This is a genomic window from Pseudomonas kulmbachensis (assembly GCF_963681935.1).
Lineage (GTDB): Bacteria > Pseudomonadota > Gammaproteobacteria > Pseudomonadales > Pseudomonadaceae > Aquipseudomonas > Aquipseudomonas kulmbachensis.
Genome location: NZ_OY817088.1, coordinates 3,769,799 through 4,000,484 on the forward strand (window position 1 = coordinate 3,769,799; position 230,686 = coordinate 4,000,484).

At 57.1% G+C, this 230,686-nt stretch carries 206 protein-coding genes, 6 tRNA genes, 4 pseudogenes and 1 riboswitch (3 of these 217 running past the window's edge); of the genes and pseudogenes, 98 read left to right on the top strand and 118 right to left on the bottom strand.

Annotation, left to right across the window (positions count from 1 at the left end; all coding sequences use genetic code 11):
• Positions 1 to 367: the 3' portion of a bifunctional methylenetetrahydrofolate dehydrogenase/methenyltetrahydrofolate cyclohydrolase FolD gene (folD, locus tag U5A05_RS17465; RefSeq protein ID WP_261739164.1), read on the top strand. Its footprint begins 488 nt before the window's first position; 367 of the gene's 855 nt are visible here — the last part of the coding sequence; the start codon falls outside the window, past its left edge; its stop codon occupies positions 365 to 367.
• A gap of 188 nt (positions 368 to 555) precedes the next feature.
• Here the strand turns inward: folD and cysS are convergent, their stop codons facing one another.
• Both cysS and U5A05_RS17475 read right to left on the bottom strand, forming a co-directional pair.
• Complete coding sequence (gene cysS / locus U5A05_RS17470; protein WP_261739165.1) at positions 556 to 1,938, bottom strand: cysteine--tRNA ligase; 1,383 nt, start codon at positions 1,936 to 1,938, stop codon at positions 556 to 558.
• Between the two features lie 22 nt (positions 1,939 to 1,960).
• Positions 1,961 to 3,658, bottom strand: coding sequence for a glutamine--tRNA ligase/YqeY domain fusion protein (locus U5A05_RS17475; protein ID WP_261739166.1), 1,698 nt, complete (start codon positions 3,656 to 3,658; stop codon positions 1,961 to 1,963).
• A 278-nt stretch (positions 3,659 to 3,936) separates the two neighbouring features.
• On the opposite strand from U5A05_RS17475, the gene U5A05_RS17480 reads away from it, so the two are divergent.
• Together U5A05_RS17480 and lpxH are read left to right on the top strand one after the other, a co-directional pair.
• Entirely contained in the window at positions 3,937 to 4,440 is a 504-nt protein-coding gene (locus tag U5A05_RS17480) for a peptidylprolyl isomerase (protein WP_019823171.1), read from the top strand.
• The gene (gene lpxH, locus U5A05_RS17485) at positions 4,437 to 5,174 is read left to right on the top strand and encodes a UDP-2,3-diacylglucosamine diphosphatase (protein ID WP_261739167.1); all 738 of its coding nucleotides are present in this window, start codon (positions 4,437 to 4,439) and stop codon (positions 5,172 to 5,174) included. Before U5A05_RS17480 ends, lpxH begins: the two co-directional genes overlap by 4 nt.
• A 95-nt stretch (positions 5,175 to 5,269) precedes the next feature.
• On the opposite strand, the gene U5A05_RS17490 is transcribed toward lpxH, so the two are convergent.
• The 5 genes from U5A05_RS17490 to U5A05_RS17510 all read right to left on the bottom strand — a co-directional run bounded on the left by U5A05_RS17490 (position 5,270) and on the right by U5A05_RS17510 (position 10,899).
• Positions 5,270 to 6,799 carry a DHA2 family efflux MFS transporter permease subunit gene (locus tag U5A05_RS17490; protein ID WP_261739168.1) on the bottom strand — a complete coding sequence of 510 codons (1,530 nt, stop codon included), beginning with the start codon at positions 6,797 to 6,799 and terminating at the stop codon, positions 5,270 to 5,272.
• Positions 6,800 to 6,862: 63 nt separating this feature from the next.
• Complete coding sequence (locus U5A05_RS17495) at positions 6,863 to 8,068, bottom strand: HlyD/EmrA/EmrK family protein (RefSeq protein ID WP_261739169.1); 1,206 nt, start codon at positions 8,066 to 8,068, stop codon at positions 6,863 to 6,865.
• A 9-nt stretch (positions 8,069 to 8,077) separates the two neighbouring features.
• A complete protein-coding gene (locus U5A05_RS17500) occupies positions 8,078 to 9,553 on the bottom strand; it encodes an efflux transporter outer membrane subunit (protein ID WP_261739170.1) in 1,476 nt (491 codons plus the stop codon).
• On the bottom strand, positions 9,550 to 10,023 hold the full coding sequence (locus U5A05_RS17505; protein WP_261739171.1) for a MarR family winged helix-turn-helix transcriptional regulator: 474 nt from the start codon (positions 10,021 to 10,023) through the stop codon (positions 9,550 to 9,552). The genes U5A05_RS17500 and U5A05_RS17505 overlap by 4 nt, the downstream gene beginning before the upstream one ends.
• Before the next feature lie 267 nt (positions 10,024 to 10,290).
• A complete protein-coding gene (locus tag U5A05_RS17510) occupies positions 10,291 to 10,899 on the bottom strand; it encodes a MiaE family protein (RefSeq protein ID WP_321834127.1) in 609 nt (202 codons plus the stop codon).
• Between the two features lie 219 nt (positions 10,900 to 11,118).
• On the opposite strand from U5A05_RS17510, the gene U5A05_RS17515 reads away from it, so the two are divergent.
• Positions 11,119 to 11,982 carry a universal stress protein gene (locus U5A05_RS17515; protein ID WP_321834129.1) on the top strand — a complete coding sequence of 288 codons (864 nt, stop codon included), beginning with the start codon at positions 11,119 to 11,121 and terminating at the stop codon, positions 11,980 to 11,982.
• Between the two features lie 5 nt (positions 11,983 to 11,987).
• Here U5A05_RS17515 and U5A05_RS17520 read toward each other — a convergent pair whose 3' ends face one another.
• Positions 11,988 to 12,458 (bottom strand): DUF1289 domain-containing protein, encoded by a 471-nt coding sequence (locus U5A05_RS17520; RefSeq protein ID WP_261739174.1) that lies wholly within the window; start codon positions 12,456 to 12,458, stop codon positions 11,988 to 11,990.
• A 406-nt stretch (positions 12,459 to 12,864) separates the two neighbouring features.
• Here U5A05_RS17520 and acnB point away from each other — a divergent pair, with 406 nt between their 5' ends.
• A complete protein-coding gene (acnB, locus tag U5A05_RS17525; RefSeq protein WP_261742470.1) occupies positions 12,865 to 15,465 on the top strand; it encodes a bifunctional aconitate hydratase 2/2-methylisocitrate dehydratase in 2,601 nt (866 codons plus the stop codon).
• A gap of 73 nt (positions 15,466 to 15,538) precedes the next feature.
• Here acnB and U5A05_RS17530 read toward each other — a convergent pair whose 3' ends face one another.
• On the bottom strand, positions 15,539 to 16,609 hold the full coding sequence (locus U5A05_RS17530; protein WP_261739175.1) for an AI-2E family transporter: 1,071 nt from the start codon (positions 16,607 to 16,609) through the stop codon (positions 15,539 to 15,541).
• Between the two features lie 79 nt (positions 16,610 to 16,688).
• Positions 16,689 to 16,928 carry a sulfurtransferase TusA family protein gene (locus tag U5A05_RS17535; protein ID WP_261739176.1) on the bottom strand — a complete coding sequence of 80 codons (240 nt, stop codon included), beginning with the start codon at positions 16,926 to 16,928 and terminating at the stop codon, positions 16,689 to 16,691.
• Positions 16,929 to 17,047: 119 nt separating this feature from the next.
• Between U5A05_RS17535 and U5A05_RS17540 the strand changes: the two genes are divergently transcribed.
• A complete protein-coding gene (locus U5A05_RS17540; RefSeq protein WP_321834135.1) occupies positions 17,048 to 18,478 on the top strand; it encodes a M48 family metalloprotease in 1,431 nt (476 codons plus the stop codon).
• 100 nt (positions 18,479 to 18,578) lie between these two features.
• Here U5A05_RS17540 and nadA read toward each other — a convergent pair whose 3' ends face one another.
• The 3 genes from nadA to U5A05_RS17555 all read right to left on the bottom strand — a co-directional run bounded on the left by nadA (position 18,579) and on the right by U5A05_RS17555 (position 21,123).
• Positions 18,579 to 19,637, bottom strand: a complete 1,059-nt coding sequence (gene nadA / locus U5A05_RS17545) for a quinolinate synthase NadA (RefSeq protein WP_321834137.1) — start codon at positions 19,635 to 19,637, stop codon at positions 18,579 to 18,581.
• A gap of 443 nt (positions 19,638 to 20,080) precedes the next feature.
• On the bottom strand, positions 20,081 to 20,683 hold the full coding sequence (locus U5A05_RS17550; protein WP_261739178.1) for an FMN-dependent NADH-azoreductase: 603 nt from the start codon (positions 20,681 to 20,683) through the stop codon (positions 20,081 to 20,083).
• The gene (locus U5A05_RS17555; protein WP_261739179.1) at positions 20,680 to 21,123 is read right to left on the bottom strand and encodes a GNAT family N-acetyltransferase; all 444 of its coding nucleotides are present in this window, start codon (positions 21,121 to 21,123) and stop codon (positions 20,680 to 20,682) included. Before U5A05_RS17555 ends, U5A05_RS17550 begins: the two co-directional genes overlap by 4 nt.
• A gap of 450 nt (positions 21,124 to 21,573) precedes the next feature.
• Between U5A05_RS17555 and U5A05_RS17560 the strand changes: the two genes are divergently transcribed.
• From U5A05_RS17560 to U5A05_RS17650, 19 genes are all read left to right on the top strand, one after another.
• On the top strand, positions 21,574 to 22,425 hold the full coding sequence (locus tag U5A05_RS17560) for an ABC transporter ATP-binding protein (protein WP_395247634.1): 852 nt from the start codon (positions 21,574 to 21,576) through the stop codon (positions 22,423 to 22,425).
• A gap of 38 nt (positions 22,426 to 22,463) precedes the next feature.
• The gene (locus U5A05_RS17565) at positions 22,464 to 23,465 is read left to right on the top strand and encodes an ABC transporter substrate-binding protein (protein ID WP_321834138.1); all 1,002 of its coding nucleotides are present in this window, start codon (positions 22,464 to 22,466) and stop codon (positions 23,463 to 23,465) included.
• Positions 23,466 to 23,493: 28 nt separating this feature from the next.
• Positions 23,494 to 24,270 (top strand): ABC transporter permease, encoded by a 777-nt coding sequence (locus U5A05_RS17570; protein ID WP_321834139.1) that lies wholly within the window; start codon positions 23,494 to 23,496, stop codon positions 24,268 to 24,270.
• Positions 24,270 to 25,034, top strand: a complete 765-nt coding sequence (locus U5A05_RS17575) for an SDR family oxidoreductase (protein WP_261739182.1) — start codon at positions 24,270 to 24,272, stop codon at positions 25,032 to 25,034. Before U5A05_RS17570 ends, U5A05_RS17575 begins: the two co-directional genes overlap by 1 nt.
• Positions 25,035 to 25,047: 13 nt before the next feature.
• Positions 25,048 to 25,587 (top strand): cupin domain-containing protein, encoded by a 540-nt coding sequence (locus tag U5A05_RS17580; RefSeq protein WP_261739183.1) that lies wholly within the window; start codon positions 25,048 to 25,050, stop codon positions 25,585 to 25,587.
• Between the two features lie 4 nt (positions 25,588 to 25,591).
• On the top strand, positions 25,592 to 26,476 hold the full coding sequence (locus tag U5A05_RS17585; RefSeq protein WP_261739184.1) for an alpha/beta fold hydrolase: 885 nt from the start codon (positions 25,592 to 25,594) through the stop codon (positions 26,474 to 26,476).
• Positions 26,473 to 27,309, top strand: coding sequence for an IclR family transcriptional regulator (locus U5A05_RS17590; protein WP_261739185.1), 837 nt, complete (start codon positions 26,473 to 26,475; stop codon positions 27,307 to 27,309). Before U5A05_RS17585 ends, U5A05_RS17590 begins: the two co-directional genes overlap by 4 nt.
• A 1-nt stretch (position 27,310) precedes the next feature.
• Entirely contained in the window at positions 27,311 to 28,108 is a 798-nt protein-coding gene (locus tag U5A05_RS17595; protein WP_321834140.1) for an SDR family oxidoreductase, read from the top strand.
• Positions 28,101 to 29,783 carry a thiamine pyrophosphate-binding protein gene (locus U5A05_RS17600; RefSeq protein WP_261739187.1) on the top strand — a complete coding sequence of 561 codons (1,683 nt, stop codon included), beginning with the start codon at positions 28,101 to 28,103 and terminating at the stop codon, positions 29,781 to 29,783. Before U5A05_RS17595 ends, U5A05_RS17600 begins: the two co-directional genes overlap by 8 nt.
• Before the next feature lie 10 nt (positions 29,784 to 29,793).
• Positions 29,794 to 30,597: an aspartate dehydrogenase gene (locus U5A05_RS17605; RefSeq protein ID WP_261739188.1), complete on the top strand. Its 804-nt coding sequence runs from the start codon at positions 29,794 to 29,796 to the stop codon at positions 30,595 to 30,597.
• Positions 30,598 to 30,631: 34 nt separating this feature from the next.
• The gene (locus U5A05_RS17610; protein ID WP_321834141.1) at positions 30,632 to 32,128 is read left to right on the top strand and encodes an aldehyde dehydrogenase; all 1,497 of its coding nucleotides are present in this window, start codon (positions 30,632 to 30,634) and stop codon (positions 32,126 to 32,128) included.
• A complete protein-coding gene (locus U5A05_RS17615) occupies positions 32,125 to 33,090 on the top strand; it encodes a VOC family protein (RefSeq protein WP_261739190.1) in 966 nt (321 codons plus the stop codon). Before U5A05_RS17610 ends, U5A05_RS17615 begins: the two co-directional genes overlap by 4 nt.
• Positions 33,091 to 33,103: 13 nt before the next feature.
• On the top strand, positions 33,104 to 34,246 hold the full coding sequence (locus U5A05_RS17620) for an FAD-dependent monooxygenase (protein ID WP_321834143.1): 1,143 nt from the start codon (positions 33,104 to 33,106) through the stop codon (positions 34,244 to 34,246).
• Positions 34,247 to 34,280: 34 nt separating this feature from the next.
• Positions 34,281 to 34,511: a recombinase-like helix-turn-helix domain-containing protein gene (locus U5A05_RS17625; protein ID WP_261739192.1), complete on the top strand. Its 231-nt coding sequence runs from the start codon at positions 34,281 to 34,283 to the stop codon at positions 34,509 to 34,511.
• 37 nt (positions 34,512 to 34,548) lie between these two features.
• Positions 34,549 to 35,583, top strand: coding sequence for an aromatic ring-hydroxylating dioxygenase subunit alpha (locus tag U5A05_RS17630; protein ID WP_321834146.1), 1,035 nt, complete (start codon positions 34,549 to 34,551; stop codon positions 35,581 to 35,583).
• Positions 35,580 to 36,533: a PDR/VanB family oxidoreductase gene (locus tag U5A05_RS17635; protein WP_321834147.1), complete on the top strand. Its 954-nt coding sequence runs from the start codon at positions 35,580 to 35,582 to the stop codon at positions 36,531 to 36,533. The genes U5A05_RS17630 and U5A05_RS17635 overlap by 4 nt, the downstream gene beginning before the upstream one ends.
• A gap of 422 nt (positions 36,534 to 36,955) precedes the next feature.
• Positions 36,956 to 38,173: a hypothetical protein gene (locus U5A05_RS17640; RefSeq protein WP_321834148.1), complete on the top strand. Its 1,218-nt coding sequence runs from the start codon at positions 36,956 to 36,958 to the stop codon at positions 38,171 to 38,173.
• Between the two features lie 288 nt (positions 38,174 to 38,461).
• The gene (locus U5A05_RS17645; protein WP_321834149.1) at positions 38,462 to 40,831 is read left to right on the top strand and encodes a TonB-dependent siderophore receptor; all 2,370 of its coding nucleotides are present in this window, start codon (positions 38,462 to 38,464) and stop codon (positions 40,829 to 40,831) included.
• A gap of 284 nt (positions 40,832 to 41,115) precedes the next feature.
• A complete protein-coding gene (locus U5A05_RS17650; protein ID WP_261739197.1) occupies positions 41,116 to 41,616 on the top strand; it encodes a C40 family peptidase in 501 nt (166 codons plus the stop codon).
• Positions 41,617 to 41,729: 113 nt separating this feature from the next.
• Here U5A05_RS17650 and U5A05_RS17655 read toward each other — a convergent pair whose 3' ends face one another.
• Positions 41,730 to 43,046, bottom strand: coding sequence for an LLM class flavin-dependent oxidoreductase (locus U5A05_RS17655; RefSeq protein WP_321834150.1), 1,317 nt, complete (start codon positions 43,044 to 43,046; stop codon positions 41,730 to 41,732).
• Between the two features lie 17 nt (positions 43,047 to 43,063).
• Positions 43,064 to 43,987 carry an ABC transporter substrate-binding protein gene (locus U5A05_RS17660; protein WP_261739199.1) on the bottom strand — a complete coding sequence of 308 codons (924 nt, stop codon included), beginning with the start codon at positions 43,985 to 43,987 and terminating at the stop codon, positions 43,064 to 43,066.
• Between the two features lie 313 nt (positions 43,988 to 44,300).
• Here U5A05_RS17660 and U5A05_RS17665 point away from each other — a divergent pair, with 313 nt between their 5' ends.
• From U5A05_RS17665 to U5A05_RS17710, 10 genes are all read left to right on the top strand, one after another.
• Positions 44,301 to 45,539: an acyl-CoA dehydrogenase family protein gene (locus tag U5A05_RS17665; protein ID WP_321834152.1), complete on the top strand. Its 1,239-nt coding sequence runs from the start codon at positions 44,301 to 44,303 to the stop codon at positions 45,537 to 45,539.
• An 89-nt stretch (positions 45,540 to 45,628) separates the two neighbouring features.
• Positions 45,629 to 46,543 carry a LysR family transcriptional regulator gene (locus U5A05_RS17670; protein WP_261739201.1) on the top strand — a complete coding sequence of 305 codons (915 nt, stop codon included), beginning with the start codon at positions 45,629 to 45,631 and terminating at the stop codon, positions 46,541 to 46,543.
• A 101-nt stretch (positions 46,544 to 46,644) separates the two neighbouring features.
• Positions 46,645 to 48,132 carry a gamma-aminobutyraldehyde dehydrogenase gene (locus U5A05_RS17675; protein ID WP_321834154.1) on the top strand — a complete coding sequence of 496 codons (1,488 nt, stop codon included), beginning with the start codon at positions 46,645 to 46,647 and terminating at the stop codon, positions 48,130 to 48,132.
• Positions 48,133 to 48,220: 88 nt separating this feature from the next.
• Complete coding sequence (gene ydcS / locus U5A05_RS17680) at positions 48,221 to 49,372, top strand: putative ABC transporter substrate-binding protein YdcS (protein ID WP_261739203.1); 1,152 nt, start codon at positions 48,221 to 48,223, stop codon at positions 49,370 to 49,372.
• A 105-nt stretch (positions 49,373 to 49,477) separates the two neighbouring features.
• Positions 49,478 to 50,515: an ABC transporter ATP-binding protein gene (locus U5A05_RS17685; protein ID WP_261739204.1), complete on the top strand. Its 1,038-nt coding sequence runs from the start codon at positions 49,478 to 49,480 to the stop codon at positions 50,513 to 50,515.
• Between the two features lies 1 nt (position 50,516).
• The gene (locus U5A05_RS17690) at positions 50,517 to 51,464 is read left to right on the top strand and encodes an ABC transporter permease (RefSeq protein WP_321834157.1); all 948 of its coding nucleotides are present in this window, start codon (positions 50,517 to 50,519) and stop codon (positions 51,462 to 51,464) included.
• The gene (locus tag U5A05_RS17695) at positions 51,454 to 52,296 is read left to right on the top strand and encodes an ABC transporter permease (RefSeq protein WP_261739206.1); all 843 of its coding nucleotides are present in this window, start codon (positions 51,454 to 51,456) and stop codon (positions 52,294 to 52,296) included. Before U5A05_RS17690 ends, U5A05_RS17695 begins: the two co-directional genes overlap by 11 nt.
• 77 nt (positions 52,297 to 52,373) lie before the next feature.
• Positions 52,374 to 53,798: a gamma-aminobutyraldehyde dehydrogenase gene (locus tag U5A05_RS17700; RefSeq protein ID WP_321834160.1), complete on the top strand. Its 1,425-nt coding sequence runs from the start codon at positions 52,374 to 52,376 to the stop codon at positions 53,796 to 53,798.
• A gap of 179 nt (positions 53,799 to 53,977) precedes the next feature.
• A complete protein-coding gene (locus U5A05_RS17705; RefSeq protein ID WP_321834161.1) occupies positions 53,978 to 55,462 on the top strand; it encodes an APC family permease in 1,485 nt (494 codons plus the stop codon).
• A 53-nt stretch (positions 55,463 to 55,515) separates the two neighbouring features.
• Positions 55,516 to 57,378 carry a flavin monoamine oxidase family protein gene (locus U5A05_RS17710; RefSeq protein WP_321834162.1) on the top strand — a complete coding sequence of 621 codons (1,863 nt, stop codon included), beginning with the start codon at positions 55,516 to 55,518 and terminating at the stop codon, positions 57,376 to 57,378.
• Between the two features lie 56 nt (positions 57,379 to 57,434).
• Here U5A05_RS17710 and U5A05_RS17715 read toward each other — a convergent pair whose 3' ends face one another.
• On the bottom strand, positions 57,435 to 58,820 hold the full coding sequence (locus U5A05_RS17715; RefSeq protein ID WP_321834164.1) for an amidase: 1,386 nt from the start codon (positions 58,818 to 58,820) through the stop codon (positions 57,435 to 57,437).
• Positions 58,821 to 58,833: 13 nt separating this feature from the next.
• Positions 58,834 to 60,165, bottom strand: coding sequence for an MFS transporter (locus tag U5A05_RS17720; protein WP_321834166.1), 1,332 nt, complete (start codon positions 60,163 to 60,165; stop codon positions 58,834 to 58,836).
• A 212-nt stretch (positions 60,166 to 60,377) separates the two neighbouring features.
• Here U5A05_RS17720 and U5A05_RS17725 point away from each other — a divergent pair, with 212 nt between their 5' ends.
• Together U5A05_RS17725 and U5A05_RS17730 are read left to right on the top strand one after the other, a co-directional pair.
• A complete protein-coding gene (locus U5A05_RS17725; RefSeq protein WP_321834168.1) occupies positions 60,378 to 61,406 on the top strand; it encodes a LacI family DNA-binding transcriptional regulator in 1,029 nt (342 codons plus the stop codon).
• Between the two features lie 102 nt (positions 61,407 to 61,508).
• Positions 61,509 to 62,204, top strand: a complete 696-nt coding sequence (locus U5A05_RS17730) for a tRNA (adenine(22)-N(1))-methyltransferase (RefSeq protein ID WP_315968121.1) — start codon at positions 61,509 to 61,511, stop codon at positions 62,202 to 62,204.
• 71 nt (positions 62,205 to 62,275) lie between these two features.
• Here the strand turns inward: U5A05_RS17730 and U5A05_RS17735 are convergent, their stop codons facing one another.
• The 22 genes and pseudogenes from U5A05_RS17735 to U5A05_RS17840 all read right to left on the bottom strand — a co-directional run bounded on the left by U5A05_RS17735 (position 62,276) and on the right by U5A05_RS17840 (position 81,707).
• Positions 62,276 to 62,644, bottom strand: coding sequence for a hypothetical protein (locus U5A05_RS17735; protein WP_321834170.1), 369 nt, complete (start codon positions 62,642 to 62,644; stop codon positions 62,276 to 62,278).
• A 383-nt stretch (positions 62,645 to 63,027) separates the two neighbouring features.
• Entirely contained in the window at positions 63,028 to 64,056 is a 1,029-nt protein-coding gene (locus tag U5A05_RS17740; RefSeq protein WP_321834172.1) for a hypothetical protein, read from the bottom strand.
• Between the two features lie 334 nt (positions 64,057 to 64,390).
• Positions 64,391 to 65,677 (bottom strand): McrC family protein, encoded by a 1,287-nt coding sequence (locus U5A05_RS17745; RefSeq protein WP_321834173.1) that lies wholly within the window; start codon positions 65,675 to 65,677, stop codon positions 64,391 to 64,393.
• Positions 65,674 to 67,662: an AAA family ATPase gene (locus U5A05_RS17750; RefSeq protein ID WP_321834175.1), complete on the bottom strand. Its 1,989-nt coding sequence runs from the start codon at positions 67,660 to 67,662 to the stop codon at positions 65,674 to 65,676. The genes U5A05_RS17745 and U5A05_RS17750 overlap by 4 nt, the downstream gene beginning before the upstream one ends.
• A gap of 449 nt (positions 67,663 to 68,111) precedes the next feature.
• Positions 68,112 to 68,237 (bottom strand): annotated as a pseudogene (locus U5A05_RS24300) (IS3 family transposase); the annotation flags it as partial.
• A 323-nt stretch (positions 68,238 to 68,560) separates the two neighbouring features.
• Positions 68,561 to 68,636, bottom strand: a tRNA-Lys gene (locus U5A05_RS17760).
• 74 nt (positions 68,637 to 68,710) lie between these two features.
• Positions 68,711 to 69,403 carry a 7-cyano-7-deazaguanine synthase QueC gene (gene queC, locus U5A05_RS17765; protein WP_261739214.1) on the bottom strand — a complete coding sequence of 231 codons (693 nt, stop codon included), beginning with the start codon at positions 69,401 to 69,403 and terminating at the stop codon, positions 68,711 to 68,713.
• 1 nt (position 69,404) lies between these two features.
• A complete protein-coding gene (gene queE / locus U5A05_RS17770) occupies positions 69,405 to 70,052 on the bottom strand; it encodes a 7-carboxy-7-deazaguanine synthase QueE (protein WP_261739215.1) in 648 nt (215 codons plus the stop codon).
• A 163-nt stretch (positions 70,053 to 70,215) separates the two neighbouring features.
• Positions 70,216 to 71,031 carry a tol-pal system protein YbgF gene (gene ybgF, locus U5A05_RS17775; RefSeq protein WP_261739216.1) on the bottom strand — a complete coding sequence of 272 codons (816 nt, stop codon included), beginning with the start codon at positions 71,029 to 71,031 and terminating at the stop codon, positions 70,216 to 70,218.
• Positions 71,032 to 71,037: 6 nt separating this feature from the next.
• Complete coding sequence (gene pal, locus U5A05_RS17780) at positions 71,038 to 71,538, bottom strand: peptidoglycan-associated lipoprotein Pal (RefSeq protein ID WP_003441254.1); 501 nt, start codon at positions 71,536 to 71,538, stop codon at positions 71,038 to 71,040.
• Positions 71,539 to 71,593: 55 nt separating this feature from the next.
• Positions 71,594 to 72,844, bottom strand: coding sequence for a Tol-Pal system beta propeller repeat protein TolB (gene tolB / locus U5A05_RS17785; protein WP_261742473.1), 1,251 nt, complete (start codon positions 72,842 to 72,844; stop codon positions 71,594 to 71,596).
• 47 nt (positions 72,845 to 72,891) lie between these two features.
• A complete protein-coding gene (gene tolA, locus U5A05_RS17790) occupies positions 72,892 to 73,986 on the bottom strand; it encodes a cell envelope integrity protein TolA (protein ID WP_261739217.1) in 1,095 nt (364 codons plus the stop codon).
• On the bottom strand, positions 73,986 to 74,438 hold the full coding sequence (gene tolR / locus U5A05_RS17795; RefSeq protein WP_162200692.1) for a protein TolR: 453 nt from the start codon (positions 74,436 to 74,438) through the stop codon (positions 73,986 to 73,988). Before tolR ends, tolA begins: the two co-directional genes overlap by 1 nt.
• Before the next feature lie 23 nt (positions 74,439 to 74,461).
• Positions 74,462 to 75,157 carry a protein TolQ gene (tolQ, locus tag U5A05_RS17800; protein ID WP_060694291.1) on the bottom strand — a complete coding sequence of 232 codons (696 nt, stop codon included), beginning with the start codon at positions 75,155 to 75,157 and terminating at the stop codon, positions 74,462 to 74,464.
• Positions 75,147 to 75,614, bottom strand: a complete 468-nt coding sequence (ybgC, locus tag U5A05_RS17805) for a tol-pal system-associated acyl-CoA thioesterase (protein WP_261739218.1) — start codon at positions 75,612 to 75,614, stop codon at positions 75,147 to 75,149. Before ybgC ends, tolQ begins: the two co-directional genes overlap by 11 nt.
• 137 nt (positions 75,615 to 75,751) lie before the next feature.
• Positions 75,752 to 76,810 (bottom strand): Holliday junction branch migration DNA helicase RuvB, encoded by a 1,059-nt coding sequence (ruvB, locus tag U5A05_RS17810; RefSeq protein ID WP_261739219.1) that lies wholly within the window; start codon positions 76,808 to 76,810, stop codon positions 75,752 to 75,754.
• Entirely contained in the window at positions 76,811 to 77,419 is a 609-nt protein-coding gene (gene ruvA, locus U5A05_RS17815; protein ID WP_019823258.1) for a Holliday junction branch migration protein RuvA, read from the bottom strand.
• Between the two features lie 112 nt (positions 77,420 to 77,531).
• Positions 77,532 to 78,056, bottom strand: a complete 525-nt coding sequence (gene ruvC / locus U5A05_RS17820) for a crossover junction endodeoxyribonuclease RuvC (RefSeq protein WP_029611572.1) — start codon at positions 78,054 to 78,056, stop codon at positions 77,532 to 77,534.
• Positions 78,057 to 78,188: 132 nt separating this feature from the next.
• Positions 78,189 to 78,935 carry a YebC/PmpR family DNA-binding transcriptional regulator gene (locus U5A05_RS17825; protein WP_261739220.1) on the bottom strand — a complete coding sequence of 249 codons (747 nt, stop codon included), beginning with the start codon at positions 78,933 to 78,935 and terminating at the stop codon, positions 78,189 to 78,191.
• 121 nt (positions 78,936 to 79,056) lie between these two features.
• Positions 79,057 to 80,832, bottom strand: coding sequence for an aspartate--tRNA ligase (aspS, locus tag U5A05_RS17830; RefSeq protein ID WP_261739221.1), 1,776 nt, complete (start codon positions 80,830 to 80,832; stop codon positions 79,057 to 79,059).
• Positions 80,833 to 80,941: 109 nt separating this feature from the next.
• Entirely contained in the window at positions 80,942 to 81,163 is a 222-nt protein-coding gene (locus U5A05_RS17835) for an FmdB family zinc ribbon protein (RefSeq protein ID WP_019823263.1), read from the bottom strand.
• 181 nt (positions 81,164 to 81,344) lie between these two features.
• Positions 81,345 to 81,707 carry a ribbon-helix-helix domain-containing protein gene (locus U5A05_RS17840; RefSeq protein ID WP_321834187.1) on the bottom strand — a complete coding sequence of 121 codons (363 nt, stop codon included), beginning with the start codon at positions 81,705 to 81,707 and terminating at the stop codon, positions 81,345 to 81,347.
• An 855-nt stretch (positions 81,708 to 82,562) separates the two neighbouring features.
• On the opposite strand from U5A05_RS17840, the gene U5A05_RS17845 reads away from it, so the two are divergent.
• Positions 82,563 to 83,165, top strand: a complete 603-nt coding sequence (locus U5A05_RS17845; protein WP_321834188.1) for a cold-shock protein — start codon at positions 82,563 to 82,565, stop codon at positions 83,163 to 83,165.
• Positions 83,166 to 83,232: 67 nt separating this feature from the next.
• Here U5A05_RS17845 and U5A05_RS17850 read toward each other — a convergent pair whose 3' ends face one another.
• Both U5A05_RS17850 and U5A05_RS17855 read right to left on the bottom strand, forming a co-directional pair.
• Positions 83,233 to 83,439: a SlyX family protein gene (locus tag U5A05_RS17850; RefSeq protein WP_029611570.1), complete on the bottom strand. Its 207-nt coding sequence runs from the start codon at positions 83,437 to 83,439 to the stop codon at positions 83,233 to 83,235.
• A 2-nt stretch (positions 83,440 to 83,441) separates the two neighbouring features.
• A complete protein-coding gene (locus U5A05_RS17855) occupies positions 83,442 to 83,867 on the bottom strand; it encodes an HIT family protein (protein WP_261739223.1) in 426 nt (141 codons plus the stop codon).
• Between the two features lie 48 nt (positions 83,868 to 83,915).
• On the opposite strand from U5A05_RS17855, the gene U5A05_RS17860 reads away from it, so the two are divergent.
• Together U5A05_RS17860 and U5A05_RS17865 are read left to right on the top strand one after the other, a co-directional pair.
• Positions 83,916 to 84,278 (top strand): hypothetical protein, encoded by a 363-nt coding sequence (locus U5A05_RS17860; RefSeq protein WP_261739224.1) that lies wholly within the window; start codon positions 83,916 to 83,918, stop codon positions 84,276 to 84,278.
• 372 nt (positions 84,279 to 84,650) lie between these two features.
• The gene (locus U5A05_RS17865; RefSeq protein WP_261739225.1) at positions 84,651 to 85,934 is read left to right on the top strand and encodes an OprD family porin; all 1,284 of its coding nucleotides are present in this window, start codon (positions 84,651 to 84,653) and stop codon (positions 85,932 to 85,934) included.
• A gap of 265 nt (positions 85,935 to 86,199) precedes the next feature.
• Here U5A05_RS17865 and U5A05_RS17870 read toward each other — a convergent pair whose 3' ends face one another.
• Together U5A05_RS17870 and U5A05_RS17875 are read right to left on the bottom strand one after the other, a co-directional pair.
• Positions 86,200 to 87,042: a mechanosensitive ion channel family protein gene (locus tag U5A05_RS17870; RefSeq protein ID WP_261739226.1), complete on the bottom strand. Its 843-nt coding sequence runs from the start codon at positions 87,040 to 87,042 to the stop codon at positions 86,200 to 86,202.
• 138 nt (positions 87,043 to 87,180) lie between these two features.
• Positions 87,181 to 87,666: a YajQ family cyclic di-GMP-binding protein gene (locus U5A05_RS17875; protein ID WP_019823277.1), complete on the bottom strand. Its 486-nt coding sequence runs from the start codon at positions 87,664 to 87,666 to the stop codon at positions 87,181 to 87,183.
• A 200-nt stretch (positions 87,667 to 87,866) separates the two neighbouring features.
• On the opposite strand from U5A05_RS17875, the gene U5A05_RS17880 reads away from it, so the two are divergent.
• Genes U5A05_RS17880 through U5A05_RS17890 form a run of 3 tightly spaced genes read left to right on the top strand, consistent with a single transcriptional unit; the run spans position 87,867 to position 91,414 of the window.
• Positions 87,867 to 88,748 (top strand): putative 2-dehydropantoate 2-reductase, encoded by an 882-nt coding sequence (locus U5A05_RS17880; protein ID WP_425262886.1) that lies wholly within the window; start codon positions 87,867 to 87,869, stop codon positions 88,746 to 88,748.
• Between the two features lie 46 nt (positions 88,749 to 88,794).
• Complete coding sequence (locus U5A05_RS17885; RefSeq protein WP_261739228.1) at positions 88,795 to 90,831, top strand: sensor histidine kinase; 2,037 nt, start codon at positions 88,795 to 88,797, stop codon at positions 90,829 to 90,831.
• A 1-nt stretch (position 90,832) separates the two neighbouring features.
• Positions 90,833 to 91,414 carry a cob(I)yrinic acid a,c-diamide adenosyltransferase gene (locus U5A05_RS17890; protein WP_321834195.1) on the top strand — a complete coding sequence of 194 codons (582 nt, stop codon included), beginning with the start codon at positions 90,833 to 90,835 and terminating at the stop codon, positions 91,412 to 91,414.
• Positions 91,415 to 91,620: 206 nt separating this feature from the next.
• Here U5A05_RS17890 and U5A05_RS17895 read toward each other — a convergent pair whose 3' ends face one another.
• From U5A05_RS17895 to secA, 4 genes are all read right to left on the bottom strand, one after another.
• Positions 91,621 to 92,565, bottom strand: a complete 945-nt coding sequence (locus U5A05_RS17895; RefSeq protein WP_261739230.1) for a Nudix family hydrolase — start codon at positions 92,563 to 92,565, stop codon at positions 91,621 to 91,623.
• Positions 92,562 to 93,194, bottom strand: a complete 633-nt coding sequence (locus U5A05_RS17900; RefSeq protein WP_321834198.1) for a glutathione S-transferase family protein — start codon at positions 93,192 to 93,194, stop codon at positions 92,562 to 92,564. The genes U5A05_RS17895 and U5A05_RS17900 overlap by 4 nt, the downstream gene beginning before the upstream one ends.
• 97 nt (positions 93,195 to 93,291) lie before the next feature.
• Positions 93,292 to 94,509: a bifunctional glutamate N-acetyltransferase/amino-acid acetyltransferase ArgJ gene (argJ, locus tag U5A05_RS17905; protein WP_261739232.1), complete on the bottom strand. Its 1,218-nt coding sequence runs from the start codon at positions 94,507 to 94,509 to the stop codon at positions 93,292 to 93,294.
• A gap of 116 nt (positions 94,510 to 94,625) precedes the next feature.
• The gene (gene secA / locus U5A05_RS17910; RefSeq protein ID WP_261739233.1) at positions 94,626 to 97,373 is read right to left on the bottom strand and encodes a preprotein translocase subunit SecA; all 2,748 of its coding nucleotides are present in this window, start codon (positions 97,371 to 97,373) and stop codon (positions 94,626 to 94,628) included.
• A 308-nt stretch (positions 97,374 to 97,681) separates the two neighbouring features.
• On the opposite strand from secA, the gene U5A05_RS17915 reads away from it, so the two are divergent.
• A complete protein-coding gene (locus U5A05_RS17915; protein WP_321834200.1) occupies positions 97,682 to 98,137 on the top strand; it encodes a DUF721 domain-containing protein in 456 nt (151 codons plus the stop codon).
• A gap of 119 nt (positions 98,138 to 98,256) precedes the next feature.
• On the opposite strand, the gene U5A05_RS17920 is transcribed toward U5A05_RS17915, so the two are convergent.
• Positions 98,257 to 99,735 (bottom strand): helicase HerA-like domain-containing protein, encoded by a 1,479-nt coding sequence (locus U5A05_RS17920; protein WP_321834202.1) that lies wholly within the window; start codon positions 99,733 to 99,735, stop codon positions 98,257 to 98,259.
• Between the two features lie 195 nt (positions 99,736 to 99,930).
• On the opposite strand from U5A05_RS17920, the pseudogene U5A05_RS24305 reads away from it, so the two are divergent.
• Both U5A05_RS24305 and U5A05_RS24310 read left to right on the top strand, forming a co-directional pair.
• A pseudogene (locus tag U5A05_RS24305) lies at positions 99,931 to 100,962 on the top strand (HAMP domain-containing protein); the annotation flags it as partial.
• Positions 100,963 to 101,055: 93 nt separating this feature from the next.
• A complete protein-coding gene (locus U5A05_RS24310; protein ID WP_395247149.1) occupies positions 101,056 to 101,820 on the top strand; it encodes a methyl-accepting chemotaxis protein in 765 nt (254 codons plus the stop codon).
• Here U5A05_RS24310 and U5A05_RS24315 read toward each other — a convergent pair.
• Positions 101,743 to 102,003 carry a hypothetical protein gene (locus U5A05_RS24315; protein ID WP_395247131.1) on the bottom strand — a complete coding sequence of 87 codons (261 nt, stop codon included), beginning with the start codon at positions 102,001 to 102,003 and terminating at the stop codon, positions 101,743 to 101,745. The two genes, U5A05_RS24310 and U5A05_RS24315, sit on opposite strands and share 78 nt — an antisense overlap.
• Positions 102,004 to 102,135: 132 nt before the next feature.
• On the bottom strand, positions 102,136 to 102,984 hold the full coding sequence (gene purU / locus U5A05_RS17930; RefSeq protein ID WP_261739237.1) for a formyltetrahydrofolate deformylase: 849 nt from the start codon (positions 102,982 to 102,984) through the stop codon (positions 102,136 to 102,138).
• 351 nt (positions 102,985 to 103,335) lie between these two features.
• Between purU and mvaT the strand changes: the two genes are divergently transcribed.
• On the top strand, positions 103,336 to 103,713 hold the full coding sequence (gene mvaT / locus U5A05_RS17935; RefSeq protein ID WP_016782206.1) for a histone-like nucleoid-structuring protein MvaT: 378 nt from the start codon (positions 103,336 to 103,338) through the stop codon (positions 103,711 to 103,713).
• Between the two features lie 76 nt (positions 103,714 to 103,789).
• Here the strand turns inward: mvaT and sbcB are convergent, their stop codons facing one another.
• From sbcB to U5A05_RS17950, 3 genes are all read right to left on the bottom strand, one after another.
• Positions 103,790 to 105,241: an exodeoxyribonuclease I gene (gene sbcB / locus U5A05_RS17940; protein ID WP_321834207.1), complete on the bottom strand. Its 1,452-nt coding sequence runs from the start codon at positions 105,239 to 105,241 to the stop codon at positions 103,790 to 103,792.
• 47 nt (positions 105,242 to 105,288) lie between these two features.
• Positions 105,289 to 105,648 (bottom strand): PilZ domain-containing protein, encoded by a 360-nt coding sequence (locus U5A05_RS17945; RefSeq protein WP_321834209.1) that lies wholly within the window; start codon positions 105,646 to 105,648, stop codon positions 105,289 to 105,291.
• A 238-nt stretch (positions 105,649 to 105,886) separates the two neighbouring features.
• Positions 105,887 to 106,267, bottom strand: a complete 381-nt coding sequence (locus tag U5A05_RS17950) for a tetratricopeptide repeat protein (protein WP_261739240.1) — start codon at positions 106,265 to 106,267, stop codon at positions 105,887 to 105,889.
• 162 nt (positions 106,268 to 106,429) lie between these two features.
• On the opposite strand from U5A05_RS17950, the gene pyk reads away from it, so the two are divergent.
• A complete protein-coding gene (gene pyk / locus U5A05_RS17955; RefSeq protein WP_261739241.1) occupies positions 106,430 to 107,881 on the top strand; it encodes a pyruvate kinase in 1,452 nt (483 codons plus the stop codon).
• Between the two features lie 69 nt (positions 107,882 to 107,950).
• On the opposite strand, the gene U5A05_RS17960 is transcribed toward pyk, so the two are convergent.
• Positions 107,951 to 108,889, bottom strand: a complete 939-nt coding sequence (locus U5A05_RS17960; protein WP_261739242.1) for an iron-sulfur-binding ferredoxin reductase — start codon at positions 108,887 to 108,889, stop codon at positions 107,951 to 107,953.
• Positions 108,890 to 109,190: 301 nt separating this feature from the next.
• Between U5A05_RS17960 and U5A05_RS17965 the strand changes: the two genes are divergently transcribed.
• A complete protein-coding gene (locus U5A05_RS17965; protein ID WP_321834210.1) occupies positions 109,191 to 110,714 on the top strand; it encodes a fumarate hydratase in 1,524 nt (507 codons plus the stop codon).
• Positions 110,715 to 110,893: 179 nt separating this feature from the next.
• Here U5A05_RS17965 and yiaY read toward each other — a convergent pair whose 3' ends face one another.
• Complete coding sequence (gene yiaY, locus U5A05_RS17970; RefSeq protein ID WP_261739244.1) at positions 110,894 to 112,042, bottom strand: L-threonine dehydrogenase; 1,149 nt, start codon at positions 112,040 to 112,042, stop codon at positions 110,894 to 110,896.
• A gap of 136 nt (positions 112,043 to 112,178) precedes the next feature.
• Between yiaY and U5A05_RS17975 the strand changes: the two genes are divergently transcribed.
• The gene (locus U5A05_RS17975) at positions 112,179 to 113,204 is read left to right on the top strand and encodes a DUF4917 family protein (protein WP_321834213.1); all 1,026 of its coding nucleotides are present in this window, start codon (positions 112,179 to 112,181) and stop codon (positions 113,202 to 113,204) included.
• Between the two features lie 15 nt (positions 113,205 to 113,219).
• On the opposite strand, the gene U5A05_RS17980 is transcribed toward U5A05_RS17975, so the two are convergent.
• Complete coding sequence (locus tag U5A05_RS17980; protein WP_261739246.1) at positions 113,220 to 113,552, bottom strand: YegP family protein; 333 nt, start codon at positions 113,550 to 113,552, stop codon at positions 113,220 to 113,222.
• Between the two features lie 171 nt (positions 113,553 to 113,723).
• On the opposite strand from U5A05_RS17980, the gene U5A05_RS17985 reads away from it, so the two are divergent.
• From U5A05_RS17985 to U5A05_RS17995, 3 genes are all read left to right on the top strand, one after another.
• On the top strand, positions 113,724 to 114,263 hold the full coding sequence (locus U5A05_RS17985) for an RNA polymerase sigma factor (protein WP_261739247.1): 540 nt from the start codon (positions 113,724 to 113,726) through the stop codon (positions 114,261 to 114,263).
• Positions 114,260 to 115,201 (top strand): FecR family protein, encoded by a 942-nt coding sequence (locus U5A05_RS17990; RefSeq protein WP_261739248.1) that lies wholly within the window; start codon positions 114,260 to 114,262, stop codon positions 115,199 to 115,201. Before U5A05_RS17985 ends, U5A05_RS17990 begins: the two co-directional genes overlap by 4 nt.
• A 120-nt stretch (positions 115,202 to 115,321) precedes the next feature.
• A complete protein-coding gene (locus U5A05_RS17995; protein ID WP_261739249.1) occupies positions 115,322 to 117,868 on the top strand; it encodes a TonB-dependent receptor in 2,547 nt (848 codons plus the stop codon).
• A 111-nt stretch (positions 117,869 to 117,979) separates the two neighbouring features.
• On the opposite strand, the gene U5A05_RS18000 is transcribed toward U5A05_RS17995, so the two are convergent.
• The 6 genes from U5A05_RS18000 to U5A05_RS18025 form a co-directional block, all read right to left on the bottom strand.
• Positions 117,980 to 118,285 (bottom strand): ribbon-helix-helix domain-containing protein, encoded by a 306-nt coding sequence (locus U5A05_RS18000; RefSeq protein ID WP_261739250.1) that lies wholly within the window; start codon positions 118,283 to 118,285, stop codon positions 117,980 to 117,982.
• Between the two features lie 16 nt (positions 118,286 to 118,301).
• On the bottom strand, positions 118,302 to 118,883 hold the full coding sequence (locus U5A05_RS18005; RefSeq protein WP_019823320.1) for a DJ-1/PfpI family protein: 582 nt from the start codon (positions 118,881 to 118,883) through the stop codon (positions 118,302 to 118,304).
• A 111-nt stretch (positions 118,884 to 118,994) separates the two neighbouring features.
• Entirely contained in the window at positions 118,995 to 120,212 is a 1,218-nt protein-coding gene (locus U5A05_RS18010) for a class I SAM-dependent methyltransferase (RefSeq protein ID WP_321834217.1), read from the bottom strand.
• A 107-nt stretch (positions 120,213 to 120,319) separates the two neighbouring features.
• Entirely contained in the window at positions 120,320 to 120,934 is a 615-nt protein-coding gene (locus U5A05_RS18015) for a TPM domain-containing protein (protein WP_321834219.1), read from the bottom strand.
• A gap of 27 nt (positions 120,935 to 120,961) precedes the next feature.
• Positions 120,962 to 121,681, bottom strand: coding sequence for a TPM domain-containing protein (locus U5A05_RS18020; protein WP_321834220.1), 720 nt, complete (start codon positions 121,679 to 121,681; stop codon positions 120,962 to 120,964).
• 207 nt (positions 121,682 to 121,888) lie between these two features.
• Positions 121,889 to 122,497 (bottom strand): LemA family protein, encoded by a 609-nt coding sequence (locus U5A05_RS18025; protein WP_261739254.1) that lies wholly within the window; start codon positions 122,495 to 122,497, stop codon positions 121,889 to 121,891.
• Between the two features lie 243 nt (positions 122,498 to 122,740).
• Here U5A05_RS18025 and bglX point away from each other — a divergent pair, with 243 nt between their 5' ends.
• The 3 genes from bglX to codA all read left to right on the top strand — a co-directional run bounded on the left by bglX (position 122,741) and on the right by codA (position 129,991).
• The gene (gene bglX, locus U5A05_RS18030) at positions 122,741 to 125,032 is read left to right on the top strand and encodes a beta-glucosidase BglX (RefSeq protein WP_321834221.1); all 2,292 of its coding nucleotides are present in this window, start codon (positions 122,741 to 122,743) and stop codon (positions 125,030 to 125,032) included.
• A 682-nt stretch (positions 125,033 to 125,714) separates the two neighbouring features.
• Positions 125,715 to 128,588 (top strand): ribonucleoside-diphosphate reductase subunit alpha, encoded by a 2,874-nt coding sequence (locus tag U5A05_RS18035; protein WP_261739256.1) that lies wholly within the window; start codon positions 125,715 to 125,717, stop codon positions 128,586 to 128,588.
• Positions 128,589 to 128,755: 167 nt separating this feature from the next.
• On the top strand, positions 128,756 to 129,991 hold the full coding sequence (gene codA, locus U5A05_RS18040; RefSeq protein WP_321834222.1) for a cytosine deaminase: 1,236 nt from the start codon (positions 128,756 to 128,758) through the stop codon (positions 129,989 to 129,991).
• A gap of 138 nt (positions 129,992 to 130,129) precedes the next feature.
• On the opposite strand, the gene flgE is transcribed toward codA, so the two are convergent.
• From flgE to U5A05_RS18070, 6 genes are all read right to left on the bottom strand, one after another.
• Positions 130,130 to 131,449, bottom strand: a complete 1,320-nt coding sequence (gene flgE, locus U5A05_RS18045) for a flagellar hook protein FlgE (RefSeq protein WP_261739258.1) — start codon at positions 131,447 to 131,449, stop codon at positions 130,130 to 130,132.
• Between the two features lie 29 nt (positions 131,450 to 131,478).
• Positions 131,479 to 132,204: a flagellar hook assembly protein FlgD gene (gene flgD / locus U5A05_RS18050; RefSeq protein WP_321834223.1), complete on the bottom strand. Its 726-nt coding sequence runs from the start codon at positions 132,202 to 132,204 to the stop codon at positions 131,479 to 131,481.
• A 15-nt stretch (positions 132,205 to 132,219) separates the two neighbouring features.
• A complete protein-coding gene (gene flgC, locus U5A05_RS18055) occupies positions 132,220 to 132,663 on the bottom strand; it encodes a flagellar basal body rod protein FlgC (RefSeq protein ID WP_261739260.1) in 444 nt (147 codons plus the stop codon).
• 3 nt (positions 132,664 to 132,666) lie between these two features.
• Positions 132,667 to 133,074 (bottom strand): flagellar basal body rod protein FlgB, encoded by a 408-nt coding sequence (gene flgB, locus U5A05_RS18060; RefSeq protein WP_261739261.1) that lies wholly within the window; start codon positions 133,072 to 133,074, stop codon positions 132,667 to 132,669.
• Between the two features lie 252 nt (positions 133,075 to 133,326).
• A complete protein-coding gene (gene cheR / locus U5A05_RS18065; RefSeq protein ID WP_261739262.1) occupies positions 133,327 to 134,154 on the bottom strand; it encodes a protein-glutamate O-methyltransferase CheR in 828 nt (275 codons plus the stop codon).
• A 12-nt stretch (positions 134,155 to 134,166) separates the two neighbouring features.
• The gene (locus U5A05_RS18070; protein ID WP_261739263.1) at positions 134,167 to 135,129 is read right to left on the bottom strand and encodes a chemotaxis protein CheV; all 963 of its coding nucleotides are present in this window, start codon (positions 135,127 to 135,129) and stop codon (positions 134,167 to 134,169) included.
• A 77-nt stretch (positions 135,130 to 135,206) separates the two neighbouring features.
• Between U5A05_RS18070 and flgA the strand changes: the two genes are divergently transcribed.
• From flgA to U5A05_RS18090, 4 genes are all read left to right on the top strand, one after another.
• Positions 135,207 to 135,977, top strand: coding sequence for a flagellar basal body P-ring formation chaperone FlgA (gene flgA, locus U5A05_RS18075; protein WP_261739264.1), 771 nt, complete (start codon positions 135,207 to 135,209; stop codon positions 135,975 to 135,977).
• A gap of 151 nt (positions 135,978 to 136,128) precedes the next feature.
• Positions 136,129 to 136,449 carry a flagellar biosynthesis anti-sigma factor FlgM gene (gene flgM / locus U5A05_RS18080; protein ID WP_321834224.1) on the top strand — a complete coding sequence of 107 codons (321 nt, stop codon included), beginning with the start codon at positions 136,129 to 136,131 and terminating at the stop codon, positions 136,447 to 136,449.
• 191 nt (positions 136,450 to 136,640) lie between these two features.
• Positions 136,641 to 137,108 carry a flagella synthesis protein FlgN gene (locus U5A05_RS18085; RefSeq protein ID WP_261739266.1) on the top strand — a complete coding sequence of 156 codons (468 nt, stop codon included), beginning with the start codon at positions 136,641 to 136,643 and terminating at the stop codon, positions 137,106 to 137,108.
• Positions 137,109 to 137,204: 96 nt separating this feature from the next.
• Positions 137,205 to 137,945, top strand: a complete 741-nt coding sequence (locus U5A05_RS18090) for a flagellar brake protein (RefSeq protein ID WP_321834225.1) — start codon at positions 137,205 to 137,207, stop codon at positions 137,943 to 137,945.
• A 10-nt stretch (positions 137,946 to 137,955) separates the two neighbouring features.
• Here the strand turns inward: U5A05_RS18090 and U5A05_RS18095 are convergent, their stop codons facing one another.
• A complete protein-coding gene (locus U5A05_RS18095) occupies positions 137,956 to 139,263 on the bottom strand; it encodes an MFS transporter (protein WP_321834226.1) in 1,308 nt (435 codons plus the stop codon).
• A 65-nt stretch (positions 139,264 to 139,328) separates the two neighbouring features.
• Positions 139,329 to 140,570 (bottom strand): glutamine synthetase family protein, encoded by a 1,242-nt coding sequence (locus tag U5A05_RS18100; RefSeq protein ID WP_321836530.1) that lies wholly within the window; start codon positions 140,568 to 140,570, stop codon positions 139,329 to 139,331.
• 294 nt (positions 140,571 to 140,864) lie between these two features.
• Between U5A05_RS18100 and U5A05_RS18105 the strand changes: the two genes are divergently transcribed.
• Complete coding sequence (locus U5A05_RS18105; protein WP_321834227.1) at positions 140,865 to 142,163, top strand: histidine-type phosphatase; 1,299 nt, start codon at positions 140,865 to 140,867, stop codon at positions 142,161 to 142,163.
• 7 nt (positions 142,164 to 142,170) lie between these two features.
• Here the strand turns inward: U5A05_RS18105 and U5A05_RS18110 are convergent, their stop codons facing one another.
• Both U5A05_RS18110 and U5A05_RS18115 read right to left on the bottom strand, forming a co-directional pair.
• Complete coding sequence (locus U5A05_RS18110; RefSeq protein ID WP_321834228.1) at positions 142,171 to 143,373, bottom strand: EAL domain-containing response regulator; 1,203 nt, start codon at positions 143,371 to 143,373, stop codon at positions 142,171 to 142,173.
• 121 nt (positions 143,374 to 143,494) lie between these two features.
• The gene (locus U5A05_RS18115; protein WP_261739271.1) at positions 143,495 to 144,256 is read right to left on the bottom strand and encodes a FadR/GntR family transcriptional regulator; all 762 of its coding nucleotides are present in this window, start codon (positions 144,254 to 144,256) and stop codon (positions 143,495 to 143,497) included.
• A gap of 242 nt (positions 144,257 to 144,498) precedes the next feature.
• Between U5A05_RS18115 and U5A05_RS18120 the strand changes: the two genes are divergently transcribed.
• The 10 genes from U5A05_RS18120 to U5A05_RS18165 all read left to right on the top strand — a co-directional run bounded on the left by U5A05_RS18120 (position 144,499) and on the right by U5A05_RS18165 (position 153,284).
• Positions 144,499 to 145,239, top strand: a complete 741-nt coding sequence (locus U5A05_RS18120; protein WP_321834229.1) for an SDR family oxidoreductase — start codon at positions 144,499 to 144,501, stop codon at positions 145,237 to 145,239.
• Between the two features lie 149 nt (positions 145,240 to 145,388).
• On the top strand, positions 145,389 to 146,237 hold the full coding sequence (locus U5A05_RS18125; protein WP_321834230.1) for a fumarylacetoacetate hydrolase family protein: 849 nt from the start codon (positions 145,389 to 145,391) through the stop codon (positions 146,235 to 146,237).
• A 14-nt stretch (positions 146,238 to 146,251) separates the two neighbouring features.
• Positions 146,252 to 147,529 carry an L-fuconate dehydratase gene (locus U5A05_RS18130; RefSeq protein WP_321834231.1) on the top strand — a complete coding sequence of 426 codons (1,278 nt, stop codon included), beginning with the start codon at positions 146,252 to 146,254 and terminating at the stop codon, positions 147,527 to 147,529.
• 24 nt (positions 147,530 to 147,553) lie between these two features.
• The gene (locus U5A05_RS18135; RefSeq protein ID WP_321834232.1) at positions 147,554 to 148,399 is read left to right on the top strand and encodes an amidohydrolase family protein; all 846 of its coding nucleotides are present in this window, start codon (positions 147,554 to 147,556) and stop codon (positions 148,397 to 148,399) included.
• Positions 148,396 to 149,172: an L-fucose dehydrogenase gene (locus U5A05_RS18140; RefSeq protein WP_261739276.1), complete on the top strand. Its 777-nt coding sequence runs from the start codon at positions 148,396 to 148,398 to the stop codon at positions 149,170 to 149,172. The genes U5A05_RS18135 and U5A05_RS18140 overlap by 4 nt, the downstream gene beginning before the upstream one ends.
• Complete coding sequence (locus U5A05_RS18145; RefSeq protein WP_321834233.1) at positions 149,169 to 149,510, top strand: L-rhamnose mutarotase; 342 nt, start codon at positions 149,169 to 149,171, stop codon at positions 149,508 to 149,510. Before U5A05_RS18140 ends, U5A05_RS18145 begins: the two co-directional genes overlap by 4 nt.
• A gap of 154 nt (positions 149,511 to 149,664) precedes the next feature.
• The gene (gene fucP / locus U5A05_RS18150) at positions 149,665 to 150,891 is read left to right on the top strand and encodes an L-fucose:H+ symporter permease (RefSeq protein WP_261739278.1); all 1,227 of its coding nucleotides are present in this window, start codon (positions 149,665 to 149,667) and stop codon (positions 150,889 to 150,891) included.
• Positions 150,892 to 150,928: 37 nt separating this feature from the next.
• Positions 150,929 to 152,239, top strand: coding sequence for an MFS transporter (locus U5A05_RS18155; protein ID WP_321834234.1), 1,311 nt, complete (start codon positions 150,929 to 150,931; stop codon positions 152,237 to 152,239).
• Between the two features lie 95 nt (positions 152,240 to 152,334).
• A complete protein-coding gene (locus U5A05_RS18160) occupies positions 152,335 to 152,586 on the top strand; it encodes a hypothetical protein (protein WP_261739280.1) in 252 nt (83 codons plus the stop codon).
• 239 nt (positions 152,587 to 152,825) lie between these two features.
• Entirely contained in the window at positions 152,826 to 153,284 is a 459-nt protein-coding gene (locus U5A05_RS18165; RefSeq protein ID WP_321834235.1) for an REP-associated tyrosine transposase, read from the top strand.
• A gap of 118 nt (positions 153,285 to 153,402) precedes the next feature.
• On the opposite strand, the gene U5A05_RS18170 is transcribed toward U5A05_RS18165, so the two are convergent.
• Positions 153,403 to 154,671, bottom strand: a complete 1,269-nt coding sequence (locus tag U5A05_RS18170; protein WP_261739282.1) for an MFS transporter — start codon at positions 154,669 to 154,671, stop codon at positions 153,403 to 153,405.
• 109 nt (positions 154,672 to 154,780) lie between these two features.
• Positions 154,781 to 155,737, bottom strand: a complete 957-nt coding sequence (locus U5A05_RS18175; RefSeq protein ID WP_261739283.1) for a LysR family transcriptional regulator — start codon at positions 155,735 to 155,737, stop codon at positions 154,781 to 154,783.
• A gap of 106 nt (positions 155,738 to 155,843) precedes the next feature.
• On the opposite strand from U5A05_RS18175, the gene U5A05_RS18180 reads away from it, so the two are divergent.
• The 7 genes from U5A05_RS18180 (at position 155,844) to U5A05_RS18210 (ending at position 164,186) form a co-directional block, all read left to right on the top strand.
• Positions 155,844 to 156,584, top strand: a complete 741-nt coding sequence (locus U5A05_RS18180; RefSeq protein WP_321834236.1) for an SDR family oxidoreductase — start codon at positions 155,844 to 155,846, stop codon at positions 156,582 to 156,584.
• Positions 156,585 to 156,700: 116 nt separating this feature from the next.
• Positions 156,701 to 157,549: an ureidoglycolate lyase gene (locus U5A05_RS18185; protein ID WP_321834237.1), complete on the top strand. Its 849-nt coding sequence runs from the start codon at positions 156,701 to 156,703 to the stop codon at positions 157,547 to 157,549.
• Between the two features lie 37 nt (positions 157,550 to 157,586).
• Positions 157,587 to 158,558, top strand: coding sequence for a D-erythronate dehydrogenase (denD, locus tag U5A05_RS18190; RefSeq protein ID WP_261739286.1), 972 nt, complete (start codon positions 157,587 to 157,589; stop codon positions 158,556 to 158,558).
• A 220-nt stretch (positions 158,559 to 158,778) separates the two neighbouring features.
• Entirely contained in the window at positions 158,779 to 160,152 is a 1,374-nt protein-coding gene (locus U5A05_RS18195; protein WP_261739287.1) for an MFS transporter, read from the top strand.
• A complete protein-coding gene (locus U5A05_RS18200; RefSeq protein ID WP_261739288.1) occupies positions 160,149 to 161,033 on the top strand; it encodes an NAD(P)-dependent oxidoreductase in 885 nt (294 codons plus the stop codon). Before U5A05_RS18195 ends, U5A05_RS18200 begins: the two co-directional genes overlap by 4 nt.
• 16 nt (positions 161,034 to 161,049) lie before the next feature.
• Positions 161,050 to 162,834: an IlvD/Edd family dehydratase gene (locus U5A05_RS18205; protein WP_261739289.1), complete on the top strand. Its 1,785-nt coding sequence runs from the start codon at positions 161,050 to 161,052 to the stop codon at positions 162,832 to 162,834.
• 164 nt (positions 162,835 to 162,998) lie between these two features.
• Positions 162,999 to 164,186, top strand: coding sequence for a fumarylacetoacetate hydrolase family protein (locus tag U5A05_RS18210; protein WP_321834238.1), 1,188 nt, complete (start codon positions 162,999 to 163,001; stop codon positions 164,184 to 164,186).
• Between the two features lie 63 nt (positions 164,187 to 164,249).
• Here U5A05_RS18210 and U5A05_RS18215 read toward each other — a convergent pair.
• A tRNA-Arg gene (locus U5A05_RS18215) sits at positions 164,250 to 164,326 on the bottom strand.
• A 337-nt stretch (positions 164,327 to 164,663) separates the two neighbouring features.
• Positions 164,664 to 164,789, bottom strand: a complete 126-nt coding sequence (locus U5A05_RS18220; RefSeq protein ID WP_321834239.1) for a hypothetical protein — start codon at positions 164,787 to 164,789, stop codon at positions 164,664 to 164,666.
• Positions 164,790 to 165,034: 245 nt separating this feature from the next.
• Between U5A05_RS18220 and U5A05_RS18225 the strand changes: the two genes are divergently transcribed.
• The 4 genes from U5A05_RS18225 (at position 165,035) to U5A05_RS18240 (ending at position 168,480) form a co-directional block, all read left to right on the top strand.
• Entirely contained in the window at positions 165,035 to 166,576 is a 1,542-nt protein-coding gene (locus U5A05_RS18225; RefSeq protein ID WP_321834240.1) for an NCS1 family nucleobase:cation symporter-1, read from the top strand.
• 58 nt (positions 166,577 to 166,634) lie between these two features.
• Positions 166,635 to 167,363, top strand: coding sequence for an aspartate/glutamate racemase family protein (locus U5A05_RS18230; protein ID WP_261739303.1), 729 nt, complete (start codon positions 166,635 to 166,637; stop codon positions 167,361 to 167,363).
• A gap of 66 nt (positions 167,364 to 167,429) precedes the next feature.
• Positions 167,430 to 167,834, top strand: a complete 405-nt coding sequence (locus U5A05_RS18235) for a hypothetical protein (RefSeq protein ID WP_321834241.1) — start codon at positions 167,430 to 167,432, stop codon at positions 167,832 to 167,834.
• Between the two features lie 325 nt (positions 167,835 to 168,159).
• Complete coding sequence (locus U5A05_RS18240) at positions 168,160 to 168,480, top strand: Arc family DNA-binding protein (protein WP_019823397.1); 321 nt, start codon at positions 168,160 to 168,162, stop codon at positions 168,478 to 168,480.
• Positions 168,481 to 168,597: 117 nt separating this feature from the next.
• Here U5A05_RS18240 and mgtE read toward each other — a convergent pair whose 3' ends face one another.
• The 9 genes from mgtE to ltaE form a co-directional block, all read right to left on the bottom strand.
• Positions 168,598 to 170,040 (bottom strand): magnesium transporter, encoded by a 1,443-nt coding sequence (gene mgtE / locus U5A05_RS18245; protein WP_261739306.1) that lies wholly within the window; start codon positions 170,038 to 170,040, stop codon positions 168,598 to 168,600.
• A 385-nt stretch (positions 170,041 to 170,425) separates the two neighbouring features.
• Positions 170,426 to 170,502: transfer RNA gene (locus U5A05_RS18250), tRNA-Arg, on the bottom strand.
• Positions 170,503 to 170,572: 70 nt separating this feature from the next.
• Positions 170,573 to 170,649: transfer RNA gene (locus tag U5A05_RS18255), tRNA-Arg, on the bottom strand.
• A 71-nt stretch (positions 170,650 to 170,720) separates the two neighbouring features.
• Positions 170,721 to 170,797: transfer RNA gene (locus U5A05_RS18260), tRNA-Arg, on the bottom strand.
• Positions 170,798 to 170,904: 107 nt separating this feature from the next.
• Positions 170,905 to 170,995, bottom strand: a tRNA-Ser gene (locus tag U5A05_RS18265).
• A gap of 61 nt (positions 170,996 to 171,056) precedes the next feature.
• Complete coding sequence (csrA, locus tag U5A05_RS18270) at positions 171,057 to 171,245, bottom strand: carbon storage regulator CsrA (protein WP_003175645.1); 189 nt, start codon at positions 171,243 to 171,245, stop codon at positions 171,057 to 171,059.
• A gap of 189 nt (positions 171,246 to 171,434) precedes the next feature.
• A complete protein-coding gene (locus tag U5A05_RS18275) occupies positions 171,435 to 172,670 on the bottom strand; it encodes an aspartate kinase (RefSeq protein WP_261739307.1) in 1,236 nt (411 codons plus the stop codon).
• 83 nt (positions 172,671 to 172,753) lie between these two features.
• Positions 172,754 to 175,372 carry an alanine--tRNA ligase gene (gene alaS, locus U5A05_RS18280; protein ID WP_261739308.1) on the bottom strand — a complete coding sequence of 873 codons (2,619 nt, stop codon included), beginning with the start codon at positions 175,370 to 175,372 and terminating at the stop codon, positions 172,754 to 172,756.
• 146 nt (positions 175,373 to 175,518) lie between these two features.
• Positions 175,519 to 176,523 (bottom strand): low-specificity L-threonine aldolase, encoded by a 1,005-nt coding sequence (ltaE, locus tag U5A05_RS18285; RefSeq protein ID WP_321834242.1) that lies wholly within the window; start codon positions 176,521 to 176,523, stop codon positions 175,519 to 175,521.
• 214 nt (positions 176,524 to 176,737) lie between these two features.
• Positions 176,738 to 176,905, top strand: a riboswitch (FMN riboswitch).
• Between the two features lie 131 nt (positions 176,906 to 177,036).
• On the opposite strand from ltaE, the gene U5A05_RS18290 reads away from it, so the two are divergent.
• Both U5A05_RS18290 and U5A05_RS18295 read left to right on the top strand, forming a co-directional pair.
• A complete protein-coding gene (locus U5A05_RS18290) occupies positions 177,037 to 177,546 on the top strand; it encodes a 6,7-dimethyl-8-ribityllumazine synthase (protein ID WP_321834243.1) in 510 nt (169 codons plus the stop codon).
• A gap of 119 nt (positions 177,547 to 177,665) precedes the next feature.
• On the top strand, positions 177,666 to 179,165 hold the full coding sequence (locus U5A05_RS18295; RefSeq protein ID WP_321834245.1) for a M91 family zinc metallopeptidase: 1,500 nt from the start codon (positions 177,666 to 177,668) through the stop codon (positions 179,163 to 179,165).
• Here the strand turns inward: U5A05_RS18295 and astE are convergent.
• The 14 genes from astE to acs form a co-directional block, all read right to left on the bottom strand.
• A complete protein-coding gene (gene astE / locus U5A05_RS18300; RefSeq protein WP_261739312.1) occupies positions 179,162 to 180,172 on the bottom strand; it encodes a succinylglutamate desuccinylase in 1,011 nt (336 codons plus the stop codon). The genes U5A05_RS18295 and astE overlap by 4 nt on opposite strands.
• A 13-nt stretch (positions 180,173 to 180,185) precedes the next feature.
• Entirely contained in the window at positions 180,186 to 180,473 is a 288-nt protein-coding gene (locus tag U5A05_RS18305; protein ID WP_235573226.1) for a topoisomerase II, read from the bottom strand.
• Positions 180,474 to 180,540: 67 nt separating this feature from the next.
• Complete coding sequence (gene astB, locus U5A05_RS18310; protein ID WP_321834248.1) at positions 180,541 to 181,887, bottom strand: N-succinylarginine dihydrolase; 1,347 nt, start codon at positions 181,885 to 181,887, stop codon at positions 180,541 to 180,543.
• 140 nt (positions 181,888 to 182,027) lie between these two features.
• Positions 182,028 to 183,497, bottom strand: coding sequence for a succinylglutamate-semialdehyde dehydrogenase (astD, locus tag U5A05_RS18315; protein WP_321836531.1), 1,470 nt, complete (start codon positions 183,495 to 183,497; stop codon positions 182,028 to 182,030).
• The gene (gene astA, locus U5A05_RS18320) at positions 183,494 to 184,531 is read right to left on the bottom strand and encodes an arginine N-succinyltransferase (RefSeq protein ID WP_321834250.1); all 1,038 of its coding nucleotides are present in this window, start codon (positions 184,529 to 184,531) and stop codon (positions 183,494 to 183,496) included. Before astA ends, astD begins: the two co-directional genes overlap by 4 nt.
• 55 nt (positions 184,532 to 184,586) lie before the next feature.
• Positions 184,587 to 185,606: an arginine/ornithine succinyltransferase subunit alpha gene (gene aruF, locus U5A05_RS18325; RefSeq protein ID WP_261739315.1), complete on the bottom strand. Its 1,020-nt coding sequence runs from the start codon at positions 185,604 to 185,606 to the stop codon at positions 184,587 to 184,589.
• A 138-nt stretch (positions 185,607 to 185,744) separates the two neighbouring features.
• Positions 185,745 to 186,965 (bottom strand): aspartate aminotransferase family protein, encoded by a 1,221-nt coding sequence (locus U5A05_RS18330; protein WP_261739316.1) that lies wholly within the window; start codon positions 186,963 to 186,965, stop codon positions 185,745 to 185,747.
• A gap of 284 nt (positions 186,966 to 187,249) precedes the next feature.
• Positions 187,250 to 188,230, bottom strand: coding sequence for a transcriptional regulator ArgR (gene argR, locus U5A05_RS18335; protein ID WP_261739317.1), 981 nt, complete (start codon positions 188,228 to 188,230; stop codon positions 187,250 to 187,252).
• A 115-nt stretch (positions 188,231 to 188,345) separates the two neighbouring features.
• Positions 188,346 to 189,110, bottom strand: a complete 765-nt coding sequence (locus tag U5A05_RS18340; protein WP_261739318.1) for an ABC transporter ATP-binding protein — start codon at positions 189,108 to 189,110, stop codon at positions 188,346 to 188,348.
• Between the two features lie 23 nt (positions 189,111 to 189,133).
• Positions 189,134 to 190,246, bottom strand: a complete 1,113-nt coding sequence (locus U5A05_RS18345; RefSeq protein ID WP_261739319.1) for a succinylglutamate desuccinylase/aspartoacylase family protein — start codon at positions 190,244 to 190,246, stop codon at positions 189,134 to 189,136.
• 1 nt (position 190,247) lies between these two features.
• Positions 190,248 to 190,946 (bottom strand): ABC transporter permease, encoded by a 699-nt coding sequence (locus tag U5A05_RS18350; RefSeq protein WP_261739320.1) that lies wholly within the window; start codon positions 190,944 to 190,946, stop codon positions 190,248 to 190,250.
• Entirely contained in the window at positions 190,943 to 191,632 is a 690-nt protein-coding gene (locus U5A05_RS18355; RefSeq protein ID WP_261739321.1) for an ABC transporter permease, read from the bottom strand. The genes U5A05_RS18350 and U5A05_RS18355 overlap by 4 nt, the downstream gene beginning before the upstream one ends.
• A gap of 91 nt (positions 191,633 to 191,723) precedes the next feature.
• Complete coding sequence (locus tag U5A05_RS18360) at positions 191,724 to 192,497, bottom strand: ABC transporter substrate-binding protein (RefSeq protein WP_261739322.1); 774 nt, start codon at positions 192,495 to 192,497, stop codon at positions 191,724 to 191,726.
• Positions 192,498 to 193,084: 587 nt separating this feature from the next.
• Positions 193,085 to 195,040: an acetate--CoA ligase gene (gene acs, locus U5A05_RS18365; RefSeq protein ID WP_261739323.1), complete on the bottom strand. Its 1,956-nt coding sequence runs from the start codon at positions 195,038 to 195,040 to the stop codon at positions 193,085 to 193,087.
• Between the two features lie 415 nt (positions 195,041 to 195,455).
• Between acs and U5A05_RS18370 the strand changes: the two genes are divergently transcribed.
• Both U5A05_RS18370 and U5A05_RS18375 read left to right on the top strand, forming a co-directional pair.
• On the top strand, positions 195,456 to 195,719 hold the full coding sequence (locus U5A05_RS18370) for a DUF2790 domain-containing protein (RefSeq protein ID WP_261739324.1): 264 nt from the start codon (positions 195,456 to 195,458) through the stop codon (positions 195,717 to 195,719).
• Positions 195,720 to 195,860: 141 nt separating this feature from the next.
• Positions 195,861 to 196,157, top strand: coding sequence for a hypothetical protein (locus U5A05_RS18375; RefSeq protein ID WP_261739325.1), 297 nt, complete (start codon positions 195,861 to 195,863; stop codon positions 196,155 to 196,157).
• 84 nt (positions 196,158 to 196,241) lie between these two features.
• Here U5A05_RS18375 and U5A05_RS18380 read toward each other — a convergent pair whose 3' ends face one another.
• The gene (locus tag U5A05_RS18380) at positions 196,242 to 196,568 is read right to left on the bottom strand and encodes a hypothetical protein (RefSeq protein WP_261739326.1); all 327 of its coding nucleotides are present in this window, start codon (positions 196,566 to 196,568) and stop codon (positions 196,242 to 196,244) included.
• A gap of 92 nt (positions 196,569 to 196,660) precedes the next feature.
• Here U5A05_RS18380 and U5A05_RS18385 point away from each other — a divergent pair, with 92 nt between their 5' ends.
• The gene (locus U5A05_RS18385; protein ID WP_261739327.1) at positions 196,661 to 197,911 is read left to right on the top strand and encodes a ribonucleotide-diphosphate reductase subunit beta; all 1,251 of its coding nucleotides are present in this window, start codon (positions 196,661 to 196,663) and stop codon (positions 197,909 to 197,911) included.
• Between the two features lie 115 nt (positions 197,912 to 198,026).
• Here the strand turns inward: U5A05_RS18385 and U5A05_RS18390 are convergent, their stop codons facing one another.
• Positions 198,027 to 199,109, bottom strand: a complete 1,083-nt coding sequence (locus U5A05_RS18390) for a hypothetical protein (protein ID WP_321834253.1) — start codon at positions 199,107 to 199,109, stop codon at positions 198,027 to 198,029.
• 411 nt (positions 199,110 to 199,520) lie between these two features.
• Between U5A05_RS18390 and U5A05_RS18395 the strand changes: the two are divergent.
• Positions 199,521 to 200,684, top strand: a pseudogene (locus U5A05_RS18395) (IS3 family transposase).
• Between the two features lie 428 nt (positions 200,685 to 201,112).
• Here U5A05_RS18395 and U5A05_RS18400 read toward each other — a convergent pair.
• The 11 genes and pseudogenes from U5A05_RS18400 to U5A05_RS18435 form a co-directional block, all read right to left on the bottom strand.
• Positions 201,113 to 201,343: a hypothetical protein gene (locus tag U5A05_RS18400; protein ID WP_321834254.1), complete on the bottom strand. Its 231-nt coding sequence runs from the start codon at positions 201,341 to 201,343 to the stop codon at positions 201,113 to 201,115.
• A gap of 383 nt (positions 201,344 to 201,726) precedes the next feature.
• Positions 201,727 to 201,951 (bottom strand): hypothetical protein, encoded by a 225-nt coding sequence (locus tag U5A05_RS18405; RefSeq protein WP_321834255.1) that lies wholly within the window; start codon positions 201,949 to 201,951, stop codon positions 201,727 to 201,729.
• Between the two features lie 84 nt (positions 201,952 to 202,035).
• On the bottom strand, positions 202,036 to 202,236 hold the full coding sequence (locus U5A05_RS24320; RefSeq protein ID WP_425262887.1) for a DUF6883 domain-containing protein: 201 nt from the start codon (positions 202,234 to 202,236) through the stop codon (positions 202,036 to 202,038).
• A 62-nt stretch (positions 202,237 to 202,298) separates the two neighbouring features.
• On the bottom strand, positions 202,299 to 202,496 hold the full coding sequence (locus U5A05_RS18410; protein ID WP_321834256.1) for a DUF4926 domain-containing protein: 198 nt from the start codon (positions 202,494 to 202,496) through the stop codon (positions 202,299 to 202,301).
• Between the two features lie 10 nt (positions 202,497 to 202,506).
• Complete coding sequence (locus U5A05_RS18415; protein ID WP_321834257.1) at positions 202,507 to 202,926, bottom strand: DUF6883 domain-containing protein; 420 nt, start codon at positions 202,924 to 202,926, stop codon at positions 202,507 to 202,509.
• 46 nt (positions 202,927 to 202,972) lie between these two features.
• Positions 202,973 to 203,275, bottom strand: coding sequence for a MafI2 family immunity protein (locus tag U5A05_RS24380; RefSeq protein WP_482218823.1), 303 nt, complete (start codon positions 203,273 to 203,275; stop codon positions 202,973 to 202,975).
• A gap of 3 nt (positions 203,276 to 203,278) precedes the next feature.
• A pseudogene (locus U5A05_RS24325) lies at positions 203,279 to 203,536 on the bottom strand (polymorphic toxin type 50 domain-containing protein); the annotation flags it as partial.
• Positions 203,537 to 204,410: 874 nt separating this feature from the next.
• The gene (locus U5A05_RS18420; RefSeq protein ID WP_321834258.1) at positions 204,411 to 204,764 is read right to left on the bottom strand and encodes a hypothetical protein; all 354 of its coding nucleotides are present in this window, start codon (positions 204,762 to 204,764) and stop codon (positions 204,411 to 204,413) included.
• A gap of 59 nt (positions 204,765 to 204,823) precedes the next feature.
• The gene (locus tag U5A05_RS18425; RefSeq protein ID WP_321834259.1) at positions 204,824 to 205,186 is read right to left on the bottom strand and encodes a hypothetical protein; all 363 of its coding nucleotides are present in this window, start codon (positions 205,184 to 205,186) and stop codon (positions 204,824 to 204,826) included.
• Positions 205,187 to 216,019: a two-partner secretion domain-containing protein gene (locus U5A05_RS18430; protein ID WP_321834260.1), complete on the bottom strand. Its 10,833-nt coding sequence runs from the start codon at positions 216,017 to 216,019 to the stop codon at positions 205,187 to 205,189.
• A 30-nt stretch (positions 216,020 to 216,049) separates the two neighbouring features.
• A complete protein-coding gene (locus U5A05_RS18435) occupies positions 216,050 to 217,768 on the bottom strand; it encodes a ShlB/FhaC/HecB family hemolysin secretion/activation protein (RefSeq protein WP_425262888.1) in 1,719 nt (572 codons plus the stop codon).
• Positions 217,769 to 217,842: 74 nt separating this feature from the next.
• On the opposite strand from U5A05_RS18435, the gene U5A05_RS18440 reads away from it, so the two are divergent.
• On the top strand, positions 217,843 to 218,085 hold the full coding sequence (locus U5A05_RS18440) for a hypothetical protein (protein ID WP_321834262.1): 243 nt from the start codon (positions 217,843 to 217,845) through the stop codon (positions 218,083 to 218,085).
• Positions 218,086 to 218,161: 76 nt separating this feature from the next.
• Positions 218,162 to 218,479 (top strand): helix-turn-helix transcriptional regulator, encoded by a 318-nt coding sequence (locus tag U5A05_RS18445; RefSeq protein ID WP_321834264.1) that lies wholly within the window; start codon positions 218,162 to 218,164, stop codon positions 218,477 to 218,479.
• Positions 218,480 to 218,493: 14 nt separating this feature from the next.
• On the opposite strand, the gene U5A05_RS18450 is transcribed toward U5A05_RS18445, so the two are convergent.
• The gene (locus U5A05_RS18450; RefSeq protein WP_261739331.1) at positions 218,494 to 219,519 is read right to left on the bottom strand and encodes an MBL fold metallo-hydrolase; all 1,026 of its coding nucleotides are present in this window, start codon (positions 219,517 to 219,519) and stop codon (positions 218,494 to 218,496) included.
• Positions 219,520 to 219,799: 280 nt separating this feature from the next.
• On the opposite strand from U5A05_RS18450, the gene U5A05_RS18455 reads away from it, so the two are divergent.
• A complete protein-coding gene (locus U5A05_RS18455; protein ID WP_261739332.1) occupies positions 219,800 to 220,879 on the top strand; it encodes a diguanylate cyclase in 1,080 nt (359 codons plus the stop codon).
• Positions 220,880 to 220,913: 34 nt separating this feature from the next.
• On the top strand, positions 220,914 to 221,447 hold the full coding sequence (locus U5A05_RS18460; protein ID WP_261739333.1) for a DUF1003 domain-containing protein: 534 nt from the start codon (positions 220,914 to 220,916) through the stop codon (positions 221,445 to 221,447).
• 13 nt (positions 221,448 to 221,460) lie between these two features.
• On the opposite strand, the gene U5A05_RS18465 is transcribed toward U5A05_RS18460, so the two are convergent.
• Positions 221,461 to 221,784, bottom strand: a complete 324-nt coding sequence (locus tag U5A05_RS18465; protein WP_261739334.1) for a DUF2025 family protein — start codon at positions 221,782 to 221,784, stop codon at positions 221,461 to 221,463.
• A 204-nt stretch (positions 221,785 to 221,988) separates the two neighbouring features.
• Between U5A05_RS18465 and U5A05_RS18470 the strand changes: the two genes are divergently transcribed.
• From U5A05_RS18470 to U5A05_RS18485, 4 genes are all read left to right on the top strand, one after another.
• Positions 221,989 to 223,110, top strand: coding sequence for a glycerophosphodiester phosphodiesterase (locus U5A05_RS18470; protein WP_321834266.1), 1,122 nt, complete (start codon positions 221,989 to 221,991; stop codon positions 223,108 to 223,110).
• Positions 223,111 to 223,197: 87 nt separating this feature from the next.
• On the top strand, positions 223,198 to 223,503 hold the full coding sequence (locus U5A05_RS18475) for a PepSY domain-containing protein (protein WP_261739336.1): 306 nt from the start codon (positions 223,198 to 223,200) through the stop codon (positions 223,501 to 223,503).
• Between the two features lie 147 nt (positions 223,504 to 223,650).
• A complete protein-coding gene (locus U5A05_RS18480) occupies positions 223,651 to 224,829 on the top strand; it encodes a GAF domain-containing sensor histidine kinase (protein ID WP_261739337.1) in 1,179 nt (392 codons plus the stop codon).
• Between the two features lie 120 nt (positions 224,830 to 224,949).
• A complete protein-coding gene (locus tag U5A05_RS18485) occupies positions 224,950 to 225,456 on the top strand; it encodes a GNAT family N-acetyltransferase (protein WP_321834267.1) in 507 nt (168 codons plus the stop codon).
• Here the strand turns inward: U5A05_RS18485 and U5A05_RS18490 are convergent.
• Positions 225,453 to 225,944, bottom strand: a complete 492-nt coding sequence (locus tag U5A05_RS18490) for a GyrI-like domain-containing protein (RefSeq protein ID WP_261739339.1) — start codon at positions 225,942 to 225,944, stop codon at positions 225,453 to 225,455. The two genes, U5A05_RS18485 and U5A05_RS18490, sit on opposite strands and share 4 nt — an antisense overlap.
• A 199-nt stretch (positions 225,945 to 226,143) precedes the next feature.
• Here U5A05_RS18490 and alaC point away from each other — a divergent pair, with 199 nt between their 5' ends.
• On the top strand, positions 226,144 to 227,352 hold the full coding sequence (gene alaC, locus U5A05_RS18495) for an alanine transaminase (protein WP_321834268.1): 1,209 nt from the start codon (positions 226,144 to 226,146) through the stop codon (positions 227,350 to 227,352).
• A 104-nt stretch (positions 227,353 to 227,456) separates the two neighbouring features.
• On the opposite strand, the gene U5A05_RS18500 is transcribed toward alaC, so the two are convergent.
• Both U5A05_RS18500 and U5A05_RS18505 read right to left on the bottom strand, forming a co-directional pair.
• Positions 227,457 to 228,809, bottom strand: coding sequence for a GntP family permease (locus tag U5A05_RS18500; RefSeq protein ID WP_261739341.1), 1,353 nt, complete (start codon positions 228,807 to 228,809; stop codon positions 227,457 to 227,459).
• Between the two features lie 85 nt (positions 228,810 to 228,894).
• Positions 228,895 to 229,428, bottom strand: a complete 534-nt coding sequence (locus U5A05_RS18505; protein WP_261739342.1) for a gluconokinase — start codon at positions 229,426 to 229,428, stop codon at positions 228,895 to 228,897.
• Positions 229,429 to 229,657: 229 nt separating this feature from the next.
• On the opposite strand from U5A05_RS18505, the gene gntR reads away from it, so the two are divergent.
• Positions 229,658 to 230,686 carry the 5' portion of an HTH-type transcriptional regulator GntR gene (gene gntR, locus U5A05_RS18510; protein WP_261739343.1) on the top strand. It continues 3 nt past the right edge of the window, so only the first 1,029 of its 1,032 coding nucleotides appear in the window; its start codon is at positions 229,658 to 229,660; the stop codon falls past the right edge of the window.
• Position 230,686 carries a 1-nt sliver of a methyl-accepting chemotaxis protein gene (locus U5A05_RS24330; RefSeq protein ID WP_395246986.1) on the bottom strand. It continues 569 nt past the right edge of the window, so a 1-nt sliver of its 570-nt coding sequence is all that appears in the window; its start codon lies beyond the right edge, outside the window; the stop codon is cut by the window's right edge — 1 of its three bases falls inside, at position 230,686. The genes gntR and U5A05_RS24330 overlap by 4 nt on opposite strands.

The window sequence follows — 230,686 nt, forward strand, 5'->3', positions numbered from 1 at the left end:
GATTGTCGGCGCATCCAACATCGTTGGCCGTCCGATGGCCATGGAGTTGCTGCTGGCAGGCTGCACCGTGACCGTGACCCACCGCTTCACCAAGGACCTGGCCGGCCACGTTGGCCGCGCCGATCTGGTCGTGGTTGCTGCCGGCAAGCCGGGCCTGGTTAAAGGCGAGTGGATCAAGGAAGGCGCCATCGTGATCGACGTTGGCATCAACCGTCAGGCCGATGGCAAGCTGGTGGGTGACGTGGTTTACGAGACCGCCCTGCCCCGCGCGGGCTGGATCACCCCGGTTCCGGGCGGCGTTGGCCCGATGACCCGTGCCTGCCTGCTGGAAAATACTCTGTACGCGGCTGAAACACTGCACGACTGAGTGTTGATCCGCGCATACAAAAACGGCACCTTCGGGTGCCGTTTTTGTGGGTGCCGGTAAAAGGCAGGCAAACAAAAGCCCGCACAGAGCGCAATGCGATGACTTCAACTGTGGGAGCAAGCAGGCTCGCTCCCACAACATCACCAGCATTAAACCCTGTACGGGCTCTTGTTCACACAACGTGCAACCTAGTCAGCCAAGCGCCAGGTTGTCCCGCCTTTACCGTCTTCCAGCACCACACCCATCGCAGCCAGCTGATCGCGTATACGATCCGACTCAGCCCAGTCCTTACCGGCACGGGCAGCCAAACGCGCTTCGATCAAGGCATCTACCTGGGCCGCATCGATCTTGCCTGCAGCACCTGCCTGCAAGAAATCGTCGGCTTCGAGCTGCAATACACCCAGCACATCCGCCAATTGCTTGAGGCGCGCAGCCAAACCGGCGGCCGCTTGCAGATCAGTTTCGCGCAAACGGTTGATCTCGCGAACCATCTCGAACAGCACCGCACAAGCTTCCGGCGTACCGAAGTCGTCGTTCATCACCTGGGTGAAACGCTCAACAAACGCCTCACCACCGGCCGGAGCAACCTTCGGCAACCCTTTAAGTGCGTTATAGAAGCGATCAAGGGCCGCTTTCGCATCCTTGAGATTATCTTCCGAGTAGTTGATCGAGCTACGGTAGTGGCTCGACACCAACAGATAACGCACCACTTCCGGGTGATATTTCTCCAGAACGTCACGAATGGTGAAGAAGTTGTTCAAGGACTTGGACATCTTCTCGCCATTGATGCGAATCATCCCGCAGTGCATCCAGGCATTGGCGTAGGTTTTACCCGTTGCCGCCTCGCTCTGGGCGATTTCGTTTTCATGGTGCGGAAACTCAAGATCGCTGCCGCCGCCATGAATATCGAAGGTCTCACCCAAGCAGCAGGTGGACATCACCGAGCACTCGATATGCCAGCCCGGACGACCCGGACCCCACGGCGATTCCCAGCTCGGCTCGCCCGGCTTGACGCCCTTCCAGAGCACGAAGTCCAGAGGATCGTTCTTGGCCTCATCGACTTCGATGCGGGCACCGATGCGCAAATCTTCGATCTTTTTACGCGACAGCTTGCCGTAGCCCATGAACTTGGCGACGCGGTAATACACGTCACCATTGCCCGGGGCATAGGCGTAGCCCTTGTCGATCAAGGTCTGGATCATCGCGTGCATGCCAGGAATATGATCCGTGGCACGCGGCTCCATATCCGGCTTGAGGATATTGAGCCGCGCCTCATCTTCATGCATCGCCGCGATCATGCGCTCGGTCAGCACCTCAAAAGGCTCACCGTTTTCGCGGGCACGATTGATGATCTTGTCTTCAATGTCCGTGATGTTGCGCACATAGGTCAGGTTGTAGCCGCTGAAACGCAACCAGCGGGTCACCAGATCGAAGGCGATCATGCTACGACCATGACCAATGTGGCAGTAGTCGTACACGGTCATGCCGCACACATACATGCGCACATTGTTGCCGTCCAGCGGCTTGAAAACTTCTTTGCTCTTGGTGAGCGTGTTGTAGATCGTAAGCACGGCTTATTCCTTCAAAACTTGATCACTGGCCCCACGAATCACGCAGGGTCACGGTACGGTTGAATACCGGGTGACCGGGTTTCGAGTCCTTGATATCCGCGCAGAAGTAGCCTTCGCGCTCGAACTGGAAACGGTCTTCCGGCTGTGCATTACCCAGCGAGGGTTCAGCACGACAACCGGTAAGCACCTGCAGCGAGTCAGGGTTGATGTTTTCCAGGAAGCCCGCGCCGTCTTCGGCCTTTTCAGGGTTCGGCGAACGGAACAGACGATCATACAAACGCACTTCACACTCGACACTGGCAGCCGCTGGCACCCAATGCACCACACCTTTGACCTTGCGACCTTCAGGGTTTTTGCCCAGGGTCTCAGGGTCGTACGAGCAATGCAGTTCGACGATGTTGCCATCGGCGTCCTTGATTGCTTCGTCGGCACGGATCACATAGCTGCCGCGCAAACGCACTTCGCCCGCAGGCTCAAGGCGCTTGTAGCCTTTTGGCGGTTCTTCCATGAAATCGTCGCGATCAATGTAGATCTCACGGGCGAATGGCAGTACGCGCACACCCATGTCTTCTTTCGGATGGCAAGGCAGCTCAAGATTCTCGACCTGACCTTCCGGGTAGTTGGTGATGATGACTTTCAACGGGCGCAGTACGCACATGGCGCGCGGCGCGCTGTGGTCCAGATCGTCACGGATGCTGAATTCCAGCATGCCGAAGTCAACCACGCCGTCGGAACGGTTGGTGCCGACCATGTCGCAGAAGTTGCGGATCGATTTTGGCGTGTAGCCACGACGACGGAAACCCGACAGCGTGGACATGCGCGGGTCATCCCAGCCATTGACGTGCTTTTCATCAACCAGTTGCTTGAGCTTGCGCTTGCTGGTGATGGTGTAGTTCAGGTTCAGACGGCTGAATTCGTACTGACGCGGGTGCGCTGGCACTGGCAGGCTGTCGAGGAACCATTCGTACAGCGGGCGATGGCTTTCGAATTCCAGGGTGCAGATCGAATGAGTAATACCTTCGATCGCATCCGACTGACCATGAGTGAAGTCATAGTTCGGATAGATGCACCATTTGTCGCCGGTCTGGTGGTGATGGGCATGACGAATGCGGTACATGATCGGGTCACGCAGGTTCATGTTCGGCGATGCCATATCGATCTTGGCGCGCAGTACGCACTTGCCGTCCTCGAACTCACCAGCCGTCATGCGGGCGAACAGATCCAGGTTCTCTTCGACGCTACGGTCGCGGAACGGGCTGTTCTTGCCAGGCTCGGTCAGAGTGCCGCGGTATTCCTTGGCTTGCTCAGGCGATAGGTCGCAGACGTAGGCCTTACCTTCTTTAATCAGGTAAATCGCCCACGCGTGCAACTGGTCGAAATATTGCGAGGCGTAGCGCACTTCGCCAGACCACTCGAAGCCCAGCCATTTCACGTCGCTTTCGATCGCGTCGATGTATTCCTGGTCTTCTTTAGCCGGGTTGGTGTCGTCAAAACGCAAATGCGTAACGCCACCGAACTCCTGAGCCAGCCCAAAGTTCACACAAATGGATTTGGCATGACCGATGTGCAGATAGCCATTGGGCTCCGGCGGGAAGCGGGTCACGATCTGTGTGCATTTACCCGAGTCTAGGTCCGCCTGAACGATTGGACGCAGGAAGTTAGCCGGGACAGCAGGGCCAGCTTTTGGATTCAGAGTGGGGTCGACAGTGGGCTTGCTCATAGGATCCTTGAACGTAACAGGGTGCGCGGCCTGGGTCGGCCGACTAAATCAAAGCGCCTATCATAGCCGATGCCGTCAAGTCCCTGACAGAGCAGGTACTCAATCAAACCGATTGAAATGCCGGCTTTTAGTCCCCATATGGGAAAAACACCATCGAAATGCCGTGCGAGCACGCTAAACTCCGCCCGCGGCTGTATCTACCCAGCCAGCCTGGGGGATTGAGGTGTGTTCACCCCGCCCCCAAGCCCGACGAATTCTCTGATAGAGCGATAACGACCATGACCAAAGTAAAACTGAGCACCAACCACGGCGACATCGTGATCGAGCTGAACGCTGAAAAAGCACCGATCACCGTTGCTAACTTCATCGAATACGTAAAAGCCGGCCACTACGAAAACACTGTTTTCCACCGTGTAATCGGCAATTTCATGGTCCAGGGCGGCGGTTTCGAGCCAGGCATGAAAGAAAAGAAAGACAAGCGCCCAAGCATCCAGAACGAAGCTGACAACGGCCTGCCAAACGAGAAGTACACCGTGGCCATGGCTCGCACCATGGAGCCGCATTCGGCTTCCGCCCAGTTCTTCATCAACGTGGCTGACAACAGCTTCCTCAACCACAGCGGCAAAACCGCTCAGGGCTGGGGCTACGCCGTGTTCGGTAAAGTCGTTGAAGGCCAGGACGTGGTAGACAAAATCAAAGGCGTTGCCACTACTTCCAAAGCCGGTCATCAAGACGTGCCTAAAGAAGACGTGATCGTCGAGAAAGCAGAGATCATTGAGTGATACTGCTGATTTCAGATTTGCATCTGGAAGAGGAGCGCCCGGACATAACCCGGGCGTTTCTGGATTTCCTGACCGGGCGCGCGCGCTCGGCTCAGGCGCTATACATTCTGGGTGATTTTTTCGAAGCCTGGATTGGCGACGATGCGATGACACCCTACCAACGCTCGATCTGCGAAGCGTTGCGAACACTCAGCGAAACCGGCACGAAGATTTTTCTGATGCACGGTAACCGCGACTTTTTGCTTGGCCAGGCCTTTTGTAAAGCGGCTGGCTGCACCCTGATCAAAGACCCTAGCGTTGTCGACTTCTATGGTGAGCCGGTATTGCTGATGCATGGCGACAGCCTGTGCACCCGCGATGAAGCCTACATGCGCCTGCGACGCTACCTGCGCAACCCCATCACCTTATGGGTTCTGCGCCACCTGCCCCTGAGCACTCGCCACAAACTGGCGCGCAAGCTGCGCAGCGAAAGCCGTGCCCAGACCCGCATGAAAGCCAATGACATCGTTGACGTGACCCCCGAGGAAGTTCCCCGGATCATGGCGCACTTTGGCGTACACACCCTGATTCACGGTCATACCCATCGCCCGGCAATCCACAAATTGCAAATCGGCGAACTCGCCGCCAAGCGTATTGTTCTGGGTGACTGGGACCGTCAAGGTTGGGTGCTGCAAGTGGATGAGCACGGCATGCGACTTGAGCCGTTTGATTTCTTGCAGCCCGCCTCACAGTAAAGCTGTGGGAGCAAGCCTGCTCGCGAAGGTATCGGCGCAGTCAGATACTTTCGCGAGCAGGTTCGCTCCCACAAGGGGTTTGCAGGGCTCCAGCTTTAATGCCCGCTGGTCGCCGGCCCCGCCTTCGCTGCAAACGGTGGCTTGGCCAGCCATACCAGCAAAATCAAGCCCATAAACAACCAACCCATCATGGTGAAGTAGTCCACGGTGGAGAACATATACGCCTGACTCGTCAGAATCTGATCCATCTGGGCGTAAGCCGGTGTGCTGGCCCCACCCAGACTTTCCAGGGTATGCCGGGTTACCGGGTCATAGGCGCTGATGCTTTCACTCATATAGGCGTGATGCTGATCTGCCCTGCGAATCCAGATCCAGGTGGTCAGCGAAGCCGCAAAGCTGCCCCCCAGAGTACGCAGGAACGTCGCCAACCCTGCACCATCGGCAATCTGATGCGGCGGCAAATCCGACATCAATATGGTCAAGGTCGGCATAAAGAACAGCGCCACACCAATCCCCATAAACAGCTGCACCAGCGCAATGTGCTGGAAGTCCACCTGATTGGTGAAATCGGCGCGCATAAAGCAGCTCAGGCCAATGGCCAAGAACGCCAGCCCAGCCAACAGGCGCAAGTCGAATTTATTCGCGTACTTGCCCACAAATGGCGACATCAACACCGGCAAAATCCCGATTGGCGCCACTGCCAGGCCAGCCCAGGTGGCGGTATAGCCCATCTGCGTCTGCAACCATTGCGGCAAAATCAGGTTGATACCGAAGAACCCGGCATAACCCAGCACCAGCACAATGGTGCCGATGCGAAAGTTGCGATGGGCAAACAGACGCAAGTTGACGATCGGATGCTTGTCCGTCATTTCCCAAATGATAAATGCCGCCAGCGCCACTACCGATAATGCGGTGCCCAGCAGGATAAAGTTGGACTCGAACCAGTCCAGATCATTGCCCTTGTCGAGCACAATCTGCAACGCACCAACCCCGATAATCAGAGTAATCAACCCCACGTAATCCATCGGTTGACGGGTAATTACCACCGGGCGCGCCTTCAGTTGCTGGCGAACCACCATCACCGCAAATATGCCAATCGGGATATTAATGAAGAAGATCCACGGCCAACTGTAACTGTCCGTGATCCAGCCACCCAAAATGGGCCCGGCAATGGGCGCAACCACCGTGACCATCGCCAGCAATGCCAATGCCATCCCCCGTTTCGCAGGTGGATACACCGCAATCAACAGGGTTTGAGTCATGGGGTACAGCGGCCCGGCCACCAACCCCTGCAACACGCGAAACCCGACCAGCTCAGGCATCGAGGTCGAAATACCGCATAAAAAAGAAGCCAGCACGAACAGAATCGTGGCCCACAAAAACAGCTTTACCTCACCAAAGCGCCGACTCAACCAACCGGTCAGTGGCAAGGCAATCGCGTTGCTTACCGCAAATGAGGTAATTACCCACGTACCCTGCTCCGAACTCACCCCAAGGTTGCCGGAGATGGTGGGCAAGGCGACGTTGGCGATGGTGGTGTCGAGCACCTGCATAAAGGTCGCCAGCGACAATCCGATGGTGGCCATTACCAGGCTGGGAGGAGAAAAAGACGCGTTTGTACTCATCGCAAATCCTTTAAAACCGGGGATGCAGCCCCGCCTGTGTGGCGGGGCTTATGGATTGGCGAATCAGCGTTGGGCGGCCATGTCGCCAGTACCTGCGCTGTTGCTGTCAATCAAGTGCGCTATCAGAGCTTCGGCGTCGGCCAATTGCTGCGCGTACACAGTGGTGGTGAACGAAGCTCTTTGCGGCGGTTGCTGGGCCAGTACCGGGCCACTTTGATCTCGCAGGTTCACATCAACGGTCGTCGACAAGCCGACCCGCAGCGGATGCTCCGCCAACTCATCGGCATTGATATGAATGCGCACCGGCACCCGCTGCACGATCTTGATCCAGTTACCCGTCGCATTCTGCGCAGGCAACAGAGCAAATGCGCTGCCCGTACCGGCACCAATGCTGTCGATGGTGCCGCTGTACTTCACGCTGCTGCCGTAGATATCCGACTCAATGTCCACCGGCTGGCCGATACGCATCTTGTGCAGCTGGGTTTCCTTGAAGTTGGCATCAATCCACAGCTGATTCAGCGGAATGACCGCCATCAGGGCAGTGCCAGGCTGAACCCGCTGGCCCAACTGAACAGTACGCTTGGCCACGTAGCCTGTGACCGGCGCAATCAAGGTGGAGCGGGCATTGGCCAGATACGCCTGACGCAACTGGGCAGCCGCCGCCTTCACATCAGGGTGGTTGGCCACGGAGGTGTTATCGACCAGCGCACTGGTGGTATCGAGTTTTTGCTCGGCATTGCGCAAGGCACTTTGCGCCGAAGACAGATCATCCCGGGCATGGGACAGCTCTTCCTGGGAAATAGCCCCGCCCGCCGCCAGACTTTTACGGCGGTTGTAGTTGTCCTGGTTTTTCTGCACTTCGACTTTTTGCGCTGCGACCTGAGCCTTCATGCCCTTCACGTCACTGAACAGGCCTCGAACCTGACGCACCGTACGAGCCAGATTGGCCTCGGCGCTTTGCAAGCCAACCAGCGCATCGCTCGGATCGAAGTTGAGCAGGACCTGGCCCTCATGAACCAGATCGCCATCATCGGCGCCGATGCTCACCACCGTTCCGGTGACCAGCGGCGTGATTTCAACCACGTTGCCATTTACATAGGCATCGTCGGTGCTTTCACTCCAGCGACCATACAGCTCTTGCCAGGCCCAGACGCCGAGCCCGAGCAGGATGACCAGAATTGCCAGGCCGCTCAGCCAGAGCTTGCGTTTACGCTGGTTGCCAGCGTCCTGGGTTTGTTGCGTTTCATTCGGTGTTTGCACAGTGGCCATGACGGGTACCTAAAATTTTCTGCCAGCGAGGACTTCAGTGGAATCGGCCGCAACCGGGTTACCGGGCTGAAATCCACCGCCCAGGGCTTGCATCAGTTGAATCGAAAGGTCGATCTGTTCGGCATTCAGGTCCGCCAACTGGCGTTGGGCCTGAAGCAATTGCTGTTCAATGCTGAGCACATCCAGGTAGTTACCGACACCCGAGCCGTAGCGCTGCAACACGGTATTGAACGAATCCTGAGCGATATCGGTGGCCCGCTGCTGGGCATTGATTTGCTGCCCCACTGCACCTAGTTGCGCAAGGGTATTGCTGACGTCGCCAAGCGCGCCCACCAGTATTTTGTTGTACTGCGCGACCGCCAGGTCGTAATTGGCATCTTCGGCATCCAGCCCTGCACGCAGGCGCCCGCCATCAAATATCGGCAACGAAATGGCCGGCGCAATATTGAGGAAGCGGCTGGCAGAGCCGAACAAGGCATCGCCCAGCAACGACTGAGTACCCGCCGCCGCACTCAAGTTCAGATTGGGATAAAACCGGGTCTTGGCTGCCGCAATATTCTTGCTCGCCGCCTCCACTCGCCAGCGCGCCGCCACCAGATCGGGACGACGACCCAGCAACTCAGCCGGCAAGGTGCTCGGCAACGCTACGGCGCTCGGCGCCAGAATTTTCGGGCGAGCAATCTCGACCCCGCGATCCGGCCCCTTGCCCAACAACACCGCCAGCGCGATGCGCGCACTTTTGAGTTGTTTTTCAGCGTTGATCAGTTGCTCCTGGGAGCTGGCCTCAAGGCTTTCGGTTTGCTGATACTGATAGTGACTGTCGATACCGGCCTGCAGGCGGCGCTTGCTCAGATCGAGCAATTTACCGGTGCGCTCAAGGTCATCCTTGGCCAGGTCTCGCACAATAAAGGCATGCCCCAGGCTGCTATAGCCCCGCGCCACATCGGCGGCCAGGGTCAGGCTCGCGGCCTGACTGTCAACTGTGGCCGCACGGGCTTCGCCCAATGCTGCTTCCCAGGCGTCGCGTTGGCCGCCCCATAGATCGAAGGTGTAATTAAATGTCAGGCTGGCATCGCGCAGCGTGTCGTACCGACCGCCCTGACCTGTAGGGTCCTGGGAGCGCGACAAGCGCGAACGCGAAACATCAGCCTCGGCATCCAGGGTTGGCATGCGTGCCGCATTGGCGGCACCGGCTGCAGCCGCTGCCTGATGCGCACGGGCACTGGCTATTTGCATATCCGGACTGTCGCGCAATGCTTCCTCGATCAAACCATCAAGCTGCCCGTCACCCAGACGCTTCCACCAGTCCTTTTCAGGCCAGGCCGCCGGGCTGAGCGTCACGCCGTCAAGCGTTCGGGCAGCGTGAAGGTTTTTCGCATCCTGGCTCACGCCCACGGTGCTCAAACCGCTGTAGCTGGCGCAACCGGCCAGCACCATCGACGTAAATACCAGGCTCAGGCCTGTACGCAGCGTTTTGTGGCTCATTTTTCACCTAAGCGCATGACAGTGATCGGATCACCCGCTGCCAACAGTATTTTCTTGAGGATCTGTTCCAGGCTTTGCAGCTCTTGCGGGCTAATGGCGCTTGCCAGCTGATTCATCGCATCGGCGCCAATCTGCGGCAGCAGGCTGGCGAGCGCCTGACCATCATCGGTCAGCACCAGTTGAACCTGGCGCCGATCGGCCTCGGAACGCTGGCGCACCAGCAGTTTTTTTTGCTCGAGACGATCCAGCATGCGGGTCATCGAACCACTGTCCAGCGACAGGTGGCGGCAGAGCTCGGCCGGAGTGTCGACGTCAAACTGGGCCATGATGATCAGCACCTTGAACTGCGCCGCCGTGATGCCGTAAGGCTCCATATGGCGGTCGATGATCTTGTCCTTGAGCATGGCCGTACGCCCCAGGAGCAAACCCAGGGTGCAGTTTTGGAAGTTATCGGGATGGAAATGTTTCATCAGAGCACCAGGAAGCTGCCTAGGCAGTAATGTTTCGAAATATTACTGTCTAGGCAGCTAATGTCAAGCCGATTATTAGGCGGCTATCTATCTGGTCGTTGGTATTTTTACAGTTCCCGTAGCAGCTGCCGAAGGAACGAGGCTGCGTTCGATTGCGAAGCGATCGTAAAACCTGAGTCCGCGATTTAACTGACAGACCGCGATTTCAGGTTTTACGACGGCTTCGCCGCCGAACGCAGCCTCGTTCCTTCGGCAGCTCTACGAAGTTTAAGCGGCGGCTGGCACACCACTATGGAAACGGAACTCGACATCCGGCGACTCGATCAGCTCCTGCTCCGCCGCCCTCACCCGCTCGATCACTTGGGCAATATCCTTGGCATCACCATATTGGTAGGCCAGTTTCAGGTAGCCCTGAAAATGCCGCGCCTCGCTCTTGAGCAGGCCGAAGTAAAACTTGCCGAGTTCTTCGTCCAAATGTGGCACCAGGGCTTCGAAACGCTCGCAACTGCGGGCTTCGATAAATGCACCTACCACCAATGTGTCTACCAGTTTGACCGGCTCGTGGTTACGCACCACTTTGCGCAGCGCCGAGGCATAGCGCCCGGCCGACAGCTGGCGCAACTCGATCTTGCGCTTTTTCATCAGGCGCATGACTTGCTCGTGGTGCACCAGCTCTTCACGGGCCAGACGCGACATCATATTGATCAGGTCAACATGGGAATGGTACTTGGCGATCAGGCTCAGCGCTGTGCTCGCAGCCTTGAACTCACAGTTTTTGTGATCGATCAGCAAAGTTTCCTGATCAGCCAACGCCGCCGCGATCCAGCCGTCAGGCGTGCGGCAACCCAGGAACTGATGAATTTCAGGAAGAATCACGCGCATGCTCCCGACCGTTGGGGGTTGCACGGCAAACCGGCAGTGTTTTGAAAAATCGCTGACATGAGGCTCACAAAACTGAATTGAGGCGAGCCAGGGATTATACGGGCCACGGAGCGCAGCACCAACGGCGTAACTTGATATGCATCAACACGGGTACAACTGCAGAGCAACTATAGTGAATGCAAGCCGCTTTTATTACTTGTGGAGTCACCGGTCATGCACAGCATTAACACCCTGTTGGTCGTCATCGAGCCCCATCTGATGGAAAGCCTCGCACTCAAACGTGCCAAACATATCGCCTGCCACACCAAGGCGCACTTGCATCTGTTGATTTGCGATAAAAAGCATGACCACTCAGCCCTGCTGAGCGTGCTTGAAAGCAGCCTGAAAACTGAAGCCTACAGCGTCAGCAGCGAGCAGGCCTGGCATGAAAGCCAGCACGCAACCATCATCAAGGTGCAGCAAGCTCACAATTGCGGATTGGTGATCAAGCAACACGTGCCGGATAACCCGCTGAAAAAAGTCCTGCTGACTCCCGAAGACTGGAAACTGCTGCGTTACTGCCCGAGCCCGGTACTGCTGGCCAAAACCGCAGAATCCTGGGAGCACGGGGTCATATTGGCCGCCGTAGACGTGGGCAACAACGATCCTGAGCATATGGCCCTGCATTCAAGCATTGTCGACCACGGCTTCCGCATCGCCAGCATGGCCCGTGCGCAATTTCATGTCGTCAGCGCTCACCCCGCTCCAATGCTGGCAGCGGTCGACGCAGCTTACCCCCTGGATACCCAGCTGGAACAAACCTACCGGGCCGAGTGCAAGGTGTTTCAGCAGCAATGTGAAATTGATGACAGCCGCCTGCATATCGAGGAAGGCCCGGCAGACGTGATTATTCCACGGGTCGCCAAAGCTCTGGGCGCGGTAGTGACGGTGATGGGCACAGTGGCGCGCACCGGTTTCTCGGGCGCACTGATCGGCAATACTGCTGAAGTGGTGATAGACAAGCTGGAAAGCGACATCCTGGTGCTCAAGCCCGATGACATGATCGAGCACCTGGAAGAACTGGCGAGCAAGAGCTGATCGGCTTATTCGCCAAAGGCCTCTTGCAAAAAACCAGGGGCGATATAGCGCTGATAATGCGCTTCGGACAGCAGGAAAAATTCCCGATCAATGGCGTCACGCAACTCGGGCAGAGCCCAACCACGAAACTCCGGCAATAGCACCATGCCGTAGAGCTCCAGCTGATTGATCACCCGCGCACCGCGGGCAATCAGCTGGTAGGCCCAGCAATATTCGGACTGGTTGGGCACAAAGCGGATCTTGCGCGCCACCAGTTGGTCGCGCAGCGTGGCTCGATCAAAAACCTCTACCTTGCCAGCCATCACTTGCACCAAAAGCTGCTCAAGCCTGCGCCATACAGCGCGCTTTTCTTCCTCGTTGTAACCGTTCCAATTGATCACTTCATGGTGGAAACGCTTGCAACCACGGCACACGAGGTCGCCGTAAACCGTTGAGCAAAGGCCTATGCAGGGAGTCTTGATGGTTTGATTGGACATGGCGAAATAGAGCACTGCAGAACGAAACAGGCACCCATGTTAGCCCTTTGTCTAACGCAGATCACCCCTCAACCTTCAGGGCCTAACTTACCTTTAACAAGTTTTTACCGTAGAATCGGTCTGCCTTTTAAGGCGCCAATGTCCGTTAGAAGCTGTTTTCAAAGCGTCACGAGCACAGTTGATCCCGAAGAACGGTGTTGGTGAGGGGTGTTTGCACTGCAGATACCCGCACCAACATTCATCATGCCCCCCGTTCGGAAGGCGTAAAACTTTGAAAACAGCTTCTGTTGGGAATCCTTGCAATTCTGGCTAAGCGGCTCAAAAAGCCCCGCAGCGCATGAGTGCTCGGCATTCCTGGATGCGCGTCCCGGACACCCATTTGGGACCAATGATGAGGGTAATAACTGTGCTTGAAGCCTACCGCAAACATATCGAAGAGCGTGCAGCACTGGGTATCGTTCCCCAGCCGCTTAACGCCGAACAAACCGCAGGCCTGGTTGAGCTGCTGAAAAACCCGCCAGCCGGCGAAGAAGAATTCCTCGTAGACCTGATCACCAACCGCATTCCGCCGGGTGTTGACGAAGCTGCTTACGTAAAAGCCGGCTTCCTGGCAGCGATTGCCAAGGGCGAAGCTACCTCTCCTTTGATCAGCAAAAAACGCGCTGTTGAACTGCTTGGCACTATGCAAGGCGGCTACAACATCGTGACTCTGGTTGAGATGCTGGACGACGCAGAGCTGGCACCGGTTGCCGCCGAGCAACTCAAGCACACCCTGCTGATGTTTGACGCCTTCCACGACGTCGCTGAAAAAGCCAAAAACGGCAACCCCCACGCCAAAGCTGTAGTGCAATCCTGGGCTGACGGCGAGTGGTTCAAGAACCGCCCAGTACTGGCTGACAAAATCAGCCTGCGCGTGTTCAAGGTCACCGGCGAAACCAACACCGACGACCTGTCGCCTGCACCGGACGCCTGGTCGCGCCCTGATATCCCGCTGCACGCCCTGGCCATGCTGAAAATGGCTCGCGACGGTATCGTGCCGGACGTTCAAGGCTCCATCGGTCCGATGAAGCAAATCGAAGAAATGCGCAACGCCGGCTTCCCGATTGCCTACGTCGGTGACGTGGTCGGTACCGGTTCGTCGCGTAAATCGGCTACCAACTCCGTACTGTGGTTCTTCGGCGACGACGTTCCTTATGTACCGAACAAGCGTGCCGGTGGTTTCTGCTTCGGCAGCAAAATCGCTCCAATCTTCTACAACACCATGGAAGATGCTGGCGCACTGCCAATCGAATTCGATGTTTCCAACATCAACATGGGCGACGTGATCGACCTGTACCCGCACGCTGGCAAAGTCTGCAAGCACGGTACTGACGAAGTCATCACCACCTTCGAAATGAAGACCCCGGTGCTGTTGGACGAAGTTCGCGCTGGTGGCCGTATCCCTCTGATCATCGGCCGTGGCCTGACCGATAAGGCTCGCGCTGAACTGGGTCTGGGCCCTGCCGACCTGTTCAAGAAGCCTGAAGCTCCGATTGAAAGCACCAAGGGTTTCACCCTGGCGCAGAAAATGGTTGGCAAGGCTTGCGGCGTAACTGGCGTTCGTCCAGGTACTTACTGCGAACCGAAGATGACCACCGTAGGCTCTCAGGACACCACCGGTCCAATGACCCGTGACGAACTGAAAGACCTGGCGTGCCTGGGCTTCTCCGCTGATCTGGTAATGCAGTCGTTCTGCCATACCGCGGCTTATCCAAAGCCGATCGACGTGACCACCCACCACACCCTGCCTGACTTCATCATGACCCGTGGCGGTGTATCACTGCGTCCGGGCGACGGCATCATCCACAGCTGGCTGAACCGTATGCTGCTGCCGGATACCGTCGGCACTGGCGGCGACTCCCACACTCGTTTCCCAATGGGCATTTCGTTCCCGGCCGGTTCCGGTCTGGTAGCGTTCGCAGCAGCCACTGGCGTTATGCCACTGGACATGCCTGAGTCGGTTCTGGTTCGCTTCAAAGGCGAAATGCAGCCGGGCATCACCCTGCGTGACCTGGTACACGCCATTCCTTACGTCGCAATCCAACAGGGTCTGCTGACGGTCGAGAAGAAAGGCAAGATCAACGAATTCTCGGGTCGCATCCTGGAAATCGAAGGTCTGGACAACCTGAGCATCGAGCAGGCATTCGAACTGTCCGACGCCTCGGCAGAGCGTTCGGCTGCTGGCTGCACCATCAAGCTGTCCAAAGAGTCCATCACCGAATACCTGAATTCCAACATCACCCTGCTGCGCTGGATGATCGGTGAAGGTTACGGCGATGCTCGTACCCTTGAGCGTCGTGCTCAAGCGATGGAAGCCTGGGTAGCCAACCCTGAACTGATGGAAGCCGATGCTGACGCCGAATACGCGCACATCATCGAAATCGACTTGGCTGACATCAATGAGCCTGTGCTCTGCGCGCCGAACGACCCGGATGACGCCCGTCTGCTGTCCACCGTTACCGGTGAGAAAATCGACGAAGTGTTCATCGGTTCGTGCATGACCAACATCGGCCACTTCCGCGCTGCGGGCAAGTTGCTGGACAAGGTCAAAGGCCAGTTGCCAACTCGTCTGTGGCTGTCGCCTCCGACCAAGATGGACGCTCACCAGCTGACCGAAGAAGGCTACTACGGCATCTTCGGCAAAGCAGGCGCGCGCATGGAAATGCCGGGCTGCTCGCTGTGCATGGGTAACCAGGCACGTGTAGAGCCGAACTCGACTGTTGTGTCGACTTCGACCCGTAACTTCCCGAACCGTCTGGGTGACGGCGCTAACGTTTACCTGGCTTCGGCCGAGTTGGCGTCGGTTGCCTCGATCCTGGGTCGCCTGCCAAGCGTCGAGGAGTACATGGTCTACGCGGCAGAGATCAACACCATGGCAGCGGACGTGTACCGCTACCTGAGCTTTGATCAGATCGCCGAATTCCGTGAAGCGGCTGCAAATGCCAATATCCCGGTTATTCAAGCGTAAGCTGATGCAGTAACGAAAAAGCCCCGGCTTGTACTTAAGAGCCGGGGCTTTTTCATGTTCGGGATTCAGCTGTTTATAGTAGTGGAGCCACTAATTGTTGCTCACGCGGCCAGGCATCGAGCACCGCCTTGAACAGCGTCGCCAGAGGGATCGCAAAGAATATCCCCCAGAAACCCCACAAGCCGCCAAACAACAACACCGCGCAAATGATCGCCACCGGGTGCAAGCTTACCGCCTCGGAGAACAGCAGCGGCACCAGCACATTGCCGTCCAGAGTCTGGATGATCCCGTAGACCGCCATCAGGTAGATAAACTGGTCGCTCCAGCCCCACTGGAACAACGCAATCAACAGCACGGGCACGGTCACCACCACCGCCCCTACATACGGCACCACCACCGAGATCCCCACCAGCAGCGCCAGCAAAGCCGCGTAGTTAAGGCCCATGGTGACAAAGGCGATATAAGTCACGCCGCCGCAGATAATGATTTCAATGACCTTGCCGCGAATGTAATTGGCAATCTGGCGGTTCATTTCCTCGGCCACCCGGGTAATCAATGCCCGCTCACGGGGCAAGTAACCGCGCACCCAACGACCAATCAACGCCCGGTCCTTGAGGAAGAAAAACACCAGAATCGGCACCAGCACCAGATAAATCATGATGTTGACCAACAGCGGCAAGCTGGACAACGAAAAGGTCAGTGCCAGTTGCCCAAACTTGCCGATTTCACCCCGGGCCACTTCGATGGCCTGCAGTACCTGCTCATCCGACACCAGATGCGGATACCGCTCGGGCAACAGCAGTAGCAGCGATTGCCACTTGGCGAGCATGCCCGGTAACTCGTTGAACAAGGTGATCAACTGATGCCAAAGCAAGGGCACTGCGACCACGAGGAACACCAGCAACAACCCCATGAACAACGCAAACACCAGCCCGACCGCCGCCGCAGCCGGTACTCGCATGCGTTCCAGCGCAACGACCAGGCCTTGCATCAAATACGCCAGCACCATGCCCGCCAGCACCGGCGCCAACATGCCGCCCAATGTGAGCACGGCGGTAAAAGCCAGCACCAACAAAACCGCCAGCACCACCGCCTCTTCATCGGAGAAATAGCGCTGCACCCAACCGCGTAAAACCTTGAACATCGGTATTCCTTAGAAGAAAGTACGGTGCTTCTCTGTGGGAGCGAGCAGGCCCGCCCCCACAGTTGAAGTCAATCAGGACTCAAGCCTTGCGTAACCAGTAGCGATAGGTGCCAGCATCCTCTTCCTCACGCAGCAGCTCATGCCCAGCCAGGCGTGCGAAGGTACGAAAGTCGCGTTGCGAACCCGCATCCGTGGCGACCACCTTAAGGACCTGCCCACTGATCATTTTGTTCAGCGCCATCTTGGCCTTGAGCAACGGCAACGGACAATTCAGGCCCGCGGCGTCCAGTTCGGCATCATGGGCCAACGCATCAGTCATTACGTACTTCTCCAGAGGGGCATTTTTTATGCCGGCTAGAATACCCCAAGCAGACCCGCCACTGGTCGTCAGACCAGTGTCCAGCTACAGTAAGCGCTTTACCGACTAGAGCTCTGTGCATGACTTTTCTGCGCCCTACCCTGTTGACGCTCGCTTGCCTGCTCGCTTCACCGAGTTTCGCCGACGATTTACCGTCTCTGGGTGACGCCAGTTCGTCCATCGTCTCGCCGCAGCAAGAGTACCAATTGGGCCGAGCCTGGTTGAGCATGCTGCGCAGCCAGGTGTCGCAACTCAACGACCCGCAACTCAAGGATTACGTCGAAACCAGCGTCTACAAACTGGTCGAAACCAGCCAGGTGCAGGATCGGCGCCTGGAATTCATCCTGATCAACAGCCCGCAACTCAACGCCTTTGCCGCGCCCGGCGGGATCATCGGGGTTAACGGCGGCCTGTTTCTCAATGCCCAGACCGAAGGCGAATATGCCTCGGTAATGGCCCACGAACTGGCCCACTTGTCGCAACGCCACTTTGCCCGCGGCGTAGAAGCCCAGCAGCGCATGCAATTGCCGATGATGGCCGCCCTGCTCGCCGGGATCATCGTTGCGGCCTCCGGCGCAGGTGACGCCGGGATCGCCGCCATCGCCGGTACACAAGCCGCAGCCCTGCAAGAGCAGCGGCGCTTCTCGCGCCAGAATGAGCAGGAAGCAGACCGGATCGGTATTCTCAACCTGGAAAAAGCCGGTTACGACCCACGCTCCATGCCCACCATGTTTGAGCGCCTGATGCGCCAATACCGTTTTGACGGCAGGCCACCCGAGTTTTTGCTGACTCACCCGGTCACCGAGTCGCGTATCGCCGACACCCGCAACCGTGCCGAACAGGCCAGAGTGGGCGGCACCGAAGACAGCCTGCGCTATCAACTGATCCGCGCCCGGGTACAACTCAACTACGAAGAAACCCCGGGCCTGGCCGCCAAGCGCTTTCGCCAGCAACTGGATGAAAACCCGAAAAACGACGTAGCCCGTTATGGTCTCGCGATTGCCCATATCAAAAGCAGCCAGTTCAACGAAGCCCGCGAGACCCTCAAGCCCCTGTTGGAAAAGGCGCCGAACGACATCACCTACAACCTGGCGCAGATTGAGCTGGATATGGACAGCAATCGCCTGGCCGAAGCCCAGCAGCGCATCGACAGAATGCGCACGCTCTATCCGGGCAACTACCCGCTCAACCAGGCCCGAGTTGATTTGCTGCTCAAGCAAAATAATCCCAAGGAAGCCGACAAGGCTCTTGAAGCCTTGCTCAAAAGCCGCCCCGATGACCCGGATGTCTGGTACTCAGTGGCCGAAACGCGGGGTTTGTCGGGCAATATCATCGGCCTGCATCAAGCGCGTGCCGAGTATTTTGCTTTGGTGGGCGACTATCGCCAGGCCATCCAGCAACTGGACTTCGCGCAGAAGCTGACCAACAACTTCCAGCTGTCCTCGCGCCTGGACGCGCGCAAGCGGGAGTTGATGGATCAGGAGCGGGCGCTTAAAGAGATGATGAACTGATGCTTCACGTGGGAGCGAGCCTGCTCGCGATAGCCTCGAGGCAGTCATCCAGACAAACCGCACCGCCTGCATCGCCAGCAGGCTCGCTCCCACAATAAAACTAGGCATTCCCCGCCAATTTCAAACGCGCAGCCAGGGTGAAATCCAGCATGCGTTTGAGCGGGCGAATCGCGTGAGGCACCAGTGCCGGGTCAACAAAGATTTCGTTGCTGCCCTGCTGCAAGCACTCCAGCGTGCGCTCCAGTGTGTTCATCGCCATCCACGGGCAATGCGCGCAACTGCGGCATGCAGCACCGTTACCCGCGGTCGGCGCTTCGATAAAGACCTTGTCCGGGCACAACTGCTGCATCTTGTAAAAAATGCCGCGGTCGGTGGCCACGATAAACGTCTTGTTCGGCAGGTTTTGCGCCGCTGCAATCAACTGGCTGGTGGACCCCACCGCGTCGGCCAGATCGATCACCGACTCCGGCGACTCAGGGTGAACCAGAATCGCCGCATCCGGGTACAACGCCTTCATGTCTTCAAGCTGCTTGGACTTGAACTCTTCGTGAACGATGCAGGCACCGTCCCACAGCAGCATGTCGGCACCGGTCTGGCGCTGAATGTAACGGCCCAAATGCTTATCCGGCCCCCAAATAATGGTTTCGCCGTTATCCATCAGGCTTTCGACGATTTCCAGTGCGCAGCTTGAGGTCACTACCCAGTCAGCCCGAGCCTTGACCGCCGCTGAAGTGTTGGCATACACCACCACCGTGCGCTCGGGATGCTTGTCGCAAAAGGCCGAGAACTCCTCAACCGGGCAACCCAGATCAAGCGAACAGGTGGCCTCCAGCGTGGGCATCAGCACGCGTTTTTCTGGGGTGAGGATTTTTGCCGTCTCGCCCATAAAACGCACACCGGCGACCAAAATCGTTTTGGCCGGGTGGGCCGCGCCAAAGCGGGCCATTTCCAGAGAGTCGGACACACATCCGCCGGTTTCTTCGGCCAGGGCCTGAATCACCGGATCACAATAAAAATGCGCCACCAGCACCGCATCGCGGGCTTTTAGTTCAGCCGCGATCTGCGCACGCAGGCTGAGGGCTTGGGCCTCAGTCAACGGCTTGGGCTGCTTGGCATCAAGGTGGGCTTGAACCAGAAGTCGTTCAGAAATTTGCGTCATGTTCGCAAGACCTGCAAGCGCTGTTGCGCGAAAGTCGAGTGTACCACCGGCTCCGGACCGTCAAGTCCCGCCGGGAGAATGTGTGTTATCAGGCACGGACCAGCTATTCAGAGCGCCAAGGCTACAGAATATCCTTGGGATTCAAAAGTTTAATGTTGCACTGGCGACGGCCTGCGCACAGACGAAGGGCGCAGCCCCTGACCGGATCAATGACCAGACTGAGATTTATGCTCTGAAACACTGATCTGAACCCGGAGCATGGATAGCCGTTCAATCAACAGGCGTTGAAAGCACCCAGTGCCTGGGCGGTGACGAACACCTGTCGCCGTTTTACACCCAAAGCGTGCAGGTAGGCCCGGCACAGGTGTTGAGCCAGCTATTGATTGATAACGTCAAACACCTGTTCTCGCAGCCTTCGGGCCTTGCCAGTGACTACACGAATGCTAACGCCCCGCCAGGTCGGCCAGTTGCCCACGGGCAACCGTGAGTGCCGCGGCCACCGCCTCCTCGCCAAACACCAGTCCCTGCAAGTAGACAAAGTGGATATCAAACAGCCCGAGCGTGTTGAGGGCATAACGCAGGTAATCGGTCAGAAAATCGGGTTGCCGCGCCCGCTCCCCCTGATGAAAACCACCCGACCCTACCAGCACATACACCGGACGGTCGGCGAGCAAGCCGGTTTTGCCTTCTGGCCCCGCGCTGAAGGTGCGATGGATACGCAACACGTAGTCGATCCACAGCTTTAGCGCCGCCGGAATGGTGAAATTGTGCATGGGCGTGGCGATCACCAATATGTCACTGGCTTCCAGCTCACGGATCAGCGTCTCGGACACATCGAACACCGGAGCATCAAACGCAGTGGGTGCGGCCAGTGCCGCGCCATAGTCGATGTTCAGTGGCGGCAAGGGCTGCTCGCTCAAATCCCGCCCCACCCAAGCCAGGTCCGGGTAGCGTTGGCGTAGCGAGGCCAATAACTCTCGGGCCAGACGGCTGGCGTGGGAAAAGTGCCCGTGGGGGCTGGCGTTGATCAGCAAGGCGTTGTTCATGGTTGCTTCCCGGTCAGGCTCTGGGTGAAGTGCATGCCATGCGCCAGCAGGCCCTGGCGGAAGTAGAAACGCTGAGCCAGAGCCATATGCAGCCCTGTGTCCAGCACCAGTTGATTGCACTGACGGCGCACGGCCTCGTCACGAACGCCGTTCAGAAGTTTGGCCCCCAGCCCCGAGCGCTGCAAATCGGGACTGACCACCAGATCATCGACATAGATAAAGCGCGAATAGATCAGATTCTCCATCTCGCGGTATCCCGCCAGCCCAACCAGGGTTAGCCCCTGCCAGGCGCCCAGCAGGCGATAGCCCTGAGCCACCTGACGCAGCAATTGCGTCGAATAGGCTGCAGGATCGCGCAGATGTGGGCGCAAGACGCGCATCAGGTCAAAACTGGCACGCAGGGCCGGTTCGTCCTCAAGGTGTTGCAGTGTGAAGTCCATGATGGTCAGCCATAAGGATAGATAGCTCCACTGTAGAGCTGCAACGGCATAGCACCTAGAGCCACAAAACGACTAAACAACCAGGCCATGATAGTTGCGCTACACCACCGATGTGTAACCAAACCCGGCAGTCACATGATTTCACTCAGGGATGCCAACCAAAGTCCCGACTGTTTCGCACTTAAAACAAAACCCCGAATTAACACGCGTATCCGTTACTTACCGAAGCACCACTTTCTCGCAACTTCATTTGGCTCGCGCTGAACATGGGCATTTTTGTGCCAGAACAGAAACGTTGTTTTATATATGAAACAAGCCAATTAACCGAATAAACACTCAACTTACTGATTAACAACAGATTTCAAACATAAAACTTAACCATAAATACTTTGGCATTGTTCATGCACTAAACACCGTATCACCTATAAAACAGACCAGAGACCCTTCCCAATGGCTGTGAAAGAGATGTTCGCCGTCGCGCCGCAATGGAACAACGCCGCTCCCAAGGAAGATATGGAGCCCACCGAAATTGAATTCCGCAATGTCGGAAAGTGCTTCCCGGCCAAAGGAAAGTCCGAAGCCCCCTTCGCCATCCGCGAGGTAAATTTCAAGATTCGCCGTGGCGAAGTGGTGTCGATCATCGGCCCCTCCGGTTGCGGCAAAAGCACCATCCTGAACATGGGCTCCGGTCTGTATCGCCCCACCGAAGGCGAAGTCTTCGTCGGCGGTGAAGCGGTTACCGGCCCGGTTCGCCAGGTCGCGTTCATGCTGCAAAAAGACCTGCTCATGCCGTGGCGCAGTATCCGCCGCAACGTCGAGCTGGGCCTTGAGATTCAAGGTGTACCCGCGGCCAAGCGCCAAGCCGTGGCCAAGGATCTGCTCGACCGCTGCCACCTGCACGGTTTTGCCGACCACTACCCGTTCCAGCTATCAGGCGGCATGCGCCAACGCGCAGCCCTGGCCCGCACCCTGGCCATCGACCCGCAAGTGCTGTTTCTCGATGAGCCGTTCTCGGCGCTGGATGCGCAAACCAAAATGATCCTGCAGCAAGACATGGCGCGCATGTTGTTCGATGAAAAGAAAACCGCCCTGTTCATCACCCACGACCTGATCGAAGCCATCGCCATGTCCGATCGCTTGCTGGTCATGAGCGCCCGCCCCGGCACCATCATCGAAGAAATCAGCATCGACCTGCCGTTTCGCGACAACCCGCTGGAGCGCCGCAAGCTGCCGCAAATCGGCCCGCTGGTAGGCCGCCTGATGGAGTTGCTGCAAGTCGGCGCCGACACCGAACTGCATTGATCACGCCCTGCCGTCCCCCACCTGTTTGAGGAGTCCGCATGTTCAAGTCTGTGTTTCAACGTTTTAGCCAAGCCAGCGCCCTTGCCTTGAGCCTGGGCGTGGCTTTCGCCGCCCAGGCGCAACCGACCGACGTGACGTACCTGTTACCGGCACCGCCGAACCTGCCAGCGTTCGCTCCGTGGATTATTGCCAAGGAAAAGGGCTACTACGCCGCCCAGGATTTGAACATGAACTTCATCGCAGCCAAGGGCGGGGTGGATGTGGCCAAGCAGATCGGCGCCGGTAACGCCATGCTCGGCGGCGCCATCGGCGATACCCCGATCGTGGTGCGAGCCAACGGTATTCCCGTGCGGGCCGTGGCTATCCTGGGTGCAGGCGGGGTAACGATGATCGCGACCAATGCCGCGGACAATATCAATTCGGTGGCCGACCTCAAGGGCAAGACCATGACCGTGATGTCCTACTCGGACACCACCTACTACGCCCTGCTCGCCACGCTGCGCAAAGCAGGCCTGAGCAAAACCGATGTAAATATCCAGGCCGCAGGCCCAGCGGGGGTCTGGCAGTTGTTCACGGCCAACAAGGCCCAGGCCATGGCCGGTGTACCGGACTGGGTGGTCCAGGCCCAAGAGGCAGGCTTGAAGGTCAAGCTGATCCCGCAAGAGCAAATTTTTGAAAGCACGGCCCAGTCGATCATCGCTTCCGATGACGCCATCAAAAACCACCCGCAGATTGTACGCGGCACGGTGCAGGCAACCCTGCAGGGCATGCGCGACATCATCCAGGACCCACGTGCCGCCGCCGTGACGTTCGCCAAGGCGGTTCCGGCCTATACCGGCAAGGAAGATGAGCTGGAGAAAATCTTCAAGCTCTACGTCGAACACGTTTATGCCAACCAGCCCGTACTGGGGCGCATTGATCCGGCGCGACTCGAAGCGGTGCGCCAATTCTATGTCAGCGAAGGCATCGTCACCCGCGAGCCCAAGCTCGCCGAGCTCTACACCAACCAGTTCATCGACAGCCCAACAGCCGCGCAATAACGGCCAGTGACAACAAGGTACACATACGATGAAAAACCTTAACAACTCCGTGTTCGGCAGCATCGCCCTGCTGATCCTGTTTCTGGCGCTCTGGCAATGGGGCCCTGGACTGCTCGGCATGCCCGAATTTGTCATGCCAAAACTGAGCCGTGTGGCCCAGGAAGGCGTGCTGATGTGGCAAACCGGTGGCCTGCTGCAACACACCCTGATCACCGCGTTCGAGATCGTGGTCGGCTTCGCCTTGGGCGCACTGCTCGGCGTAGCGATTGGCGTATCGCTGGGGCTATCGCCCAGCGCCGAAGCCATGCTCTCGCCGTACATTCTGGCGCTGCAAATCGCCCCGAAAGTGGCCTTCGCCCCGCTGTTCGTGATGTGGCTGGGCTACACCATCTACCCGAAGATTTTGATCGCGATCCTGATCGTGTTCTTCCCGGTAATGATCAACGTGCTCTCCGCCATCCGTACCGTAGACCCGGACATGATCAACCTGGTGCGCACCATGAGCGCCAGCCGTTGGCAGATCTTCCGTCTGGTGGAGTTCCCGTCCGCCATGGCCGCGCTGTTCTCCGGCCTGCGTATCGCATCGACCCTGGCCGTGATCGGCGTCACCGTGGGTGAGCTGGTCGGCGGCAATCAGGGCCTGGGGTTCCTGCTGGTCGACGCCGAGGGCCAAGGCAATACCGCTGGCGTATTCGTCGCCATCGCCATGCTCACCCTGATCGGCGTATTGGCTTACGGCGCCGTGGTCTGGGCCGAGAAGCGCGTCCTGCATTACATGCCTAAAGCCATGCTGAGTACCCAATGATGAGCGCTCATAAATCGTTACTTGAAGGGCGCCGGGTGCTGGTCACCGGCGGTGCTCGCGGGTTGGGTTATGCCTTTGCCAGGGCTATTGGCCAGGCCGGTGCCCAGGTGGTGATCGCCGATATTCTCGCCGAGCGCGTGCAGCAGTCAGCCGCCGAACTGGTCGCTGAAGGGCTCAACGTATATGGGGTAACTGTCGATCTGGCGCAGCCCGCTTCGATCGATGCCTGCGTCGCGCAAACCGTGCACTTGCTGGGTGGGCTCGACGGGCTGGTGAACAATGCCTCGATCACCAACTCCGGCGGCAAAACCTGCGAAGAGCTGCACATCGACACCTGGGACCAGGTCATGCAGGTCAACGTGCGCGGTACCTGGCTGATGACCAAAGCCTGCCTGCCCGCCCTGCGCAATAGCGGCCAGGGCGCCATCGTCAATCTGGCCTCCGATACCCCGCTATGGGGCGCGCCAAACCTGTTGGCGTATGTCGCGAGCAAGGGCGCAATCATCGCCATGACCCGCAGCCTGGCCCGCGAACTGGGCGTCGACAACATCACGGTCAATGCCATTGCCCCCGGCCTGGTGCTGGTCGAGGCCACCGCCTACGTGCCCGAAGCACGTCACCGCTTGTACAACGACCGCAGGGCCATACAGCGCCCGCAACTGCCCGAAGACGTCAGCGGCGCCGTGCTGTTCGCGCTGTCCGACCTTGCCCGCTTTATCACTGGACAAACCCTGCCGGTCAACGGCGGGTTCGTCATGCCTTGAACTGGAGACAGCCATGACCGATTTATCCGCACAGCAAGACACCCCAAAAAGCTGGGAACAGCCCGCCGGCAGCGACCTCGCCAGCTGGATGAAAAGCCGTATCGCCCGCTATGAAACGCGCCAGTACGACTGGAACGCACTGAAGTTCCAGGCCGACTACGACCCAAAATTCCGCCGTGCGCAAATGCGTTACATCGGCACCGGCGGTACGGGTGTGAGCACTGACATGAACACCATCCCGTCAGAGAATTTCACCTTTTCGACCATGGTGATTCCGGCCGGTCACGAAGGCCCGCCACACCTGCACACCGACGTTGAAGAAGTGTTCTTCGTGCTGCGCGGCACGCTCAAGGTGGTGATCGAGAAAGACGGCGAGCGGTTCGAAACCATCCTCACCGACCGTGATGTGATCTCCGTGCCGCCCGGTGTGTATCGCGAAGAGATCAACATCGGCGATGAAGACGCGTTGATGTGCGTGATGCTCGGCGCAAAAAAACCGCTGACCCCGACTTACCCGCCAGAGCACCCTCTGGCCTCGATCAAACGCGGATAACGCCATGCTCCACGCCACCGATCATCTAACCCCGACGCTGACCGCCGACCTTGAAGCAAGGCTGGCCGTTAACTTCCCCCTGCGCACGCTGGACGTCGCAGGCGGGCGTCAAAGCTTGCGCGAATGCGGGAGCGGGCCAGCCATTGTGCTGTTGCACGGTATTGGCTCTGGCGCGGCGTCCTGGTTGGCGGTGGCGCAGTTGCTGGCGCAACGCGTACGGGTAATTGCCTGGGATGCCCCCGGCTACGGGGAGTCCAGCCCGCTACGTTCGCTGGCCCCGGATGCATCCGACTACGCCGAGCGCCTGCGGCAAATGCTCGACGCACTGGATATTGAGCGTTGTGTGCTGGTGGGCCATTCCCTTGGTGCAATCACGGCAACGGCCTTCGCCAGCGGCGCACAGCAACAACGGGTAAGCCGACTGGTGTTGATCAGCCCGGCCCAGGGCTATGGCCATCCATCGCGCAAGATTCAGGGCCAGGCCGTGCGTCTAAAACGCCTGGCCGACCTCGAATACCCAGGCATTCAGGCCATGGCCGAGCAACGCAGTGCCTACATGCTTTCACCCGGCGCCAGCCCCAAGGATCACGCCTGGGTGCGCTGGAACATGGCGCGGCTTAACCCCGAGGGTTATCGCCAGGCCATTGAGCTGCTGTGCGGCGATGACCTGCTGCGCCACCCCCCGCTGTCGATGCCGTGCGACGTGCATTGCGGCGCCGCCGACGGCATCACCACACCCGACAGCTGCCGGGTACTGGCCCAGACCTTGGGCGCCAGCTTCAGCCTGATTGACAGCGCAGGACATGCCAGCCCTATCGAACAACCCTATGCGGTGGCAGGCCAACTGGCCATTGCCATCAAACAATCCCTGACAGGTGCATCGCTATGACAGATTCAGAACTGCCCAAGGACGCTCAGGACAAATATATCGTGCCGGGCCTGGAGCGCGGCTTGCTGCTGCTGTGCGAGTTCACGCGCAGCAACCGCACCCTGACCGCCCCCGAGCTGGCGCGGCGTCTGGCCCTGCCGCGCTCGACGATTTTTCGTCTGCTGACCACCCTTGAAACCATGGGTTTCGTCACCCGCAGCGGCAACGAATACCGCCTCGGCATGTCGGTACTGCGCCTGGGCTTCGAGTACCTGGCCTCGCTGGAACTGACCGAGCTGGGGCAACCGTTGCTCGCGCGTTTGTGTGACCGGGTCAACTATCCGAGCAACCTGGTGGTCCGCGATGGCCGCTCCATCGTGTACGTGGCCAAGGTCTCGCCACCGTCGGTGTTCTCCAGCGCAGTCAACGTCGGCACCCGCCTGCCCGCACACGCCACGGTGCTGGGGCGCATCCTGCTGGAAGACCTGTCACTGAGCGAATTACGCGAGCTGTTCCCCGAAGAACATCTTGAACAGCACTCCCCCTGCACGCCAAAAACCGCCCTGGAACTGTTCGACATGGTGCAGGCAGACCGCGAGCGCGGTTTCGTCAGCGGCGAAGGTTTCTTCGAGTCGTCGATATCCACCGTTGCCGCTCCGGTGCGCGATGAGTCAAGCAGGATTGTTGCCGCCCTGGGGGTGACCATTCCCACCGCGCAGATTGCCCACGTCAACTTCAACGAGTTGCTGCTGCAAGTGCGCCGCAGTGCCGACGAGCTGTCGCGGTTGCTCAACTACAACAGCGGCGCGGCCAACGATGGCCACAACCGCGTCACCGCCTTGATGAGGGATTGAGATGAGCCTCTATCAACTGCAAGGCAGCACCGCGATTGTCACCGGTGGTTCTTCGGGAATTGGCCTGGCCTGCGTCGAACTGTTGCTCGAAGCCGGTGCCGCCGTAGCTTTATGCGGGCGTAACGAAGAACGTTTGCGCAACGCCGAAGCCACCTTGCGCCAACGCTTCCCCGAAGCACGCCTGCTTGCCCAGGTGTGCAATGTGCTAGACGCAGAATCAGTGAAGTCCTTTGCCGCCGCCAGCCTCGCAGCACTTGGCCCGGCCAGTATCTTGATCAACAACGCAGGCCAGGGCCGGGTCTCGACCTTTGCCGATACCACGGACAGCGCCTGGGCCGAAGAGTTGAACCTGAAGTTTTTCTCGGTGATCAACCCGGTCCGCGCCTTTATGACCCAGCTGCAAAGCCAGCCCGACGCTGCCATCGTCTGCGTCAATTCACTGCTGGCCAGCCAACCGGAACCGCACATGGTCGCCACCTCGGCCGCCCGCGCCGGAGTGATGAACCTGGTGCGTTCAATGGCCACCGAATTTGCCCCTGAGGGCATTCGAGTCAACGGCATTCTGATCGGCCTGGTCGAGTCAGGCCAATGGCGCCGTCGCTTCGAGGCCCGGGAAGAGCGCGAGCTCGACTGGACCCGGTGGACCGCCCAACTGGCGCAACGCAAACACATTCCCTTGGGGCGTCTGGGCCTGCCGATTGAAGCGGCCCGCGCGATCCTGTTTTTGGCTTCGCCTTTGTCCTCGTACACCACAGGCAGCCATATCGATGTTTCTGGAGGTCTGTCCCGCCATGCGTAATGAAAATACCGTCACCGTTGGCGCCGCCATCACTGCATTTCTTGAACAGTGCGAGGTCAAGGCCGCGTTCGGCGTGATCTCCATCCACAACATGCCGATCCTCGATGCCTTCGCCGCGCGGGGCAATATCCGCTTTGTCATGGCCCGAGGTGAAGCCGGCGCCACCAATATGGCCGATGCCTATGCCCGCACCACCGGCGGCCTGGGGGTATGCCTGACCTCTACCGGCACCGCTGCGGGTAACGCCGCGGGTGCGATGGTCGAAGCACTGACCGCTGGCACACCGCTGCTACACATCACCGGGCAAATCGAAACACCGTATCTGGATCAGGAGTTTGCTTACATCCACGAAGCCCGCGACCAGTTGACCATGCTCAAGGCCGTGTCCAAGGCCGCATTCCGGGTGCGCAGCGTCGAAACCGCCATCAGCACCCTGAAGCTCGCCGTGCAAACCGCCCTCACCGCCCCTACCGGGCCGGTCAGCGTCGAGATCCCGATCGATATCCAGTCGACCTTTATCCCCATGCCCACCGACCTGTCGCCATTGCCGATCCCCGTGGCCGTACCGTCGCCCGAAGCGCTGGACCTGGTGGCCGAGCGGCTGGCCAGTGCTACCCGCCCGCTGCTGTGGCTCGGTGGTGGGGCGCGGCATGCCGGGGCGCAGGTCAAACGCCTGCTGGAGATGGGCGTCGGTGTGATCACCTCGACCCAAGGCCGCGGGGTGGTCAATGAAGACGACGAGCGCTGCCTTGGCGCGTTTTCGCAAAACAAGCGGGTCGAACAATTTCTGCAAAGCTGCGATGCGCTGCTGATTGCAGGTTCGCGCCTGCGCAGCAACGAAACCTTCAAGTACGCGCTGAAACTGCCGCGCAACACCCTGCGGATCGACGCCAACCCGGCCATCGAAGGCCGCAGCTACAACAGCGAACTGTTTATCTGCGGTGATGCGGCGCTGGCCCTCGACGGCCTGGCCGATCGTCTGCAAGGGCGGCTGAAAATCGACCCGACGTTCCTCGCCGACCTCAAGGCGGTGCGCGAACAATCCCGCGCCCAACTGGTTGCAGACCTTGGCCCGTATTCGGCGATGGTTGAACAGTTGCAAGGCATGACCGGGCGCAATTTTTCCTGGGTGCGCGACGTGACCTTGTCCAACAGCATCTGGGGCAATCGCCTGCTGACCCTGTTCCACCCGCGTTCGGGCGTGCATGCACTGGGTGGCGGTATTGGCCAAGGGATGCCGATGGCCATCGGTGCTGCGGTTGCAGCCGCCGAGACCGACCCTACACGCAAGGTCTTCGCCCTGGCGGGTGACGGCGGTTTCATCCTTAACCTCGGAGAGCTGGCGACGTTGGTGCAAGAGAAGGCCAACGTGGTGATCCTGCTGATGAACGACCAGCGCTACGGGGTGATCCGCAATATTCAGGACGCGGTGTATGGCAGCCGCCACTGCTACGTCGACCTGCATACCCCGGATTACGCCATGCTCGCCGAGTCGCTGAACCTGCGTCACGCGCTGGTCACCGACCTCAAGGATTTCGCCAGTGTGGTCGACGGTGCATTGGCGCAACCCGGCCCGTTCCTGCTGGAAGTCGACATGCTCAGCGTCGGCAGTTTCGCCACCCAGTTCGCCGGTCCGCCCAACAGCGAAACCAAAGCGCAAAAAGCCACGGCCTGAGGACTAGTTCATGTTGCATATCACCATGGTTGGCTGCGGCGCGATTGGCGTCGGCGTACTCGAACTGCTGGAGAGCGATGCGCAGATGTGCGTCGACTGCGTTATTGCCTCGGCTGGTTCCGAGGAACTGGTGCGCCAGCGCCTGGCGGGTTTCAAACATCCGCCGCAGGTACTGACCGCATTGCCAGCAGACGCTCGCCCTGACCTGTTGGTCGAGTGCGCTGGCCACCGCGCCATCGAAGAGCACGTACTACCGGCGCTGGAGCGCGGCATCCCGTGCCTGGTGGTGTCGGTCGGCGCACTGTCCGAGGTCGGCCTGGTGGAGCGCCTGGAAGCGGCTGCCGAGCGTGGTCAGACCTACATCCAGTTGCTGCCCGGCGCTATCGGCGGCATCGACGCTCTGTCGGCGGCCAAGGTGGGCGGGCTGGATTCGGTCAGCTACACCGGGCGCAAACCGGCCCGGGCCTGGAAAAACACCCCGGCCGAGCAGGTCTGCGACCTGGACAGCATCAGCGAAGCCACGGTGATTTTTCAGGGCAGCGCCCGTGAGGCAGCACGGCTTTATCCAAAAAATGCCAACGTCGCGGCCACCTTGTCCCTGGCAGGGATCGGACTGGACCGCACGCTGGTGACCCTGATTGCCGACCCGAGCAGCGAAGAGAACGTGCATCACTTCGAAGCCCGCGGAGCTTTTGGCGGTTTTGAAATGAGCCTGCGCGGCAAGCCGCTACTGGCCAACCCGAAAACCTCGGCGCTGACCGTTTATAGCGTTGTACGCGCCTTGGGCAACCACGCGCATGTGATTTCGATATGAATTTAGCGGCAAGTTGCAAGCCAAGGACCCCCTTATGACTCTCGAACAGACCTTACCCATCTGCATTGCTGGCCAATGGCGACAAGGCCGCGGTGAGCGCTACGCCACGTGCTACCCGGCGACCGGCGAGACCGTGGCCTGGCTCAATGCCGCCAGCGTCGAAGACGTGGAAGACGCCGTGCAGGGTGCCCACCAAGCGTTTTTGCACAGTGGCTGGGCGCAGCGCAAACCCCACGAGCGGGCCAGCGTGCTGTATCGCATCGCCGAACTGATCCGCGAACGCAGCGAAGATCTGGCGCAGTTACAGCGCCAGGACAACGGCAAGCCGATCAGTGAAACTCGAGCCCTGGTAGCCAGCGCGGCCGGTACGTTCCAGTTTTTCGCCTCGGCCTGTGAAACCCTCGAAGAAACCATCACCCCGTCACGCGGTGACTTCGTCACCATGAGCGTCTACGAGCCCATGGGTGTGATCGCTGCGATCACGCCGTGGAACTCGCCGATCGCCAGCGAAGCGCAAAAGGTCGCGCCAGCACTGGCCGCGGGTAACGCCGTGGTGATCAAACCGGCGGAAATCACCCCGCTAATGGCCCTGCAACTGGCGCGTATTTGTGAGGACGCTGGTTTGCCCAAAGGCCTGCTCAGCGTGCTGCCAGGCAAGGGTTCGCTGCTGGGTGATGCCCTGACCCGCCACCCGCTGGTCAAACGTGTGTCGTTCACCGGCGGGACCAAAACCGGCAAGCACATTGCCCATATCGCCGCCGACAAAATGATGCCGGTGTCATTGGAGCTAGGTGGCAAGTCGCCGACCATCGTGCTCGATGACGCCGACCTCGACCACGCGGTGGCCGGGGTGCTGTACGGCATTTTCAGCTCGTCGGGTGAAGCCTGCATTGCCGGCTCGCGGCTGTTTGTCGCCCGTGCCCTGTATGAGCCGTTTATGGCGCGACTGGTGGCTGCCGCAGCTGAGTTGCGGGTCGGTGACCCGGCCGATGAGCGCACGCAAATGGGCCCGCTGATCAGCGCCGCGCACCGCGAGTCGGTTGAGCGCTACGTCGCCCTGGGGCTCGCCGAAGGCGGACGCCTGCTGCTCGGCGGTCAGCGCTTGCGCGGTGGCGTGTACGACCAGGGTTACTTCTATCCGCCGACCATCCTCGAAGGCCTGAGCAACCACCAGCAAGTCTGCCAGGAAGAGATCTTCGGCCCGGTGCTGGTGGCTATGCCGTTCGATGACGAAGCGCAACTGCTGGAGCAGGCCAACGACAGCCTGTATGCCCTCGCCGCCGGAATCTGGACCCGCGATTACAAGCGTGCCTGGGCGCTGGGACGAAAAATCCAGGCCGGTACGGTGTGGATCAACACCTACAAGCAGTTCTCGATTTCCACCCCGTTCGGCGGCTGGCGCGACAGCGGCCTGGGCCGCGAAAAAGGCCGCCTCGGCATCCTGCAGTACATGGAACAGAAAAGCCTCTATTGGGGCATGAACGAACAGCCGCTGGCCTGGGCCGGTGTGGCAAAAGAAGGTGGGTTATGAGCGTATTGGGCATTGATGAAGTCACCTACGGTGTCGAGGATCTGGACACCTGTGTACGTTTTTTCAGCGACTGGGGCCTGAGCAAAGTCAGCGAGCAGGCCGATGAGGTGATCTTTGAAACCCTCAACGGCTGCCGTGTGGTCCTCGCCGATATCAACAAGGCCGGCCTGCCGCCCGCCATCGAAGCCGGCTCGACCGTGCGCGAAGTGGTGTGGGGCGTGGCCGACACTGCCGACCTGGCGCTGTACAGCCAGCGCATCGCCAACGACCCGGGCTTTATCGAGAGCAACGGTCGTATCGGCTGCACCGATCCCAATGGCCTGGCCATCCGCCTGCAAGTAACCCGCAAGCGTGAACTGGAGATCGAGTGCAGCGGCCATAACACCTGGCAGACCAAAGGCCGGATCAATAAAGCCGCGCCGATCTACGACCGCGCCACGCCGATTGAGGTTGGCCATGTGGTGTTTTTCGTCAAGGACGTGAATGCCTGCGAAGCCTTCTACCACGAGCGTTTTGGTTTCCAGGCCTCGGATCGTTATCCGGATCGCGGCGCGTTTTTGCGCACCGCCGAAGAAGGCGGCCACCACGACCTGTTCATGCTGCAACTGCCCGCCCCGCGCGCCGGGTTGAATCACGTCGCGTTCACCGTGCGCGATGTACACGAAGTGTTCGGCGGCGGCATGCATATCTCGCGCAGCGGCTGGGCCACCGAAATTGGCCCGGGGCGCCATCCGGTGTCCTCGGCATTCTTCTGGTACTTCAAAAACCCGGCTGGCGCGCTGGTGGAGTACTACGCCGACGAAGACCAACTGACCGGCGAGTGGCAGCCACGCGCCTTCGAACCCGGCCCCACGATGTTTGCCGAATGGGCCATCGCGGGCGGCATCGATGGCAATACCCGTCGCCAGCAGCATGTCGAGGCACCGCAAGGCAAATTCCTTACCGACAAACCGAAACCCTGAACAGGAGTCGCCCATGTCTTTCCTGAATATCGCCATTGCCGGTGCCGGAATCGGCGGCCTGACCGCCGCGATTGCCCTGCAGCGCGCAGGCCACAACGTCACCGTGTTCGAACAGTCAAAGGCCTTTTTGCGGGTCGGTGCCGATATCAACCTGACCCCAAACGCCGTGCGAGCCCTTGACGGCTTGGGTGTCGGCGCGGCGGTGCGTATCCCCGCAGCCCGCCCCACTCACCGCATCAGCCGGATGTGGGACAGCGGCGAAGAAACCTCGCGCCTGGAAATGGCCGATGCCGCCGAACAGAAATACGGCGCGCCACAACTGACCATTCACCGCGCCGACTTGCTGGCTGCGCTGGCCGATGTGTTCCCGAGTGAAAACGTGCAATTTGGCAAACGTGCCGAGCAAGTGGTACAGACCGGACAAGGCATCGAACTGCACTTCAAGGACGGCAGCCGTCACGTGACCGACCTGTTGATCGGCGCCGACGGCATCCACTCGGTGGTACGCAATGCGCTGTTCGGTGACGAGCAACCACGCTTTACCGGGGTAGTCGCCTACCGCGCCGTGGTGCCCGCCGAAAGCGTGACCCATGTGCCGAATATTCAAGCGTTCACCAAGTGGTGGGGGCCCAACCCTGAAAGCCAGATCGTGACCTTCCCGCTGAATCAGGGCCGCGACATTTTTATCTTCGCCACTACCGCGCAAGACAGCTGGCATGAAGAGTCCTGGACCAGCGCCGGGGATGCCGACGAGTTGCGCAGCCACTATCAGGACTTCCATCCCGATGCCCGCGCCCTGCTCGATGCCTGCAGCGATGTGCTCAAGACCGCACTGTACGAACGCGACCCGCTGCCGTTCTGGTCCCAGGGCGCCATGACCCTGCTGGGTGACGCGTGCCATCCGATGATGCCGTTTATGGCTCAGGGTGCAGGCCAGGCCATCGAAGACGCGGTGGTGCTCGCCCGCCATCTGCAAGACCTGACCAGCACCGGGCAAATTGCCGATGCTCTGCTCGCTTACCAGAACGCCCGCCTGCAACGCACCAGCCAGATCCAGATTGGTTCACGGGGTAATCAATGGCTCAAGGACGGCGGCAATGCCGATTGGGTTTATGGCTACGACGCCTGGACCGTACCCACGCCGAATGCGGCTTGATCGCCCCTATAAAAAACTTGCGCAGGTTAATGAAATGAGTACGACCCAACTCCCTTATGTCGAGCCGCATCAGGCCCGCAAACGTCCCAATACCCAGTTTGAAGAGCTGCTGGGCGACTCCATCGAACGCGCTTTCGGCAATGGTGTGACCGAGCTGCCTGACCTGCTCGCCCACCTCAACCGCGCCGGGCCGCCCTGCCCCCTGACCAGCGGCGAGTGGACACCTGAAGCCTATAAAAACCTGATGGCCCGGCTGGGCGAATAGCCCGCTAAGGCCCCATAAAATTAGGTAGAAGAGAAAAATGAACATGAACATAACCGTCGACCCTGTAGAAAACCTCCTGGCTAACGGCTTGAAAAACCTCTGGTTCCCGGTATTGCCCAGCGACCATCTGGGCGAAAAACCCGTGTCGATCCGCCGCCTGGGCTACAAGATCGCCCTGTGGCGCGACAATGATGGCAGCGTCCACGCCCTGGAAGATCACTGCCCCCACCGCGGCGCTCCGTTGTCCCAGGGCCCGGTGCTGGGCGACCGGCTGCAGTGCCCGTATCACGGCGTTGAAGTGCGCAGCGACGGCACCGTGACCAAAGTACCGGGCAGCCCCGGTTGCAAGCTCGAAGGCAGCCGCCCGACACGCATGTTCCACACCCGCGAAGCCGCTGGCGCGATCTTTCTCTACAACGCCGCCGAGCCCCATGTGGACACCCCGCCGGAACTGGTGCTGCCCGAACAGCTGAGCTCGCCAGAGTGGAGCAGCTTCTTGTGCTACGCCGAGTGGCAAGGCGATTACCGTTATGTAATCGATAACGTCATGGATCCGATGCACGGCACCTATCTGCACAAGATGTCGCACTCCATGAGCGAAGGCGAAGCCACTGCCAAATTCGTCACCCGCGACACTGACAAGGGTTTCTTCTTCGAAAAAGAGGGCCAGCGCGGGGTGAATTTCGACTGGACCGAATTTATGGACGACAGCTGCCACTGGCTGCGTTTGGAAATCCCGTACCCGAAAACCGGCGGCCCGGGCGGCAACTTCAGCATCATCGGCAGCTACACGCCGAGCAGCCGTTCACTGTCGGCGGTGTTCCACTGGCGTTGCCGGCCGCTGACCGGCTGGCAGCGTGATACCTGGCGCTTCCTCTACAAAAACCGCCTGGAAGCACGACACTGGGCAGTGCTGGAGCAAGACCGGGTGCTGCTCGAGTTTATGGAGCCGGACGCCAATCAACGGGAAAATCTCTACCAGCACGACCTGGGTGTGGTGCGTCTGCGCCGCTACCTGAAAAACGCGGCCAAGGCTCAACTGGAGCTGATCGACGCGAAGCAATTGCCATGAACGCCGCCATCACCGCCCGCGTGCATACCCTGCGCTACGAGGCCGAAGGCATTATCAGTGTCGAATTGCGCCCTTACGGTGACACCGTGTTCGCACCTTTCGACGCGGGTTCACATATTGACCTGCACCTGCCCAACGGTCTGGTGCGCAGTTACTCGTTGCTCAACTCGCCGAGCGATCAGGGCCGTTATGTGATCGGCATCCTGCGGGATCGCAACAGCCGTGGCGGCTCGGAGTTTGTGCACGGGCAATTGCGGGTCGGCATGCAGCTGTCCATATCCAGACCGCGCAATAACTTCGCACTGGATGAGAGCGCTCGCCACAGTGTGCTGGTGGCAGGCGGCATCGGCATCACGCCGATCTACTGCATGTTTCGCCAATTGCTGGCGCTGGGTAAATCTGCCGAGCTGATCTACTGCGCCCGTTCGCGCCAGGAAGCGGCGCTGGTGGAAGAACTCGCCGGGTTGGACGCCCGGGTGGTCTACCACTTCAACGACGAAAAAGGCGTGCCGCCGAACCTGGCGGCTTACCTGGCAGACCAGCCCGTCGATACGCACTTCTATTGCTGCGGCCCGACCCCGATGCTCGATGCGTTTGAGAGCACCTGCGAAAGCCTCGGCTATCCCCATGCGCATATCGAGCGCTTTGCGGCGGCCGAACTGCCGCCATCCACAGACGCGCAGAGCAGTTACAGCGTGGAACTGAAAAAAACCGGCAAGACGCTGTCCGTCGGGCCAGGTTTGAGTTTGCTCGACGTGTTGCTCGAAGCCGGTTGTGATATCGAATACAGCTGTCGCGAAGGGGTATGCGGGTCGTGCGAAACACGGGTAGTGGAAGGTGATATCGACCATCGCGACGGCGTGCTGACCAAAGCCGAGCGTGCGACGAACAAATCGATGATGGTCTGTGTATCGGGCTGCAAGAGCCAGCGATTGGTGCTGGATTTATAGGCTTACTGTAAATATCTGTGGGCGCGAGCAGGCTCGCTCCCACAATGACTTGCACCTGAATAAAGTTTTGCGTCGTTATAAGCAGCCGACTTCAATGTCGGCTTTTTTGTGCACGTGACAGATATACGCACAGTTAATGTGCACTTTGGTTACTCCCCAAGAGCCATGTTCCACAGGCAATACGGCGCCCTGCGTTTTATATATAAATCATTGTTTTACATAGAATTATCAATAAAAATAAAAAACAAAACAGTTGGCATAGTTTCTGCTCTATCTCTAGCGGATTTATAGAAAAGACGCCGTATCACCTATAAAACAATAAACGCATCTATCAAAGCCACTTCGCCAATTGCCGCCATCAAGGCAAGCGGGAACGTGTTGCCTGTCACTTTTCAATGCGTAACTTTGCAGGGGAGTCAAACATGAACAAGTCCGTTATATGTCTGGGACTGATGATGAGCAGTTGCGTCAGTGTTGCTGCCGAATCCGGCTCGACCGCACCCGTGGTTAAAAAGCCGTTTCCGCATATCGCCTGGCGCAGTGATGACGGTCAAAGCAGTCTCGATATTGGCGGGGCCTTGCGCACCAACTACCGCGATGAACATTGGGACACGACCGAAAACAATGGCCGCTTTTTGTTCGACACCTTTCGCCTCGATGTGCAGGCAACCTACAAGAACCTGTTCAGTGATGTCGGCTACTGGTTTCAGGATGACGGTAAACGCGCCGTGGATCGCGGTTATGTCGGCTATCGCCTGAACGACAACTCCAACCTGCAACTGGGTGCACCGTTCAAACCGTTCGGCCTGGAGCCCTATCCCCAGTTCGGCTGGAGTTATCACCTGCCGTTCTTTATGGGCTACGGCTCAAGCACGGCTTCAGGCTTGAAATACAGCTACAAGAACACGGAGTGGGACGTGCAACTGGCCTTTTTCCCGCGCATGTTGCCGAGCGATATTCGCTTTGCGCCGGAGGTCGGGCGCTATGCCGACCTCAAGGACAATGCGATCCCGGCCATCCAGTCGCGCCAGGACAACGAAAAGCGCAACCAGCTCAACGCCCGTGTCGCGCGAACCTTTATCAATGATGGCTGGAAAGCCGAGGTCGGGGCATCGGTCGCCACCGCCCAGCTGTATAACGCCACCACCAAAGACGACGGCGACTACTGGGCTGGCGGTATTCACGCCATCATCAATGCCGGGCAATGGACGGTAACCGGGCAAGGCATCCGCTATGAGTTCGACCCGAAAAACCCGGCCGGAGTCAGCAAAGACTCGGTGCTGATGGGCGGTAACGGCTTGACGCCTGCGTACCTGATCGCTTCCAAGGCCAGCCTTGGGGCGCTGAACGTAAGCTACGACATCCTCACGCCAAAACTGGGGCAGCTGAAAAAAATCAAACTGTATAACGACTACAGCCGTCTGATGAAAGACAAAAGCGGCTGGGACGACTCGCAGATGTACACCGTGGGCGCGCAGTTCTTTGCAATGCCAGTCATGGCCTGGGTTGACCTGACCTGGGCGAAAAATGCCAACCCCTACGGCGGTGCAGAAAACGGCAGCGGGTTCACCAACACAAGTTCAGTGGGTAGTAACCAGTGGTACTACCGCACCAATGTCAATATTGGCTATTACTTCTAAAACCCTCGAACTCGGCGTTTCCTTGTGGCCACAAGGCTGCAAGGAAAAACTGACAGTCGCAGCACACCCCCCTCTACATCAGTGAACACACAACAATCCCCCGGCCCTGAAAACCAGCGGCATTTGCGCAAACGAAAAATACGCTTGATTGATATTAATTATCATTTACATATGAGAATAAGTCTCTAATATCCCCGCCTTACGTGGTCTTTGCCATACATTGCACGCTTGCGCTGCGAGCTGCCTGCAAAGTCGATCTGCCTCCCTCCCCTCTGCAGGATCTTCGACATGCTTCGTCCCTTTATGCCCATGTTGTCAGGCTCCTTGGCACTTGCTCTGTCGACCGCAGCACTGGCGGCACCGCTCAGTTTCAATCTGCCGGCTCAACCGTTATCGACTTCATTGACCCAGTTGGGTAAAGCCAGTGGCCTGCGGGTGAACTACGAGAGCCAAGCGGTCGCAGGCAAGCAGGCGCCAGCAATACATGGCCAATTGGAACCTGCGCAAGCACTTGAGCAACTGCTTGCTGGCAGCGGCCTAAGTGGCACCGTACAGGGCAACTCCGTCCATGTGCAGCCATACAAAACAGGCGTATTGAACCTCGGCGAGGTGAGTATCAATGCGCAAAGCGGCGTTGCTGGCACGGCCACCACCGAAGGCAGCGGTTCTTACACCACGGGCGCCATGAGTACTGCAGTCGGCCTGCCGTTGTCGATCCGCGAAACCCCGCAGTCGGTGAGCGTGATTACCCGCCAGCGCATGGATGACCAGGGCATGAACGACCTCAATGATGTGGTCAAGTACGCGCCGGGCATCACCCTGCGCAAGTTCGGCGGAGACCGCCAACAGTTTCTGGCCCGTGGTTTTATCGTCGATAACCTGATGTACGACGGCCTGCCGACCAGCCTCAGTACATTCACCCTGGACACCATCGCCGGGGCAGACTTGGCGATGTATGACCGGGTTGAAGTGGTGCGTGGTGCCACCGGGTTGATGAGCGGAGCCGGCAGCCCGTCGGCGACCCTCAACCTGGTGCGCAAGCGCCCTACGGCCACGCCGCAAGTCAGTATCACCACCAGTGCCGGCAGTTGGGATCGCTACCGCACCGAGGTGGACGCATCGAACAAGCTCAATGAAACAGGCACGCTGCGCGGGCGCCTGGTAGCCGCGTATGAAGATGACAAGAGCTATATCGATGAACGCGACAAATTGCGTCAGACTTTTTACGGTGTGCTGGAAGCCGACCTGAGCGACTCAACCACCTTGACCCTGGGCGCGTCCAAGCAGCGCGACGATGCAACCTCGGACTGGGGGAGCCTGCCAGCCGGGCCGAATGGCGAAGACTTGCACCTGCCGCGCCACACCTTCTTGAGCAACGATTGGGCCTACTGGAACCGGGACAATGTGAGCCTGTTCACCGACCTCACCACCCACTTCGACAACGGCTGGACCTCACGGCTGGCGTTCGCCAGGATCTGGGCCGAGTCCAATACCTTCTCCAGTTACTTGAATCCACCCAAGAGCGGAGGTTTCACTCAGTCCTCGGGCCAATACGACACCACCGATGTGCAGACCAACCTCGATGGCTCCTTATCCGGTCCGTTTCAGTTGTTTGGCCGTGAGCATGAACTGACCGTTGGCGCCAGCAGTCGCCAGGAGAAGTTCGACCAAAAAGGTGGCTTCTGGTCAAAGGCCACCCCGATCGATATCTACAACTTCGACCCCGGCGTGATTCCCAAGCCCGACATTGCTGATCGCACACCCTATCAAAGCCAAAACACGGCAACCGAGAGGGGCATTTATGCCGCGGCCCGGTTCAACCCGTTCGACCCGCTGCACGTCATCATTGGCAGCCGGTTAAGCTGGTACGACTACGACAACCGAGCGGGCACGGGTGACTACAAAGTCACTCAGCAAATCACCCCTTACGCGGGTGTCATCTACGACCTGAACGACACATATTCGGTCTACGCCAGCTACACCGAGATTTTCAAACCGCAAACGCAGCAGGACGTGAGCGGCTCTGTTCTGAAACCAATGACCGGCGAAAGTTATGAGGTGGGGATCAAGGGTGAGTATTTCGACGGTGAACTGAATGCATCGCTGGCGCTGTTCGACATGACCCAGGAAAACCGCGCCTATGCACTCGATACCCAGCCTGCCGGTTGCCGGGCCACCAACCGCACCTGCTACGAAGCCGCGGGCGAAGTCCGCAGCCGTGGGCTTGACGCGGAAATCAGTGGTGCCCTCACCTCGAACTGGCAAGCCTCGGCAGCCTACACCCTGGTGCTGAGCCAGTACGTCAAGGACAAGGCCTTTGACAAGGGCAACCTGTTTGCGCCCAACCAGCCCAAACACCTGTTCAAGGCCGCAACCACCTATCACTTGCAAGGTGACCTGGAAAAAATGCGCATTGGCGCTGACGTACTGGCCCAAAGCGCAACTTACGGCCGGGTCGGCAATGGCCATGCCGAACAGGACGCCTACGCCGTGGTGGGCCTGATGGCGGGCTATCGCGTCAATGAGCACTGGGACGCACGGGTGAATCTGAACAACGTGCTCGACCAGAAATACTGGCAGGGCATCCCGACTGCCACCGGCAGCGGTACCTATGGTGACCCGCGCAATGTGATGTTTTCCCTGAAATGGTCGCTGTAACACGCGCCAACTGACGCCCGACAAAGAACCTGCAAGGCCAACTCTCTGTGGGAGCGAGCCTGCTCGCGAAGGCAGATCATTCGCGAGCAGGCTCGCTCCCACAAAGAAGTCACTGGTCTGCGCACCGTGATTAAGCCCGAGAACCGAAAAACGCTTTATCCAATACGCCAAGTACTGTTCGTCGGGTTCAGATTAATACCGTAATCCTTGTAGGAAGCGCCCCACATACCCGCTGCGACTGCACTTTTAGACTTCAAGCACCCCCATCAAACGGAAGGTTACTTGTGTCTAAATTCATTTCTCTGTTCTTGTTTTTCACCCTTGTCGGCTCCACCCTTGCTACCGCTTCTGAGGCTCGAAAACCTTATCCCTGGGCCGTCCAGACGGTTCATGAAACCTCTGCACCACACCATGTCAAAAAGGTCATCAACCGCGCACATACCTTGCTTGGCATCCCTTATCTGTGGGGCGGCATGTCACTGGAAAAGGGCTTCGATTGCAGCGGCATGCTGGTGTATCTGTTCAAGAACGAAGCCAATATCCATGTACCAAGAACCACCGCAGCCATGCTCAGCGCGAAATTGCAAAAAGTCGACCGGCATAATCTGAAACCTGGGGATGCGGTATTTTTCCGCACTCAGGGCGGCACACGCAGCAATCACGTTGGCCTGTACATCGGCGATAACCGCTTTATCCATGCACCCCGCACCGGCAAAACGATCCGCATCGACTCGATGGACAATTCCTACTGGAAGAAAAACTACACTACTGCCCGCCGCTTCTAAGCCCAAGCACAAGGACATAACCGCTCAGAGAAGCGGACGCATTGATGGATCTATCGAGTATTGAGGTATCAGCGAGGGGTTTAGGGGTAAGCCCCTCGCATTGTGATCAGTCACTAATAACTTTTTAAACCCAGATGCCCACGCAGTGTCGGGTGTTCATACGCCGTGCGCAGGTAGCCGCGACGTTGCAGGATCGGCACTACCGATTCGGTGAACTCCTTAAAGGTGCCCGGCAGATACGCTGGCGATACGACATAACCGTCGCAAGCGCCCTGCTCCAGCCAGTCGATCAGTTGCTGCGCCACGCTTTGTGCAGTGCCCACCAGTTGCGGCACTCGGATGCTGGCGGCCATGATCGCGCCGTATTCTCCAAGGGTGATATCGCGTTCCAGACGCAGCTTTTGCGCGATCACGTCCGGTGTCGTCGAGTGCCTGGCGATATCGAGCAGGCGGGTGTCCAGCGGGAACTGGGTGAAGTCGAAATTCGACTGGGTAGACAAGGTGATAACCCCCAGCTCAGGGTTGGCCAGCGCATTGTGCTCATCACGCTTTTTGATCGCCTCGGCTTCAGTGCCGCCAATAAACGGCATGACCGCGGTGAGGATTTTGCAATCGTCCGGGTTGCGACCAATGGTGCGCATTTGCTGGTGGATGTCCTGGCGGAATTCAAGCATGCGCTCCACCCGGCTGTTGATACTGAAAATCACCTCTGCCCAACGCGAACCAAACTGCCGACCACGCCCCGAAGCCCCGGCCTGGATCAACACCGGCTGGCCCTGCGGCACACGCGGAATATTCAGCGGCCCCTCACAGTCGAAGAAAGTACCGCTGTGCTTGAACGCATCAATCTTGCTCGCGTCCGCGAGGATGCCCCGAACCTTGTCCAGCACCAGCGCATCGGGCTGCCAGCTGTTCCACAGTTTGAGCACCAGTTCGACAAACTCATCGGCACGGGCGTAGCGCTGATCATGGGCCAAGTGCTGCGCTTGGCCAAACAGGCGCGCCTCGCTGTCATTCATCGAGGTCACGATATTCCAAGCGCTGCGGCCTCTGGAAATATGATCCAGAGAGGCGATCGCTCGCGCCACATGGGGCGGTTGGTAGTAGGTGGTGGAACGCGTCAGCCCCAGGCCAATGTGTTTGGTATGACCGGCCAACAGGCTGAGAATCGGTAACGGATCCAGCCGCGCAGCATCCTGGGCACCCAGCTCAAAAGAGCGCGCACGGGATTGCCCGGCCTGATCGCCAACCGCCAGCCGATCGGCAAAAAACATCAGGTCGAAGCAGCCATCCTCGAGGGTTTTAGCGATTTCGATGTAGTAGTCGGGGTCGAGAAAGTGACTATGGGTTTGCGGATGACGCCATACCGCGTGGCTATGTACCACGGGGCCCGAAAGCATGAACCCCGCCAATGCCATTTGCTTGGCCATAAGGATTTCCTTGTTGATCAGAGTGCGCGGTCAAACATGGGAGTGACGTCGTACGGCTTTTTAAGCAGCTTGGCGTCATAGAGGAAATCAGAGGTGGCCTGGGCCTCGCTGATGATGGTGGGCGAAATCGGCAACACGGTGATGGCGTCGCGCTTGAACCAGGCTTTGGCAATTTCCGGGGAGGACTGGTTAGCCTTGGACCAGGCAACGGCGTACTCATCGACATGGCTTTGGCTCCATACCCGGGCACGGGTCAGGCGCGCAACGAAGTCCTTGATGATTTCGCCTTTTTTCGCCAGTACAGGCTCATAGGCCACCACGTAAGTCGGTGCGCTCATCAGCCCCTTGGCGTTACGGATCAGGGTACTGCCCTCTTTCTCCTGCAACGAGACATAGGGTTCCCACGTGCCAAACGCGTCGATATCGCCCTGGCTCAGCGCCATGCTTGCTTCAGCCGGCAGCAGGTATTTGTAGGTCACGCTGTCGCGTGCAACCCCTGCCTCATCCAGAGCCTTGAACATCATTTGCTGGCTCCAGGAGCCGTTCCAGATAGCGACGGTTTTACCTTTGAGATCAGCCACCGACTGAATCCCCGGGCGGGCCACGATACCTACACCGTTCAGGCTGGTTTGCGTACTGGCCACCACCTTCACCGGGGCACCATTGGCCGCCAGGCTAATCACCGGCGTATCACCAACGACGCCAATATCCAGCGCACCGCTGGCAACCGCCGAGGCCACTGGCGAGCCAGTATTGAAGCGCTTGAAGTCGATGGTATAGGGCAAGTCCTTGAGCTCACCCGAAAGCTCTAAAACAATGCGATTGGAGAAGAACTGATCCCCCACCACCAAGGTCAATGGCGCAGCTGCACAGGCCGATGCGCCATGCAGTGCCAGAGAGGCCACACCCAGCAGGGCCAGCAGTTTTTTACGAGTTGTCATTAAGGATCCCTACAGAGTTAACGGCTAACTCAACCATCTGTAGGCATGCAGTCTGGCATTGAGAAAAGAGGCTTTATGGATCGCCAAGCGTGGCGTTTTTAGAAGCTAGCGCAATAAATACATAACCGGTTAATACTTTTAAGTCATATCAATAGAACCCTGTCCGGGTATTTGGTTAGCTGTTTTTGGTATTAAGAATTTTCCCGTTCCAGGTTTAGGGTGGCCTCACCAGACCACTGGGCCTAATCGCATTTACTTCACTCATTACAGCGCCAGCGCGCCCTTGAGCGCAGGCCCGGCAAGGTCAGATTGCATGCCTAATCCAGATTTGAATATTTGGGGCACAGCCCCAACCGCCCGTTATGAACAACTGGCCGCGCCCTTTCGCCCACTGTTTGAACACATCAGCGTGCAAGCCGCGGAGGCGGATGGCTCGCGCAGCAGCCTGGCCACGGTGATCCAGCAATTGAATGCATTGGGCTTGCCGCGGTGGCGCCTGCCGCAAGCTTATGGCGGGCACGGCGCAACGCTGGTCGAGTTGCTCACCCTGCTGACCGAGTTATCCGCCGCGGACTCAAACATCACCCAGGCCCTGCGCGGGCATTTTGGTTTTTGCGAAGAAGTACTCGTCTCGAAGGATCTCGACTGGCAGGCAAAATGGCTGGACACGCTGAGCCAGGGCGCACTTCTCTCACCGGGCAGTACCGAAGTCGGCACCCAGACCCGTGGCGAATTCGGCACACGCATCCATCGGGCTGAAGACGGCTCGTTGCGTATCAGCGGTAAAAAGTTCTACACCACCGGTGCGCTTTACAGCGACCTGATCAACACCATCGGCACCGGTGAAGACGACACGCTGTACAGCGTGGTGGTCGACCTTAAAGCGCCGGGAGTACAGATCATTGATGACTGGAACGGTTTTGGCCAACGCCTGACGGCAAGCGGCACCTGCATCTTCGAAAATGTACGGCTGGATGACGAGCCGCGCGCCACCGACCAGCGTTTTGCCTATGGGCAGTCGTTCTTTCAGATCTATCACCTGAGCACCCTGGCCGGTATCGCCCGCCGAGCCGCCTTGAGTGGCGCCGAAGAACTGAGCAATCGATCCAGAACCTTTTCCACGGGCAATGCCGACATTGCCGCGCAAGACGTACAACTGCTGCAAGTGATCGGCGAAGTCGCCAGCCAGGCCTACGCCGCACAAGCCATTACCCGACAAGCTGCAGAGCGTCTGGAGAGCACCGCGCAATACACGATAGCCAGTGACAAGCCGCTGCCCCATGACGATCCGCAGGTCGCACAGGCCGAGTTGGAGGTTTGCCTGGCGGTAAATCCGGTGGTGGACGCGACGCTGGCGGCAACCACCGCGCTGTTCGATGCCCTGGGCGCCAGCGCCACTGCAAGTAACAAGGCGCTGGATCGCCTGTGGCGAAACGCCCGCACCCTGGCCAACCACAACCCCCGGGTATACAAGTCGCGCATCGTCGGCAACTACCTGGTCAACGGCATAGTGCCACCCTCGCAGTGGCGGGTAGGCGTGGCCAAAGGCTGAACATCGCGAGTTCTTTCGGCACCAAGCCATCGATAAAAAGGATATACACTGGGGCACATCTATAAAAACAGCCCACTGGGTAATCCCCCATGATGACTTTGCGTCAGATCCGCCACTTTATTGCCGTGGCCGAGACCGGTTCGATCTCGGCCGCCGCTCAGGCGGTGTATATCTCACAATCGACATTGACCCTGGCCATCCAGCAACTGGAGCAGGAAATCGGTGTCAGCCTGTTCAACCGCCATGCCAAGGGCATGACCCTGACCCACCAGGGCCACCAGTTCCTGCGCCAGGCGCATCTGATTCTGGCGACTGTCGACAACGCCAAGCGTAGCCTTCAGCAGAGCACCGACCAGGTGGCCGGGCAGTTGATCGTAGGCGTGACCAGCCTCGTTGCCGGTTACTACCTTGCAGACTTGCTGACCCGCTTCCAGCGCGCTTATCCCAACGTCGAAATTCGGGTAATGGAAGACGAACGGCCTTATATCGAGCATTTGCTGGTCAGCGGCGAAATTGATGTCGGGGTACTGATCCTCTCCAACCTCGAAGACCGCCACGCCTTACAGACCGAAGTGCTGACCCACTCCCCCCACCGGCTATGGCTGCCGGCCCAGCACCCGTTGCTGGAACGCGACAGCATCAACCTTGCCGACGTGACCCGCGAGCCCCTGATCCAGTTGAACGTCGATGAAATGGACAGCAATGCCCAGCGCCTTTGGTCCCGGGCGGGCCTGCAACCGCGCATCACTTTGCGCACCGCCTCGACCGAAGCGGTACGCAGCCTGGTGGCCGCAGGGTTGGGCGTGTCGATCCAGCCGGACATGACTTACCGGCCATGGTCACTGGAGGGCGACATCATCGAAGCACGGCCCATAGCGGATCTGAACCAGACCCTCGACGTCGGCCTGGCCTGGCGCCGCGGTACTGCGCGCCCGGCGTTGGTAGATCCGTTCCTGACAGTCGCCCGGGAGCAACCCCACGGCGGGCGCAAGCCATCTATTTAATCGAACGCCACCTTCAGTATTAAGTATTTGTCGACCTCGGAGCCCAAGACTAATCTTGTTACATCTATAAGACGGTCGGGGCCCCAGTCACAGGGAGCACCATGACCACACAAGAAAAGAGAACCCGCAAAATGTCAGCCGCCCAGACCCCGTTGTTCACCGCACTATTAATCGATGGTGAACTGGTCGCAGGCCAAGGTATAGCTGAGCCAATCCTCAACCCCGCAACCGGTGAAGTGCTGACCCACATTGCCGAAGCCAGCTCCGAGCAGGTCGAGGCCGCGATCCTCGCCGCCCACCGCGCGTTCGCTGGCTGGGCACGGACCACGCCGCAGCAACGCTCGAACCTGCTGCTGGAGATCGCTAATGCGATCGAAAAGAACGCCGACTTGCTCGCCCGCCTCGAATCGCTGAACTGCGGCAAGCCACTGCACCTGGCCCGCAAGGACGATCTGAGCGCCACTGTCGATGTGTTCCGCTTCTTCGCCGGCGCCGTGCGCTGCCAGACCGGCCAGCTCAGCGGCGAATACCTGCCGGGCTACACCAGCATGGTGCGCCGCGATCCGATTGGGGTGGTGGCCTCGATTGCGCCATGGAACTACCCCATCATGATGGCCGCCTGGAAAATCGCCCCCGCGCTGGCCGCTGGCAACACGCTGGTATTCAAGCCTTCCGAGCACACTCCGCTGTCGATTCTGGCCCTGGCGCCAGCACTGGCCCAGATCCTGCCACGCGGGGTGATCAACATCATCTGCGGCGGCGGTGAAAGCGTGGGCAGCTGTCTGGTCAGCCACCCCAAAGTGCGCATGGTTTCGCTGACCGGCGATATCGTCACCGGGCAAAAAATCCTGTCGACCGCCGCCAAAACCCTCAAGCGCACGCACCTGGAACTCGGCGGCAAGGCCCCGGTGATTGTCTGCAATGATGCGGACATTCAAGCCGTGGTTGAAGGCGTGCGCACCTATGGTTATTACAACGCCGGCCAGGACTGCACCGCAGCCTGCAGGATTTATGCACAGGCCGGAATTTATGACCGACTGGTAGCCGAGCTCGGTGCCGCCGTCAGCAGCCTGCGCTTTGCCGGTAAACGCGACACCGACAACGAGATCGGCCCGCTGATCAGCACCCGCCAGCGCGACCGCGTATCCAGTTTCGTCGAGAGGGCCCTCGGCCAACCGCATATTGAACGCATCACCGGTGCGGCCGTGCATTCAGGTGCTGGCTTCTATTACCAGCCCACCCTGCTGGCCGGGTGCAAACAGAGCGATGAAATTGTTCAGCGCGAAGTGTTCGGGCCCGTGGTCACAGTGACCCGCTTCGACGAACTCGCCCAAGCAGTGGACTGGGCCAACGACTCCGAATACGGCCTCGCCTCCTCGATCTGGACCCAAAACCTGGACAAGGCAATGCAGGTTGCGGCACGCCTGCAATACGGTTGCACCTGGATCAACAGCCATTTCATGTTAGTCAGCGAGATGCCCCACGGCGGGCTCAAGCGCTCGGGCTATGGCAAGGATTTGTCCAGCGATTCGCTGCAGGACTACAGCGTGGTACGGCACATCATGGCCCGCCACGGGCAACATCTATGAAAAACAGCATCCCCTAATAACAAGCCGCTCACGGCACAACATCACGTTCAAAACTGCCCCGACCATAATTAAAAAAGAGGGAAACCCCATGTTCGTGCACAAGACCGCAATGCTCAGTGCAATCACCACCGCGCTGCTGGCCAGCGCCACGCTCCAGGCCGGCGAACCGCTCAAAGCCGTCGGTGCAGGCGAAGGCCAGCTGGATATCGTTGCATGGCCCGGCTACATCGAGCGGGGCGAGAGCGACAAGGCTTATGACTGGGTAACCGGTTTCGAAAAAGAAACCGGCTGCAAGGTCAACGTCAAGACCGCCGCCACCTCCGATGAAATGGTCAGCCTGATGGCCAAGGGTGGCTATGACCTGGTCACCGCCTCCGGCGACGCATCGTTACGGTTGATCGTCGGCAAGCGCGTACAGCCGATCAATACGGCGCTAATCCCGAACTGGAAAAACATCGACCCGCGACTCGCCAATGCGCAGTGGTACGTGGTCAACCAGCAAACCTACGGCACCCCGTATCAGTGGGGCCCGAACGTACTGATGTACAACACCGGCGTGTTCAAAACCGCGCCTGACAGCTGGAGCGTGGTGTTCAATGCGCAGAACCTGCCCGACGGCAAGCCGAACAAGGGTCGCGTGCAAGCCTACGACGGCCCGATCTACATTGCCGACGCGGCGCTGTACCTGAAGACCGCCAAGCCGGAACTGGGCATCCAGAGCCCCTATGAACTGACTGAAACCCAATACCAGGCCGTGCTTGAACTGCTGCGTGCCCAGCAACCATTGATTCACCGCTACTGGCACGACACTACCGTGCAAATGAGCGACTTCAAAAACGAAGGCGTGGTCGCGTCCAGCGCCTGGCCGTATCAAGTCAACGGCCTGATGAACGAGAAACAGCCAATCGCCTCGACCATCCCCAAGGAAGGCGCCACGGGCTGGGCCGACACCACCATGTTGCACGCCGAGGCCAAGCACCCCAACTGTGCTTACAAGTGGATGGACTGGTCGCTGCAACCCAAGGTCCAGGGCGACGTAGCCGCCTGGTTTGGTTCGTTACCAGCAGTGCCGGCAGCGTGCAACTCGAGCGAACTGTTGGGCGCACAAGGCTGCAAGACCAACGGTTTTGACCAGTTCGAGAAGATCGCCTTCTGGAAAACCCCGCAGGCTGAAGGCGGCAAATTTGTGCCGTACAGCCGCTGGACCCAGGACTACATCGCGATCATGGGCGGTCGCTAAGCCCTCTTCGCCAGCAGGTTCACTTGCGCATTTGATTGCACTCCCCCGTGGGAGCGAGCCTGCTCGCGCAGCTTTTAAAGATTCTGTTTTTTGGAGCACCGCACCATGACACTTGCAGTCCAGTTCACCCAAGTTTCCCGTCAATTCGGCGAGGTGAAAGCCGTTGACCGGGTTTCCATCGATATCAAGGACGGCGAGTTCTTCTCCATGCTGGGCCCATCCGGCTCGGGCAAAACCACCTGCTTGCGTCTGATCGCAGGCTTCGAACAACCGAGCGCAGGCTCGATCCGCATTCATGGCGAAGAAGCCGCCGGGCTGCCGCCGTACCAGCGTGATGTGAACACCGTCTTCCAGGATTACGCTCTGTTCCCGCACATGAACGTTCGCGACAACGTCGCTTATGGCTTGAAAGTCAAAGGCGTCGCCAAGGCCGAGCGCCAGATGCGCGCCGAAGAGGCGCTGGATATGGTCGCCCTTGGTGGTTACGGAGAGCGTAAACCGGTGCAGTTGTCCGGCGGCCAACGCCAACGCGTGGCCCTGGCCCGCGCCCTGGTCAATCGCCCCCGCGTGTTGCTGCTCGACGAGCCCCTGGGCGCTCTCGACCTGAAGCTGCGCGAACAGATGCAAAGTGAGCTGAAAAAGTTGCAACGCCAGCTCGGCATCACGTTCATCTTTGTCACCCACGACCAGACCGAAGCGCTATCGATGTCTGACCGTGTAGCCGTGTTCAACAAGGGCCGCATCGAACAAGTTGATACCCCGCGCAATCTGTACATGAAACCGGCAACCACCTTCGTCGCCGAATTCGTCGGCACCTCCAACGTGATCCGCGGTGATTTGGCGCGTCGATTGAGCGGCAACCCGCAGGCGTTTTCAATTCGTCCCGAGCATGTACGTTTCGCCGAGGGCCCCTTGGCCAGCCACGAGATCGAAGTCAGTGGCCTGCTGCATGATATTCAATACCAAGGCAGCACCACCCGCTATGAGCTGAAACTGGAAGACGGCCAGACCCTGAACATCAGCCGCGCCAACGTGCAGTGGCTGGATGTCAGTGCCCAGCACCAGACAGGGCAGCGCATCAGCGCCCGCTGGGCACGCGAGGCCATGGTCGCGCTGCACGACACCGTTACAAGCGGGGTGTGAAATGAACAGCGTGGCTATCCCTCAAACCCAGGCCGGTAACTCGCCTCTGCGCAGGTTCTCCAACCTGTTGTACCGGCGCCCCAACCTCTACCTGTCGATGCTGCTGGTGCCGCCGTTGCTGTGGTTTGGCGCGATCTACCTGGGCTCGTTGTTGATGTTGCTATGGCAAGGTTTTTACACCTTCGATGACTTCACCATGGCGGTCACTCCCGACCTGACCCTGGCGAATTTTGCAGCGCTGTTTCAGCCGTCAAACTTCGACATCATCGTGCGCACTCTGAGCATGGCCATTGTCGTGTCAATCGCCAGTGCCGTTGTCGCATTTCCGATTGCCTACTACATGGCGCGCTACACCACCGGTAAAACCAAAGCGTTTTTCTACATCGCGGTGATGACGCCGATGTGGGCCAGTTACATCGTCAAGGCTTACGCCTGGACGCTGCTGCTGGCCAAGGGCGGCGTGGCGCAGTGGTTCGTTCAGCACCTGGGGCTGGAACCGGTATTGCAGTTTGTACTGGGCATTCCGGGGGTCGGCGGCAGTACATTGTCGACCTCGCACCTTGGCCGTTTCATGGTGTTCGTCTACATCTGGCTACCGTTCATGATATTGCCGATCCAGGCCTCTTTGGAACGCTTGCCGCCCTCCTTGCTGCAAGCCTCGGCCGACCTTGGCGCCAAGCCGCGCCAGACCTTTATGCAGGTGATTCTGCCGCTGTCGATTCCGGGCATTGCCGCCGGTTCGATCTTCACGTTTTCACTGACGCTGGGCGACTTTATCGTGCCGCAACTGGTCGGCCCGCCAGGCTACTTCGTTGGCAGCATGGTGTACGCCCAACAAGGCGCAATCGGCAACATGCCGATGGCTGCTGCCTTCACGCTGGTGCCGATCGTGCTGATCGCCATTTACCTGTCCATCGTCAAACGTCTGGGGGCCTTCGATGCGCTCTGATCCAAAGAAACCGGCGTCGGAAAAACAAGGCGATCAAGCATCCCTGGGCCTGAAAATCGCAGCCTGGGGCGGGTTGGTGTTTTTGCACTTCCCGATCCTGATCATCTTCATGTACGCCTTCAACACCGAGGAAGCGGCCTTCAGCTTTCCGCCCAAGGGGTTCACCCTGCACTGGTTCAGCGTGGCGTTTTCGCGCCCCGACGTACTGGAAGCGATCAAGCTGTCGGCACAAATTGCTGCGATTGCAACGCTGATTGCGATGGTGCTCGGCACCTTGGCTTCGGCGGCGTTGTACCGCCGGGATTTCTTCGGCAAGCAAGGCATCTCACTGATGCTGATCCTGCCGATTGCCCTGCCGGGGATCATCACCGGTATCGCGTTGCTGGCGACATTCAAGTCATTCGGCATCGAACCCGGGATGTTCACCATCATCGTCGGCCATGCGACTTTCTGCGTAGTGATCGTCTACAACAACGTAATCGCGCGCTTGCGCCGCACCTCCCACAGCCTGATCGAAGCGTCGATGGACTTGGGGGCTGATGGCTGGCAAACCTTCCGCTACATCATGTTACCGAGCCTGGGCTCGGCGTTGCTCGCAGGCGGGATGCTGGCATTTGCATTGTCGTTCGATGAAATCATCGTCACCACGTTCACTGCTGGTCATGAGCGCACCTTGCCGCTGTGGCTGCTCAACCAGCTCAGCCGCCCAAGAGACGTGCCGGTCACCAACGTAGTCGCCATGCTCGTGATGATGGTGACCATGCTGCCAATTCTCGGCGCCTATTACCTGACCCGTGGTGGCGAAAGCGTAGCGGGCAGTGGCGGTAAATAACCGACAGCGACTCTCCCCTGTGGGAGCGAGCCGGCTCGTTCCCACAGTGATCAAAATAATTCGATAAGGACGCAGCCATGCAAACCAAACTCTTGATCAACGGCCAACTGATTGACGGCGAAGGCCCCGCCCAACCGGTGCTCAACCCGGCACTCGGCAGCGTGCTGGTGCACATCAACGAAGCCAGCGAGGCCCAGGTCGATGCCGCCGTGCGTGCCGCCGATGCCGCGTTTGACAGCTGGTCGCAAACCCCGCCAAAGGACCGCTCACTGCTGTTGCTCAAAATCGCCGATACCATCGAAGCCCACGGGCAAGAGCTGGCCAAACTGGAATCGGACAACTGTGGCAAACCCTACAGCGCCGCATTGAACGACGAGATCCCGGCGATTGCCGATGTATTCCGCTTCTTCGCTGGCGCCAGCCGCTGCATGAGCGGTTCGGCCGGCGGTGAATACCTGCCGGGGCATACCTCGATGATCCGCCGCGACCCGGTGGGTGTGATCGCCTCTATCGCGCCCTGGAACTACCCGCTGATGATGGTTGCCTGGAAAATCGCCCCTGCCCTGGCTGCCGGTAATACCGTGGTGCTCAAACCGTCGGAGCAAACCCCGCTGACAGCATTGCGTCTGGCTGAGCTGGTGTCAGATATCCTCCCGGCTGGCGTGCTTAACCTGGTGTTCGGCCGCGGTCAGACGGTGGGCAGCCCACTGACCACTCACCCCAAAGTGCGCATGGTGTCGCTGACTGGCTCGATTGCCACCGGTTCGAACATCATTTCCAGTACCGCTGACAGCGTCAAACGCATGCACATGGAGCTGGGCGGCAAGGCCCCGGTGATTATCTTTGACGACGCTGACATCGACGCCGCCGTGGAAGGCATCCGCACCTTCGGTTTCTACAATGCAGGGCAAGACTGCACCGCCGCCTGCCGCATCTACGCCCAGGAAGGCATCTACGACAAGTTCGTCGAAAAGCTCGGCGCGGCGGTAAGCAGCATCAAGTACGGCTTGCAGGACGATCCATCGACCGAACTCGGCCCGCTGATCACCGCTCGCCACCGCGACCAGGTTGCCGGGTTTGTCGAGCGCGCGGTGGCTCAGCCGCATATCCGTTTGATCACCGGTGGCAAGGCGGTTGAAGGCGAGGGTTTCTTTTTCGAACCGACCGTATTGGCCGACGCCCTGCAGGACGATGAAATTGTCCGCCGCGAAGTATTCGGGCCCGTGGTGTCAGTGACCAAGTTCACCGATGAAGCACAGGTGCTGGGCTGGGCCAACGACTCGGACTACGGCTTGGCGTCGTCGGTCTGGACCTCGGACGTAGGTCGCGCACACCGTTTGTCTGCACGCTTGCAGTACGGCTGCACCTGGGTCAACACCCACTTTATGCTGGTCAACGAAATGCCTCACGGCGGTCAGAAACTGTCCGGTTATGGCAAGGACATGTCCATGTACGGACTGGAGGACTACACCACCGTGCGACATGTGATGTTCAAGCACTAACCGCTTCGCGAGCAGGCTCGCTCCTGCATCTTGACCGCACTCCCCCTGCGGGAATGAGCCTGTTCGCGAAGGACTCTGCGCGATTTAAAAACAATAACCGCCGATCCCGGCAGCGCCATCAGCGCCTTGCCACGGTTTCGGCCATCCAAAATCCGCCGTTCTTCCGGAGCCAGCACACCATGAGTGCATCCCCCGACCTCTCTGCCACCATCGAAGATAGCGACGCCGAGCAACTGCGCAAACTGGGTTACACCTCCAATTTCAATCGCAGCATGAGCCTGTGGGAGAACTTCGCCCTGGGCTTCACCTATCTCTCTCCGGTCGTAGGGGTTTATACCCTCTTCGGTCTGTGCCTCGCCGCAGGCGGGCCTCCGATGTTCTGGGCCTACCTGCTGGTCGGTTGCGGCCAAATGCTGGTCTGTCTGATTTTTGGTGAAGTGGTTTCACAGTTTCCTATTTCCGGTGGCGTCTACCCATGGGCTCGTCGCTTGGTAGGCAAGCGCTGGGCATGGATGGTCGGCTGGATCTACTCCATCGCACTGTGCGTCACCATCGCCGCCGTGGCAGTCGGTGCCGGCCCGTACCTGGCCGCAATGATGGGCTTTGAGCCGAGCAATAACACCAACATCATCATCGCGCTGGTTTTGACCCTGTTCGCCACCCTGGTCAATCTCAGCGGCACCAAGGTGCTGGCACGCATCGCCATGTTCGGCTTCCTGTGCGAGCTGATCGGCGCCGTGATCGTCGGCGTTTACTTGTTGGTTTTCGAACGTCACCAGCCACTAGGGGTGCTGTTCAACACCTTTGATATCAGCGTCGATGGCTCGTATCTGCCAGCCTTCCTCACTGCCTCGCTGGCAGGAATGTTTCTGTACTACGGCTTTGAAGCGTGCGGCGATGTGGCCGAAGAAACCCCGAACCCGAGCAAGCAAATCCCGGTAGCCATGCGTATGACCATCTATATCGGCGGGATCGCGGCGATGTTCGCCTGCCTCGCGCTGATTCTGGCGGTTCCGGACATGCAGGCTGTGATCAACGGCACCGACAAGGACCCGGTGACCACCATCCTCAATAACGCCTTCGGTCCAGTTGGCTCGAAAGTGGTGATGGGCGTAGTCATGATTTCCTTCATCTCCTGTGTGATTAGCCTACAAGCCGCTGCCAGTCGCCTGCTGTACTCCTACGCACGGGATGAAATGGTCATTGGCAGCTCAGTGCTGAAGAAAATTTCACCTGCAACTCAGGTGCCGGTGGCAGCACTGTTTGTGTCCGGCGTCCTGCCCGCACTGATCATTGCACTGGGCTTCTTTCTGCAAGATGCGGTGGCAACCATCGTCAGCTTCGCTGCGATCGGCATTTACCTTGCGTTCCAGATGATCGTTCTCGCGGCACTTTACGCGCGCGCCAAAGGCTGGAAACCCAGCGGCAAATTCACCCTCGGCGCCTGGGGCTGGCCGGTGAATATCGGCGCTTTGGTCTACGGTATCAGCGCAATTATCAACATGGCTTGGCCGCGCACCCCGGATGCCCCGTGGTACATCAACTACGCCATGCTCCTGAGCACGGCCATCGTCATCGGTCTGGGCCTGCTCTACATGTGGCTCGCCAAACCGTATGACCACGGCACAGCCCCAGCGGGTGATGCTTGGCAGATCAGCCGATAACTGCATTTCACCCCCGATACCGCAGCGCTTATAACAATAAACAAGGACTCATCATGGAAATCACCCGCCGCGACTTTCTCAACGGCGTCGCCATCACCATCGCTGCCGGCATGACGCCTTTGCAGATACTCCAGGCCGCACCCGACGGTCGCTACTACCCACCTGCCCTGACCGGCCTGCGCGGCAGCCACGTCGGCTCCTTCGAAATCGCGCACCAGATGGGCTGGGAGAAAAAGGTCTTTGACACCGATCACCTGCCCATCAGTGAGCAGTACGACCTGGTGGTAGTCGGCGGCGGCTTGAGCGGGTTGTCTGCTGCGTGGTTTTATCGTGAGAAACATCCGAACGCACGCATCCTGATTCTGGACAACCACGACGACTTCGGCGGGCACGCCAAGCGCAACGAATTCTCCGCTGGCGGCCGCATGATCCTGGGCTACGGCGGCAGCGAAGCCTTCCAGTCGCCGAATCACCTGTTCAGTAAGGAAGTGAACGGGATGCTGAAAAAACTCGGGGTCGAAACCAAACGCTTCGAAACCGCTTTCGCCCGCCAGTTCTACCCGAACCTGGGGCTGTCCCGTGCAGTGTTCTTCGACAAGGAGAACTTCGGCGAAGATAAACTGGTCAACGGCGACCCAACACCGATGGTCGCCGACGACATTGCCCCGGACCAACTGCATGCTCGCTCCATCAGTGACTTCATCAACGACTTCCCCCTGCCGCAAGCAGACCGGACAGCCTTGATCGAACTGCACGTCGCGCCAAAAGACTACCTCGCAGGCAAAACTGTCGAGGAAAAAACCGCCTACCTGGAAGCCACCAGCTATCGCGATTTCCTGCTCAAGAACGTAGGCCTGTCTGAGTCTGCGGTGAAATACTTCCAGAGTCGTACCAATGACTTCATGGCCCTGAGCATCGACGCTGTTTCGGCTTACGATACTTATAACGTCGGCTTTCCAGGTTTCAGTGCGATGAGTCTGGAACCGATCAGCGAAGAAGCCCAAGCAGAAATGGAAGAGCCTTACATCTACCACTTCCCTGATGGCAATGCTTCGCTGGCCCGGCTACTGGTTCGTAGCCTGATACCAAGCGTCGCGCCCGGACACAACATGGACGACATCGTCCTCGCATCGTTCGACTACGCCAAGCTGGACCAGCCAAAAGCCCCAGTACGCTTACGTCTGAACAGCACCGCCGTCAGCGTGCGAAATGTCGGCGAAGGGGTAAATATCGGTTACAGCCGTGGCGGCCAGCTCAATCAGGTCCGCGGCAAGCATTGCATCCTGGCCTGCTACAACATGATGATTCCGTATCTGCTGCACGACCTGCCGCCAGAGCAATCCTACGCCCTGAGCCAAAACGTGAAATTCCCGCTGATCTACACCAAGGTAGTGATCCGTAACTGGGAGTCGTTCCAGAAGCTGGGCGTCCACGAAATCTATGCTGCGACCCAGCCCTACAGCCGCATCAAACTCGACTACCCGGTAAGCATGGGCGGCTACGAACACCCGCGCGATCCGAAACAACCCATCGGCTTGCACATGGTCTACGTACCTACCAGCCCGAACAGTGGCATGAACGCACGCGACCAGGCCCGTGCCGGTCGCGGCAGACTGTACGGGCAATCGTTCGAAGTGCTCGAAGCGCAACTGCGTGATCAACTGCAACGCATGCTCGGCCCGGGGGGGTTCAATCACCAGACCGACATTCTCGCCATCACCGTCAATCGCTGGTCACACGGCTATGCGTATTTTTCCAACAGCCTGTACGACGATGCCGACGAGAGCGAAAAACTGATGAACCTGGCACGCCAACCGCTGGGCCGGGTGAGCATTGCCAATTCGGATGCAGCCTGGAGCGCCTATGCCCATGCTGCAATTGATGAAGCACACAGGGCCGTGGGCGAAGTGGCGTAGTCAAACCATCACAAACGAAAAGCAACCGGTAGCCCTGAGGGGCTGACCGGCTACCTCTATACTGCTACAGGGTTTGTGCGGGCGGCCTGGCCCCGCACGAACAGCTTGGCCAACACCTGCAACAAACGATCATCTGCACCTGCGGGGCCAATCACTTGCAGCCCTACCGGCATCCCCCTCACCTGCCCCACAGGCAGGCTGATCGCCGGTAACCCGGTAAGGTTCCAGGCACTGGTGTAGCTAAGCACTGCACCGCGTACATCAATGTCCTGTTCACCAACCCGAACCTCACGCGCATCAACCTCGGTTGCGGTGACAGGTACGCTGGGCGAGACCAGGAAGTCATAGCGCTCGAATAAACGCGCCATGGCCGCCTTGTACTGCTCCTGGCCAGCCTGGGCACGAATGTATTGCCACCCCCTGACCTCGCGCGACAACTCAAGACGTTCGCGTACCTCCTGCTCAAACTTGTGTGGCGCATCCTGCATGCGCTCGGCATGGACGTCGAAGGCCTCGGCGCGTTGCAGAACCAGCAAGGTGTCTTTCATTCCTCCCGCCAGCGGCGCCAGCTCTGCAGTCTCCTGCAACGTATCGCCAAACAACTGTTGCGCCGCCTGATATGCCTGGCGATCCACCTCGGCGTCGACCGGGCCGAAGCTGCCCGTGGTAATCCAGCCCACCCGCAACGGCCGAGGATTGGCCTGCGAGACGCAGGCGCGTCCTGCAATCACTTCGAACAGCAGACGCGCATCCTCGACGGAGTTGGCGATCGGGCCCACGTGGTCGAGGCTCGATGACAGCGGGAACACGCCCTCCAGCGGTACGCTGGCAAACGATGGCTTGAAGCCGACCACGCCGCACAATGCCGCCGGAATCCGGATCGATCCGCCGGTGTCGGTGCCCAGCGCCAGCGGCACCATACCGCTGGCAACTGCAGCGGCGCTGCCTGCGCTGGAGCCGCCCGTGATGCAACGCGCATCCCACGGGTTGCGGGCCGCGCCCTGCAGCGAACGGTCGCCGGTCGGACCGTAGGCAAATTCGTGGGTCAAGGTCTTGCCCACAATCACCGCCCCCGCCTCGCGCAACCGCTGCACACATAGCGCATCGGCGTTCGGCTTGAAGCCTTCGAAATGTGCCGAACCATAGGTGGTGACGTAGTCGAACGTGTCGATGTTGTCTTTGACCGCTACCGGAATGCCCTGCAGCGGGCCCAGGTCCTGACCTTGGGCCAACAACTCATCGGCCCTGCGGGCCTGAGCCAGTGCGATGGGTGCATCGACCTGAACAAAAGCGTTCAAGAGCGGATTCAGGCGCTCGATGCTGTCCAAAGCCGCCTGGGTCAACTCGACACTCGTCAGGCTGCCCGCGCGCAGGCGTTCGGCCAGCGTGGTGACTGATTGGCCAAAAAAATATCCAGCGTGGGTAGGCTTCGCCAGGTTCATACAGACAACTCCATCAAACAACTGCGGGGATAGGGGAAGGAACAGCCTGCCGTCCACCGGGACGCACCATCAGCATTGCGCTCATCCCCAGCGCCGTGGCCACCGCAGCCGCCACAAACATCGAGGAGTAACCGTAACGAACGGTCAGGTAACCGGTGAGCATTGGGGCAATGAACGAAGCGGTGTTGGCGATAAAGTGGGTCATGCCACTGTAGGCGCCAACCCGGTTGGACGGCGCGGTGTCGATCACGACGGCCCAATACACGGAGTTGGGCAGCGCGTTGAGGGCGTTGGCCAAGGTCATCAGGGCAATCACGCCCCACACGGTCTGGGCCTGCGATACGAGGATAAAACACAACGTGGTCAACAACAGGCAGGTCGCAGCCAGCCAGCTGCGGGCCACTTTCAGATTGCCGGTGCGGCGCAGCAACAGGTCGGAAATCTTGCCGCCCAGCAACACGGTGAAGCAGGCGCCGGTCCACGGAATCATGCCCATGTACCACAGCGACGAGAGGTTGTAATGGAACTCGTCCTGCAGGTATTTGGGGGTCCAGGTCAGCAACAGAAAGGTTACGTACACAAACGAGAAGTAGCCGATTGCATTAAGCAACAGGTCCTTGTTCTTGAAGAAGTGCCAGACCGGCGCAACGCTGCTCGTTGGGGTCGAGGCATTGCTCGCTTCGGCACGCTCCTTGCGCAGAAAGTCCAGCTCGGCTTTGGACACGCGCGGGTTTTCCTCGGGGGTGTTGGTGAAGCGCGTCATGAAGAAGATCAGCAGTGCCAGGCTGACCACGCCCAGCACCACGAACATGCTGCGCCAGTCGCCGGTCAGCGTTTGCAGGCCCACCGCCACCGGGGCAGTCAACAACGCACCCAACGGTGTACTCAGCAAACCGACCGAAACCACGAAGCCGCGCTCCTTGGGGGTCGCCCAGTTGGCCACGCTCTTGTTGATCACCGAGTACGCTGGCCCCTCGGCAAAGCCGAACATCACGCGGATGGTGGCGAAACCGGCCATGGCCGAACCACCCAGGAACGCCAGCCCGAAATCACCGGCAAACGCCGTGGCGATTTCGAAGACCGACCAGGTGGCACCGGCAATCAGCCAGATGCGCTTGGCACCAAAACGGTCAGCGAGGATCCCGCCGATCAACGCACCAAGGATGTAACCGTAACCGAAGTAACCCAGGACATTGCCCCAGTCGGCCTTGTCGAAACCGTACTCCGGAAGAATGCTCGCCGAGGCGTAGGCAATCGCGCCGCGGTCGATGTAGTTGAGCAGTGCCATCAGCATGATCAGGAAAAAAATCTGGTAGCGGAAAGACGGAATCACTGGGTTATTCATAGGAATCTGACTCTTCAAGTGATGGCAGAAGTCAAAAAGTCGGCCGGACTCGGCGTATTTTTATTGTTTTACCCAAACGTTTGGGTTGGCGAAATGTAGAGCGAAGAAAAGTTTTAGTCAAACGTTTGGGTAAAGATTTAATTCCGGGGCGATGCCCCATGTTCGGGTAGAATTCGCGCGCTGAATAACAGACTGCTGGAAGCCTCTTGAACATGCCGAATCAATCCCGCCCCGCCACCCTGAAGTCCATGGCGACTGCACTCGGAGTGCACGTTTCCACGGTGTCACGGGTGCTCAATGGCGACCCCGCCGGGGTCGAGCGAGCGGCGTCGGCCGAAGTTGTGGCGCGGATTCGTGCATTGGCAAAAGAGCTGGATTATCGACCGAACACGCAGGCATCCAACCTGAAGTTGCGTAAAAGTCAGGAAATCTGCGTGCTCATGCCGCGCCTCACCGACCTGGTGATGGCGACTATCTACGACAGCATCGACAGCGCGGCCGAGCAGGCCGGCTACCTGACTTTCGTCTCCAATACCGACGACCAGCCGCAGCGCCAGATGGCGCGTGCCGAACATGCCTTGCGCCGCTCGGTGGCCGGGTTGATCGTGGGTGATTCACACGTTGGCGAAACCCAGCCCTTGCTCGATCTGCTGACTCGCAAGCACATCCCCTACGTGCTGGTCAGCCGCCAGATTGCCGGGCATCTGGCGGCATGCAGTGACGATGAGTTGGGTGGCTGGCTGGCGGCCGAGCACCTGTACCAGCTGGGTTGTCGCGATGTGGCAATTCTGGCGGGCGAACGGCATGCCTCCACCGGGGCCGACCGCACCCGCGGTTTTACCCGGTTTTACCGTGAACAAGGCATCACGCTGCGCCCGGAGTGGACCCTCAATGGTCCTTTTGACAGCCTCACCGGACACAGGCAAGGCGAGTACCTGTTGGGCCTGAACCCACGGCCGCAGGCGTTTTTCGCGGTCAACGACTTCCTCGCCATCGGCTTGATGGGAGCCGCACGCGACAAGGGCTTGATGCCCGGCAAAGACATTGCCGTGGTCGGCTTCAACGACACCCCGCTGGCCAACGAGCTGATGGTGCCGCTGACCAGCGTGCGCCTGCCGCTGGCAGAAATGGGTCAGCATGCCGTGCAACTGCTGCTCAAGCGCATCAAGGGCGAGGCCTGCGAGTCGATCACCCTGACCCCGCAGCTACAGGTGCGGGCGAGCTCCTCGCTGCTGCGCTGAGCTTAGCCAGGCGGGTGGGCGCTGAAGCGCACAAGCTCGGTCAATCACATTACCCGCGCCAAGGCCTAGGTACTGAACCTTCGCGGTGAAAAGGAACTGCAGTTGAACCAACATACATTGTCCATGCGCCTGGAGCGCGTGGCTGCACATATACCAGCAGATGCGCACCTGGCCGATATCGGCTCGGATCACGCCTATCTGCCGGTGGCGTTGATGCGGCGTGGCGTCATCGCGGCGGCGGTGGCTGGCGAGGTGGCATTGACGCCGTTCCTCTCAGCCAAGCGCACCGTACGCGACAACAGCCTGGAACAGCGCATCACCGTGCGTCAGGCCAGCGGCCTGGCAGCGATCGAACCGGGCGACGGGATTACCGCGATCAGCATCTGCGGCATGGGCGGCGAAACCATCCGCGACATCCTCGACAACGGCAAGGCCCACCTGAGCGGCCGGGAGCGCTTGATCCTGCAGCCCAACGGCGGCGAACAACCACTGCGCCAATGGCTGATGGAAAACGACTACTGCATCCTCTACGAGGAACTGCTGCGAGAAAATCGGTTCGACTACGAAATCATCGTCGCCGAGCGCACCGGGCCAGTGACATACACAGGCGAAGAACTGTACTTCGGCCCACTGCAAATGCAGGCCCGCAGCCCGGAGTTCCTGCACAAGTGGCAGCGCATGCTGCGCCAGAAGCAAAAAAACCTGAACAACATCGCCCGAGCGCAGCAGGCAGTACCCGAAGCAAAGGTGCAAGACATCGCCCAACAAGTACGCTGGATTACCGAACTGCTGGCTTGAGCGGGCCCTGCACCTCCCAGGGCTCAATCCAGGACGCCAACCACGACACCTTGTTCATTGACACTGGACGACTAATCCCCTGCACCACGAAACGTGACAGTCCGATTCGTAAAAATCGCCTGCAGACTGACCGGCTCATTCCCCATCTCTGTTTTTCGTCTGATCTCTTCCAGCCCCAGCTCAATACGATAATCACATAGATGCTCGAAAAGCCTGTCTTGTGAGACCGTGACGGCCTCGCCTCCACTTTTGGAGCACAAGATATGCAGCACCGCTGCAAGGGGCAGAGACAGTGCATCCTCTACATCCTGCTCAAAGTACGCTTCCAACTGTGCAGCCAGCACACCCAACCATTTATCACTCAAGTTGCAGGGCAACGTGGACTCAAGTCCTTTGCGAAGCACCTCGTCACGAAACGAAACCATCAACCCCTTGGCCATGGCATAACCCTCTGTAGTGAGGATGCCTATTTAACTACCGCCCAAAGACCATGGCTCTGGCTTTAATCGAGTGAAATTTCCTATTTTCAGGTGCATCACTTCCTACGCAGCACGTTGCAAGGAATGTGCTTTCTATTGCATCCATACCCGCGCCTGACCAAATCGCAGGCACAAAAAAGCCGGTTAATCCTGAGGATTAGACCGGCTGTTTTGGTGTTGCTATATGGTGGGTCGTGTGGGATTCGAACCTACGACCAATTGGTTATGCTCGATGCCATCAGAATCACTTTCCCTCATAGAAGCGGGTACCTCACGGGCTCGCTTGGCTCTGTTTTTTTTCAGTTAAAAACTTGCACAGGGTGGATAAATTGCAGCGAATTCAATCATCCACTTTTAGGTTTCTTGATTCCACATGGCCTACTCCATTCAATATTACTAGAGGAAATGGCAGAAATGATCGAATTAACGAGTGGCCTGGAGCTTGGGAGAGGCAGGTATAATCCAACTATTCGCGGATATACTTCTGTGTCGTCAGAATATATAAGGGTTTTGATTGAGGCCGCAGCAATAAGGGCATTTTGAGCCGTCGTCGCGTTCAATTCACTGTGCATTGGAAGCGCACTAGAGACTGCTTTCCCACTCACACCTAAAGTTTGTACAATCAAGCTCCCTTTAAGGTTATTGGCCTGAGCCTCAGCGCCTATAACACCGATACCGGAAAGATTGGCTTTACTACCTGTTATCTCAACATTTGATGTAATGCGGATCCCGATCCCCACATATACAGGAATATTGTATGGCGTGAAAATCAAGCCAGCGCCCCCTGAAACTTTATTGTTTCTATCTTTATAGTCACTATCAGTAAGTACAATATATCTCTCGGCCACTACAGATTGTCTATTCGCAGTCGCATTCCCGTATGAGTACTCAGAAGTCAGCGGATCCAATATCGATACCTGCTGCCAATTAGAATTTTCTAGCTCCGAACCTCCGAACACTGCAATTTTTGCATTTCTATATCTAACTTGCTTATTGATCCACAACCTGAAATTTATCGTATCGGCAGATATGTAATCGGCAGTAACCCGATAATGCTCAGAATTACCACCTATTTTCCCTACCCCATACGTGACACTCCCCCCCGATGTAAAGTTCTCAACCACCATCCGAACTGTGTTATCAGGCAACGACGACAAGACATCCTTAAATTGTGGTGAAGCAGACGGCTCACTACTGCCTCCAAGTACTTTTTCTTCAGCGGTACAGTTCTCCCCCTTTGCTGTAATCACGCGTAACGGGTCCAATGGGATATAAGTATAGCCAGACGTTTCATCATAGCTACTAGCAGGATAGATCTTACAACCGCCCACGCTAGCGACCACCACGACAGCAAATATGATTTTATTATTCATAACTCACTCTCTCACCATCATGCAAAAACGAGCATTGAAAATTCACATATAGAAATCCAACTTACTAATATAAGCAGCGTATGCCAGACACCACCTTGAGCAATTTCGTCTGTCACTAATATTCTGAGTGCAATACAGATAGCATAGCGCTGGCCTAGAATTTTGCACGGAAGAAAATCCTGGGCTTCACATACGACCGAATGAAAGTATTGATCCCTTATGAGATGGGTGGTGGGATGGCCGCTTTTGTCACGGTTTCGGGTTTCAATCAGCACCTCTAGTTCGACACCTAAAACTCATTTACCCCCATCATTCAACATAAGCGCGAAAACAGTTACTCAAATTTATTAGCCAGCAACGCAGCTAATTTTTCCGGCTGCAGACCTACCAGTTCGTCAGTTTCAAGGTCGAATGGGACCACCCACAGCGTGAGCCCGCTTCCAAAATGAAAAGGTTGCAGCGTTTCCTGAAAAAGCTGTCTTCGTGGATAAATCAGTACCAGTTCTCCTTCTCCATTCAAATACTTATGGCCATAGGCAAAAAGCTGGTAGAAGTCACTCTGGTTTAAACCGTATTTGTTCTCGCTTGTTCTCGTGTCCAAACACTTCCATTTAGCATCAAGAACCCATTCTCGTCCTTGGAAACGGATCAAAAAATCCGGTTCCAAGCGAAACCAAGGATTGTTCTGATGCTGACACAGATGTTCACTTCTGGCTGGAGCACGTAACGTTGCTCCATGCTCCAGCCGTTTTCTAAAAAAAGCCTCCACGTAGTTTTCAAAGAGTTTTTCCATCGGGAACAGCAAACTCACTCCCTGCCAAGCTCCCTCCAACGCCAATGGCATCTGTTGATTAAGCACCAGTTCGCACCACGGCCTGATTGACACATAGTGCGCCATAAGCCGATCTGTCTGCCAAGCACGAAAATCCTTACGCACTTGATAACTACAAGGAATTTCACGCAACAGGCTCCTTAGTTCATTAGCGAGACGCCAGTTATCCGCATCTTGAGTCGAGCGGCATACTTGCTCCAAAGCTAACTTCAACAAACGGTTTTCCGCACGATCAGGAAGAAATGCATCATGCCGGAGCTGAAAATATTGCTGACGACCAAGTGGTTGACGCATCTGAGCCACAGTATTGAGCTGACCTCGCAAAAAACGCTGCTCATCTTCGATCCGGTGAAAATCAAAGCGCACTCCTCGTTTGATCAAATAATCCAGCTCGGACAAAAACTGAGCCATCACCCATTCTGTCAACGGAGCGTCGTATAGCTGCAATGCCGTAATACCGGCCTCACGTGGTTTGATCCGCAAAGCAGCTTGAATCATCTTGCGCAGTAATGCCCTACTGGTCTTTCGACAATCACCAGCTTCAATGTGCTTGGGGAGAATTTCCAGCTTTGTACCGCATGGCGTTTCAATCAGCCCAACATAGCTATCCCATCGAAGAGAGCGCCGTCCCTCCACATGCAGCAGTACTGCGCCCGATTTATTGAACGACTCGCTGAGCTTACACAACCAATCGAAAGCGCTCTCAGAGACCTGTGCATTATCCAGATCACAAAGCACAGAATCTGTGGTTAGCCGCGCATACTCTCTGACTGTGACCAAACGATTCACGCGGACACGAACTCAGAGAGAGAGGTTTCGATAAGAGCAGTATTAGAAACTGAAATCACACCGCTATAAGCCCCCACACGAGTAAACGCCGCGCTGTTTATCTGCCACGGTCGAGTATATGCCGGCACATTCACGCTATCGCCAAACAATGCTTGCATATCACGCGAACTCTGACCGGTGAACCGATCCGCAACTGCTTTACGATGGTCATTCAAGACCCAGTGAATGCGCTGCCAGTCTTCAAAGAAATACTCTTGCAACAACGGTAAAACCTGATTGCGGAAGATTTGCTCCAGCAGATGCATCCGCTCATCTTGAGTCAGTTCGTCCTTGGACAAAGGCATAAAGTACGCATGGCCAAGGCGATGATCGCGATCGAGCAGCACCTCAATACGATCGTTCATAGATCTGAGCAACTCACCAATATTGATGCCTCGAACACTAATATCGTCCAGCAAATCCGGGCGCGGAGGCATCTCCCTGAACGTAAATCGTCGGCGCAAAGCGATATCCAAACCTGCCAGTGAGCGATCAGCCGTATTCATGGTTCCAATTAAATACAGGTTCTCAGGCACGCTAAAGCGCTCTTTTGAATAAGGTAGTAAGACTTCCAGTGCCTCATCCGCTCCAGCACGTTTTGATGGTTCTATTAACGTAATCAACTCACCAAAAATTCGCGAAACATTCCCACGGTTGATTTCGTCGATGATCAAGACAAAAGGCTCAAGCGCGTCGGGTTGAGTTGCTGCCTCTTCAGCCAAAACGACCCCCCCCTCATGAAGAGCTTCCTGCAACGCAGGCCATGTGATGCGCCACAAGGGGTAGACCGTTTTCAGCGTAAGTCCAACACCTCTGTTAATGGCGGTAATGTCGAATTTCAAACCCGTCGCTAACCAGCGTACAGGTAATTTCTGAACATAATCGTTGCGTACTCCTGCAGGGACATTGGGCTCGTACTCGTACTCACCGGTCACAACTCCAACTGCACTGATCTGTGTCCGCGTCCCCAAGCAAACCAAGACATCCCCAGGCAAAATGTTCAGCCCAAAGTCAGTCAAGGAGCTTTGTTCATTTGAACCCAAATTCAAATCTGGGCTCTTCAAATCAGCTGAGCGGATATCACCCACGGAAGACCAACCAATACGCGCCTCTCCATGCTCAAAGCAATAGCGACGGGTATCACCAGAGCTACTCGCTTCCTCAATAGAAATTTTCCAGACTTTAGCGCCCTCCCTAACACCGACTCGTTGCTCATAGACTTTGTCGCGGCGTGCATCCTCACACATTTGGGCAAAAATACCCTTCTCAACCCGGTATTGAACGCCTGATGCAGGTTGTTCAATATCAATATCCACAGTGTCTGCACGGATTCCTTCTACAAAGTCCTCATAGCTAAAGCTCTGATGGAACGTAACAAAGCGAACCTGCTTTTTTTGGACAAAGGCATCAAAGCGTTCTTTTAACGCCGCACGGCTATTATTTCCATCATATAAAAAGTCACCATCGAGAATTTCCAGCGCGCTTTCAATGGTCTTATAGGTTTTTCCTGTTCCAGGGGGACCAAAAAAAATTTGATTAAGGGGGATCGGATGCATAGTCGTTTCCAGGCCAGGACGGAGATCGCCAAGTGGTAAAGATGGCTGTGTATCTGCCAGTTTTTCAAACGTTATTTGATAATGACCGTCAGAAACCTTACTCAAAATGGCGCGATCTCCTCCCTTGAGTTTTAGCGCAGAAAAGGCCGCGCCAAATCGAGCTCTGATACGCCCAAATTTTTTGATGATCCACGTTTCATAAGTATTACCCGCGGGCAGCGTCAGTTTAAAATGCTCTTGCGGCTCGCGATCTCCCTCAGCAATAAATTCTGAAGGAAACAAAGTGGCTAAATCCGGAGACGCTATATAGCCATTACGGATAGCCCCATCTGTCAGCGTTATGTTTAACAGGTGACCAAGCGCAATCCCATCCAAAACGTGGTCTCTCATGAACATCTCCAGGCATTCGGCCGAAGTTGGTACTCAGATTAATAAGCCCTAGCCACTACCAAGGCCATGTAAAAGATAATCAAGTTTGCCACTCATGGTGAAAGCAGCAGCCCCCCTTCCACCTTTTTTCTGCATTTTCAACCTTCACTGCTGAATATCAATCCACGAAACGTCATCGTCAACAACGGAAAAGTCTCTATCTGACGCTTCCTGTTTGTCTTGCAATGTGACGACGTCACCCGCAATCGAACCAGTCGGCGCTACCACGCCGGAGAACAGCTCCCTTCTGTAGTGGCCAATACGGAGGCGGCGTTTGGTTTTTTCTCGGTCTGAGCGGGCATTAGCCCCCCCCCCCCCATTGAATGGATAAGCCCGTATCCAGTTGTAGCGGTGAATTAAACAATGGCTGATATCTCGCTGAGCTGCACAGCCGACATATGGCCTACTTAGGATATCCACTCCGTTTTCAAGTCCCGGAATACGCGCACCATCGGCGAATTATCATCACAATTGCCTCGGCGACTAATGCTCTGGCGTATGCGGTACCGCCAAAGACGCTGCTGAAAGTGGCGGCTGCCGCTTTGGGCGAACTCAACCGATCGTCGCAACACCGGATTGCTGGACAAATTTTAAATACTCATTTTGAACTTCAACAGGTGTTTTTCAGCCGAGTGTTAATTGAGTGAGGCGATTCAGGACTTGAGCTTGCCATCACTGCAATCGATTGATGAGAGATCAGACGCATCGACGCTGTTGGAATTGATGATAAGCCGAGAGAGGATGAATGCCACGATTGGGACTGCCAGCCAGCCAGCCAGCCATCCCTCCTCGCCAAATTGCAGGCACAAAAAAGCCGGTTAATCCTAAGGATTAGACCGGCTGTTTTGGTGTTGCTATATGGTGGGTCGTGTGGGATTCGAACCTACGACCAATTGGTTAAAAGCCAACTGCTCTACCAACTGAGCTAACGACCCGCTTCGTTGTGGGACGTATAATACTGATTTCTAACGAGAATTCAACACCTTGTTAGAAATAAATTCGAAATAATTCAAAAATACCGGGTTGGGTCAGTAATTCCGGCGGCTGCAAAGCCTTCTGCACGCAGGCGGCAGCTATCGCACTTGCCACACGCACGACCCTGGGCGTCTGCCTGGTAGCAAGAAACGGTCAATGCGTAGTCCACACCCAGCTTCACGCCGGCTTGTACGATTTGAGCCTTGCTCATGTTTTGCAGAGGCGCCTTGATACTAAAACCCTGCCCCTCTACCCCGGCCTTGGTCGCCAGGTTGGCCATGACTTCAAACGCTTCAACAAACTCCGGGCGGCAATCCGGGTAACCCGAGTAATCCACTGCGTTGACGCCAATAAAGATATCTCGCGCTTGCAGCACTTCAGCCCAACCCAGGGCCAGAGACAGGAACACAGTATTGCGCGCTGGCACGTAGGTGACCGGGATGCCCTCACTCGGAGCTTCTGGTACGTCTATCGAGCTGTCAGTCAGGGCTGAGCCGCCAATACCGTCCAGGTTCAGGCCAATCACTTTATGCTCAACCGCGCCCAAGTCCCGCGCAACACGTGCAGCTGCGTCCAGCTCAGCGCGGTGACGCTGGCCGTAATCAAAACTCATGGTGTAGCAGCTATAGCCTTCAGCACGGGCCATAGCCACCACGGTCGCTGAGTCGAGGCCGCCAGACAGCAAGATCACGGCTCTTTTTTCGGTGACAACAGTTTGTTCGGTCATTTCAGCGCCCCGGCTCGTCATTCCATAGATATTTGTGCAGTTGCATCTGCAAGCGTACTGGCAAGTTATCCGCCACGATCCAGTCCGCCAGATCGCGGGCTGGCAAATCATGGTGGCTCGGCGAAAACAGCACTTCGCCCGCCCGCCGCTCCAAACCATACTCGATCAACTTGGACACAGCCCAGTCGTAGTCTTCCCGAGAGCAGATCACAAACTTGACCTGATCATTGGGTGTCAGCAGCGCGATGTTTTCGTAAAGGTTGCGATGGGACTCTTTTGAGCCCGGCGTTTTCAAGTCAAGAACACGACTGACACGCGGATCGACCGCAGAGATATCAAGAGCACCACTGGTCTCGATCGAGACTTCGTAGCCCGCATCGCAGAGCTGCTTTAGCAGAGGAATGGCATTGGGCTGGGCCAGTGGTTCGCCACCGGTCACGCACACGTAACGCGGGCGAAAGCCGGCAACTTGCTGGAGGATGTCGTCAAGGGGGCGCACAGTCCCGCCGCTGAAGGCGTAAGCGCTGTCACAGTAACCGCAGCGCAAAGGGCATCCGGTCAGGCGTACAAAAACGGTGGGCAGCCCAGCCGTTCGCGTTTCACCCTGCAACGAGTAAAAAACTTCGGTAATTCTCAATGTGTCTTGCATAGTCGCCACGGGCGTAACAGCTAAACAGGCTGTCCGCCTCCGTCAGGCACCCCAGAGAATCTGCTTACGCAGGATTCAAAAGAGCGTATTTCATAAAAGGGCGTGGATTCTAACGAAAAAACCCGCGACAGGCGCGGGTTTCTCGATCAAAGCCGGTTATTGCTTACATGCGCTGCAAATCGCGCTGAGCCAGCTGAGCAGCCGAAGTACCCGGATACTGAGCTACAACCTGCTGCAAGATGCCTTTGACCTTGTCGGTATGACCCAGGCGGCGCTCTACATCAGCAAGTTTGTACAGTGAATCAGGTACTTTCGCATGCTTGGGATACAGCTGACTGACCTTGGCAAATGCCTGGCCAGCGGCTTGCAGATCACCTTTGGCGAGATTCACTTCACCCAACCAGTATTGGGCATTGCCCGCATATTGGCTGTTTGGATATTTGCGCAGAAAGGCTGTAAATGCCTGGCTGGCCTTGTCGAAATCCTTGGCTTTGATCAGGTCGAAAGCAGCATCGTAATAGAGCTTTTCTTTCGCCGGATCACCAGGTTCCGAACTGGCAGCAACCTGAGGTGCAGGCGCTGCTGTATTACCGGCGGCATTACCACCAGCAGAGGAATTATCAGGAGCGGCAGCAGGAGCAATGCCAGAACCAATACGCCGATCAAGTTCCTGGTATCGCTCCAGGCTTTCTTGTTTCATGCGAGATATATCATTTTGCAGAACTTCGATCACACCCTGTTGGCGTGCAATCTGTTCCTGCATTTGTTGCAGCTGGTTGAACAGCTCGCCCTGTGCCGAGACAGGGGCCGAAACCCCTCCCCCGGCATAGGCGCCGCTCGCACCATAACCCGGTGATGGATAACTCCCCCCGCTATTGTTATAGCCAGAGTTGTCATCGACCACAGGAACCGCAGCCCATGCCGCTAGCGGCATGAGGCTGAGAGTCAGAATAGTTACAGCACGGCGGCACGTTCGCATGACGAATTACTTACGCAGTTCGACGCGACGGTTTTGAGCCCACGACTGTTCGTCGTTGCCAGTAGCGATTGGACGCTCTTTACCGTAGGACACCAGCTCCAGCTGTGCTGGAGAAACACCTTGCAGTACCAGGTAGCGTTGAACGGCTTTCGCACGACGCTCGCCCAGTGCCATGTTGTACTCACGAGTACCACGGGCGTCAGTGTTACCTTCCAGAACAACGCGAGCGCCGTTAGCTTTCAGGTCTTTAGCGTGAACGTCCAGAGCGCGCATTGCTTCTGGTTTCAGGTCCGAAGAATCGTATTCGAAGTAGAAAACAGTGATAGCGCGCAGAGCAGCTTCTTCGCTCAGGGAGCCATCAACAGCGCCAGTGTTTGCGCCGTAACCAGCGTTTGGATCAACAGCAGCGCCTTCACCGGCATTGTCGCCGCCTTTGGACGAGCAACCTACAGCTACAGCCATGGCCAGTGCCAGCGCAGCGAATTTACCAAACTTCAGCATTTCCATCGTAAAACTCCTAATGAACCCCAAGTGCTATGTGCAACGTACAGCTATCACCACGTCAGTTCAGGTAAGGGGACCAGGAAGGTTCTCTGACTTCGCCTTGAGCGGTAGGAAGAGGGAGCCTTACGCGTCCATTAATAGACACGAGCATCAAGACTCCCCGGCCCTGCTGGCGGGTGGCGTAGATTACCATGGTGCCGTTGGGTGCGACAGTAGCAGACTCATCAAGGTTGGTATCTGTGAGGATTTTCACGGTTCCACGCTGTATATCTTGCGCCGCAACACGGAAATTGGTGAAACCGTCCTGACGATGGATCATTACCAGGGTCTTTTCGTCAGCCGAAAGCTTCGGACTGGCGTTGTAGTTCCCGATAAATGTCACGCGCTCTGCGTTACCGCTACCAACTGCGGTCTTGTAAATCTGCGGTTTGCCGCCACGGTCAGAGGTGAAGTAGATGGTTGAACCATCCTTGCCCCAGAACGGTTCGGTATCAATTGCCGGGTTATTGGTGACGCGAGTCAACCCACGAGAAGCCAGATCCATTACATAGATCTCGGCATTGCCGTCTTTAGACAATACGAACGCCAGCTTGGAGCCATCCGGCGACCATGCTGGAGCGCCGTTCAGGCCTTCAAAATTGGTGATCTGCTCACGACGACCGGTATCAATGTTCTGCATAAAGATACGTGGGCGTTTCTGCTCGAACGACACATAAGCGATGCGCTTGCCATCTGGTGCAAAACGCGGCGACAGGATCGGCTCACGCGACTGCAGCAGGGTAACGGCGCGGGCACCATCGTAATCCGAGCGCTGCAAGGTGTAACGGGTATTGGTTGCACTGGCACGCTCAGCCGTTACATAAAGCAGACGGGTTGAGAATGCACCTTTAATACCGGTCAGTTTTTCAAACGACTGATCGGAGATGTAGTGCGCCATATCCCGCAACTGCTCAGCAGTACCCGACACGCTGCCGGTCAACACTGGCTGCTCGGTTGCAACGTTGAACAGGGCATATTGCACCTGCAGGCGACCACCTGCGGGCACGATATTACCAACCATCACGTACTGAGCACCCAAGGCTTTCCAGTCACGGAAAATGACTTCGCTGGCCTGAGTCGGCAAGCCAATCATGTTCTGCTTTGGAATCGGCGCGTAGTAACCCGAGTTACGCAGGTCATTACCAATGATTTCAGCCATGTCATCCGGCAGCACAGTGCCGCCCTGCCAGCCGAAAGGTACTACTGCAATGGGTGTCGCCCGGTCGCTGCCACTGGTGACCAGAATGTTCTTTTCATCTGCTACAGCCATCCCTGCCAGGCAGCAGACGACGACCAGCAGTCCTCGAAAAAGTTTAATCACAAGGCTAGATCCTCAGGTGTGAATGTCATCTTGAATGATCGATAAGGATTAAAATCGCTGGGCTTCATACCCTGCATTTCCGTTAAACGGCCAATATTTTTGACCGCTGCCACAGCCGAGCTATCGAACGGTCCATCACCACTGGACTTGGCAACCGTCACAGACGTTACCGTGCCATCTGGCAACATGCCAATTTGCAGCACCACTGTCATATTTTTGCGCGCCGACGGCGGACGAGCCCACCCTTCTGCTGCACGAGCACGAATCAGGTCATCAAAACTACCGGCAACCTCATCACCTTGCTCATCCGCCAAGGCTTGCTGGCGTTGCGGCGTATCGGAAAGCAAATCAGCCAAGGCTTGCGCCTTTTTCTCTTCGGTCGATTTACGTGCTGCTTCTACAGCCTTTTTCTTGGCTGCATCAGCCGCGGCCTTTTTCTTCGCATCTTCGGCAGTTTTCTTCTTCGCCTCGTCTGCTACGGCCTTTTTCTTGGCGTCTTCAGCTGCTTTTTTCTTCGCATCTTCAGCCGCTTTTTTCTTGGCGTCTTCTGCGGCCTTTTTCTTGGCCTCTTCTTCCGCAGCCTTCTTGGCCTCTTCCTCGGATTTTTTCTTGGCTATGTCTGCCAGTTTTTTCTCTTCGGCTTTTTTAGCGTCTGTAGCCTTTTTGGCATCCTCGGCTTTCTTGGCGTCATCAGACTTCTTCGCCTCGTCTGCCTTTTTGGCCTCGCTCGCCTTGGCTTCGTCAGCCTTCTTGGCTTCTGCAGCCTTTTCGGCAGCCTCTTCCTTCTTTTGTTCCGCGGCTTTTACAGCTTCCTGCTCAACCTTCTTTTGTTCCATCTGCTCGACTTCAGTCTGACGCGCGGCGGATTTCTTCGCCTCACCCGCAATCTTTTGATTGGTTTGGGTGGTTGCCTGACTTTTTGACTTCAGCTGATACAAGGTCGCCTGAACAATCGGCTTCGAAGGCGGCAGGTCCGGAGTCATGGCAAAGCTGGCGAACAGCATGCCAAAAATCAAAACGTGCAGCCCTACCGCCCAAACTGTAGGCCAAAAAAAGTTTTCAGAGGCGGACGGCTCCCGCTGTTCGCGCATCAGGGAGCCTCGGTTATCAAGCCAACGTTACCGACCCCGGCCTTCTGAAGGCCACCCATAGCACCCATTACCGCACCGTAATCCACGGTTTTGTCACCGCGAATAAAGACCTGGGTGTGTTTGCCGCCCTCATTGCCTGCGCGAATGATTTTAGTCACCGCGTCAGTCATCTGAGGCAAGGTCATTGCCTTGTCCATCTGCTTGTCGGTATCAACTTCACTGCCAAGGTTCCAGAAGTAGGTCTTGTCAGCCTTGATCGAAATAGTCAGAACCTGAGTGTTGTTGTCTTGCGGCAAGGCCTCGCTGGAGACCTTGGGCAAATCAACCTTCACACCCTGGTTGAGCATCGGAGCGGTCACCATGAAGATGACCAGCAGCACCAACATCACATCGATGTAGGGCACTACGTTCATCTCGGCAACCGGCTTGCGCTTTTTGCGAGCTCGAGCGATTAAAGCCATTGGAAATTACCTGCTTATTCTTCGCTGGTGTGCACTTTGCGGTGCAGGATCGCCTGGAATTCATCGGCGAAGGTGTAGTAGCGGCTGATCAAGGTTTCGCTACGCGCAGCAAAACGGTTGTAGGCAATTACCGCAGGGATAGCAGCAAACAAGCCAATGGCCGTTGCAACCAACGCCTCGGCAATACCTGGCGCCACTGTCGCAAGCGTTGCCTGCTGAGCAGTTGCCAAGCCACGGAAGGAGTTCATGATGCCCCATACCGTACCAAACAGACCGATATACGGGCTCACAGAACCCACAGTGGCAAGGAACGGCAAGCTTTGTTCAAGCTTTTCTTCTTCACGGGAGATGGCTACGCGCATGGCACGTGCAACACCTTCCATTACCGCTTCAGGATCGACGCCCGGCTGCTGACGCAGACGCGAGAACTCTTTGAAACCGGCACGGAAGATTTGTTCAACGCCGGAGTCCGGGTCCGGATTGCTACCCGCCTGACGATACAGCTTCGACAGGTCGATACCCGACCAGAAACGCTCTTCAAAGCTTTCCAGGGCACGTCGACCGGCGCGCAGCATGGTGCTGCGCTGAAAAATCATGACCCACGAGGTAACCGATGCGGCCAGCAGGATCAACATTACCAACTGCACAACAATGCTGGCATTGCTGACCAAGCTCCACATGGAGGAATGGTCGACGACGTTAGCTTCCACGCTTTATCTCCTGCTCTAAATGTTTACCCGCGCCGCTCACGTCGGCAAAGGCCGTACGTAAAGCTTCGGGAATGGCTCGGGGTTTGAAACTATCGGCGCGCACACAGGCCACCAAAAAATGCCCTTCACAGAGCAGCGTTGCATCTGCAGCCCGCCAAACCTGCTGCTTGAAACGCAGGCTGGCACGGTTCAGTTCTATTACTTGCGCACTTACCAACAGTTCATCGTCCAGTCGCGCCGGTGCGTGGTAACGCGCCTCGCTGGAATGCACGACAAATAACAGGTTCTCACCCACCAGCTCGGATTGGGCAAAGCCCATCTCCCGTAGCCTTTCGGTTCGAGCCCGCTCCATAAACTTTAGATAATTTACGTAATACACGACGCCACCCGCATCGGTGTCCTCGTAATAAACGCGACAGCGATGTACGAACGGCTCAAGCCTGTTTTGCGCGCGCATACTCTAGTGCTTACTCCTCAGGTTGCCAATCCGCCAAGCCACTGTTTTTTGCGCTTCTTGGGCTTTATGACCCAAGATTTTCAGCGCCAGTCCTTGAGACAGCAAAAACCTTAAAAAAATCGGCCGCAAACGGCTTATTAATCGTCCAGGGCATTCAGAAATTCGTCTACTACAGGCATCTCACCCAAACGCGACGGAATGTTCAAACCGAAGTGTAGATACGCATGGCGAGTCACAACACGACCACGCGGGGTGCGCATGATGTAACCCTGCTGGATCAGATAGGGCTCCAGTACATCTTCGATTGTATGACGCTCTTCACTGATTGCCGCGGCCAAGCTGTCTACACCCACCGGCCCACCATCGAACTTCTCGATCATGGTCAACAGCAAGCGCCGGTCTTGATGATCAAAACCATGTTCATCGACATCCAGCAGATTCAACGCCAGGTCAGCCACCGGCTTGGTGATATGACCCTGGGCCCGCACTTCGGCAAAATCCCGTACGCGGCGCAACAGACGGTTGGCTATGCGCGGTGTGCCGCGAGCCCGACGGGCAATCTCGTAAGCACCCTCAGGGTCAAGCGGCAAGCCGAAGATACCGGCCGAGCGGCTGACAATCGTCGCCAGATCGTCGGTACTGTAGAACTCCAGGCGTTGCACAATCCCGAAACGATCGCGCAGCGGGTTGGTCAGCATCCCGGCACGGGTCGTCGCCCCCACCAGAGTGAATGGCGGCAAGTCGAGCTTGATGGAGCGCGCAGCTGGCCCTTCACCAATCATGATGTCGAGCTGAAAATCCTCCATTGCCGGGTACAACACTTCTTCGACAATGGGCGACAAACGATGGATTTCATCAATAAACAGCACATCGTGCGGCTCAAGATTGGTCAGCAAGGCGGCCAGATCCCCCGGACGCTCCAATACGGGGCCCGAGGTGCTTTTGATCGACACCCCCATTTCCTGGGCAATGATATGGGCCAGCGTGGTTTTACCAAGCCCGGGCGGACCAAAAATCAGCGTGTGATCCAACGACTCCGAGCGCCCGCGTGCGGCCTGGATAAACAACTCCATCTGCTCACGCACGGTTGGCTGGCCTATATAGTCAGCCAGACTCAAAGGGCGAATCGCTCGATCCTGAACTTCTTCTCGATCTCGCCCGCTTGAGGCGGTTATCAGACGATCAGCTTCAATCACTTAAATCATTCCCTTCAGGGCGCGGCGAATCATATCTTCACTGCTCAACGTTTTATCCTTGATAGCGGAAACCGCCTTGCTCGCCTCTTGAGGCTTATAACCCAAGGAAATCAAGGCACTGACTGCATCACTTTCTGCGCTGGCCACTTGCACCGGCGCATCAGGCTGATTAGGTACCAGGGCGAACATGCTTGGTACTTGCTCCCACGCCTTGAAGCGATCTTTCAACTCAACCAGCAAGCGCTCGGCGGTCTTTTTGCCCACCCCCGGCACCTTGGTCAAGGCCGAGGTGTCCTGCGCCTGCACACAGCGAACAAGTTCATCAACCTCCAGGCTGGACATCAATGCCAGGGCCAGCTTGGGACCAACACCATTGAGCCGGATCAGCTCACGGAAGAAGTCGCGCTCGCGCTTGCCAATGAAACCATAGAGCAACTGCGCGTCCTCGCGAACCACCAAGTGGGTATGCAAGGTCAGCGGCTCGCCGATAGACGGCAACCGATAAAGCGTAGTCATCGGCACTTCCAGCTCATAGCCCAGGCCGTTTACATCAAGAATCAGGTGCGGCGGCTGTTTTTCAGCCAGAGTGCCGCGCAAGCGTCCAATCACGTTTCAGATCCTTTTCTCTGGCCAGATCAATGGCTGACAAGTAGAACGACAGAACCGCATCATTACAGATGAAGCCCTGCCAGCAAGCTTAATTACAGATAAAAAGCGCGTCTCAGAGCCGCAAACGCCCGCCACGACTACGCGCAGCACCCAAACCATGCGGCAACAGGCTGGAGCGCGTGTGCGCATGGCACAAGGCAATCGCCAAGGCATCCGACGCATCGATTTGCGGCTTGGAGGTCAGCTTGAGCAGGTGCATGACCATCATCATCACTTGCTCCTTGTTGGCACCACCAGTGCCTGCCACGGCCTGCTTGACCTGAGTTGCCGAATATTCGGCGATCTCCAGGTTTTCTTCGGCCCCGGCCACAATCGCTGCACCTCTGGCCTGCCCGAGCTTGAGCGCCGAGTCGGCATTGCGCGCCATAAAGACTTTTTCGATGCCCATGGTGACAGGACCGTACGTCTGAATAACCTCACGCACCCCGCGATAAACAATCTGCAACCGCTCATGCAGTTCGCCGCTACCCGTGCGAATACATCCAGATGCTACATACACACAGCCACGCCCAGTGTCCCGCACTACGCCATAACCGGTGATTCGCGAACCAGGATCGATACCAAGAATAAGAGTCATAACGCCTACAGCTTATGAAGTGACGCCCACCGGCATTTACCCGGACAGCTTAAAGGCAGAAGCCGGAGGTGCACAGCGCCGCGATAATCGCGACGGAGCACCTCCGGCCTCTTGATTGACGCAACCTGTATGTCAGGCTAGCTGCTCCAGGACGGCGTCAGGGATTTCAGCGTTGGAATATACGTTCTGTACGTCATCCAGGTCTTCAAGCATATCGATCAGCTTGAGCACCTTTTCCGCACCTTCCAGATCCAGTTCGGCGCTGGTGGTTGGCAGCATGACGATTTCGGCATCAGCCGGAGCAAACCCTGCTGCCTCCAGTGCATTGCGAACCGCATAAAAGCTGGAGAACGAAGTAAACACGTCAATGGAGCCGTCTTCATTGGTCACCACATCGTCGGCGTCAGCCTCCATTGCAGCTTCGATCAAGGCATCTTCATCAACGCCGGCAGCATAGGATATCTGACCCTTGCGCTCGAACAGATACGCCACAGAACCGTCAGTCCCCAGGTTACCGCCGCACTTGCTGAACGCATGACGTACAGCCGCTGCGGTGCGGTTGCGATTATCGGTCATGCACTCAACCATCACAGCAACACCGCCAGGGCCGTAACCTTCGTAGCTCAGCTCGACCATATCGTCGGTATCAGCCGCGCCAGCACCCCGGGCGACCGCACGATCGATGATGTCACGGCTCATGTTCGCACCAAGGGCCTTGTCCAGCGCCAGACGCAGACGCGGGTTAGAACCCGGCTCAGCACCGCCTTGACGGGCAGCAACGGTCAGCTCACGTATCCACTTGGTGAAAATCTTGCCTTTTTTGGCATCCTGACGCTCTTTGCGGTGCTTGATGTTCGCCCACTTAGAATGACCTGCCATAACGTACTCCGAATCCCTTTATAAAACCTTGCCCGGCCTCGCCTGTGACGTGACCCGACAATAAAAATTCTTGCCCCAAATGACAAAGGCGCATCCGGAGATGCGCCTTTGAGGGACCGCTTTACTCAGCCTTAGGCTGTTCGCGCAAACGAATGTGCAACTCGCTCAGCGCTTTGTTATCAACCACACCCGGGGCCTGAGTCATGACGCAGGCAGCACTCTGGGTTTTCGGGAAGGCAATCACTTCACGAATCGACTGGGCACCGGTCATCAGCATCACCAGACGGTCTAGGCCGAACGCCAAACCACCGTGGGGTGGTGCGCCGTATTTCAGTGCGTCCAGCAGGAAGCCAAATTTCTCTTCCTGTTCAGCTTCATTGATACCCAACAGGCGGAAGACCGCTTGTTGCATTTCCTTGCGGTGGATACGGATCGAACCGCCACCCAACTCAGTACCGTTGAGCACCATGTCGTAGGCACGGGACAGCGCGGTAGCCGGGTTGGCCTCGAGCTCTTGCGGCGAACACTTGGGTGCCGTGAACGGGTGATGCAAGGCGCTGAAGCTGCCGTCTGCGTTCTCTTCGAACATAGGGAAGTCAACAACCCACATCGGTGCCCACTCGCACGTCAGCAGGTTCAGATCGTTACCAACCTTGATACGCAGAGCGCCCAAGGCTTCGCTAACGATCTTGGCCTTGTCGGCACCAAAGAACACGATGTCGCCATCAACCGCACCAACGCGATCCAGGATCACATTGAGGTTGGCTTCAGGGATGTTCTTGACGATCGGCGATTGCAGACCCTCAACACCTTTGGCGCGTTCGTTGACCTTGATGTACGCCAGGCCGCGGGCACCGTAGATGCCGACAAACTTGGTGTAATCGTCGATCTGCTTGCGCGGCATGCTCGCGCCGCCGGGAACGCGCAGGGCAGCGATACGGCACTTAGGATCGTTGGCCGGACCGCTGAACACCTTGAATTCCACATCCTTGAGCTGATCGGCAACATCAACCAGTTCCAGCGGGTTACGCAGGTCAGGCTTGTCGGAACCGAAACGGCGCATGGCCTCTTCCCAGGTCATGTGCGGGAACTCACCGAATTCCAGACCCAGCACTTCCTTGAACAGGTTGCGGATCATCTCTTCAGTCAGGCCCATGATCTCGGCTTCGTTCATGAAGCTGGTTTCGATGTCGATCTGAGTGAACTCAGGCTGACGGTCGGCACGCAGGTCTTCGTCACGGAAGCACTTGGCGATCTGGTAGTAACGGTCAAAACCGGCAACCATCAACAACTGCTTGAACAGCTGTGGCGATTGCGGCAAGGCAAAGAAAGAACCGGCATGGGTACGGCTTGGCACCAGATAGTCCCGCGCGCCCTCTGGCGTGGCACGGGTCAGGATTGGTGTTTCAACGTCCAGGAAACCGTTTTCGTCCAGGAAACGACGAATGCTGGTGGTCATGCGCGAACGCAGACGCAGCTTCTCGAGCATTTCCGGACGACGCAGGTCGATAAAGCGATAGCGCAGACGGGTTTCTTCACCAACGTCGGAGAACTCGTTGAGCGGGAACGGCGGGGTTTCCGCTTCGTTCAGCACTTCAAGCTCGTAACCCAGCACTTCGATCATGCCCGACGCCATGTTGGCGTTGCCAGCACCGGCCGGACGCAGGCGCACCTTACCGGTGACCTTGACTACATACTCACTGCGCACACGGTCGGCAGCAGCGAAAGTCTCGGCGCGATCCGGGTCAAACACCACCTGGGCCAGACCATCACGATCACGGATATCGAGGAAAATCACCCCACCGTGGTCACGGCGACGGTGGACCCATCCGCAAAGGGTAATTTCCTGGCCTTCCAGGCTTTCGTTCAGTTGGCCGCAATAATGGCTGCGCATCATGGTAGTGGTTTCACTTCTCGTAATTCGAAATTCGGTGGAGGTCTTGCGCACCGTCGGTGCTGGTAACCATGCAAGAGCCCGCTTGTGTTCTGACTGCTTTCGCTCGACCTCAGTCGGATTTATCGCCGCCGGCCAGATTCTTTTTCGAGCCTGTCTTGAAGTCTGTTTCATACCAGCCTGTGCCACTAAGGCGAAAGCCTGGCATGGACAGCATTTTCTTCAGCTCAGGGGCCTGACAGGCTGGACAATCAACCAGCGGTGAGGCACTGATCTTTTGAATGGCTTCCAGCTGATGACCACAGGAAGCACATTGATAATCGTACATGGGCATTGGCGTGTCTCGACAATCCGTTAGCGGCGACCCTTAAAGAGGGCCACGCAGCAAAGCGCGAGATTATATCTGGTAAATCGAGCCATTGCAGCCGCATGAACAGCCAGAAACCCCTAAATGCATCATAAATATTGAACGATTACAAGCCGTCGAGCACCCTCCCCCAGCTGAACGCGTGGCTTCACCCGGTAACCACCTGCCTGGATGCCACCTCCCGAGAATCACTGCCCATTTTCAACAGATGCATCACGCAGACAACCCGAATGAGCCCGCTGAAGTTTTTTACCCCCCCATGTCGCAAGTGCACTTCTCGATCGATGTAAGACAGCAACGTGTTTATTGAACAGCTATTTATACGCGAAATATCAGACAGCACTTCCCAGTACACCTCTTCAAGCCGTAAACAGGTGGCAAAACCATTTAACCTGACCGACCGGGAAAGTGGCCGGGCCAAGGTCATGCCAAAATCAAGAATTACAGGATCAACTTTAACTTTATGCAGCAGCCTGCTCCCTGAGTTTTCGTGTCGAATCAATCGATCCATAGCTAAAGCACTCCATCGCACATTACTGGAATTAATTAATATTGTTTGTAGAACACCACCCCATAAAACAATATGTAAGAATTCTTATCCAGCGGACCAGACCCTCATGCCTGTAGGAGCCCTCTCGCTGCGAGAGGTGAAAACAGGCGCAACCGAGAGCTGTGCCAGCGCTAGGAAAAATAGGTAGACGAGAGTGAGCGAGAGCCACCAAAAAATCAGAAAACGTATCGCACATAAAGCTATAAAACACCCAACACTTCACACGACAGCCTTACGACGCAACTATCAAAAAAAACATGAACAATAACAATTAAACACAATTAAATACCGCACACGCTTTACCCCGTTAATTTCACCCCCAACCAAGTTATCCACCATCAGCATAACGAAATGTTTTCTACTTTTAATAATCGCTAAAAGTACACACCTCAGACGGCATGCATGTAGCCATACTCATACCGTGCATATCTTCAAGCCGAAAAAAAAAACACATAAATTCACATTCTGCGCCCCTCGGCACAACGACGCCGATAACTGCTGGCTTATCAAGCCTACGAGCGTCACTGCACCCGCTCCGAATAGAAAGTAGACTACATGCGTCTAGGACAAGGCTTTCGCAACAAACAGATATGACCTAGACCTCAGCGAGCCGTGTCACTCACAGATGTTTCAATACGCTTAATTTGAGTAGGCCCCAGCTTTGCTGTTAAATAGGCAGCGTGTCGCCCTCTTTTAGCCTCTGGCGAGGGTGCACAGGCTGATGATTACACGTGTCCAGCGCCTCCATTTTTTTCTGAAGCGAACCGTGCTCAGCCAGTTCTTCCTTGCGATCCATCTTAATGTGAGTCAATTGAAATGTTGAAAATCGTCCACCTGCTAACGGGTGCAGCGGCTTTGCTGCTGTCCTTTATTCCCAGCCTGCAATCCGAAGCTATACCTTACCTCCAACATCCTGATGCTCTTTACTTGGCTTTTTTTGGCCTGCTGAACCTGACTCTGGCTCCAGTAATTCCTTTTTGGAATAAAGGCCCGCGTCACCAACTGCAAAATCTGGTCAGCGCCCTGTTGGTGCTTTCCGTTGTCCTGCAAACACTGACCTTGTTCGGCCTCCTGCTGCCGATTGGCGACCAGCCTGCAGTACTGCTCGGCCTTACTCCTGCAGTAATTGCCGTAACGCTTCACCTGGCTGTCAGCTTCTACAAATCATCACCGTCCTCGTCCTCGCAAAGCTATGACATGACCAACCGCGATACAGGGACTGTAAAATGGTTCAACACCTCAAAGGGTTTCGGCTTTATTTCCCGAGATTCCGGCGATGATATTTTTGTTCACTTTCGCGCCATTCGTGGCGAAGGCCACCGCGTACTGGTGGAAGGGCAACGCGTCGAGTTCTCGGTCATGAACCGCGACAAAGGCCTGCAAGCTGAAGATGTGATCGCAGCACTGCCGCGCCGCTGATTCAAACCTGAAAAAAAACCGCGACCAGCCCTGCTGGATCGCGGTTTTTTTTGCCTGTACAAAAGGCTTAATAGTGCGGAGGCGGAGCTTCCTCTTCAAACGACTCAAACTGCCCGCCCATTTCTTCCTGGCGCTTGAGCAAGGCAGCCATCTGCATTTGCAAGCGATCTACCGCGTTTTGCTGCGCTACCAGCACATCGTTCAATGCCTGGATAGTGTCATCCTGAAAAGCCAAGCGGCTCTCAAGGTCCATTACTCGCGCTTCAAGCGTCACAATCAACCCTCCGAAAAAGTGAACCCAACGTCAAAAGCCGACGCCAGCCGATCTCGGACCGCGCCCACATCAGCCTGCGTATAAGGCTTGGCAGGATGCTTGCCCCACACCGGCCCAGGCCAGGCCACATCAGCCTGATAACGAACAATCACATGCATGTGCAACTGGCTGACAACATTCCCCAGCGTCGCGACATTCATTTTGTCCGCCCCGAACACCTCTTTAAGCACTCGCGCCAAAGCGGTGGTCTCAGCCCACATCACTCGCTGGTCATCGTCACCCAATTGAAACAATTCGGTTATACCCTCGCGACGCGGCACCAAAATGAACCAGGGGTAATTCGAATCATTGGAAAGCAGCAAGCGGCACAAGGGGAAATCCCCTATCAGCCAAGTATCCTCTTGAAGGCGTGTATCCAAAGCGAACACTGGGAGCTCTCCTGTTTAACCGTTTATTTCAGCTGGATTGGCCGTGCGATGAGACTCACCGACAACCAAGCGACAAAGGTTAAGGATACCCTTGATTACTCCGCGCATCACGCCAACAAGCACCTGCACGCCCCTGAAATGCCGCAATGCACGCTCATTCAACAGCGCTCAAACATTTGTGCACCAAAACTGCACAATGCGAATGCTTTTAGTGCGCTAAAACGTCACCTACCACCCCAACAGGTGGTAACCGGTAACGCTTTGAGCTTAGCGGTTGAGCAAGGAGCTCTCCTTGCAACGAAAAACAATACCTCAATGACTGTCTTATCGCCGTTTGACCCAAGCAGCATCAGGCCTCACAGCCTGATTCGAGAGAAAAATATTTATTTTTTACCCCTCAGGCCAATTTGAGCATGCTTGTTGCATAGAGCTTGGCATAGTCACCAGGCTTCAGCCGGAGCGCAGTAGCCTGACGATAAATAACAAAAGTTGCACCGTGGGAATTAGGAGTTTTTATTGTAGGCCTCATGTATTTACACATGTGCCAACGCTGAAAACAGCAGTACAAACATGCTGAAAAACGGCTCAACGCTACGCGCTTGCGACATGCAGAGTGCAATTTGCGACATAGCTGTAACGATGCTGAAAGCTTTTGAGAGCAAGTATCGCCAACATTGCCGGCGTGATATAAGTTTGCGCCGACACAAAAAGAAAGAGCCGCCCAGATAATAAATTCAGGTGGGACGGCAGTACTCTTCCTAAAAACCAAAGGAGCAAATCACGATGCGCGTGATGAAGTGGAGCATAATCGCCCTGGCTGTTTCAGCCGGTACTACCCAGTTCGCAATGGCCTCGTCCCAGGACGATGCTAAAGGTTTCGTTGAAGACAGCTCGCTGACTTCCAAAACTCGCATGCTGTACATGAACCGTGACTTCCGTAACGGCGCTGGCAACATTGCCAAGCCAGGTGGCGGCTTTAAAAGTGGCTATCGCGAAGACTGGGGCCTGAGCGAACTGCTGAACTACCAATCGGGCTTCACTCAAGGCACCATCGGTGTCGGCGTTGATGCTTTCGCCATGGGTACAGCACGTCTGGACGGCGGCGCCGGTCGTCAAGGCAACGGTCTGTTCGCAACCAAAAGCGACGGCTCTCCGGAAGATACCCAATCGAAAATCGGCGGCGCTGTTAAATTCCGCCTCTCCGACACAGTGCTGAAATACGGTAACCAATTCGTAGCCAGCCCGGTTTTCTCCACCGACGATAGCCGTCTGCTGCCAGAGGTTGCCACCGGCACCTTGCTCACCAGCAAGGAAATCAAAGGCCTGGAACTGACCGCAGGTCGCTTCACCGCATTGAGCTCGCAGACCGGTATGGCGCGTGACAGCATCAACGGTCCTGGCCAGAAAGGCCTGACAGCTGCCAACATTGCTGGCGCGACCTATCAGTTCACTGACAATTTTGTCGGCGGCGTAGCTGCTTCCGATGTTGATGACTACTTCAAGAAGCAGTACATCAACCTGAACTACACCCTGCCTATCGCAGATACTCAAGCCCTGAACTTCGACTTCAACGGCTACAGAACTGCTAGCCAAGGTCAGGAACGAGCTGGCGACGTTGACAACAAAATCTGGAGCTTGGCAGCAGCCTATAGCCTCGGCGCTCACAAGTTCACCATCGCTCACCAGCGCTCCACCGGTGACAGCGCTTATTACTACGGCGTAGACGGCGGCGGCACCATTTTCCTTGCCAACTCCGTACAGTACTCCGACTTTAACCAACGTGACGAACGTTCCTGGCAGGGTCGCTACGACCTGAACATGGCCAGCTACGGCGTTCCTGGCCTGAGCTTCATGGCTCGCTACGTTAAAGGCGATAACATCTCCACGACTGATGGCGAAGGCAAAGAACACGAGTTCGACTTCGAAACCAAATACGTACTGCAGGAAGGCCCGGCCAAAGACCTGTCTTTCCGTCTGCGTAGCGCTATCTACCGCACCACCAGCAACAACGGCAACGATGTAAACGATCTTCGCCTGATTGCTGAGTACCCACTGAACATCTTGTAATCATGGCCTTCGGGCAGTCATTACAAGCACTTGTTTAGCGAAAGCCACGCCCCTGTCTAAGGGCGTGGCTTTTTATTTGCGGATATAAAAGCCAATATATAGCAAGCTAACTAACAACATTAAACGCAAGTAGTTATCACTTAACGACGCTGGTCCAACTTTGCACCTGCAGCTGTCCACCTCAAGGTACAAAAACAATTAAAGGGGCATTCGCCCCTTTAATGTTTGTTCACGCCCACCCTTTTTAACGGGTACAGGCACGACCTTATTGCGCTGCCACTTCCTGGACCACACGAATTACACGGTGCGGAAACGGAATATCAACACCTTCTGCCTTCAAACGATCACGCGAATGCTCGTTGAACATAAACAGAACATCCCAGTAATCCGGGGTGTTAACCCAAACACGCAGCGACATGGTAATCGCGCTTTCGCCCAAGGTCGTGACCACAACCACTGGAGCCGGCTCTTTCAGTACCCGAGAATCATCAGCCAGCCTCAGCAATACTTCACGCACCTTCTGCAGATCAGCTTCGTAATCCACACCAACATCAAACACTACCTTGCGCGTCGGCTGACGGTTGTAGTTGGTGATGATGCCGTTAGACAGATTGCCATTTGGCACGATGACGGTTTTATTGTCGCCAGTGCGCAGCACGGTGTGAAAAATCTGAATGCTATCGACGGTTCCGCTTACGCTTTGCGCTTCGATCCAGTCACCGATCTTGAACGGACGGAACAACAGAATCAGTACCCCGCCAGCAAAGTTGGCCAAGCTGCCCTGCAACGCCAGACCAATGGCCAGACCTGCCGCACCAATCGCCGCAACGAATGACGTGGTCTGGATCCCGATCATTGATGCGACACTGACAACCAGCAAGATCTTGAGAATGATATTGGCCAGGCTGCTGATAAAACCTTGCAGAGCCAAATCAGCCTTTCTCAACGCCAGCAATTGTCCGATCTTGGTCGTCAGGCGGTTGATCAACCACCAGCCCACCGCTAGCGTAACCAGTGCCAGCAACACACGGCTGCCGTATTCCATGATCATCGGGATCCAGGCCTGTGAGGCCTTGACCAATTGATCAACTTCAGCGTTCAAATCCATTTACATCTCCTCGCGCCCATACCCGGCAACGTTATTTATTCAACAAAACGATAGAGCAGCCTCGGCTGCTCTATCGTTTCTGCAGCGCTCAGGAAAGTCGGACGTCAATGATCGCCAGAGGTTCCTCCAGCCCCGCCATCAGTCGCGGAAGTTATTAAACTGCAAAGGCATGTCGAAGGTTTTGGCACGCAACGCAGCAATCGCGTCTTGCAGGTCATCACGCTTCTTGCCGGTGATGCGCACTTGCTCGCCCTGAATGGCAGCCTGAACCTTGAGCTTGGCGTCCTTGACGTGAGCAACGATCTTCTTCGCCAGCTCTTTATCAATACCTTCCTTGAGCACTGCTTCCTGCTTCATCAACTTGCCTGAAGCATAAGCATCCTTGACCTCAAGGCACTGAACGTCGATCTTGCGCTTGACCAGGGCCAGCTTAAGGATCTCGATCATTGCTTCGAGCTGAAAGTCAGCCTCAGCGGTCAAGTTAACCGTCAGGTCCTTCTCCTTGAACTCGAAAGTGCCCTTGCCCTTGAGGTCATAACGGCGGTCCAGTTCCTTGACGGCGTTTTCGACGGCGTTGGTGACTTCGTGCTTGTCCAGTTCGGATACCACGTCGAACGACGGCATGTAATTTTCTCCAATAATAAAGGGCGCGCTCAACACAGATGGAGCACGCCTGACCTGACAGTTAAAATGCGCGGGCATTATAGCGGTTCTTCGACTTCATTCACTTGCGAGCTCACATGCCAAATTCGGCCCTGTCTCAACCACGACCCAACGTACCCGTCAGGGCATCTGCCACCTGGCACATTCTCGGTGCTGGAAGCATGGGCACACTGTGGGCCACTCGACTGGCGCGTGCGGGCCTGCCGGTCAAGCTGATCGTGCGCAACCCCGCACGCCTGCAAGCCTATGAAGCGGCGCAAGGTCTGACGCTAATTGAAGGCGAACACTCAGTAAAATGGGCCATCAGCGCACAAATCCCCGAGACTGATGAGCCGATCCAGCGCTTACTGGTCACGTGCAAGGCCTATGACGCACCGCAGGCCATTGCACAAGTCGCCGCGCGGCTTAGCCCGAATGCCGAGCTGATCCTGCTGCAGAACGGCCTCGGCAGCCAGCAAGCCATCGCCACCCTGGTACCGCACGCACGCTGTATCTTCGCCTCCAGTACCGAAGGCGCCTTTCGCGACGGTGACTGGCGGGTGGTCTTTGCCGGCATCGGTCATACCTGGCTGGGCGATTCCAACCAGGGCCCTGCTCCGCAATGGCTTGAAGAACTTCAGCACAGCGGCATCAGCTACGAGTGGAGCCCCAATATTCTGAGCCGCTTGTGGCGCAAGCTGGCCCTTAACTGCGCGATCAACCCGCTGACGGTCCTGCACGATTGTCGCAATGGCGGCTTGCAAGCACACAGCGCTGAAGTGAATACCCTGTGTACTGAACTCGGTGCCTTGCTTGAGCACTGCGACCAAGCTGAAGCAGCTATTGATTTGGCCGCTGAGGTAAATCACGTGATCCAGGCCACCGCCAACAACTACTCCTCGATGCATCAGGATGTCACCAAGGGTCGACGCACCGAAATCAGCTACCTGCTGGGCTATGCCTGCGAAGCCGCGCGCGATCGACAGTTTGCCGTACCGCATTTACAACAGCTGCACCAACGCTTGAGCGAACACCTGCAGCGGCGCGGATTGCCCTGCGACTGAGCCCCGCGCTACCCTGCCAGCTTGTTCTTCTTTTAGCGGCCATCCCATGCCCTTGCGCCAGCGCCTTGAAAACCTCCCGGTAGGCCAGAAGTTGCTGGCCGCCCTCCTCGCGTTACTGGCAACTGTGTTGCTGGTGGCCAATTTGACGTTTATCAGCGTGGCGTACTGGATCTCCCACGAGAGCACCGCACCACAAGCCTTGCAGACACTGGGGCAGTTAAGCGCCAACCCCGACCTGATCGTTCAGGCTCTGGATTCGCCAGAAAATGCCAAGGCCCTGCTCAATGAAATCGGCAGCTATGCCCCCCTGCGTGCCGCAGCAATTTACGACAGCGCTGGCAATCTGCTGGTGCAATTGCAGCATGGCGAGCACCTTCCACTCCCGGAACACTATCGCCAAATTGAAGCCTGGAGCCTGACCGAACTGCGCAGCCATCAGGTCACACGCCTGCACCACGGCGACCAGCCGCCCGGGCATTTGCTGTTGATCGCCAGCAGCGAACTGCCCATGGCCTTCTACACCGGCACCCTGACCGCCAGCCTGGGCATTCTGGTGTTCAGCATTTTGCTGTGGTTCGTAGTGGCACGACAGATCAAACGCCTGATCACCCAACCCATTCACCGCCTGGAAGAGCTGTCCCGCCAGGTCACGCGCGAAGAGAATTACTCACTACGCGCAGCGCCGGGAAACGACGACGAAATCGGTAGCCTGGCCAAAGCATTCAACACCATGTTGTCGCGAATTGAAGTGCGTGATCAGGAGCTCAAACGCGCCAGGGATGAAGCCCGGGAGGCCTACGATCAAGCTCAGGCGCTGGCCGAGGAAACCCGCAACACCAACCGCAAGCTTGAGCTTGAGGTACAGGTGCGCAGCAAAATAGAGAAAAAACTCACCGGCTTTCAGAACTACCTCAACTGCATCATCGACTCCATGCCTTCAGCCCTGATCGCTCTGGACGAGCAACTCTATGTCACGCAATGGAATCAGGAAGCCAGCGCCCTCTCCGGCACGCAGCTGGATGAAGCCATGAACAAGCCCATTTACCTGGCCTTTGAGCCTCTGAAGCCGTTCCTGCCACAACTCAAAGACACCATTGAACAGCACAGCGTCGTAAAAATTGAACGCGTCACCTGGGGCCAGGGCGAAGACGCTCGCCACTACGCCCTGACCTTCTACCCGCTGATGGGTGGCGGTGGGCGCGGCGTAGTGATCCGCATCGATGACATTACCCAGCGCCTGTCGCTGGAAGACATGATGGTGCAATCAGAAAAGATGCTGTCTGTTGGCGGACTGGCTGCAGGCATGGCTCACGAAATCAACAACCCACTAGGCGCCATTCTGCATAACGTACAGAACATTCGCCGACGCTTATCGAGCGATCTGCCAAAGAACGTCGAACAGGCCGAACAGACCGGCATTGACCTGAATATCGTCAATGAATATCTGCAGGCCCGTGAAGTTCCCAAGCTGCTGGACGGCATTCAGCAAGCTGGCGCACGGGCGGCGAAAATCGTCACCCACATGCTCAGCTTCAGCCGACGCAGCAATCGCCAAATGAGCCCCTGTGATTTATCGGCACTTATTGACCAGGCGCTGGACATCGCCAGCAATGATTTCGATTTGGCCATCGGTTTTGACTTTATGGGGCAAGCGATCGTCCGGCAGTTCGATCCACAGCTTGGCCCGGTGCCCGGCATCCCCAACGAGTTGGAGCAAGTGCTGCTCAACCTGTTGAAGAACGCAGCCCAGGCAATTCATCAACGCACCGACAAAAGCGAGCCAGGGCGCATCACCCTGCGCACCAAACTGAACCCGCCGTGGGCCGAAATCCAGGTCGAAGACAACGGAGTCGGAATGCCCGAGCCTGTGCGCAAACGGATTTTCGAACCCTTTTTCACTACCAAGGAAGTTGGCCAGGGCACTGGCCTAGGCTTATCCGTGTCGTACTTCATCATTACCAATAACCACAAGGGCCAAATGGAAGTGAATTCAACCTTGGGCCAGGGTACCTGCTTCACCCTGCGCCTACCCTTGGCTGGTAACCTGATGGCCTCCCCCGAATCAACCATGGTGGAACTGTAATATGGGCTTTCGCTTATCGAAAATTTACACACGCACCGGCGACAAGGGCGAAACAGGGCTTGGCGACGGCCGCCGCGTACCCAAGGACCACCCCCGGATAGAAGCCATCGGTGAGGTCGATACGCTAAACAGCCAGATCGGCTTGCTCCTGGCCGCACTCACTGAACATAGCGCCGCGAATCCCGGCCTCACCGAGCTGATTGAAGTACTTGAGCCCTGCCAGCATCGGCTATTTGACCTGGGAGGCGAGTTGGCAATGCCGGTGTATCAAGCGCTCGATAACACTGAAGTCGAGCGACTTGAAAGCGCAATTGATCGCTGGAACGAAGAGCTTGGCCCGCTTGAGAATTTCATTCTGCCCGGCGGCTCGAGCCTGATTGCTCAAGCCCACGTTTGCCGCTGCCTGGCACGAAGCGCTGAACGCCGCTGCCAGCAGCTAAATGCCATGGAGCCGCTGGCAGGTGTGGGGCTGGCTTACATCAATCGCTTGTCTGACCTGCTGTTTGTCGCGGCGCGCTTGATTGCCAAGCGCCAGGGAATTGCCGAAATCCTGTGGCAGGCGGCGGCAAAGCCGAAGGCTTAATGTCGTTCATTTGTAGCCGATGACGAGTAGAACGAGGCTGCGTCCGACGACGCAGTCGTCGTAAAGCCGATAGACGCGGTAGATCTGAAACAGTTTTACGACTGCTGCGCAGCCGGACGCAGCCTCGTTCTACTCGTCAGCGGCTACATCAGCGACTACATCAGCGGCTACGCTCCCGCGAGACCTGCAACAGGCTACAAATCACATCAAACCTGCGGCCAGAACGCCCGAATCCCGGCAACGCCTTGCGCGCCAATGCTCCAGGCTTGCTGACGATCATCCGGGCCCACCCCGCCCAACAGAAACACCGGCTTACTGAAATTGGCGATCAATTGCTGCGCCTGTTCCCAACCCAATGGCGGCGTATCCGGGTGTGTCTGCGTCGGCAGAACCGGCGACAGGGTCACGAAGTCCACGCCCATCTGCTCGGCCAATGCCAACTCTTCGGCGTTATGGCAGGACGCGGCCAACCAGCGCTCTTTCGGCAGAGGGCGGCCTTTGGCAGCGTACTTGCGCAATTGCGCGGCGGTCAGATGCCAACCCGCCGAAGGGAAATCCCCCAACCACTCCAGCGGCCCCTTGAGCATCAGTTGCGCCTTGCCTGCACACAGACCGGTGGCATCCACCGCCAAATCACGGTACTTGGGGTCATAACCATTGGGGGCACGCAACGAAACCAGCTTGATACCGCCCGCAATGGCCTTTTGGATACCGCGCAACAGCTCTGGCATTTCCAGGCCATCGGGGGTGATCAGGTATTGATCGGGCAAGCGGGCAGCCGCCACAATCGGCTGATTAGCCTCCGGGAACTGGTAATCCGCCAGTTCGCGCTGGCTGACCCAAGCCAATGGCTGACCTTCTGCACCATGGGGATCACCAGCAAAAGCCGAGACTTCCCACACATCCAGCAGAACGTGCTTATCCGGGTAGTCATGCTGAACCTTGATCAAAGGCCGGGCAGACTCAACCACAATACCCAACTCTTCTTTCAGCTCGCGCCCCAACGCAGCTTCGACCGACTCCCCGGCTTCAACCTTGCCACCGGGAAACTCCCAAAAACCGCCTTGATGCTGAGAATCAGCACGACGGGCGATCAGAATTTTGCCGTCTGCGCCTCGAATGACGGCCGCAGCCACATGAACTCGTTTCACCCTTTTACTTCCTCTAATCCGGCCTGTTGCCAGGCTTTAAACGCGGGCCATTGGTAAATGGCGTCGATATAGGCTTCATCTTCGGTCGAAAGAGCAACGTGATATGTACGAAGACGAACAGCTACCGGTGCGAAAAACGCATCTGCCACACTCAATCGTCCGAACAGATAAGGACCGCTCTCGGTTGCCACTGCGCGGCACTCGGCCCACAGCGCACTGATTCTTTCGATATCGCTCTGGGCCTCAGCAGGCATCGGCACCAACGCCTGATCACGGCTCAAATCAAACGGCAAATTGCCCCGCAGACCAAAAAAGCCGCTGTGCATTTGCGCACACGCCGATCGAGCCTGAGCCCGAGCAGCAACATCTGCTGGCCACAACTGTGCCGCCGGGAAGCGCTCGTTCAGGTACTCCGCAATTGCCAACGAGTCAGCGATAGTCCCGTGCTCGGTCTGGAGTAACGGTACTTTTCCCGTTGCCGAATACTGCAAAATATGTGCCCGGGTATCAGGCTGGCCCAGCCTGATCAGTTGCTCGGTATACGCAACACCCGCCAGATCCAGCGCCAGCGCGCCGCGCAGGGACCACGAAGAGTGCAACTTGTCGCCAATGATCAGGTGAAAGCTCATAGATAGGCACCTTGAGAAAAGGAGGAGCTGAAGATCCGCGAGGCACCCCGGCCTGTCAGCGCAGAATCGGCTGACAGGTCCGCGATGTCGAGACGACTTAGGTACGGTACTCGGCGTTGATTTTCACGTATTCATGGGACAAGTCAGTGGTCCAGATAGTCTCGCTGCATGCACCACGGCCCAACTCGATACGGATGGTGATTTCCTCACGAGCCATTACCGCCGAGCCCTGCTCTTCGGTGTAAGTGGCTGAACGCGCGCCGCCGCTGGCGATGCATACTTCACCCAGGAACACATCAATCTTGCTCACGTCCAGATCCGGCACGCCAGCACGCCCCACAGCGGCCAGGATGCGGCCCCAGTTCGGGTCAGAAGCAAACAGCGCGGTCTTGATCAGTGGCGAGTGAGCCACGGTGTAACCCACGTCCAGACACTCCTGATGGTTAGCGCCGCCATTCACTTCAACGGTAACAAACTTGGTTGCGCCTTCACCGTCACGCACGATGGCCTGCGCCACGTCCATGCAAACGTCCAGTACTGCCTGTTTCAGCGCCGCAAACAGCGGACCGCTGGCTTCAGTGATTTCAGGCAAGGCCGCTTTGCCGGTAGCAATCAACATGCAGCAATCGTTGGTCGACGTATCGCCATCAATGGTGATGCGGTTGAACGACTTGTTGGCGCCATCGAGCAGCAGGTTCTGCAGTACTTCACGGGCAACTTTGGCGTCGGTGGCGATGTAACCCAACATGGTAGCCATGTTCGGACGGATCATTCCCGCGCCCTTGCTGATGCCGGTCACGGTGATGGTCACACCCTCGTGCTCGAACTGGCGGCTGGCACCTTTGGGCAGGGTGTCGGTGGTCATGATGCCGGTTGCGGCCTCAGCCCAGTTGTTCTCGGACAGGTCGTCGAGAGCGGCTTGCAGTGCACCTTCGATCTTCTCGACCGGTAGCGGCTCGCCAATTACACCGGTGGAGTACGGCAAAACGGCGCTGGCATCTACACCGGCCAACTCGGCCAGTGCGGCGCAGGTACGGGTTGCCGCAAGCAGCCCCGGCTCACCGGTGCCCGCATTGGCATTGCCGGTGTTGGTCAGCAAATAGCGAACCGGGCCTTGTACGCGTTGCTTGGCCAAAATAACCGGCGCTGCGCAAAACGCGTTCAGGGTGAAAACACCGGCCACGCTGGAGCCTTCGGCGCAGCGCATAACCACCACATCCTTGCGTCCTGGACGCTTGATACCGGCAGAAGCGATACCCAGTTCAAAACCGGCCACCGGGTGCAAAACAGGCAAAGGACCAAGACCAACAGCCATGACGCGCTCCTAAATAAGTTCTGTGCGCCGCCGCAAAGGGACGGGAATTCAATGGTAAAACGCCGCGACGGCTAATGCCGGTCGCGGCGCAGGTGTATCAGCAGTTGAAGCGGGCGTTAGTTGATTTGCCCGTGACAGTGCTTGAATTTCTTGCCCGAGCCGCAGTAGCACAGCTCGTTGCGGCCCAGCTTCTGCTCGTTACGAACAGGCTCGACCACCACATCAGCCACATCAGCGCCTTCCAGCACCTGGGCCAATGCGTCCGGCTGATCAAGGCCTGGCGCTTCGGCATGTTGGAACTGCAAGCGCGAAGCCAGATCTTCAGCTTCCTGACGCAGACGCGCCTCTTCAGCTTCCGGGTCTTCGCGACGTACCTGTACATGGGACAACACACGGATCGAATCACGCTTGATCGAATCAAGCAGCTCGGAGAACAGGTTGAACGACTCGCGCTTGTACTCCTGCTTCGGGTTCTTCTGCGCATAACCGCGCAAGTGGATACCGTGACGCAGGTGGTCCATGGTCGACAGGTGGTCTTTCCACAGGTCATCCAGTACACGCAGAACAATTTGCTTCTCGAACGTGCGCAGCGCTTCAGGGCTCGCCTGCTCTTCTTTCTCGTTGTAAGCCGCCAGCAATTCGGTCAGCAGCTTCTCACGCAGGGTTTCTTCGTACAGGTGGTCATCTTCGTCGAGCCATTGCTGGATCGGCAGCTTCACCCCAAAACCGGTTTCGATTGCAGCTTCCAGACCTTTGACGTCCCACTGTTCCGGCAACGATTGTGGCGGGATGTGCGCGCTGACGGTGCTGTCGAGTACGTCCTTGCGGAAGTCGGCAATGGTTTCACCGATGTTGTCGGCAGCCAGCAACGTGTTACGCATGTGATAAATCACTTTACGCTGTTCGTTGTTGACGTCATCGAACTCCAGCAATTGCTTACGGATGTCGAAGTTGCGACCTTCAACCTTGCGCTGAGCCTTTTCGATCGCGTTGGTCACCATGCGGTGCTCAATTGCTTCGCCAGACTGCATGCCCAGGGCCTTCATGAAGTTCTTCACCCGATCAGAGGCGAAGATGCGCATCAGGCTGTCTTCCAGCGACAGATAGAAACGGCTGGAACCCGCGTCACCCTGACGACCGGCACGACCACGCAACTGGTTGTCGATACGGCGCGATTCGTGACGCTCGGAAGCGATTACATGCAGACCACCCGACTCCAGCACTTGCTGGTGACGTTTTTGCCAATCGGCCTTGATCTGTGCGATCTGCTCCGGGGTTGGATCTTCGAGGGAGGCGACTTCCACTTCCCAGTTACCGCCCAACAGGATGTCAGTACCGCGACCCGCCATGTTGGTAGCGATGGTCAGCGCGCCTGGACGACCGGCCTGGGCAATGATTTCGGCTTCTTTTTCGTGGAACTTGGCGTTCAGAACCTTGTGCTCGATGCCTTCCTTGTGCAACAGGTTGGACATGTGCTCGGAGGTTTCGATGGTCGCTGTACCCACCAGTACTGGACGGCCCTTGGCCATGCAATCCTTGATGTCAGCCACAATCGCCGTGTACTTCTCGTCAGCGGTGAGGAACACCAGGTCGTTGAAGTCTTTACGCGCCAGTGGCTTGTTCGGCGGGATAACCATCACCGACAGACCATAGATCTGGTGGAATTCAAACGCTTCGGTGTCTGCAGTACCGGTCATGCCCGAGAGCTTGTTGTACAGACGGAAGTAGTTCTGGAAGGTCGTGGTAGCCAGGGTCTGGCTCTCTGCCTGAATATTCAGGCCTTCCTTCGCTTCGATAGCCTGGTGCAGGCCTTCGGACAAGCGACGACCCGGCATGGTACGCCCGGTGTGTTCGTCGACCAGCAATACCTGGCCGTCTTCAACGATGTATTCGACGTTGCGATTGAACAGCTTGTGAGCGCGCAGTGCAGCGTACACGTGGGTCAACAGCCCCAGGTTGTGCGCCGAATACAGGCTCTCGCCTTCAGCGAGCAAACCGATCTGGGTCAGCATGTCTTCAACAAACTGGTGGCCGGCTTCGTTCAGCTCAACCTGGCGAGTCTTTTCATCAATGGTGAAATGACCAGCTTTGGTAACTTCACCTTCAACTTCTTCGACGTGCAGTTCAAGACGCGGGATCAGCTTGTTGATTTCGGTGTACAGCTTGGAACTGTCTTCGGCCTGGCCGGAGATGATCAGCGGAGTACGGGCTTCGTCGATGAGGATGGAGTCGACTTCGTCGATCACTGCGAAATTAAGCTCGCGCTGGAATTTTTCTTCCATGCTGAAAGCCATGTTGTCGCGCAGGTAATCGAAACCAAACTCGTTGTTGGTACCGTAAGTGATGTCGGCGGCGTAGGCTTCACGCTTTTCTTGAGGCGGCTGGAACGGTGTTACAACACCTACCGTCAGGCCCAGAAATTCGTACAGCGGACGCATCCAGTTGGCATCGCGGCGAGCCAGATAGTCGTTCACGGTAATTACGTGCACGCCTTTACCAGACAGCGCATTGAGGTAAACCCCAAGGGTCGCTACCAGGGTCTTGCCTTCACCGGTGCGCATTTCAGCGATCTTGCCTTCATGCAAGGTCATGCCGCCGATCAGCTGAACATCAAAGTGGCGCATGCCCATGACACGTTTACCCGCTTCGCGGCAGACCGCAAAGGCTTCTGGCAACAGTTGGTCGAGGGTCTCACCTTTGGCTATGCGGGCCTTGAACTCTTGGGTCTTGGCGCGCAATTGCTCATCCGTCAGAGCAACCATTTGCTCTTCGAAGGAATTGACGACCTGAACTGTCTTGAGCATGCGTTTAACTTCGCGCTCGTTCTTGCTTCCAAAAAGTTTCTTTAACAAAGGCGCAAACATATCGGCAGGATCTTCCACACATAGGGATGGAGGGCGGCCCCGAGAGTCGCCCGAGCAGCCCTGATGGCCGCATGCGAACGAGCATTCTACCCGGAAACGGCGGTGAGGAAAGTGGCGTTATTCCACGATACCGGTACTGCGTTGTAATGGGGCCTCCCTAAAATAAGGGCTTTTTGCTGAACTTCAACCCATAAGCACCTGAAGTTACTCATTGATTTCATAAATAAATTTTGACGAGCCCGGATCCGGGCGAGTGAAACAGGAGGTTTCTGCTAAGATTGCGGCTCTGTTTTCTCAGGTGTCTGAACATGGCATTTCGCCCACACCCAGCACGGGCACCCTCCGTTCTGCTCCGCGAGGCCAAGCCCCTAAAAGCCATTTTTGGCCATGCAAAGCGTCTGGCACACCTGCAACGTCTGCTTGAAAGCCAGCTCCAGCCAGCTGCACGCGAGCATTGCCACGTCGCTTCATGGCGTGAAGGCAGCTTGTTGCTGATCGTGACTGACGGTCACTGGGCCACTCGCCTGCGTTATCAGCAAAAACGCCTGTTGCGCCAATTACAGGTATTTGACGAGTTTGCCAGCCTGACCCGGATTTTATTCAAGGTGCAGCCGCCTACGGTGCAGGCCAAGGTCGCGGGGCATACTCTGGATTTATCCGTCGATGCAGCCCAGACCATTCAGGCAACGGCCGACGGCATTACCGACCCGGCCTTGCGCGCCGCCCTTGAGCGCCTGGCGAGTCACGCCAAACCAAAACCCTGACAACCCCGAACACCTGTAGCTGCTGCCGGAGGCTGCGACAAGTTCCGCAGGACCTCCAAAAAGCAGGACTGCTGCGCAGCCAATCACAGCCTGCGGCAGCGGCTACATATCCATTTTCCCTACTTGCGTTTGCTACCGCCCAACAGCGAACCCAGCAGTCCACGCACCAGCTGACGGCCCACCTGCCCCGCTGCCTGGCGCGCCATGGACTGCAACGCCTTGCCCGCAGCGCTACCCAAAAAGTCACCGGCCTGATCCAGCAACCCCGGCTCATGCGGCGCAGCCTGTGTTTGCGCTTGCGGCGCCACTCCCTTACGGGCCATCAACACTTCGTACGCAGACTCCCGATCAATGGGCTTGTCATAGCGCCCCTGCAACGGCGAACCAGCGATCAACGCCGCACGCTCAGCTTCGGTCAGCGGGCCAATGCGTGATTGCGGTGGCGCGATCAACACGCGCTGAACCATGGCCGGAGTGCCCTTGTCCTCAAGCATGCCCACCAACGCTTCGCCCGTACCCAACTCAGTCAGTACCTCCAGCGCGCTGAACGCCGGATTAGGGCGAAACCCGTCAGCTACCGCCCTGAGGGACTTCTGCTCTTTGGCCGTAAAAGCCCGTAGCCCGTGCTGGATACGCAAACCCAGTTGCGCAAGCACAGTGTCTGGCAGATCCGCCGGAGATTGAGTGACGAAATATACCCCGACCCCCTTGGAGCGAATCAGCCTTACCACTTGCTCCAGACGGTCTTGCAACGCCTTGGGCGTTCCCGCAAACAACAAGTGTGCTTCGTCGAAAAACAGCGCCAGCAACGGTTTATCCGAATCGCCACGCTCCGGCAGTTGCTCGAAAAGCTCGGCCAGCAACCACAAAAGAAAGGTCGCGTAGACCTTCGGTGCTTCATGCACCAGGCGACTCGCATCAAGCAGATGAATCCGCCCACGACCATCGCTGGCCGGTTGCAAAATATCTTCCAGTTGCAGTGCCGGCTCACCAAACAAGTCTTCAGCCCCCTGCTGTTCAAGCGTCGCCAGGCGACGCAACAGCGCCTGACTGGAACCGGTGGTCATCAGGGCCGCGTCATCCCCCAGCACTTGGGGGTTATCGCGCAGGTGATTGAGGAGTGCCTTGAGGTCTTTGAGATCGAGCAACAGCAAACCTTCACGGTCTGCCACCTTGAAGGCGGCATAGAGCGCCGACTGCTGGCTGTCGGTCAGCTCCAGCAAACTGCCTAACAGCAAGGGACCCATTTCACTCAGGGTGGTTCGCAATGGATGGCCGGTCTTGCCCTGTATATCCCACAAGGTCACCGGATACGCTTTGGCCTGGTAATTGAGCCAAGGCATACCCGCAATCCGCTCTGCGATCTTGCCCTGAGGGTTGGCCGCTGCCCCCAAACCGCACAGATCGCCCTTGATGTCGGCGGCGAAGACCGCAACTCCCGCATCACTGAACTGCTCGGCCAAGCGTTGAAGAGTGACGGTTTTGCCCGTCCCCGTGGCGCCTGCCACCAGACCGTGGCGGTTTGCCAAGCGCAAGGATTGAGCGATGGACTGACCCGAGAGGTCAGCACCAAGTACTAGAGCAGAAGAGTCAGGCATTTTGCCACCTTTGATTAATCTTTCGCGATCGCGGGTCGATACACCGTTAATGCTAGACCAGAAAAAACCGGATTTAGCGTCGTAAAGCGCCTTGATAAATGGACCATCTGCCCTGTTCAGGCAGTGATTTGCGGATCACGCGTTTTACCAGAGTGTATGTCTCACACTTTTAGACCTTAGCGGACCCTTCAAGCCATGAATAAAAACCTACGTTTCAGCCATAAAATCCTGCTTGCCGCGTCCCTGATCGTAATAGCCGCCTTCTCGCTATTTACGCTGTACAACGACTTCTTGCAGCGCAACGCCATCCGCAACAACCTGGACAACTACCTTAACGAAATGGGCAGTGTCACAGCCAATAACATTCAGACATGGTTGGGCGGCCGGATTCTGCTGGCTGAAAACCTTGCCGAATCAATCGCCAATACTCCAGAACCAACCCAGGTGACGAACCTGCTGGAGCAAAAAACCCTTAGCCGCACCTTTATGGCGGTTTACTTTGGCGACAGCCAGGGCGGCTTTACCATTCGCCCCGACAGCAAAATGCCTGACGGCTACGACCCGCGCACCCGGCCTTGGTACAAGGATGCGTTGAACACCAGCACCTCAAGCCTGACCGAACCTTATATAGACGCAGCCACCGGGCAGATGGTTATTTCCATCGGTGCTCCGGTGAGAAAGGCCGGGCAAACCCTGGGCGTGGTCGGTGCCGACCTGACCCTGCAAGCCATCACCGACAGCATCAACGCCCTGAACTTCAACGGCATGGGCTACGCCTTTTTGATCAGTGCCGACGGCGAAATCCTGGTGCACCCGGACAAAACCCTGGTGAAGAAACAGCTGAAGGATATCTACCCGCAGGACACGCCTGCGATCAACGCCGGGTTCAGCGAGATCCAGGCCGACGGCAAAACCCGGATCGTGACCTTCACTCCCGTCAAAGGGCTGGGCACGGTCAACTGGTACGTCGGTTTGTCGATCGACAAGGAACAAGCCTTCGCAGCGCTCAGCGAATTTCGCACCTCCGCAATTATTGCCACAGTGATTGCCGTGGTCTCGATCATCGCCCTTCTCGGCCTGTTGATCCGCCTGCTGATGCAACCGCTGCACGTAATGACCCGCGCCATGCAGAACATTGCCGAAGGTGAAGGCGACCTGACACGCCGTCTGGCAGTGGAATCCCAGGATGAGTTCGGCACCCTGGGCAGTGCCTTCAACCGCTTTGTCGAACGCATTCACTCCTCGATCAGCGAAGTGGCCTCGGCCACCGAACAGGTCAACGAAGTTGCCTTGCGTGTCGTCAGCGCATCCAACTCATCGATGCTCAACTCTGACGAGCAAGCGAGTCGCACCAACAGCGTCGCGGCAGCCATCAATGAGCTGGGCGCCGCCGCACAAGAGATCGCCCGCAACGCGGCCCAGGCCTCACACCAGGCCAGCGATGCTCGCGGCCTGGCCGAAGAAGGTCAGCAAGTGGTCGAGCGCAGCATCAGTTCGATGCAGAAACTGTCGCAAATGCTCGGCACGTCCAGCGGTCATATCGAGTCGTTGAACGACAAGACGGTGAACATCGGACAGATCCTGGAAGTGATCACCAGCATCTCTCAGCAGACCAACTTGCTGGCACTTAACGCTGCCATTGAAGCAGCTCGCGCTGGTGAAGCCGGGCGCGGCTTTGCCGTAGTGGCTGACGAAGTTCGCAACCTGGCACACCGCACCCAGGAATCGGCGCAGCAGGTGCAAAAAATGATCGAAGAGTTGCAGATCAGTGCCCGCGACTCAGTGAACACCATGGAAGAAAGCCAGCGTCATAGCCAAGACAGTGTGGAAATTGCCAACCGCGCAGGCGAGCGCCTGATCAGCGTGACCGAACGCATTGGTGAAATTGATGGCATGAACCAGTCCGTCGCCACGGCAACCGAAGAGCAAACGTCGGTGGTCGAGTCGATCAACATGGACATTACTGAAATCAATACGCTCAACCAGGAAGGGGTCGAAAACCTTCAGTCAACGCTTCGAGCCTGTTCCGACCTGGAACAGCAAGCTGCGCGCTTGAAGCAACTGGTGGGCAGTTTCCGTATCTGATTGGCAGGGAACAGCTTCAAGCTCGCCGCTTGAAGCTTTCTGCAACGCCTCCCAAAGCCTGGCGGCATCAGGAAATTCGGTGCCGTCCTCGGGGCTGAGGGCATCCGGGTCGTAGCGACTCAAACAGCCTTCACCCAAGGTCGCAGGCGCACTGGAGGTGGCCTTGTCGAGCGGGTCACTCATGTCACCTCCCCTGCACTGCTGCAAACCTGTGGGAGCTGGCTGCCTGCGATACAGGCAACCCGGCTCATATGAAACACCGAGGCGATACCATCGCGAGCAAGCCCGCTCCCACACGTGTTGTGCAGTGAATATTTAGAACACGACCGTCTTGTTGCCGCGTACCAGCACACGGTCTTCAAGGTGGTAACGCAGGCCACGGGCCAGCACCATCTTCTCGACATCACGACCGAAACGCACCATGTCTTCAATGCTGTCACTGTGGCTGACACGCACTACGTCTTGCTCAATGATCGGACCTGCGTCCAACTCTTCAGTCACATAATGGCAAGTTGCACCAATCAGCTTCACGCCACGCATCGAGGCTTGGTGATAAGGCTTGGCACCAACGAACGACGGCAAGAAACTGTGATGAATGTTAATGACCTGGCCCGCATATTCACGGCACAGATCAGGTGGCAGGATTTGCATGTAACGCGCCAGTACCACAACTTCAGCAGCATGATGTTTGACCAGGCGCGAGACTTCGGCAAAAGCCGGCTCTTTGTTCTTCGGGTCAACCGGTACGTGATAAAACGGAATGCCGTGCCACTCGACCATGCTGCGCAGGTCATCGTGATTGGAAATCACGCAGGAAATTTCGCAGTCCAGTTCATCGCTGTGCCAGCGGTGCAGTAAATCTGCCAGGCAGTGGGACTCGCGGCTCGCCATCAACACCACGCGCTTTTTCTGCGCCGTATCGGTGATGCGCCACTCCATCGAAAACTCTTCGGCGATCGGGGCAAATGCCTCACGAAAGGCCTCCAGCCCAAACGGCAGAGAGTCGGCACGAATCTCGTGACGCATAAAGAACCAACCGCTTTGGTCGTCCGAGTGGTGGCTCGCTTCAGTGATCCAGCCATTGTAGGAGGCAAGGAAATTGCTGACCTTGGCGACAATGCCGACGCCGTCGGGGCACGCAATAACCAACCGAAAAGTGCGCATGAGGGGAAAACTCCAAAAACTTTACTAAGGCCGCCATTCTAGCGAGTGCGCAGCAAAACTGCAGTATTCGTTACCGCCTGCTGCAGGCGCCACGGGGTCGCGTAGCCTTTGACCGCACGCCAGCATCGACGTGGCCTGCACTGCCTTTTATCGACAACTGCCAAGACTTATTAATCTACGTTATTAAGCCCATTGCACCCCGGCTATTAACTGTGCGCATACTTGGCAGCATTGAAGTTAATGAATAAAAATTTAAATTAATCAGCCCTTGCATGTTTACTTGCAGTAACTGTCTGACTACTATTGCGTCACTGTATCCCTGTAAACCCTTTTCAAGCTAAGGCTATCCTCATGTCCTTGATCAACGAATATCGCGCAACAGAAGAAGCTATCAAAGAACTGCAAGCCCGCCTGAAGAATCTGTCCGAAGACGACAAACTTCAAACCGAGCTGGAATTTGAAGGTAAATTGCGCACTCTGATGGGCGAGTACCAGAAATCGCTACGCGATATCATCGCCCTTCTGGATCCAGAATCCAAAGTAAGCAAAGCACCACGCGGTGTTGTTAAAACCACCGGCACCAAACGTGCCCGCAAGGTTAAACAATACAAAAACCCGCACAACGGTGAAGTGATTGAAACCAAAGGTGGCAACCACAAAACTCTGAAAGAGTGGAAAGCCAAGTGGGGCAGCGACGTGGTTGAAGGTTGGGCAACTTTGCTTGACTAAGTGATACCCGGCACGCAAATCTTTTTGCACTGCTAATAAAAACGCCAGCTTGCTGGCGTTTTTTATTGCCCGCCTTTTAATCCTCGCTATCACCTGACAGGCTCAGCCCGACACGACGGCTCAACGCCTGCGCATAGCGCTGCCACTCACCCAGCAGCTTTAACTGGTCTGGCGTAGCGTTACGCGACAGCTCATCCGTGGCCTGGGTGAAGTTAGCCAGCGTCATGGGGGCACCCATGACAGGGTCCACCAACCGTTGTTGGCAGAACACATGCCAGCGTTCCAGCTCTTGTGCACTCAAGGTATGAGGGAAGTTTCGCGCCCGGTAGCGAAATAACAACTCGGGTAAACGCTCATCATCAAAAGGCCATGTATCTTTGGCCAGTTGCTCCGGATCACTGGCCCGGACTTGTTCACACAACCGACGGTCTCGATCACCGATAAAACCGTCATACAATTGCTGCTCGGGATCGTCACTGGGAACAAAGTCTTCGCGGGCATAAATGGCCGACAACTTATCTCGCCAAACTTCCTGGGTATCGGTAAGGCTGAGGGCGCGCGCTTGGTAGAGTGGCATGTCCAACTGCAAACGCTGTTGATCCTGTGCCCGCACTACATTCAAGGGTGCCACCACCGGACAACGATTAACGTGTATCAGCTTGAGCGGAACCGGCAACTGACCTTCCGGCAAATCTTCGCGGCGCGTATAAAGCATCTGGCGCAAAGTTTCTGCGTCCATGTCCAGTAATGGCTGAGGATCAAAGTGCAGATCGCAGACGATCAACGCATTACGATTCTTTGGATGCCATGCCAGCGGTAATACCACGCCGACATAATGTCTGGCTGCAGAAAAACGGCCTGAAATATGCACCATCGGTTGCAACAGACGAACTTGATCAAGCACCCGCTGTTTAGTCCGCAACTGGAATAACCAGTCATACAACTTGGGTTGTTTGTCGCGAATCAGCCGCGCCAGCGCAATGGTTGCCCGCACATCGGACAACGCATCGTGAGCCTGACCGTGATCAATTCCGTTGGCCGCCGTCAAACGCTCCAGCTTGAGCGTCACACGCCCGTCATCCTCTGGCCAGACGATCCCCTCAGGGCGTAGGGCATAGGCCGTGCGCACTACATCAATCAAATCCCAGCGACTGTTGCCGCCCTGCCATTCACGCGCATAAGGGTCGAAGAAATTTCGGTACAGGCTGTAGCGCGTGACCTCGTCATCAAAGCGCAGTGAGTTGTAGCCCGCACCGCAGGTGCCCGGCAACGCCAGCTGAGCATGAGTGCGAGTCATGAACTCCGCCTCGCCCAAGCCTTTGTCTTCGAGTCGGCCAGGGGTGATGCCCGTGATCAGGCAGGCCATCGGGTGCGGCAGAATATCGTCGCTGGGCTGGCAGTAGAGATTGACCGGCTGATCAATCTCGTTGAGTTCAAGGTCAGTGCGAATACCAGCGACTTGCACGGCTCGATCGCAGCGCGGATTGATGCCAGTGGTTTCGTAGTCGTACCAAAAAATAGAGGTCACGGGGTGTTCCTGAGCAGTAGACCCCGACAGTCTAGGCGCTCAAACACCTATGCAGAAGCCTGCAAGGGCTGAAAGCTGAAGTAGCGCTGCAAGGCACTGATCAGTGCGGTGTACTCGGCAGGTGGCTGGTACAGGATAAAGCCGGAGTCATAGCAATTGGGTGTCACATCCTCACGGCACCACAGGCAACGCGCCGTCAGGTCAATCAACTGCGGGCAGCCATCGGAACCGGGAAGCTTGAGCCGCAACTCGAAATCGGCGTCCACCAGCATCGGTAACTGACTGATCAGCATCAGCCCGCCGTCGGACACATTACCCAGAAAACCCACGGGTTTGTCCGTGAACCGATTGAACACTTCCAAGTAATACGTCAGTTGCTGCCGTTCGATGAGCCGCTCAATAACCATATTCAAGATCACTATAGAAGGCCATTACGCATGGCCGCACCAGCACTTAAAAATGCCCTGCCCGCACACCTGAGCCAAAACCCGCGCCCAGCCTGCCCTGCACGCACCCGCTTGAAGCTCGGAGCAACGACCAGCCACCGAGCATTGACATCTCTTTGAATGACGAATGAACAATAACCATTCAAAGCAATTCAATATTAGTGAAACGAGCACAATTGACCAGTCATAATTTTGTGCATCATTGAATGGTTGCAGGCAGCGCCTGAGCCGTTGTCCCCGGCCCCGGAATGAATTTTAGAATACGCAGCGTCTCGATCCGCGCCTTGGCCCTATAGGCATACTCGCTCTTCGGGAACTCGTTGATGATGTATTGGTAGGTCTGGGATGCATCCAGGTAAAACTTCGTACGCTCCAGGCACAGCCCACGCAGCATTGCGGTTTGCGGCCAGATATACGGGCGACTGCGGCTGTCGCGATCAACCTCGGACAGTTCCAGCATCACCGCTTCACAGTTGCCTCGGTCATAGGCACGGTAAGCGCTGTTCAAATGGTGGTTCATCGACCAGCGGGTGCAGCCAGCCACAGTGCTGAGCAACAATAAAACGAGCAAAATTCGCATGGGTATCTCCTGTTCACAACAGTGTATCGACCCCACAGCCGAATTCTTCAAGGCAACCGACCCAATGCACCACAACTTAAGCAGAAAGTAGTGCAGAGGAACAATGACTACAGCCAAAGACCATAGTAGCCTTTGGCAGCGCTTGAACTCAGGAGTCTTTGCATGTCTGTTCGTCGAACCAAAATTGTTGCCACACTTGGCCCTGCCAGCAATTCACCAGAAATGCTGGAGCAGCTGATCCTCGCTGGCCTGGACGTTGCCCGTCTGAACTTCTCCCATGGCACTCCCGATGAGCACAAGGCTCGTGCCAAGCTGGTGCGCGAAATCGCCGCCAAGCATGGCCGCTTCGTTGCCCTGCTGGGGGACCTGCAAGGCCCGAAAATTCGTATCGCCAAATTCGCCAACAAAAAGATTGAGCTGAAAGTCGGTGATCAATTCACCTTCTCCACCAGCCATCCGTTGACTGAAGGCACCCAGCAAATCGTCGGTATCGACTACCCGGATCTGGTTAAAGACTGCGGCGTAGGCGACGAGTTGTTGCTCGACGACGGCCGTGTCGTGATGCGTGTCGACACCGCCACCGGCGATGCTCTGCACTGCACCGTGCTGATCGGCGGCCCACTGTCCGACCACAAGGGCATCAACCGTCGCGGCGGCGGTCTGACCGCGCCAGCCCTGACTGAAAAAGACAAGGCTGACATCAAGCTGGCTGCCGAAATGGAAGTCGACTACCTGGCCGTGTCGTTCCCGCGTGACGCTGCAGATATGGAATACGCTCGCCAATTGCGTGACGAGGCAGGCGGTACTGCTTGGCTGGTCGCGAAAATTGAACGCGCCGAAGCCGTGGCTGACGACGAAACCCTCGACGGGCTGATCGCAGCCAGCGATGCGGTGATGGTTGCCCGTGGCGACCTGGGCGTAGAAATCGGCGATGCCGAGCTGGTGGGCATTCAGAAGAAGATCATTCTGCACGCACGTCGCCACAACAAGGCAGTGATCGTTGCGACCCAGATGATGGAGTCGATGATCCAGAACCCGATGCCAACTCGCGCCGAAGTGTCTGACGTTGCCAACGCCGTTCTCGACTACACCGACGCCGTGATGCTTTCGGCTGAAAGTGCTGCCGGCGCATACCCGCTGGAAGCAGTGCAAGCCATGGCGCGTATTTGCGTCGGCGCTGAAAAGCACCCGACCAGCAAAACCTCCAGCCACCGCATGGGTAAAACCTTCGAAAGCTGCGATCAAAGCATCGCGTTGGCGGCCATGTACACCGCCAACCACTTCCCGGGTGTCAAAGCGATCATCGCCCTGACCGAAAGCGGGTACACACCGTTGATCATGTCGCGCATCCGTTCTTCGGTGCCGATCTACGCGTTCTCCCCGCACCGTGAAACCCAGGCGCGCGCGGCGATGTTCCGTGGTGTTTACACCGTACCGTTCGACCCGGCATCCCTGCCGCCAGAAAAAGTTAGCCAGGCTGCCATCGACGAACTGCTCAAACTGGGCGTCGTACAGAATGGCGACTGGGTCATCCTGACCAAGGGCGACAGCTACCACACCGTGGGCGGCACCAACGGCATGAAAATTCTGCATGTCGGCGACAAAATGGTTTAAGCCTTACACGGCTTAAACTCAAAGCCCCGCCTGATCACTCAGGCGGGGCTTTTTTATTGCGCCAGGCACTTAACTGCGGGTCAAAAAAGCATCCGCCAGCAGTTGGTTGCGGCCCAGTCCAGCCAGAAACAGACGTTTGGCAAACGCCTCGACCGTATCGGGATGGCCGCAGAGCAGAGCGTGGGTTTGACGTGAGGCAAGACGCAGCTGCAGCAGGTACTCGGGCAATTGCTGACGCTCAAGGTACTCAACCGTAAGGTTCGGACACGTCGCCGCCAATGCTGACAATTGATCCTTGAGGTAATACTCGCTCGCATCGCGGGCCACATGTACCAACCGAATCGGCCCCTGATGGTCCTGGCGCAATGCCTCGCGCAGCACGCCAAACAATGGCCCTAGCCCGGTGCCGGATGCCAGCAGCCATAGCGGCTGCTCCTGCCAGTCCGGGTCGTAACGCAGCGCACCGCCACGCAACTCACCCAGCCGCACACAATCGCCGACTTTAAAATGCCGGGCCGCGTCGACAAACTCACCGGGGTGAGCGCAATCGAGGTGGAATTCCAGAAAGCGGTCCTCTTCGGGCAGACTGGCCAGCGAATACGGTCGAGCGACACCGCAAGCGGTCCACAACACCACATGCTGGCCAGCGCGATAACGCAACGGGCGCTGCGGCGAGAGGCGCAACCGCAGCACGCTCGGGCTCAGCCAGTCCAGCGCCAGCACTTGTGCTGGCATGCCATCGCGCAGCGGGTCGAAGGCTTCAACCTGCAGGTCCTCGACCACCTGACACTGACAAGCCAGACGCCAACCCTGCTCACGCTGTGCCCGGCTCAATGCCTCGGGTTTGAGATCGGCCGGCTCTCCACGCACGCAGCGCACCAGGCAGGCATGGCAACTGCCAGCCCGGCAACTGTAGGGCACGGCTACCCCGGCCTGATTCAAGGCGTCGAGCAGATTGGTACTTTCGGCAACTGACCAGCGCTGGTCAGCAACGTGTAACTGGGGCACTTATAGCCTCCGTTGGGTAATTCCAGATCCGGGCACCGTGTAGCCGCTGCAGCAGGCTGCGATGGGTGGTGTAGAGACCCGCCCCCGGAATAAAAAAACAAAGATCCTTCGGCCCTTATCGCAGCCTTCGGCAGCGGCTACAAGTTTTGTGCGTGCGGGTGTATCAAAGAGTGTACCGGGTTATACTGCGGCGCCTTTTTTGTACCGGTCATGTGTGCCCGGTATGCCTAGCAAAGACCTGACCCAAGGTCGCAAACACCTTATTGATTGTATGTTCCCGTCTTATAGAGGAGCGCGACCCATGACCGTGATCAAGCAAGACGACCTGATTCAGAGCGTTGCTGACGCCCTGCAATTCATTTCCTACTACCACCCCGTGGACTTCATCCAGGCCATGCACGAAGCCTACCTGCGCGAAGAATCGCCAGCGGCCCGTGACTCGATGGCGCAAATCCTGATCAACTCGCGCATGTGTGCCACTGGCCACCGCCCGATCTGCCAGGACACCGGCATCGTCACCGTATTCGTACGCGTAGGCATGGATGTGCGCTGGACCGGCGCCACCATGGGCCTGGACGACATGATCAACGAAGGCGTGCGTCGCGCTTACAACCTGCCGGAAAACGTCCTGCGTGCTTCGATCCTGGCCGACCCGGCCGGTGCGCGTCGTAACACCAAGGACAACACTCCTGCGGTCATTCACTACTCCATCGTTCCGGGTAACACCGTGGAAGTGGACGTAGCGGCCAAGGGCGGCGGTTCCGAAAACAAGTCGAAAATGGCCATGCTCAACCCGTCCGACTCGATCGTAGACTGGGTGCTCAAAACCGTTCCGACCATGGGCGCGGGCTGGTGCCCACCAGGCATGCTCGGCATCGGTATCGGCGGCACCGCTGAAAAAGCAGCAGTGATGGCCAAGGAAGTGTTGATGGAATCCATCGACATTCACGACCTGATCAAGCGCGGCCCGTCCAGCCGTATCGAAGAGATGCGCATCGAACTGTTCGAGAAGGTCAACCAACTGGGCATCGGCGCCCAGGGCCTGGGCGGTCTGACCACCGTACTCGACGTAAAAATCATGGACTACCCGACCCACGCAGCGTCCCTGCCGGTGTGCATGATCCCGAACTGCGCGGCCACCCGTCACGCTCACTTCGTACTGGACGGCTCCGGCCCTGCATCCCTCGAAGCGCCACCGCTGGACGCCTACCCGCAAATCGTTTGGGAAGCAGGCCCGTCGGCCCGCCGTGTCAACCTCGACACCCTGACCCCGGAAGACGTGCAGAGCTGGAAGCCGGGCGAAACCGTCCTGCTGAACGGCAAAATGCTCACCGGGCGTGACGCTGCGCACAAGCGCATGGTCGAAATGCTCAACAAGGGTGAAACCTTGCCGGTCGACCTCAAGGGTCGCTTCATCTACTACGTAGGCCCGGTTGATCCGGTGCGCGACGAAGTCGTTGGCCCTGCCGGTCCGACCACCGCTACGCGGATGGACAAGTTCACCCGTCAGATCCTCGATCAAACCGGCCTGCTGGGCATGATCGGCAAATCCGAGCGCGGCCCTACCGCCATCGAAGCGATCAAGGACCACAAAGCTGTGTACCTGATGGCCGTCGGCGGTGCTGCGTACCTGGTAGCCCAAGCGATCAAAAAATCGCGTGTGGTGGCATTTGCCGAACTGGGTATGGAAGCGATCTACGAGTTCGACGTTAAAGACATGCCGGTTACCGTGGCAGTCGATAGCAACGGCGAGTCGGTGCACATCACCGGCCCGGCGATCTGGCAGAAAAAAATCAGCGAAAGCCTGGCTGTAGAAGTGCAATAAGCGCTTTATACGTCAGACACAAAAACGGCCAGGTTAATAACCTGGCCGTTTTTTTATGTCTGTACCGTGCTTTTCTGTGGGAGCGGGCTTGCTCGCGATGGCATCAACCCGACAACGCAGGTAAACCGCGTCGCCTGAATCGCAAGCAAGCCCTCTCCTGCAAGATCGGTACCTCTCAATCAGAACGCGTTACGGAAAATTTCTTCAATCTGCCCCTGATCAGCCTTGCGCGGGTTGGTGAAACCACAAGCATCCTTCAGGGCATTGGTGGCCAGAATCGGGATGTCATCCAGCTTGGCGCCCAGGTCACGCAGCCCGGCCGGGATTTCTACATCCCGGGCCAAGGTGCGAATCGCCGCGATGGCCGCCTGCGCGCCCTCTTCCGGGCTCAAGCCCCGCACATCGGCACCCAACGCGTGAGCCACATCGGTCAAGCGGGTCGCACATACACTGGCGTTAAACATCTGCACATGGGGCAGCAGCACCGCATTGCACACACCATGGGGCAAGTCATAGAACCCGCCCAACTGGTGGGCCATCGCATGCACAAAGCCCAGCGACGCGTTATTAAAGGCCATGCCCGCGAGGAACTGCGCGTAAGCCATGTTCTCGCGTGCCGTCAGATCCTTACCGTCGCTAACCGCCTGACGCAGGTTTTGACTGATCAGCTCCATCGCCTTGATCGCACAAGCATCGGTAATGGGGTTGGCAGCCGTCGACACATACGCCTCAATGGCGTGAGTCAGGGCGTCCATGCCCGTGGCTGCGGTTAGCCCTTTGGGCATCCCCACCATCAACTCGGGGTCGTTGACCGACAACAGTGGTGTCACATTGCGGTCGACAATGGCCATTTTTACGTGGCGCTCTTCGTCGGTGATGATGCAAAAACGCGTCATTTCACTGGCTGTACCGGCCGTGGTATTGATCGAGACCAGCGGTAATTGCGGCTTGGCCGAGCGATCAACCCCCTCGTAATCACGGATATGCCCGCCATTGGTGGCACACAGCGCAATGCCCTTGGCGCAGTCATGGGGCGAGCCGCCACCCAACGACACGATAAAATCGCAGTGATGTTGCTTGAGCACCACCAGCCCCGCCTCAACGTTGGCAATGCTCGGGTTCGGCTTGGCACCGTCGAAAATCACCGAATCAATGTCCTGCAGCGCCAGCTGCTCAGCGATCAGCGTCGCAACACCCGCCTTTGCCAGCCCCGCGTCAGTCACAATCAAGGCCTTGCGAAAACCATAATTGCGAATAGCGGTCATGGCTTCAGCCAAGCAACCGTTACCCATAATATTTACGGCGGGAATAAAGAAAGTGCTGGTCATGTAGAGTCCTCTTGGCGGGTCATTGGCTAAGTCGGTCTCCACAGCTTCCTCCAATCACAATGCAGCAATGTTGATCTGGCTCAACACTTGAGCATGATAAAGTCCGACACCGCCCACGCCTTGAGACGAAATTGCGATGACCCCTTTCCAGGAATTTGATGCCGAACTAGAAGACTGGAATCAGTTGCGCACCAGCACACCGTGCAGCGGGCTGCTGATTGGCAACGGCGCAAGCATGGCCGTGTGGCATGACTTCTATTACGACTCGCTGTTTGACAAAGCCAAGAGCGTCGCCGAAAAGCCCCTCAGCCAGACCGAACTCAGCGTGTTCGAGGCCCTCGGCACGCGCAACTTCGAGCATGTGCTCAGCGCCCTGAAAACCGCGAGCAAGGTCAACAAGGCGCTGGCCATCAACTCGGCCTCGCCGCGCAAACGCTATTACGCCATTAAAGAAGCCCTGATCAACTGCACTCAAGACGTGCACATTCCCTGGCGCCTGATGCAGCCCGAAACCCTGGCTTGCTGGCATGCAGAACTGGCGCGCTACGCCAGTGTGTATTGCTCCAACTACGACTTGCTTGCGCCCTGGGCAGTGATGCAGGCGCCAAAACAGTTCAACGACCTGTTCAATACCCCCGGTTCGACTTTTGAACTGAGTGCCGGTGCGGCCAAGGGTAAAACCACTCGTATGCTGTATCTGCACGGGGCGCTGCACCTGGTCAAAAATCAGGAAGGCAAGGCACGCAGAATCACGGCCAACGAACCCACCCTGTTAAGCAACTTTGCAATTAACCACTCGATCAGCGCACTGGACGATGTGCCGCTGTTTGTCAGCGAAAGCAGCAGCGACGACAAGCGAAAATCCATCCGCCAGTCCGATTACCTGTCTTTTTGCCATGAGCAGTTAATGGCGCATAAAGACGCGCTGTGCATCTTCGGCCACAGCTTGGGCGAGCAGGACCAGCACCTGATCGATGCCTTGCGCCAGGCCCCGCTGAAAACCCTGTGCATCTCGATCTATCCGCGCAGTGAAGCGTTTATCCGCTTTCAAAAGAACCATTACACGGCACTGTTTGCCGAGAAGAAGCTGACCTTGCGCTTTTTTAACTCGAAGACTCATCCGCTGGGCCTCAGCCGACACTCGGTGCCGGTAGAGGTTTAACCCTGGCCGAACGCCTCAATGCTTGTCTTTGATGACCGTAGTCGGCCCATTGTGTTTGACACTGGCAATGCCTTTGTCACGCGCAGCCTCTGACGAGTACATCTCGCTGGTGCCGATAATCTGGTGATTGGCCGCCTTCAGGTTGAAGTACGGACTACCATCCTTGGCCACTTTTCTCTCGTACCGCTCATCAAGCGGGCTGTTGGTCTGTACCGAGGCGATCCCGCCTTTGGCTGCCGCCAGCGTGGTGTAGTGCTCACTGACCAGAATGGTTTCGGCATTCGCCGCCTTCAACACAAAGCGGAACTGCCCATTGCTGGTATTGCTCAATTCGTACCAACCCGACATAACCTTCTCCTGAAATTAAGGGTTCCTGCACCTAGTCAGTAAAGACGCCATGGGCTATTTATCCATTTATTTGCCGAGATGAGCGAAAGTCGAACTTTCAACGAGACAAATAGCAATGGTTATCGATACCATTCGCGACTTATTTGCATCGCTGTGTTCACAAGGACCCTCATGTCTCGCCTTAAACCCGACCCGCCTGCGGCCGATTCCTTTCGCGAGTTCTATACGCAAATTTTGCACTTTCTGCGTAAGCGCACCGACAACACCAGCGATGCAGCTGACATGACTCAGGATGTTTTCACTCAATGGCTGGGTTATCAGGACCGGGCCAACGTCGAGCAGCCGCGGGCGTTTCTGTTCCAGATGGCGCGCAATCTGTTGCGCGACCACTGGCGCCGCCAGCAAGTGCGCCAGGCTGTACATCACCAGCACGGCGAGAGTGAATCCGAGCCCTTGAGTGACGAAAGGGATGATCCAATGGCTGCTGCCCAGCGTCTGCAACGCCTTGAACAGCTCAAAACCATACTCGCAGAACTCTCGCCCAGACGCCGTGAAGCCCTTATGCTGCACCGTTTTGAAGGCTTGAGTCAGGCACAGATTGCCGAGCGCATGGGGATCTCCGTCAGCATGGTAGAAAAGCACATTGCCTTGGCCTTGTTGCACTGCAAGCAGTATCAACAACGGGACAGCGGCAAGGAGCAGCCAAAATGAGCCCTCATCAAGCAGCAGGTCACGACAGCATCGACGAGCAGGCAGCCAATTGGTTTGCACGTAACCGCAACGAGCGCGACCACAGCACCCGCGAGCAATTCGACACATGGCATGCCAGCCCGGCCCATGCTCAGGCCTATGCCGAATTTGAGGCTCTGTGGGCGGATCTGGGTCAACTTGAACAGATCAACCAACCCATTGCGCTGCCTGTCCGCCCCCGGCGTTCAAACTTCGCCCTGGCCACCGCTGCCGCCGTGCTATGCGCCGTGTTTGCGCTCAATCTCGGGGCTCCAGTGGCGCTGCACCAGCAGCAGGTCAGTACTTTGGCCCAAGGCGGGCGCACCCTCCTGTTACCCGATGGCAGCACCTTGAACGTCAATGCCAATACCCGGCTGCGCCTGGAGTTCAACGCACAACAGCGCGATATTTATTTGGATCAAGGCCAGCTTTATATCGAGGTTGCAGCCAATAAGGAGCAGCCGCTAGTGGTACATGCTGGCGCTGCACGGATCAAGGTGGTCGGCACCGGCTTTGATGTACGACGCAGCTCGCGCCAATTGGTCGTCAGTGTCGCCCACGGCCAGGTTGCGTTTACCCCCGATGCAAAATCCTCAACCCTGCTGGGCGCACAACAACGCGCCACCTACGACTACGCCAAGAGCTCACTGCAAGAGCACTCCCTGGGTGCCGAAAAAGTGGCGGACTGGCGCAGTGGCCACCTGTCATTTCGCAATCGCGAACTGGGCAGCCTGGTGGACGAGCTGGACCTGTACCGCCCCGGCGTGATCCAACTGGCCGCTGGGCCACTCGCTGCCTACAAGGTCTCGGGCAATCTGGATATCAGCGACCCACTGGCCCTAGTCAAGGCTCTTCCTGCACTGATCCCGGTAAAAACCGTGCTGCAGGACAACGGAACAATCCGTATCGAACCTCGCTAAAAAAACATATGCGAATATTTTTCATTCGCATATGTGGTTTTTTCATTGTGCCGCGTCTTCCTCCGGTCTGCGTTGCTAACGCATGTCTTTTTGGCCTTTGTTGCCACACCGGGGGATTTCATGTTTCGCGCACCACATCACTTCTCGCACTTCTGCTCGCGCCCAACACTGGTGGCAGCTTGCCTGGCGGTCAGCCTGCAAGCCCATGCCGAGTCGATCCAGCTGCAACTGCCGGCACAATCGCTGGCCAGTTCGTTAAGTGAGGTGGCGCAGCAGGCAAAAATCCAGCTGCTGTTCGACGAAGCCCTGTTACGCAACATCAAAGCCCCCGCGCTCAAGGGCGACTACACACCGCAACAAGCCATCCAGTTACTGCTCAAGGGCACCGATTTCAGCCTGATCCAGGTCGACCGAACCTACGTTGTGAGACCCAAGGAAGACGGTACAACCACCAGCAACAGCCTGGAGCTGGGCGCGGTGAGCGTGGTGGGCAGCGGTAACGAGGTGGATTCCAGCAGCGTCGGCAAATCGACCATGACGCAAACTCAGATCAATCAGTATCAGGCCAATAACATCCCCAGCTTGCTGGCCACCCTGCCGGGTATCAACCTCGGCGGATCGCTCAAGCCGGGCGGTCAGACCATCAACATTTGGGGCATGGGCGAAGCTGAAGATGTGCAGATGACCGTTGATGGCGCGACCAAAAGCGGCTTTGAACGCTACAAACAGGGCACGATTTTTATCGAGCCCGAGCTGATCAAACGCCTGGAAGTCGAGAAAGGCCCCCACGACATACACACCGGCAATGGTGGTTTTGGCGGCGTGGTGCACATGGAAACCAAGGACGCGCCGGACCTGCTCGAAGAAGGCAAGGACGTTGGTGCCATGCTCAAGTACGGCTACAGCAGCAATGACCATCAACAGATTTACAGCGGTGCCGTGTACGGCCGCACCGATGATGGCCGCGCCGATGCGCTGGTGTACTACACCAAACGCGACGGTGATGACATGAAGCTCGCCGACAATATGCCCAACCCCGGTAATGTTTACCCGGTCAACCCCAAGCGCCTGCCCAACACCGCCCAGGATCTGGACGCGCAACTGCTCAAACTCAACCTGCACCTCAACGACGAGCACAGCGTAGGCATGTCTTACTCGCGGGCCAACAATTACCTGTGGGTGCCCTTCTCGGCAGTCAGCTACCCGGAGCCACCCAGCAAGGCCAACATTGATAAATACGGTTACGACATCGCCTCCCGACGCTACCTGTCCAACCGCTCAACCATCGACACCACCTGGTCGGCCAAATACAAATACGAGCCTCTGGACAATCCGCTGGTGGATCTGGAAGTGAAGTACTCGCACTCCAATACCGAACAAACCGACACGCGCAGCGCACAGGCCTTCACCCAGCCCACCAGCGGCGGGCGCAAGATGGAAACCGGCTACACCGACGACATGCTCCAGATCGAAAATATCAGCCTGTTTGCCAGCGGCCCGCTGGACCATGCGGTGACCACTGGCGTGCAATTTCGCAAGCATCAGCGTGATGTGAATATGTGGATGCCGGGCGGGTCCTATGACGCCGAGAAGTACAACTACGGCCACTACCAACCAAACTTCATGCCCAGAGGCAAGGTCGACACCAACAGTTTCTATATTCAGGACGCCATCACCTGGGGCGACTTCACGTTGACGCCGTCCATGCGTTACGACCATGTGCGCAATCGCGGCCAGGAAAACGATGCGCCCTACTACAACCACCCGGAACTGGGCCACGACTACAGTGACAAAACCTACACTGGCTGGTCGCCTCGCCTGGCGGCCTTCTGGACAATAACTCCGAAAACCGCCTTGTTCGTTAACTACAGCAAGACCTGGCGCGCCCCGGTGATCGACGAGCAATATGAAGTCCAGGGGTCTGGCAGCCGCACTTCCAGCAGCCTGGGCCTGGACCCCGAACGCATCACCGGCTGGCGTGGGGGCAACATCACGACGTTCGATCAGATTTTCGGCGACAGTGACCACGCACTGGTGCGCACTACCCTGTTCCACAACACTGTCGACGACGAGATTTTCAAAGCAACGGGCGTAGGCTGTGCGGCACAAACTGTGTCAGGGGGCATGACCAAAGACTGCGGTCCCAATATGCCGAACTACCGCAATATTGGCAGCGTGACTATCAAAGGCTTTGAGGTTGAAAGCTTCTACGAGTCCACGTACGTCTTCGGCTCGCTTTCATACGCATGGATGACTGGCAAACACGAAGGCGCCTACACCAACCCTTGGGGCCCCAACGTCTGGGCACGCGACGTACCCGCACCAAAATGGATTGCCGTACTGGGCACCAAAATACCGAGCCTGGATGCCCGCGTTGGTTGGAAAGGCGAATGGGTACGCAAGACCGACCGCAGACCGAGCGACAATTACTACAGCAGCCCGCTGAGCGTCTTGGGTGACCGTTACTGGGATCATTACGATAATGACGGCTACAACGTGCAAGGTCTGTTTGCCAACTGGAAGCCGCAACAGCCTTACCTCAAGGGCACCGAGGTCAACTTCACCTTGGACAATATGTTCAACAAGAGCTTTCGCCCGATGCTCAGTGGCGATAACGCCTACAGCCAGGGGCGAAATGCCAAGATCAGCGTGACGCGGTTCTTCTAAACAGCAGTGCATAACCTGTAACCGCTGCCGCAGGCTGCGATAAGGGCCGAAGGACCTTTGAAAGCAGGGTCGCTTCGTAACCCATCGCAGCCTGCGGCAGCGGCTACACACTCAGGCTTTATGACGTGCTACCACACTCAACTCCGGCACCTGCACCCGGCGCTGGCTCAGGTAACGCGTGCAACTGACGCGCAAGAAAGACGCGAAGTTGACCACTTCACCGCGATAATCCATCACTTCCTCATACAGCTTGGCCACCAATTGGTTGGTGGTCATGCCGTCCTCCTGTGCAATTTCGCTGAGGATGTCCCAGAACTGGTTTTCCAGGCGCAGGGTGGTGACCACGCCGCAAATACGCAATGACCGTGAGCGCGACTCGTAAAGAATCGGATCGGCTTTTACATACAACTCACACATGGTCACGCCCTCATTCTTACAAGGTAATCTTGGTGCCGAGCAAGCCCAGGAACGCCGCCAGCCATGCAGGATGCGCAGGCCATGCCGGTGCAGTGGCCAGGTTGCCCTGTACATGGGCCTTGGTCACGTCGATATCGATATAAGTACCACCCGCCAGGCGAACCTCCGGTGCACACGCCGGATAAGCGCTGCATTCGCGGCCTTCCAGAGTACCAGCCGCCGCCAGCAGTTGCGCACCGTGGCACACAGCAGCAATCGGCTTGCCCGCCTTGTCGAAATCACGCACCAGCTCCAGCACTTTTTCATTCAAGCGCAGGTATTCCGGTGCACGACCACCCGGTACGAGCAGCGCGTCGTAATCGCTGGCTTTAACCTTGTCAAAATCGAAATTCAGGGCAAACAAATGGCCAGGCTTTTCGCTGTAGGTCTGGTCGCCTTCAAAGTCGTGGATGGCGGTACGCACGGTCTGGCCCGAAGTCTTGCCGGGGCACACCGCATGCACCTGATGCCCGACCATCAACAGCGCCTGGAACGGCACCATCACTTCGTAGTCTTCGACGTAATCGCCAACCAGCATCAGAATTTTTTTCGCTGCCATGGTGCGTGCTCCTGTGGGGGATAGGGCCAGTAAGAGTAGCCAAAGTACCCCCTGCGCGCCTGGGCGGGTAATAGCCAGGTACTACGTACCCGCCAGACGCAACTTACAGGCTTATTTCAACAACCCATCGGCCTGCAACAGGGTTTCAAGGCAGTGTTCCTGAATGTTGTAGAACGCCTTGAGTTCCTGAATTTTCACCAACAATTGCGCCGGGTCCAGCGGTTCGGCGCGTTTGACCGCAAGGATCATTTTGTTTTTGTTGGTGTGCTCCAGCGAGATGAACTCAAACACCTTGGTTTCATAACCGCAGGCTTCCAGGAACAGTGCACGCAGGCTGTCAGTAACCATTTCGGCCTGTTGGCCCAAGTGCAAACCGTATTGCAGCATCGGCTTGAGCAATGCCGGGCTCTGGATTTGCAGGCGGATCTGTTTATGGCAGCACGGCGAGCACATGATGATCGCCGCACCCGAACGAATGCCCATATGGATGGCGTAGTCGGTGGCGATATCACAGGCATGCAGCGCGATCATCACATCGATCGGCGTCGGGGCAAAGCTGCGCACATCACCATGCTGGAACGTCAGGCCCGGGTGCTCCAGGCGTTCAGCGGCGTTGTTGCACAGCGTGACCATGTCTTCACGCAGCTCAACCCCGGTCACCATGCCTTCGGCTTGCAGGCTGTGGCGCAGGTAGTCGTGAATGGCAAACGTCAGGTAACCCTTGCCCGAACCGAAATCCACCACCTTGACCGGTTGATCGAGCTTGAGCGGCGAGTTGCTCAGGGCGTGGGAAAACACCTCGATAAACTTGTTGATCTGCTTCCACTTGCGCGACATCGCCGGGATCAGCTCTTGCTGCTTGTTGGTCACGCCCAGATCGGCGAGAAACGGCCGCGTCAGATCCAGAAAGCGATTTTTCTCGCGATTGTGCTCAGCCGACGGCAATTCGCGCTCCTGCTGGCTCTTGCCTTTGAACAGCGAGCTTTTGCCTTTTTTGCTGTATTCCAACTGCACTTCGTCAGTCAGGGTCAGCAAGTGCGCGTTCTTGAACGCTTCCGGCAACAGCCCGGCAATAATTGCCACGCCCTCTTCAAGCGGGAAGTTCTTGGTGATATCACGGGTTTTGTAACGGTACACAAAAGACAGGCAAGGCTGATCCTTGACCGTTACCTGCTTGATGATCACCCGTTGCAATTCAGCCTCTGGACCGACGTACTTGGCCAGCACCAGCTTGATAAACGAGTTTTGCGCCAGGCCGGTTTCCAGCAGATTCAAAAATTGCGCACGATGATCCGGCACAGACGGGGCGGTGGTAGCAGTCACTGACATTGAAAATGGTGCCTCGGGGGTGCAAGAGGGAGAAATCAGAAAAGCAATGGCGGCCATTTTAGGCGCGTTGGCCGCCGGGGGCACGGAGTAATTTCAGACAGCCGCGATTACAACATCACCAACCGATTCGGCAATTGGTTACGTGCCTGTGTTCTCGGTATGTGCTGCGCGAGCAATTCGGCGCTGGCATCGATACAGGCAATAAAGCCTTCAGCCGTATGGCCCAGCGCCACCCGGCGGGTGAAATCGCTGACGATGGTACCCCAGTCACTGTTGTCCAGATGTCGGGAGATACCTTCGTCCACCAGGATTTCGACGTAACGCTCCGCCTCGCTGACAAAAATCAGCACGCCGGTGCGCCCTTCGGTGTGGTGCAGGTTTTGCTCGAGAAACTGCCGCCGGGCCAGGTTGCTGGCTCGCCAGTAGCGCACACGGGGCGGGATCAAGCGGGTGGTAATCGCCGGTAGGCGGAAGATCAGGCTGAGAAACACGAAGCTGGCCCATTGCAGCATCAGCAAGGAATATATCTCCAGGCCGCCAATCAGAACGTGCGCCACGGCGGGCACCAGCAAGGCAACCAGGCTGGCCCACAACAAGGGGATATAGCTGTAGTCATCGGCCCGCGGTGCCAGCACGGTGACAATTTCGGCGTCGGTGCGTTGTTCGGAACGGGTGACGGCTTCTTCGACCTGCCGTTGTTGCTCTTGAGTTAACAAAGCCATAACTATCGATACTCGTTGAAAAATGAATTACCAGCCGCCAGAGGCTCCGCCGCCGCCAAAACTGCCACCGCCACCACTGAACCCTCCGCCACCGCCAAAGCCACCCGAGCGCGAGCCACCGCCGCCGCCTGAGCGGCAGATGCCAAAGAACTGGCAGGCCGCAACGACCAGAACAAACAATATAAATAGCAGCACAACTACGCCCGGGTGTTCGGCCATCAAATCGTTGCTGTCGCCCTGCCCTCCGGCATAGGCCGGTTCGGCCAATGGCGCGCCACCCAATACTTGCAGGATGGCGTCAACTCCGTCGCTGATACCTTGGTTGTAGTCACCGCTTTTAAAGGCCGGGGTGATCACTTGATGGATGATCACCGAGGACTGGGCGTCGGTGAGGCGGTCTTCCAGGCCATAGCCGACTTCGATACGCAGCTTGCGATCATCGCGGGCCACAATCAGCAATGCGCCGTTGTTTTTGTCTTTTTGGCCGATGCCCCAGGCGCGGCCCAGTTGGTAGCCGAAATCTTCGATGGGGGTGCCTTGCAGACTGGGTACGGTGACCACCACCACTTGCTCGCCGGTGGCTTTTTCGTGGGTCTCAAGCTTTTGCGTCAGCTGCTGGCGTGTGGCGGGGTCGAGCATGTGCCCATCGTCCACCACCCGCCCGCTAAGTGCAGGAAAAGTCAGCGCCTGGGCCGTGGCTATAAATAGCCACAGCAACAGGCCAAGCCCCGGTTTTGATACGCGCATCGGCAACCTCATAGGTCGAATCTGACAGGCGTTACTCGTAGCAGCTGCCGAGGAACGAAGGCTGCGTTCGAGCGCGAAGCGGTCGTAAAATCTGAGCCTGAGGTGTATTTGAAACACCGCAATTAATGATTTTACGACGACTGCGCCGCCGAACGCAGCCTTCGTTCCTCGGCAGCTGCTACAGGGCACGCATATTGGTCAGGCGGCTTAGAACTTCACCTCAGGTGCCTTGTCGGCATCCGGGGTTGTGGCTTCAAAGGTGGAGCGTACCGGCAAGTCGCTGTACATCACCGCATGCCACAAACGCCCCGGAAAGGTGCGGATCTCTGTGTTGTAGCGCTCAACCGCGAGGATAAAATCGCGACGAGCCACGCTGATCCGGTTTTCCGTGCCTTCCAGTTGCGATTGCAACGACAGGAAGTTCTGGTTGGACTTCAGGTCCGGGTAACGCTCAGACACCACCATCAACCGGCTCAAGGCTCCCGTCAGCTGATTCTGCGCCTCCTGAAACTGCTTGAGTTTTTCCGGGTTGTTCAACGTGCTGGCATCGACCTGGATCGAGGTCGCCTTGGCCCGCGCTTCAATCACCGCAGTCAGGGTGGCCTGTTCCTGTTTGGCCGCGCCCTTGACCGTCTCCACCAGATTGGGAATCAGGTCGGAACGACGTTGATACTGGTTCTGTACTTGCGACCAGGCCGCCTTGACCTGCTCGTCGAGGGTCGGAATGGTATTGATCCCACATCCTGCAAGCAGACTGCTTACGGTCAGCAAGGCAATAACTTTCCAACCCCAGGTTCTAACGCTCTGTATTCCCATGCTTGCAACGCTCCGAAATAACGACATCAGGTTTATAGACCACACACCACACCCAAAAACTCCCGGCAATACTGGATTGCTCGCGGCGAATCAGCTAAAAGACTGCCTGCCATGCAGGAATACTTTGTTCTAAAGGTAGGTCATTTCTTTAATTCGAGTATTCCTGACATTCCTCCAGAACAATATCGCTGCACAAGCGCGGGCTTCCCTCGCTTCAAGTGAGCGGCTGCGCAGAAGAATCCAATGAGAAATATGTGTTTGCTGGGCATCGTCATCAGCCTGGCCAGTCACACCGCATGGGCTCAAACCCCGGCGGCCCCGCTCCCTCCCAAAGACGTGTTCGTTGCTGAACTGCTGAAAAAAATGAGCGAGGATGAAAAGATCGGTCAACTGCGTCTGATCAGTATCGGCCCGGAAATGCCCCGCGAGATGATCCGCAAGGAAATCGCCGCAGGCCGTATCGGCGGCACGTTCAACTCCATCAGCCGCGACGAAAACCGCCCGATGCAAGACGCTGCCATGCGCAGCCGCCTGAAGATCCCGATGTTTTTTGCGTACGACGTGATCCACGGCCATCGCACCATTTTCCCGATCAGCCTGGCTCTCGCCTCCAGCTGGGACATGGACGCCATCGGCCTCAGCGGCCGCGTGGCCGCCAAGGAAGCCAGCGCCGACAGTATCGACCTGACTTTCGCCCCCATGGTCGACATCGCCCGTGACCCGCGCTGGGGCCGTACCTCCGAAGGCTTTGGCGAAGACACCTATTTAGTTTCGCGCATCGCCAGGGTGATGGTGCAGGCCTATCAGGGCGCATCACCTGCCCTGCCCGGCAATATCATGGCCAGCGTCAAACACTTTGCCCTGTATGGCGCAGTCGAAGGCGGACGTGACTACAACACTGTCGACATGAGCCCGACACGCATGTTTCAGGACTATCTGCCGCCCTACCACGCCGCCATCGAAGCGGGCGCAGGTAGCGTGATGGTGGCCCTGAACTCGATCAATGGCGTGCCTGCCACCTCGAACATGTGGCTGATGCAGGATTTGCTGCGCAAGGACTGGGGTTTTAAAGGCGTTGCAGTCAGCGACCACGGCGCGATTATTGAATTGATCAAGCACGGCGTAGCCAAAGACAGCCGCGAAGCCGCCAAGCTGGCAATCAAGGCCGGTATCGACATGAGCATGAACGACAAGGCCTACGGCGAAGAATTGCCTGGCCTGCTCAAGTCCGGTGAAGTGCCGCAAAGCGATCTGGATAACGCCGTGCGCGAGGTGCTTGGCGCCAAGTACGACATGGGCTTGTTTGCCGACCCGTACCTGCGTATCGGCAAGGCTGAAGATGACCCGGCCGACACCAAGGCCGAAAGCCGCCTGCATCGCAGCGAAGCCCGTGAAGTGGCGCGCAAGAGTCTGGTGCTGCTGAAAAACCAGGCCGAAACCCTGCCCCTGAATAAACAGGCGCGCATTGCCCTGGTTGGCCCCCTGGCCAAAGCCCCGATCGACATCATGGGCAGTTGGGCCGCAGCGGGTCTGCCAGCACAGTCTGTGACCGTGTATGACGGCATGCGTAACGCACTCGGCCAACAGGGCAACCTGATCTACGCCCGCGGCGCCAATATTACCGACGACCAGAAAATCGTCGACTACCTGAACTTCCTCAACTTCGATGCACCAGAAGTGGTCAACGACCCGCGCCCGGCGCAGGTGATGATTGACGAGGCGGTCAAGGCCGCGCAGCAGGCGGATGTAGTCGTCGCTGTGGTGGGTGAATCGCGGGGCATGTCCCACGAGTCGTCGAGCCGCACCAACCTGGACATTCCTGCCAGCCAGCGCGCCCTGATTACTGCGCTCAAGGCCACCGGCAAGCCGTTGGTACTGGTGTTGATGAACGGCCGTCCGCTGTCGATCGATGTGCAACAGCAACAAGCCGATGCCGTGCTGGAAACCTGGTTCAGCGGCACCGAAGGTGGCAACGCGATTGCTGACGTGCTGTTCGGTGACTACAACCCGTCAGGCAAGCTGCCGATCACTTTCCCGCGTTCTGTAGGTCAGATTCCGACTTACTACAGCCATCTGAGCATTGGTCGGCCCTTCACACCGGGCAAACCGGGCAACTACACCTCGCAGTATTTCGATGAGCCCAACAGCCCGCTGTATCCGTTTGGCTATGGCTTGAGCTACACCGACTTCAGCCTGTCGGATGTCAGCCTGTCGACCAAAACCTTGAAGCCGGGCAACACTCTGACCGCCAGCGTAACCGTGAAAAACACGGGCAAGCGCGCGGGCGAAACCGTGGTTCAGTTGTATATCCAGGACGTCACCGCCTCCATGAGCCGTCCGCTCAAGGAGCTGAAGAACTTCCAGAAAGTCATGCTCAAACCCGGCGAGCAGAAGGTCGTGCAATTCACCGTCGCCGAGAACGATCTGAAGTTTTACAACGCGCAGTTGCAGCACGTCGCCGAGCCTGGCGAATTCAATGTGCAGATTGGCCTCGACTCGCAAAACGTCCAGCAAAACAGCTTCCAGTTGCAGTAATTTCACTCAATTGCCGGGAAGGCCCTATGCGGCCTCCCGGCACGTCTTTTCGCTTGACCTTTCCTATCTTTGCACCCGCCTGAAAATGCGTTCGGACAGCGCTGTTTTTTATGGTAGGGTTCGCGCCCTCAAAATCCAGCGCAAACGATTTGCTCCTGCAAAATCCGGTGACAAACGGCTAAATGCCGGTGCAGTGCGGCCTACATGGATATTCAAGCTTTCACACACAATTTACACACAGGGTTATCCACAGGCAGTACGTTGCACAACCCCTGCAAAACGCATATCTTGTATCAGCTCCGCCAAAAAACCCCATATGTAGGGTTTTAGGCCAAAAACCCAACACAACTCAGACGAGAATTTCAAGCCCTTTTCTCGCGCCTGTTGGGTTAAACCAAACGCAGTTTTTAAAGTCCAAACCGCTCATGCGGATGGCAACCGCTTTCCAACCTAAACGTCGGAAAGCGGCCCGGGTGTTGCAGTAAAAATACTGTCATCCCGCTGGAATACGGTTTCACGCGGTCTGCGTGAATCAAGACTTCGGCACGGAAGCGGCTTAACCCCCCTTCTGTACGTCCCGAAGTTGTTATGCCCGGCTCATTACCGGTTGTAGTGCTTCAGGACGGAACGGTGGGCACCCAAAAGGCGCCCAAACAAACATAGAGAATGTGGAGACACCCCCATGCAAACCGATACAACTCGCGAGAACTCGCAGGGTACCGATTCAAATCTGGATCTGTCTGCGACCGCGCCAGGCCAATTGCGCGTGATCAAACGTAACGGGGCTGTAGTTCCTTACACCGATGACAAGATCACCGTCGCCATCACCAAGGCGTTTCTCGCAGTTGAAGGTGGCAACGCTGCCGCTTCGTCGCGCATTCACGACACCGTTGCGCGCCTGACCGAACAAGTCACCGCGACCTTCAAGCGTCGCATGCCATCGGGCGGCACCATCCACATCGAAGAAATCCAGGACCAGGTTGAACTGGCCCTGATGCGTGCCGGCGAGCAAAAAGTGGCACGCGACTATGTGATCTACCGTGATGCCCGCTCCAAGGAACGTGCAACCCGCGCCCCGGCTGAAGACGCTGTGCGCGCTCACCCGTCGATCCGTATCACCCTCGCTGACGGCACATTCGCGCCGCTGGACATGGGCCGCCTGAACACCATCGTCACCGAGGCCTGTGAAGGTCTGGAAGAAGTTGACGGCGACCTGATCCAGCGCGAAACCCTGAAAAACCTCTACGACGGCGTAGCGTTGAGCGACGTCAACACCGCCCTGGTGATGACCGCCCGCACCCTGGTAGAGCGTGAGCCCAACTACTCGTTCGTGACCGCTCGCCTGCTGATGGACACCCTGCGTGCCGAAGGCCTGAGCTTCCTGCAAGTCGCTGACAGCGCCACCCACCACGAGATGGCTGACCTGTACGCCAAGGCCCTGCCGGCCTACATCGCCAAAGGTATCGAGTTCGATTTGCTGAACCCGGTTCTGGCCACCTTCGACCTGGAAAAACTGGGCAAGGCGATCAACCACGAGCGCGATCAGCAGTTCACCTACCTGGGCCTGCAAACCCTGTACGACCGTTACTTCATCCACCACGATGGCGTACGTTTCGAACTGCCGCAGATCTTCTTCATGCGTGTGGCCATGGGCCTGGCAATCGAAGAGAAGCAAAAAGAAGACCGCGCCATCGAGTTCTACAACTTGCTGTCGTCCTTCGACTACATGTCGTCGACCCCAACCCTGTTCAACGCCGGTACTCAGCGTCCACAGCTGTCCAGCTGCTACCTGACCACCGTGCCGGACGACCTGTCGGGCATCTACCACGCGATCCACGACAACGCCATGTTGTCCAAATTCGCTGGCGGCCTGGGCAACGACTGGACGCCAGTACGTGCACTGGGTTCGTGGATCAAGGGCACCAACGGCAAATCCCAGGGCGTGGTTCCGTTCCTGAAAGTGGTGAACGACACCGCCGTAGCCGTTAACCAGGGTGGCAAGCGCAAAGGCGCTGTATGTGCTTACCTGGAAACCTGGCACATGGACATCGAAGAGTTCATCGAGCTGCGCAAGAACACCGGTGATGACCGTCGTCGTACCCACGACATGAACACTGCCAACTGGATCCCTGACCTGTTCATGAAGCGCGTCTTCGATGACGGCCCGTGGACCCTGTTCTCGCCATCCGAAGTACCGGATCTGCACGACCTGACCGGCAAGGCCTTCGAAGAGCGTTACGAGTACTACGAAGCACTGTCCCAGTACCCTGGCAAGATCAAGCTGTTCAAGACCATCCAGGCCAAAGACCTGTGGCGTAAAATGCTGTCCATGCTGTTTGAAACCGGCCACCCTTGGCTGACCTTCAAAGACCCGTGCAACCTGCGTAGCCCGCAGCAGCACGTGGGCGTGGTTCACAGCTCGAACCTGTGCACCGAGATCACCTTGAACACCAACAAGGACGAGATCGCCGTTTGCAACCTGGGCTCGATCAACCTGCCGAACCACATCGTCAACGGCAAGCTGGACACCGACAAGCTCAAGCGCACCATCGACGTAGCCGTACGCATGCTCGATAACGTTATCGACATCAACTACTACTCGGTGCCGCAAGCTCGCAACTCGAACTTCAAGCACCGTCCAGTGGGCCTGGGGATCATGGGCTTCCAGGACGCTCTGTACCTGCAGCACATTCCTTACGCTTCGCAGGCCGCCGTTGAGTTTGCCGACAAGTCGATGGAAGCGGTCAGCTACTACGCGATCCAGGCTTCTTGCGACCTGGCTGACGAGCGTGGCGCTTACGAGACGTTCCAGGGTTCGCTGTGGTCCAAGGGCATCCTGCCGCTGGATTCGCAACAGATTCTGATCGAACAGCGTGGCCAGAAGTACATCGACGTTGACCTGAACGAATCCCTGGACTGGGCACCGGTTCGCGCCCGTGTACAGAAAGGCATTCGTAACTCCAACATCATGGCCATCGCACCGACCGCGACCATCGCCAACATCACTGGCGTATCGCAGTCGATCGAACCGACCTACCAGAACCTGTACGTGAAATCGAACCTCTCGGGCGAATTCACCGTGATCAACCCGTACCTGGTTCGCGACCTCAAGGCTCGCGATCTGTGGGACTCGGTCATGATCAACGATCTGAAGTACTACGATGGTTCCGTGCAGCAAATCGAACGCATCCCGCAAGAGCTCAAAGAGCTGTATGCCACTGCGTTTGAAGTTGACACCAAGTGGATCGTTGACGCCGCCAGCCGTCGTCAGAAGTGGATCGACCAGGCTCAGTCGCTGAACCTGTACATCGCTGGCGCTTCGGGCAAGAAGCTGGACGTGACCTACCGCATGGCTTGGTATCGTGGTCTGAAAACCACTTACTACCTCCGTGCCCTGGCCGCGACCAGCACCGAGAAGTCCACCGTCAACACTGGCAAGCTCAACGCCGTGTCGAACGGCAACAACAGCGAAGACGTAGTTGCCGCCCCGGCCGGTCCAGCACCTGTGCCAAAGGCTTGCGCGATTGACGAGCCGGATTGCGAAGCTTGCCAATAAGCTGAGCTGGCAGGCGGGTTAACCGCCTGACCATAAACCCCCGTTAAGCCCTGGCAACAGTTGGGCTTAACGGGGGTTTTGTTTTTTGGGGAGAAAAACTTCCCGAAGTCGCTGCCGAGGCACGAAGGCTGCGACTACATTGTTAGTGTCCAACGATAGGAACGACTATGAACATCATCAATGCCACGCTGCGTAGAACACCCGGCCTGTATACGGTCAGTTGCGAAGGCGAACGCATCAGCGCCATCACCTTGCAGCCCGGCACAGTAGCGGCGCAGAGTGCAGATATCGATGCTCAAGGCCAGTTGCTGATCGCACCCTTTGTAGAGCCGCATATCCATCTGGATGCGGCCCTGACCGCGGGCCAGCCCGAGTGGAACCTTAGTGGCACGCTGTTCGAAGGCATCGAGCGCTGGGCACAGCGTAAAGAAACCATCACCCACGAAGACACCAAACAGCGTGCCCACGCCACCCTCCGCATGCTGGCCGAGCATGGCATTCAACACGTACGCACCCATATCGACGTCACCGATCCGACCCTGGCCGCGCTGCGGGCGATGATTGAAGTACGCGAGGAAACCCGCCACCTGATTGACCTGCAAATCGTTGCGTTCCCACAGGAAGGTATCGAGTCCTACGCCGGTGGGCGCGAGTTGATGACCCTGGCCGTAGAGTTGGGCGCCGATGTGGTCGGCGGTATTCCGCACTTTGAAAACACCCGTGAACAAGGGGTCAGTTCGATCAAGTTCTTGATGGACCTTGCCGGGCGCACCGGTTGCCTGGTGGACGTGCATTGCGACGAGACCGACGACCCGCATTCACGCTTTCTTGAAGTGCTGGCCGAAGAAGCACGGGTACGCGGTATGGGCAGCCGGGTAACCGCCAGCCACACCACGGCCATGGGCTCTTACGACAATGCCTATTGTTCAAAACTGTTCCGGTTGCTCAAGGCCTCGGGAATCAACTTCGTATCGTGCCCGACCGAGAGCATTCATTTGCAGGGGCGTTTTGACACCTTCCCGAAACGCCGTGGCGTAACTCGGGTGGCCGAGCTGGATCGGGCCGGAATGAACGTGTGTTTTGGCCAGGACTCGATCAAGGACCCGTGGTATCCGCTGGGCAACGGCAACATCCTGCGGGTGCTGGATGCCGGTTTGCATATCTGCCACATGATGGGTTTTGACGATCTGGCGCGCTGCCTGGATCTGGTCACCGACAACAGCGCACGCACGCTCAATCTGGGTGAGGGTTACGGAATCGAGGTAGGTCGCCCGGCGAATCTACTGGTGCTGGATGCCGAAAATGATTACGAAGCGGTGCGGCGCCAAGCCAAGGCACGGGTGTCGATCCGTGCTGGCAAGGTGCTTATGACGCGGGTGCCGGAGCGGATTGAGTTCAGCTGAGCGAAGCGAGACTGCGACTAGAACAATCGTGGGAGCGAGCCTGCTCGCGAATGACCTTCGCGAGCAGGCTCGCTCCCACAGGAGGGCTTGATCGACAACAGAGTATCTACAGAAGGCCTGGATGACCGATAACACCCATCACGTCATCTGAATAATGGTCTGCATGATGGTGCTTTGCGTCGAGATGGTTTTGGCGTTGGCCTGGTAGTTGCTCTGCGCCTTGATCAAGTCCACCAGCTCATTGGTCAGGTTGACGTTGGAGTCTTCCAGCGAATTGGACTGAATGGCCCCCAGGCTGCCAACTTTCGGTGCGTCGTAGCCAGCCATACCCGAGGAGAAGGTTTCCTTCCAGGCAGTACCGCCCACCGGCTGCAGGCCTTGTTCATTGGTAAAGCTGGCCAGGGATATCTGGCCGATGGCGCGGCTTTGGTTGTTGCTGAAGTTGGCGAACATCACGCCCGAACCATCAATGGTCAGGTTGTTGATCTGGCCGGTGGCGTAGCCGTCCTGGGTCGGCGGGTTACGCGAGGAGTCGGTGTTGTACTGAGTGGTCTTGGCCATGTTGATGGCAATGCCGCCCGGCTTGGCGTCGGCACCGTTCGAGTCCCATTTACCATTGATCATGGCACCCGGCTTCCAGCCACTGACAACCAGCGTGTTTTCAGGCTGATCCTTGATCGGATCGGGCTGCGTGACCTTGGTCAGCGCACCAGCCGAGTCAAACTCCAGGGTCGAGGCCACTGGAGCCTTGGCGCCATCGCCCGAGACTGGCGTGCCATCAGGGTTACGACCGTCAATCAGGGTGTAAGAACTCCAGGTATTGGCACCGGTCTTGACCATGTACTGGTCCATCGGGTGCGCGTTGCCTTGGGTGTCGTAGACCATGGTGCTGAATTTTTTGCTGTAGCTGGTGGACTCGCTCGGATCGAACGGAATTTTGGTCTGGTCAATCGTATCGGAGCTGGAGTTCAGGTTGATCTCCGACGTTACCGAACCCGTAGGCTTGGGCGCCAGGTTAGAAGTGTCGATGCGCAGGTCGGTCAGTACACCGTTGATGATATTGCCGTTCGCATCCACGCCATAGCCCTGCAAACGCGCAGTGCCATCGGAGCTGGTCACGTAGCCCTCTTTGTCGGATTTGAACGTGCCGGCACGGGTGTAGCTCAAGGAGCCGTTGTCGCTCAGCACGAAAAAGCCGCTGCCCTGAATCCCCATATCCAGCAGGTTGCCGGTGTTGTTGATCGAGCCCTGACCAAAGTTTTGCGAGACCGCTGCCAGGTTTACGCCACTGCCTACGGTCTTGCTGCCGATACCCAGCTTGCTGGCCGAGTAGATATCGGCAAATTCTGCGCGCGATGCCTTGAAGCCGGTGGTCGCAGCGTTGGCGATGTTGTTGCCGGTCACGTCGAGTTGCTTGTTCGCCGCATAGAGACCGCTAAGGCCGATATTGAATGACATGTTTCTCTCCTTGAGGCGTATGAGTCGGCTTAGAGGCCTATGGTCTGGACTTTGGACATGCCAATGCTGCCCAGACCTGCGAGGTTGAGCATGATTTCGCCACCGGTCTTGCTCAGGGTCACGCTGTTAACGGTCGCTGGCAGGTAGGTGGTGAGCGCCGTGGTGCCGGTGTCGTTTTTGCTCGACGCTGTGAAGGTGTAGGACCCTTTGTCCAGCAGCACACCGTCGTCGTCCTTGCCGTCCCAGGTAAAGTCCGCGTTGCCGGCTTTCTGACTGCCCAGCTCCAGGGTGCGGACCACCTCTCCGTCGGCATCGGTAATGGTGATGACGGGTTTTGAATCGGCGTCCTTGACCACCACGGTGCCGTTGAATGGCTTGTCGCTGGCAGGGTCCACATAGGCTTCACTGGTTTGCACGATGACCGAGCGGCCCACCAGCGACGATGCCTGCAAAGCCTGCGAGGACTGCAGCCCGCCCGACAAGGAGTTGACCGTATCGTTGAGCGAGGTGATGCCCTCCAGGCTGCTGAACTGCGCCAGTTGCGCGACGAACGCGGTGTTGTCCTGGGGGTCCAGCGGGTTCTGGTTTTTCAGCTGGGTGACCAGCAGTTGCAGGAACGCATCCTTGCCCAGCGCCGTGTTGCCGGTAACGCCTTTGGTTGCCGCCGCCACGCTGGTGTCGGTGGTCTTGGCCTGGGCAGAGTTGGCAAGTACCTGATTAAGGGTCAAGCCGCTGGTGGAATCGGTCACACTCATTTGCGTCGTCCCTTATCACTGACCGAGGGTCAGGACCTTCTGCATCATGGTTTTGGCGGTATTCATCAGCTCGGCGTTGGTCTGGAACGAACGACTGGCGGAAATCATGTCAGCCATTTCTTCAACCACGTTGACGTTGGGGTAATACACATAGCCCTTGGCGTCGGCAGAAGGATGGTTCGGCTCGTAGCGGGCCTGCAGCTCGCTTTGGTCTTCAACCACACCCAGCACTTGCACGCCTTGGCCCGCGCCGTCCTGGTTCTGAAACAGCGAGTCACCCGTACTGCTTTGCGCACCTTCGAACATAGTGGCGAACACCGGGTGCCGGGCACGGTAGGTCTGGTCGATGCTCGACGACACGGTATCGGCGTTGGCGATGTTACTGGCGACGGTGTTCAGACGCGTGGTCTGGGCACTCATGCCGCTACCGGCAATATTGAACACACTGGCTAGAGACATGAATTACTCCCCGCGCAGGGCCGACATCAGCCCTTTGAATTTGCTGTTGAGCAGGGTGAAGCTGGCCTGGAAGTTGACCGCATTCTCTGCGTAGTTCGACTGCTCGATCTGAGCGTCCACTGTGTTCTGGTCGATCGACGGCTGCATCGGCGTGCGGTACAGCAGCGACTCATCGCCACTGCTCAGACCCTGGGCTTCGATATGGCGAGTGTTGGTCTTGTTCAACGCAAACGTGCCGCTCTGGTTTTTGTCACTCTGGGCGGCGAGCACAGAGGCGAAATCCAGGTCCCGAGCCTTGTAGTTCGGGGTATCGGCGTTGGCGATGTTGTTGGCCAGTACTTCAGCGCGCTGGGCGCGAAAGCCCAGTGCCTGCTCATGGATACCAAGCGCTTTATCGAAGCTGATGCTCATGTCGAAAAACCTTTGTGGGCTGACCTGAGGATGTGATTCAGGTTCTACATGACATGAACAGAGCAAACCCCGTGCCAGTTGGCACAGAGCCGTATTTCAAGGCTTTGGGAGGGGCATGGGAGGCGGCAATGCCAGAAAAGCGGCAACGGTTGACCGCTGACTGCCGCTTTTCTGCCGCTTTGCTTCGGGTTTTCCGTAGCAGCTGCCGAAGGTCTACGGTCTACGGTCTACGGTCTACGGTTATTTGTCCGCCTATTTAGCCTGGTAGATGATCCCCGGGCTGCATTGGACCATCTGGTAATGATCCGGCAATCCGTTGAGCGCTTCGGAGGCGCCCAAAAACAGATAACCGCCCGGCTTCAAGGTGCTGTGAATGCGCAGCAGGATGTCTTTCTTCACTTCTGCCGAGAAGTAGATCAGCACATTGCGACAGAACACGACGTCGAACTTGCCAAAGCCTGCATAGCTGTCCAGCAGGTTGAAGGGGCGGAACTCGACCCGATTCTTGATCGGCGTCTTGATCACCCAGCGCCCCGGCCCCTTGGGGTCGAAATAGCGCTGCAAGCGCTCCGGCGACAGGCCACGGCCAATCGCCAGGTTGTCGTACTCACCGGTGCGGCAGGTGTTGAGCATCTGGGCTGACAGGTCGGTGGCAAAAATCTGCACGCCCGCCTTCAGTTGCCCCAGGTTGCTGCGCTCAAACTCATCAATCGCCATCGACAGCGAAAAGGGCTCCTGCCCCGAAGAACAGGCTGCCGACCAGATACGCAAGCGCTGCCCCGGATTGGCCTTGATTTGCTCAGGCAGCACCTTGTTCTTCAATACTTCGAAGGGATAGGTGTCGCGAAACCACAGGGTTTCATTGGTGGTCATGGCATCGACCACCAACTCGCGCAGCCCGCTGCGCGGCTGGCTCTGGATACGTTGAATCAACTCGCCCAACGACTTGATGCCTTGCTGCTCCATCAGTTTGTTGAGCCGGCTGGAGACCAGGTACTGCTTGTTTTCACCCAGCAAAATGCCACAGGCTTTTTCCAGGAAGACCCGGAACTGTTCAAAATCCAAATTAGCCGTCGACAAATGTCCTGCCTCTTAAATCGTTTTGACCGCCAAGGGTGAACCCTGGCTATGGTCTGCTGCTTTGATCCGGTCGACTACCCGGGATGCCAGGTCATCAGGCCGGAATTTGGCCAAAAAGTCATCAGCCCCGACTTTTTTGACCATCGCCTGATTGAATACCCCAGACAACGAAGTATGCAGAATGATGTGCAATTTTTGCATCCGCGGATCGTTGCGGATTTCGGCGGTCAGGGTGTAGCCGTCCATTTCCGGCATCTCGATATCCGAGATCATCATCAGAAACTCTTCGGACGGGTCCTTGCCCTCCTCCACCAGCTTGCGCAGGTAGTCCAGCGCCTGACGACCGTCGTTCAACGACACGACTTCAACGCCCACCGTTTGCAGGCAACGGGCAACCTGCTTGCGTGCCACCGACGAATCGTCGACGGTCAGCACCCGCAGCGACAGCGCCTTGGTTCGGGTTTCAACATCCACCACGCCATGGGTGATGGTTTCAGGCGATGGCGAAACTTCTGCCAGGACCTTCTCGACGTCAATGATTTCGACCAATTGGTCGTCCATCCGGGTCACGGCCGTCAAGTAATGGTCGTTACCGGTGCCCTTGGGCGGCGGATGAATATCTTCCCAGTTCATGTTGACGATACGTTCGACCGAGCGAACGAGAAAGCCCTGAGTCTTGGTGTTGTACTCGGTGATGATCACAAACGGGTTGCTCTGGTCTTTCAAAGCACCCGATCCGGTGGCCATCGCCAGATCAAGAATCGGAATGGTCGCGCCGCGAATGCTCGCCACACCACACACCACAGGATGGGACTTGGGAATCATGGTCAGTTTTGGGCATTGCAGCACCTCCCTGACTTTGAACACATTGATCCCGTAAAGCTGTGGCCCATCCAGACGAAACAGCAACAGCTCCAGGCGGTTTTGCCCCACCAGTTGAGTGCGCTGGTTAACCGCATCCATCACTCCGGCCATACTCAGCTCCTCTTAAAGACTTCAAGTTTCAACACCCAATTTCCGTAAACGGCACGGGGCTTGCTTTTTTATCGGCCATGAACGCAAAAACGACAAATTCCTGCCACCGATTTTTCCCCCAGACGCTGCGCCGCTGCTGTCTGAGCGTCCTGGCGGCTGGCGCCCTGCTTGGCGTAGGCACTTATAGCAGGGCCGACGCGTTTACATCACCTGAACAGCTTATCGGCGTGACCCAGGGCTTTCTTGAATTCACGGTTGAAGACTATCTCGCCACCAGCCAGACCGAGGGGCGATATCAGATCCAGGTCAACAACCTGGACCCGCGTCTGCGCTTGGCTCATTGCGACAAGGAATTGACAGCCTCCCTCGAAAGCCCGGCACAACCCATGGGGCGCGTGATCGTGCGTGTACGCTGCGAAGGGCTATCGCCATGGACCATCTTCGTTCCGGCCCAGGTCAAACTGTTCCGTGACGTGGTCATCGTCAATCACCCGCTCAAGCGCGGCATGGTGATCGACTACGCCGATGTCACTTTGCGCGAACGGGATGTGGGCCTGATCAATCAGGGCTATCTGACCGCGACCGAGCTGGCGGTCGGTCAAAAACTCCTGCGCCCGATGGTCACCGATCAAGTGCTGACGCTCACGCATCTGGAACAGGCTGCTGCCGTGCGCAAGGGTGACCATGTGGTAATCAGCGCCCGCAGCGGCACGTTAAGTGTCAAAATGCCCGGCGAAGCCCTGTCGGACGGTGGCCTCAGCGAACAGATCCGGGTAAAGAACCTGAATTCCAAGCGTGTGATCCGCGCTCGGGTCACAGCACCCGGCCAAGTTGAGGTGGCATTGTAGGAAAACTGGCATCAGCTCCTCGACTTTCCTACACTGTGGTTTGACGTAGATCAGTACCGTTCTATGTGAAGCTATGATTAATCGAGCCTAAAGTTTTTCCGGGTATGGCCGAAAACATGGCAAGCGTCCAAATACCCCGAGGTTTTTCGTTATGGTCATCGACTTCAGTCGTCTCAACAGCGCACCGCCCTTAACCGGCAGCACGCGCAGCAACGCCAGCCAGGAAACCGGTAGCGCCACGCAAGCGGCCCCGGCAAAAAGCCCTGAACAAGCCAGCGCCCCGAGCGGGGAATCTGTACACCTCAGCCAAGAGGCTCAACAGTTGCAGAAGATCAGCGACTCGTTGCGTGAACAACCTGCGGTCGACAAAAATCGGGTGGCCGAGCTTAAACAAGCCATTGCCGACGGCAGCTACAAGGTCGACAGCAATCGGGTCGCCAGCAAACTGCTGAATATGGAAGCCGAGCGCTAGGCCCACGGCCTGTGCCGCACTTTTGGACGCTTAATCCAGGGGTTTGTTGACGCTTCGTTGTGAGCCGCGTCGCTGGGCTGTGTTACTCGCAGCTTATTTGAAACACCAAACTACACTGCTCGCGCCTTGCCCTGCACCAAGTGGGACAGCGTCGCGGCCACAACGAAGCGTCAACAGACCCAGAGTTCGCCATGCACGACGAAAATTTACTGCAACTGATCAATGATGACCTCGCCCCCGCCGAGCAACTGCTTGGCCTGTTGCAGGACGAGACCATCGCCCTTAAAGGCCGCGACATGCAGGTGCTGGAAAATATTCTGGCGCGCAAGCAGTCGCTGATCATTTTGCTTGAGCAACATGGCCGCAAACGCAGCGAGATCCTGGCAAGCCTGGGCCTGGCTACCAACCGCAGCGGCCTCGAAAGCTTGGCCAGCCATTCCAGCGTGGGCGCGCAGCTGCTTAGCCAAAGCGATGCGCTGAACCAGTTACTGGCTCAATGCCAGGCCGCGAACTTGCTCAATGGCCAGTCGATCCAGACTCAGCAGGCGATCACCGCCAACCAGTTGCGCATTCTTCATGGCGGCGAAGCCCCATCGTTGTATGACGCACGCGGCACCACTTCGATGCTTAACAAGCACCGCGCCTACAGCCAGGCCTGAGCCTGCGCAAACACTGAATCTAGCGAGACACACAGCATGATGGCAGAATGCCTCTTTTTTGTGTGTTGCAGTATTTTGCCTGGAGATTGATGCAACGTGTTCGACGCACAAGACGCTCCGCAGCCACCAAAGGTGCTGACTACCCCCCTGGAAATCGCCTCCAACTTGCGGATGCTGCAAGAGAGCCATGACCCGTTAATCATCACTTTTCAGGATCGCACCCAGCGCTTCCAAAGCTATGTGGTCGATGTGAATCGTGAGAACAACACCCTGGTCCTGGACGAAATGATCCCCCGTGAGGGCGAGCGCTTTCTTGAGGACGGTATACCGTTTCGAGTTGAGGGTTTCCACGATGGCGTACGCATCGCTTGGGAATGCACGACGCAACTGAGCATTGGCGACCTCAATGATCATCGCTGCTATCGCGGCGCGCTACCGCGCGAAGTGGTTTACCACCAACGCCGCAACGCGTTCCGCGCCGCCCTGAAACTGGCTCACCTGATTGATGTGGAAATTGCCGGTGACAAGCTCGGCACGCCAGTCAATGGCAAGCTGCTGGACGTCTCCGCCACCGGTTGCAAGTTGCGCTTTGAAGGCGATATCAGCCAAAGCCTGCAACTGGGCCAGGTGTATGAGCGCTTCAGCGCCGCCCTGCCCTTTGGCCTGATGACCACGCCGGTCGAACTGCGTTATCTGCATTTTGAAGAGCGCTTCAACATCACCTTCGCGGGCTTGCGCTTTCACAACATCAGCGGCGCTGTGCAGCGCCAGGTCGAGCGCTTTGTCTATCAACTGCAGCGCGAGGCGCGGCAGTTTGACAAGGATGACTATTACTAGACCGCAGGCCCTATGGCTTGGGTTCCGACTGCGGTTCGAACTCATCCACCACCGGGTCCTGCACCATCTGCTCCTGCACCATTTGTTCATCCACCCTCGGGTCAAGCGCAGCTACCAGCGGTGAGCTGGACATGCTGTCGGGCATCGCCACGTGATGCAGCGGCGCATCGTCGACCTGGTGCAGGTTGGTCACTGCATTCGGGCGAATCCGCCATACCAGGATCAAACTGGCCACGCTGAAGAACGCATACAGCATCTGGCTGCCGAACACCTTCATCAGCACGCCCGCCGCCAGTGGCCCGACGCTTGCCCCAATGCCATAGGTCACCAGCAACATGGCCGTCAACGACACGCGACGCTCAGGCTCAATGTGGTCATTGGCAAAGGCAACTGCCAGCGGATAGATGCAAAACTGCAGCAGGGCCGCCACACAACCCGCCACAAACAGCACTTCCAGTGGCACCTCTGGCAAGATCGCCAACGGCAATGCCGCCACTGCCAGCAGAAAGGCGAAGATCCGGATCAACAGCGGCCGATCATAACGGTCGGACAACCAGCCCAGCGGCCACTGCACCACCAGACCAGCAAAAATGCAGCTACCCATATACACACCGACCAGCTCGGTCGAAAGCCCTTGCTGCGACGCATACAGCGGCGCCAGACCGTAGAACGAGCCCACCAGCAAGCCCGCTCCCATCACCGCGATCAACGACTGCGGCACGCGCTTGATAAAGAACCTGGGGTCCATCGGTGCCGGATGCAGGGGGGCCGGGTGAATCCGTCGGGTCATGGCCACCGGCACCAGGCACAAGGCAAAACACAACGCCACCACCATCAGCAACTCTGGGCCCAGGGCCGGGTGAACGGCCAGAATCAGCTGCCCGAGCACCAGCCCCAAATAAGACGCGATCATGTACAGGCTGAACACCACGCCGCGCTGTTTGGCATCTGCCTGCTCGTTGAGCCAGCTTTCGATAACCATGTACTGGCACATCATGCCCAGGCCGACGATCACCCGCAGCAGCAGCCACATCGGCAACCAGTCCGTCAGCCCGTGACACAGCACCGCCGCCCCGACGATACCGGCACAGGTGGCGTAGGCACGAATATGCCCGACCCGGGCAATCAGCCGGTGGCCGATCTTGCCGCCCAGTACCAGGCCAAAGTAGTTGGCCGCCATCAAGGCGCCGATCCACAAGCCGTCGACATTGTCGGCCGCCAGGCGCAGCGCCAGATAAGTACTTAAAAGGCCAGAGCCGATCAACATCATCAGCGAGGCAAAGTACAACGCTCGAAAAGACTTCCATATTTGGTGCATTGGCTTTCCGTGCGGCTCCTTGTGTCTGCAACCGGGAACAGGCCCGGCGCCACAGATTTAAACGGTTAAGCCTGAGCCGCCAAAACGCGACGCTCCCAGGGAGTAATTTCATCTTGGAAGCTGGTCAGCTCCAGCGTCTTGGACGCAATGTAACCTTCGATGAACTCAGTACCGAACAGTTCAATCGCCAAGTGACTCCCCTTGAGACGCTCAAGTGCAGCATGCAAGGTACATGGCAATGACAACGCCTGGGGCACATCGAACGCGCCCTCGATTGCAGCGCTGGGTTCCAGCTTATGTTCGATGCCGTATAACCCGGCCGCAAGGCTGGCGGCAATCGCCAGATACGGGTTGGCGTCCGCACCCGGCAAGCGGTTTTCGACCCGTCGAGCCAGCGGTGAACTGGCCGGAATGCGCAGGCCCGCGGAACGATTGTCATGGGACCAACAGGCATTGTTCGGCGATGCATAAGGATGGAACAAACGTTGATAGGAATTGACGTTCGGCGCAAACAGCGCCGTGAAGTCCCCCATGCCGGCCTGCTGGCCGCCAATAAAGTGGCGAAAGGTTGCCGTCGGCTGCCCCGCTTCGTCGCTGAACACGTTGCGACCGCTGCCCAGCTCCACCACGCTCTGATGAATATGCATCGAACTGCCCGCCGTATGCGCCAGCGGCTTGGCCATACAGACCACGGTCAGTCCATGTTTCAGGGCGACCTCTTTGAGCAAATGCTTAAACAGAAAAGTCTGGTCGGCGAGCAACAGCGGATCACCGTGCAGCAGGTTGATCTCGAACTGGCTGACGCCCATCTCATGCATAAAGGTGTCACGCGGCAAGCCCAGGGCCGCCATGCACTGGTAAACCTCGCTGAAAAACGGTCGCAGTCCGTTATTGGAACTGATGCTGAACGCCGAAAAACCATCTTCGCGACGGCCATCCAGGCCCACTGGCGGACGGAACGGCTGGGTCGGATCGGTGTTGGGCGCAAACACAAAGAACTCAAGCTCGGTCGCCACCACCGGCGCCAGTCCGCGGGCCGCGTAACGGGCAATAACGGCCTTCAACTGACCGCGAGTCGATAGCCGCGAGCTTTCACCACTGAACTCATCGGCATCACAAATAGCCAAGGCGCGGGGCTGCTGGCTCCAGGGCAGGCGATGGATATGGGCCGGGTCTGGCACCAGCGCCAGATCTCCGTCGTCGCTGCCATAAAAACGCGCTTCGGGGTAACCGCCCATGATGCATTGCAGCAACACTCCACGGGCCATCTGCAAACGCCGCCCCTCAAGGAACCCGGCAGCGGTCATGACCTTGCCACGGGGCACGCCATTGAGATCGGGGGTGACGCATTCAATTTCATCAATACCCGCCAATCGCTGTGCGAGTGAGCCCTGGCCATCGCTCGTCATGACACTTTCCTTGTTGTGATGCAGGCCGCTAACGGCAACCTGTACAAAATACGCAGCAGCTGTTCGGGATTTCAAGCGGGTACCTCACAAAAAGCTACAGTCTGTAGCCGCTGAGGAGCGCAGCGAGGCTGCGATGGGCTGCGCAGCGGCTACACTGCGCCCACTGTGTCCAGGATGACCCAAGGAAAAACGATGAAGACGTTGCCCCCTCTTTGTACCGGCCTGTTGCTGGCCAGCCTGTTAAGCCCGGCAGCCTTTGCCGGGACGCCCACCGGCGATGGCTATGTGCTGGATAAAGTCGTGCAGGTCAGCCGCCACGGCGTCCGTCCGCCCACCCAGTCCAATGAAAAACTGCTGACTGCCGTCACCCAGCGCCAATGGCCAACCTGGCTGGTGCCCTTCGGCAACCTGACCGGCCACGGCTACACCGGTGCCGTCGAAATGGGCCGCTACCGTGGCGAAGTGCTGCGCACCGCCGGGCTGATCCCCACGGGCTGCCCGGATGCCAGCCAGTTGCTGGTCCACGCCAGCCCCCTGCAACGCACCAAAGCTACCGCCCAGGCCCTGCTCGACGGCATGTTCCCCGGCTGCGGCCTGCAGCCGACTTATGTCAGCGGCGAACAGGACGCGCTGTTCCAGGCCAATGAAATGCCCTTTGCCGCCCTCGACCCGGTGAAAGCCAAAGCCGCCATTCTCAAGGCCTTGGGCGGTAGCGTCGAAGCGGCACAGGCGCGCTACAAACCCTTTGAAGAAAAACTCAGAGAAGTCGCCTGCATGCCCGGCACCGACTGCCCGTACGGCAAACAAGCCTGGGAACTGGAGCAAAATGCCAAGGGCCGCTTCTCGATCAAGGGTCTGAGCGCTGGCGCCAATATGGGCGAAGTGTTCCGTCTGGAGTACAGCCAGGGCTTGCCACTGGATAAAGTCGCGTTCGGCAACGGCCGCACCGCTGCCGAAGTCTCAAGCCTGATGGTGCTGACCAAAGCCAAATACGACTACCTCAACGACATCCCCTATATCGCCAGCCGCGGCGCGTCCGAGTTGATGAACCAGATCTCGCTGGAGCTCAAACAAGGCACTTCACTGGCCCAAAAAGACGCCCCGGATACTCCACCAGACGTTCCGCTGATGCTGTTGGTGGCCCATGACACCAACATTTCCTACCTGCGCACCATGCTCGGTTTCGGCTGGAAGCTGGGGGACTACATCGAGAACAACATTCCCCCGGTCGGTACGCTGCAGTTCGAGCGCTACAAGGAAGTCAAAACCGGAGAGTACTTTCTGCGCATTGCCTTTGAAGCGCAGTCGATGGATCAAATCCGCAACCTGACCCAACTAAGCGCCAGCCAAAAACCGCTCAAGGGTGATTTCGCAAGCGCCAAAGGCTGCCGCAAAACCAGTGTCGGCCTGCTTTGCCCGCTCAAGGATGCGATGGTCAAAGTCGATCAGAACATCGACCCCACCGCGCTGACACCCTACTCATTTAAGTAATTGATTGTTAGCAAGCAAGGCTCGTTTCACGTTGCTGCAACCAGCCCAGCAAGTCCGGCCCGCTCATGGGCCGGGCAAACCAGTAGCCCTGCCCTTCAATGCAGCCCATGGCCTGCAAACGCAGGAACTGAGCCTCGGTTTCAATTCCTTCGATAACCACCGACATCCCCAAGGCTTTACCCAGGGCCAGGGTGCTGCTGATCGCAGCTTCGCAGCGCGGCTCATGTGCAACGCTGCGGACAAATTCGGCGTCGAGCTTGATCTCGTTAAACGGCAACTGACACAACCGTTGCAGCGAGGAAAACCCGGCACCAAAATCGTCAATCGATAACCGGCAGCCCATCATCCGCAGGCGCACCAGATTTTCCAGGCTGGCGGCCGGTGCTTGCAGCAGCCCGCTTTCGGTCAACTCGAAGGTCAGCCTGGAGCCCGGTGTGGCATGACGGGTCAGTACCCCCTTGAGGGTGTAAGTCAGTTGGCTGTTGGCTAGTTGCGCGGTTTGCAGGTTGAACGCCATATTCAGGGGGAAGCCCTCGGCTCTGGCTTGCTCTTGCAGGCGCAAGGCTTGATCCAACTGAGCAAACAACAAGTCATCCATCAATCCGCAACGTTCCAGCACCGGGATAAACACGGCTGGCGGCAGCACCCCCTTGTGCGGATGCAACCAGCGGCAGAGCACTTCAACACCACACACCTCACCGGTCTGCAGATTGAATTTGGGCTGATACCAGGCCTGCAATTGCTGCAGGGCCAGCGCCTGGCGCACCTCGTCCTCACAGGCCAGTTGCACACTCTGCTCCAGCTTGTGCCCATTCGCGCTGGCACTTTGATACTTGCTCAGCAATGGCTCAAGGACGTCGGCGTACAGCGGTTTGCCAACATCACCCAGTAGCTCCAGCCCCAGCAGGGCAATGATCTGATGCGCTGTACGGCACAAGTCAGCCGACAGGGCACTGCTGATGATGATGGATTTGACTTGCCCCAATTTGCCCGCCCGACGCAAGAAGGCCAGCCCATCCATGCCCTCCATCTGCAAGTCGCAGACGGCGATATCCACCGTACCTACCTGCTGAAGAACCGCCAGCGCCTCGCTGCCATCGCTGGCTTCAAACACTTCATGGCACCCCAGCGAGCGAAACATGCTCACCGCAACAGCACGTTGAAAGGCGTCATCTTCAAGAATCAGGATACGCAGGGAGTTGCCAGGCATTGAGGTTGACCCATCGTGAACGGTGTAGGTCAATTGTCTCGAGTTCGGTAAGAGACTTACCTAGGGAAATTCCCTGTAAACGTAGGAATTTTCCCAACTCTGTCCCGCTGCCGATTGAGGATCAGCGAGCGCTACGGCTGAAGATACGGATCACTTCATCCAGATGCTCGGCCATCGCCTGGCGCGCAGCATCCGCGTCGTGCTGCTCCAGTGCTTGCAGCACACGCCGGTGTTCATTTTCCGAACGATGAATCATATCGTCCGAGGTGTAGTGGTTTTGCAGACGCTGAAACATGCTTCCGTAACGATGGCCCAACAGATGTTGAATCATCAGGGCGTAGGCCGGGTTGTCCGAGGCCTGGGCAATGCGGATATGAAAAAGGCGGTCGCCGGGGTGCGTGTGGGAACCTTCAAGGTTGTCCTGCACGTTGCGTTCAAAGGCTTCGCGGATGCCCGCCAGTTCTTCATCGCTGGCATTGACCGCGGCCAGTGCCGCCGCTTCGGGCTCGATCAGACGACGAGCCTGAAGCAAGGCGAACGGTGGGATTTCGGCATTGAAGTCGATTTCGAGGTTCAGCTCAGGGTCCAGCTCTTTCCACTGATTGCGCGTGGCTTGGGCCATCACCGGTTCATTGGTCAACGATTGCACCGGTGGTTCACACACCAGCACCCCGTTACCGACACGTACATCGACCAGCCCGATGACTTCCAGCGCGATCATCGCCTCGCGCACCGACGCACGACTCACGCCAAGCAACTTGGCAAGCTCGCGTTCGGCGGGCAAACGGCTGCCCGGGGGGAATTCACCGCTGTCGATCAAGGCCCGCAGCTGGTCGGCAATTTGCCGATAAAGTCTTTGGTTATCAATTACTTGAAATGGCATTGTGAAATTGGCTCTGGCATGAACAGCGATCGACGATCACTTTTGGCAAAAAAAGACGCTTGTTGAAGACTGAGGTGCATGCTACAAAAGGACCAATGGCCTGACCATTGGACGGATAACGTAGAGCGATCATAGCAAACCTTATCCTGATACTTGCGTCGTTTTGCCATTTACTGCGCCTGCAATGGCCTGACCATTAGGCCGGTTTCCACAAAAACAAAAAATATCACTATGGAGCATCCATGGATCTTTCCGGCAAACGCGTGCTGATCACTGCAGCCGCTCAGGGTATTGGCCAGGCCAGTGTCCAGGCGTACCTGGCCGCCGGCGCCGAAGTCTTCGCCGCCGACATCAATGCCGCCGCCCTCGACGCCCTTGAAGGCGCGCACAAACATGTTCTGGACGTCACCGATGCCGCTGCCATTGAGCGCCTGGCCAAACAACTTGGCCCGCTGGATGTGCTGTTCAACTGCGCAGGCGTGGTCCACAGCGGCAATATTCTGGAGTGCAGCGAAAAGGACTGGAGCTTTGCCCTGGACCTCAACGTCACCGCCATGTACCGCATGATCCGCGCCTTTTTGCCGGGCATGCTGAGCAACGGCGGCGGCTCGATCATCAACATGGCATCGGTGGCGTCCAGCGTTAAAGGCGTGCCCAACCGCTTTGCCTACTGCGCCAGCAAGGGCGCGGTGATTGGCTTGACCCGCTCGGTAGCGGCTGACTTTGTCAGCCAGAACATCCGCTGCAACGCCATCTGCCCCGGCACCGTTGACTCCCCTTCCCTGCGCCAGCGCATCAGCGAACAAGCCGAGCGCGAAGGCCGCAGTGTGGACGAGGTATACGCCGCCTTTGCCGCGCGCCAGCCCATGGGCCGCATCGGCACCGCCGAAGAAATCGCCCAGCTGGCGCTGTACCTCGGATCGAGTGCCAGCGGTTTCACCACCGGCACCGCACAAATCATTGATGGCGGCTGGAGCAACTGACGCCAGCTCTTTCGTTTTTGATTTTGACCTTGTGGGAGCGGGCTTGCTCGCGATTCAGGCACCTCGGAGTTTCAGTTAAACCGCAGTGATGCCATCGCAAGCAAGCCCACTACCACAGGGCCCTGCCCTCTCTCCAAAAAGGATTACTTATGAAACTGCTGCGCTACGGTGAAAAAGGCCAGGAATGTCCTGCCCTGCTTGATAACAACGGTCAACTGCGCGATTTATCCGCAGTGGTCACGGATATCGCAGGCGACACCCTCAGCCCGCAAAGCATTGCCCGCCTGCAAGACATCGACCCCTCCACTCTGCCGCTGGTTGAAGGCTCGCCCCGCATCGGCGCCTGCGTCGGCCAGGTCGGCAAATTTATCTGCATCGGCTTGAACTATGCCGACCACGCCGCCGAAACCGGCGCTGCAATCCCTGCCGAACCGGTGGTGTTCAGTAAATGGACCAGCGCCATTGTCGGCCCCAACGATGACGTCGAAATCCCGCGCAACTCACGCAAAACCGACTGGGAAGTCGAACTGGGCGTGGTCATCGGCAAGGGCGGCCGTTACATCAGCGAAAGTGAGGCCCTGGAGCACGTGGCCGGTTATTGCGTGATCAACGATGTGTCCGAGCGCGAGTTCCAACTGGAACTGGGCGGCACCTGGGACAAAGGCAAGGGCTGCGACACCTTCGGCCCCCTCGGCCCATGGCTGGTGACCCGTGACGAAATCGCCGACCCGCACCAGCTCGACCTGTGGCTGGAAGTGGACGGCAAGCGCTACCAGAACGGCAATACGCGGACGATGATTTTCCAGATCCCGAAGATCATCAGCTACCTCAGCCAATTTATGAGCCTGCAACCGGGCGATGTGATTTCCACCGGCACCCCGCCGGGCGTTGGCCTGGGTATCAAGCCAGAACCGGTGTACCTGCGCGCCGGCCAGACCATGCGCCTGGGCATCAGCGGCCTGGGTGAACAACAGCAGCGCACCGTAAATTCCGACTGACAGGGAGCCGCACCATGACCACGATTACCGCCGTACGGGTTGAAGACATCCGCTTCCCCACCTCGCAATCCCTCGATGGCTCGGACGCGATGAACCCGGACCCTGACTACTCAGCGGCCTATGTCATCCTCGAAACCGACACCCCGAACCTCGAAGGCCACGGCCTGACCTTTACCATCGGCCGTGGCAATGAAATCTGCTGCGCTTCAATCAAGGCCCTGGCCAGCCTGCTGGTGGGGTTGAAACTGGAATGGATCGCCGAAGACATGGGCCGCTTCTGGCGCCACGTCACCAGTGACAGCCAGCTGCGCTGGATCGGCCCGGACAAGGGCGCCATTCACCTGGCCACCGGTGCGGTGGTCAACGCCGCCTGGGACCTGTGGGCCAAGGCCGAAGGCAAACCGGTATGGCGCCTGGTGGCCGACATGAGCCCCGAGCAACTGGTGCGCTGCATTGATTTTCGCTACATCACCGACTGCATCACCCCGGCCGAAGCCCTGACCCTGCTGCGTGAACGCGCCCAGGGCAAGGCCGAGCGCCTGGCCTTGCTCGAAGCCGACGGCTACCCCTGCTACACCACCTCGGCCGGGTGGCTGGGCTATGCCGACGACAAACTGCGCCGCCTGTGCCAGGAAGCCGTGGATGCGGGCTTCTCCCACGTCAAATTGAAGGTCGGCCATGACCTGCAAGACGATATCCGCCGCGTGCGCATCGCCCGCGAAGTGCTGGGCCCGGATCGCCAACTGATGATCGACGCCAATCAGGTATGGGAAGTCAACGCGGCCATCGACTGGGTGCGTGAGCTGTCGTTCGCCAAGCCGTGGTTTATCGAAGAACCCACCAGCCCGGATGACGTGGAAGGCCATCGCAAAATCCGCCTCGGGGTCGCCCCGGTCAAGGTGGCAACCGGCGAGATGTGCCAGAACCGTATCGTGTTCAAGCAACTGATCATGCGCGAAGCCATCGACGTGGTGCAGATCGACGCCTGCCGCTTGGGCGGGGTCAATGAAGTGCTGGCCGTGATGCTGATGGCCGCCAAGTACAACTTGCCGGTGTGCCCGCATGCCGGGGGCGTTGGCTTGTGCGAATACGTGCAACACCTGTCGATGATCGACTACCTGTGCATCGCCGGGACTCACGAAGGCCGGGTGGTGGAGTTTGTCGACCATCTGCATGAACACTTTGAAGACCCGTGCGTGATTCGCAATGCGGCCTATATGCCACCGCAGGCGCCGGGCTTCTCGATTCAGATGAAGGCAGCGTCCCGCGAGCAGTATCGCTACCGGGGCTGAACCAACGGGCGGAGCACAATAATAATGTCGTCCTCACACTCACTACGGCTCGATGCACACCAGCACTTCTGGCGCTATGACGCCGCGGACTACCCCTGGATAGGCCGCGACATGGGCTGTTTACGCCGCGACTTTCAGCCCGATGATTTGCGCCCGCTGCTGGATGCGGCCGGGTTTGACGGCTGCATCGCCGTGCAGGCCCGCGCCTGTGCAAGCGAGACCGATCAGTTGTTACGGTTGGCTGAACGTTACCCGTGGATTTGCGCCGTGGTGGGCTGGGTCGACCTGTGCGCCAGCGACCTTGAACAGTCGCTGGAACGCTGGGCGCAGAACCCGGTTCTGCGTGGTTTTCGTCATCAGTTGCAGGACGAAAGCGCGCCCGCCGACTTTATGCAAAACCCCGCGTTTAACCGGGGGTTGAACACCTTGCAACGCCAGGGTCTGGTCTACGAAATCCTGGTCAAGGCCAGGGATCTGGGCGCTGCCACCGAGCTATGCCAGCAGCATGACCAACACCATCTGGTGCTCGATCACCTGGGCAAGCCCGATGTGCAGGCCAATGACTGGAAAGCCTGGGCCCAACAACTCGCGCCGCTGGCCGCCCTGCCCCATGTCAGTTGCAAGCTGTCGGGGCTGATCACCGAAGCCCATTGGCAGGATTGGCATAGCGCACAACTGACGCCCTATCTGCACACCGCACTGGAGCTGTTCGGCCCCGAGCGTTTGATGTTCGGTTCCGACTGGCCTGTGTGCCTGCTGGCCAGCGACTACGCGGCCACTTGCGGCCTGGTTGGCAGTGTCTCGCAGCATGCGGCCATTTGGGGTGGCACGGCGTGCCGCGTCTACAACATTGAGGGAGCGATTCAATGAATCTATACCTGCAAGACAAGGTCTTTATCGTCACCGGCGGTGGCTCGGGGATTGGCGCAGCTATCTCCTTGGGGCTGGCCGACGAAGGCGCGATCCCGGTTATTTTCGGTCACAGCCCGCTGTCCGATGAACTGGCGCGGCAACTGGACCAACGTGGTTCCCAAAGCCTGTTTGTACAGGTCGAATTGCGCGACGAAGACGCCTGCCGCGCCGCCGTCGCCACAGTACTGCAACGCTTTGGCCGTATCGACGGGCTGGTCAACAACGCCGGAGTCAATGACAGCATCGGCCTTGAGGCCGGGCGTTCAGCCTTTGTCGAGTCACTGGAAAAAAACCTGATCCATTACTACCTGATGACCCACTTGTGCGTGGACGCGCTCAAGGCTACTCGCGGTTCCATCGTCAATATCAGCTCCAAGACCGCCCTCACCGGGCAAGGCGGCACCAGCGGCTACACCGCCGCCAAAGGCGCGCAACTGTCGCTGACCCGCGAATGGGCCACCTCGTTGCTGAGCGACGGGGTACGGGTCAACGCAGTCATTCCGGCTGAAGTCATGACTCCGTTGTACGAGCGCTGGATCGACACCTTTGCCGACCCGAAAGCCAAGCTGGCAAGCATCGTCGAAAAAATCCCCTTCGGCCAACGCATGACCACGAGTGAGGAAATCGCCGACAGCGTGCTGTTTCTGTTGTCGTCACGCTCCTCCCACACCACCGGGCAATGGCTGGTGGTAGATGGCGGCTACACCCACCTGGACCGGGCGCTGACATGAGTCGCCAGTGCCTGGCGCTGGACCTGATAGACGACCCGGTGTTGATCGCCGAGTACGAACGCTTGCACCAGCAAATCTGGCCGCAGATCAGCGCCCACCTGCGCCAGCACGGCGTGCTCGACATGCAGATCTGGCGCCTGGGTACGCGGCTGTTCATGGTCATGGACACGGCTCCCGACTTCAACGCCGAAGCCTTTTCCCGGGCCGGAGCCAGTGACCCCAGGGTGCAGGAATGGGAAACGCTGATGTGGCGCTTCCAGCAGCCCACACCCTGGACCCGTCCCGGCGAAAAATGGGCGTCGATGAGCCAGATTTTCAGCCTGCACCATTCACCCTGACCCTGTGGGAGCGGGCTTGCTCGCGATGCAGACGACTCGATCTGCCTGACACACCGCAGTGATGCCATCGCGAGCAAGCCCGCTCCCACAAGGTCAGCACCCACAAGTAGATCCACGCAACACCGCTCTAACAACAATAAAAAGGAGATGCGTCATGTCACTCAAGCACTCGAACGTCGCACAGCCATCCTTTGGCCGGGCGGTCACGTCCTATCGCTGGGCACTGATTCTAGTGACCTGCCTGTTCTTTCTCTGGGGTCTGTCCTATGGCTTGCTCGATGTACTGAACAAGCACTTCCAGGAAACCCTGCACGTCAGCAAGGCGCAATCCGGCCTGCTGCAAAGCGCCTACTTCGGCGCCTACTTCCTCATCGCCCTACCCGCCGGTTTGCTGATGGACAAGTACGGCTACAAGGCAGGCATTCTGTTAGGCCTGTGCCTCTACGCCACCGGCGCCCTGCTGTTTATGCCTGCTGCTGCCGCGCAGAGCTTTCAGTTCTTTCTGTTCGCCCTGTTTGTGATCGCTTGCGGCCTGGGTTGCCTGGAAACCGCCGCCAACCCTTACGCCACAGTCTTGGGCGACCCCGCCGGGGCCGAGCGACGCTTGAACCTTGCACAATCGTTCAACGGCCTGGGGCAGTTTTTCGGGCCCTTGATTGGCGGCGCGCTGTTCTTCAGCGGCGCCAACAGCACTGACACCACGCAATCGCTGCAAATGACCTATCTGGTGATTGCCGCCCTGGTGTTGCTGGTGGCCATCCTGATCGCCCGTACCCCGCTGCCCGACCTGCGCGAGCAGGAAGTCCAGGCCCAACAGCACGACCACAAAACCCTGTGGCAGCACCGCGAGTTTGTCACCGGGGTAATCACCCAGTTTTTCTATGTCGGTGCACAGGTCGGCGTAGGCGCGTTTTTCATCAACTACGTCACCGAACACTGGGCACAGATGAGCAGCCAGCAAGCCGCGTATCTGCTCTCGGTGGCGATGCTCAGCTTTATGTTTGGCCGCTTTTTCAGCACCTGGCTGATGGGCCGCGTCAATGCCCAGCTTCTGCTGCTGATTTACGCGCTGATCAACGTGGCACTGAGCGCCGTGGTGGTGCTGGGGGTTGAAGGCCTGTCGGTGGTGGCGCTGGTGGCGATGTTCTTCTTTATGTCGATCATGTTCCCGACCCTGTTTGCCATGGGCGTGAAAAACCTCGGCCCGCATACCAAGCGCGGCAGCTCATTCATGATCATGGCCATTGTCGGCGGCGCGCTGCTGCCCTACGTGATGGGCCTGGTCGCCGACCACTCCTCGACCGCCGTGGCGTACCTGTTGCCGATGGGCTGTTTTGTCATCGTTGCGGCCTATGCCCGTGCTGCCCTGAAAAAAATCTGATTGCTGTACTCCACAAAAAAAACAAACGGAGCACCCCATGTCCAACCCTGTATTGCAACAGGCGCTCAGCAAGATTCGTTGGCGCATCCTGCCCTTTGTCGCCCTGATGTTCGCCATGGCGATCATCGACCGTTCCAACATCGGCTTTGCCAAGCACGCCCTTCAGGCCGACACCGGCCTAAGCAACGCTGCGTTTGCGTTGGGCGCGGGGATTTTCTTTATTGGCTATGCGGTATTTGAAGTACCGAGCAACCTGATGCTGCACAAGGTCGGCGCGCGAATCTGGCTAAGCCGGATCATGGTCACCTGGGGTCTGGTTTCTGCGGCCATGATGTTTGCCCACGACGAAACCAGCTTCTACGTCCTGCGTTTTCTGCTCGGTGTAGCCGAAGCCGGGCTGTCGCCGGGCGTGGTGCTGTACCTGACCTACTGGTTCCCGCAGAACCAGCGCGGCTCGGCCTATGGCATTTACTACTTCGGCGTACCGGTGTCGTTGATGGTAGGTGGCCCAGTGTCGGGCTGGCTGCTGGAAACGGCCCAGTTCGGCCTTGCGGGCTGGCAATGGATGTTCGTCACCGAAGGCCTGGCCGCGTCGATCATCGGCGTATTTGCGTTCTTCTACCTGACCGACAAGCCGCGGGATGCCAAGTGGCTGAACACCGAAGAAAAGGCCGCGATCGAACACGAACTGAACAAAGAGCAACTGCTCAAGGCCAACAAGGGCCCGTCGTCTTGGCGCTCGGCGCTGATCAACCCCAAGGTGCTGTACTTCACCTTTATCTACTTCACGATTCAGGTCAGCGTGTATGGCGTGCTGTTCTACCTGCCGACCCGGATCGCCGAACTGCTGGGCACCGGCATTGGCCTGAAAGTCGGCTTGCTGACCGCCATCCCGTGGATTGCTACCGTTATCATGCTGTACGCCGTAACCCGCTACGCCGACCGCAAAGGCCAGCAAACCCGCTTTGCCGCAGTGATGCTGGCACTGGCCGCGGTGGGCATGGTGGGTTCGACGTTGAGTGGCAGCCTGCCGCTGGTGATCCTGGCGTTCTGCGTCGCGGCAGCCGGGTTTATCACCGTGCAACCGTTGTTCTGGACCTTACCAACGCGCTTTTTGGGTGGTGCGGCAGCGGCCAGCGGGATTGCCGTGATTGGTGCGCTGGGCAACCTCGGTGGGTTCCTCGCGCCGACGGTCAAAACCTGGGCCGAGGGCTACTTCAACAACCCACACGCAGGCATGTACTTTTTGGCCGCGACAGCCTTGCTGGGGGCGTTGATGCTGGTGCGTTCTGCCAGGGCCGGGCGTGAACCGGGGAAACTTGCCGTCTCGGCACCTGCGTCACACTAACGGGCGCTAGCGGTATTAACACGGGCCACAGGTGAGATACATTGGGAAACAGTTGGACGCAAAACAATAGCCCGTAATCTCACAAAGGGTGGCCCGTGAATACCAATCAAAAACTGAGAACTTTCGACCTGATTCGCGAAGCGGTACTGCCCGAGTACCGCGACCGGGTGGACGACTACCTGAGCCTCTACGAGCAGGCCCTGGACAGCGAAAACACCAGCACCGCAGAAGTCCACGCCAGCGCCCATCAACTGCGCGGCTACCTGCGCGGCCTGAACACCACCCGGGTGCTGGGCATGGCCGATTGGGAAGAACTTGACCGGCGGGTTACCGAGTCCTGGTTGTAACAGGCTGCGAGCCACCGCCAATTATTTGTGGGAGCGGGCCTGCTCGCGATGCAGGCACCTCGGTGTTTCAGTTACACCGCAGTGATGCCATCGCGAGCAAGCCCGCTCCCACAGGGTTGCATATATGCAACCGCTCACACAAAAATCGTGCGCCGTGACATATACGGTTAAACCATGGCCGGTGACCCCTGCCTAGCAGTGACTAGCCTTTGAGGTTTATCAACTCATTGAGCTTTGTCATGCTTTCACTTCCAGCATCCCATCGCCTGCGCCGCGGCCGCTACAGCGAGCAAAATCGCATCTATCTCTTGACCACCAACACTCTGGATCGCGAACCCATCTTCCTGAACTGGCGTACAGGACGGCATGTTGTCCAGCAGTTCAGGCAGGCACAAGAACAAGGCTTCGCGGAATCGCTGGCATGGGTGGTGATGCCTGATCACTTTCATTGGCTGCTAAAACTGCAGCATGGCTCGCTTGATGAGTTGATGTGCCGCACCAAATCGTTGAGCACCCGAACCATCAATCAGGTAACCGGACGCACAGGCAGCCGCTGGCAGCAGGGCTACCATGACCATGCTTTACGTCATGACGAAGATCTAAAGCGGGTAGCCCGCTACGTTATCGCCAACCCTTTGCGCGCCGGACTGATCAAACGAATCGGCGATTATCCCTTGTGGGATGCCCAATGGCTTTGATCCATCAAACCATCCAGAAACCTGTGGGAGCGGGCTTGCTCGCGATGGTATCGACGCGGTTGCTCAGATACACCGCGGCGCCTTCATCGCGAGCAAGCCCACTCCCACAAAGACTCAATCACGCTGTTGCAAGTGTCGCCAGTGGCGACAACGGCGCCTGTGGCTCCTTGAGCAACGTAAAGTAAGCCAGGGCCGAGCACGCCGCCACTACCGCGCTGATCACGAATGCAGTGGAGAACGAGCCGCTTTGCTGCACGCTGAAGCCGGTCAGGATCGGCGCAATCGAGCCTGCAAGATAACCGCCAAAGTTCTGGATCGAACCAAAGGACGCGACCCGCTCCGACGGCACGATGGTGTTGACGATCATCCAGGCCGTAGCGCTGGAGATGTTGATAAAGAACATGGTCAGGCACAGCAGGATCACACAGGCCACCACATTGGTGGTGAAGGCCACGATCAGGGTAAACAGCGCCCCGCCGAGCAGGCCCAGTATCACCATCAGTTTGCGGCTGGCCAGTACCCGCATGCCGCGCGCCACCAAGCGGTCGCAGCATTTGCCAGCAACGATGGTGCCCAGGGCGCCGAACAGGTAAGCCAAAGATACCACCCAGGCGGTGCGATACAGGTCCAGGCCATGCTCGCGTTCGAAGTAGCCGGGCAGCCAGGTGAGGTTGAGCCAGATCATGTAGATCACGCCCATAAACCCGAGAAATGCGCCCCAGGTGTTGCGGTCCTTGAACAACGAGGTCCAACGCACTTTCGGCGCCTTGGCCTGTTGTACCGGCACCGGTTCTGCACGGCCGGTCTCGGCCATGTACTGCGCTTTACTTTTGTAGAACTTGAACCAGCACACCGCCAGCAGCAGGCCCAGGATGCCGGTCAGGATAAACATCCCGCGCCAGCCCAGGTGCACCATAAATACCGTCAACAAAGGCGGCGCCAGGCACGGTCCGATGCAGGTCGAGGACCACACCCAGCCGGTGGCCGTACCCCGCTCTTGTGTATCGAACCACTCCGATAACGCCTTGGCCGCCGAAGGGAACACCGGCGCTTCGCCAATCCCCAGCAACACCCGCAGTCCGACCAGATGGCCGTAGCTGCTGAACAAACCGAAGGCCGCCTGCGCGACCGACCACACCACCAGCGAACCGCCCAGCGCCAGCTTGCTACCGAGCTTGTCGATCAATGCGCCGAGGGGGAGTTGCGAAAATGCGTAGGCAATGGAAAAAGCCGAAAGCATCACGCCCATTTGCATCGGGCTGATGGCCAAGTCTTTTTGGATGGTGGTGTTGGCGATGGACAGGGCACTGCGGTCGAGGTAGTTGACCACGCCAATCATAAACAGGAAGAAGATGGTCAGCGTCTTGTAGCTTTTTATTGTTTTCATGCGCGCCTCTAGTGAGCGGTTTTTTATCCTGCAAGGACGCCGCTCACTCTAGTTGCCCACGTTCACACTGCCCAATCACAAGATTCCATCAGTTGATAACTCGTCGTTATCAAGGCGTCTGGCGGGCACCGCGCAGGGCATCCGGGCCACTCAACAGCGCGTCAATAAAGGCTTTCGCAGACCACTGAGGTACTTCATTGCGCCGGATAATCACCCCGTAATCCGCCAGCACCAGCGGAAATGGCAAGGCCAGACGGGTCAAACGCCCGGCCCGGATTTCCGGCTCCACCATCGATTCGGCCAGCATCGCCACCGCTGGGGTGGTTTGCAAAAGTTGCATGGTGGTTTGCAGGGACACGGTTTCCACGGTGTTTTCCGGGGTCTGCATGCCTGCTTCGACAAAGGCTTTCTCTACCCGTGCGCGCATCGGCGTGCCCGTCGGGTAAATCACCCACGGCCAGCTGCCGAGTTCGGCCAGCGGCACTTCACTGGCCCCGGCCAGCGGGTGCTGGCTGCCCGTGACCAGGCACAGCGGCTCCGGCGCCAGCGCCTGGAATTCAAACAACTCACGATGGCGGTCGAGGGTAAACCGCGCCACCACCAGATCCAGCTCCTTGTGTTCAAGCAGAGTCAGCATGTTGGCACTGGTGCCTTCAAGCACTTGCACAGTGAGCAAGGGCCAGTCCTGCTTGACCCGCACAATTGCCGCCGGTACTGCCAGGGCTGTCGCCGCATAGATGGTGCCGACCTTCAGCAAGCCATGCCCGCCCTGGCGCAGATGATTGATCTGGCTGACAAACTGGCCGGTATCGTTCAACGCAATCTGGGCGAACCGGGCCACGTGGCTACCCAGGTCAGTGAGCGTCATGCTGCGCGGCAAACGGGCAAATACATCAAAGCCCAGTTGATGCTCGATTTCGCGCAGCATCTTGCTGACAGCCGGTTGGCTGATGCTCATCTCTTGCGCGGTGGCGTGCATGTTTTGCGTACGCGCCAAGGTGTCGATAAGCACCAAATGGCGAAATCGCAGCCAGTTGCACAGCTGGTTAAACCCGACATCCGCCATCCGATAACCTCCGGTTATTAAGACCTGAGAATATCTCATTGGCGATTATCGCAAAGCAATATTAGTGTGCAGTTGTTGCGCCAAATAATAACAACGGACACTTGTCATGAACCTAGCCAACAAACGCGTTCTGGTCACCGCGGCGGCGCAAGGCATCGGCCGCGCCTCGGTACTGGCCTTTCGGGATGCAGGCGCTCAGGTCATTGCCACCGACCTGCATATCGAAACCTTGCACGACATCCCTGGCATTCAAGCCCTGGCTCTGGACGTGACTCAAGCATCCGCCATTGACGCCATCTGCCAGCAGGTGGGGGCTATTGACGTGCTGTTCAACTGCGCAGGCTACGTGCACAGCGGCGCGCTACTGGAATGCGACGAGCAGGCCTGGCAATTCTCTTTCGACCTTAATGTCACCGCCATGTACCGGATGATCCGCGCGTTCCTGCCCGGCATGCTGGGTAACGGCGGCGGCTCGATCATCAACATGGCGTCGGTGGCGTCCAGCGTCAAAGGCGTGCCCAACCGTTTTGCCTACACCGCCAGCAAGGCTGCGGTGATCGGCCTGACCAAATCAGTGGCCGCCGACTATGTGCGCCAGGGCATTCGCTGCAACGCCATTTGCCCCGGCACCGTGGACTCGCCTTCGCTGCGCCAGCGCATCGCCGAACAGGCCCTTGAACAGGGACGGTCCGAAGCCGAGGTGTATCAGGCCTTCGTAGACCGCCAACCCATGGGCCGCATCGGCAGCGCTGAAGAAATCGCCCAACTGGCGCTGTACCTCGCCAGCGATGCCAGCAGCTACACCACCGGCACTGTCCAGGTAATTGATGGCGGGATGAGTAACTGAAACCGTGGGAGCGAGCCTGCTCGCGATGCAGGCACCTCGGTGTTTCAGTGACACCGCGGTGATGCAATCGCGAGCAGGCTCGCTCCCACCAAGAACATTTTGATAAAGGAGCTTTTATGAAACTGCTGCGCTACGGCGATAAAGGTCAGGAAAAACCCGGTCTGCTGGATGCTCAAGGCAATATCCGCGATCTGTCGGCGCACATCGCCGATGTGGCTGGCACGGCCCTTGATGCCACAAGCCTGGACGCACTAAGCAAAATCGACCCCGCCACCCTGCCGCTAGTCAGCGGTTCGCCACGCATCGGCGCCTGCGTCGGCCAGGTCGGCAAGTTCATCTGCATTGGTCTCAATTACGCCGACCATGCCGCCGAGTCGGGCCTGGCGGTGCCAGCCGAACCGGTAGTGTTCAGCAAATGGACCAGCGCCATCTGCGGCCCCAACGACAACGTGGAAATCCCCCGTGGTTCGACCAAAACCGACTGGGAAGTCGAACTGGGCGTGGTCATCGGCAAGGGCGGACGCAATATCGACGAAAACAACGCTCTGGAGCACGTGGCCGGTTACTGCGTGATCAATGACGTGTCCGAGCGCGAATGGCAACTGGAACGTGGCGGTACCTGGGACAAGGGCAAGGGCTTTGACACCTTCGGCCCCCTCGGCCCGTGGCTGGTGACTCGCGATGAGATCGCCGATCCGCACCAGCTCGACCTTTGGCTTGAGGTCGACGGACAGCGCTACCAGAACGGTAATACCCGCACCATGGTGTTCCAGATCCCGGCCTTGATTGCCTACCTGAGCCGCTGCATGTCGCTGCAACCGGGCGATGTGATTTCCACCGGAACGCCGCCGGGTGTGGGCCTTGGCGTCAAACCGACACCGGTGTACCTGCGCGCAGGCCAGGTCATGCACCTGGGCATCAGCGGCCTTGGCGAACAGCGCCAACTCACCGTTCAAGCCGACTGATACAACGCTCAAACAACTATAAGAAACGGAGCTACACATGCGAATTCTGATCACTGGCGGCACCGGTTTTATCGGCAAGCAACTGGCCCAGCGCCTGCTCGACCTCAACACCCTGACCTTTGAAGGCCAAGCGCCTCGGGCCATTGAACGTATCGTGCTGTTTGACACCTTTGCCGGTGAGGATGTGCCGACTGATCCGCGCATCGAACTGGTAACCGGCGATGTCGCCGACCCCGAAGTCATCGCCCGCGTCACTGATGGCGTGGACCTGGTATGGCACCTGGCGGCGGTGGTCAGCTCAGCTGCCGAGGCGGATTTCGATCTGGGCATGCAGGTCAACCTGCACGGCCTGATGCTGCTGCTCGAAACCCTGCGCAAACAGGGCAACGCGCCGCGCTTTGTGTACGCCAGCGGCTTCGCGGTGTTTGGCGGCACATTGCCGGAAGTAGTCGACGACAACACCGTGCTCACCCCGCAATCGTCCTATGGCATGCAAAAAGCCGTGGGTGAATTGCTGGTGGCCGACTATGCGCGCAAGGGCTTTGTCGATGGCCGGGTGCTGCGCCTGCCAACTGTGGCGGTGCGCCCCGGCAAGCCGAACAAAGCGGCATCGACTTTCTTCAGCTCGATCATCCGCGAACCGCTGGTGGGCCTGCCCGCCGTCTGCCCCGTACGCCCGGACACCCGCGTATACCTCACCTCGCCGCGGCGCATCATTGAATCGATGCTGCTGGGCATGACTCTGTCACCGCAAACCCTGGGCAACGAACGCATCATCCCGCTGCCGGGCGTCACCACCACCGTCGCCGATATGGTGGCGGCGCTGCAACGGGTGGCCGGTGATGAAGTAACCAAACTGATTAACTGGGAGCCGGACGCAACCATCCAGCGCATCGTCGAGAGCTGGCCAAGCAAGGTAGAAGCGCCGCGTGCACGCGCACTGGGCTTTACCGCCGACGCGGATTTCGACGCCATCGTGCGGGCGCATATTGAGGACACCGCCAACTGACACAAGGCGCTCCGTAGCAGCTGACGAGCGGAGCGAGGCTGCGTCCGGCTGCGAAGCAGTCGTGAAATCAGACCCTGCGGTGTGCCAGTCAAAACCGGCTCCCAGGGTTTACGACGTCTACGCCGCCGAACGCAGCCTCGCTCCGCTCGTCAGCTGCTACGAAGGATTCGTTACTCAAGACTCACGTTACTCACAACAATAAAAAATGAGGTCGTGCCACATGACTACTCCACTCCCCGATGTCTCGGACATCGAACAACAGACGATCAAACGCGTTACCCAACGCATGATCCCCTTTCTTGTCCTGCTGTTTGTGGTCGCCTTCCTGGACCGCAACAACGTCGGTTTCGCCGCCCTGCGGATGAACGAAGACATCGGCATCAGCCAGACCATTTATGGCCTGGGCGCAGGTATTTTCTTCCTCGGTTACTTCATGTTCGAAGTGCCAAGCAACATTCTGCTGCACCGCTACGGTGCCCGGGTGTGGATCGCCCGGATCATGGTGACCTGGGGCATCATCGCCGGTGCCATGGGCTTTTTGCAGACACCCATCCACTTCATCTCCCTGCGCGTGTTGCTGGGTATAGCCGAAGCCGGATTCTTCCCGGGGGTGATTTACCTGCTGTCACTGTGGTTCCCGAGCCGTTACCGCGCCCGCATGATCGCCAGCTTTTACCTGGGCGTACCCATCGCGCAAATTATCGGTGCACCGCTGTCAGTGGGCCTGATGGAAATGGGCGATGCCTGGGGCTTTGTCGGCTGGCGCCTGATGTACATCGTCGAAGCTGTACCTGCGGTGATTCTCGGCGTGGTGTGCTTCTTCTACCTCACTGACCACCCGGCCGATGCTCACTGGCTGACCGACAAACAGCGCAACTGGCTGATCAACACCCTGGCCCAGGAAGAGCGCAACAAACCGCTGGTAGTGGGCGTGCAACCGACCAAGGGCCAGATGATCCGCAAGGCACTGTGCAACCGTCAGGTATGGCTGCTGGCAATGGTGTACTTCGGAATTACCTCCGGCTCCAACGCGATGAACTTCTTTATGCCAACGGTTCTGGCATCGTTCCGCGGCACGTTCGGGCTGGAAATCGGCCTGATGCAGAACGGTCTGATCACCGCCATCCCGTACGCCGTCGCCGCAGTGGCAATGATCTGGTGGAGCCGTCGCTCGGACCGCCTGCAAGAACGTCACTGGCATGCGGGCGGTGCAGCCATGCTCGCCGCAATTTCCATTGCCGTGGCGCTGTGGCTCAACCAGCCATGGATCATCGTTATTGGTTTCATCCTGCTGGCCATGGGCGTCTACAGCGCCATCAACGTGTTCTGGGCCGTACCGGGGCAAGTACTGACGGGCGTCGGCGCTGCCGTAGGGATTGGCCTGATCAACTCCATCGGTAATCTCAGCGGCTTTATCGGTCCTTACCTGACCGGCTATCTGTTCACTGTGACCGGCAGCTACACCCCGGGCTTCCTGGTGATTGCTGCATTGGTCGGACTGGGTGGCCTGGGCATGGTGCTGATGCCACGTAACAAGGTGTCGCAGATCGGCGCAACCCAGGCATCCGCTGCCGCCGTTGGAGGTAAAGCATGAGTTTGCCAACCGTAGCCTTTATCGGCACCGGGATCATGGGCCAGCCCATGGCCCGCAACCTGCTGCATGCAGGCTTCCCGGTGCGGGCATGGAACCGCTCGCCCGCCAAGGTGCAGGAACTTGCCGCGCAAGGCGCCGAAGTGTTTCAGACCCCGGCTGAAGCAGCAGACGGCGCCCAGGTGCTGATCTGCATGCTCAGCGATGGCCCGACCTGTGACGAGGTGCTGTTTGGTGAAAACGGCGCCACCCAAGCATTAGCGCCCGGCGCGCTGGTGATTGTAATGAGCTCGATTCCGGTCGACACCGCTGCCGCACAGGCTCATATGTGCGCCGAAAGCGGCCTGCGCTACCTCGACGCTCCGGTGTCGGGGGGCGAACGCGGTGCACGGGAAGCCAGCCTGGCGATCATGGTCGGTGGTGAAACGGCGGCCTTCGAACAGGGCCGCGAGGTCCTGGCCGCCATGGGCCGCCCGGTGCACGTTGGCCCGGCGGGCACCGGCGAGCTGTCCAAGCTGGTCAACCAACTGATCGTCGCCAGCACCATCGCCACCGTCGCCGAAGGCCTGCTGCTGGCCGAGCGCGGCGGCGCGGACCCGACAAAAGTCCACGAAGCGCTGATGGGTGGCTTTGTCGATTCACCGATCTGGCGCCAACACGGCCAACGCATGCTTAACAATGATTTCACTCCCGGCGGGCCTGCCAAATGGCAGCTCAAGGACACCCGTACCGCCCTCGCCCAAGCGCAAAAACTCGGCCTGTCACTGCCGGTTGGCAGTCTGGTCGACAGCCTGTTTGCCGCCATGGTCGAGGCCGGTGACGGCGAACTCGACCACGCCGGGCTGATCCGTCAGTTGCGCCGCAACAACCCTTTGCCCGAATAACTTGCTGGAGCCTGCCATGACCGATTCAACCCCACGCCGCCTGCGCAGCCAGCTGTGGTTCGACGATCCAAGCCACGCCGATCTCACCGCACTGTATGTAGAGCGCTACATGAACCAGGGCCTGACCCGCGCCGAGCTGCAATCGGGGCGGCCGATTATCGGTATCGCCCAGACCGGCAGCGACCTCACGCCTTGCAACCGTCATCACATCGAACTGGCTAAACGGGTCAAGGACGGCATTCGCGACGCGGGCGGCATTCCGATGGAATTTCCGGTGCACCCGATTGCCGAGCAGTCACGCCGTCCGACCGCCGCCCTGGACCGAAATCTAGCCTATCTGGGCCTGGTAGAAGTGCTGCACGGCTACCCGTTGGACGGTGTAGTGCTGACCACGGGTTGTGACAAAACCACCCCGGCCTGCCTGATGGCTGCGGCCACTACCGACTTGCCCTCCATCGTGCTGTCCGGCGGGCCGATGCTCGACGGTTGGCACAAGGGCCAGCGCATCGGCTCGGGCACTGTGTTGTGGCATGCGCGCAACTTGCTCAGTGCCGGCGAGATTGATTACGAAGGGTTTATGACCCTGACCACCGCCTCCTCACCGTCGGTTGGCCACTGCAACACCATGGGCACCGCCCTGTCGATGAACGCCCTGGCCGAAGCACTGGGCATGTCGCTGCCCGGCTGCGCGAGCATCCCGGCGCCGTACCGCGAACGCGGGCAAATGGCCTATGCCACCGGCATGCGGATTGTCGACCTGGTGCGCGAAGACGTACGCCCGTCGCAGATCATGACCCACGCCGCCTTTGAAAACGCCATCGCCGTGGCCTCGGCGCTGGGCGCGTCCACCAACTGCCCGCCACACCTGATTGCCATCGCCCGCCACAGCGGCATCGACCTGTCGCTGGAAGACTGGCAGCGTGTCGGCGAAGACGTACCGTTGCTGGTCAACTGCATGCCGGCCGGTGAATACCTGGGCGAGAGTTTCCACCGTGCCGGTGGCGTACCGGCGGTGATGCATGAACTGGACAAGGTCGGCCGCCTGCACCGCGACTGCCTCACGGTGAGTGGCCGCAGCATGGGTGACGTGGTTGCCGACTGCGTAACCGGCGACCGTGACGTGATCCGCTCCTATGAGGACCCGCTGATGCACCGCGCCGGGTTTATCGTACTCAGCGGCAACTTCTTCGACAGCGCCATCATGAAAATGTCAGTGGTGGGCGAGGCCTTCCGCAAGACCTACCTCAGCGATCCGCTGCAACCCAACAGCTTCGAAGCGCGAGCCATTGTGTTCGAGGGCCCGGAAGACTACACGGCGCGGATCAACGACCCGTCCCTGGACATCGACGAGCGTTGCATTCTGGTGATTCGTGGCTGCGGCACCGTCGGCTTCCCCGGCAGTGGCGAGGTGGTAAACATGGCGCCGCCCTCCAGCATGATCAAGGCCGGGATCGATTCACTGCCGTGCATGGGCGATGGCCGTCAAAGCGGCACTTCAGCCAGCCCGTCGATCCTCAACATGTCACCCGAATCTGCCGTGGGCGGCGGCCTGTCATTGCTGCGCACCGGCGATCGCCTGCGCGTCGACCTCAATGCCCGCAGCGTCAACCTGCTGGTGGACGAAAGCGTACTCAACGAGCGCCGCCAGGAACCGCTGCCACCGCTGGCCCCTTCGCAAACCCCATGGCAGGAACTGTATCGCCAATTGGTTGGCCAATTGTCCACGGGCGGCTGCCTGGAACCGGCAACCCTGTACTGGCGTGTGATCCCGGAAAACGGCCCACCCCGCCACTCCCACTAAACACTATGGACACATGACCTGACTTGTGGGAGCAGGCTTGCTCGCGATGACATCACCTCGGTTTACCTGACAAACCGCAGCGTCCGCATCGCAGGCAAGCCAGCTCCCACAAAACCTGGGCCACCCCAGAGTTGCCCAATGTACTTTTTTCAAGGATCACGCTAATGCAAACTCTGCAATTGACCGTAAAAAACTCCCTGCCGGATGACTGGCAACGCGCAACACTGGTCGGTCGCGCGTGGTTGCCCGGTGAACGTGGTGGCCCAGCCGTTGTGGTGATTCGTGACGGCGAAGTGATCGACTGTACCGCCCACTTCCCTACTTTGAGTTTGCTGCTGGATAGCGAAAACCCGCTGCAAGCCGTGCGCGAAATCCGAGGTACCTCGCTGGGTAAAATTGAGGCATTGCTGGCCAACAGTGGTGAGCAACGCGACCAGGCCAAACCCTACTTGCTCGCCCCTGCGGACCTGCAAGTGATCAAGGCCGCAGGCGTGACCTTTGCCGCCAGCATGATCGAACGGGTGATCGAAGAAAAAGCAGGCGGCGATGCCCTGCGCGCCGAAGAAGTTCGCGCCCTGGTGCAAGAAGTGATCGGCGACAACCTGCGCGATTTACGCCCCGGCTCACCCGAAGCCATGCGCCTCAAGCAGGTGCTGATCGAACAGAACATGTGGTCGCAGTACCTCGAAGTCGGCATCGGCCCGGACGCAGAAATCTTCACCAAAGCGCCGATCCTTGCGGCGGTGGGCAGCGGCAACGCCATCGGCATTCACCCCGGCTCAAGCTGGAACAATCCGGAGCCCGAAGTAGTATTGGCAGTGGACAGCCAAGGCCGCATACACGGCGCAACCCTGGGCAACGACGTCAACCTGCGCGACTTCGAAGGCCGTAGCGCGTTACTGCTGAGCAAGGCCAAGGACAACAACGCATCCTGCGCCCTCGGGCCGTTTATTCGCCTGTTCGACGAACACTTCAACCTCGACCACGTGCGCCACTGCGAAGTGACCTTGCGCGTCGAAGGCACGGACGGCTACGTACTCGACGGCAAAAGCTCGATGAACCAGATCAGCCGCGACCCAGCGGACCTGGCCGAACAGACACTCAACGCCAACCACCAGTACCCGGACGGGTTCGTGCTGTTCCTCGGCACCCTGTTCGCCCCGACTGAAGACCGCGACCAGCCGGGTCAAGGCTTCACCCACAAGGCGGATGATGTGGTGAGCATCTCGTCACCGACACTGGGCGCCTTGCACAACCGCGTCACAGGTAGCGACCAAGCGCCGCAATGGTCGTTTGGAGTTAGCGCATTGATGAAAAACCTGGCGGGCCGGGGGTTACTCGGCCTAGCCTGAAGGGTTGGCTAACAGCAACAAAAAAGGCCCCGCCTGGTAAACAGTGCGGGGCCTTTGCGTATCTGGTGTCCCAGGCGGGGTTCGAACCTGCAACCTTCCCCTTAGGAGGGGGATGCTCTATCCAATTGAGCTACTGAGACAAATGACGGCGAGCATGGTAACGGCCAGGCCTTTATTTGTCATGTCGCGCGTGGGCTTTTTAACGGTAAGACACACTCCCCATAGCCGTGAATGCGGCGTAACCGTCAGACCTGACGCTTTGTATTTCCACGCGCTGCGCACCCGGAAACAGAGTATCCGCAAAGATACTTCAAGCGTGGGAGCGAGCCTGCTCGCGAATGATCTTCGCAATCAGGCTCGCTCCCACAGGGGGGGCTTGAGCTGGAGCAGGGTATTTACTGGTGCTTACAGCCAAAAAAACCGTATACAAAACGTCACATAACGGTGCACTCAAACTCTCCACACAGGTTTTCTGCATCAAAAAGTAACAACCCATTCTTTGGTCACAATCGACCACGCGCCATCTCCCTTTCTATTCGCTGGTTTTTCAGCAGCCAGGTAAAAAATAAAAATTCTTTTATTTTCAGATAGATGAAAAAACATAAAGCAGTCCTTGAACACTTTTACTGATCTCTGTGTTTCTGCTGGCATGAATATCGCTTACACCAACACGGAACTTGTATACAAAATAAACAAAAACTAAGTACATATTGTTTCGTAGCCTGCAGCAAAAAGCAGGCATACCGCGGACTCTCACAACCAGTGATTCCCGCCAGCCGTGACGAAGATTTGTCGAGCCAACGCTCATGAACAGTCATCACGCCGGTAGGCATCAGGAGCTTGCCAGAATGCGTTCAAGACTCGCCGATACCATCGCTCTGGATTTACCTTCACCGGTTTCAACTCCCCTCCCCCACACCGCAGGCCCCACGCCCGCACCACTGGCACTCAGTCCGCGCCTGCATAACAACGACCTTGCCCCGACCAGAACCGAAGGTCGGCGCTGGGGCCGCTACAGTATTTTTGCCCTGTGGACCAACGATGTGCACAACATTGCCAATTACTCGTTTGCCATCGGGCTGTATGCACTTGGGCTGAATGGCTGGCAAATTTTGCTCTCGCTCGGGATCGGCGCAGCGCTGGTGTTCAACTTCATGAACCTCTCGGGTTATATGGGCCAGAGAACCGGAGTGCCGTTTCCGGTTATTAGCCGTATTAGTTTCGGCATTCATGGTGCCCAGATTCCGGCGCTGATACGCGCCGTTATCGCGATAGCCTGGTTCGGGATTCAGACCTATTTGGCCTCTGTGGTCTTGCGTGTGTTGCTGACCGCCATTCATCCCGGTTTCGCTGCCTATGACCACGACTCGATCCTTGGGCTGTCGACCCTGGGCTGGGTATGTTTTGTCGCGATCTGGTTTGTGCAACTGGCGATCCTCGCCTACGGCATGGAAATGGTTCGCCGCTATGAAGCCTTTGCCGGGCCAGTGATTTTAATCACCGTGCTGTGCCTTGCTGCCTGGATGTACTTTCAGGCCAACGGCAGCATTGCCTGGTCGGATCGCGTGCCATTGAGCACCGCAGAGGTGTGGCGCAATGTGTTTGCCGGTGGCGCGCTGTGGCTGGCGATTTACGGCACGATGATCCTTAATTTCAGTGACTTTTCGCGTTCATCGCCGTGCTGCAAAACCATCACGGTCGGAAATTTCTGGGGCCTACCGGTGAATATTCTGGTGTTTGCCGGTATCACCGTCCTGCTCTGCGGCGCTCAGTTTCAAATCAACGGGACAATTATCGAGAGCCCGACGCAGATCATTGCGTCGATCCCCAATACTTTCTTCCTGGTGCTGGGCTGCCTGGCATTTCTGATTGTGACGGTGGCGGTGAATATCATGGCCAACTTCGTCGCGCCAGCTTTCGTACTGAGCAACCTGGCCCCCAAGTACCTGACCTTTCGCCGGGCGGGACTGATCAGCGCAACCATCGCGGTGCTGATCCTGCCGTGGAATCTCTATAACAGCCCGCTGGTTATTGTTTACTTCCTGTCTGGCCTGGGCGCCCTGCTCGGCCCGTTATATGGCGTGATCATGGTCGACTATTGGCTGGTACGAAAAGGCCAGGTGGATGTGCCAGCGTTATATAGCGAAGACCCCACAGGTATTTACTACTACTCCCGTGGCGTGAATTTGCGCGCCGTTGCGGCGTTTATTCCGGCAGCGCTGATCGCAATTATTCTGGCGCTGGTTCCGGGTTTCCACACTGTTTCTCCATTCTCTTGGCTGATTGGTGCCGGTATTGCAGCGATGCTTTATCTGATCATCGCCAAACGCCAAACCCACTACGCCCAAGTCAGCGGCGAATCGATTGCGGTCGATAACGCCAGCCATTGATGCAACGGCGGTCTGCCGCGTGCAGGCCGCCTCCTCCCAGCCACTCCAAGGAGAGTCCATGCGAATCCTCGTGGTTAATGTGAATACGACCGACAGCATCACTCAGGCCATTGCTCGGCAGGCGCAATCCGTAGCCGCGCCGGGCACCGAAATCATTGGGCTGACGCCCAGCTTCGGCGCTGAGTCGGTTGAAGGTAATTTTGAAAGTTATTTGGCCGCAATCGCGGTAATGGACTGCGTCATGGCCTACGATCAGCCCTTCGATGCCGTGATCCAGGCCGGGTATGGCGAGCATGGCCGCGAAGGATTGCAGGAGTTGCTCAACGTGCCCGTGGTGGATATCACTGACGCTGCGGCCAGCACGGCCATGTTTTTGGGGCGCGCCTACTCGGTGGTCACCACACTGGATCGCACCGTGCCACTGATCGAAGACCGCTTGAAACTGTCAGGACTGTGGCAACGCTGCGCTTCGGTACGCGCCAGCGGCCTTGCCGTTCTGGAACTCGAGTCTTCACCGCAAAAAGCTGTTGAAGCCATTGTTCGACAGGCCGAACTGGCGGTCAGCCAAGACCGGGCGGAAGTTATTTGCCTGGGCTGCGGAGGAATGGCCGGACTGGATGAGCAGATTCGTCAGCGCACCGGTGTGCCGGTGGTTGATGGTGTAACGGCAGCGGTGACCATCGCCGAAACGCTGGTTCGCCTGGGGCTGTCGACGTCGAAAGTACGCACCTACGCAACACCCCGCCCCAAGGCGATTACGGGGTGGGCAGCTCGATTCGCACGCTAGACAAGCACGCTGCAGCCGCTATCCGCGGCTGCACAGGGCTGATAATTCCTCGCTTTCTTCCGTGTCATGCAAATTGCACTACAGCAAAAAGCCATCATTGCAAATTGCAATCAGCCCCTCTCCAAGACATACTTCAACCAACTGTTTTATATAGATTTTTACCCATTCTACAGTTGGCATGAAGACTGCTCTAGTAACAGTACTCCGTCCATGCTCTCAGAGATGACCGCCATGAACAGCACACTCTTACTGTTAAATGCCCTTGCGCTGGCCGTGCTGGCAGCGGTGCACTTTCAACCTGAGCCTGCTTCGGCTGAGCAACCCGTTGAAATAGCAGCTGTTTACAGCAAACCACTCAAACCGCTACCCCAGTTGGCGGTGATGAATGCGGCCACCAGCGTAGCTCCTCATTTGGCGACCAATGATCGCCCCACCCGCGAAGCAGCCGAAGTTGAACGCTGGTTTTTTTGATGAGCGCACTGAGAACGGGTGAATAATCAAGTTTGACCCACAATTGCGCCAAGGCTACTAACCTGCAAGGGCACAACCCTTCTGGATAAGCGCTAAATCTGTACGCTATGAATACCAGCTCATGTTTTTGATAATCACTGCTGGCATAACGCCTGTATCCGGGTCAATATTTGTCACAGAATTGACGCCGGGGAAATGGCAGATTTAAGGCATGATGCGCGCCTCTTCGCAATTCAGGTTGAACATTTGGCCACCAGGACGGTCTTAAATACATCCTGCGGCCAATTCCCGAGAACCGCTCCCCTGAACTAACCGGTTAACTATAATGCGCCCATTGAAACAGGCTATTTACTCCAGCCGTACGGCTGACAAGTTCGTCGTACGCCTGCCAGACGGAATGCGCGAGCGCATCGCCGAAGTGGCTCGCAACCATCACCGCAGCATGAACTCAGAAATCATTGCTCGTCTTGAGCAAAGCCTTATTCAGGAAGGTGTACTGGGTGACGAACTCAGCATGCGCCTGGACAGCCCAGAACTTTCCCTGCATGAACGTGAGCTGCTGCAACGCTTTCGACAACTGTCACATCGCCAGCAAAACGCCCTGGTTTCACTGATTGCTCACGACGCTGAAGCGGCATCCGAGTAATCCTGATTTAAATCAGGCACAAAAAAGCCAGCATCGCGCTGGCTTTTTTTATGGGCGCTGTTCACGCCCGCTACAAAAACGGCCTGATCAGACAGTGTCCGATCAGGCCGCAGACCATCAAAGCAGGAAGATGGTTGCCAGCCCCAGAAAGATGAAGAACCCGCCACTGTCGGTCATGGCGGTAATCATCACACTCGCGCCCATGGCCGGGTCACGCCCCATCTTGGCCAACGTCATGGGGATCAATACTCCCATCAGCGCTGCAAGTAGCAGGTTGAGTGTCATGGCCGCGGTCATCACCACGCCCAGCGACCAACTGCCATACAGCAGGTACGCAACAACGCCGATTACCCCGCCCCACACCAGGCCATTGATCAGGCCCACGGCCAGCTCCTTGCGCATCAGACGCGAGGTGCTGCCGGTGTTGACCTGATCGAGCGCCATCGCTCGTACGATCATGGTGATGGTCTGGTTGCCAGAGTTACCGCCAATGCCGGCCACGATAGGCATCAGCGCTGCCAGTGCCACCAGTTTTTCAATCGAGCCTTCAAACAGGCCGATCACCCGCGAAGCAATAAACGCCGTGACCAGATTGACTGCCAGCCAGGCCCAGCGGTTACGCAGGGACTTCCAGACCGAGGCAAAAATATCTTCCTCTTCGCGCAGACCGGCCATGTTGAGAACTTCGGTTTCGCTCTCCTCACGGATCAGGTCGACCATTTCATCGATGGTCAGACGGCCAATCAGCTTGCCGTTCTTGTCGACTACAGGCGCAGAGATCAAGTCATAACGCTCGAACGCCTGAGCGGCATCGTAGGCATCTTCGTCCGGATGGAAACTCACCGGATCGCTGGCCATTACCTCGGACACTTGCTTTTCAGGGTCGTTGACCAATAAACGCTTGATCGGCAACACGCCCTTGAGCGCACCGTCGTAATCGACCACGAACAATTTATCGGTATGCCCAGGCAGCTCTTTGAGGCGACGCAGGTAACGCAGTACGACTTCAAGGCTGACATCCTCACGGATCGTCACCATCTCGAAGTCCATCAGGGCGCCGACTTGATCCTCGTTATAGGACAGTGCGGAGCGAACGCGCTCACGCTGCTGACCATCAAGGGTCTCCATCAACTCATGGACGACGTCTCGCGGCAGCTCAGGGGCCAGGTCAGCGAGTTCGTCGGCATCCATCTCCTTGGCGGCTGCCAGAAGCTCGTGATCGTCCATGTCGGCGATCAGGGTTTCACGTACCGAGTCGGATACTTCAAGCAGGATGTCGCCATCGCGATCAGCCTTGACCAACTGCCAGACCGTCAAACGGTCGTTCAGCGGCAACGCTTCGAGGATGTAGGCAACGTCTGCGGAGTGCAGGTCTTCCAGCTTGCGCTGGAGCTCAACAAGGTTTTGCCGATGGACCAGGTTTTCAACCCGATCATGGTTATGGCCTTCCTGACGATGAGTCAGGTCTTCGACCACACGCTGGCGATTAAGCAGCTCAATAACTTGAGCGAGGCGGCTTTGCAGGCTGTCTTGCGTTTTCTTTACTTCAACTTCGGTCATAGGCGAACTCCACTCCCAGCAGCAGGGCACGCCGGAAGGATCAATCAGTCAATTCATGATTGGAAAAACGGGATGCTGAGTTTCTACTGGGTAAGTCCATGGAAGTATTCCACAAGCCCCGGCGGGGCTGACGGGCGCAATCATACACGGCTTAAAAATTTATGACGCAAAAATCTTGGACTTAACAAAAGCTTGCGAGGCGCCGTCGAACGGCGCCTGCACGATGATTGTGCGACGCAGGTTAAAACGCATAGGACACAAGCCGAAGATGAAATCTCAGCGTGTACAAGGGTCAGCATAAACTGGGGAGAAGTCTGGCGAATGACAGTAATGTTCAAATCGCAGATAGCAAAAAGCCTGCACACTGTGCAGGCTTTTTGGTGTTTGGTGCACTCGACAGGATTCGAACCTGTGACCGCTCGGTTCGTAGCCGAGTACTCTATCCAGCTGAGCTACGAGTGCAAGTTGTGTTTGTTAGACCAGACCACCCTGGTTGAAGCAAAGTTAACCGCCGAAGCAACTAACTCTTAAATGGTGCACTCGACAGGATTCGAACCTGTGACCGCTCGGTTCGTAGCCGAGTACTCTATCCAGCTGAGCTACGAGTGCAAGTTGTGTTTGTTAGACCAGACCACCGCTGGTTGAAGCCAAGTTAACCGCCAAAGCCATTAACTCTTAAATGGTGCACTCGACAGGATTCGAACCTGTGACCGCTCGGTTCGTAGCCGAGTACTCTATCCAGCTGAGCTACGAGTGCATTTGAAGCTGCGTATTATAGACCGTTGAATCTCTCTGACAAGCTTTTTTTTCAGTAATTTCAACAACTTACCGAACTGTCTAGATTCGAACGTGCTACATGAATAATGGCGGAGAAGGGGGGATTCGAACCCCCGACACCCTTTTGAGATGTACTCCCTTAGCAGGGGAGCGCCTTCGGCCACTCGGCCACCTCTCCGCAACACGGGGCGTATAATAACCAGCCTTTTCCCCGCATGCAACTAAAAACTTAAATAAAATTAAAGACTTGGTTCTTCGTCCTTTTCTTTCTTGATCCGCAGGTAGATCTCCTCACGGTGCACAGCAACTTCCTTGGGAGCATTCACACCAATGCGCACTTGGTTGCCTTTGACACCGAGCACGGTCACAGTAATTTCGCCATCGCCTATGATCAGGCTTTCCGCACAACGGCGAGTCAGAATCAGCATACGTTTCTCCTCACACTTTTCATTTCAGGGACAACAGTCTGCAAAAAAAAAGAGCCCGGGCCTACTAGCCGAACAGCTATAGCACCCTGTGCTCCTAAGTATTGACCAACATGACAAAACAGGTGGGCCTGGTTCATGCCTGCCAAAAAAACAAAGGGCGCGGATTAACCGCGCCCTCCTGGAAACGTTTTACTCACCCTGTCGGGCTGGCGCGTCCAGGTCAAAAGCGGTGTGCAGGGAACGCACGGCCAGCTCCAGGTACTTCTCTTCAATCACCACCGACACTTTGATCTCGGAGGTCGAGATCATCAGGATGTTGATGTTCTCTTTGGCCAGTGCTTCAAACATGCAGCTGGCAACGCCCGCATGAGAACGCATGCCTACGCCGACAATCGAAACCTTGGCAATGTTGGTATCACCCACCACTTCACGGGCGCCGATCTCGCGCGCCGTGTTTTCCAGCACGGTTTGTGCGGCGTTGTAGTCATTGCGGTGCACAGTGAAGGTGAAGTCGGTGGTGTTATCGTGCGCGACGTTCTGCACGATCATGTCGACTTCGATATTGGCCGCGCTGATCGGGCCCAGAATCTTGAACGCCACGCCCGGGGTGTCTGGCACGCCACGGATGGTCAGCTTGGCTTCGTCGCGATTGAACGCGATACCAGAAATGATCGGCTGTTCCATGGATTCCTCTTCATCAATAGTAATGAGGGTGCCTGGACCCTCCTTGAAGCTGTGCAAAACGCGCAGCGGAACGTTGTACTTGCCTGCGAACTCGACTGCGCGGATCTGCAACACCTTGGAGCCCAGGCTGGCCATTTCCAGCATTTCTTCGAAGGTGATCTTTTCCAGACGCTGAGCTTTGGCCACAACCCGCGGGTCTGTGGTGTAAACCCCGTCTACATCGGTATAGATCTGGCATTCATCAGCCTTCAGGGCCGCCGCCAGTGCCACACCGGTGGTGTCAGAGCCGCCACGACCCAACGTGGTTATGTTGCCGTGCTCATCGACGCCCTGGAAACCTGCAACCACAACCACACGCCCGGCCCCAAGGTCGGCGCGAATCTTCTGATCGTCAATTTTCAGGATGCGGGCTTTGGTGTGCGAGCTGTCCGTAAGGATGCGCACCTGGCTGCCGGTATAGGACACCGCAGGTACACCGCGCTTGTTCAGCGCCATCGCCAGCAGACCAATAGTCACCTGCTCGCCCGTGGATACAATTACATCCAGCTCGCGAGGTGACGGGTGATCGCTGATTTGCTTGGCCAGTTCGATCAGGCGATTGGTTTCGCCGCTCATTGCAGAGAGCACGATCACCAGATCATTACCGGCTTCGCGGAACTTCTTAACTTTATCGGCGACCTGCTCGATTCTCTCGACAGTGCCGACCGAGGTGCCTCCAAACTTCTGTACGATCAAAGCCATTTCAAAGCAGCCTCAGCCCATAAAGGGCGCCCATTTATCATTCAAACGACGCGCCATCACTAGACGATGGCGCGTACTGGACCTCAGATACCCTGTTCGACAAATGGCACAGTCAGGGCCAACGCAGCGTCCAGGGCTGCAGCATCAACACCGCCGCCTTGCGCCATGTCCGGACGACCACCGCCCTTCCCGCCCACTGCCGCAGCGGCCTGCTTCATCAAATCACCGGCTTTGAGTTGGCCAGTCAGGTCTTTGGTTACGCCTGCAACCAGTACAACCTTGTCTTCATGAACACTGCCGAGCAGGATCACCGCACGGCCGAGCTTGTTCTTCAGCTGATCTACCAGCGCCAGCAGCGCCTTGCCATCTTGACCATCCAGGCGGGCGGTCAACACTTTCACGCCTTTTACGTCCACTGCCGACGATGACAGGTCATCGCCCGCAGCGCTTGCAGCTTTGGCCTGCAATTGTTCCAGTTGTTTTTCCAGCTGGCGATTACGTTCAAGCACCGCCGACAGTTTGTCGACCAGGTTTTCACGCGAGCCCTTGACCAGGCTTGCGGCTTCCTTGAGCTGCTCTTCGGCGGCGTTCAGGTAAGCCAGTGCGGCCGCGCCTGTAACAGCCTCGATCCGACGAATACCGGAGGCTACACCGCCCTCACTGATGATTTTCATCAGGCCGATATCGCCAGTACGGTTAGCGTGAATACCGCCACACAATTCAACCGAGAAATCGCCGCCCATGCTCAGTACGCGCACGTTGTCGCCGTACTTCTCGCCAAACAGCGCCATGGCGCCTTTTTGCTTGGCGGTTTCGATGTCGGTTTCTTCAGTCTCGACCGGGGTGTTCTTACGAATCTCGGCGTTGACGATATCTTCCAGCGCCTTGATCTGCTCAGGCTTGATCGACTCGAAGTGGCTGAAGTCAAAGCGCATGCGCTGACTGTCGACCAACGAACCTTTCTGCTGAACGTGCTCGCCCAGCACCTGGCGCAAGGCCGCGTGCAGCAAGTGAGTCGCCGAGTGGTTCAGCGCGGTGGCGTGACGTACATCGGCATCTACCTTGGCTTCAACGGATTCGCCTGTTTTCAGGCCGCCCGCTGCAACCACGCCGTGGTGCAGGAACGCGCCGCCGGTTTTAGTGGTGTCGCGCACGTCAAAACGCGCTGCGCCAGCTTGCAGGTAACCGCAATCGCCTACCTGGCCGCCCGACTCGGCGTAGAACGGGGTCTGATCAAGAATGACCACGCCGTCATCGCCTTCGCTCAAGCTGGCAACCGACTGACCGTCTTTGTAGAGAGCAACGACTTTGGCCGGGGCCTGGGTCGCGCTGTAACCGATAAACTCGGTCGGCACATCGACTTTAACCAGAGTGTTGTAGTCCAGGCCGAACGCGCTGGCCGAACGCGCACGCACACGCTGGGCTTCCATCTCGCGCTCGAAGCCTTCCTCGTCCACGGTCAGGTTGCGCTCACGGGCGATGTCGGCCGTCAGGTCCATCGGGAAACCATAGGTGTCGTAGAGCTTGAACACTACGTCGCCCGGCACCACGGTGCCCTTGAGTTCAGCCAGATCCAGCTCAAGGATTTTCAGGCCCTGCTCCAGGGTCTTGGAGAACTGCTCTTCTTCGGCTTTAAGCACGCGCTCGATGTTGGCTTGCTCGCGAACCAGCTCCGGGAAGCCTTCGCCCATCTCGGCAACCAGTGCCGCGACGATCTTGTAGAAGAAGCTGCCGGTTGCGCCCAGCTTGTTGCCGTGACGGCAGGCGCGACGAATGATGCGGCGCAATACATAGCCGCGACCTTCATTGGAAGGCAATACGCCATCGGCAATCAGGAAGCTGCACGAACGGATGTGGTCGGCTACAACCTTGAGCGATGCCTGGCCTTCGTTGGCACAGCCGATGGCTTGCGCCGCGCCATTGAGCAGGCTCTGGAACAGATCGATGTCGTAGTTGGAGTTGACGTGCTGCATCACCGCACTGATCCGCTCCAGGCCCATGCCGGTATCTACCGACGGCGCTGGCAACGGATGCAACACGCCATCGGCGGTGCGGTTGAACTGCATGAACACGTTGTTCCAGATTTCGATGTAACGGTCACCGTCTTCATCTGGCGAGCCCGGCGGGCCGCCCCAGATTTCAGGACCGTGATCGTAAAAAATCTCGGTGCAAGGGCCGCACGGGCCGGTATCGCCCATGGTCCAGAAGTTGTCCGATGCGTACGGCGCGCCTTTGTTGTCGCCAATACGGATCATGCGCTCGGCAGGGACACCGACTTCTTTGGTCCAGATGTCATACGCTTCGTCATCGCTGGCGTAAACGGTTACCCAGAGCTTGTCTTTAGGCAGCTTGAGAACGCCGGTCAGGAAAGTCCAAGCGAAGTTGATCGCGTCTTTCTTGAAATAATCGCCGAAGCTGAAGTTACCGAGCATTTCAAAGAAGGTGTGGTGACGTGCGGTGTAGCCGACGTTTTCCAGGTCGCTGTTCTTGCCGCCGGCTCGCACGCACTTCTGGCTGCTGGTCGCTCGGGTGTAAGCACGTTTTTCTTGACCCAGGAAACAGTCCTTGAACTGGTTCATCCCCGCGTTGGTGAACAGCAGGGTTGGGTCGTTATTCGGGACCAAGGAGCTGGAAGGGACACGGGTGTGACCTTGCTCCTCGAAGAAGCGAAGGAAGGCTTCACGGATTTCTGCGCTTTTCATAGGTTCTTCCACGGAGGCTGCGGCCAGAGGCAAGTGAATCACGTCAATCGACAGTGCGACTCGCAAAGGGCCGCATTATATCGGCCCTTCGCCTCGGGTACAGCGTGTTTATACGATAGCGACAAGCAATTGGACGGATCGCAAGATTATTGGCGGGAAAACTCGGTAAAAACGGCTATTACGTGCTCAATCTGACTGTGACTGACATCCATATGCGTCACCATTCGCAAGCGCGGTGCCGCGCTGAGCCTGATCCCCTCCTCGGCCGCAAAGGCCTTGAGAGCCTCCGCCCGCTCGTCGATCTGCACATAGACCATATTGGTCTGCACCGGCTCCACCTCATACCCGGCAGCACGCAGGCCCTCGGCGAGGAACTGCGCATTGGCATGGTCGTCCGCCAGACGCTCAACCTGATGGTCCAGCGCATACAACCCGGCAGCCGCCAACTGGCCTGCCTGGCGCATGCCACCACCGACCATCTTGCGCAAGCGCCGGGCCTTGCCGATCAGCTCGGCAGTGCCGCACAACACGGAGCCCACTGGCGCACCCAAACCTTTGGACAGGCACACCGATACCGAGTCGAAATGCCGGGTGATATCACTCGCATCAACCCCCAGCTTGACGGCCGCGTTGTACAGCCGGGCGCCATCAAGGTGCAGCGCCAGCCCATGCTCACGGGTCAGGCGACTGGCCGCTGCCAGATACTCAACCGGCAGCACCTTGCCCTGCATGGTGTTTTCCAGGGCCAGCAAACGGGTGCGGGCAAAGTGAAAATCGTCAGGCTTGATCGCGGCAACAACCTGCGCCAGGTCCAGCGAACCATCCGCCTGAACCTCCAGCGGCTGCGGCTGAATCGAGCCCAGTACCGCCGCCCCGCCGCCTTCATATTTATAGGTGTGGGCCTGCTGACCGACGATATATTCGTCACCGCGCCCGCAATGAGCCATCAGTGCCAGCAGGTTGCTCATGGTACCGGTGGGCACGAACAGCGCACTGGCAAAACCCAGACGCAAGGCCAGTTCGGACTCCAGCTTGTTTACCGAAGGATCTTCGCCATACACATCGTCGCCCATCGGCGCATTTGCCATGGCCTCGCGCATGCCAGCGCTGGGTTGGGTCACGGTGTCACTACGAAGATCGATAACAGTCATTGAAGCGGCCTCGGCAATAAGTGATCAGCACTGGAGACTAATCGGGGAATTCCCTTTCGAACAAGCGTAGCGCAGGCAGATTGGCTATATATTTGTGTTTGCACAGAAATCGACTGCTAACCCAGCAAGAAATTTGATTGCTATTAGCAAAAAGCAGCCATGCATCTGCGAAAAATTTGTGATACAAAATGCCCGCCGCCAGAAAGGCTGGCGGCAACGTTCTCAGGGCGGGGTGCGACTCCCCACCGGCGGTAATTGCGCGCAAAGCGCATAGCCCGCGAGCGCTTGGTCGGTCCCCGCTTCGGCGAAGACAGATCAAGGTCAGCAGACCCGGTGTGATCCCGGGGCCGACGGTCATAGTCCGGATGAAGAGAGAACGGGATTGGCGCCAAAGGGCCGTCAACCAGGTGGACAAGTGACGATGCCAAATGGCCGTGCGCTGTCCACCTGAACGTACCCTTTAATCCCATTCGATTCATATGCCCTGTTTTTCACACAAACAGGAATCTGAACATGCAACCCACCGCAATCGACAGCAAAAGCAAAAACCACCACGAGCGCGTAGCGTTTATCCAAGCCTGCTGGCACAAAGACATTGTCGATCAGAGCCGTAAAGGCTTCCTGGCCGAAATGCTGGTACAGGGCTATCAGGAAAGCGACATCGATTTCTTTGAAGTTGGCGGCGCCTTTGAAATCCCGCTGCACGCCAAGCTGCTGGCCAAGACTGGCCGTTATGCCGGTATCGTCGGCGCGGCACTGGTGGTGGATGGCGGCATCTACCGTCACGATTTCGTCGCCCAGTCCGTAGTCAGCGCCCTGATGCAAGTGCAACTGGAAACCGAAGTGCCGGTATTCTCGGTCAGCCTGACCCCGCACCACTTCCATGCCGGTGAAGAACACCACAAATTCTTCTTCGACCACTTCGTGCACAAAGGCCAGGAAGCGGCAAAGACCTGCGTCGATACCCTGCAAAAAATTCGCGACTTGAAGCGCCTGGACACCCAGCAAAAACGCGCGGTGTAAATCGCCAGCCCACAAGCCAGACTTCGGTCCGGCTTGTGGGCACCGCTACAATTATCTGACACCGCAGCACCCTCCAGAGCCGTTTGAATAAAGCCTCTTTATTCACTGGAGTACCCACGATGACCTCTTTCACCCCTTCAGCCTCCACTGCACGGCTTCAAGCCGAGCATGAATTCGCCATAAATGGCGCCAGCCAAGGCCCCGGCACGACCACCACAACCCTGCCAATAACCGACCACACCCTCGAGACCCGCACTCATGTCGTTGTCCACAAGGGTCAGAGCGTCACCATTGATCGCTACACCCACGAATACTCCACACCTATCTCCGAGGGCACGGATCGGCTGGTTTTCACCATTGAAGGGCTGCACCGAACCATTTTGGTGACCCGCACCGGTAATCGACTGCTGATCGATATCAATCACCTGCGCTTTCGCGTTACCCCGGCCAGCGCCAGACAAATCATTGAAATCCATACCCAGGACGGTAACGACTCGGTCTACATTGCCGCCACGGTCATGCAGCCCCTGCACATCAACACCGGCTCAGGCGATGACACCGTTGTCACCAGTTCAGGCTTCGCCCAGGTATACACTGGCCCCGGCAATGACCGCGTGATGACGAGCGATGGACGCACCTATATCGAAACCGGTGAAGGGAATGACGTGGTCAATGCCATCGGCAGCGGCGTAATGACGGTCTACACCGGCAAAGGGGATGATTTTGTGCGCGGCGGGGCTGGCAGGTGCTACATCGAGACCGGAGAAGGCAATGATATTGCCATTGGCGGCGAGCAACACAGCATCATCAGTGGCGGTGATGGCGATGACCTTTTGTACGCTGGTCAAGGCAGCAACGCCCTTTATTCAGGCCTGGGGGATAACGCCTTCGCAGGGCTCAAGCCCAACGACAAGGCGCACTCAATAGAGCCTGTGACCACCGTAAGCGAGGGCGTTCTGGTGCCCGCCAATACGCAAAATGACGCCACATCCTTTATCGATAACCAGGTCAGCAAAATCGACGCGCAATCGCTGGCGAGTTCAGGGCTGGTCATTCAGGGAGCACCCGCATTCGTCGAGCGTGTGACCGATGACTTGAAAATGTTACTGGGTTCGACCTACGGCCAACAGTTGCTGGCAGCCCTGAGCAAGAGCATTCACGCCAGCCAAAAGCCCATCACCATTGTGGAACTCAAGCGTATCGACAACGGGATGTACCAGCCCGCGCTGCTGATGGCGTCGCCTTACATAGCAGGTGGCTCTGCTGGCTGGGGAGCCTTTGGCGGAACGGTCTACTACAACCCGGCCCACCAGAAAGACGAATCGGTGCCTCTGGCCTCGCTCTACCATGAGCTGTGTCATGCCTACAACTACGTGACCGGCACCATTTTTTCGGGAACCGGCCCGGATCCGCAACAACCCCACATGCCGCCAGCCCAGGCCGACAACGCGGAGCTGCAGGTAGTCGGCTTGCCCGCCAGCGCAGAGCCCTTTGACTTTGATAACGACCCGCTCACCCCTCCCACCAGGACCAACCCGGTGGCCTTTACCGAAAACGGCATACGCGAGGAGTTGGGGCTGCCTTCACGCAAAAGCTACATAAGGTTCATTCCAGGCTAAACCAGCGCTTCGATAGCAGCAGGCTCAATAATCATCCCGGCGCGCAGACCGTTCTTGACCTTGGGGTTTGGGAAGATAATCCGCGCGCCCTCTTCTTCAATGACCCAACGCGTCTTGCCCGCGTCTTGCGCCAGCAGGTATCCCTTGGGTAACTCACAGAAGTTTTCGACGTCCACCGGCAAATGCAGGATAAATGCATCGCTGTGCTTGATCACTTCACGGGCCACGCTAAACAGCTGCAAGCCTTCGAGCGAAGCCTCGGCCAGCGGCGACTCGGTGCCCTCGATGATCTGCTGCAAACGCAGCTCAAGACGCTCGACATTGACCCCGCCGTTCTGCCCGAAAGGCCGGGCTTTGCCCAACTCCAGGGTAAACGCCTCGGCGCCCAGCCGGTCGTAGGTGTAAGCACTGAACACAATCGAAGGCTTGTTTTGCAACAGCACCGCTTCCATCCCGGCGGCGCGCAAGCGGGCCAGTTCGTCGCGGGAGTGAGTACGCCCTTCCTTGTAGGGATAGAGCGCGAACTGCTCGATCTTCGATCCACGAATCGCCGTGTGTAAATCGTAATGCAGACGGGTGCGCTCAGGCGGGCTGAAAAACGTTTCGGCCAGATGCTCAAGTTCGCACGCGCGCAGGGCCTCGGGGCCGCTGCTGCTTGCGTGGCGACCATTGAACAGCCGGTTGAGGTCTTCTTCGACAAACCGCGCGCCGGTGCGCATGGCACCCGGGTTGCCGAACAGGAACAGAATTCGTGCGCGGGGTTTGATTTCTCCCCGCGCAATGGCATGCAACAGACGATCGAGCAACTCGATCGGCGCTGTTTCATTGCCGTGGATGCCGGCTGACAACAACAGATCCATGCCGTTGTCGCGAGCCTCGGGCGGGCGTACTTCAAGCGCGCCTTCGGTCAGCCAGCGCATCCGCACGCCGTCGACAGTCAGTTGAGTTTTCTCGGCTGGTTCACGTCCAGCCAAGGTCAGTTCAAGCAGTTTGCCGAGAGCGAGCATGGTGCATCCTTAATCAGTGGTTGCAGTCTGGACCGTGTACGTGATCGTCTTCGTCATCGCTCAGATCAGCCGGTTCCATTTCCAGTTGCAGGCTGACAAGGTTAGTCGCTAATGGACGCAGCAGCAGGTTGGCGTATTCGGCATCGCCTTCTTCAACGTCAACACCGATCAGCAACTGGCCACGGCCGTCTTGCTGAATCCACAATTCTTTGCCCTGCCACATCACGGCAACGCGGGTGCAGCTGGTTTCCAGCTGGGTGCCATCAGTGTCTTCAAGGATCAACTTCAGGGTATCGGTCATTCTTTTGCTCTCATTGGGAGGTGAAGGTGTGTGCCCGGCACTAATAATCGCTCAGGCACACCGCCGTTCAATTGATCTGGAAGGGGTAAACCGAGCCCAGTTTAAGGATTTGCGTCAGTTCATCCAATGCCGTACGGCACTCAAGCAACAATTGCGGGTCGGCCAGATCGCTTTCGCGCAGGGCGTCGCGGTAGTGCTTGCTGACCCACTGGGTCAACGTGTCATACAACGGCGCGGTCATGATAACCCCCGGATTGACAGCTGCCAGCTCAGTTTCATTGAGTGCGACACGCAACCGCAGGCACGCCGGGCCACCGCCGTTCTGCATGCTTTGCTTAAGGTCAAACACCTTAACCTCGCGAATCGGCCCACCAGCAGCCGTCAACCCTTGCAGGTACTGCCAGACACGCGGGTTGGCGCGGCACTCTTCAGGCACGATCAGCAGCATGGAACCATCCGCACGGCTCAGCAGTTGGCTGTTGAACAGGTACGAACGCACCGCATCTTCCACGGCCACCTGATCGCGAGGCACGCTGATCGACTGGAAGTTAGCGCCACGGGCCGCCAGCTTGCCATGCAACTCGGCCAGCATCTGCTCGGTATTGAGGAACGCGTCCTGGTGATGGAACAACAGCTCACCATTGCCCACGGCAATCACATCGTTGTGAAACACCCCTTGGTCGATGACGGAAGGGTTTTGCTGGGCGAATACCACGCCCTCTTCGCTCAGACCGTGCAGGCGGGCTACCGCTTGCGAAGCTTCAAGGGTCTGGCGGGCCGGGTATTTTTGCGGCGCCGGGTAACGACTGTCGAACGCACTGCGACCGAACACAAAGAATTCGACACCTGCCTCGCCATATTCACGGCAAAAGCGCGTGTGGTTGGCCGCGCCTTCATCGCCGAACTGAGCCACTGCGGGCAGTGCCGCATGGTGCGCAAAGTGTTGCTGATCAGCGAACATCGCGCCCAGCACGCGGCTGGTGGTCGGGTGCTCGATGCTGCGGTGGTATTTGCAGTTGAGGTTGGCAGCAGTGAAATGCACACGCCCGTCTGCGGTGTCTGCACTTGGGCTGACAGTCGCGGCGTTAGCCACCCACATGCTCGATGCCGAGCAACTGGCAACCAGCAACGGCATGGCTTCTTTGGCTGCGCGCTCGATAACCTGCGCATCGGTGCCGGAAAAACCCAGACTGCGCAAAGCAGCAACGTCCGGACGCTCTTGCGGCGCCAGCACACCCTGGACAAAACCCATGTCCATCAGCGCTTTCATTTTTTCCAGGCCTTGCAGCGCGGCTTCCCTGGGGTTGGAGGCCTGCTGACTGTTGCTCTGGGAGGCGACGTTGCCAAACGACAAACCGCCATAGTTATGGGTCGGCCCCACTAAACCGTCAAAATTGACTTCAAAGGACTTCATCGGTGAGGCTCCGGGAAACGGTGGCTATTTGTATCTCCTGTGGGAGCGGGCTTGCTCGCGATGCGTACGATGCGGCTTTACTGCCAGACCGCGCTGATGCAATCGCGAGTAAGCCCGCTCCCACAGGAATGAGATAAGCGTTACGACATTCGCACGCCAGGGGTCAACGCCGCTGGCAGGGTCAAGGTCGGGGTTTCAAGAGAAGCCACCGGGTACGCGCAATAATCTGCTGCGTAATAGGCACTGGCGCGATGGTTGCCCGACGCCCCGACGCCACCAAAAGGTGCACTGCTCGCCGCGCCCGTCAGCTGTTTGTTCCAGTTCACGATCCCGGCACGGCTCTGCAGCCAGAACTGCTGATAGCGCGCCTCGGAATCCGACAGCAAGCCCGCAGCCAAACCAAACGCGGTGTTGTTGGCCTCGGCAATTGCCGCGTCAAAGTCGGCGTAGCGAATCACTTGCAGCAATGGCCCGAACAGCTCTTCGTCCGAACGATCGCTGACTTCAGTCACGTCGATAATGCCCGGCGTCAGCAAGGCGGCATTGCTGTCGGGCTGGTGCATTTCCAGCAGGGCAACAGCGCCCGAACCCAACAGAACTTCTTGTGCATCCATCAAGGCGCGTGCGGCGCCCAAGGAAATCACCGACCCCATAAAGGGTGCGGGCTGTTGATCAAAAGCACCCACTTCGATGTTCTGGCTGACGTCAACCAGACGCGTCAGCAGGCTGTCGCCCCATGCGCCTTGCGGCACCAGCAAACGGCGGGCACAGGTACAACGCTGCCCGGCAGAGATAAAGGCCGACTGAATGATGGTGTAGACCGCAGCATCCAAATCCGCGACCTGATCGACCACCAGCGGGTTATTGCCGCCCATTTCCAGGGCCAGGATCTTGTCCGGGCGCCCGGCAAACTGCTGATGCAGTGCATTGCCAGTACGGCTCGAACCAGTGAAGAACAACCCGTCGATACCTGTGTTCGCCGCCAGTGCGATACCGGTTTCGCGCGCACCTTGCAGCAGGTTCAACACCCCGGCTGGCAGCCCGGCTTCGATCCAGCACTTGACGGTCAGCTCAGCGACTTTGGGGGTCAGCTCGCTCGGCTTGAAAACCACGCTGTTACCGGCCAGCAATGCCGGAACAATATGCCCATTAGGCAGATGACCAGGGAAGTTGTACGGACCGAATACGGCAACCACACCATGGGGCTTGTGGCGCAAAACAGCGGTGGCATCGCCCAGCGGGCCGCTTTTTTCACCTGTGCGCTCGCGGTAGCTTTGCACCGAGATCGCCACTTTGTTGATCATGCTGGTGACTTCGGTGGCCGACTCCCAAAGTGGCTTGCCGGTTTCTTCACCGATGCAACGTGCCAGTTCATCCGCGTGAGTTTTAAGGCTCGCGGCAAAGGCTTCAAGCACGCTCAGGCGCTGTTCAAATGTGCGTGTGGCCCACTCAGGGAAAGCCTGACGCGCGGCCTTGACGGCGGCATCTACCTGCTCGGCATTGGCGCCATTACCTGCCCACAGCACTTTCTGGGTGACCGGATTCAGCGATTCAAAGGCTTCGCCCTGCCCGTTCTGCCAGGCGCCTGCAATGTACAACGTGCTCATTATTTCGACTCCCGTGGGGCAACTGGCTGGGCCGACAAGGCAACCGCGCGCACTTGATCGCCTGCGGTCAGTTGCAAGCGTTTGGCGGTCAGTGGATCGACAACCAGAGTGCCAGCAGCCAGACGCGCAGGCGCTGCGGTGATGCGGCAATCTTCACGCTTGCGGTTGTGAATCAGGTAAGGCGTGGCATCGTCACCCGGGGTGCCGATGGCCAGCACCAGCGCTTCGCTGTCGCGTACAGCGCGGATCTTGCTGGTTTCGCACTCCACCGCCGGGCCCGCGTCAAAAATATCGACGTAGCCCTGATAACTGAAACCTTCGCTTTTAAGCATGTTCAGCGCCGGTTCGGTGTGGGTATGCACCCTGCCGATCACCGCACGGGCATCTTCAGACAAGAAGCAGGTGTACACCGGGAACTTGGGCATCAACTCGGCGATAAAGGCTTTGTTGCCTACACCAGTCAGGTAGTCGGCCTGGCTGAATTCCATCTTGAAGAAGTGTCGACCCAGGCTTTCCCAGAACGGCGAGCGCCCGGCTTCATCGGACATGCCACGCATTTCGGCAATGATCTTGTTACCGAACAGTTCCGGGAACTCGGCGATAAACAGCATCCGGGCCTTGGCCAGCATCCGGCCATTGAGGCCAGTGCGGTAATCGGCACTCAGGAACAACGAGCACAGCTCAGAGTTGCCGGTCAGGTCGTTGGCCAGAAACAGGGTCGGAATTTCCCGATAAATACTCAGCTCTTGCGAGGCGCTGACGGTCAGGCCCACCCGGAAGTTATACCAAGGCTCGCGCAGGCCCACGGCGCCAGCAATGGCGGAAATACCCACCACCTTGCCTTCGTCGTTTTCAAGCACAAACAGGTAATCCGCATCGCCGCGCTCGGCCTCACCACGGAAGGTTTTTTCAGCCCAGGTCACTCGATGCAGCAAGCGCTCTTCGTTGGCCGGCAAGGTGGTCAGGCCGGTTCCGGTGCTGCGTGCCAGCTCAATCAGGGCCGGTAAATCGCTATTGCGTACAGGACGAACGATCATGCTATCTCCTCAGACGGGGCTCGCTGACGAACCCCGCGAAACTCGCTCAAACGCGTTAAACCGCCACCACTCGTACGCTGGCACCTTCGCCAACGCCGAGTGCTTCGGCCGCTTCCAGATCCAGCGTGACCGGCTTGCCCGGCGCCCAATCAAGCTCCAGCAATACTGCGCGGTAGTCCTGCAACTGGGCATTGGCCACCAGGTACTGACGACCGCCGCCTTTGCTCAGCGTGCCGATCTTGACCGGAACCACGCGGCTTTGAGCGATTGAGCGGATCCCCGAAACCCGTGCATGCAGGGTCGGGCCACCGTCGAAAATGTCGATGTAATGATCGGTCTCGAAGCCTTCACGCATCAGGATGTCGAAGGTGATCTGCGCCCGCGGGTGGACTTGCCCCATGGCCTCTTGGGCAGTGTCAGGCAGCAACGGCACGTAAATCGGGTAGTGCGGCATCAGCTCGGCGAGGAAAGTACGGCTTTTCAGCCCGCACAGACGCTCGGCGGCAGCGTAGTTCAAGTCGAAGAAGTTACGGCCAATAGCGTCCCAAAATGGCGAGTCGCCATTTTCATCGCTATAACCGACGATCTCGGTTACCACCGAATCGGCAAAGCGTTCCGGGTGGTTGGCCACAAACAGCAGACGGCCACGGGAGTTGAGCTCGGACCAGGCCGACCCCACAAGTTCCGGGACCACATAGAAACTGGTCAGCAAGCTATTACCGGTCAGGTCATGGCACTGCGACAGGACGTGGATCTTGTTGTGGATCTTCAGCTCGCGGGAGGCGTGAACGAAGGTCTCGTTACGGAAGCTGTAAAACGGCTCCGAGTAACCGGCCGAAGCCACAATCGCCGAACACCCCACCAGCTTGCCGGTGGTGGTGTCTTCAAGAACGAAGAAGTAGCTCTCTTCGCCATTGAAGCTGACTTCGGCAGCAAACGAGGTTTCGGACGCGGCGATCTTGTCGCGCAGGCGTTCGATATCGTCCGGCAATGAAGTGACACCAATCGGGCTATCCGCAGCCAGACGCTGTACCTCGCCCAGATCAGCCATTTGCGCAGGGCGCATCACCAGCATGGTGTCACTCCTTAATCCATAAAATAAGAGGGGAAAAACAAGACCGTCCTGCAGGAGTTAGTCTGCTGCGAAGGTCGTGAACGATAGCGCGGCTCTCGAGACTTTCGCGAGCAGGCTCGCTCCCACAGGGAATGCCGGTCAGGCTTGTGTCAGTGTTTTAACGGCTCGCTCGAAGCGGTTCAGACCTTCTTCGATATCGGCTTCTTCAACCACCAGACTTGGAGCGAAACGCACCACATCGGGGCCAGCCTGCAGAATCATCAGGTTTTCTTTTTCTGCGGCATTGAAGATATCTTTAGCCTTGCCTTTCCAGGCATCGCTCAACACACAGCCGATCAACAGGCCCATGCCACGCACCTCAGTAAACAGGCCGTATTGCTGGCCAATTTGCTCAAGACGGGTTTTGAACAGGTCATGCTTGGCTTTAACGCCTTGCAGTACCTCAGGGGTGTTGATCACATCGATCACCGCATTGCCGACTGCGCACGCCAGCGGGTTACCGCCGTAAGTGGTGCCGTGGGTTCCGACAACCAGATGCTTGGCCAGCGCTTCGGTGGTCAGCATGGCTGCGATCGGGAAACCACCGCCCAGGCTCTTGGCACTGGTCAGGATGTCCGGCGTCACGCCGTAATGCATGTAGGCAAACAGTTCGCCGGTACGGCCCATGCCGGTTTGCACTTCGTCAAACACCAGCAGCGCATTGTGCTGGTCGCACAGCTCGCGGGCGCCTTGCAGGTAAGCCTGCTCGGCAGGCAGCACGCCGCCTTCGCCTTGAATCGGCTCCAGCACCACGGCACAGGTCTTGTCCGAGATCGCCGCTTTCAGCGCGTCAAGATCGTTGAACGGAACATGGGTGATACCGGTGATTTTTGGACCGAAACCGTCGGAGTACTTCGACTGCCCGCCTACGTTTACGGTGAACAGCGTGCGGCCGTGAAAGCTGTTGAGCGCGGCAATGATTTCGTACTTCTCGGCGCCGAAACGGTCATGGGCCACACGACGGGCCAGCTTGAAGGCGGCCTCGTTCGCTTCGGCACCCGAGTTGCAGAAGAACACGCGCTCGGCGAAGGTCGAATCCACCAGTTTTTTGGCCAGGCGCAGTGCCGGCTCGTTGGTGAACACGTTAGATACGTGCCAAAGGTTGTTTGCCTGTTCAGTCAACGCGCCAACCAGTGCCGGATGCGCATGGCCAAGAACGTTAACGGCAATGCCACCCGCGAAGTCGATCAGCTCTCGACCTGCCTGGTCCCAGACACGGGAACCGGCGCCACGCACAGGAATAAAGGCCGCAGGTGCGTAGTTGGGAACCATGACCTGATCGAAATCGGCGCGTTGCACCGGGGCTTGCTCAACGGACATCGGAGTCTCCTGAAGAGGAACGCCTGCCTAAACTGGCGAGCGATGGGGGGATTGTAGGGACACATCGGGGGCGCGCCTTGTCGCCAAGCGACAACTTCTTATAGCGCCAAACCACGATTTACACAGGCTTACGACAATGCGACATATTCCGTCACAAAGGCGCAGTTTAAACGCTGGGGCGTATTTACGGCAGCACTCTGGCGCGCTGATTTGCCCCCAAAGCATGAGCATTGCCGCAACGGCAGGTCATGCTGGTTTCAGGGGCAGGATGGGGCGGGACGATTTCAGCCGCGTTCGGCGGGTGCCGATGACAACTCGAACGGGCTGCTGCTGCGGCGCTGGTTACGGTCTTCTCGCGGCGTCGCGCCGAAAAAGTTGCGATACGCACTGGAAAAATGCGGCCCAGACGAGAAACCACAGGACAAACCGATCTGAATGATCGACTTGCTGGTCTGCATCAGCATTTGCCGGGCCTTGTTCAGGCGCAGCTCCAGGTAATACTGGCTGGGCACCCGATTGAGGTATTGCTTGAAGATTCGCTCCAACTGCCGACGCGATACGCACACATGTTGGGCGATTTCGTCAGTGGTCAGCGGTTCCTCAATATTGGCTTCCATCAGCAACACGGCCTGGGTCAGCTTGGGATGGCTGGAACCAAGGCGGTTTTGCAGCGGGATGCGTTGACGCTCGCCACCCTCGCGAATGCGCTCCACCACCAACTCTTCGGAAACCGCACCGGCCAGCTCAGCGCCATGATCACGGGCCAGCACAGCCAGCAACAAATCGAGCACCGACAACCCGCCACAGGCACTCAGGCGATCACGATCCCAATCAAACAAATGACTGGTGGCAATCACCTTGGGGAAACGCTCGGCAAAATCATCCTGCCAGCGCCAATGCACCGCGGCACGATAACCATCGAGCAGGCCTAATTGCGCCAGCGGATAGACCCCGGCCGACAACCCGCCAATCACACACCCTGCCCGCACCAGCTGCTTGAGCGCGCTGCTCAAGGCTGGCGCCAGGGAGGTCGGAGGCTCGTCTGCCAGCAGGAACAGTTTTTGGCAACCTTCAAGCTTGCCGTTCCAGGGCTCGCCGGGCAATTGCCAGGCGCCTTCGATAGGCGGCTCGGCCTGCAGGAACAACAACTCGTAAACGACTTCAGGATGCACGCGCTGAGCAACACGCAACGCTTCCTCGGCCAGCGCCAGGGTCAAGGCTTTGGTGCTGGGCCAAATGAGGAAACCAATTCGATGGGCGGTCATAGCGTGCTATCCGGAACGAAAACGGGAATAAAACCTATGCAACTAGCCTAGGCCAGCTGCGCGGGATGCGGAGCATGACCTATTTTGGTGCACAGAGGCAGTCTTAAAACTGCAGTTACTTCAAGCTGCCCGACAGAAACTGCTGCAACCGCTCGCATTGTGGATTGACCAGCACTTCACGCGGATTGCCGCTTTCCTCAACAATCCCTTTGTGCAGGAACACCAGCTGGTTTGACACTTCACGGGCAAAGCCCATTTCGTGAGTCACCACCACCATGGTCCGGCCTTCCTGCGCCAGGTCCTGCATCACCTTCAGTACATCACCCACCAGCTCCGGATCGAGGGCTGAGGTCGGCTCGTCAAACAGCATGACTTCAGGCTCCATCGCCAGCGCACGGGCAATCGCCACACGCTGCTGCTCACCGCCGGACATGTGCCCTGGGTAGGCATCCTTGCGATGGGACACGCCTACCTTGTTGAGGTAATGCTCGGCTTTTTCACGGGCCTCGGCCTTGGTCATCCCCAGCACGTGCACTGGCGCTTCCATGATGTTTTCCAACGCGGTCATGTGCGACCACAGATTGAAATGCTGAAACACCATCGACAGGCGCGAACGCATGCGCTGCAACTGCTTGGGATCAGCAGCCTTGAGTGCGCCGTCCTTGTTGGCAATCAGCTTGAGCTCTTCGCCATTGAGCAGGATCTTGCCTGCATGGGGCTGCTCAAGCAGGTTGATGCAGCGCAAAAAGGTACTTTTGCCGGAACCACTGGAACCGATGATGCTGATCACATCGCCCGCCTTGGCGGCCAGTGAAACGCCTTTGAGCACTTCATGACTGCCATAGCGTTTATGCAGGTCTTGGACTTCAAGTTTGTACATGCTGTCGGTTCTCACAAAAACAGTCAGTCGTTGAGCAAGCGCCCGTGACGCAAAGGCTCGCGCCCCGCCACTTTAGCCAGCCAGAAACCGGGTTGGGCATAACGCAGTCGCTCAACGGCAAACAACACGCCGGATGTTCCTGCGCATACCGTACTGACCCGGTCGGATAAAGGATCAATCACTTCAAACAGCGGCTCGCCCACTTCAACCCAGGCGCCCACCGGACGTAAAAAACTCACCACACCGGGGTGCGGTGCAAATAACAACTCAGTGCCTTCGAATGGCATGCCTTCGCACGCTTCATACTGCGCTACCGGCCAGTCGCCAGTGATCAGCCCCTGCTCGGCCAGAAACGCCAGAATGCCCTCGGCATAAGCCTCAGCCTGCGGGCGCCCGGTATCGGCTTGCCCACCCAGCTCCAGCGTGGTTGCCATGCAGGCCAATGGAATCTGCGCATCAGCAAACTGGCGCTGCAAGCGCAGCCACGGCAACGAACAGGCTTCATCGAAGGAGCTGCCGCCCGAATCCTCGGCCAGCAGACCAACACGCACATCCAGTCGCGCAGCCAGCGAACACCACTGCGGCCAATGCTGAGGCAAGGCATACATATGCAGTGCAGCGTCGGTCTCGCAGTGCAGGTCAAGCACGATATCCGCGCTGCAGGCATGGCTCAGCAACACACGCTGCATGCCTTGCAGCTGGCTGGCTGCAGGGGGCAGCTCGGACAACACATCAAGCATTGCCTGACGGATCAGTCGGGTATTGGCGTGCGGATCTTCGCCCAGGCGCCCTGCCAGCTTCTGCGCTACCGGCTCGCTCAACTCAACGAAATCGCGGTTGAAGTTCTTGCCGCTGCCAAACTCAAAACGCCCCTGATGACTGCCTTGCAGCAGTTGGCCAAGCCCCAGGGGGTTGGCTACTGGCACCAATTCGATCACGCCGTTCAAGGCGCCTTGAGCTTCAAGTTCGGCCAGGCGCTTCTTCAACTCCCAGGCACAGCGCATGCCCGGCAACTCATCGGCATGCAGGCTGGCCTGAATGTAGGCCTTGCGCTCACCCGCGCCAAACCGAAATACCGTCAAGTGGCGCTCAGAACCCAAGCTGTTCCAGGGCAACAGATGATCAATTCGTTCCATGTCAGGCCTTCCGTGGGGCCATGTAGCCCAGCCAGCGGCGCTCGGCCAGTTTGAACAGGCGCACCAGAATGAAGGTCAGACACAGGTAGAAAGCACCGGCCGTGATGTAGGCCTCAAACGGCAAGTAATACTGCGCATTGACGGTGCGCGCGGCGCCCGTAATGTCGATCAGAGTCACGATGGAGGCCAGACTGGTGGTCTGCAACATCATGATTACTTCGTTGCTGTATTGCGGCAGAGCCCGGCGCATGGCCGACGGCAGCAAGATACGGCGATACATTTTCGAGCGCGACATGCCCATTGCCTTGGCGGCTTCAATCTCGCCATTAGGCGTGGCCCGCAGGCTACCGGCAATGATTTCGGCGGTGTAGGCGCTGGTGTTGATGGCAAATGCCAAGCACGCGCAGAACGTCGCACTGGACAACAGCGGCCACATGAAACTGTCACGAACCACTTCAAACTGAGCCAGGCCGTAGTAGATCAGGAACAGCTGGACCAGCATCGGCGTGCCGCGAATCACGTAGGTAAAAAGCCAGGCAGGGAGGTTGACCCAGGCTTGCTTGGAAACCCGCATCAGCCCCAGCGGGACTGCTGCCAGCAAGCCGAAAAACAGCGAAATGCCGAGCAATTTCACGGTTTCCAGAAGCCCGCTCAAGTACAGCGGCATGCTGGCCCAGATGACGTTGTAGTCAAAGATCATAGATCAGCCGCCCTTACGCCTACCGAGTAGCGCTTCTCAAGTTGTCGTAACGCCAGCAGCGAAACACTGGTCAGTACCAGGTACATCGCCGCAACCGCCAGGAAGAAAGTGAACGGCTCGCGGGTGGCATCTGCCGCCTGCTTGGCCTTGAACATCATGTCTTGCAAGCCGACTACCGAAATCAGGGCCGTGGCCTTGGTCAACACCAGCCAGTTATTGGTAAAGCCCGGAATCGCCAGGCGAATCATCTGCGGCACCAATACCCGGAAAAACACCTGAAACGAACTCATCCCGTACGCCATGCCGGCCTCAGCCTGCCCCTTGGGGATGGCCATGAAAGCACCACGAAAGGTCTCGGACAGGTAGGCGCCAAAAATAAAGCCCAAAGTGCCAATACCGGCCGCCAGCGGGTTCAAATCAATATAGTCGTCGTAGCCCAGCATTGGCGCCACGCGATTGAGCAAGTCCTGACCGCCGTAAAAAATCAGCAAAATCAGCACAAGGTCGGGAATCCCGCGGATTACCGTTGAATACAGATCGCCCATCCAAGCCAGCCAACGTACCGGCGACAAGCGCAACGAAACACCGATCAGACCTAGAACAATGGCCAGGGCCATGGACGACAAGGCGAGCTGAAGCGTCAGCCAAGCGCCATCGAGGATGACAGCCCCGTAGCCTTTCAACATGATTCAGGTCCTCAGAAATGGGGATGAAAAAATGGCGCAAACTTCAGAGATCCTGTCGCTTGCGCCATTTCGGACGAATAACTGCGATGTATTACTGACCGTAAATATCGAAGTTGAAGTATTTGTCCTGGATTTGCTTGTACTTGCCGTTTTCACGCAGAGCCGTGATAGCAGCGTTGATCTTGTCTTTCAGGGCGTCGCCCTTGCGCACTGCGATACCCACGCCATCACCAAAGTATTTAACGTCGGTAAATGCCGGGCCTGCGAATGCGTAGCCTTTGCCAGCCGGGGTTTTCAGGAAACCGTCGTCCAGCAGGGTGGCGTCTGCAACGGTGCCATCAAGACGGCCCGCTTCTACGTCCAGGTAGATTTCGTTCTGCGAACCGTAAGGCACTACGACTGCACCTTTAGGTGCCAGAACTTCCTTGGCGAAACGGTCGTGGATCGAACCGCGCTGTACGCCGATTTTCTTGCCTTTGAGCTCATCCAGGCTGTCGCTGACCACAGTACCTTCCTTCATTACCAGGCGAGCCGGGGTCAGGTAGTACTTGTTGGTGAAATCGACAGACTTCTTGCGGTCTTCGGTGATGGACATCGAGGACAGGATCGCGTCGATTTTGCGTACTTTAAGCGCAGGGATCAGACCATCAAATTCTTGCTCGACCCACACACATTTGACCTGCATCTGCTCACACAGCGCATTACCGATGTCGTAGTCAAAACCTACGATACTGCCATCCGGGGCTTTGGAAGCAAACGGAGGGTAAGCGGCTTCAATACCAATCTTCAGAGGTTTTTCAGCAGCAAAAGCCTGCAGGGACAGCACGGACAGTGCCAGGGCGCCAAGAAGCACGAGTTTCTTCATCTTAGGACTCCATCGGTAAGGGCAATAAAAGCAGAGTGAGCCTAAGCCCAATATGCGGAGGTTAAACCGGGAATGCGGCGCAACGTCCTACTGGCGTTGAGCTGAAATCAGCACAACAACGACGAGCGAGTGATCGGCATTCTAACGACAGGCTTCAAGCCGTTATTTCTTCAATGCGACAACTAATTACAGATGCATCGAAAAAGGCGGTCTTGGGTGTTGACAACTCTTCAAATAAATGCAAGAGGAAAAGACGTAGAACCTATAGAAGCTGCAAATAGCGGGCCTATTATTCGCAAACCCTTCTATTCCGGCAAGTGCAGCGTTTCATCTTATTTTATAGCGGGTCAAATAGGGCTCTAAAACGGTGCTTTGGGTGTCGGAATGCCCCGTTGCTGTGCAGCCGGTTACATATGCGGTAACACTCCCTCCAACACTTCTCCTGTCGCCGCTGCCGCAGGCAGCGATTTAAATTCAAAGCGAAGGCCCTGCGCCCCTTATCGCAGCCTTCGGCAGCGGCTACAAGACCATTAATAAAAAACCCCGCCAGGCAGCGCCGGGCGGGGCTCGATGACAATGAAAGCGCGTTACGCGACCTTCATGCTCTTGTGGGTTTCGATCAGATGTTGCACCACACCCGGATCGGCCAAGGTCGAAATATCGCCAAGACCGTCATACTCACCGGTAGCGATCTTGCGCAGGATCCGGCGCATGATTTTGCCCGAGCGGGTTTTCGGCAGGCCCGGCGCCCACTGGATCACATCCGGCGAGGCAATTGGACCGATCTCCTTGCGCACCCAGTTTTTCAACTCAAGGCGCAACGCTTCACTCGGTTCTTCGCCACCATTGAGGGTGACGTAGACATAGATCCCCTGCCCCTTGATGTCATGCGGCACGCCAACCACTGCAGCTTCAGCGACTTTAGGGTGCGCCACCATCGCGCTTTCGATTTCAGCCGTACCCATCCGGTGTCCGGACACGTTCAGTACGTCATCTACACGACCGGTGATCCAGTAGTAGCCATCCTCGTCGCGACGCGCGCCGTCACCGGTGAAGTACATGCCACGGAAGGTCTTGAAGTAGGTGTCGACGAATCGATCATGATCGCCATACAAGGTCCGCGCCTGCCCCGGCCACGAATCAAGAATCACCAGGTTACCCTCGGCAGCGCCCTCGATCAGGTTGCCCAGGTTATCCACCAGCCCCGGCACCACACCGAAGAACGGACGTGCAGCAGAGCCCGGCTTGAGCGCATGCGCACCCGGCAGCGGGCTCATCATGCAAGCCCCGGTCTCGGTCTGCCACCAGGTATCCACGATTGGGCAGCGCTGTTTGCCGACCGTTGTGTAGTACCAGTTCCAGGCCTCAGGGTTGATTGGCTCACCCACCGAACCCAGCAGGCGCAGGCTGGAGCCGTCGAAATCCTTAACCGCTGCCTGACCTTCAGCCATCATGGCGCGAATGGCGGTTGGCGCGGTGTAGAGAATGTTGACCTTGTGCTTGTCGACAATTTTCGACACACGGGTGATGTCCGGATAGTTCGGCACACCTTCAAACAGCAACGTGGTCGCGCCGTTGGCCAACGGCCCGTAAACGATATAGGTGTGACCGGTTACCCAGCCCACGTCCGCCGTGCACCAGTAAACCTCGCCAGGACGGTAATCGAACACGCGCTCGTGGGTCATGGCCGCATACAGCAGGTAGCCACCCGTGGTGTGCTGCACACCCTTGGGCTTGCCGGTTGAGCCCGAGGTATAAAGGATGAACAAGGCTTCTTCGGCGCCCATTTCTTTCGGCGCGCAGTGCTTCGAGGCCACAGCCATCAAGTCGTGGTACCAGATATCACGGTGCTTGTACCAGGCAATGTCGCCGCCGGTGCGTTTGAACACGATAATCTTCTGCACGCTCGAGGTGTCAGGGTTGGTCAGTGCCACATCGACATTGGCCTTGAGTGCCGTGCGTTTGCCGCCGCGCAGACCTTCGTCTGCAGTGATCACCACCTTGGACTTGCAGTCGATGATTCGCCCGGCCAGCGCCTCGGGCGAGAAGCCACCAAACACTACCGAGTGAATTGCGCCAATGCGGGTACACGCCAGCATGGCGACCACGGCTTCAGGCACCATCGGCATATAGATAGTGACAACGTCACCACGGTGTACATCCTGACCGCGCAAGGCGTTGGCCAGCTTGCACACTTCTTCGTGCAATTCGCGGTAGGTGATGTTGCGCTGCTCGGAAGGGTCGTCGCCCTCCCAAATGATCGCTACCTGATCGCCGCGCTCGGCAAGGTGGCGGTCCAGGCAGTTATAGGAAACGTTGAGGGTGCCGTCGGCGAACCATTTGATATCGACATGGTGATCGTCGAAGGAGGTCTGCTTGACGGTAGTAAAAGGCTTGATCCAGTCGAGACGCTTTGCTTGTTCGCGCCAGAAGCCATCCGGGTTGACGACGGACTGCTGGTACATCGCCTTGTAGGTCGCCTCGTCAGTCAGCGTATTAGCAGCGACTTCAGGGCGTACGGGATACAGGGAAGCGGCACTCATGTTTCATACCTCAATGCTTGTAGTTGTTGTTTTATGACCCTGTTTTAGCCGGGCCAGGCCGTGAGATCCATTCGACGTTGGTAGTAAGAAACACGCAGAAAAATCATGGTTTTTCTGCGCAAGGCTCAAGACCGGTACTTACAGCGTCTTACTGCTCAACGCTCACCTTGCAAACGTCAAAAAAGAGCCCTGTTTTCGACGATTGTTGCAGAAACTGTCAATAGTCTTTATCAAAACTCCCTCTATATGCCCGGACGACACAGGCCTAAAATTCATCTCGCCAACCAAGGCACCGCGATTAACCCAAGTTACAGCCCCCACGAAGGCAAGTTTAATCGCTCTTCATTACTCGGTTTCACACGTAGCCTCACAAGGGCTGCGTGACCCCTCTCGACCTAAAACAGGTAATTTTGAAATGAAAGCGTTGTTAGTTCTGGCCCTGAGCAGTGTGTGTTTGACCGCCATGGCTGATGAAGTTAACGCACATGCTGCACATCAGCAGCCTGCCGTTGAACAGTATTCCTACTCGTCCGAACTGGATATCGCCAAAGTTATTTCCATGAGCGAAATCCCCAGCGTTTGCGAAGTCGTACCGGCCCAAATGGTCTACGAAGACTCGCAGGGCATGCAACACACCCTTGAGTACCGCGTAATGGGCAACGGTTGTTCCAACGGCTGATTAACGGCTCCCGATTTATTCCAGCGTTAATTAACTCACTTGTTAAAGCGATCCAACACGGCTCTTCTTGCAACTATCAACGTAACTTTATCGCCCTTGAAAAGTTGCCTGCCTGCGCCTGTATCGCACGGGAATTATTAAATGAAACGTTCATTGATTGTGGCTTTCAGTTTGTCCGTCCTAGCCAGCACCGCATTTGCCGCCGACGGTTATGACCGCACACACGCAGCCACCTTTACCGAAGACGGTTACAACAGCACTCGCTCGGCCAGTTTTGCCGAAGATGGCTACGACAACACCCGCTCGGCCAGCTTTGCCGAAGATGGTTACGACAACACCCGCTCGGCCAGCTTTGCCGAGGATGGCTACGACAACACCCGCTCGGCCGCCTTTGCCGAAGACGGTTACGACCGCACCAACGGCCATCGCCTCAGCTAACACCGCATCGACTCGACGCCCGGTTTCGGCCGGGCTTGGTCTGCCCCGCGTCAAAGCCCGCCTCATTCCCGCTCAAGCCCCAGGTCATTTGACCGCTTCGGCCCCTGGTAAAAAAACTTCTGCCCCGGTGAACCCGCGCTCAGCCGCAGCCATGCTTAAGCCCAACACAAATTTAGGGCGTTTCGTCGCATGCTCTAAAAAAATACTGGCTGAAATACCTTGTGCAAAAGCCGTATACTGCAGCCACCAAAAAGGCTTGAAATATCCCCTTGCCGGGCTATAAAACCACGCTGCTACGACCTCAAGGTCCAGGGTGAGTGCAGGTACGACCTCCTCCCCTGAGCGACAGCGGTACAAGCCACCGTACACATTCATGTTTTTGCGTGAGCACAACGCTACTGCAAGCAACATTTCTTAGATCCAAGTGGCCTATGGCCGTGTAAAAAACAAACCATCAGTGTTTTCACACGGCTATCAGGCCCTCACGCAGGAGACGACACGTCATGCTGAGCTGGGACGAATTCGACAAAGAAGACGAAGGCGAAGTCGCCGTTAAAGGCGCCAACGCTGGCCACGCCACCGAAGCCAACATGGACCGCCTCGACGCCGCTGGCGGTGTTGCAGCCCAGGAAGCCCGTGCAGTTACAGCCAACGACTCGGCTGCGATCATTCGCGCCAAGGCCGCTCTGGACAACCTCGACATCGCTGAAGGTCTGGCCGAACTCGAAGGCGCTTCCGCCCGTGTTGCGGTTGACGAAAAGATGATGATCAACTGCCGCGCCGACCTCAACCAGCTCGTACCGTTCAAGTACGACTGGGCGTGGCAGAAGTACCTCGACGGCTGCGCAAACCACTGGATGCCGCAAGAAGTCAACATGACCGCCGACATCGCCCTCTGGAAAAATCCGGAAGGCCTGACCGACGACGAGCGTCGCATCGTGATGCGCAACCTGGGCTTCTTCTCCACAGCCGACTCCCTGGTTGCCAACAACCTGGTACTGGCCGTATACCGCCTGATTACCAACCCGGAGTGCCGCCAGTACATCCTGCGCCAGGCATTCGAAGAGGCGATCCACACCCACGCCTACCAGTACTGCATCGAATCGCTGGCCATGGATGAAGGCGAGATCTTCAACATGTACCACGAGATCCCGTCGGTCGCTAAAAAAGCCACCTGGGGCCTGAAGTACACCCGTTCGATCTCCGATCCGAAGTTCGAAACCGGCACCGTCGAAACCGACAAGGAACTGCTGCGCAACCTGATCGCCTACTACTGCGTTCTGGAAGGCATCTTCTTCTACTGCGGCTTCACGCAGATCCTGTCGATGGGCCGTCGCAACAAAATGACCGGTGTTGCCGAGCAGTTCCAGTACATCCTGCGCGACGAATCCATGCACCTGAACTTCGGCATCGACGTGATCAACCAGATCAAAATCGAAAACCCGCACCTGTGGGACGCTGAAATGAAGGAAGAAGCTTCGCAGATGATCCTGCAAGGCACCCAGCTGGAAATCGAATACGCACGCGACACCATGCCGCGCGGCGTACTGGGCATGAACGCAGCGATGATGGAGGACTACCTCAAGTTCATCGCCAACCGTCGCCTGTCGCAGATCGGCCTGAAAGAAGAATACCCGGGCACCACCAACCCGTTCCCATGGATGAGCGAAATCATGGACTTGAAGAAAGAGAAAAACTTCTTCGAAACGCGGGTTATTGAATACCAAACCGGCGGCGCGTTGAGCTGGGATTGATACGGGGGCTTGATTCAAGCCATTCGTAACAAGCAAAAAGGGCCAACAATTGTTGGCCCTTTTTTTGTGCACGTTGTTCCGACATAAATGACCTCCCTCCTTGCAAATTTCAGACTCACCCAGTGAAAATATACCTTTCATCTTTTTGTGTTTTATTCCCCTTTATGAAACTCAAAAATTCAGAATCCGCCTGCCATAACGCAGCCAACTTCGTGAAGGACTTGCCAGCAGGTTCCAGGCTGCTAAGTTCATCAACAGCCACAGCCCACCAAAGATACTTGCAAGTATCAAGATAAGAAGAACGATCAGCCTGCTTACCCAATAGATAGAACTTGGCTACCTTTCGGGAAGTAGAGCATTGCCCCCTGAACCTCCATCTAAGCTGTAAGCGATTGCGCAGCGAGTTATTTGGAAGCCGGTCGGGAACAGCAAATGTCGCTCTTGGCAAGTCATCGCGATAGCCCTCGCCCTGCTCTTCGAAAAACGCCTGGTACATTGCATGGTGATAGCGCTTCACCGAGAAATAGTGATTGATGCAGTCATTGGCCTCGACGACTTTCCGACCGGCCAACATAAATGACATCGCGATTTGCTCAATCGTAAGGAGCGTTGCGCCATGATGAGTCCATTGATCAATCAAACTGATGGCCCCCTCGAGAAGATCCCCGTTGGCCTTGGTCATCCCGCAAATTCCGCTATTGAACAGCCTCAAGGCAGGTACGGGTACTTTATTTTCACCCTTGAGATGTGTAACGAGTGCGCTGAACTCCGAGCGCCGGGAAGCTTCGTCCCAATACCACTCAAACTCATCCATCAAAAACTGATCATCAGTGACGCGTTTGAACAGTTGAGCAGGGTCTTTGAAAAAAACCGTATCGGTATCAGTGAAAATAGTTTTGCCAGCAAGCGCAACACCTGCCTGGATGGCGCAAGCCTTGCGCCGATGATAATAACCGCCTGCACCTTGCCAGGCATCCAGTGTCATAGCGTCCAGAGGCAACACTGTGATTGGCCAGCCATCAAACGCCTCGGGTTGGTCAGTCATCAGCGTAATCGTAAAGTCCGCTGAAACCTTCCTGTGGCGTAGCGCCGACAAAATACTGAACTTCGCCTCATGCCGATAAACAGCCTTGTCGCCATACAGCAGATACAGGAGTTGATTGGTAGCGAGGGCGGGATGAATTGCAGATTGAGTCATTTCTTCCGGTACCGCTATTTCAGATAAGGGGGCACATTCAAACAGGCATCATCCGACTACCAAAAAACCTTTTTCAGGGTTTCTGTTGTGTCTCGGCGTAGTGATCACTCAATCCCGAACAGTCATGCTGATGCCCTTCCATAATTCGTTAATCTGGTTGTGGGATTAACTCGTAAGCAAGAGCGTCCGAATGTCCCTGAACGGGAGTAAGTTTTAGGTTTATTTGAAATAAAAGATTTAAGAAGTTTCTGATCTCGGCGAAGAAATTTCTCTACTTACATAATCTTGTGGCTGGAGTCCTAAGTTCTGTACGAAAAATATTGTCGTAAACACCGCATGGCACAAAGTGTAGTGGTCTAATGAAACCGGCCCCCCATTTAGGCTAGAATGCTCGCCAGATCGAGGTGTCAGATGACCAAACAACGCCGTTCCTTTTCCGCTGAATTCAAACGCGAGGCTGCCGACCTCGTACTCAAGCAAAAACTACAGCTACATCGAAGCCAGCCGTTCACTCGGTGTCGGTGAGTCGGCACTACGCCGTTGGGTTGACCAAGTTCAGAAGGAACGCCAAGGCGTTACCCCGCAGAGCAAAGCGCTGACCCCGGAACAGCAGAAAATTCAGGAGTTGGAAGCTCGTATCGCTCGACTTGAGCGAGAGAAATCCATCCTAAAAAAGGCTACCGCGCTCTTGATGTCGGAAGATCACGAGCGTTCGCGCTGATTGACCAACTGAGCGTCCACGAGCCGGTTGATTGGCTGTGCAAGGTGTTTGAAGTCACCCGCTCGTGTTTCTACGCTCAGCGTCTCAGTCGCCGGACTCCTGATGTTGAGTGGCTTCGGCTGCACAGTCGGGTCAATGAACTGTTCACGCAAAGTCGCAGCGCTGCGGGCAGCCGCAGCATCTTGGCGATGATGCGTGATGACGGTGAGCAACTGGGCCGATTCAAGGTACGTAGCTTAATGCGCGAACTTGAGCTTGTGAGCAAACAGCCAGGTTCTCATGCGTACAAACGAGCAACGGTCGAACGGCTGGATATCTCGAATACATTGAATCGGGAGTTCGATGTTCCTGCGCCCAACCAGGTCTGGCGCGGCGACATCACTTACATCTGGGCTCAAGGTAAATGGCACTACCTGGCTGTTGTGCTGGATCTTTGCGCGCGCCGGGTGGTGGGTTGGGCGTTGTCGGAAAAGCCGGACGCCGAGCTGGTTATTAAGGCGCTGGATATGGCCTATGAGCAACGTGGAAGACCTCAGGGGCTGCTGCTTCACTCGGATCAAGGGTCGCAGTATGCGAGCCGTTAATTCCGCCAGCGGCTCTGGCGTTAGCGAATGCGCCAGAGCATGAGTCGCCGAGGAAATTGTTGGGACAATGCGCCAATGGAGCGTGTGTTTCGGAGCCTGAAAACTGAATGGATACCAACCACGGGCTACCGAACGGCCCAAGAGGACCAACGCGACATCAGTCATTTTTTGATGCATCGGTACAACTGGATTCGGCCCCATCAATTCAACGCTGGGCTCGCGCAAGCTCAAGCCGAGAAAAAATTTAACGTCGTGTCCGGGATTAGTTGACCACTACACAGCGACTAAGGGGAAGGAGTAATCGAAAGGCGATAGATCTGTGTATTACAAAGGTAATACACCGCACATCCGTGTTTATTGGGCGAACCCTGTGTTTTGTATTACAAATGTATAGCAGCGCCTAGAAGGCAGAAATCGGATAACTAATTGATGCATATAGAAAATACTCACCTCGCAAGAGGTGCGTATTGTGTATTGAGATTTTGCTCCGGTTAAGGAGCAAAATTTCATACAGTAAAAGGACGTATTGAGCAGGTAGACCGTAGGTCGTCAGGCTATGAGACAAAAGGACTACACAAAGGGTACAGTTTGAGTACAAGAAGACTACAGGATGGGTGCAGGAAGGCGGCAAAAAGGGTGCAAAACACCGGCGCAAGGCCGGTGTCGATAGTGCTTGATCAAGTTGGGTATATTGAAAACTACATCTGTCGAATATCAGATAAAAAATCATAAAATTCTTTTTCTGTCATCTCAAACTCTGGCCCTTCGACCATTGCCATTAGTGACAACAACGCAATGTCTAAAGCTTTTGTGAGAGAAAGGTTTGGATCTTGGTAAATATCAAGTGCCTCTTTTGATATTTTAAAAATATCAAATCCATGAGCAACTACTCTTCCAAGTCTGTCAGCCACTATGTCTTCCATGCTCATTGCTGCCCCCAACTCTTTAGCTCTGCTCCGGTCGGAGGGTAGTGCTGAGCATCAACCGGCTGCCCATTAATACTTTTAGGGTGGACACGGATTACTTCTCCTGCACGGTCATAGCTTTCCATCCATTGCCTCGTACTGCCCGTTTTAGGATCAAACTCCGTGGCGAAAGAAGCACCCCTAGTAGGTCCTTCTGTCCTTGCAGGAACCTCTTGTGTGTAGTAACGAAACGGCCATCAGGCAGTATTCTAGTGACCGCTGCTGTCTCTTGAGCTTTTTGTAGTCCTGATAGTTTCGCTCTCAATGCAGCTTGGGCATTTGCACTTGTGGCTTCAGTAGCTACAACTTCTCCCGTTGTAGCAGTAGCTTTTGCACCAAAGGAACAATCAGACTTTACATACCAAACCTACATCCACCGTAGCTAGAGCAAAATCGTTTTTCTCTGGAATGAAAAACTCAACCTCATAGGCCGAGGGCTGATCAGCACTGCCATGTACAATAACAATTGTGCCTTCGGCCCCTTCGGGTATAAAGACGTCATCTCCAGTAATTATTTTGGCCTCTACCCCTTCCCGGAGAAGAACGACATCATTTTCGCGAAATATATTCATTTTTTTGCCGGAATTCCTGTTACAAGGCGAAGGGTACCTGAGCCGTCTTTTAAAAATACGAAAGGTACGTCAATGGTTCTCCCATTAGTCCCGACAATAGGGATTGTCCTGCTCGAAAGTCTGACCATATTGAGTTGTTTTTATCACCACAGTCTTCGCTTCATTAAATTGAATCTGCGACGCCAACACCTCCCAATTATTCTTGTCAAAGCCAAGAGCCTGCTGAAACCAAGTGGCTTTGGTTTGGTTCTGAGGGTGCCCTGCGTCAAGTAGGTACCCCTGCAATTTACTCTGCAGGTTAGCAGTATCAAAGCCAGCGTCAATTGCACCACCTGTCGCTTTTGCACCTACTTATAGAGCTGGAATTGATCAGAGGATAATGCCAACTGTGCAACTGTTCGCCCCTGGTCGTCACAAAACTCTATTTCATACCCCTCAACTGGCTGACCATAGGTCTCAATAATCGCCCCCTTCATACCTGCCCGCAACCCCTCCTCCGGAATATCCTCGATTAACACAACCACATCAAAAAGCGAATAACCCACCTTATACTCCTTACTTGACATAGAGGATCGTCATCCTAGGTGTGGCAGAACCCGGACCATATATCCAGCCTGTACGGACAGTTGCCGTATTACCGTTTGGCCCAGTTATTGGCATATCTATAGTTATACGCTGACCAAATTTATCAGAAGCGCCTAACTTCGCAGGATACAGCATTGCACCCTCCTGTACTTTTGTTATTAAACTGGCAGCATTCGTTTGATTGTAGCCCAAGGCCGACTCAAAGACCTTTGCTTTGTTACCGCCAACAGGGTGCGCTGTGTTCAATGCATAAGATGTCACTTTGCTCGGATCAATAACCGCTTTTTCTGCATTTACCAACCGGCCAGATGCTTGGGTCTGAATGACAGCCTCTGCGTGAGTGTAATTTTTCCAGTTACCTGTTGGGCCTGCTAGAGGAGTCCGCGGCACGGTAGCAGCTACCTCGCCGGTTGCTTTTGCACCAACTTAATTATTCTTACATTTCACGCCGCCTGAATACCCAAACCCCATCATCAAGTATCGTCTCCGAGGCATATAACCGCAAACATTTCACTATAACCGTCCAATTTTCCTCGTAATCAGCAAGCACCTCAGTTTCAACACAGGAGGCAGATTCGAAATCATCTTCGCCGATTTCACCGTCGAAATAGAATCTAATATTCAAAAACAATTCCGATACTGAAAAAATAACAGCACGAAGCCTCCCCGACACTTCTCCTAACAATGCCCTCTGAATACTTAGACGGGCCATCACGATTGCGTTATCAATAGAGCACATTATTCACGGCCTCGCTGGCACAATGTGGATACCATCCTTAGAGTAGTGAATTATTCCATTCGCAGTAGGTGTTGCCACGCCTGCTCCATCTATATAAGCCCCTATAGGCCCACCAAAATTCACCCTTTCTTTCGAGCCTGACAGGCCAACTGGAATATTACCGACCTGTTGTCCAGTCCCAGCACTTTCGGCAAGCTTTCGGGAGTCACTTGTCAAAACACTACGGCCTGGGGTGTACGAATTATGACCTGAAAAATGCTTCTCTTGGGCACTCCATTTAACAGCCGGTACCTCTTTTGCACCTACCCAGGAATAATTTTCAACTCACTCCATAGTGGTTTCAGCCCTAGACTTTCCATATAAGTCCCATAGTCGAAAAAGGCCCTAACGCCAATGTCTTCGTATAAAAACCATGAGGCCTCGCACTCTTGACATACGAACAAGCAAGTGCCGTCAGCTATAATTTTAGCCTTGACAATATCTCCCTGCTCACACCGTGGACACAACATATAAAACTTCTCTATTTCACAGGATAGGCGGTAATGACCTGACTGGTCCCAGGCCGAACAATAATTTTAATACTCGTTTCTCCCGAAGTACCAATCGCTCGGCCCATCGGGACAACATATGCACCCGGATCACCTACTACATGACTACCTTTCTTGAGCCATGCTTCATCGACAGCGCCTAAAATCTCTTTTCTGTCCATACTAAAGACGCTATGTGTTGTCTTGGCCGGATTCGGCTCCGCATGCTCTAAAACATGCAAAACTCTGTTTCCTTGAACCGATCCTTGTCCATAGTCTAGACCAGCTGGAGTTGTCCAAGTCCGGGTAGCCTTGTCAAACGTTAGCTCTACTGCACCACCTGTTACTTTTGCACCAACTCAATACCCGGCTTCTCTAAACTGGCCCCCAATATCCTTGAAAAGGAGCTTGAGGGGAAACCAATCTCCACGTTTCATTTGACACTATGCACTTGAACCATTTTTCTTCAAATCCTGGCCCCGCATAGCTGTCCTGAACAGGAGTCTGCTCTGTAATCCCAGATTTAACCTGTTCGGTGATCCAGGCAGAAAATCGTTCATACTCCCTAGGAGATGAAAACCCCTCTATAACTTCCCAATTACACTCATTCATTGCTTTATCCAAGAAGTGTCAATTTTGAAATCTTTCGGAAACAGCACCTGGTTACCACCCCCAACTAGTCCACCTTGAGGAGCAGCTACGCCTTCAAAATACTTAGTTCCTATAGAAACTTCAATTTTGACCACCTTTGTAGCAGTATTCCCCCATTCGGGTTTCAAAGCGCTGTCAATAATCGACTGGACAGGGCCTGCTGGCTTTGTCGCTGTCCAATAGCCACCTAGCTCCTGCGCAGTCCCACCATAAACACGATACAACGTGGTCGGTTGTTGAGTAACGACCTCTGAGTACGTACCGCCACGAAATGTGTCCGCGATTCCTTTCGGTAACGGGCCCTGATTCATAGGCCCAAACTCGGTAATTACCTTAGTTGTTGCTTTTGCACCAAGAAAACCTTATGAAATTAAGTATTCCCTAAATAAACGGCCCCATCCGAGAACTCCATAAGCCAAGGCTCAGTTGATGACGAACAAAATGTATTCAAGACGCGGCCGTCAGACAATTTAAAGAATGGATCAATTGGCTGAGCATCAATAAGCCAACCTACCTCAACAATGGATAAGCCTAAAAGCTCAGAAACATGGTCAAGGGCATCGTCATCCCAACAAGCGAACAGCAACTCCCCCCCCTTAGACACACGCCACGCACTCTCAGTCCGAAAGCTCCAACCCGCCGAAAAAAGCATCAAAGTATCGCCATCCCAAAATACTCTTTCAATTTTCATAGGCAACAAAAGAGCCACAGCTTGCAAGAGTGTATTCATCATTTAGTCCACCTGTTTAATATGCGTACGCTCTCTAATCCACTGCTTCCGTTCAGCCTTCGATAAACCCTGCGGGGGCTGCGGCGGCTTTCCAGTAGTAGGATCAACAGGTCCGCCATTAGCGTTCTCGAATGATGCGCGCTGGGGACTTCGACCATCCGCCTGCATCACCCGAACTCGCGAACCATCAGGCAAGATGTATTGAGTTCCGACCACATTTCCGCTGGTCGGAGAAACTACTGGTTTTGTTGGGTACCCTGCTGCTTCAAAATCAGCAATCATCTTAGACTGACTTTTAGGAAGATTCACTCCAGAGATGTGACTAATGGACCCCACATTTGCTTTTGCACCAACAACCGCAGAAGCCTTCCCAGCGGCTATCTTCTCCAGAACCGTCTCAACTACAGCCTTTGCGCCCTTACCTGCTGGCATCAGCAGCATAGCAGCATCAAGTTCGGGTGAAACCGTCAAAACTCCTTTACTGGCTAAATCAGACAACCGCTGAGCAGCATCCCTTACTTTAGACTCAGCACTGGACAACTGGCCAATTTCTTTCGAATGCTCGCTGGTTTGTTCCTGCCCGTACTGACGCCATTGGTCATAAACTGTTCCTTGACCATGTGAAACCGATGAACTGAATAACGTGGAGTCATTGAACTGTTTTTCTGTTGAGTTAAATGCAAAGACCTTTTCGCCATTCGCTACAATCTGACTTCCATCGTTCCATTTCAGAGGAATTTTCTGTGCCGCCAGCTGATCAATAATGCCTTTGGCAACGTCCAAGTCTTCCATAAAACGTTGGGACTCAGGGTCATTCCCTTGGGACTGCAAGACCAACCCGTTCAAACGTGCTTCGTCAGCAGCATCAACTGAACCTCCCGCAGCGATCATCAACAGATCTATCCAACGCGCACTGGAACCTGGCTGACCTAAAGTGTTATCCAGCTCGTCAGCTTTTTTCTCCAGAACCGGAATTTCTTGTTGCTTATGCAACTGTCGGTTAAAGGCCTCGACACCAAATCCAGCCCCACCAGCCACAACCGCCCCACCAGTGCCTTTACCCGAGCCAGCCGTAGCTCCGACACCGGTCGCAATCAACGAGGCAACAGCATCTTGTTCCAATTTTGACATTCCACTGTCAGCCAGAGCTTGGCCGATGGACGGCATCAACGCCGCTGACGCCCCAGCCCCCAAAGCTCCGCTTTGCGCACTGCCGCTCGATAAACCTATCGCTGCACCCGCCAATGCATGCAGCAAAATACGTGCTGCTCCGCCTTCATCCCAGGCTGCCTTGACTGCACTGTCAGTGGATTTATCTCTTTGCTCGGTAGAGTAATCACCTATTTTTTTGAAAATCCCACTGGACGACGTGTTCGCAATAATCCCTACAGTGGTGCTTCCCGTCGCTCCACCCAGGCCAGCTGCGATAAGGCCCGAGGCAATATCAGCCATCAGCCGTTTATCGCCTCCTACCTTCCAGCTATTGGCGTTATCCTGTGCAATCGCAGCCGCTTGCTTTTGCTCTGGGGTAGTTGCTTCATTGGCTAATTTAGTTGCAGCGTCCGCCTTGGCTTTAGCCACTGTACTGATCACGCTGCTGGCCAGCTGCGCTGAGCTTTGGATCAGATCGATGCGTTCTTGCATCGCCTTTTCGTCTGGCCTATCCAGACGTTGGTTGGTGTGGGTGGTGTCGCGACTCAGACCCACCAGATCATTGGCCCCATCTGGGTTGCGCACGGTGATGGAGCCTTCGCTTACCGCGCTGTAGGTTTTGCTCTTCTCGGAGTCTTTGAGCAGCACCGGCATCGCTCCGCCAACGTCCGAGCGTGCATCAACCCCGCCTCCTTCCATGGCTCCGGAATAGCTCAAACTCCCGGCCTGACTTTTTATTTCGCTTTTGTTCTTGATGTCACTGACCAATAAACGATCAGTGCTGAGGAGGTTTTTGTCTGCCGTCGCATCGCTGGCAATCACTGCGCCTTGAAGCGTTGTGTTTTTTCCGACATTAATCTCGTAACCGCCTTTGCCTGCAGACAGGCCCGTTTGATCGGTCACGGCCTGATAATCGCTGTTCATTTTGCTGCCAGCGATATTTGCGGAGCCCGATACCAGGGCACCTACACAGAATGGCGGCACACAGATGCTCGCGCCCATGCCGCCGCTGGTTTGTTTGTTCTTCTGACTGGCTTCGTCCTGACGCGAGGCCATATTCAGGTTGCCCGCGATATCAGCCTTGATGGCATCTGCCCGCACTTGTGCGCCAGCCAGCATGGTGTCGTGACCGCTTTTGAGCACCAGAAGCCCAGTATCGACTGTACTGTTGACCTGGCTGACTTCATGGCCTTTACCAATGCCTTTGGCTACTTGTGCACCAAGGTCAAGGGTGAAGCCTGATTGCTCACCCAGATTGAAGCTGATGCCAATGCTGGTTTTGTCGTTCTTATTCTGGTTGTCCCAATTTTTCCGCTCCTGGGCGCTTTCCAGGGTAATGTCATTCTCCGCCATTAACAGTGTGTCAGCGGCCTTGATGCTGCTGCCAATGACGTGAATATCGCCCTTGGTGTCTGGCGCATTGCCCGTTGCGACAATTGCCAGACTGCCACCGCTGTTGAGGGTGGATTGCTTGACTGTTTCGGCGTTGTACTCGCTGCTGCTTTTCTTGTTGGTTGATGCCAGTTCGGTGCCGATTTTAATCACCGAGCCGCCACTGTTGGCAGGCTTGCCCTCTGACACGCTTGCCGCGCTGGCATCCTTGTTGCCGACGGCGTTGTAAACCGAAAGCAATGCTTGCGCACCTTTGACCGCTTTGAGACGACTGTCGTCAGCCTCCTGCGAAGCCCTTATATCGTTACGAATACTGTTGACCGTATCGACCGCCATGCCGCCCACCACCCGGCCGACCGCCAGACTCTTGGAGCTGTCTTTGCTCGTCTGATGCGCGGTTTCGGTACCAGCGGCAATTGTGACGTTGGAACCGCTCAGGCTCATGTCCTTGGTACTGACCACATCGCTGGCATTCACCGTCAACTCACGCCCGGAGATCAACGTTACGTTGCCAGTGCTGGAGCCAATAGTGCTGCCCGCCAGGGTCGTCTCCTGAGCTGTACCGTTTTGCTTTTGACTACTGATGGACAGGTGCTGGTTACCGGTAATGTCATCCAGCCCAAGGTTGTTCCCGGTCAGAACGCCTGTCAGGTCGCGCTTTTTCTCCTTGTGCATTTCGGTGCGCGAGAACGTATTTACGGCTGCATCAACGGTCAGATCACGCCCAGCTTGAACAGCAAGATCATCGGTACTGACCAATGCCGAGCCTGTTACTTTGACGTCTTTCCCGCCAGTCACGCTAACCGTGTCACCCGAAACCATGCTTCCCACTGCTGTGGTACTGGTTTCACTGATCTTGTCCTTAACCTTGCTTGAGTTCAGCCCCCCCCAACTACTTTTGCTTTTACTGCTCTCGTGACGTGCATTGCTGGAGTCGCTGACGGCAAGGATCTGGATATCGTTGCCTGCAATCAATTTGGCGGCACCTTTCTCGGCATTTACCGCGCTGCCTTGCAGCAGTAAGTCGTCGCCGGCCATCAAGGTACTGTTACCACCCGAGATAACCAGGCTGCCAACGTTGGTGTGGGCGTCGGTTTCGTTAAGGCGAAAGGATTTACCGGAAGAGCTTTTTTTGGTTTTGCTGTAGAAGCTGTAGTCCTGTTCCTCTACGGCCTTCAGTTCAAGATTCCCACCCGCCACCAGATAAGCCTCACCCCCCGTTTCAACCCGGCTGGCAACCAATGCCAAATCCTCCCCGGCGCTCAGCGTCACGTCCCCTGCGGCCTTGACCGTGGTCGACACCTGGCTGACATGGTCGTCCCGGGTTTTGACTTTTTTGGTATTGAGCGAGCTGTGTTGTTCGTTCGTCGCCGAGGCCAGGGTCAGGTCACCGGTGGCGGCCATGGCGATGTTGCGTGCGGCTTCGATCTGGCTGGCGATGGCGCTGATGTCTCGCGCCGCAACGATCTGGAAGTCACGGCCCGCTTCGATGACTGAGCCGTATTGAGTGGTGCTGTCGCTGCGCGACAGTGTGCCGGCGACCTGGCTGTTGCGTTGTTCTGTGGCGATAAGGTTAACGTCACGGCCAGCCTTGATGGCGGTGTCAGCGCCGCTTTTGATTACGCTACCCACGCTGTTGACGTCGCGCCCGGCTTGCAGGGTCAGGTTGTTCGCCGCTTCGATGCGAGCGGCGTTGTCCACAAAGTCCGTGCGTTCGGTACGGTAGCCGTTGCTGCTGTTATGGCTGGTGACGGTGCGCTCATTGAGCAGATCACCGCTGATGGCCGTCAAGCTGACGTCACGCCCGACAATAATGCCGCCCGCCTTGTTGGTCAGGTTGTTGCCCGCCAACAGGTCGAGGCGATTACCAGCGTCGATCAGGCCGCTGTTTACAAGGTTGTTGCCAGCGTTGGCCGAGAGGTTTTCGGTGGCACGCAGGGTGCCAAGGTTGTTGAGGTCTTTGCCTGCAATCAGGTTAACGTCATTACCGGCGATCAATGCGCCGTCAGGCGCGCGGCGCTTGTTGGCCTGGGCCAGATACAACACCGGCACCAGTACTTGCTCGCCGTTAATCGTGGCGTTTTCCAGCCAGACGATGTCGTGGGTCAGGGCCGCTACCTGTTCGCCCGTCAGGGTGATACCCACGGACAGGTTAAGCGCCTGCTTGCTGGCGATGGCGTTGTCCATCAGGTATTTGAACGTCGCCGCATCGCTGGTTTGGCCGTCGATAAAGCGTTGGCCGGTGCGGACGGTGACGGCTTGCTGGATCAAGCGTTGTTCATAGAAGCCATCACCCAGGCGTTTCTGGCTTTGGTCCGGGTCGTAACCCAACTTCGACAGCAGGTAGTCCGAACTCATAAATTGCTTGAGACTGGTCAGTGCCGGGTTGGTTTCGATCAAGTACTTGTGCGGGCGGGATACGGTGCTTGCGTCAGGCAAGCCTTGTACGCGGTTGATGGTCAGGCCGTCGACTGAGGTTGCGGAGCCTGCTACAGCCCCGAGGTCGATCGGTGTGGTTGGCGAGCGGTCTACAGTTGCGACGCTGGCGCTGCCCAAGGCCCAGCTCTGCGGACCATTGATTGCCGGGGTACTGCTGCCTTGTGCGCTCAGGCGGAACAGGCCGTTCTGCCCCTCGGGCAAGCTAAAACCGGGGAGCCCTACCGGGTTAACTTGTTGTTGAGCCATATCAGGTGGCAATTGGGAGTTGATGTAGATCGCCGTGGAGTAGCCACTCCCTGCGCCCGTATCGGTTGGTGTATGGCCAGCCGCAACGTAGGCGTAGAAAGGCCGTACAACGCTGTTATTGATGTTCTGCTCGGCATGGAGGTTGACGCTGCCTCCGGCCTGGATAATTGCGTCGTACGACTGAGCCTCGATGTTCTGGGTACTGGTGGTGTGCGAGAGCTTGCCGCCGCCCATCAGGCCAAGAAAATAACTCAGGCCTGCTTCGACTGTGGCCGAGGGAGCGGGGCTGTTCTTGGCATTGAAATTGGCCGCCGCCGGAACGGCTGCGAAAATCTGCCAAACAAAGCTCCAGTAAGTGCGAGTGGTCTTGATCTCCTGCCCTTGCACGCCCAGGTTGTTGATAGTGTCCGCACTGGCGGTCAGGTTGCCTGTGGCGGCGATGGTGCTGCTGTGGTTATTGAGTGTCTGAGCGTTGATCTGGAGATCCGCACCGCTGCTCAACATTGACGCAAGCGTGCTTCGGGTAATCTTCAGGCTGTCGACTTCATCAATTTGCCACAACCCGTTTCGACGGCCACCACTGCGGAAGTCGCAGCCTGCGATGGGTATTGCATTGCAATCGAGCTCAGTAATAGTCACCGAGCTTTTTTCATGGGCCGAGTACTCCAGCACATCCCTGACATTATTGACGGTCATTGCACTGATAGTCAGGTTCTGCGCGCTCTCGATATTGCCCGAGCGGTTGTCCAGCAAGTCGGCTTTGGCCTGGTCCGAGTCTCTGGCAATCAATACGTCACCTAGGGCATAGACCTGTGCATAGGCGTTGGTGAAGCTGGAAGCCAGCAACTGCATGTCTCCGCCGCTGAAAATAAAACCGTCGCGGTTGAGCAGTGTGCCGGTACTGAGCGTCAGGTTGGCCCCTGCGCCCAGAGTGCCGGTGTTGGTCACATCCCCAGCAATTAAGCTCAGGTCAGTCGCAGAGGTCAGGCGCCCGGCGTTGTTCAATTGCCCCCCCACAGTGACCCAGGTATCACCGCCACCGGCCAGGGTGGCGGTTTCGTTGAGGTTCATGTGCGCAGCGCCAAAGTCCAGGGTTCCAAGGCTGCTCACTCGGCCCTTGGCCGAGTAAGTGCCATCGAGGTTGAGGCGCAGACTGCCGTCACTGGCGAGCAATCCGTCGTTGGACCAGTTCCCGCCCATGCCGACAAAGCGCTCGGATGCGAGCAACTGACCGTTGGCGGTTTGATTGAGACTGTTGACGTTGACTGTCAGGCGTGCGGCCTGAATCACACTGCTGTTGGTCCAGGTGTCGTGGTTGAGGGTCATGCCGCCTCGACTCACCAGACTGCCACCCACGTCGTCGAGGAGCGACGGATCGATGGCGAAGGTGCCGCTGCCTGAATGCAGTACCTTGCCGCCAGCGTTCTGGAAGCTGCCCGCGAGCAACGTCAAGTTAGTGTTGGCGCTTTCAAGGCTGCCGTCGCGGTTATCCAGTAACCCGCCGATCTGAAACAGGGTATTGCCACTGTTACCCACGGTACGCAGTTGCCCTGCCCGGTTATCTACACTGGCGGCGCTAACATTGAGAGCGCTTGCGCTTTCGATGATGCCTTTATGGTTGTTCAGGGCGCCGCTCAGATCGAGGCTGACTTGTTGCGCAGCGACACGCCCGCCCAGCTCGCCGCTGTTGTCAAAGGAGTTGCCGGTAACTTTCAACAAGCCCTTGGCGAAAAGGCTACCGTCGCGATTATCGAAAGACCCGGTGGCAATGAAGGCATCCCCAGTTTGTGCGGAGATGCGGCCGCCGGCGTTATCGATACTGCCCGCGTTCAGGTTCAAGCGCTGACCTTGGATAACACCTGCCAAGTCGTTGCGCAGTACGCCGACTACGCGAGCATCAAGGGCAGCCTTGAGGCTGGCCAGTTCGCCACCCCGGTTGTCCAGATTGGTGGCTTTGAGGTTGAGGTCACCGTCTTGGGCGATCAGTTTGCCACCCTGGTTATCAAGATCTTCGGCAATATCCAGATGCAGGCTGATCTTGCTTTGCACCTTGCCCTTGACGTTATCCAGGCGGTTGGCGGTGAGTTTCAGGTCGGCGTCCTGGCTGTAGATCAGGCCGTCATTGCTGTTTTTCACCAGACCACTGGCGCTAATTTCCAACCTGCCATCCGCCGCGACTGTGCCGCGGTTACGGTTGTCCAGGCCAACAGTCAACAGGGTCAGCAAGCTCCGGCTGACCAGTTCACCACCCTGGTTGTCGATCTGCATCGCCCGCTGGATCAGCAGCGGGCCGCCACTGGACAGCTTGCCGCGGGTGTTGGTCAGGGTGCCGGCCAGGTCGAGGATTGTGGCGGTGGTGCCCTTGATGCTGCCAGTAGTGTTGTCGAGGTCATGCGCGCTCAAGTCCAGGGCCGCACCACTGTCGATCACACCGCCTTGGGCGTTGTTCAGCAAGCCGCTGACGTGAAGGGTTTGGGCACCAGCACTGGTTATATTGCCCTTGGCACTGTTGTCCAGTTTACCCGCTGTAACGGTCAGGTTTTTCTGGCTGACCAGGGCACCTGTGCCGCTGTTAAGAAGGCTGGAGCTGAGGCGTGCATCAAGGTTGCCGTAAAGGCTGGACAGCTTGCCGCTGTTGCGGTTGTCGAGCGTTGCACCGGTGACACTCAAGCCCTGCCAGCCGGAGATCAGTCCGCCCTGATTGAGCAGGTTGTGGCCATTGATGGCCAACAGGTTATTGCTGATCAGCTTGCCGGTGCTGTTATCAAGGTTGCGGCCACTCAGACTGAGGGTTTGCGTGGTGGAAATTTCGCCGCCACGGTTGTTCAGGTCACGCAGATGCTTGAGGGTCAAGGGACCTTGGGTGGTGATCAGACCGCCCGCATTGTTCAGATCGCCCGTTGCTGTACCGAAGTCCAGTGTGATGGCCTTGCCCAGCAACGAACCATTTTGGTTGTTCAACTCGCCACTGTTGGCCGTCAGGGTATTGCCAGCTTCGATAAGGCCCTGACCCCGGTTGCTCAGCAGGCCCTGAACATCCAGTTGCAGATCGCCAAGACTGGTCAGGGAGCCGGAGGTGTTATCCAGGTCTGCCGCTCGCCCATCCACCGTCGCCGCAGCGATCAGGCCTTTGATGTTGGTCAGGGCCTGTGTAATGCGCAGGCTCAGTGCGTCATCACTCAGGAGCTGGCCATTACTGTTGTCGAGATTGTCCGCCGCCAAGGTAAAGCCTTGGCGACTGGAGATTTCGCCACCCTGGTTGTGCACGTCCTTGAGGTTTTTCAGCACCAGCAGCGGCCCGTTGATCAGGCCTTCCTGATTGTTTAATTGACCGTTATTGAGGTCCAGGGTGAGTGCGGTGTTACTGGTCAGTTGCCCGCCCTGCTGATTCAGGCCTGTGACGCTGGCGGTCAGGTCTTTGGCGCTAACGATAGTGCCATCACGGTTGTCCAGTTGCGCCGCAGTGATAGCCAGGGTATCGGCCGTGTTTATGCTGCCGCCGTGCTGGTTATCCAACGCGCCGGTGGTGATCTGTAGCGCCTTCATGGCGCTCAGAGTGCCCTTCTCGCTGTTATCGAGACTGGCGCTGCGCACGTCGAGAGCTGCGTTGGTTACCAGGCTTCCCCCCCGGTTATCCAGGGCACCGCTGGTTGTGACACTGAGCTGGCTACCACTGGACAGCCTGCCCAGACTGTTGACAAGAGTCACCGCCGACATGCTCAACAAGCCTTCGCTGCTGATCAGGCCCTGGCTGTTGTCTACACCGGAGCCAAAGACAAGCTTGCTGTCTTTTTGGCTGGAGAGCCTGCCCCCCCTGTTGTCAAGACGATTGCCGGTCAACGTGACATCAGCCTGACTGGTGACTTCGCCGCCACGGTTATCGATATCTGCCACATCAAGCAACACCCCTTGAGTGCCGCCGACCAGACCGCTCTGGCGGTTATCCAAGGAGTTACCGAGCAGGTGGACAACACCTTGGCCGATCAACTGACCTTGCTGGTTGTTGAGATCCTGTACCTTAACCTTGAGGTTCTGCTTGCTGGAAATTTGACCATTGCTGTTGTTAAGGCTGGCGGCAGTGATATGCGTACTACCGTCAGCAATCACCACACCACTCTGGTTTTGCAATTTACCGTCAATGCTCAAACCCATCTGCCCCTGGCTATTGAGCATGCCATTACGGTTATCCAGGCTCCCGACCCGGGCATTGATGCTGTTAGCTGAAACCAGCCCTTGGGTGTTAAGCAACCGATCAGCTTGCAAATCAAGACTGCCGTTACTCAGAACCCTGCCTTTGTTCTGGTTATTCAGCGTGCCGGCGCTGATGTTAGCGATCTGTTTGGCACTCAATGTGCCGCCTTGGTTGCTCAGGGATTGGGCGCTAGCCGTCAGTTTGCGGCTGGCGATGATGCTGGCATCCGTGTTTGTCAGTGTCTGTGTATTGATCTGCACATCGCCGGCAATGTTGCGCGTGCCATCGGCATTGACCCCGGCTTCAATGATCCCTTTGTTGATCAACTGTGCGCCGCTTAAGAGCTTGATGCTGTCGCGGGCCGCGAGGTTTTTACGATTAGTGAAATCACCTTGAGCCTGCATGTCCAGTGCGGTGCCCGCGTACACATCCCCTTGGGCATCAAGGCTTGCGGCCTTGACCTTGACCGCGCCGCTGGCTGTGGCCTGGATCAGGCTCAAGTGTCCATTGGCATCGAGGTGGATATCGCCACCACTAGCAGCCAAGGTGCCGTCCAGTTTCACCCCGACACCGGCCTCGGTGCCGATCAGCCTGATGGCGCCTGCGTACATTCCGCCCAAGGCGCTGGAGTCAATCGCCAACTGCGGCGCGGCACTGCCATCATCTGCGCGCACGGTGGCATGCAGGGTCTGAGCGTTGACGTCGTTACGACCGGCGATCACAGTCAAGTTGCGTGCATTGATTTGCGCGTTGATTTTCGCCGAGCGGGTGATGATGTCGAAGCGGTCGACGTTGCTGGCGTTCAAACCCTGACCGTCGATGGTCACTGCGCCGCCATCAACCTGATAACGATCCAGACGGCCGTTATCGAGGATGGGTTTGCCGGTGGTCAACGTGACGTTCGGGGTGTTGATAAAACCGCAACCATTACAGGTGATGCCGTAGGGGTTGGCCACGATCACCTTGGCCGACTGCCCCGCTACTTCGGTGTAGCCGCGCAATTGGCTGGGACTGCCACCGTTGACTTCGTTGAGGATGATGTTGGCGGCGTTGCCATGCAGGTTCGGGTTGCCGAGGATGATCCCACCCAGCTGGGTCGACTGCGTTCGATCGATGCCGTTGTTGAGGATCAGGCCATTGGCACCGACGTTGTAGTCTTTGAACTGGTTGTGCGACAAGCCGCTGCCATTGGGTGCAGCAATATTGACGATGGGGACGCCATTGCCCGCGGCCCCCAGGCTGGTACCTGGCCCGCTGACCACGATGTCTGCGGCCTGCACCAGCAGTGGCTGCCAAAAAATCGCGTTGACCAGAATAAAGGCCAGACCACGCTTGGGCATTCCCACAAAGGATTCCCGGGGTTGCAGTGCAGCGGAAGGCTGGCGGGCCAAAAAAGCTAAATGACGATCATCCATGTCAGTTTCTCGATGCAGCAAAACGTTGAATTACAGGAAGAAATCCATGCGCAAGTAGATCGGCGCTTCGCGCTTGGTGAGCACATCCGGTCGTTCCAGAGAGTGGGCAAAGGTCACGTTGGCGCTCAGATGGCGGCCACGGGCAAACAGCTCCAGCGAGTTGCTGGAGACTCGGCCACTGAGCTCTCGGTTGTAACGCCCGTGGCGAATCACGCCTTGGTCGTAGCCGAAGCTGGTGCCGTAGTCGGTGAATACCGGGCGCAGCCAGTCCAGGGTCACAGGCCGCGACCAACGCAGGTCGTTGCGCCAGTAACCGCCGCTGTCGCCGGAAAGCTGTTGGTCCTTGTAGCCACGCACAGAGGCTGAGCCGCCCAGGCTCATGCGTTGCGGGCTGAACAGCACATCCTCGCTGCGTTGGCCGGTGGCCAGACTGGTCACACTGAAAGACTCGCCCAACAGTTTGAAGGGCTGCAAATAGCTGAGGGTGGCGGTGTATTTACGGTAGCGGGCATCTGGCATGCCGGGCTTGGGGTGGTGATTGCCCTGAGCATCAAAGGCGCCAGTACCGTTTTGCATACCGGCATCAAGGTTGACGAAGGCATTGGCGATTCGCCGACCGTGGTTGATGCCCACCTGAAACTCGCTCAAACGATGGCTGCTGTTTTGCAGCCGCGAGGTTTCGACGTAGTTGTTGGAACGTATATGTGCCAAACCGACGTTAAGGGAGGTATTACTCAGCGCATCGCGATGAACCACCCGCTCTGCACGCAGTTGATGGTTTGCACTGTCGCCGGTTTGCTTGAAGTCAAATCCGTCACCTTGGGCCACGGAACGGTAATCGCTCTGGCTGTAGCTATAACCGAAGTTCCACCAACCCCACGGCAGGTTGTAGTAGAGCATCGCGTTTTTCGACGCTTTCTGATGATCACTGATCGCATCATGGCCACCGCGCAGAACCAATTGATCCGCAAGACCTAACGGGCTGTCCCACTCAAACCCGGTGCCCCACTGCTGCTCGCCGGTACTCTTCTGGCCGTCGTTATTGCGCGACAGGCTGGCGCGCCAGGGCTTTTGTGGATCGTTTTTTACCAAAACCGAGCTGCCGCCCACTGCACTGCCCGGCGTCAATTCCATGTGTGCCTGGTTGGATGGCAAACGGTTGAGCTGATCAATCGCTTGTTCGATTTCCCGCAAGTTGAGCTGACTACCTGCCTGACCGGGAAAAGCCATAGCCAGTTCGCGCATCGACAGCTGACTGTTGTCGGCGCCCTTGAAGCTTTCGAGCGTGCCCTCCACCACCAACACCTGCAGATGACCTTGGGACAGATCCTGTTGCGGTAAATACGCACGACTGGTCACCAGGCCCCTGTCGATATAGTGGTTAGTGATAATCCTGAGCAACTCGTTGAGCTGGGGGACGCCCAGGCACTGCCCGATATATGACTTGAGCACAGACTCGCGCTCACTGGCAGGCAGGCTGTCGGCGCCTTTGAGCTGGATGCTTTTAATAGGGAAACAGCGGCTGTCGGCTGCCTGAGCTGGAGCCGTAGAGGAAATAGGCTTACCAGGCAGCTCCTGAAGTTCCTCAAGTCGGCGTCGCTGCTCTTCGAGCAGGCGCTCCTGACGGTCGCGAATCAGGTCCTGATCACCCGGCGTCGTCACTTGAGCCGCCATGGCCGAATCCTGCCCTGCCAAGGCACCGAGCAAAACCAGAGATAACAACCTCATCCCGAGGTGAGATACCGACATGCTGCACTCCATCCATCACTTGCTAACCTGGCTGTAGGGCTAACTCGTAGGCAAGAGCGTCCGAATGTCCCTGAATGGGGCAATTCTTAGACTTCGTTGAAATAAAAGATTTAGGACTTTTCTGGGATGAGCGAAGAAATTTCTTTATTGATGAAATCTTCGAACTGGGTTGCCAGGCGGGCGGAAATGCGGGGGGGGGTGTAAACCAGCTACGTGACCCTCATTATCGAAATATTCGACCCTTACGTCACACGCAAAAACCTGCAAAAAAACGGCTGGGCAGCTGGTTTAACCGGCCAGCACGTATCAAGAAATGAGTTTGATCCACGATAAAAATAACTGTATAAAAACACAGTATTTTTTCAAGCACTGACTCAGCTCTGGAGAACCCCCATGCCCCATTCAGCCATGCGCAGCACTTATGAACGCATCGTCATTAATCAATTTACTCCACTGCACTGCGCGCAAGCCCGTGAAATGCTTGGCTGGAGTTTCGAGCACCTGAGTGAACAGTCCACCGTTTCAGTGCCCGCCATTCAACGCTTTGAAGCCGGAGCGCCTGTACGCGATGTCACTCGCCTGGCCCTCGCATACAGTCTGGAAGCGCAAGGGCTGGTGTTCTTCCCCGGGTTTTCACCCGGCCGTGGAGGCAATGTTCGCGGCACAACGCCAGATCCGATGGGCCGCGATGACTTTGCCATGATCGAGTAAAAGAACGACCTTGATTACCCGCCAGTGTGCGCCTCAAGCCACCAGGCACGACCTTTGTGAGGTTGCATCAGGTTGAATCCCTCCCCCATTTGCGGCGTTGTGATGAGCACATTATGTTGCTCTGCCAACGCCACAATCCGGTCAAAGGGTTCGGACCAGGCATGAAAGGCCAAGTCAAAGGTGCCGTTGTGAATAGGCATTAACCAGCGTCCATTCAGGTCGATATGGGCTTGCAAGCTGTGCTCGGGCTGCATGTGTACATGCGGCCAGTCAACGTTGTAGGCGCCCGTTTCCATCAAGGTCAGATCAAACGGCCCAAACTGCTCACCGATCAATTTGAAACCATCGAAATACCCCGAATCACCACTGAAGAAAATCCGTACCTCATCAACAATCATCACCCAGGACGCCCAAAGCGTCTGGTTATGATCAAACAGACCTCGGCCTGAAAAATGCTGGGACGGGGTCGCGATAAAGTGAATGCCTCCACATTGGGTGTCCTGCCACCAGTCCAGTTGCTGAACTTTACTGGCCGGCACTCCCCACTTGATGAGCAAATCCCCTACACCCAGGGGCGCCAAAAAATGCTGTGTTTTGGCTGCCAGGCGCAACACGGTTTTTTGATCCAGATGGTCATAGTGATTATGGGAAAGTATCACTGCCTCCAAAGGAGGAAGCTGATCAAGGCTGATCGGTGGCGCATGAAAACGCTTGGGGCCAGCCCACTGGAACGGTGAGGCACGCTCTGCGTAGACCGGATCGGTCAGCCAGTATTTGCCGTTGAGCTTGAGCAACAAGGTCGAATGCCCCAGCCGATACACACTGAAATTCGGTGCGGCATCCAACTGCTGACGAGTCAGTGACTTGACCGGGATCACACCTGCCGGACGAGTATCCGAAGGCTTTTGAAAAATCATTTTCCAGAAAATACCCAAGGTCTTGCCCAGGCTGGAGGACGGTCTTACGCCATCATTCAAAAATGCGCCTTGATGACGTTCAGCGGGTTTAGGTCCCTCTGCACTGTGTGAGTCGAGTGCCATGGCTGAAGGCTCCAGTGAAAAAGTGAGTATTAACTTGCTTTTCAGTCCATGAAAGGTTGATCGTCATTTTATGAACGCCTGTAGTGGTAGCAGACACTGCTTAACTTGCACCACAGGGTCGGTCTCTACCTCAGGGGCTGGAAGAGACCGAAAAATCGTTTCAAAAAAAACAACATATCTGCGATGTATTCTCGACAATGCTTATCAGCAAGCCAACAATCGGCCAGAGACTACCAAGCAGTTGCCGGATACTCAGCCCAAACATCTTGCGCAGATAACCATGGACAATAAAAGAGGCAAAGGTCTGTCGTTCGCCAAGCGCATTTATGCGCCACGGATCATTGGCTCTGGGTTTGGCGGCATCGGCTTGATGGCGGCTCTCTATCCGCTCGACAGGTCTGCCTGGGTGTGGGTACTGCTGCTGATCAATGCGTTTGCATGGCCGCACTTGGCATATCAGCTGTCATCACGTGCGACGTATCCGTATAGGGCTGAACGCCGCAATATTTTGATCGATTCTCTGTGTGGGGGATTTTGGGCTGCGAGCATTCAGTTCAATCCTCTGCCAACGGTTATCATTGTGTCGATGATGATGATGCATAACGTCGCGGCAGGTGGCCCAAAATTGCTGCTCCGTGGAGCGCTGGCGCAATTGGCAGGTGCCCTGATTGCGTCGTTGCTGTTCGGTATTGCCTTTACTCCCCATACCACCAGCCTGCAAGTTTATGCCTGCGTGCCCGTACTGATCCTTTACCCTTTCGCTGTAGGCATGGTCAGTTATGGCCTGGCAATCACTCTGGCGGAACATAAGCGGACACTCAGCACCCTCAGCCGTACCGATAGCCTTACCGGTCTGCTTAATCACGGCTACTGGAAAGACCTGTTACAGCTCAGCTTCCTCAAGTGCCAAGAAAACCATTCCACTGCCACGCTGGTACTGATTGATATCGACCATTTCAAGAATATCAATGACACCTACGGACATATCGTGGGCGATAGTGTATTGCGCCAGCTCAGCAAGGAGCTCAAGAATAACTTGCGTGCCGAAGACCTCGCCGGGCGATATGGCGGTGATGAATTCTGCGTCATCCTGCCCAACCGTTCGCTGGCCCAAACCACGGAAATCATGGAGCGGCTGCGCCATGTGTTCGCCAACTTTCAATACTGCGACGAACCTGACCTGAACGTTAGCCTGAGCATTGGGCTAGCCACCTGCCGCCCCGAGTTCCTGCACGCCAACATGTGGTTGAACGAAGCCGATAAAGCCCTGTACATCGCAAAAAACACGGGCCGTAACAAAATCAGTGTTGGTGCCGCAGACACACTTCCAGAGTCGGTTTTGAGCGGCAGTTCCGGTTGAACCCATCACGCAAGCGAAACCAGAAGAGAGCCCTATGGCCATTGAAGATACAGCCACTCCAGCGCCCACAAGGAAAACCGATCACTTGCGTTTTCATCGGGCCTACGAGCACTTGGCGCCAACCTTCGGCAATGACCGGTTTGCCTTAAGGGCTGAAGCATTTGCGCGCTTCTTTGGCACCCCGGCCTTTCTCGGCGCACAAACCCTGATCGTGGTGATATGGGTATGCCTGAATGTGTTTGGCGTGGCGCACTTTGATATTTATCCGTTCATCCTGCTCAATCTCGCGTTCAGCTTGCAATCGGCCTATGCCGCGCCCTTGATCCTGCTCGCTCAAACGCGCCAAGCCGCGCGCGACAAGGCCCAGTCCGATGCAGATGCCCAGCACCGCGAGGCTCTGGCCGTGGCCAATACCGAACGGCAAGCCGCCGCGGCTCAAACCACAGAACAGATCATGACGCTGCTGGAACAAAACACCCGGCTAACCGAAATGACCAAACAGTTGACCGAGCGGATTGAAAGCCTGACCACGGAAATGCACCAACACTTCGTGCGCAAAGAGTCCTGAGGGTTGCAGGCACTCAGCTTATACAGCGGCGCACGGCCGAAATTTCAGGCACGTCCTGACGCTGCATATACACACGTAAAGGCTCGGTAATGTTCAGACGGTCGTCGATGTTTTGATCCAGCAATAACTGGATCAACTCGCGCTTGAGGGTCATGGTGTCTGCGCCAGCAGACTGCCAAACAAACTCGCTGGTAGGCGTGATGTTGTCGTCAGCGACATCCATCCCGAAAGAATCTTCACTAAAGCGGACAATGTGCTGGCTTGTCTTACGATTGAAACCAACAAAACCGTTAAGTAGATCGGCGGCCTGACAGATTAGTTGCGAAGTGATACGCATGGTAAACCTCACTAACGAGCCCCAAGGGCTCTGGAACGATGGTTTACACGCAAGACTTGATGCTTGTCCCTCTGCCGGGGACGCTGCTGCGCCCAAGAGTACTGCACATTTGCAGGAAAAATCGCAAAAAAAACATTACACAGGTCCATGTCGATCTGCCCGTCGCTTGGCCCCCTATTGTTCTGATTGAAAGGAATTCAACCAATGCCTGACACTTTTGGCAAAAGCGCCCTGCTACTGATCCTGGCCATGAGCGGCGTACAAACCGCCAGCGCGGTAAACACCATTGAAGCGGCACAAGCCAACGCTCACGGTATCCCGCACCCGGCAGTTATTGCCCATCGGGGTGCGTCATTCGATGCCCCGGAATCAACCGCAGCAGCCTACACCCTGGCCCGAGACTTGGGCGCCGACTATCTGGAAATGGACCTGCAACGCAGCAAGGATGGTGTTCTGTTTGCGCTGCATGACAACAGCCTGTTACGTACCACCGATGTGGCCAAAAAATTCCCGGAGCGCAAAGACAGCCCCGCCAGCGCCTTTACCCTCGCAGAACTTAAAACCCTGGATGCAGGCAGTTGGTTCAACCAGTCTTACCCGACACGCGCACGTCAATCCTACGTAGGACTGCCGATTTTGACTCTGGACGAAATCATCGATATCGCCCAAGGCAATCCGCAACACAAACCGGGCCTGTACATCGAAACCAAAGAACCCAAGCAATTTCCGGGTATTGAACACGACCTGAAAAACAAGCTGAACGAACGAGGCTGGCTTGAGCCTGCGACAGGAGCGAAAGCGGAACCGCAGGTCGGTCAGGGCAAAGGCCGGGTGATTTTGCAAACCTTCGAGAAAAGCAGCCTTGGGTTGTTGCAAAAAGAAATGCCCGACACACCAAAAATCCTCTTGCTGTGGGTGGGTGAAGACTCCATTACGCCCAAGACCACGCTCAGTTTCGCCGATTCTGGCGAGAAGGATAAAGCCGCGTACTACGCCAAGCAGCAACCCAAAGACCAGGCAGAGTTCATCCGATGGCTTGATATTGCCAAGACCAACGGAGCAATCGGCACAGGCCCATCGGCAGCACTCACCCACGGCGGTGACCAGAGTTATGCCGACCTGATCCAGCCGTGGATGAACAAGGCCACCCACGACAAAGGCATGCTGGTGCACGTGTACACCCTCGACGAACCTGTGGACTTCAAAAAAGCAATGGCCGCAGGCGTCGACGGCATTTTCACTAACCGTGCCAGTGAACTGCTCAAGTACTTCCAGCGTCCAGCACCACAAACCGTTAACCAACTGCTGGAAAAAAATGGCTACTAGCAAGTAACAGGGCGAAAATTAAGGATGAGTTAAGTTGCGCCGGGTAGTCTGAGCCCACTTAAACAAATCAACCCCAAGGGACTCAACATGAAATCACTTAATCTAGTATTCGCCACTGTTGCCCTGGCCTTGACTGCTGGTGTTGCCCAGGCCGATGTACGCCCTGACCATATTCCTGGCCTGATCAAATCGGGTGAAATCACCTCATTTGAAAAGTTGAATCAAGCAGCGCTGGATAAACATCCGGGCGCGACCATTCTCGACACCGAGCTTGATCACTCCTACGGCAAACTGGTTTATGAAGTTGAATTGCGCGACAGCAAAGGTATTAAGTGGGACGTCGATCTCGACGCAAAAACTGCTGAAGTGCTGCAGGACAAACAAGACACCTGAGTTAATTTAAATAAAAAGGCCGCGCCACTCTTTATGAAGGGCGCGGCTTTTTGTTTTGTCTGTAGAAATTTATACAAATACCCCATGAATTTGTACCTTGCTCAAGTGTTGTGGCTAAAATCAACTTTTTAAGCAAGAGCATTTCCCATGGCGCAAGGCGCGGCAGACGATATTGCAACAATTAACCGGATCAGTGCTGTGCCTGCGATCCTGCAGGTCATCACTGAAATGACCGGTATGCGCTTTGCCGCCGTTGCCCGAGTCACCCAGACCACCTGGACCGCCTGTGCGGTACTCGACAACCTGGGCTTTGGTTTGCAGGCGGGTGGGGAACTGGATCTAGTCAGCACACTGTGCTTTGAAAGCATGAACTCGCATCTGCCGATCATCATCGACAACGCCAGTACAGACCCGCTGTACCAGCACCATCACACGCCAAAACTGTATCGTTTCGAGAGCTACATCACGATTCCGGTATGGCGTACCGACGGCAGTTTTTTTGGCACTCTGTGCGCTCTTGACCCAGATCCAGCAAGCCTCAAAGCCAGCACCATCCAGTCCACAATGGAGTCATTTGCACGTCTGCTTTCTCTGCAAATTGACGCTGAAGAAAGCCTGCAGCGTACCGAAACGGCGCTGTTACAGGAGCGCGAAAATGCAGAGTTGCGCGAGCAATTTATCGCCGTTATCGGCCATGACTTGCGCAACCCGTTATTCGCTATCACCACAGCCGCCGAGTGTTTGTTACGCAGGCACCCCAGCCCGTCAACTGATGTTCTGGTGCAGCACATCCTGACTTGCGGTCATCGTGCATCGCAGTTAGTAGAGGACGTACTGGACTTTGCTCGAGGCCGCCTCGGCAGCGGAATCCCCGTAACCCTGTGCGAATGCCTCGATCTCGATCAAGTGTTCAGCCACGTGGTTTCGGAAGTACAAAGCGTTCATCCCGACCGCTGGATCCAGTCTGACATCGGACCACTCGAAGGCATTCAATGTGACAGTGGCCGTTTGGCTCAACTGCTCTCCAACCTGCTGGCCAATGCCATTACCCATGGTTCTCTCACCGGTTCGGTGCGGGTTGAAGCCCTGATCCTGGATGGGGTTTTCAGGCTCTCGGTCTCGAACCAAGGCAAACCCATCCCGGCCGAACTCCTGCCCGATATCTTCAAGCCCTATACACGCTCGGCCAACCACACACCGCAAGCCGGTCTTGGCCTTGGGCTGTACATTGCCAGCCAGATAGCCCTGTCCCACGGCGGCCATCTGGAAGTAGCCTCGGATGAAGAAAACGGCACGATTTTTACCTTTAGCCTGCCGCTGCCCTGAAGGTCGACCTGCGAAAAAATCTGTATTTGGGCTCGGGATAAGTAGAAACTGACGCACTGTTCAGCGGTAACTGATGTAAAGCGTCAGCTACCTCCCATTGCGCCCCGACAGAATTCCGACATGCACATCCGCCTCTGCGCTTATGAAGCCCTCACCCCTCTCCAGCGCGAACAATTGCTGGGGATTGAGGTTCATCCTGAGCAAATCGCTTTTTGCGGCAATATCGAGTCGGCTCTGCACTCGCTGCCTGCCCAAGCACATGACGGGATCAAAGGATTGGCACTGCTAACCGATGAACTACCGGTGGCCTTTCTACTCCTTAAGCGCCAACTACTTTTGCCTCATTGGGCAGAAACTGGCAGCGCCACCTTGCACGCACTGCAGGTCGACAGTCGGATGCAAGGCCAAGGATTAGGCAAAGCCTGTCTGCGCGAACTACCCCAGGCCATTCATCGGTTTTGGCCCGAAGTTCGTCAGTTGATGCTGTCTGTAAGTCCGTTCAACGCCAGCGCCCTGGCTTTTTACCTGAGCCAGGGGTGGGTCGAGCAGGGCGAGGCCTATCGCGGTGAACGACGTCTGGTGCTGTCGCTGAAACCCATGTCGCCGCGGCTGTTACAGGCCGGTTAAGCGGGCTTGTTAACCGGTAGCCAGATCTCTACCACCCCTGTGCCGGTGTCAGGATTGAAGTCTGCGCTGTAGCGCTCGAACTCGGGCGCATCAACCGCTTCGTAGCCAGAGTTGGGCAGCCAGTCGTTCCAAATCGCCTGAAAAGTCTGTGCAAGAGTATCCAGTGGGCCGCGATGCTCGAAGACCGCGTAGGCATGCTCTTGCAACTCAATCCAGCGATACCGCTCAGGCAGGTCGTCCAGCTTGCTGATAGCCACGCCGGCAATGTATTCAAAGCCGCCTTCGCCATCCGGATTACAACAAACACCGTAGGTTTCCTCGCCAATTTGACTTGGCACCTTTCCGATCTCCGGGATGAACTGGTCCCACAAATGAGGAATTCGATCAGAGGTCTCCTGAGTGAAACGCCCACCCAAGCCCGCGATCAGTTGAAACTGACCTTTGGCAAATCGCGGAGCTGGCAGTTCGAACTTTTTTAGTTGATCCATGGGACATGCTCGATCGAGTAAGTAGGAAACACAGCAATTGAGTATAGGAACAAAAACGCAGCTTGGTCGTACCCGCGAAAAAATAGACCCTGGCGGCATCTAGACAAAAGGCCATCATCGCCAGTATTGTTTTGTTCAGACCACCGCAGTGGTCAACGTCGCTCGGACGGTTCCGGGCGCTTACGTATCAGAGGCACACATGGCAGACCAAGGTTCGCCGCGACGCTTTGCGCGCATAGATCGACTCCCCCCCTACGTTTTCAACATCACTGCTGAACTGAAGATGGCCGCCCGACGTCGGGGCGAAGACATCATCGACTTCAGCATGGGTAACCCTGACGGCCCGACGCCACCCCATATCGTAGAAAAGCTCTGCACTGTCGCACAGCGTGAAGACACGCACGGCTACTCGACTTCGCGTGGTATTCCGCGTCTGCGCCGGGCTATTTCACGCTGGTATGCCGACCGTTACAACGTCGAGATTGATCCCGAGCACGAAGCCATTGTCACTATCGGTTCCAAGGAAGGCCTGGCGCACTTGATGCTTGCCACTCTGGACCAAGGCGACACCGTGCTGGTGCCCAACCCCAGCTACCCGATTCACATTTACGGTGCCGTGATTGCCGGTGCCCAGGTGCGTTCGGTGCCCCTGATCCCTGGCGTGGACTTTTTTGCCGAACTGGAAAAAGCCATTCGCGGCTCGATCCCCAAGCCGAAAATGATGATCCTGGGGTTCCCGTCCAACCCCACGGCGCAATGCGTTGAGCTGGATTTCTTCGAGCGCGTGGTAGCCCTGGCCAAACAATACGATGTATTGGTGGTTCACGACCTGGCCTACGCCGACATCGTCTACGACGGCTGGAAAGCCCCTTCGATCATGCAAGTGCCGGGCGCCAAGGACATCGCGGTGGAGTTTTTCACCCTGTCAAAAAGCTACAACATGGCAGGCTGGCGCATTGGCTTTATGGTGGGTAATCCGGAGTTGGTCAATGCTCTGGCGCGAATCAAGAGCTACCACGACTATGGCACCTTCACCCCGCTGCAAGTGGCGGCGATTGCTGCGCTCGAAGGCGACCAGCAGTGCGTCAAGGATATTGCCGAACAGTACCGTCAGCGCCGCAACGTGATCGTCAAAGGGCTGCATGAACTGGGCTGGATGGTCGAAAACCCGAAAGCTTCGATGTATATCTGGGCCAAGATTCCCGAGGCTTACGCGCACCTGGGCTCGCTGGAATTCGCCAAGAAGCTGTTGGCGGATGCCAAGGTCTGTGTGTCGCCAGGCGTAGGATTTGGTGAGTACGGCGACGATCATGTGCGCTTTGCCCTGATTGAAAATCAGGATCGCATTCGTCAGGCGCTACGCGGTATTCGCGCTATGTTCCGGGCTGACGGCTTGAGCGCCAGCTAAGTTTCTGTAGCCGCTGCCGTAGGCTGCGATGGGTTGCACGGCAACCCTGTTTGAAGGGCCTGCGGCCCTTCAAACAGCCTGGCGGCAGCGGCTACAAATACTCGTTAAACCACCAACGACAGCAGCAGAATAAAGATCAAACCTACAACCGACAGGATGGTTTCCATCGCGGTCCAGGTTTTGAAGGTTTCAGCCACGGTCATGTTGAAGTACTGCTTCACCAGCCAGAAACCCGCATCGTTGACGTGAGACAGAATCAACGACCCCGCCCCCGTTGCCAGCACCAGCAGCTCGCGGTTTACACCCGGAATCATGTCCACTACCGGCAATACAATCCCCGCACCGGTAATCGTCGCTACGGTCGCAGAACCGGTCGCGATACGAATCACCGCAGCCACCAGCCAAGCCAACAGGATCGGTGAGATTTGCGCGTTCACCGCCATATGGCCGATCACGTCACCCACACCACTAGCCACAAGCATTTGCTTGAAGCCGCCGCCTGCACCAATGATCAGAATGATTGCAGCGGTCGGAGCCAGGCTCGCGTCGAGCAGTTTCAGGATGCGTTTTGAATCAATACCCTGACGAGCACCAAAGGTGTAAAGCGCCAGCAGCAATGCCAGCAACAGGGCGCTGATCGGGTGACCGATCATGTCCATCCACACACGGAAGAAGTTGCCATCCGGCAGCGCAACGTCCGCGAACGTCTTGAGCAACATCAGGAACACCGGCAGCAGCACAGTGATCAAGGTGATGGAAAAGCTCGGCAGCGTGCTTGATTCCGGCTCGCTCGCCAGTTGGTCCATCAACTCCTGCGAAGCATGACCGGGAATGTATTTAGCGATAAACGTACCGTAAATAGGACCGGCAATGATCGCCGTTGGCAACGCAACGATCAGGCCATACAAAATGGTCTTGCCGATATCGGCACCAAATACGCCAATGGCCAGCAACGGGCCCGGGTGCGGCGGCACCAACCCGTGTACAGCCGACAAACCGGCGAGCAGCGGGATACCGATTTTGATGATCGAGACACCGGTGCGGCGCGCAACGATAAACACCAGCGGGATCAACAGTACAAAGCCGATTTCGAAGAACAGCGGAATGCCGACCAGGAATGCGGCAAACATCATCGCCCACTGCACCTTTTCCTTGCCGAATGCACGGATCAAGGTACGGGCGATTTGATCTGCACCGCCAGAGTCAGCCATCATTTTGCCAAGCATGGTGCCCAGCGCCAGGATGATCCCGACAAAGCCCAACACACCACCAAAGCCGTCCTGGAACGATTTGATGATCAGATTGGCAGGCATACCGGCCGTCAGGCCCAAAAATGCCGACGCAATGATCAATGCGATAAAGGGATGCAGCTTGAATCGGGTGATCAATACGATCAAGCCGATGATGGTCACTACTGCGTCAAGCAGCAGAAACGTATTGTGGGACATGCCTAGCATGGGGCGTCTCCTGCCTTTTTGTTGTTATCCAGTACGTGTGTGCCGCTACGGCCGAGGCAGATAGCGCTATCTGTTTGAAACAACATCATGAAGTTGCCATTACCGTCTGCTCGCACCACCAGTCTCGGGCAGCGCTCGCTAATTGCTTAACGTTCATCTCACCTGCGTTCAAGGTCAGTACCAATGACTCATTGGTCGGTGACTCAAGCGCAGCGAACTGACTGTCGATCAGCGTCTTGGGCATAAAGTGCCCCGGACGATCGGCCACTCGAGCAGCAGCGACTTCAGGGGTGAGCTCAAGAAACACAAAGCCCAAACCGTCAACCGCACTGCGCAAGCGCTCGCGATAACGCAGTTTCAGCGCCGAGCAGGTCAGGACCGGGCGCTGGCCGTTAGCAACCGCACGACGCAATTCATCGCACAGGCTGTCTAGCCAGCCGGCACGGTCTTCATCGGTCAGGGGGATACCGGCACTCATTTTGTCTATATTGGCCGCTGGGTGAAACGCATCACCTTCAATCGGAGTTGCGCCATTGAGATGGCACAGTGCCTGGCTAACGCTGGACTTGCCGCAGCCGGCGACGCCCATGATGACCAGAGCAGTAATAGGTTGACTCATGAAACACCTCAGTCCGTAGACAGCGCTGTCTTTGTCCATGCGTTCAATACTTGAAAGCAAAGCACAAAGCCTAGGCTACCGACGTCTATTTCTCATTTTTATGGGGAGACGCGGTGACGCTCTCGACATACAAAGCTGGGGTAACTGACTTGCCCGCAATCAGGCAATTGCGGGCACGCCAGGACAGCGCTACCTTAGTGACTTGTTTTTTGTTTGGCAAGCCGCCCCGATGACCTCCTCTAAAAACGATAAAAACACCCGAACCACGGGTCGCCCTACCCTTAATGAAGTTGCCCGCCTCGCCGGGGTCAGCCCCATTACCGCCTCCCGCGCCTTACGCGGTATCAGCAGCGTCGCCATCGAGCTTGCAGAAAAGGTGCGGGTGGCCGCCGCCGACCTGAACTACGTGGTCAATCCGGCCGCTCGGGCACTCGCCTCGGCGCAGAGCCACTCCGTAGTCGTGCTGGTGCCTTCATTGTCCAACCTGCTGTTTATCGACACTCTCGAAGCTATCCATGCCGTATTGCGCCCCAAGGGTTTTGAAGTATTGATCGGCAACTTTCACTACTCGCGCGATGAAGAAGAAAACCTGCTGCGCAACTACATGGCCTACCAGCCACGCGGTCTGTTGCTGACAGGCTTTGACCGCTCCGAAAGCTCCCGGCGCATGATCGAAACCAGCAATGTCCCTTGCGTGTACATGATGGAACTGGATGCTGCCGAGGGCCTGAACTGCGTAGGCTTTTCTCAGTTGAAGGCCGGTGAAACCGCCGCCCGGCATTTGATCTCCCGTGGGCGCCGACGTTTGGCCTATATCGGCGCTCAACTCGATCAACGCACGCTGTTGCGGGGCGAAGGCTACCGTCGCGCCTTGCAGGAAGCAGGCTTGTACAACCCTGACCTTGAAGTGTTGACGCCCCGCCCTTCCTCTGTGGGCCTTGGCGGTGAATTGTTTTTACAATTGCTCGCCAGCCATCCGCAGGTTGATGCCATATTTTTCGGCAACGATGACCTTGCCCAAGGGGCCCTGCTGGAGGCAGCGCGCACCGGGATAAAAATCCCGGAGCAGATTGCGGTACTAGGCTTTAACGACCTGCCGTCTTCGGAGTTTATGGTGCCGCGCCTCAGCAGTATTCGCACACCTCGGGAAGCCATTGGCCGCCGCGCAGCCGAGCAGATGCTCACACTGATGGCGGGCAATAAAGTGGCCAACCCGGTACAAGACATGGGGTTTGAATTGATGGTGCGCGAGAGCAGT

What these genes read in the sequence shown, in the direction of transcription:
- U5A05_RS17660 (WP_261739199.1), bottom strand. Translation starts at nt 43,987, where the DNA reads ATGACAACTCGTAAAAAACTGCTGGCCCTGCTGGGTGTGGCCTCTCTG.
- U5A05_RS18305 (WP_235573226.1), bottom strand. Translation starts at nt 180,473, where the DNA reads ATGACCGATACCCTGAAGTTGATCCTTGAAGACACTGATGGCACCCAG.
- U5A05_RS18475 (WP_261739336.1), top strand. Translation starts at nt 223,198, where the DNA reads ATGAAATCACTTAATCTAGTATTCGCCACTGTTGCCCTGGCCTTGACT.
- U5A05_RS18135 (WP_321834232.1), top strand. Translation starts at nt 147,554, where the DNA reads ATGTCGTCCTCACACTCACTACGGCTCGATGCACACCAGCACTTCTGG.
- U5A05_RS18425 (WP_321834259.1), bottom strand. Translation starts at nt 205,186, where the DNA reads ATGATGAATACACTCTTGCAAGCTGTGGCTCTTTTGTTGCCTATGAAA.
- U5A05_RS17880 (WP_425262886.1), top strand. Translation starts at nt 87,867, where the DNA reads ATGGGCACACTGTGGGCCACTCGACTGGCGCGTGCGGGCCTGCCGGTC.
- acs (WP_261739323.1), bottom strand. Translation starts at nt 195,040, where the DNA reads ATGAGTGCCGCTTCCCTGTATCCCGTACGCCCTGAAGTCGCTGCTAAT.
- U5A05_RS17875 (WP_019823277.1), bottom strand. Translation starts at nt 87,666, where the DNA reads ATGCCGTCGTTCGACGTGGTATCCGAACTGGACAAGCACGAAGTCACC.
- U5A05_RS18345 (WP_261739319.1), bottom strand. Translation starts at nt 190,246, where the DNA reads ATGGAACGAATTGATCATCTGTTGCCCTGGAACAGCTTGGGTTCTGAG.
- U5A05_RS18185 (WP_321834237.1), top strand. Translation starts at nt 156,701, where the DNA reads ATGAAACTGCTGCGCTACGGCGATAAAGGTCAGGAAAAACCCGGTCTG.
- U5A05_RS18115 (WP_261739271.1), bottom strand. Translation starts at nt 144,256, where the DNA reads ATGCCATTTCAAGTAATTGATAACCAAAGACTTTATCGGCAAATTGCC.
- codA (WP_321834222.1), top strand. Translation starts at nt 128,756, where the DNA reads ATGAACATCATCAATGCCACGCTGCGTAGAACACCCGGCCTGTATACG.
- U5A05_RS18435 (WP_425262888.1), bottom strand. Translation starts at nt 217,768, where the DNA reads ATGTCGGTATCTCACCTCGGGATGAGGTTGTTATCTCTGGTTTTGCTC.
- alaC (WP_321834268.1), top strand. Translation starts at nt 226,144, where the DNA reads ATGGCAGACCAAGGTTCGCCGCGACGCTTTGCGCGCATAGATCGACTC.
- U5A05_RS17890 (WP_321834195.1), top strand. Translation starts at nt 90,833, where the DNA reads ATGGGCTTTCGCTTATCGAAAATTTACACACGCACCGGCGACAAGGGC.
- U5A05_RS17700 (WP_321834160.1), top strand. Translation starts at nt 52,374, where the DNA reads ATGCAAACCAAACTCTTGATCAACGGCCAACTGATTGACGGCGAAGGC.
- U5A05_RS17690 (WP_321834157.1), top strand. Translation starts at nt 50,517, where the DNA reads ATGAACAGCGTGGCTATCCCTCAAACCCAGGCCGGTAACTCGCCTCTG.
- U5A05_RS18140 (WP_261739276.1), top strand. Translation starts at nt 148,396, where the DNA reads ATGAATCTATACCTGCAAGACAAGGTCTTTATCGTCACCGGCGGTGGC.
- U5A05_RS18400 (WP_321834254.1), bottom strand. Translation starts at nt 201,343, where the DNA reads ATGAGCATGGAAGACATAGTGGCTGACAGACTTGGAAGAGTAGTTGCT.
- flgE (WP_261739258.1), bottom strand. Translation starts at nt 131,449, where the DNA reads ATGTCATTCAATATCGGCCTTAGCGGTCTCTATGCGGCGAACAAGCAA.
- argR (WP_261739317.1), bottom strand. Translation starts at nt 188,230, where the DNA reads ATGACCGCCCATCGAATTGGTTTCCTCATTTGGCCCAGCACCAAAGCC.
- queC (WP_261739214.1), bottom strand. Translation starts at nt 69,403, where the DNA reads ATGACCGAACAAACTGTTGTCACCGAAAAAAGAGCCGTGATCTTGCTG.
- U5A05_RS17655 (WP_321834150.1), bottom strand. Translation starts at nt 43,046, where the DNA reads ATGGCCAAGCAAATGGCATTGGCGGGGTTCATGCTTTCGGGCCCCGTG.
- flgA (WP_261739264.1), top strand. Translation starts at nt 135,207, where the DNA reads ATGAACGCAAAAACGACAAATTCCTGCCACCGATTTTTCCCCCAGACG.
- U5A05_RS18485 (WP_321834267.1), top strand. Translation starts at nt 224,950, where the DNA reads ATGCACATCCGCCTCTGCGCTTATGAAGCCCTCACCCCTCTCCAGCGC.
- U5A05_RS18340 (WP_261739318.1), bottom strand. Translation starts at nt 189,110, where the DNA reads ATGTACAAACTTGAAGTCCAAGACCTGCATAAACGCTATGGCAGTCAT.
- U5A05_RS24380 (WP_482218823.1), bottom strand. Translation starts at nt 203,275, where the DNA reads ATGTGCTCTATTGATAACGCAATCGTGATGGCCCGTCTAAGTATTCAG.
- flgB (WP_261739261.1), bottom strand. Translation starts at nt 133,074, where the DNA reads ATGAGCATCAGCTTCGATAAAGCGCTTGGTATCCATGAGCAGGCACTG.
- U5A05_RS18175 (WP_261739283.1), bottom strand. Translation starts at nt 155,737, where the DNA reads ATGGCGGATGTCGGGTTTAACCAGCTGTGCAACTGGCTGCGATTTCGC.
- aspS (WP_261739221.1), bottom strand. Translation starts at nt 80,832, where the DNA reads ATGATGCGCAGCCATTATTGCGGCCAACTGAACGAAAGCCTGGAAGGC.
- U5A05_RS17595 (WP_321834140.1), top strand. Translation starts at nt 27,311, where the DNA reads ATGAGCCTCTATCAACTGCAAGGCAGCACCGCGATTGTCACCGGTGGT.
- ltaE (WP_321834242.1), bottom strand. Translation starts at nt 176,523, where the DNA reads ATGACTGTTATCGATCTTCGTAGTGACACCGTGACCCAACCCAGCGCT.
- U5A05_RS18025 (WP_261739254.1), bottom strand. Translation starts at nt 122,497, where the DNA reads ATGGGAATACAGAGCGTTAGAACCTGGGGTTGGAAAGTTATTGCCTTG.
- U5A05_RS17870 (WP_261739226.1), bottom strand. Translation starts at nt 87,042, where the DNA reads ATGGATTTGAACGCTGAAGTTGATCAATTGGTCAAGGCCTCACAGGCC.
- aruF (WP_261739315.1), bottom strand. Translation starts at nt 185,606, where the DNA reads ATGCTGGTGATGCGCCCTGCGCAAATGGCTGATCTGGGCGAGGTACAG.
- U5A05_RS17610 (WP_321834141.1), top strand. Translation starts at nt 30,632, where the DNA reads ATGACTCTCGAACAGACCTTACCCATCTGCATTGCTGGCCAATGGCGA.
- U5A05_RS18005 (WP_019823320.1), bottom strand. Translation starts at nt 118,883, where the DNA reads ATGGCAGCGAAAAAAATTCTGATGCTGGTTGGCGATTACGTCGAAGAC.
- U5A05_RS17965 (WP_321834210.1), top strand. Translation starts at nt 109,191, where the DNA reads ATGACCGTGATCAAGCAAGACGACCTGATTCAGAGCGTTGCTGACGCC.
- U5A05_RS18470 (WP_321834266.1), top strand. Translation starts at nt 221,989, where the DNA reads ATGCCTGACACTTTTGGCAAAAGCGCCCTGCTACTGATCCTGGCCATG.
- U5A05_RS18230 (WP_261739303.1), top strand. Translation starts at nt 166,635, where the DNA reads ATGCGAATCCTCGTGGTTAATGTGAATACGACCGACAGCATCACTCAG.
- U5A05_RS18225 (WP_321834240.1), top strand. Translation starts at nt 165,035, where the DNA reads ATGCGTTCAAGACTCGCCGATACCATCGCTCTGGATTTACCTTCACCG.
- U5A05_RS17865 (WP_261739225.1), top strand. Translation starts at nt 84,651, where the DNA reads ATGCGCGTGATGAAGTGGAGCATAATCGCCCTGGCTGTTTCAGCCGGT.
- U5A05_RS18070 (WP_261739263.1), bottom strand. Translation starts at nt 135,129, where the DNA reads ATGGCCGGAGTGATGGATGCGGTTAACCAGCGCACTCAACTGGTGGGG.
- U5A05_RS17670 (WP_261739201.1), top strand. Translation starts at nt 45,629, where the DNA reads ATGATGACTTTGCGTCAGATCCGCCACTTTATTGCCGTGGCCGAGACC.
- U5A05_RS18480 (WP_261739337.1), top strand. Translation starts at nt 223,651, where the DNA reads ATGGCGCAAGGCGCGGCAGACGATATTGCAACAATTAACCGGATCAGT.
- U5A05_RS17750 (WP_321834175.1), bottom strand. Translation starts at nt 67,662, where the DNA reads ATGAGAGACCACGTTTTGGATGGGATTGCGCTTGGTCACCTGTTAAAC.
- U5A05_RS17635 (WP_321834147.1), top strand. Translation starts at nt 35,580, where the DNA reads ATGAACGCCGCCATCACCGCCCGCGTGCATACCCTGCGCTACGAGGCC.
- U5A05_RS17740 (WP_321834172.1), bottom strand. Translation starts at nt 64,056, where the DNA reads ATGAATAATAAAATCATATTTGCTGTCGTGGTGGTCGCTAGCGTGGGC.
- yiaY (WP_261739244.1), bottom strand. Translation starts at nt 112,042, where the DNA reads ATGACCAGCACTTTCTTTATTCCCGCCGTAAATATTATGGGTAACGGT.
- ruvC (WP_029611572.1), bottom strand. Translation starts at nt 78,056, where the DNA reads ATGACTCTTATTCTTGGTATCGATCCTGGTTCGCGAATCACCGGTTAT.
- mgtE (WP_261739306.1), bottom strand. Translation starts at nt 170,040, where the DNA reads ATGACCGAAGTTGAAGTAAAGAAAACGCAAGACAGCCTGCAAAGCCGC.
- U5A05_RS18440 (WP_321834262.1), top strand. Translation starts at nt 217,843, where the DNA reads ATGGGGCAATTCTTAGACTTCGTTGAAATAAAAGATTTAGGACTTTTC.
- U5A05_RS17640 (WP_321834148.1), top strand. Translation starts at nt 36,956, where the DNA reads ATGAACAAGTCCGTTATATGTCTGGGACTGATGATGAGCAGTTGCGTC.
- U5A05_RS17585 (WP_261739184.1), top strand. Translation starts at nt 25,592, where the DNA reads ATGCTCCACGCCACCGATCATCTAACCCCGACGCTGACCGCCGACCTT.
- U5A05_RS24310 (WP_395247149.1), top strand. Translation starts at nt 101,056, where the DNA reads ATGCTCAACTCTGACGAGCAAGCGAGTCGCACCAACAGCGTCGCGGCA.
- U5A05_RS17840 (WP_321834187.1), bottom strand. Translation starts at nt 81,707, where the DNA reads ATGGATCGATTGATTCGACACGAAAACTCAGGGAGCAGGCTGCTGCAT.
- U5A05_RS17575 (WP_261739182.1), top strand. Translation starts at nt 24,270, where the DNA reads ATGAGCGCTCATAAATCGTTACTTGAAGGGCGCCGGGTGCTGGTCACC.
- bglX (WP_321834221.1), top strand. Translation starts at nt 122,741, where the DNA reads ATGAGAAATATGTGTTTGCTGGGCATCGTCATCAGCCTGGCCAGTCAC.
- U5A05_RS18110 (WP_321834228.1), bottom strand. Translation starts at nt 143,373, where the DNA reads ATGCCTGGCAACTCCCTGCGTATCCTGATTCTTGAAGATGACGCCTTT.
- U5A05_RS18210 (WP_321834238.1), top strand. Translation starts at nt 162,999, where the DNA reads ATGCAAACTCTGCAATTGACCGTAAAAAACTCCCTGCCGGATGACTGG.
- U5A05_RS18035 (WP_261739256.1), top strand. Translation starts at nt 125,715, where the DNA reads ATGCAAACCGATACAACTCGCGAGAACTCGCAGGGTACCGATTCAAAT.
- U5A05_RS18375 (WP_261739325.1), top strand. Translation starts at nt 195,861, where the DNA reads ATGAAACGTTCATTGATTGTGGCTTTCAGTTTGTCCGTCCTAGCCAGC.
- flgC (WP_261739260.1), bottom strand. Translation starts at nt 132,663, where the DNA reads ATGTCTCTAGCCAGTGTGTTCAATATTGCCGGTAGCGGCATGAGTGCC.
- mvaT (WP_016782206.1), top strand. Translation starts at nt 103,336, where the DNA reads ATGTCCTTGATCAACGAATATCGCGCAACAGAAGAAGCTATCAAAGAA.
- astE (WP_261739312.1), bottom strand. Translation starts at nt 180,172, where the DNA reads ATGCTCGCTCTCGGCAAACTGCTTGAACTGACCTTGGCTGGACGTGAA.
- U5A05_RS17695 (WP_261739206.1), top strand. Translation starts at nt 51,454, where the DNA reads ATGCGCTCTGATCCAAAGAAACCGGCGTCGGAAAAACAAGGCGATCAA.
- U5A05_RS17605 (WP_261739188.1), top strand. Translation starts at nt 29,794, where the DNA reads ATGTTGCATATCACCATGGTTGGCTGCGGCGCGATTGGCGTCGGCGTA.
- U5A05_RS18445 (WP_321834264.1), top strand. Translation starts at nt 218,162, where the DNA reads ATGCCCCATTCAGCCATGCGCAGCACTTATGAACGCATCGTCATTAAT.
- U5A05_RS18220 (WP_321834239.1), bottom strand. Translation starts at nt 164,789, where the DNA reads ATGTTTTTTCATCTATCTGAAAATAAAAGAATTTTTATTTTTTACCTG.
- U5A05_RS18085 (WP_261739266.1), top strand. Translation starts at nt 136,641, where the DNA reads ATGCACGACGAAAATTTACTGCAACTGATCAATGATGACCTCGCCCCC.
- U5A05_RS17560 (WP_395247634.1), top strand. Translation starts at nt 21,574, where the DNA reads ATGGCTGTGAAAGAGATGTTCGCCGTCGCGCCGCAATGGAACAACGCC.
- argJ (WP_261739232.1), bottom strand. Translation starts at nt 94,509, where the DNA reads ATGGCTGTTGGTCTTGGTCCTTTGCCTGTTTTGCACCCGGTGGCCGGT.
- U5A05_RS17980 (WP_261739246.1), bottom strand. Translation starts at nt 113,552, where the DNA reads ATGTCGGGTTGGTACGAATTGAGCAATACCAGCAATGGGCAGTTCCGC.
- U5A05_RS18015 (WP_321834219.1), bottom strand. Translation starts at nt 120,934, where the DNA reads ATGGCTTTGTTAACTCAAGAGCAACAACGGCAGGTCGAAGAAGCCGTC.
- U5A05_RS18020 (WP_321834220.1), bottom strand. Translation starts at nt 121,681, where the DNA reads ATGCGCGTATCAAAACCGGGGCTTGGCCTGTTGCTGTGGCTATTTATA.
- U5A05_RS17480 (WP_019823171.1), top strand. Translation starts at nt 3,937, where the DNA reads ATGACCAAAGTAAAACTGAGCACCAACCACGGCGACATCGTGATCGAG.
- U5A05_RS18405 (WP_321834255.1), bottom strand. Translation starts at nt 201,951, where the DNA reads ATGAATATATTTCGCGAAAATGATGTCGTTCTTCTCCGGGAAGGGGTA.
- U5A05_RS17920 (WP_321834202.1), bottom strand. Translation starts at nt 99,735, where the DNA reads ATGCCTGACTCTTCTGCTCTAGTACTTGGTGCTGACCTCTCGGGTCAG.
- U5A05_RS18420 (WP_321834258.1), bottom strand. Translation starts at nt 204,764, where the DNA reads ATGAATCAGGGCCCGTTACCGAAAGGAATCGCGGACACATTTCGTGGC.
- U5A05_RS18120 (WP_321834229.1), top strand. Translation starts at nt 144,499, where the DNA reads ATGGATCTTTCCGGCAAACGCGTGCTGATCACTGCAGCCGCTCAGGGT.
- U5A05_RS17735 (WP_321834170.1), bottom strand. Translation starts at nt 62,644, where the DNA reads ATGGCCAAGGGGTTGATGGTTTCGTTTCGTGACGAGGTGCTTCGCAAA.
- U5A05_RS17885 (WP_261739228.1), top strand. Translation starts at nt 88,795, where the DNA reads ATGCCCTTGCGCCAGCGCCTTGAAAACCTCCCGGTAGGCCAGAAGTTG.
- U5A05_RS18200 (WP_261739288.1), top strand. Translation starts at nt 160,149, where the DNA reads ATGAGTTTGCCAACCGTAGCCTTTATCGGCACCGGGATCATGGGCCAG.
- flgD (WP_321834223.1), bottom strand. Translation starts at nt 132,204, where the DNA reads ATGAGTGTGACCGATTCCACCAGCGGCTTGACCCTTAATCAGGTACTT.
- U5A05_RS17500 (WP_261739170.1), bottom strand. Translation starts at nt 9,553, where the DNA reads ATGAGCCACAAAACGCTGCGTACAGGCCTGAGCCTGGTATTTACGTCG.
- U5A05_RS18505 (WP_261739342.1), bottom strand. Translation starts at nt 229,428, where the DNA reads ATGAGTCAACCTATTACTGCTCTGGTCATCATGGGCGTCGCCGGCTGC.
- denD (WP_261739286.1), top strand. Translation starts at nt 157,587, where the DNA reads ATGCGAATTCTGATCACTGGCGGCACCGGTTTTATCGGCAAGCAACTG.
- U5A05_RS18145 (WP_321834233.1), top strand. Translation starts at nt 149,169, where the DNA reads ATGAGTCGCCAGTGCCTGGCGCTGGACCTGATAGACGACCCGGTGTTG.
- U5A05_RS17580 (WP_261739183.1), top strand. Translation starts at nt 25,048, where the DNA reads ATGACCGATTTATCCGCACAGCAAGACACCCCAAAAAGCTGGGAACAG.
- U5A05_RS18380 (WP_261739326.1), bottom strand. Translation starts at nt 196,568, where the DNA reads ATGTTGCTTGCAGTAGCGTTGTGCTCACGCAAAAACATGAATGTGTAC.
- U5A05_RS17900 (WP_321834198.1), bottom strand. Translation starts at nt 93,194, where the DNA reads ATGAGCTTTCACCTGATCATTGGCGACAAGTTGCACTCTTCGTGGTCC.
- U5A05_RS17625 (WP_261739192.1), top strand. Translation starts at nt 34,281, where the DNA reads ATGAGTACGACCCAACTCCCTTATGTCGAGCCGCATCAGGCCCGCAAA.
- secA (WP_261739233.1), bottom strand. Translation starts at nt 97,373, where the DNA reads ATGTTTGCGCCTTTGTTAAAGAAACTTTTTGGAAGCAAGAACGAGCGC.
- U5A05_RS18170 (WP_261739282.1), bottom strand. Translation starts at nt 154,671, where the DNA reads ATGAAAACAATAAAAAGCTACAAGACGCTGACCATCTTCTTCCTGTTT.
- U5A05_RS17710 (WP_321834162.1), top strand. Translation starts at nt 55,516, where the DNA reads ATGGAAATCACCCGCCGCGACTTTCTCAACGGCGTCGCCATCACCATC.
- U5A05_RS17515 (WP_321834129.1), top strand. Translation starts at nt 11,119, where the DNA reads ATGCACAGCATTAACACCCTGTTGGTCGTCATCGAGCCCCATCTGATG.
- U5A05_RS17520 (WP_261739174.1), bottom strand. Translation starts at nt 12,458, where the DNA reads ATGTCCAATCAAACCATCAAGACTCCCTGCATAGGCCTTTGCTCAACG.
- U5A05_RS17975 (WP_321834213.1), top strand. Translation starts at nt 112,179, where the DNA reads ATGACCCCTTTCCAGGAATTTGATGCCGAACTAGAAGACTGGAATCAG.
- U5A05_RS18235 (WP_321834241.1), top strand. Translation starts at nt 167,430, where the DNA reads ATGCAAATTGCACTACAGCAAAAAGCCATCATTGCAAATTGCAATCAG.
- U5A05_RS18455 (WP_261739332.1), top strand. Translation starts at nt 219,800, where the DNA reads ATGGACAATAAAAGAGGCAAAGGTCTGTCGTTCGCCAAGCGCATTTAT.
- U5A05_RS18450 (WP_261739331.1), bottom strand. Translation starts at nt 219,519, where the DNA reads ATGGCACTCGACTCACACAGTGCAGAGGGACCTAAACCCGCTGAACGT.
- U5A05_RS18155 (WP_321834234.1), top strand. Translation starts at nt 150,929, where the DNA reads ATGTCCAACCCTGTATTGCAACAGGCGCTCAGCAAGATTCGTTGGCGC.
- U5A05_RS17590 (WP_261739185.1), top strand. Translation starts at nt 26,473, where the DNA reads ATGACAGATTCAGAACTGCCCAAGGACGCTCAGGACAAATATATCGTG.
- U5A05_RS17570 (WP_321834139.1), top strand. Translation starts at nt 23,494, where the DNA reads ATGAAAAACCTTAACAACTCCGTGTTCGGCAGCATCGCCCTGCTGATC.
- U5A05_RS17620 (WP_321834143.1), top strand. Translation starts at nt 33,104, where the DNA reads ATGTCTTTCCTGAATATCGCCATTGCCGGTGCCGGAATCGGCGGCCTG.
- purU (WP_261739237.1), bottom strand. Translation starts at nt 102,984, where the DNA reads ATGCGCACTTTTCGGTTGGTTATTGCGTGCCCCGACGGCGTCGGCATT.
- U5A05_RS17835 (WP_019823263.1), bottom strand. Translation starts at nt 81,163, where the DNA reads ATGCCCATGTACGATTATCAATGTGCTTCCTGTGGTCATCAGCTGGAA.
- tolB (WP_261742473.1), bottom strand. Translation starts at nt 72,844, where the DNA reads ATGGCTGTAGCAGATGAAAAGAACATTCTGGTCACCAGTGGCAGCGAC.
- U5A05_RS18430 (WP_321834260.1), bottom strand. Translation starts at nt 216,019, where the DNA reads ATGGATGATCGTCATTTAGCTTTTTTGGCCCGCCAGCCTTCCGCTGCA.
- U5A05_RS18105 (WP_321834227.1), top strand. Translation starts at nt 140,865, where the DNA reads ATGAAGACGTTGCCCCCTCTTTGTACCGGCCTGTTGCTGGCCAGCCTG.
- U5A05_RS18000 (WP_261739250.1), bottom strand. Translation starts at nt 118,285, where the DNA reads ATGTGTGAGTTGTATGTAAAAGCCGATCCGATTCTTTACGAGTCGCGC.
- U5A05_RS18165 (WP_321834235.1), top strand. Translation starts at nt 152,826, where the DNA reads ATGCTTTCACTTCCAGCATCCCATCGCCTGCGCCGCGGCCGCTACAGC.
- U5A05_RS18100 (WP_321836530.1), bottom strand. Translation starts at nt 140,570, where the DNA reads ATGACCGCTGCCGGGTTCCTTGAGGGGCGGCGTTTGCAGATGGCCCGT.
- csrA (WP_003175645.1), bottom strand. Translation starts at nt 171,245, where the DNA reads ATGCTGATTCTGACTCGCCGTTGTGCGGAAAGCCTGATCATAGGCGAT.
- U5A05_RS17725 (WP_321834168.1), top strand. Translation starts at nt 60,378, where the DNA reads ATGCCGAATCAATCCCGCCCCGCCACCCTGAAGTCCATGGCGACTGCA.
- U5A05_RS17705 (WP_321834161.1), top strand. Translation starts at nt 53,978, where the DNA reads ATGAGTGCATCCCCCGACCTCTCTGCCACCATCGAAGATAGCGACGCC.
- flgM (WP_321834224.1), top strand. Translation starts at nt 136,129, where the DNA reads ATGGTCATCGACTTCAGTCGTCTCAACAGCGCACCGCCCTTAACCGGC.
- U5A05_RS17540 (WP_321834135.1), top strand. Translation starts at nt 17,048, where the DNA reads ATGACTTTTCTGCGCCCTACCCTGTTGACGCTCGCTTGCCTGCTCGCT.
- U5A05_RS18125 (WP_321834230.1), top strand. Translation starts at nt 145,389, where the DNA reads ATGAAACTGCTGCGCTACGGTGAAAAAGGCCAGGAATGTCCTGCCCTG.
- U5A05_RS17490 (WP_261739168.1), bottom strand. Translation starts at nt 6,799, where the DNA reads ATGAGTACAAACGCGTCTTTTTCTCCTCCCAGCCTGGTAATGGCCACC.
- U5A05_RS17950 (WP_261739240.1), bottom strand. Translation starts at nt 106,267, where the DNA reads ATGCGAATTTTGCTCGTTTTATTGTTGCTCAGCACTGTGGCTGGCTGC.
- ybgC (WP_261739218.1), bottom strand. Translation starts at nt 75,614, where the DNA reads ATGCGCGCGCAAAACAGGCTTGAGCCGTTCGTACATCGCTGTCGCGTT.
- U5A05_RS18390 (WP_321834253.1), bottom strand. Translation starts at nt 199,109, where the DNA reads ATGACTCAATCTGCAATTCATCCCGCCCTCGCTACCAATCAACTCCTG.
- ybgF (WP_261739216.1), bottom strand. Translation starts at nt 71,031, where the DNA reads ATGCGAACGTGCCGCCGTGCTGTAACTATTCTGACTCTCAGCCTCATG.
- U5A05_RS17990 (WP_261739248.1), top strand. Translation starts at nt 114,260, where the DNA reads ATGAGCCCTCATCAAGCAGCAGGTCACGACAGCATCGACGAGCAGGCA.
- U5A05_RS17555 (WP_261739179.1), bottom strand. Translation starts at nt 21,123, where the DNA reads ATGGACTTCACACTGCAACACCTTGAGGACGAACCGGCCCTGCGTGCC.
- U5A05_RS18180 (WP_321834236.1), top strand. Translation starts at nt 155,844, where the DNA reads ATGAACCTAGCCAACAAACGCGTTCTGGTCACCGCGGCGGCGCAAGGC.
- U5A05_RS18465 (WP_261739334.1), bottom strand. Translation starts at nt 221,784, where the DNA reads ATGCGTATCACTTCGCAACTAATCTGTCAGGCCGCCGATCTACTTAAC.
- U5A05_RS18095 (WP_321834226.1), bottom strand. Translation starts at nt 139,263, where the DNA reads ATGCACCAAATATGGAAGTCTTTTCGAGCGTTGTACTTTGCCTCGCTG.
- U5A05_RS17985 (WP_261739247.1), top strand. Translation starts at nt 113,724, where the DNA reads ATGTCTCGCCTTAAACCCGACCCGCCTGCGGCCGATTCCTTTCGCGAG.
- U5A05_RS17715 (WP_321834164.1), bottom strand. Translation starts at nt 58,820, where the DNA reads ATGAACCTGGCGAAGCCTACCCACGCTGGATATTTTTTTGGCCAATCA.
- U5A05_RS17685 (WP_261739204.1), top strand. Translation starts at nt 49,478, where the DNA reads ATGACACTTGCAGTCCAGTTCACCCAAGTTTCCCGTCAATTCGGCGAG.
- U5A05_RS17505 (WP_261739171.1), bottom strand. Translation starts at nt 10,023, where the DNA reads ATGAAACATTTCCATCCCGATAACTTCCAAAACTGCACCCTGGGTTTG.
- U5A05_RS17915 (WP_321834200.1), top strand. Translation starts at nt 97,682, where the DNA reads ATGGCATTTCGCCCACACCCAGCACGGGCACCCTCCGTTCTGCTCCGC.
- U5A05_RS17565 (WP_321834138.1), top strand. Translation starts at nt 22,464, where the DNA reads ATGTTCAAGTCTGTGTTTCAACGTTTTAGCCAAGCCAGCGCCCTTGCC.
- tolA (WP_261739217.1), bottom strand. Translation starts at nt 73,986, where the DNA reads ATGCGCGAACAGCGGGAGCCGTCCGCCTCTGAAAACTTTTTTTGGCCT.
- U5A05_RS18330 (WP_261739316.1), bottom strand. Translation starts at nt 186,965, where the DNA reads ATGTCCGTTGAGCAAGCCCCGGTGCAACGCGCCGATTTCGATCAGGTC.
- U5A05_RS18460 (WP_261739333.1), top strand. Translation starts at nt 220,914, where the DNA reads ATGGCCATTGAAGATACAGCCACTCCAGCGCCCACAAGGAAAACCGAT.
- U5A05_RS17550 (WP_261739178.1), bottom strand. Translation starts at nt 20,683, where the DNA reads ATGAACAACGCCTTGCTGATCAACGCCAGCCCCCACGGGCACTTTTCC.
- U5A05_RS17945 (WP_321834209.1), bottom strand. Translation starts at nt 105,648, where the DNA reads ATGGTTATTGAGCGGCTCATCGAACGGCAGCAACTGACGTATTACTTG.
- U5A05_RS17495 (WP_261739169.1), bottom strand. Translation starts at nt 8,068, where the DNA reads ATGGCCACTGTGCAAACACCGAATGAAACGCAACAAACCCAGGACGCT.
- U5A05_RS17530 (WP_261739175.1), bottom strand. Translation starts at nt 16,609, where the DNA reads ATGTTCAAGGTTTTACGCGGTTGGGTGCAGCGCTATTTCTCCGATGAA.
- U5A05_RS18385 (WP_261739327.1), top strand. Translation starts at nt 196,661, where the DNA reads ATGCTGAGCTGGGACGAATTCGACAAAGAAGACGAAGGCGAAGTCGCC.
- U5A05_RS17720 (WP_321834166.1), bottom strand. Translation starts at nt 60,165, where the DNA reads ATGAATAACCCAGTGATTCCGTCTTTCCGCTACCAGATTTTTTTCCTG.
- queE (WP_261739215.1), bottom strand. Translation starts at nt 70,052, where the DNA reads ATGCAAGACACATTGAGAATTACCGAAGTTTTTTACTCGTTGCAGGGT.
- U5A05_RS17860 (WP_261739224.1), top strand. Translation starts at nt 83,916, where the DNA reads ATGAGACTCACCGACAACCAAGCGACAAAGGTTAAGGATACCCTTGAT.
- U5A05_RS18500 (WP_261739341.1), bottom strand. Translation starts at nt 228,809, where the DNA reads ATGCTAGGCATGTCCCACAATACGTTTCTGCTGCTTGACGCAGTAGTG.
- U5A05_RS18275 (WP_261739307.1), bottom strand. Translation starts at nt 172,670, where the DNA reads ATGGCTTTGATCGTACAGAAGTTTGGAGGCACCTCGGTCGGCACTGTC.
- nadA (WP_321834137.1), bottom strand. Translation starts at nt 19,637, where the DNA reads ATGACGCAAATTTCTGAACGACTTCTGGTTCAAGCCCACCTTGATGCC.
- U5A05_RS18205 (WP_261739289.1), top strand. Translation starts at nt 161,050, where the DNA reads ATGACCGATTCAACCCCACGCCGCCTGCGCAGCCAGCTGTGGTTCGAC.
- U5A05_RS17630 (WP_321834146.1), top strand. Translation starts at nt 34,549, where the DNA reads ATGAACATGAACATAACCGTCGACCCTGTAGAAAACCTCCTGGCTAAC.
- ydcS (WP_261739203.1), top strand. Translation starts at nt 48,221, where the DNA reads ATGTTCGTGCACAAGACCGCAATGCTCAGTGCAATCACCACCGCGCTG.
- U5A05_RS18240 (WP_019823397.1), top strand. Translation starts at nt 168,160, where the DNA reads ATGCGCCCATTGAAACAGGCTATTTACTCCAGCCGTACGGCTGACAAG.
- U5A05_RS18130 (WP_321834231.1), top strand. Translation starts at nt 146,252, where the DNA reads ATGACCACGATTACCGCCGTACGGGTTGAAGACATCCGCTTCCCCACC.
- U5A05_RS17675 (WP_321834154.1), top strand. Translation starts at nt 46,645, where the DNA reads ATGACCACACAAGAAAAGAGAACCCGCAAAATGTCAGCCGCCCAGACC.
- U5A05_RS17535 (WP_261739176.1), bottom strand. Translation starts at nt 16,928, where the DNA reads ATGACTGATGCGTTGGCCCATGATGCCGAACTGGACGCCGCGGGCCTG.
- U5A05_RS17825 (WP_261739220.1), bottom strand. Translation starts at nt 78,935, where the DNA reads ATGGCAGGTCATTCTAAGTGGGCGAACATCAAGCACCGCAAAGAGCGT.
- pyk (WP_261739241.1), top strand. Translation starts at nt 106,430, where the DNA reads ATGTCTGTTCGTCGAACCAAAATTGTTGCCACACTTGGCCCTGCCAGC.
- U5A05_RS18355 (WP_261739321.1), bottom strand. Translation starts at nt 191,632, where the DNA reads ATGTTGAAAGGCTACGGGGCTGTCATCCTCGATGGCGCTTGGCTGACG.
- U5A05_RS17600 (WP_261739187.1), top strand. Translation starts at nt 28,101, where the DNA reads ATGCGTAATGAAAATACCGTCACCGTTGGCGCCGCCATCACTGCATTT.
- U5A05_RS17645 (WP_321834149.1), top strand. Translation starts at nt 38,462, where the DNA reads ATGCTTCGTCCCTTTATGCCCATGTTGTCAGGCTCCTTGGCACTTGCT.
- astB (WP_321834248.1), bottom strand. Translation starts at nt 181,887, where the DNA reads ATGAAGTCCTTTGAAGTCAATTTTGACGGTTTAGTGGGGCCGACCCAT.
- pal (WP_003441254.1), bottom strand. Translation starts at nt 71,538, where the DNA reads ATGGAAATGCTGAAGTTTGGTAAATTCGCTGCGCTGGCACTGGCCATG.
- U5A05_RS18490 (WP_261739339.1), bottom strand. Translation starts at nt 225,944, where the DNA reads ATGGATCAACTAAAAAAGTTCGAACTGCCAGCTCCGCGATTTGCCAAA.
- U5A05_RS18010 (WP_321834217.1), bottom strand. Translation starts at nt 120,212, where the DNA reads ATGTCAGTGACTGCTACCACCGCCCCGTCTGTGCCGGATCATCGTGCG.
- U5A05_RS18370 (WP_261739324.1), top strand. Translation starts at nt 195,456, where the DNA reads ATGAAAGCGTTGTTAGTTCTGGCCCTGAGCAGTGTGTGTTTGACCGCC.
- U5A05_RS17475 (WP_261739166.1), bottom strand. Translation starts at nt 3,658, where the DNA reads ATGAGCAAGCCCACTGTCGACCCCACTCTGAATCCAAAAGCTGGCCCT.
- U5A05_RS18350 (WP_261739320.1), bottom strand. Translation starts at nt 190,946, where the DNA reads ATGATCTTTGACTACAACGTCATCTGGGCCAGCATGCCGCTGTACTTG.
- U5A05_RS18360 (WP_261739322.1), bottom strand. Translation starts at nt 192,497, where the DNA reads ATGAAGAAACTCGTGCTTCTTGGCGCCCTGGCACTGTCCGTGCTGTCC.
- U5A05_RS24315 (WP_395247131.1), bottom strand. Translation starts at nt 102,003, where the DNA reads ATGAGTGACCCGCTCGACAAGGCCACCTCCAGTGCGCCTGCGACCTTG.
- U5A05_RS17615 (WP_261739190.1), top strand. Translation starts at nt 32,125, where the DNA reads ATGAGCGTATTGGGCATTGATGAAGTCACCTACGGTGTCGAGGATCTG.
- fucP (WP_261739278.1), top strand. Translation starts at nt 149,665, where the DNA reads ATGTCACTCAAGCACTCGAACGTCGCACAGCCATCCTTTGGCCGGGCG.
- U5A05_RS17665 (WP_321834152.1), top strand. Translation starts at nt 44,301, where the DNA reads ATGCCTAATCCAGATTTGAATATTTGGGGCACAGCCCCAACCGCCCGT.
- astA (WP_321834250.1), bottom strand. Translation starts at nt 184,531, where the DNA reads ATGATCGTTCGTCCTGTACGCAATAGCGATTTACCGGCCCTGATTGAG.
- U5A05_RS18195 (WP_261739287.1), top strand. Translation starts at nt 158,779, where the DNA reads ATGACTACTCCACTCCCCGATGTCTCGGACATCGAACAACAGACGATC.
- U5A05_RS17995 (WP_261739249.1), top strand. Translation starts at nt 115,322, where the DNA reads ATGTTTCGCGCACCACATCACTTCTCGCACTTCTGCTCGCGCCCAACA.
- U5A05_RS18290 (WP_321834243.1), top strand. Translation starts at nt 177,037, where the DNA reads ATGCAACCCACCGCAATCGACAGCAAAAGCAAAAACCACCACGAGCGC.
- alaS (WP_261739308.1), bottom strand. Translation starts at nt 175,372, where the DNA reads ATGAAAAGCGCAGAAATCCGTGAAGCCTTCCTTCGCTTCTTCGAGGAG.
- U5A05_RS18295 (WP_321834245.1), top strand. Translation starts at nt 177,666, where the DNA reads ATGACCTCTTTCACCCCTTCAGCCTCCACTGCACGGCTTCAAGCCGAG.
- U5A05_RS17845 (WP_321834188.1), top strand. Translation starts at nt 82,563, where the DNA reads ATGTTGAAAATCGTCCACCTGCTAACGGGTGCAGCGGCTTTGCTGCTG.